The organism is Cyanobium sp. PCC 7001 (assembly GCF_000155635.1).
In the GTDB taxonomy this organism is placed as follows: domain Bacteria; phylum Cyanobacteriota; class Cyanobacteriia; order PCC-6307; family Cyanobiaceae; genus NIES-981.
In genome coordinates this window covers 1,140,953-1,346,482 of sequence record NZ_DS990556.1, presented here as the reverse complement: position 1 = coordinate 1,346,482, position 205,530 = coordinate 1,140,953, and the positions used below count along the sequence as shown (strand labels likewise).

Sequence of the window (205,530 nt, the reverse complement as noted above, 5' to 3'; positions counted from 1 at the left end):
GGAACCCAGGGAACCCAGAGAACCCTGATTTTGTGGCCCCCGCGCGCGTGCGCGCGCGCGAGAGGGCCTGGATTGCCTTATCGGTGAGGCCGTATCTGGAGACGGCGCCACCCATCCCTGGCCGGGGTTGTTTCAGCTCAACCACCAGCCCCCGGTTCTTGAGGGCCTGTCCGATGGATCGGGCCTGCTGCCGGGCGCCGTTGCCAACCAGGCCCAGGTGCTCGACCACCTCGGCGCTGGTGACGAAGTCGAGCCCTTTCTCCCTGCGTTCCATCGCCAGCTCAAGGAAGTCGGACTGATTGGCGGTGAGCTTCTCGAGCAGGGTGTCGTCTGCCTGCTGCTGGCTCAGTTCAGCCGCGCTGCCGTGGAGCACCCAGCCGCAGTCGGTGCGCTCCACGACCAGGCCCAGGGGCTCGCCTTCGCGGCCGGATGTGGTGAGCATCCGGCGCCGGTCCCCAGGGTTGTTCGGGTTGACGGGCTCGAGCTTGAGCACCTGGGACGCGAACCCAGGGATTGCGGTCGTTCCCCTGCTGGCGGTTGTGCCGCTGCCCTGGGCGTTCCCCTTGCCTGCGTGGTGGATCAGGACGAGGGTGGCGCCGTGCGGTTCCAGCTGCTCCATCAGTTCCTGTACCGGCATGGCAGCCTCTGGGCTTTCTTCCTTGAGGCCCAGGGGCATTGTTGCGGCCGTGGTGAGTGAGTCCACGATCACCAGCAGCCCCGGGTGGCGCTGCGCGTAGCTGGCGATCGTGTCAATCCCCTCGGGGGTCAGGTGCAGCGGCTGGCCGGAGTGCGCGAGGCCGACCAGGGGCGCCTTGATCCTTCCGTCGTCGGCCATCAGCCCGACGTGAATCAGCATCCGGCGCCAGTCGCGGCCTGGCTGGTCTGGGCCGATCAGCAGGACAGGCGGGCAGGGTCCCCAGAGCGGGCGGTCCAGGAAGGCGGGCTCGTTGCGATGCCACGCGGCGATCATCGCCAGCAGGAGAGAGGTTTTCCCGACCTTTGGCAGCGCGACCAATAGGTTCATGCAGCCGCGCAGGATCAGGCCATCCCACGCCCATGGCGCGTCGGATCCGTCGAGGGCCTGCCCGGGCTCCAGCAGCGCGGCATCACCGTGCAGGCGGCGGCGTCGCGCGCTGGTGAGCATTCCCATCAGCTCGGCGTCGCGCATGGTGATGCCCATGTCATCGGCGGCGATCCGCATAAGTGGCAGCCGTGCGCTGAACTGCACGCGATCGGCCAGGAGCTGCGCTGCGCGCTCTGCCAGCCGCTCCAGGGCCTCCTCGGGTGTGCCGATGCCCTGCTGCTGCTGGGGCCCCTGGGCGGCTCCCTGGCGGTCCTGGACGCTGCTGGCGGCCTGCTGCTGCCCACCAGCCCCGGCAGCGTCTCCGATCGCCTCGAACCTCTCGGCGCCGTCGCTGCTGGGGCGGGTGCTTTTGAGGTCGCGGCGGCTGATGTCGATGCCGTAGGCGTCGCGGAGGAAGGGCCAGAGGGAGCCGGGGCTGATCGCCGTCGGTTTGGTGCGGAAATAGCTGGGCAGGTCGCGGACGGCTGGCGAATGGCGCTGCATCACGGCCAGGGCTTCATCGGCGCCCAGCTCCACGTGCATGCGGAAGCAGAGCGCCACGAGCTCCTGGCGCCGCCCTTGCTTGTGCTCGAAGGGCGGCACCTGTTGCAGCGCGTGCTCGAGGGCCTCGGGCGGCCTGGGCGGCAGGTCGCTGGCAATCTGCAGCGGTGGCAGCCCGGCACCGTTGGCTGGTGCTGCTGGCGCGGGTGCTGGGCGCTCCGGCAGTGGTGGCAGCAGGGCCTCGAAGGTGTCCGCGTCGTGGGGTGTGCCGGTGCCTTCCAGCAGCAGCACCGGCTCCCGGTCGCCATCGCCACGCGGGCAGCCCGGCAGGCGCATCACCCGCGAGGGGTCGTGGATGGATGGGTCGGAGCGCCCCCGGGCGGCGAGCCGTTTCTGTAGGTCGCTGAACTGCTCCTTTGTGATCGGCTCCAGCAGTCGCCAGTAGGTGTGGATCGACTGCCGGCCGGTGTCGATCTGGGCTGTCGGTTCAGGCATGTCCAGCGCGCGCCATGCGGTGAGCTGCCAGGGGCGCGGCTGGTCGTCCCATTCGTTGAACAGTGCACGGCAGCCACTGATCGATGTCTTGGTGTCGCCGCCGTCATTGATCACCACATAGACGCCGCGGCCTTCGGTGATCCACTGCTCCACCAGCTCGTGGCTGTAGGTGCCTTTGCGGCCACGGTCGCTGTCCTTCCTTGGATCTCCTTTCTCGAAGAATCCCCGGATTCGCGTTGTTGCCGGGTCCTTCCCAAGCAGCTGCAGGAAGCGGGCGGCCATCGCTGCATCGAAGGCGGCGGCCTGCTCTTGGGCTTTGCTGCGGGATTCCATTAGGATGGTGGTACAGGTTGTCAGTTACTGCGCCCCGGGGGTCACCGCTCCCGGGGTTCTCTTTTGGCCTGGTGCTGTCAGCCGGTGGGCAGCTCTTCGCGCTGCTGCTCGGCTTCGATCGCATCGCCCTGGGCGTCCCAGGCCGCGGCCATGGCCTCGAAACGGGCGGCGCGAGTTGCAGCCCATGGCCGGGCCAGCCAGTAGGCGGCCCGGCAGCGATCCCAGCGGGCTGAGCTGCGGCACAGATGCAGCTGATCGATGTGGTCGGCTATCTCAGGCGGCCCGCCTGCGCTGCTTGCCGCGTTTGATGAGGGTGGCCTGAACGGCGTCAAGATCCCAGCGGAAGGTGGGGCGCTGAGCACCTACTCCCACGTTGACGTAGTGCACGCCATGGCGAAGTACGTCGGCCTGACGTAATCGCGTGATCGTGTTTTTGCCCACGCGCAACGAATCCACCACCTCATTGGTGGTCAACGAAAAGCTCATGACTGGAAAGCGCGGAGGAGGCCAGTTGTGCCCCCTTGTTTTCACAATACGCCGCGCAAGTTCGGACTGCAATCCTGCAAGAAACCGAATATCAATCCTCTCCTTTATTCGGTTTTTTAAGCGGTGCACTCCGTCGCTGGAATTGCCTGCCCCGTCTGCTTTCTCAGCTCCTGGCGGCTACCAGTTCTGCGACTTTCGAGCGCAGCGCGGGGCCGTCCAATCGGCGGCCATAGGTGGCCAGGTGAACCGCAGGGCTGTGGCCGCACAATTCGGCGGCTTCCCTTACATGCAGCCCCAGCTCCACGCCCAACCGAAGGGCGAACGCATGACGGAGCCCGTAGGCAGTCAGCCCCTGCGGCATCCGCAACCGTCGCAGCTGTTGGGACAGGTGCTCCCCGGGGCTGGCCAGCCGCTGGCTCCACTCGGGCAGCCCGTGAGCCTTCCAGCGAGCCAGCAGGCGGTGACAGTCAGCAGGCCAGCCAGCCGGGGGCACGGCCGGCACCTGCCGCGGTCGCGTGCTTCCTTTGCTTGATCGTTTCGAGCGGGTCACCACTGCGACCGGGCCACCGCGTGGGCCGCGCTTGATCTCCAGGTCGATCAGCTCTTGGGGCCTCAGCCCAAACACCGTCAGGCAGTCCCAGGCCAGCAGGTCTGATGGGGTGAGCCGGGCGCTCGCCTCGATGCGGGACCGCAGCTCGCTGATCTCCTCGTCGGTGAACGCGCGAACACCGTCAGGATCAGCCGCAGCCTTGCCATTGCCCCGCAGCTGGGCCAGCTCCTTGGGCCATGGCCAGCCGGCGTGCTTCCAAAGGGCGCGGGCGCGGTCGTAGGCCATCTGCCGGGCCCTGCTGTTCGCCTGCCAGCGGCGCAGGTAGCGGGCCAGGAAGGCCGCATCGTCACCAGCCCCACCCTGCTCCGCCGTCGCTGCCAGCTGGCGCAGGTAGGGAAGCCAGGTGCGGGCCCATGTCCGCTCGCCCATCCGCTCGCCCACCAGCTCGGCGCGGAGCTGCTCGACAAGGCGGTTCAAGGCCGTGGCGGATAGGTGCCCGGGGTCATCGGCTGGCGGTGGCGCATCTGGATTTGGCCAACGCCAGTAGCCAGCCATGACGGCATCGAACAGGGCGCACGCCTCCGCCAGCCCCGCCGCAGCAGTGGCCGGGCCCGGTGGCGCTTGCAGCGTGACGGCCCGACGCTTCGGCGGGCTGCCTGGGGGTTCGTCAGGCCTCGGGGGCAGCTCGGCCGAAACCACGCGCAGCCGGTCGCGCATCACCTCCACGTACCAGCCGGTGCGCCCCAGGCGGTGCTGCTTGAAAGAGCGGCTGAGGTTCCTCAGCCAGGGAGGCGAGGCCACTTCTTTTCACGCAAACTGCGTGAAATCCTGGCATTTCCTGGGGTTTTTGGGGCCATTAGGGGCCCCGTGGCTGCGTCTCGGCAACCCCTGAAACCCCTTCTCCCGCCTGGCTTAAACCCTGTCAGGGACTGCGATTTCTGCTGACGCCCCCTGATGGATTCGAACCATCGACCGGCTGCTTAGAAGGCAGCTGCTCTATCCAGCTGAGCTAAGGGAGCAGGACGGCCCGGCGGGCCGGTTCCGGGCATTGTGGCAGTCCTTCGAGGGGTGGCCCTTACAGTGGCCTGCTGCTCTGGATGCGACGGGCGATGGTGGCGAGCCGGCTTTCCGACGGCCAGAAGGGTGAGGTGGTGGCGCGCTACCGGGCTGGAGACTCCAGCACGGAGCTGGCGAAGGTGTTCGGCTGCAGTGCCAACACGATCACCCGGGTGGTGAAGGCGGCCCTCGACCCCCAGGAGTACGAGGGCCTGAAGCAGCGGCGCGGCGCCAGACCAGCGCGGTCCAGCTCTCCGCTGGGCAGCTCGGACGCTGAGGCGGCGGCCGCGTCCGACGTCGGCGCTGACGAACCCGGCTCCGCTGGTGCTGGTTCAGCAGCTGGTGCAAGTGCAGCAGCCAAAGGCCCCGAAGCCTCCACCCGCTCGCAGTCCGCCGCCGCCGAGGCCTCCTTCGAGGACGATTCCGCCAGCCTTCAAGAGGAGGCCGAAGCGCCCCACCACCGCCGCGAGCTGGCCATCGACGATGCCGATGACTTCGGCGACGACGAGGAGAGTGACGACCCCGACGGAGACGACACCGACGGCGACGACGCTGACGACAGTGAGGACGACGAGGCCGGCAGCTTCATGGCGGTGCCGGTGCTGGCCCTGGAGCAGCAGGCGGAGCCGGTGACCTGCCGGCCCCTGGCCGAGGCGACCCTGCCGGAGAGCGCCTACCTGCTGGTGGACAAGCAGGTGGAGCTGGAGGCCCGCCCCCTGCGGGAGTTCACCGAGCTGGGCCCCCTGCCCGATGAGGAGGCGGAACGCCAGGCCTTCATGGTGTTCGTGAATCCGCGCCAGGCCAAGCGCCACTGCGGCCGCAACCAGCGGGTGATCAAGCTGCCCGACACCTCCCTGCTGCAGCGCACCGCTCCTTTCCTGCTGGCCCAGGGCATCAGCCGGGTGGTGATCGAGGGGAGCCTGTTCGCGCTGCCGGGCTCCTAGTCAGGGCTCCAGCCTGCGGGCCGGCAGCAGCAGGGCCGCCGCGCAGCCGCCGCTGATCACCCCGGCCACCAGGGCCACTCCCACCAGGAAACCCGCCGGCAGCGGCGCCGTGCTGCCGCGACCCAGCCACAGCCGCGGCCGCTGGTCCAGGTTCTGGGCCCCCAGGCAGAGCAGCAGCAGCAGCAGGGTGGCCCCCGCCAGGCTGCTGAGCACCAGGCGCAGACGCAGCAGCATCGAGGTGAAGGCCGGCAGGCGCCCAGTCTGCCTGGTCATTCCTGCTCTGCCGTTCAGGTCTGGTGCAGCAGGGCGTAGAGCTCCCGCCGGCTGTGGCCGCTGCGTTCCGCCAGGGTGCGGGCCGCATCACGGCCACTGAGGCCTTGCTCCATCAGGGCCGCCAGCTGCTGCCGCAGCGACTCCTCATCCCATGCGGCCGCTTCGGCCGGTGGGGCGCCCCCCAGCACCAGGGTGCATTCGCCCTGGGGCGCGGTGCGGCGGAAGTGCTCCAGGGCCGCCTTCACGCTGGGTCCCACCTGCTCCTCGTGGCGCTTGGTGAGTTCCCGCGCCACCCGCAGGGGCCGGTCGCCCAGCACCGCGAGCAGGTCTTCCAGCAGCTCCAGCAGCCGATGCGGCGCCTCGAACAGCACCAGGGTGCGCTCCTCGCCGGCGAGCTCCTGCAGCCGGCGGCGGCGTTGCTGGGGCTTGGGCGGCAGGAACCCTTCGAAGCAGAAGCGGCCGCAGGGCAGGCCGCTGCTCACCAGGGCCGTGGTCACGGCGCAGGGCCCGGGCACGCAGATCACCGGCAGATCCGCTGCCCGGGCGGCGGCCACCAGAGCTTCGCCGGGGTCGGAGATGCCGGGCAGGCCGGCGTCGCTGATCACCGCCACCGCCTCCCCGTCCCGCAACGCCTGCAGCAGCTCGGGGATGCGGGAGGTCTGGTTGTGCTGGTGGAACGACAGCAGCCGTGGCCCCTGCTCGCGGCTGCGCAGGCCGAGCTGGTGCAGCAGCAGGCCGCTGCGGCGGGTGTCCTCGCAGGCCACGCGGCTCACGCCGGCCAGCACCTGGCGGGCTCGGGGGGAGAGGTCGCCCAGGTGGCCGATCGGGGTGCCCACCAGGTAGAGCACCCCCGGTGCCGGCTCGGGCTGTGGATTCACGGACTGCTGCACAATGCTGCCTGCAGCTTCAGCATGATGCCGGCCAGCCTCACCCTGCCCTCGGGGATCGCGCTCGACACGCTTCTGGCCGAGCTGCGCCGCCTGAGCTGGGGGGCCGCCGACATCCTGCGGGCCTATGCCCGCGGCCAGCAGCCCCCCTACGGCTTTCCGGCGGCCCTGAGCGTGGACGCCGGCGGCGAGGGGCCGGTGAGTGCGGCCGATCTGGCGGTGAACCGATGGCTGCTCGATGGCCTGGGGGAGGCCTTTCCCGCCGCCGACTGGACCCTGCTGAGCGAGGAGACGGCCAAGGAGCAGCTGGTGGAGGGGCAGCCGTTGGCGGCCGAATGGCTGTGGATCCTGGATCCCCTCGATGGCACCAAGGACTTCCTGCAGGGCACCGGCGAGTACGCCGTGCATCTGGCCCTGGTGCGCGCCGGCACGCCGGTGCTGGGGGTGGTGCTGCTGCCGGAGATGGAGGAGCTCTGGATGGGAGTGGTGGGTGACGGTGGAGGCATGGGTGGAGGAGAAGCCTGGTGCGAGAACCGCGCCGGCGAGCGCAGCCCTGTGCGCTTCTCGAGCCGTCGCCATCTGGGTGAGCTGGTGCTGGTGGCCAGCCGCAACCACCGCGACCAGCGGCTGGAGCAGCTGCTGGAGGCCCTGCAGCTGGGCGACACCAAGGCGATCGGCAGCGTGGGCGGCAAGGTGGCCACGATCCTGCGGGGCGAAACCGACCTCTATGTGTCGCTGTCGGGCCGCAGCGCCCCCAAGGACTGGGACATGGCCGCCCCGGAGGCGGTGCTGCGGGCCGCCGGCGGTGCCTTTTCCCATGCCGATGGTGCGCCGCTCACCTACAACACCGGTGATGTGCGCCAGGCGGGCTGCCTGATCGCCAGCCACGGCCCCGCCCACGGCGAACTGTGCGAACGGGCGGCTGCCGCCATGGCCCGGATCGATCCCGGCTTTGCGGTGTAGGGGGCCAGGCTTGCAGTGAGGGCAAGAGCGGCGGCTCTGGCCTTTCCCGTGACCACCGCTACCGTCCGCCCAGATGGGACGTCCGGGTGATTCCTGCTGCAGACCGGCGCAATCCCCTGCGTTGGTACCTGACGGCTCTGCTGCTGGGCATCCTGATCAGCCTGGTGGATGGCTACCCGCTGCTGAAATTCCAGACCCAGCGGCTGGCCGAACTTCTGCCGGCTGTGGGCCTGTTGTTGTGGTGCTTCCGCCCGCAGCCGCGGAGCTTCTTCGATGTGCCGGCGATCGGCGGCTGGTATGGCCTGGGTCTTCTGGGCCTGGCGGCCGTGGCCCTGCTCGGCGGGGCGGTGGGGCCGGTGCCCTGGATCTCGCTCGGCTTCCTGGGGCTGGCCCTGCTTCAGTTTGGTCTGCTGCCGTTGCTGCAGCCGGCCTGGCGCCAGCACCGGGCCGATACGGCCCGGCTGCTGGCCCTCTTTGCCGTGGCGGTGGTGGGCATCGACGTGGGCATCGCCCTGGCGGTGAAGCTCAACGGCCTGCAGCCCTACGCCTGGGTGCGGGTGCCGCTGCCCAGCGGTGTGTTCAGCGTGCCCTACCTCTCGCTCAACCCCCGCTGGGCCAACCAGCTGACGGTGCTGCTGCTGTGGACCTTCCTGCCCCTGCTGCAGCAACTGCAGAGCGGCACGATCCGCCGCTGGCGCGGCTTCTGGTGGCCGATCTGCGCAGCTGTGCCGCTGCTCTGCCTGCTGCAGATCGGCCTGAGCCAGGGGGATGGCGCGTTCCTCGCCACGGCCCTCGGCACCGCCATGGTGGGCTGGCAGGCCTGGCGCGGCGGCGGTGAGCGGCGGCGGCTGTTCGGCACCGCGCTGCTGCTGCTGCTGGCCGCGGCGCTGCTGGCAGCGCTTGGCACCGTGCTGGTGGGGGGAGCCAGCTTCTTCACCGACGCCGTGCAGCGCAACAGCAACGAACTGGTGCAGGGAACCCAGGATTCGATGCGGCGGTTGCTGAACTGGCAGGTCTACGCCCAGGCCTTCCTGGCCTCGCCGCTGTGGGGCGTGGGCATCCAGGCGGTGCCGGCCGGCTCGGGCCTGTGCGGGCCCCACAACCTGCCGCTGGCCCTGGTCTATTGGATCGGGATCCTGGGCTCGGGTTTCGCCCTGCTGCTGGCCACGGGTTTCGTGCCCAGGCGCTGGAGCGGCTTTCGCCACAACGCCATGGCGGCGCCCTTGCTGGCCACGCTGTTCGCCTACCAGCTGGTGGATGACATCTGGCTGCGGCCGCTCTCCCTGGCGTTGCTGCTGGTGATGCTGCCCTCGCTGCTGCCCGATGGGGCGTTGGACGGTTGGCCCGTGCCAGCCAGGCTGGCGCCTGTGCTGGCACGGTTCGCGCTGCCGCCGGTTCGTTACCGGCTGATCGCCCTCACCGGGGTGCTGATGATCCTGATCTCGGCCGTGGTGCCGGGTGGTGTGGGATTCAAGCCGTCGCCGGCCGTGTCCACCCCCGGCACTTCCTGCCTGTTGTTCTTCTGATGAGCCGCTTGGGGCTCACACAGGCACCGGTGAATCCGCCTGGGGAACGCCGCGCAGGGTGAGGTTGATGCGGCCGCGGTTGTCGATCTCCCGCACGCGCACCGTCACCTGATCACCCACGTTCACCACGTCCTCCACCTTCTCCACCCGGGCTTCCGAGAGCTGGGAGATGTGGATCATCCCCTCCTTGCCGGGCAGGATCTCCACGAAGGCGCCGATCGGGATCACGCGGGTGACGCCGCCGGTGAACACCTCACCCTCAGACACGCGGCGGGTGAGGCCCTCGATGATGCGCTGGGCCTCCTCGGCCGCGGCACCGTCGTGGCTGGCGATCGTCACGATGCCGCCGTCCTCGATGTCGATCTTGGTGTTCGTGCGCTCGGTGATGCCCTTGATCGTGCGGCCACCGGGGCCGATCACTGTGCCGATCAGCTCGGGATCGATGCGGAAGCTGAGCAGACGGGGCGCGTGGGGGCTGAGGGTGTCACGCGGCTTGTCGATCGCCTCCAGCATCTTCTCGAGAATGTGCAGCCGGGCCGGACGGGCCTGGTTCACCGCCTCGGCCACGGTGCCCACCGCCAGGCCGGTGATCTTCATGTCCATCTGCAGGGCGGTGATGCCCTTCTCGGTGCCGGCCACCTTGAAGTCCATGTCGCCGAGGAAATCCTCGATGCCCTGGATGTCGGTGAGGATGCGCACCTCCTCGCCCTCCTTGATCAGACCCATGGCGGCGCCACTCACGGGCGCCTTCAGGGGCACGCCGGCATCCATCAGGGCCAGGGTGCTGCCGCACACCGAGCCCATCGAGGTGGATCCGTTGGAGCTGAGGCACTCCGACACCACGCGCAGCACGTAGGGGAAGGATTCCTTGGCGGGCAGCACCGGCACCAGGGCCCGCTCGGCCAGGGCGCCATGGCCGATCTCGCGGCGGCCGGGGGAGCGCATCGGCTTGGTCTCGCCGGTGGAGTAGGGGGGGAAGTTGTAGTGGTGCAGGTAGGTCTTCTCGGTGGACGGGTTGAGGTCGTCCATCTCCTGGGCATCGCTCGGGGTGCCGAGGGTGGCGCAGGAGAGCACCTGGGTGAGGCCGCGCTGGAACAGGGCCGAACCGTGCACCCGCTTGGGCAGCACGCCGGCGGCGGCCTGGATCGGGCGCACCTCATCGAGGTTGCGGCCATCCACCCGCTTACCCTCGCCCACGATCTGGGCCCGCATCAGCTTCTTGGTGAGGCCCTTGTAGCTGTTGCCGAAGGCCTTGCCGCTGGCGGCGGTGCGGATCGGGTCGTCCTCGGCCAGGGCGGCGATCTTCTCGCCCACCTCGGCCTTGATGGCATCGAGCTTGGCGTCGCGCTCGGCCTTGGTGAGGCTGAACTGCTTGAGCACCTCACCGATGGCGTCGCTGCATTCCTTCTCCAGGAAGGCGGGCAGGGTGGGATCGTCGCTGCGGGCTTCGGGGAACACCTGCTCGATGCCCAGATCCTTGAGCAGGGCCTGCTGGGCCTTGATCAGTTCGCTCACGGCTTCGTAGCCGAAGTCGATGCCCTCGATCACGTCCTGCTCGGGCAGCTGGTTGGCGCCCGCTTCCACCATGATCACGCCCTGGGGGGTGCCGGCCACGACGAGGTCGAGGTCGGAGCGCTCGATCTCGCGGTAGCTGGGGTTGAGCACGAAGTCGTCGCCCAGCAGACCCACCCGCACGGCCGCCATGGGGCCGTGGAAGGGGATCTTCGCCAGCAGGGTGGCCATGGAGGCGCCGGTCACGGCGAGCACATCGGGCGGCACCCGCTCATCGAGCGAGAGGCAGGTGGCCACGATCTGGAGGTCGTCGCGCATCCAGCCCGGGAACAGGGGCCGCATCGGCCGGTCGATCAGACGGGCGATCAGGGTGGCGCGCTCGGGCGGGCGGCTCTCGCGGCGCATGAAGCTGCCGGGGATGCGGCCGGCGGCGTAGAGCCGCTCTTCGTAGTCGCAGATGAGGGGGAGGAAGTCGATGCCTTCGCGGCCGCCGGAGCGGGTGGCGGTGACCAGCACCGCGGTGTCACCGCACTCGACCATCACCGAGCCCCCCGCCTGGGGAGCGAACCGACCGGTGGTCAGCCGGATCTCCCGACCATCGAAGGAGATCGACTGAGTTTGTCCTTGCACTGGGCCTTATCTCTCTTTGTCAAGGGGCATTCTCGCATTCGGCCCCCTGGCGGCCGGCGGAACCCCCGCATTGTTCTAAGGCTCCAGGCTGGAGCTGGTCACAACAAAGGGCGCCCGCAGGCGCCCTTGGACTCGTTGGGTTGGGGCTTCAGCCGGTTGGGCCCGGACTTACCAGGATGACTTGACCACGCCGGGCAGTTCGCCCTTGTGGGCCCGCTCGCGCAGCTGGTTGCGGCAGAGGCCGAAGTCGCGGTAAACACCCCGGGGCTTGCCGGTGGCCCAGCAGCGGTTGCGCACCCGGGTGGGAGCGCTGTTGCGGGGCAGCGACTGGATCTTGCGGTGGATCTCCAGCCGCTCCATCGGATCGGCGGCGGCCTCGAAGGCGGCCTTGAGGGCAGCGCGCTTGGCGGCGAAGCGGTCCACCATCTTCTTGCGCTTCACATCGCGCGCAATCATCGACTTCTTCGCCATGCGGGCTGGACTGCGATCGGTAACGGATTTCTGAGCCTACCCTGCGGCCTGCCGCGCCAGGGGTGGGGCGCTCGGGCAGAGGTCGGCGAGGCTGCAGGCGGCGCAGAGGGGCTTGCGGGCGGCGCACACGGCGCGGCCGTGGAAGATCAGCCGGATCGAGAGGGTCTGCCACTGCTCCCGGGGAACGAGCTTCATCAGGTCGGGCTCGATCCGGCGCGGCTCGCTGTGGCGGCTGAGCCGCAGACGCTGAGCCAGACGGCTCACGTGGGTGTCCACCGTGACGCCGGCATTGATGCCGTAGCACCAGGCCAGCACCACCGAGGCGGTCTTGCGGGCCACGCCGGGCAGCTGCAGCAACTCCTCCATGCTCCGCGGCACCTCACCGCCGTGGCGCTCCAGCAGCAGCCGGGAGGCGCCCACGATGGCCTTGGCCTTGTTGCGGAAGAACCCGGCCGACTTCACGTAGGGCTCCACTTCCTCCGGTTCCACGGCCGCCGCCGCGGCGGCATCGGGGAAGCGCTCGAACAGGGCCGGCGTGATCCGGTTCACCCGCTCGTCGGTGCACTGGGCCGAGAGCATGGTGGCGATCAGCAGCTCGTAGGGCGTGCGCCAGTGGAGCGAGCAGGTGGCCTCGGGGTAGAGGGCCCCGAGGCGCTCGAGGATCTGGGGTGCCCGCTGGCGGGCCGTGGGCAGGCGGGGCATGGGGGAGAGGGATCAGCTGGAACCCGAATTCAGTGCCCCAGCAGCTGCTGCACGGCCGGCAGCTGGGAGGTGTCCTTCACGATCAGCACCAGGCTGAGGCCCACCAGGAACACGAAGCCCGACTGCATGAAGGCCATCTGGAACCGCTGGGGCAGCGGCCGGCCCCGCAGGCCCTCGAGCAGCAGCAGCACGAACTGGCCGCCATCCAGCAGCGGCAGGGGCAGGGCGTTGAGCACGGCCAGGTTGATCGAGATCAGGGCCGTGAACAGGAACAGGCTGCCGCCGCCCTGCTGGGCCAGGGAGGCGCCCATCTCCACGATCTTCACCGGACCGCTCACCTGGGACGCGGTTTCACCGAAGTGGGTGATGAGGGTGAGGAAGCCGCCGGCGGTGCGGCGCACCAGCAGGGAGGTGTCGCGGTTGGCCTGGCGGATCGCTTCCAAGGGGCTGCGGGCCGGGCGGAACTGCTCGGTGCCGTTGGGCTGCAGCTGGGCTCCGATCCGCCCAATCCCGGCGAGGTCGTCGGGGGTGAGCCGCAGCTGCAGCCGTTGCTGGCCGCGCTCGGCCACCAGGGGCAGGGTGCGCTCGGGAGAGCCCTTGATCTGCTCAACCAAGGCCGCCACCGCCTGCTGGCCGCCGCCGATCTCCTCGCCGGCCAGGGTCACGATGCGATCGCCCGGCTGCAGGCCGGCGGCGGCGGCGGGCAGGCCCGGCTGCACGCCGGACACCAGCACCCCCGGAGTGGCGCTGAAGCCGGCGGGAATCCCCACCACCAGGCCCTGCCCCACCAGCACCAGCCAGGCCAGCAGCAGGTTGGCCAGCACGCCGGCAGCGATCACCAGGGCTCGCTGGTGCAGGGGGCGGTTGGAGAGGAGGTCGGGGTCGTCCTTGGGGATCGCACTGTCCTCGTCGTCGTCGGGGAAGGCCACGAAGCCACCCAGGGGGATGGCCCGCAGGGCGAACTGCACGCCGCGGCGCTGGCGCTCGAAGAGCACGGGCCCGAAGCCGATCGAGAAGCTGCTCACCCGGATGCCCTGCCAGGTGGCGGCGAGGAAGTGGCCGGCCTCGTGCACCACGATCAGCCCCGCCAGGATCGCCAGTGCCGCCAGAACACCCATGCAAGCTTCCTCTTGAGAAGGTTCATTGTGGCGGGTGCGGGGCTGTCGGCGTCAGGCGGCCCAGATGGCGTCAAGCTCCAGCCGCAGCCCCGGCAGCACACTGCCGCCCTCCAGCACGGCGGGCTGAGTCAGGTGGCGGCTCTCGCCGTCGGCGGTCCATATCTCCACGGCCTTGTCGTCAGGCAGCAGCAGCCAGCCCAGCTGGGCGCCGTTGGCCTGGTAGGCGGTCATCTTGCGGCGCAGGGCGGTGAGGCCGCGGGGCCCCTCATCGCTGGGGCTGGCCAGCTCGACGACCAGATCGGGGCACAACGGGGGGAATCCGCGGCGTTGCTCGCGGCTGAGGGCCTGCCAGCGTTCGATTCGCACCAGCGAGGCATCCGGGCTCAGAACCGAGCCATCGGGGAGGTGGAATCCTCCTGAGCTGTCGAACACCTTCCAGCCTCCTGCCAGGCGGGCATAGGTCTTCAACTGAAAAAGCAGTTCGCCGTTGCTCTGGCTGGTCTCACCTCCGGTGGGCGTCATGGTGATCACGCACCCATCAGCACTGAGTTCAAGAACCGCCTCCGGATTGGCCGCGCACACCTGTTCGAACTGCTCGGGCGTGAGCCGCAGGTCTTTCGGCAGGCGCAGGGGCGCCAAGGCGTCGATCGTGAGAGGCATCGGGCCTGCACCGCAGGTGAGTTCACGCTAGCGGTGGCGGCTGGCCACGCTCCCTCAGCCGATCCTCTCCGCCCCGAAATAGGGCACGAGGGCCTTGGGCAGCCGCACCGTGCCGTCGGCCTGCTGGCCGTTCTCGAGCAGGGCCGCCATGGTGCGGCCCACCGCCAGGCCGCTGCCGTTGAGGGTGTGCACCAGCTGGGTGCTCTTGGTGTCGGGGTCCTTGAAGCGGATCGAGGCACGGCGGGCCTGGAAGTCGCCGCACACCGAGCAGCTGGAGATCTCGCGGTAGGCGCCGGCGCCGGGGAGCCACACCTCAAGATCAAACGTGCGGGCGGCGGAGAATCCCAGATCACCCGTGCAGAGCTCGATGCGGCGGTAGGGCAGCTCCAGGGCCTCGAGGATGGCCTCGGCGTCGGATGTGATCTGCTCGTGGGCCTCGGCGGAGTGATCCGGGCGGGTGAACCAGTAGAGCTCCACCTTGTTGAACTGGTGCAGGCGGATCAGGCCGCGGGTGTCGCGGCCGTAGGAGCCGGCCTCGCGGCGGAAGCAGGGGGTGTAGGCGCAGTATTTGAGCGGCAGCTGCTCGGCGGGAATCACCTCGTCGCGGTGCAGGGAGGTGAGCGGCACCTCGGCGGTGGGGGTGAGCCAGAGGTCGTCGCCTGAGCAGCGGAAGCTCTCTTCGGCGAACTTGGGCAGCTGGCCGGAGGCGGTGAGGCTGGCGCTGTTCACCAGGATCGGCGGCATCACCTCGGTGTAGCCGCGGCTCCCGTGGCGATCGAGCATGAAGCTGATCAGGGCCCGCTCGAGGCGCGCGCCCTGTCCCAGGAGAGTCACGAAACGGCTCTGGGCGATGCGCACCGACCGCTCGGTGTCGAACAGGCCGAGTTGCTCGGCGATCTGCCAGTGCTCCAGCAGGCCGCTCTCCTGGCGCGGGTTGCCCCAGCGCTTCACCTCCACGTTGTCGGCCTCGCTGGTGCCGTCCGGCACGGCAGCGGCGGGCAGGTTCGGCAGGGCGAGCAGGGCCTCCTGCAGCTGCTGCTGCAGGTCTTTCTCCCGCTCTTCCAGCGCCGCCACGTCCTGCTTGATGGCGTTGCCGCGCTCGCGCAGGGCCTTCACCTCCGGACCGCCCGCGGCCGCGCCGGCCTTGATCTGCTGGCCCACCTCCTTGCCGATGCGGTTGCCCTCGGCCTGCAGCCCGCTGCGCTGTTCCTGCAGATCCCGCTGCTGCAGGGCGATCTGCTGCAGGCTGGCCAGGTCGGGGCTGAGGCCGCGGCGGGCCAGCGGGGCGGCGATCAGGGCGGGGTCGTCGCGCAGCAGGCGCTGGTCGAGCACGGGGTGGCGGCGGGTTGGGGGAGCCTAGAAGTTGGCTGAGATCCGCCCCGGCCGCCCCGGCAGGACGGACAACCACCCTGGGACGACAGGGATTGGGGTGGCTAGCATCACATCACAACGTGAGCCCACGGAGCAGACCGTGGCCACACCCATTTCTCCCATGCGTCCGCGTAGGCCTCCAGCTCCTCGTCGGCAACGATCCAGCCGCTCCTTGTTGCTCCTGTTGCGAGCCGGGAGCAGCCTTCAGCGCTCCGTCGGCCACCATCCTGGCCGGGAGGGTGGCTACATCCTCCAGCTGGCTCTGATCACCTTTCTGGCGCTGGTGATCGGTACCGCCGCCTTTTCCTCCCGCACCACCGCAGGTTTCTTCGGTGCCATCACCCAGGGGGTGAACCGGGAAGCACGGGACACCGCCGAGAGCGCGATCGCGGAATTCGCCAACACGATGAACCGGGAGCGCAACCGCTGGATCCTCACCGCTGGCAATGCCGACGCCGCCACCTGGAATGCGGCAACCAACCCCTGCACCCAGTACAACGCGGCCGGCACCCAGACATCCACCACATCCCAGTCCATCATCGCGGCGGATCGCGACCGGTTTCTTCCCAGCACAACCGAGCAGAACCTGGTGGCGGGGAATGCCAATCGGCGCTTTGTGGTGGAATCGATTCAGTATCTCGATGAAAACCGCAACACCTTTGCCACGGCCATTACCGCCAACCCTGATTTTCTCAACGACATCCGTGATGGAGGAGGTCGGACGCTACTGAGGATCACTGTGCGAGGTCTGGTGACTCGCAACGGGCGAACCAGCTCCGCTCGCGTGGCTCGGGAATTCGAGGTGGTGCCCAAGTGCTGCAAGCGCTCGTTCGGCAGCCAGGGGGCTCGCAACTGGGGGAGGGACGCGGGAGCCTGTGACATTACCCAGACCCCTGGGGGTGGGCGCGGGATTCTTGGGGCGCTGGATGGAGGTGTGGTGGAAGGCAGCAACAACCAGAAAGACATCCGCGATGAGAATGGGGATCTCATCACTCAAGCGATTTGCTGGGAAGGAAACGGCGGTGCTACTCCCACGATCCTTAACGGCACTCCAAATCCGGCCTGCGCTGCGGGCAACTTGGCGATCGGTAATCCAAACAACAACAGTAATACTGGTATTTCGTTTGCTCCGGACGAGTTTGGGCTCACCCTCCCTGTGTACAACAACCCTGCTGGGACGGTGGGTTACGCTGACTTGAGTTTTGGCAACGGCCAGAGTCGTTATGTTTACTACGATACTGTAGATCAACGGGTAAAGCTCTGCCAGCTGAGTGGTTCTTCTGTGTCCAACTGTCGGCGGCTTGATAACCAGCAGTTCACCGCCACAACCCCGGATCCCTGCTATCGCGTGGCTGCGGCGGACATCAGTGCTTCCCCTCCTCGCCCGTACACAGAAATGAACTGCCGCCTTGGCAGTATCGATATTGGGAATAACAATACCTTTTTCATCGACACAACCTCTGCGAAGATCAATCTGTTTTTTGATAACTCCTCCTACACTGGTACAATTATGGATCAGGGTAATCAAGGTTACCAGCGTGTGGATTGCAGGGCTGCCGGCAGCCTTGGGGCGCCGCCCACTACCAACTACTCCAGCGGAGCCTCTCGGTGCACTCGTCCAATCCCTTGGGTGCTGACTCCTCCCGATACCGGTCGCACCTTCCAGAGTCTCTGTACTGTCGGCGCCACTAGTTGTGAGGACTTTAATGCATCTGAACTGCTCAATGTGTTCGCCACTGGATCGGGTCGATTTGATCTGAATGGCACCACTGCCACAGTAGGTATGAACATTTATGCCCCAAGAGCTGACATTCGTCTCAATGGTGGTGGCAACGCCGATCCTAACTTCATGGGAAGAATTTGGGCGGATGGCATTGATATGCGGGGCAACATCAAAATCCGTACATTTTCCTCCCTGCCATCTTTCTGTGGATCAGCCAGCTGCCCCACCGGGGGAGGGGTGCCGTTCTTTGATTTCATGGCCCGCAGCTTTACCCACTCTTCGGGATTCTGAGGGATGTCCCAAGATCTTCCCAGCCTTCCTGCGCAAGACCGTGCAGGGGCGCGTTTTTCACCTCTCACAACAGGGTTCACGCTGGTCGAAGCCCTAGTGGGCACCGTGATCATTGCCGTGGCCGTAGCTGCCACCTTCACGGTATTCTCCACGGCTATCCGCGGTATCCGTCTCACCGGGGATCAGGCCTCCCAGAGCTCCGCCATCGAGGCTGATGTGAGCCGGATCGGCAACATCTCGGTGAGCTACAACGCCTGCACCAACTCCGCAGGCTCGTTTGCGGCCTGCCCTGGACAGGCCCAGGGGAATTCCTTCTACTATTTCCCTGGCACCGTTGCTAACGTTCAGGCCTTCTACGATGCCTGCAACGCTACGGCGGCCGGCTCGCACATCACGGCCAATTTCATCACCGCCGTCAACAATCTGGCCCAGCCTGGCGCCGGAGTCACCCGCCTCACTGCGGTACGCGAAAATAGTGTCGACCCGCAGAACCATGTGGTGGTGGTGAGCTGGCAAACCCCTACAGCGAATCCGGCGCGTGTGATCAAGGTCACCCCGGTGGTGTCGTCATGGTGCCCCTGATGGCCAGGTGTATGCTTTCTGCCTCTGTGCGACACCGCTTTGCCCGCAGGCTGCTGCCTACCCGACCGGCAGGCCATGGGCTCACGCTCACCGAACTGCTCACGGTAGTGGTGGTGCTGGGAGTGGTGGCTGCGATCAGCACCTCCGGTCTGCTGTTCGTATTGCGCAGGGAGCGGATCAATGCGGCCGCACTGGAGGTGGCGGGATGGCTTGAGGAAGTGCGCAACCTCTCCGCTCGGCGAGTGGATGCCAATGCCAATGCCGGTGGCTGTGCTATCACGCTGAGTCTTTCCGCAGGGATGGCGGCCAATGCGGTGCTTGCCACTGCCGAGAATGCCTGTGGCGCCCGTGACCCCCAGCTACGCCTGCCCCGTGATCTCCAGGGCACCGTGACGGGGTCAAGCACCAATGGTAATTCTATCATTTTCACCCCCCGAGGTCTCTGGATAGCTAACCCGGCCGTGCAGGGGCCATTGGAAATCAAATTGCTCCTGGATGGTGGAGGACCATTGCGCTGTGTCCGGCTCTCCGAAACCCTCGGCTCGATCGACATCGGCCGGGCCAATACCAACAATGTGGGGGCCAACTGCACCGATTACGTCGCGCTCTGAATCAAGCCGCTCCGCCCATGCCGTCTCGCTCCCCATCACCAGCTCCAGGACAGGCTCTTAGGTACGCTGCTTCTCCTCCTGGCCATCCGGCTGTGTCGGCGGGGATCGGTCTGCCAGAGTTGCTGGTGAGCCTCGTGATCGCCGGGGTGCTGTTCACCGTGGTGGGCAACCTCATGCTCAATCACATGCTGAGCGTGCGCCAGGTGGAACGGGGCCAGCGCACACGCGAGGATGCCAACCGCTTCAACTACCTGGTGGCTGTGGAGGCGGGTGAGGCCTCCGACATCACGTACAACACCGCCCTCGCCGGCTGTGCCGATTCCGGCACGTCGCTCGTGAGTTTCGTGATCCCCAGACCCGCTGGAACTTATGCCGACGCCACCAATGTTTCCAGGGTCTTTTATTACAACCAGAATGGGGACATCCGCCGATGCGGACCACCCTCCAACCGCAATGGTGTGCTAAACCACGGAGGAGCTAATGTCACCGGTGTGGTGGCCCGCCGTACTACCATGGCCATCGTTAATGCCGGAGGTGGCTGTACAGAAGCTAGCACCAACCGAGCTGTCGTTTATAATCTGACCTTTGCCAACTCTGGTGGAGGTGACTACTCCAATTGTCAGGTGGCTAGGGCGAAGACTGTGTTTATCTGCAATCCACCGATTGGATCCGGTGGTCAGATTGGGGATTGCTGATGATTTGTTTCAGTGACCCGACTCAGATGATCAGAGCACCTGCACCACTTCGCTTACCTCGGGAATCGCCTCTCTGAGCTTCCTTTCAATCCCCATCTTGAGAGTCATCGTGCTGCTGGGGCAAGAACCGCACGCCCCCTGCAGCCGCACCTTCACGATCGGGCCATCAATCTCCACCACTTCCACATTGCCGCCATCGGCCATCAGGTAGGGGCGCAGCTCATCGAGGGTGCGCTCTACGTTCTCGATGGTGAGTGCCCGTGGGTCTTGGCTCGTGCTGGCAGCTTCGGTGGTCATGGTGTTGATCCGCTCCTGGTACCCCGCATCATAGAAACGGGCCTGCCGCTTCTGGTCAGTTGTTCAGCTTGTACAGCCGGAAGAAGCTGGGATCCGGGTCCTGCTTGCCCAGGCTGCGCCAGCGGGTCACCAGATCGGAGAGGTCCTTGCGGTAGGTGCTGTAGCGACCGCCCAGCCAGATGAAGTAGATCACGCCCGGCACCACGCCCAGCAGCAGCAGGGCGGCGCCGATCAGCACATGGCGCCACCAGGCGCCCACATAGGGGAAACGCCGCCCGTAACTGATGGCCCACACCACCGCACGCTCCTCGTCGCTACGCAACCGCAAGCGCATGCGCATGTCCATCATGGTGAGCTGGGCTTCAGGGCCGCCCTGAGCTCGGGCCACGGACTGGCTGGCAAGCCGCTGGCGGAAGCGCAGCATCCGGCGCACCTCCGGCAGCCGGATGCGGGCAATCAGCTTTCCTTCCTTGGTCTTGAGGGCAAAGCTCGTCTGGCTGAGTGAAGACTGATCGAGCGAAGCGCCCACCCCCTCACCGAGCTGGCCGCGTTGGCGGGCGAGGTCCTGGGCGGCGGCAAACAAGAGAAGTCGACCCTGATCACGGCTGATGCGCCTCCGCTCCTGCTGACCCCCGCCCTGGGAGGTTCGGTTGGAGGGGGTTGCCATCACCAGCCTCGGCTCCCGTGATCAGGCTGCAGTCGGCCTGACCATACAGGCACTTTGCTGCTTCTGCCTAGGATTGACGTTCTCCAGCTCCGTTCCGCCGCCCACCAGCCCCATCCGGAGCGGCCGCACCCCACGCATGACCGACGTTCCCGTTTCCCGGATCCGCAATTTCTGCATCATCGCCCACATCGACCACGGCAAATCCACCCTGGCGGATCGCCTTTTGCAGACCACCGGCACCGTGGCGGATCGCGACATGCAGGAGCAGTTCCTCGACAACATGGAGCTGGAGCGCGAGCGCGGCATCACGATCAAGCTGCAGGCCGCCCGCATGGAATACCAGGCCGCGGATGGACACACCTACATCCTCAACCTGATCGACACCCCCGGCCATGTGGACTTCTCCTACGAGGTGAGCCGTTCGCTGCAGGCCTGCGAGGGGGCGCTGCTGGTGGTGGATGCCAGCCAGGGCGTGGAGGCCCAGACCCTGGCCAATGTGTATCTGGCCCTGGAGAACGATCTGGAGATCATTCCGGTGCTCAACAAGATCGATCTGCCCGGTGCCGACCCCGATCGCATCGCCGCCGAGATCGAAGCGATCATCGGCCTCGACTGCACCAACGCCATCCACTGCTCCGCCAAGACCGGGCTCGGTGTGCCCGACATCCTCCAGGCGGTGGTGGACCGGGTGCCGCCACCGGCCGACACCGTGGCCGAACCGCTGCGGGCCCTGATCTTCGACTCCTATTACGACCCCTACCGGGGGGTGATCGTGTATTTCCGGGTGATCGCTGGCACGATCCGCCGGAAAGACAAGGTACTGCTGATGGCCTCGGGCAAAACCTACGAACTCGATGAGGTGGGGGTGATGGCGCCGGACCAGCGCCAGGTGGAGGCCCTCCATGCCGGGGAGGTGGGCTACCTGGCCGCCTCGATCAAGGCCGTGGCCGATGCCCGCGTGGGCGACACCATCACTCTGGTGGCCAACCCCGCCGCCGAGCCCCTGCCCGGCTACACCGAGGCCAAGCCGATGGTGTTCTGCGGCCTCTTCCCCACCGACGCCGACCAGTACCCCGACCTGCGCGAGGCCCTCGACAAGCTGCAACTCTCCGATGCCGCTCTCCGCTACGAGCCGGAAACCAGCAGTGCCATGGGCTTCGGCTTCCGCTGCGGATTCCTCGGCCTGCTGCACATGGAGATCGTGCAGGAGCGGCTGGAGCGGGAGTACAACCTCGATCTGATTGTCACTGCCCCCTCGGTGATCTATCAGGTGAACATGCTCGATGGCACCACCGTGATGGTGGACAATCCCGCCACCCTGCCGGATCCCCAGAAGCGCGAATCGATCGAGGAGCCCTATGTGAGCCTGGAGATCTACACCCCCAACAGCTTCAATGGCACCTTGATGGAGCTGTGCCAGGAGCGGCGGGGAGAGTTCATCGACATGAAGTACATCACTACAGACCGGGTGACGCTCCACTACGAGATGCCCCTGGCCGAAGTGGTGACCGACTTCTTCGATCAGATGAAGAGCCGTACCAAGGGCTATGCCTCGATGGAATACCACCTGATCGGCTACCGCCGCAACGAGCTGGTGCGCCTCGATGTGCTGATCAACGGCGAGAAGGCCGACCCCCTCACGACCATCGTGCACCGCGACAAGGCCTATGGCGTGGGCAAGAGCCTGGTGGAGAAGCTCAAGGAGCTGATCCCCCGCCAGCAGTTCAAGATTCCGATCCAGGCCTCGATCGGCAGCCGCGTGATCGCCTCCGAAAGCATCAGCGCCATGCGGAAGGATGTGCTCGCCAAGTGCTACGGCGGCGACATCTCCCGCAAGAAGAAACTGCTGCAGAAGCAGGCCAAGGGCAAGAAGCGCATGAAGGCCATGGGCAAGGTGGACGTGCCCCAGGAGGCGTTCATGGCGGTGCTCAAGCTCAACCGCTAGTCCTAAGGCCTGGCTCCGCTTAGTGCCGCCGGATCTCCTGCTGTTGGGGCCTGGAGTCAGTTCCCGATCCGGTTCCAGCCGATCTTGCCCAGCACGGGGGAACCGTTACAACAGCGGCTTCTCCGCACGCCCTGCGTGTCCGCCCAACTCTCGTCCTTTGTTTCCAAGCCCAGCTGGATCAATGCCCAGCGGGCCAGAGGCCGTAAGTCCTCCGTGATCCAGCTCACCGGCAACTCCACCTGGCTGCGGCAGCCGGTGGCCTGGCAGGCCACGATGCGCACCTCCTCCCTCAAGCAGCGCCAGGCTGCCCAGCAGGGCCTCATCGATCCGGCCGACATCGTCACCGGTTTCCGCGTCAACAACGCCATGGCGCGCAACTGGGTGTTCAGGGGATCGAAGGCCTCCGATCTGATTGATTTCCAGGCCAATGCCGGCGCCATCACCAAGCGCAGCCAGAGCGTGATCAACTTCGGCAAGGATGCCGTGCGCGATCAGTTCTTCTTCACCAACAACACCAGGACCCACGGCCCTTTCAACCACATGCAGCGGTTCGTGATCCGCAACTTCGGCAAGGAGGATGTGGTGACCCTGCGCAACATCGGCCGCACCTTCCGCTTCAGCGATCTGGTGTCCTACGGCAACGGTGTGATGGGCTTCCGTGGCGTGGATCCCACCAAGCTGCGGGTGGTGCCGATCAGCGGGCTCTGAGCCCTGCTCGCACCAGCGCACGGCGCTCACCGGAGCCTGGAACCCGTAGCCGTTGAAGCGGTGATGCCGAGGTTGTTCAGGGCGTGGAAGGTGGTTTCATCCTCCACGCCCTGGGCCACCACATGCAGCGCCAGTTTGCTGGCCATGCCCCCGATCAGCTCCCCGATGCTTCGGGCGCAGGGAACGTTGTGCACAGCGAGAATGAAGGTCCTGATGATCGGCTCCCGAGTTCATCCATCCACCGGTAGCGCCCATCCGCCGTTAGCGCTCCGCCACGGTGATGAAACGGTCGGGCGGCGCAGTTCCCAGATCGGCTGAGTCCCAGGGGGGCAGTTGGGCCCCTGTAGAGGGCCTGCGGACGCTGCCGGCACTCCTCCGATCACCAGGAGCGCAGGCCATGACTCAGTTGTCGCTTGGCTCAGCCCAGGCGGCCAACCGGAGCGATGGGGTGTAAGGGCGCCTGTGGCAACGCTGAACGGCGTTGATCGCAGTCTTCCCTGTGGCGAGACCTTTAGCGAGAGTCCGTCGGACCCGTCCACCAGCCTCCCGCGGCGAGCAAGGCTTCGTGCTGCCGTTGGCGAGCACCGGGGCGATGCTGCTGCTGCTCAGTAGCCTGTCGCTGCAGGCGATGGCCCTGCAGGAGCGGGCCTTCCTGGCGGGTCGCCAGCGCCAGCGGGGCTGGGACGATCAGTTGATGTCTGCGGCCCAGGGGTTCACGGGCCAACTGCAGCGGCACCATCGCTGCCTGCTCGGGGTGCCGGCCGAGCAGTGGGCAGCGGCGCAGTCGGAGCCCTCGGCCTGCGGGTCCGATGGGGCAGCGACGCTGCCGATCCCCGCGGCGGGAGTGCGGTTGGTGGCCTATTGCCCGGAGCTCAGTGAGCCGCCGCGGGCCGCCCTCGTGCTGGAGCTCACCGAGGTGGCGCAGTCCCAGCGGGCGGCCTATCAGCTCGCTCTGGCGGCGGGAGAAACAGCACTGGCGCCACTGCGCGTGGCAGGGCTCCAGGAGCGGGGACGGCTTCGGGGCGTGACCCTGCCGGCCCCCTGCCCCCAGGAGGCGCCATGAGCCTGATTGAGGTGCTGGTGGGATCAGGCGTGTTTGTGCTGGCGGCCACCTGCTCGTTTCAGGTGTGGAGCGGTACCGCGCGTTGGAGCCAGAGGGCCGAGCGGGTTCGACAGGAGCACCATCAGCTCGAGGCCGGAGTGGTGGCGGTGCAGGCGGCGCTGCAGCAGCAGGCCGGACGTGTGCTCGCAGCTGATTGCACCGAGGCGCTGCAGATGCTTCAGGGCCAGCTGGATGGCATCGCTGGTGAGATGACCGTCAGCAACGGCGGCCTTCTCGTGCGCGTGGAGGGCGGCCAGGGGGGCACCCGGCAGCGATGGTTCGATCCAGCCGCCTATGGATTCTGTGGTGTTGACCTGGTAGCCGCAGAGGCTGAGGAGGAGCCAATTCCCTCCGACGGTGCGATTCCCTCGGATGGGGCCTTGGAGGTCACGCCATGAGCGGCGCCAGAGCTTTCGGGAATCGGGGGCTGCGGCCAGCGCATTCCGAAGGATTGTCGTTGGTGGAGGTGTTGGTGGGGGTGACCCTGCTGGCTCTGCTGGCATCGCTGGTGATCGACAGTGGCCGGCGCCAGCTGGCGGCAGTGAAGGTGGAGGCGGCGGCCCGGCGCCTCGGCACCCTGCTGGAGCGAACTCGTGACCGGGCCGAGCAGGCCGGCAGCCCGCTGGTGTTGCCACTCCAGGGTGAGGGTGGCCTGGAGGAGGAGGTGTTGGAGGGCGATGTTTCCTTGGCGTTGGATCACAACATGCCCAGCGAGCTGCGCTTCACGGCCAATGGGCTGGTGATCGATGGGGGCACGGCTGTCGTGAGTGCAACGGGTACGGATCTGCGCCGCTGCCTGGTGATGAGTCTGCCGCTGGGGATTGTGCGGGCGGGGCGCTACGAGGGCGACCCGGCGGCGGGGCCCAGCAGCAGCCTTTGCAGGCCTGATCGCCAGCTTTGACTGCACTCAGACCATTTCATCAAGCAATCATGGTTGATTCAATGAACAACTGGAATGGCACCCGACCGCAGCTCCAACTACGCTCCGGATTCACCTTGGTGGAGCTGTTGCTTGGCTTGCTGCTTGGGTGCCTGCTCAGTGGCATCATGCTTCAGTGCGTGTTCAGCGAAAGCCGCAACGGTCAGAAACTTGCCAGGCTTTTGAGAGAACGCCAGGCCGGTGAGCGACTGTTGGAGCTGATCCGCAGTGAAGTGCAGCAGGCCTCTTTGGTGAGTGTGGGGACGGGTAATCCCCTAAGTTTAGTGCCGGCCTGCAACTTGGGGGGGCGTGAGCTGGTGCTGCAGCTGCAGACAGTTCATGGTGTAATCAGTTACTCGCAGGGGGTGGCTCCAGATGCGATTTGGCTGGGCAATGTGCTGATGCGGTGTGGGCCGTCGTATGGGTTGGATGGTGGTATTAAGCCTAGTAGCGCTCAGAACCGGGTGGTGTTGGATGGCCTTGAGGAAAGCAGGTCTAACAATAGGGTAATTTGGTTGCTTGGTACAATCGAGGCGATAGGTCATTTGAATAGGGATGCCTAGGCGCCTAGAAGATTATCGTGCCTAGTTATGTCTTTGCTCTGATCTGTTTGGAAGGGTTGCCAAGGAGTTCTGATCTGAGAGACTTGTATAATCAGGGTCTAAGTATATCTCTAGCCCTCTAGGCAAGAGCGTTGGGAGAGCTGCTGTCAACGCCCGCTTCAAGTGCTGAGAAATAATATGGCATCGGATGGGGAGACGACCCTGTTGTCAGGGTTTCTGCGGTGATGATTACTTGCTTAGATGAGTGCAGGGGGTCTCTATGTTAACTTGCTGATCTATGCTTAGATCGAAGCTGGTTTATGACTGTACGGGATCTAGGTCGCCGGAGGTCGCCGACGCTACGAGCTTGTCCTCAAGGTTAGCGCTTCGAGCAACAAGGTGATGCTTATTTACAAAGAAAGGGAGGTTTTCACCTCCCTGTTGAAAAACAGATTTGAGGGAAGAAGGCTTTAATTTGGTTGCGATAGGGTGGTAAGGTTAACAGTGCCGCCTGAAGTAATGCTGGCTACAGCTTGTGTAAATCCGGTGCCTGCTGGGAAGGTGAATGTGGTTGGAGTGCCGGCCGCGGTGCATGTGCCGTTGACTCCTGGGGCTGGCTCTGCGTTGTACTGGGCTTCTTGCGCAGTGATCTGGAGAGCCGCGCATGTTCGAGCGGCGTCCATCGCCCTCGTGTTGGCCGCAGCAGCCCTGGCCCGATTCTGCTGGTTCAGGAACGCCGGAATGGCAATTGCGGACAGCACGCCGATGATGATCACAACGATCAGCAGTTCGATCAGCGTAAAGCCGGCCGCGAGGCCTTTGCGCTTGCTGGGCTTCTTGCTGATGGCCTGAATCAGAGACCGTTGGGCCAGCAGCCTGGCCTGGAGTCGGGAGGTCATGGGATGGGTCAGCCAGGGGGCTGTGACTTCGATGTCAATTCTACGGACGAATAGTTGAGTTGCCAAGCCCACTGCAAGGGTCGATTGCATGAGAATTGCCTGAAAGGCTGAGTCCCGTGAGAATCGCGCCCCTGCGGATCTGGCTCCAGAGCGCCTCCCTGATGGCGGTGCTGGCTGGCTACTGCCTGCTGCTGGCAATGCATCAGGCCCTCTCGGCCGTCCAGCGTCGCGAAGTCCATCTCCATCTCGCTGCCCAGCAGGCTGGCCTGCTGGGCAGCGACCTGCGGGCCCGGGACCTGTCCCTGCCGGAGCTGCGAGCCCTGTTGCGGGAGCGTCCTTCCCTGCCAGGTCTGGAGTTGAGCCTCGTCAGCGTGCCTCGCCAGGATGATCCCGCGCTGGAGCTGCCCGAGCCCGAGCTGCTGCGTCGTGGCGCGGAGTCCTGGCTCGTGAGCACCGTGACCATCGTGCAGGACGGCGGTAAACCATTCGGCCTGCAGGTGAGCCAGGACGTGACCGCCTCGGTGCAGCAGGAGCAGCTGCGCTTCTGGCTCCTTGTGGTGGCCGCCGGCGTTTCGAGCCTGTTCACCAGTGTCCTGCTGCGCCTGGTGCTGCGGCGCGGGCTCACCCGGCCGCTCGAAGCCTTCTCCGAGCAGCTGGGGCGCATGCAGGCACCACCCCAGCCGGGCGACCTGATTCCCCTGGACTCCCAGCCCGAGGAGTTGCGCCCCATCGCCCTGGCCTTCAACGACCTGCAGCAGCGGCTCTCGGGCTCCTGGGAGCGGCAGCGCAACTTCGTGGATGGCGTGGCCCATGAGCTGCGCACCCCCATCACCCTGGTGTCGGGCCATGCCCAGCGTTAGCTGCGCCACTGCCAGGATCCGGTAGAGCGGCAGTCGTTGCGGCTGATCCAGCAGGAGTCGGCCCGGATGGGCACCCTGGTGGCCGATCTGCTCGATCTGGCGCGTCAGGATTCCGGCCGCCTCAGCCTGCGGCGCCAGCCCCTGCAGGCCGATGACGTGCTTCTGGCCTTGTACGAGCGCATGGCCGCGACTGCCCAGGGCCGGCTGCGGCTGGCCCCCAGCGACGACCACCCGGCCCACGAGGCGCCCCTGCTCGCCTGGGGGGATCCCGACCGTCTGCAGCAATGCCTCACCGCCCTGGTGGACAACGCTCTGCGCTACAGCCCGGCCACCGCTCCGGTGACTGTGGGGGCCAGATCCGCTGCCGACGGCGGCCTGCAGTTCTGGGTGCGGGACCAAGGCCCCGGCGTGATCCCCGATGAGCGCCAGCTCATCTTCGAGCGGTTCGTGCGTGGCTCGGCCGGCCTGCGGGCCGAGCAGCGCGGCAGCGGCATCGGCCTCGCCGTGGCGAAGCTGCTGATGGAGGCGATGGGCGGCCGTGTGGGGGTGGTGGACGCGCCGGACGGTGGAGCAGAGTTCCAGCTGTGGCTGCCGGCGGCCCCGCGGGAGCTCAGGAGCGTGGCTCGCCCTCCCGCAGCATGAAGCCCACGCCACGCACCGTCTGGATCAAGGTGGTGGACCCCGGCGGCTCCAGCTTGCGCCGCAGCGAGCGGATGTAGACATCCAGCACGTTGTCGTCGCCCACCCAGGTTTCGCCCCACACCGCCTTGAGAATGTCGGCGCGGCGTTGCACCTGCTTCGGGTGCTCCAGCAGCAGCTTCAGCAGTTCGTATTCCGTGTTGGTGAGCGTCACCACGGCCCCCGCCCGGCTCACCTCGTGGCGTGCCGGTACCATCTCCAGATCCGCCAGGCTCAGCACCTGCAGGGCCGGCTCCTGGGTCTGTTCGGCGCCACGGCGCCGCAGCCGTGCCCGTACCCGCGCCAGCAGCTCCTCGATGGAGAAGGGCTTGGTGAGGTAATCGTCGGCGCCGGCATCGAGGGCCGCCACCCGCTCCTGCACATCGTCGCGGGCCGTCACCATCAGCACCTGGGTGGTGTCGCCGGTGGACCGCAGGCGGCGGCAGATCTCCACGCCGCTGAAATCGGGCAGGCTCCAGTCGAGCAGCAGCAGCTCCCAGCCACCGGCCCGCACCCGCTGCAGGGCCTGCTGTCCGGTGCTCGCCTCCTCGCAGCTGTAGCCCTCCAGCTCCAGTTCGGTGCGCAGGAAGCGGCGCAGCTCCGGGTCGTCATCCACGATCAGCAGGCGGGGGCCGGACAAGGCGGGGATGGAGCGCTTGGGGCCTCGGCAGTCTGGGCCAGGTTTTCACGGGCTGGCGACCCTGGCCTCTGGTGCTCCCCAGCGTTGCCCTTGGCCTGCGGCGGTTGAATGGGGCCTGCTGCCCCGCCCCGGTGCTTCTCCGCTGGCGACCCACCACCCTCTCCGCGCGCATGGCCCGCTGGGGGCTGCTGATCGTGCTCGCCTACGGGCTGGTGGCCGTGCTCACGCCACTGCTGGTTCAGGCCGGCTGGCTGCCCGATCCCAATGCAGGCCTGCAGAACCCCATCTACGCCCCACCCTCGCCCCAGCACTGGTGCGGCACCGACCGCCTCGGCCGCGACGTGTGCGTGCGCACCCTGGCCGCCAGTGGCGTGGCCCTGCAGGTGGTGCTGCTCGCCCTGGTGGTGGCTCTGGTGGTGGGTGTGCCCCTCGGCATGGTGAGCGGCTACCTGGGCGGCTGGGTGGACCGGCTGCTGGTGCTGCTGATGGACACCCTCTACACCCTGCCGGTGCTGCTGCTCTCGGTGGTGCTGGCCTTCCTGCTGGGCCGTGGTCTGCCCAATGCCGCCGCCGCCCTCTGCGTGGTGTACATCCCCCAGTACTTCCGGGTGGTGCGCAACCAGACGGCCCAGGTGAAGGCCGAGCTCTACGTGGAGGCGGCCCGCTCCCTTGGCGCCAGTGCCTTCTGGATCCTGCGTTTCTATCTCTTCCGCAACGTGATCACCTCGGTGCCGGTGCTGCTCACCCTCAATGCCGCCGATGCTGTGCTGGTGCTCGGGGGGCTGGGCTTCCTCGGCCTGGGCCTGCCGGAAACCATCCCCGAGTGGGGCGGCGATCTGCAGCAGGCCCTCACCGCCCTGCCCACCGGCATCTGGTGGACGGCCCTCTACCCGGGCCTGGCCATGTTCGTGCTGGTGCTGGGCCTCTCCTTCCTCGGGGAGGGTCTGGAGAGCTGGCTGAGCGGCGAGGGGCAGGCCGGGCGCGCCGCCCGTTGAAGCGCCGGGGCTGTTCAAGCGCGGCGCTCGCTGACGCGCCACACTGATCTGGAGTGCGCAGGCCCGATCGCGGCCCTGGCCATGCCCTGGTGGTTGGATCTGGTGTTGCTGGTGTTGGCGGTGGTGCTCTGGTTCACCGGCAGCGCCGATCGCGACGACGTGTGGAGCCTGTTCCAGCGCATGCTCGCCGTGGTGGCCGTGGCGGTGGTGCTGCTGGGCGGCCGCCAGATCCCCCTGGAGCTCGTGGCCCTGGCTGTGGCGCTGTGGCTGCCGAGCGCCAGCAGCCGCAGACTGGCCAGCCACGAGCTGGACGGCCTCAGCGACGGTACTCCCCCGTTTCCGCCGGGCCGCGGCCGCCCCTAGCAGCGCATCCGGATCGAGCGGGGCAGGGCTTCGGTGATCGCCCCCTCCCCATCCAGCTCCGGGTAGGGCCTGCCCTCCCGCTGGCACCAGGCCGCCACCTCCGGATAGGCCCACTCGAACAGCAGCGCCCGGTAGCGCTCCGGCGCCAGCCCCTCGCCGGCGCTGGGCACCGTGCCGGCGGCCTGGCGCTGCCGCAGGGCCTCGAACAGCAGGGTGGCGGTGGCCACGCTCACGTTGAGCGACTGCACCATGCCGCTCATGGGAATCACGATGGCCTGGTCCACCAGGCCGGCGCATTCCGGGCTGAGGCCCCACTTCTCGGCTCCCAGCACGAAGGCGGTGGGGCCGGTGAAATCGCAGCTGCGGTAGTCCACCGCCTCGGCGCTGAGGTGCGTGCCGTAGAGGCGGAACCCCTGCTCCCTGAGGCTCTGCAGCGCGGCCGCCGCGCTGGGGTGGCGATGCAGCGGCACCCACTTCTGGCTGCCCTGGGCCGTGCTGTTGAACGTGGGCAGCCGCCCCTTCAGGCACACCGCATGGGCCTCCAGCACCCCCACCGCATCGCAGCTGCGCAGGATCGCCGAGAGGTTGTGGGGCTTCTCCACGTGCTCCAGCAGCACCGTGAGGTCGGCCATGCGGCGGTTGAGCACCGCCTGCAGGCGCTCGAAGCGGCGGGGCAGCAGCGGCATCGGGGCAACGGCGTTCAGACCAGTGTGCGGAACGCTGTTCCGTGCCTGGGATCAGAGCGCCACGCTGCCACGGCCCAGCTTGTTCACGTTGGCCAGGGCGATTTCCAGATCCGGGATGCGGTCCTTGTTCAGGTCGGCCTGGAGCAATCCGTTGCGGAAGCGCAGCAACCCCGGCTTGCCCTTGAACTTGCGCTTGCCGATCCAGCGGAACTTCTGATTGCCCGCCTTGAAGGGGTTGGCGTCGATGGCACGCAGATCCACCTTGTCGCCTTGCTTGGCGGAGAAGTCGAGGATCACGTCGCGGTTGCCCTGCCCGGGCAGGGAGTCCGTCACATTCTTGTAGATGAAGCGATCTTTACGTTTGCCGCCGATCAGCCGGTCTGCTCCCTGAAGGCCGATGAGCTTGTCGTTCTTATCCAGGCCGATGATCAGATCCACCCTGGGGCCACCCGTCATCCGGTCCTTGGTGTCGTACCCGATCAACGTCTGATTGACACCGTTCAGCAGCGCCTCCTCGCTGGGGATGCCCAGCTTCTTCACGTTGAGGCGGAAGTCGGCGAGGCGGAACACCGAAGCGGTTGGCTCACCCGGAGACTGCTTGGCCACCAGCTGCACGGTGAACTCGAGCGTGGCGTTGCCGGGGATGAAGGGCGCGCGGCCATTGGGGCCATAGGCCAGCTCCGGGGGGATGCGGAGCTTGAGCACGCTGCCGAGCCGCTTGTTGGCCAGGGCCTGATCCCAGCCGGGGATCACCTGGCCGCTGCCGAGAACGAACTGGAAGAAATTGCGGGTGGCCCGATAGTTCTTGAAGTCGTAGTTGCCGTCAAAGCGCAGACCGTTGGTCAGAAAGCCTTCATAAAACACGGCAACACGGTCGCCGGGCCTCACCAGCGCGCCCTTGTCGGCCTTGCGCAACACCTGCACAGTCACTGCCATGCCGATTCCCTCTTCCGTAGCTTCGCTCTCATCCAACCTAGGGGTCGCCTCAGGCCCCTGCATGGAGGATGACCGAATCGTTTGATGCCCGGGTGTACGCCAAGGTGGCCGGGATTCCGTACGGCCGCCTCGCCACCTACGGCCACATCGCCGAGGCGATCGGCGCCTACGGCTGCGCCCGCCAGGTGGGCTGGGCCCTGCGCCGCCTTCCCCTGCCCTCGGCGGTGCCCTGGCACCGGGTGGTGAACGCCCGCGGCCAGATCAGCTTCACCCCCAGCCGGGAGGGCAGCGACTGGATGCAGCGGCAGCTGCTGCTGGCCGAGGGCATCCCGGTGGATGCCGAGGGCAAGCTGCCACTGGGGCGCTATCTGTGGGTGCCGCCCCTGGACCCGCCGCCGCTTGGTTGATTCCGCCTCCGCCGATGCGTCCTCGGTTCCGGTGTCGTCCGCTCCGGCGCCGGCCACTGGTCTGGCGCCACGGCTGCTCGCCTGGGAGGTGCTGCTGGCGGTGGGCGGCGGCGCCTACGCCGATGTGGCACTGGAGCGGGCCCTGCAGCGCAGCGCCCTCGAGGGGCCCGACCGGGCCCTGGCCACCGAGCTGGCCTACGGCGCCATCCGCCAGCGGCGGCTGCTCGACGCCTGGCTCGACGCCCTCGGCCGGGTGAGCAGCCAGCGCCAGCCGCCGCGGCTGCGCTGGCTGCTCCATCTCGGGCTCTACCAGATCCTCTTCAGCACGCGGGTGCCGGCCGCCGCCGCCGTGAGCACCACGGTGGAACTGGCCAAGCGCGGCGGCCTGGCCCGCCTGGCTCCAGTGGCCAACGGCCTGCTGCGGCAGGCCCTGCGCCGGCACGCTTCGCCCGCCGCTCCCCCCTGGGAGGGCCTCACCCTGCCGAGCGATGCGGCCGGCAGCCTGGGCCTGCGCCAGTCCCTGCCGGACTGGCTGGCCGCGCTGCTGCTCCAGTGGCTGCCGCCGGAGCGGGCCGAGGCCTTCGCCAGTGCCGCCAACCAGCCTCCCGCCCTCGACCTGCGGGTGAACCCGCTGCGCTGCAGCCGCGACAGCCTGCTGGCCGCCTTCGCCGCGGCCGGCATCGATGCCGCGGCCCTGCCCCACAGCCCCCATGCCCTCACGCTCGAAGGGCGGGTGGGGGATCTGCGCCGCCTGCCGGGCTTCCGGGAGGGGCACTGGAGCGTGCAGGACCGCAACGCCCAGCGGGTGGTGCCCCTGCTCCATCCCCGGCCAGGCGAGCGCCTGCTGGATGCCTGCGCCGCCCCCGGCGGCAAGTGCACCCAGATGGCCGAGTGCCTCGGCGGTGATGGGGAGGTGTGGGCGGTGGATCGCTCCGCAGCCAGGCTGCAGCGGCTGGAGCGCAATGCGGCCCGGCTGGGGCTGAATGGCGTGAACACCCTGGCCGCCGATGCCGCTGCCCTGGCGGAGCTGCGGCCCGAATGGCTCGGCCAGTTCGATGGAATCCTGGTGGATGCCCCCTGCTCAGGGCTCGGCACCCTGGCCCGCCATGCCGATGCCCGCTGGCGGTTGCAGCCCGGCGCGATCGCGGAGCTGGCGGCCCTGCAGCGCCGGCTGCTGGAGGGTCTGCTGCCGCTGCTGCGGCCGGGAGGTCGGCTCGTGTACGCCACCTGCACGGTGCACCCGCAGGAAAACGGCGCGGTGGTGGAGGCGCTGCTCGCTGCCCATCCCGGCTGGCGGGGGCTGGAGCAGTGGCAGGCCTGGCCCGAGCCGGCCGGTGGGGATGGTTTTTTTGCCGCCCTGCTGCAGGCGCCCTGATCAGGGTGGCGCCGGTGCCGCGGGCGCAGGAGGCGGCGGCGGTGGTGGAGCCGGCGGCGGCGGTGGGGGCGCCGGAGGAGGAGCGGGCGCTGGGGCCGGCGTGCTGCCGGGGCCCCGTGGGCGGGCAGCCGGATCCACGCCCACGCGCGGGGTCGATGGGGCGTCGGGGGGCTCGGGTTGCTCGGCGGGCGGGGCCACGGGCTCGGCCGGACCCGGCGGCGCCGTGCTGTCCTCCACCGGCGGCCTGTCTTCGGTGGTGGGCTCCGGGTTCGACGGCTGGCTGCGGCTGGGGGCGGGTTTGGCCGGCCTGGTGGGCTTGGCCGGCTTCCAGCTGCCGCTGAGGCTGGGCTTGGGGGGGAACTGCAGCACCGGCAGGTCCTTGGTGATGGCGGCCATGAAGCGCCGCCAGGCATAGGTGGCCACCACGCTGGTGCTCTTGGTCTCGCGGCTGTTGTCGTAGCCGAGCCACACCCCGGTGGTGAGCTGGGGAATCGAGCCGATGAACCAGAGGTCGCGGCCTCCTTCCGACGTGCCTGTCTTGCCGGCCACGGGCCGGTTGCCGAGGGCCGCGCCACCGCCCGTTCCGCCCCGCACCACCTGCTCCAGCATCCAGGTCATGCCATCGGCGATGTCGCTGTCCACGGCCCGGCGGCCCTGGTCGCCGTCGCTGCGGCGGCTCCAGAGCAGTTCGCCGTCGGGGCCCAGGATCTCCTCGAAGGGGGTGGGCTTCACGTACACACCTCTGTTGGTGATGGCCGCATAGGCCGCGGTCATGTCGAGCACGGTCTGCTCCTCGGCGCCCAGGGCCAGGGGGTAGAACTTGCCGAGCGGGCCGGTGATGCCCAGGCTGCGCGCCGTGGCGATCACCTTGTCGAATCCCAGCTCCTGCAGCAGAGACACCGCCACCACGTTGAGCGAGTTCTGCAGGGCCCGCACCATGGTGACGGTGCCGTAGTAGCGGTTGCCGAAGTTCTTGGGGCAGTAGCCGGCGAAGCAGCGGGCCTTGTCCACCACCCGCCGCTCCGGCAGCATCCCCTCCTTCAGGGCCGTGAGGTAGACGAACAGTTTGAAGGTGGAGCCCGGTGATCGCAGGGCCTGGGTGGCACGGTTGAACTGGCTCGCCTCGTAGTCCTTGCCCCCCACCAGCGCCCGCACCAGCCCGGTGCCAGGCTCCATCGCCACCAGGGCGCCTTCCATGCTGCCCGGGGCGGAGGCGTTGATCGTCTTCTGGGCCTCGGCCTGCCAGGCCAGATTGACGCTGCTGCGCACCGTGACGCCGCCCACCTCCAGCTGCTCGGGGGTGAGGACGTCAGCCAGCTCCTGCTGCACCCAGCTGCTGAAATAGGGCGCCCGGCTCACCCAGTACTTGGGCTCGGCCGGTCTGAGCCCCAGGGGCGCACCATCGGCTTCCAGCCGCTCGGCCTCGCTGATGTAGCCGGACTCCTGCATGCGGCGCAGCACGATCGCGCGGCGTTCCAGGGCCAGCTCGGGGTTCACCAGCGGCGAATAGATCGAGGGGGCCGGCGGCAGGCCGGCGATCAGGGCCGCCTCCGGCAGGGTCAGCTGGTTGGGGTTCTTGGAGTAGTAGATCCAGGCCGCATCCGCCACTCCGTAGGCGCTGGAGCCCAGATACACCAGGTTCAGATACTCGGTGAGGATCTGGCGCTTGGTGAGCTGGCGCTCGAGCTTGCCCGCCAGGGCCGCCTCCTTCACCTTGCGCACCAGGGTGCGGTCCTGGCTGAGGAACACGGTGCGGGCCAGCTGCTGGGTGATCGTGCTGGCGCCCTCCTCCACCGAGCCCTGGGAGATGTTGCGGATCAGGGCCCGGGCGATGCCCAGCGGGTCGATGCCGTCGTGCTGGTAGAAGCGCCGGTCTTCGGCGGCGATGAAGGCCTGCTCCACCAGGGGCGGGATCGAGCTGGCCGAGAGCTTCTCGCGGGACACGGGGCCCACTTTGTGCACCACCTGGCCGTCGGCCGAGAGGATGGTGAGGGTGCCGGGCCGGTTGTAGTGGTTGATGCCCCGGGCATCGGGCAGCATGCTGTCGAAGCTGCCCACCACCACCGACTGCCCCACCGCCACGCCGCTGCCGAGCAGGGCAGCCGCCACCCCGGTGAACACCAGCCGGCGTTTGCCGCCACCGGGGCTGCCGCTTGAGCGGCGGCCACTGGGGCGACCGCTGGACGCGGCTCTGGTGGGGGCAGTGCTGCTCACATCACGCCACCAGGGCGCTGTGGCCGATCGCCAGGGCCGTCACCAGCATGCCGAGCACGAGGAAGGGCTGGGCGCTGGCCTGGTACTTCACATCGAACGCCACCGGATCGCGCAGCAGCCAGATGTCCTGGAAGGTGATCTGGGGCACGATCAGCAGCACCAGCAGCACGGCAGCGAAATGCTGCCCGATGGCGATCAGCACCGCAACCATCGCCAGCTGGAACAGGTCGATCATGCCGGCGCTGATCCAGCTGGCCTTCTCGATGCCGAACACCACCGGCAGGCTCTGCAACCCCAGGGCCCGATCGCCCTCCACGCTCTTGAAGTCGTTCACCACCGCAATCCCCAGACCCGCCAGGGAGTAGGCCAGCGTGAGCAGGGCGGTGGCCCAGGTGAGCTGGCCGAACAGGGCCTGACCCGCCCACCAGGGCAGGGCGATGTAGCTGGCCCCGAGGGCGTAGTTGCCCAGCCAGCCGTTCTGCTTGAGCTTCAGAGGTGGGGCGGAGTAGATGAAGCTCACGAAGGAGCCGCCCAGGGCCAGCACCAGCAGCACCGGCTGTTCATGGCCGGCCCAGCGGTCGAGGCCGTAGGCCACGGCCAGACCCGCCAGCAACAGCACCCAGATCTGGGCCTTCACCTGACCCAGCGGAATCGCTCCGGAGGGGATCGGGCGGTAGGGCTCGTTGATCGCGTCGATCTCGCGGTCGTAGTAGTCGTTGATCGTCTGGGTGTAGCCCGCCAGCAGCGGCCCGCTCATCAGCATGCAGGCGACCGAGGCCCCCACGTTGGGAAGGGTCCAGCTGAACTGGCCCGAGGCGGCGGCGCCGCACAGCACCCCCCAGATCAGGGGAATCCAGGTGACCGGCTTCATCAGCTGCAGCCGAATCTTCCAGATGCTGGACGTGCCCGCGGCTCCCTTCATGCCCAGCAGCTGGCGAGCTGCCGAGCCGCTGCTCACCGCGGGGTCGGGGCTGTCGGTCAAGGGGCTCAGGCGAGGGTGATTTCGTCGTCGAAGAACCAGGCGCTCTGGCCGGCGCCCAGCTCCACCACCACACCGATGCCCTGGCCGTCCACGGTGCGGAAGCCGGTGACGGTGCCGGTGGGATCGCTCTGGAGGGCCTCCACCAGATCGGCCGGAATGCGATCACGCACGCGCAGCACGCGCACCTTGGAACCCACGTTGATCGTGGCAGCCTGGGCCATGGCCGTCGCGACGGAAAAGTGGCGCAACCTTAACAGTGCTCCTTAACCGTGTTGCCCAACAGCGCCGGCGCCGCCTCCTACCCTGATCCCATGGTGGCCAAGCGCATCATCCCCTGCCTCGATGTGGCCGACGGCCGGGTGGTGAAGGGGGTCAACTTCGTGGGCCTGCGGGATGCCGGGGACCCCGTGGAGCTGGGCTGCCGCTACAGCGCCGCCGGCGCCGATGAGCTGGTGTTTCTCGACATCGCCGCCAGCCACCAGGGCCGGGCCACCCTGGTGGATCTGGTGCGGCGCACCGCCGAGGCCGTGACCATCCCCTTCACCGTGGGGGGGGGCATCGTGAGCGTGGAGGGGATCACCGAGCTGCTGCGCGCCGGCGCCGACAAGGTGAGCCTCAACTCCTCGGCGGTGCGGGATCCGGAGCTGGTGAGCCGGGGCGCCGACCGCTTCGGATCCCAGTGCATCGTGGTGGCGATCGATGCACGCCGTCGTACCCAGCCTGCCGGCGCCGTGGATCAGCCCGCCGGCCCTGTCTGGGATGTGTATGTGAAGGGTGGGCGTGAGAACACCGGACTCGATGCGGTGGCCTGGGCCCGCCGGGTGGTGGAGCTGGGCGCCGGGGAGATCCTGCTCACCTCGATGGATGGCGATGGCACCCAGGCGGGCTACGACCTCGCCCTCACCCGCGCGGTGGCCGATGCCGTGCCCGTGCCGGTGATCGCCTCCGGCGGCGCGGGCTGCATCGACCACATCGCTGCCGCCCTCAGCCAGGAGCCCGGTGGCGGCGCCGCCTCGGCCGCCCTGCTGGCCTCCCTGCTCCACGACGGCGTGCTGAGCGTGGAGGCGATCAAGATCGACCTGCTGGCGCGGGGCCTGCCGATCCGGCCGCTGGAGAGAGTGGGTCTCGACTGACCTGCCGTGCCGGGGCATTCGGACCGGAGTCCTTCACGTTCCGTCATAACGAGTCGTTACCGTAGAGGTGGGTCCTCCGGTTGCAGGACTGTCCCCGGATCGGTCACCGCGTTGAACGTCTTCCATTCCCTGCCTCCCACCCTGGCCCGGGGCCTGGCCCTGCTGATGGTGTTTGCCGTGGTGGCGCTGGTGGCCTGGGCCCTGCAGCTCATGCAGGCCGCCAACGACCGGCAGGAGTTCTCCCTGATGCTGGCCGGCTGCATGGTGTGCTCGGCGGCCGTGGGCCTCGCCACCGTGATGGTGATCACCTTCACGGCGCCGGTGCGCTTGCAGGTGATGGCTCCGGAGGCCATGCCCAGGGGGGGCGTGAGTCTCGATGCGGTGTCGCTGCCTGAGATGCTGCCCGATTCGCTCGTGCTCCCCTGGGATGGGCAGCTTTAGGCCGGGCGATCCGCGCCAGGTTCAGGACCTCTTCGAGCAGATCGCCCCGCGCTACGACCTTCTCAACGACCTGCTCAGCCTGGGGCAGCACCGCCTCTGGAAGCGCCAGGCCATCGCCTGGCTGCGGCCGCGGCCGGGACAGATCCTGCTGGACCTCTGCTGCGGCACCGGCGATCTGGCCCTGGTGATGGCGGCCGCGGTCAGGCCGGGTGGCCGCGTGATCGGCCTCGACGCCGCCGCTGCGCCCCTGCGCCTGGCGGCCGCGAGGGCGGCTCTCCAGCCCTGGCTGCCGCTCCAGTGGCTGCAGGCCGATGCCCTCGCCACCGGCCTCGATGCCGGGATGGCCCACGGGGTGACGATGGCCTACGGCCTGCGCAACCTCGCCGATCCGGGGGCCGGCCTGGCCGAGGTGCTGCGCCTGCTGCGGCCCGGGGGGCGCGCCGCCGTGCTCGATTTCAACCGCGCTGATGCCACCAAGCTGCAGGGCCGGATCACCGCCCGGGTGCAGCGCCTCTGCCTGCGGGGCGTGGTGGTGCCGGCCGCCACCCTGGCGGGGCTGCGGGAGCACTACGCCTACCTGGAGGCCAGCCTGGAGCGCTTCCCCACGGGTGCGGCCCTGGTGGAGCAGGCGCTGGAGCTGGGGTTCCGCCAGGCGCGCCACCGCCCCCTGGCCGGCGGGCTGATGGGCCTGCTGGAGCTGCAGGCCTGACGCCCCTCAGGCAAAGACCAGGTTGAACAGCAGGTCGCCGAACTGGCTGCGGAAGTGGTCCCGGGCGCGCGGACCGAACGACTCCAGCAGGGTGGTGCGATCCTGCCGGGCCGCCGTCACATGGCTGGGCAGGGTGTTCATGCTCCAGAGGCAGTGGGGCCGGCAGGAGGCCAGCCAGGTGTCCAGGTCAAACCAGCGCTCCAGGCCGCAGAAGTCAAAACAGGCCCGCAGATCGGCCATGGTCTCGTCGCGGGAGATGCGGTCGAGATCCACATGCAGAAACCGTGGATCTTCATACACCGCGAGCATGTTGCGGATGGTGCGGCCTGCCACGTGATCGATCTCGAAGATGATCCGGTCGTCCAGCTCCGGCAGGGCTTGCAGGGTTTCGGCATAGGTGCGCCCGCCGAACTCCTCCTGCTTCCTGTGGGCCCACTTCTCATCGGTGCGCAGGTGATACCGCACCGCCGAGAGGATCAGGGCCGCGGGGTTGCGCGTGCTGTGGATGCCCCGGAAGCTGGTGCTCTCCAGGTCGATGCGCCAGTTGCAGTGGTTCTGGAAATAGCAGTCCCAGCGCTGCGGAGGCTGCAGTTTCTTCTTCTGCCTGGTGTCGAACCAGATCCTCAGCCCGCTGTTCTGCCTGAGGGTCTTGAGGGATTGGCTGAAAAACTTGGAGCCGGTCTTGTGATGGGTTCCGACAACAAATTTCAAGTCTTTGGAGCCCTCACAGCACCACTCTCCCGTTCCGGCGTCGGCGTTGTCAACGGGATCCCGGTGCATGGGAACCTTGGAGCGGCACCTCCGCCCCACACCCCTCCCCGGGCATCCCGCGATGCATTTCCAGGACATCATCGGCACCCTCAACCGCTTCTGGGCTGAGCAGGGCTGCCTGATCCTGCAGCCCTACGACACGGAGAAGGGGGCCGGCACCATGAGCCCCCACACGGTGCTGCGGGCGATCGGGCCCGAACCCTGGGCCGTGGCCTACCCCGAGCCCTGCCGCCGCCCCACCGACGGCCGCTATGGCGACAATCCCAACCGGGCCCAGCACTATTTCCAGTACCAGGTGCTGATCAAGCCCTCGCCCGACGCGATCCAGGAGACCTACCTGGCTTCGCTGGAAGCCCTCGGCATCCGCGCCGCCGACCACGACATCCGCTTCGTGGAGGACAACTGGGAATCCCCCACCCTCGGCGCCTGGGGGGTGGGCTGGGAGGTGTGGCTCGACGGCATGGAGGTGACCCAGTTCACCTACTTCCAGCAGTGCGGCGGTCTCGACTGCCGGCCCGTGTCGATCGAGATCACCTACGGCCTCGAGCGTCTGGCGATGTACCTGCAGGACGTGGAGAGCATCTGGGACCTGGCCTGGAACGGCAGCCGCAGCTACGGCGACATCTGGCTGCCCTTCGAGAAGGGGCAGTGCACCTACAACTTCGAGGCCTCCAGCCCCGAGCGGCTGCAGCAGCTGTTCGGCCTCTACGAGGCGGAGGCGGCCGACCTGGTGGCCAGGGGTCTGCCCGCCCCGGCCCTCGATTTCGTGCTCAAGTGCAGCCACACCTTCAACCTGCTGGAGGCCCGCGGCGTGATCTCGGTGACGGAGCGCACCGCCACCATCGCCCGCATCCGCGCCCTGGCCCGCCAGGTGGCGGAGGCCTGGCTGGCGGAGCGGGAGGCCCTCGGCTTTCCGCTGTTGCCGGACGCTGCGCCAGCTGCCAGCCCTGCTCTGGCGGCATGAAGCCGCTGCGGCTGCGCCTGCTGTTGCTGGTGCTGCTGCTGGGCAGTTTTCAGCTGGGACGGCTGAGCGAACGGCGGATCTGGCCCTGCCGGCTGCGCCCCCTGGCGGCCCTGGTGGAGCCCTGGCTGCAGCAGGACCTGCCCAGCGCCCAGCTCTGCGAGCTGCTGCTCCAGTTGCCGGGCTAGAGCCTCGCTGCGCCGCGTGGCAACGCTGCAGGCACCTGTGCTCCTGCCCCGCGCGATGGCGGTCACTCCTGCGCCTCCGGGTACCACCCCGCTGCAGCGGAGCGCCTGGATCCGGCGGCTGGTGTGGGGTGCCCTGGTGCTCCTGGTGCTGCTGCGGGCCGTGGGGCTGGTGGCGTTGCCGTCGCCGCCCGCGGCCGGTGATCCCGTCTGGGGCCTGGCGCCTGCGGGCGGCGGCAGCGGGGAGGTGGTTCTGCTACGGGGCCGCCTGCTCAGTGATGCCCAGCCGGCGGGCGGCGGTCAGTGTCGAGCCCTGCTGCAGCTGCCGGTGGGGCGCACCGAGTTGCGGCTCCCCGCCTGCGAACCGCTGCAGGACGGCTGGCGGCTGGCGGTGCAGGGCCGCCTGCGCCAACCCCAGCCGGCTCCCCATCCCCTGCTGGCCGGACCGGCGGAACGGCTGCGGCGTGTCGGTGCCGCCACCCAGCTCCAGGTGGAGCAGCTCACGGTGCTCAGCCGACCTCCCACCCCGGTGGCGGATCTGCGCCGGGCCCTGGCCCAGCGGCTGGTGGAGGCGGCCGGGCCGGAACGCGGCGGCGTGCTGGCCGCCCTGGTGCTCGGCAGTGCCCGGGTGCCGCTGCCCGACACGGTGCGGCAGGCGTTCCGGGCGGCAGGGCTCTCCCATGCCCTGGCCGCTTCGGGCTTTCACCTCAGTGTAGTATTGACGTTAAGCAAGGCCGATGTCAAGGATGCCCGCTCGGCTCGTCAGCTCCTCCCCCGAGGCCTGGGCTTATGCCCGCGTCTCAACCGAAGAGCAGACCAGCGGCGTCTCCATCGACAGCCAGGTGGCTCGGCTGATTTCGGCAGGCATCCCACGCGAAAGGGTGGTGGTCGAGGTCGCCTCCGCCTCCAAGGGCCGCCAGACAAAGCTCCGCCAGCTCTTCGACCGTGCCCGTCGTGGTGAGGTCAGCGAGATATGGGCGATTCGTCAGGACCGGCTCCAGCGCACCCGAAGCGAGGCCGCCGCCTTGTGGGAGCTGATCGATCAGTACGGCGTCGCCTTCCGGTTCTTGGATGAGGCGGCCATCGACCCGGCCGATCCATCGAGTTGCCTACAGGCGCAGATCCTCGGGGCCTTCGCCCAACACGAAACCCAGATGCTTTCCCGGCGGGTGCGGAACGCTCTGGCGCACCAACGCGAGCAGGGCAAGCATCACGGTCGGCCGCCATGGGGCTACCTCGCCAAGGAGGGCCGCCTCGTGCCCGATCCCGAATCTTGGGACAAAGCCCGCGCTGTGATTGAGACCTATCTCGCCACGGGCAGCTCAACGGCAGCACGACGGAAGCGGTACGAGCTAGACGGCAAGCCGTGGGGTATTTCGGCCTTTGCCAGATGGATCACGAGCCCGAACCTCCGTGGGGCGGTGGTCTATGGATTGAGGACCCCGAACCCGGAGATCATCTGGGGGCAGCACCCACCACTAGTGGAGTCGCATGAGTGGGAGGCGATTGCCGCGCTGCGCCAGTCGAACCGCACCAATGGCGGCGCTCAACGCAAGGCCTCTCGGGAGCGGCTCGGCACTGGCCTTTTCGTCTGTGAGGCTTGCGGGCGGCGGATGCACCTCAAGCGGCGCCCTAATGGTGTCGTGCTCGTCATCTGTCGGCAGATACGCGGTGCCGGGTGCCCCGTAGGCCACCGCAACCACCTCGACCACGCCAAGGTCCCAAACCTGATCCGACGCGCCATTGGGCTGGCAGCCGTGCAGATCGCTGATCAGGCCGTGCCCCACGAGCTGCCCGAACCCGTGGAGCTGGTGAAGTTACGGGAGGAGGCCGTCGCGTTTGAGCGGCTGGGTACGCCCCGCGCCAGACGCCAGGCCGAAGAGGTGCGGGAGGAGGTCGCCAGGCTGGAGGAGACGCTCCATCGGTCCTCAGAGCAACGGCAGGAGGCCATCACCAGCGAGGTCCTAAGGCTGGCGTCCCAGTGGGCGGCGCCGGGGTGGGCGGATTGGCGGATCAGTGACCAGGAGCTGCGAGCGGTGGCGTTGAAATACGGGCTCCAGTTCTTTGTCTCCGGCTGCCATGCAGAGCGGTTTGAGTTTCAGCGCCTCGGCGTCGATGGCTACCTCGGGTCGATGGAGACGCCGGTGGAGGCAAGGGCGCGGAAGGACAGCGAGGCTGGCTACTTCACCAGTGGGCTACTAGTGGAGTCCATTGGCGGTGCGCCACCAAATAACACCAGTAGCCAAGAAAACCAAGCCATCAATATTGCTAAATTCCTTGTTTCCCGGCCGATTAAAAGTATGCCGCCTGACTAGCTCAAAAGTCGCTTACTTCCGCCCAGTTTCCCTATAGGCTGGACCCACATACTCCCTCAACGCAAAAGGCCTCGGGCTGGGAACCCGAGGCCTGCGCAAACTGCCCGAAAGCAAGTCCTGAACTGGTATGACAGGACTCTAGCGGACGGACGGGATCTGAGGAAGGTTCAGCCCACGTCCTCAAATGACCGCCACAGCTACCGCCAATAACTCCCCCACCATCGAGCGCCCCGGTGGCCTGGCGCGTATCGAGCGTTTTCGCCGTGACCTCCTACGCCTTCCTACCGGCCTTCGCCTATGCCGCGTTGATGCCAACAAAACCCCAATCGGCGGTATCGACGCCTCCGAATTCTCCCCCCAAGAGGCCGCCGAACTTGACCTCATGCCGCCCGCTTGGGGTCTCAAGTCAGGCCCCGCCTCCGGTGTCGTCGTCCTCGACCTTGACGCCGAGGGGTGGCGTGAGTCATTCCAAGCCGTCACCGGTCACACCGTCGAAGACCTCCCTGCCACGCTCTCCTGGACCAGCGGCAAGCCAGGCCGCTCCGGTCGTGCCTTCACAGTGCCCCCCGAGTGGTGGCCAGCACTCCGCAATCGTCGGCCCTGGAGCAACGATGACGGCGAAACCCTCTGGGAGCTGCGATGGGATCGCCACCAGGCCGTCATCATCGGCACCCATCCCGAAACCGGCCGCTACCGGTGGCGGCCAGGTGGTGACCCAAAAGACGTAGGCCTCGCCGTCGCTCCGGACTGGCTACTTGAGCCATTGGCAGTCCAGGAGCTGCCCGACACCGAGCCAATAACGCCCACCGCTGAGGACACCGAGCGGGCGGTGCAGATGCTCGCTCACATCGACCCCGCCGCCCACACCTCCTACGGCGACTGGCTACGCGCCGGCATGGCGCTCCACGACACCGATCCCGATCTCCTCTCCGTCTGGGTGGAGTGGTCCCGCCAAATGCCGAACTTCGACGAGGCCGAGTGTCTGGAGAAGTGGAGCAGCCTTGGCAAGGGGCACCGAGGAAGGTCCGCAACGATCCGCACCCTGCACTACCTCGCCAAGGCCGGGGGCTATCGGGAGCCGCGACGGTGTAAGGCTTCGAGCCCTCGGGCCGGTGCCGCGAAGACCTGCGCGCCAACTCTCCAATACGGGGGGGCCAGCGGAACCCCGACCGTTCAGGGGGTGAACCGTTCCAATCCATCCGCCCGCCGAGCACTTCAAGCCCTTATCCGTGCCCACTACACCGTCCGCTGGAACGAGCTCAGGCGCGAGGTCGAGATCGACGGAAACGCCATGCTCAGCATTGAACTAGCCGACCAGTTCCTCGCCGATCAGCACGGCATCGAGGCCCCACGTGATCGGGTCAGAGGCGCTTTCCAGTACGTCGCCCGAAGCAACCCCTACAACCCCGTCGCTGCGTACTTCGATGGCCTGGCAGCGCGGACCGACCTTGAGCCGCTCACCCCGACGGAGGTTGCCTCGCGGTTCGGCGTCGCCGATGACGACCACCTCTCCCACGAACTCCTGGCCCGCCACCTCGTTGGGGCCTACCGGCGCGGCATCAAACCAGGACACCAGCACGATCAGGTGCTGATCCTCCAGGGTTCTCAAGGCCTAGGGAAGAGCACGGCGATTCACGCCCTGGCGCCAAATGGGATGGCCGCCGCCAGAACCGAAATCAAGGCACTGGAGGATCGTGAGTTCCTCACCACCGTCAACTCCGTCTGGCTACTGGAAATCGAGGAGATCGACCGCGTACTCAGGTCACGGTCAGCAGCCGAGTTCAAGGGCTTTGTGGCCAGGCGGTTCGACAACTACGTGGAGAAGTGGGAAACGCAGTCAACTGATCATCCGCGCCGCTCGGTCCTGTTCGGCACCACCAACGAAATCGAAGTCCTCCACGACCACACCGGCAACCGTCGCGCTTGGCTCGTGCCAGTGGTCCATCAAGCCGACCCGCTATGGATTGCCGCCAACCGTGATCGGATCTGGAAGTCGGTCGCCTCGTGGTCTAAGGATGGTCTCGACAATTGGCTGCCGATTGCCGACCCCGCCAGCAGGAAAGCAGAGGAGCGGGCGGCCGGAGCCATGATCTCCGACCCATGGGAGACGGCAATTCGCGCCGAGCTGGAACGCGTGCCTGACCCCGAGCTGAACGGCATCGCGCAAGCCGTCCTGATCCAACAGGTCTTTAGTGACCTGGGGCTTGAACGGATCACCCGAGACGTTCAGATGCGAACCACCCGTATCGTCACCGGCTCCACGTTCCGCACCCATGAGGGCCGGTACGCCTGGGTCCAGCAGAGGCGGCGTTACCGCAATCCCTCGGGGCTCGTCGCTCCACCTGGCAGCGGGTACATGCCCGTGAGGGTCGATGGTGGAGACGATGGCGCCGTGCCGACCTCGCCGCCCGTGCCGACCCGTGCCGACCGATCCGACGGAGGTTGGCACGCCCAAGAAGCCAGTGGCGTCACGGGGTCTGATGCACCGTTCCAACCGTTCCAACCTTCTTTAGAAGGGGAGGAAATAGAAAATAAGGGCGTGGAGGACACGGCGGCACACCACCACGCACAGCCCAGTACTCCCGCACAACTAGGGCGATTAGGTCGGCACAGGTTGGAACGCCCCGAAATCCCTTGCGCCGCAGTTGATATGCCCGTTCCAACGGTCGGCACGGGGTCGGCACGCCAGCTTTCCGAGGTCGGCACGCCCGAGTCCTCGCCCACTGGCCGCGCTGCTGCCAAGGAAGATGGTGCGCCTAGCCCATGGCGAGTGGTCGGTCGCACGAACCCAAACCACCCGCTCAGGACGTGGACGATCACCGACGGCGCTCAGACCATCGAGAACGTGCCCCACTACCGCCTCCCCGAGTACGGCATTGCCCGAACCTGAGGCAATCCGCGCCGCCCTTTGCTCGGCCCTGACCTGCCGCCCATGGCCTCGCACTCGCCAGACCAGCTACGCCAAGCCCGCCTCGCCTTAGAGGCCGCCTTCGCTGCCCCCGCCTACCGCAACCTCGACAAGGACTCCCCTCGCCTCGCTGATGCCTTTTCCGGCGTCGTCCTCGACCTCAGCTCGGAAGAGGTCGCATCCCTGCTGTCTGAGATCGCCCCACAGCCAGCTCCAGCGCCTTCGCAGGCATCCCAGGGGGTCAAGCCACGCCAGCAACACTCACAGCCGCTCTCAGGGCCGCCTCACCCACCGATCAATTCCTAAGCCTCAGGCCCCCTGAGCGGTGGCGGGCAGCGGAGGCGAATTAGCCAATACCTAAAGCCTCACTGAAATGTCGCAGTCAATACCTTGTTGCTTGTCATATTTCTTGGTAAAGGATGTTGCCAAAAAGTATCGGCATAACTACTGTTGAACTGAAAATGGCCCCCAAAGGAAATGGGCTTTAGATTTCGCAAGCGAGTAAGACTGGGGAAAGGGGTATATCTAAATCTAAGTAAATCAGGCGTAAGTGCCTCCATAGGCGGGAAAGGCCTTACGTACAACACTCGTGGTCGTGTTACGGCAGGCATCCCAGGAACCGGGATCTCCTATACGTCCACTATCCCGAGTGGCGGCGGTAGGAGTGCACCAACCCAAGCGAGTGACGCAACGCAGGCTTCGGGTTGTAGCCCAGGCGTTGTCTTATTTCTGGTAGCATTAATAGCTGGGCTAATCTTTCCGCCACTATTTGTAGGATATCTGATATTCTTTGCAATGTGGGTCGGCGGAAAGATGCTCGACAGCCACAAATGGAATATGTATCAGAAGGAGAAGGCGCTGGAGAAGGCAAAGGAAGATAGGAAAAAGCGGATGGAAGCCTTCCTTGAAGAGTATTCAGACATTGAGGCGGTGGAGGTTGTAGACGTGACATTACCTCCTCCTCCACGTCTGGAGCCGCCACCCCCACCCCCACCCCCGCCGCCAGAAGGATTCACCTAGGAGGCTGCTGACAAGCCCTCCTCTAGGTCCTGGAGGAATTGCAGGCACTGGGGCTGGTGAACCACTGTAAAATTGGGAGAACCGCTGAGCAGTAATGGCCATACTGCCCTTTTTGTTGGTTCCTGTTGATTGTTTGGAGGAGCCAGGTGGGTCCTACGAAGGGTTGTTTAATCGGGAGTTAGTTGATGTAGCTGGAACGGAAGGATATCGGGGCATGGGCAAAATACATAAGTTTTGCTTATTAAATTCACGACGCTCATGCCAATAGGGCTCATTATCAGTATTAGCGATGGCCAGATCTAGCCTAAATAAAGATTCTCAAAGTGGCACCATTATCAGAGGTCGGGACGTCCGAAATATCAGAGTTCATGATCTCGAAAAGGACTTAATGCAGCCAACGCCTAGGGAAAGGCGGGCAAGAGCATGGGAGCTTTATACCCAAGGGCAGTCTAAGCGAGAAATAGCCATCCATTTGGGCATCACTTACAACACCGTGCTGGCTGACTTAAAGAAGGTAGCCAGGGAGAAGATGGAGGAAGTCTATGATTCAGGCTACATAACTGAGAAGAAAGTCGAGTATGTAGGGACATTAGATTCACTTATTAGTGGACTTACGCGTACCATGCACCAAATGGTTAGTAGTGGTCAGGGTGGCAGAGCCGCCCCAATCGCCAATCAGATTATCCGTGCCGTCCGAACTTCTGCCGAAATCGTAGGGGTGTTGGATCAAAACCTCCAGGTCGAGGTCAACGATTGCCGCTCTAATGACCTTGCGGATCTGTTGGGTGGTGGGATTCCTGCTGCTATGGGATCGGCTCAGGTGCAACAATCCTCGGTGGTTGATGTTACCCCCGTAGAATCTGCCCAGTTGCCCTCCTCTGATGCTGGCGATTCCAGGGATGGGCAATAAAAAAGCCTCGCAATGGGTGCCCTGATTATTGGTCTAGATTGATTTGCTCGGCGCTGCTTACATCGCCCCAATAGCTGCCCATGCCGCCTCTATATCGCTCGGGCTCACATCTACGTAACGCTGTAACTGGTCTAGCCGTGCATGACCGGTGAACTCCTGCACTGTTCTCAGGCTCGCTCCGCGCTGAACCATGGTCGTTGCCAGGGACCTTCGGAAGCTGTGCAGGCTGATCCCACGCGGAAGCCCCAGCCGCTCGGTCGTTTGCCTCAGGGCTAGGTCTGCTGCCTGACGTGTCATCGGTTCTCCCAGCCCGTATCTGCCGGGAAATACCAGATCCCTGGGACGCGAGGCGCGGCCATGACGCTGCTCCCAATGCTTGCGGTATCGCTCCACCTCGCCCTGGAGGCGTGGTGCGATGCGCGGCTCCCTTGTGGTCCGGGTTTTGGTCGTGCTGGCCACGAACGCAATTCGGTCATTGTGGATAGCGCCCCATGTGAGCCGGAGCGTCTCTGTGACGCGGGAGCCGGTGTAACGCATGACGGCCCAGAGGAAGCGCTGCTCAGGGGATGGAGCGGCTTCCAGAAGGGCCTCTAGCTGTTCGTTGGTGAGGGTGGCGGCCTGCCCGCTCCCGTTGGTCTTAGGCATCTGTGGGTCTGGTGACTTGTCTTTCCATATCTTACGACAAGTGGCCTGTAAATACTGGGATATGGGTTGCCTTTGGACCCACTCCATAACGACAAGTGCTCCTGGGCGGTCGAGACCTCTATGCCCCGGCAAGTCGCCTCCTCACAGTCGTCCGACTGATCCCCATGTGGTCTGCGATCCTCTGCTGGCTCCAGCCGTAACGCCTCAGCCGTCGGCATAGCTGTCCCTCAGCCTCCGTGGCCCACGCGACCACCACCAAAGGCAGCACGAGCACCACAAGCGCCCATGCCGCTAATCATGAAAACGTCATGACAAAACCTGTTGTGGTGATGATGCAGAACACCGGCATCACTGCCGCTCGGTGTCCCGCTCCTTAATTCCTTGTGGTTGTTAGGTGGGGGCGCCCCAGTGTCTCCGTCATTGCCTACAGCTCCCCACAACTGCTGTCGTCAGCCCGCCGAATGTGCACCCATCGGGGACTGTCGATCTGTGGTTATGCCACCTACCCGCCTTATTCGGCCATGCTTAATGCAGAGCATTTTCCCCGGTCGGGATGATGATGCCGTACTGGACCCCGAAGGTTGTTCCGACACCACGGGCAATGGAGTCAGCAGAACCTCTCATGCTGACCCTATCAATATAGCGGAACAGAGGCGAAGCCGGGGGTGACACATACATCGTACCGGGAAAGAGCCTCCCATTCCCCCCGCATTTTGTGGACAGGCGGTTTTATGGTATAGCTAAACCCCGCGAGAGCCAGGCAAACGCATACATTTATGGAGGTGGGTTAGGATCCGGCCAGCAGACGCGAAGTGCAGTCGGTTGGTCACTGCCACGCAGCCCAAGACCGCAGCCACGGCAACGCGTCCGCCTCAGCTCCTCTCGTGGCAGGTCAAGGTCACCACAGCTCTACAGGCTGCCCCCGATTGCTGGGTTGCCTTGCCAGGTGGTCGCTACTCAGGCAAAAGCCTCCTCGCTGCCATCCTCGTCCTACGTGCCATGGACAGCCATGGTCCGGCCTTTCGTGGTGTGATCGCCCGAGAGTCACTCAAAGGCGGGGAGAAGCTGCTGGCGCTGGTCCACGGCTTGCTCCGCTGGTACTCAAAAGGCAAGGCCAAGTTTCAGAAGGTCGAGCGGCGTTGGACCTTACCGAATGGCGCCACGCTCACTTTTGAGCAGTTAGGCGATAGTCGCTCTCAGGACAAGCTCCAGGGTGGTGATTACTCGTTTTTGCTTGTCGATGACTGCGGCCTTGTGGACCAGAAGCTCGTCCGGCGGGTTACCACAAACCTGAGGACCACGGCGCCAGGCGTTCATCCTCAACTGGTGGTCACGCTGAACCCCGGCGACCGCTACTCAGCCGCATGGGCTCCACTAGTGAGGGTGAGGGTAAGGGGTGACCTCACGCCCGTCACCTCACCCGATTGGAGCGGTCAGCGCTGGATCATTGCCCACTCCAGCATCTTCGACAACACCTCGCTTACCAGGGACCAGCGCGAGGCCTACATCCGCCTCCTCAAGGCCGACGCCTACGGCCGACCACACCTTGAGGCTCAACAGATCGAGGGCTCCTGGGACGCCAGTGGCGGCGGGTTGTTCTCCGGGATCGACCTAGCTCCTGCCCGCCTACCGGACCCAACGCCAGGCGGCTCCGGTGCTCACCTATGGAATGGGCAGCTTCCGCGTCCCCTTCCAGGCGCTGAGGTCTTCCTTGCGATGGATTGGGGCGGCACCGTACCGACATGGTGCGGGCTGTTCTGGCTTGTTCCTCAGACGCTGGTGATCGACGGCGTTCGCATTGCACCGGACTCGCTGGTGCTGCTTGATGAGGTGCATACGGCCATGACACTGCCGAGTGGTGAGCTGGACCCGGAACGTTCCACCGGTCTGGCGACAACGCGGGAGGTGGCGGTGATGGTCGGGGCGATGGTGCGGCGCTGGGGCGTTCTGATGGCCTTGATTCCGCTGCGTAACAGGGTGCTCGATGCGGCGGCCTTTGCCCAGACCGGTTCCTCTCAGGGGTCGATTGGCGAGGAGCTGGGGCGGGCGGGACTGGTGATGACGCCAAGCCCCAAGGGTGATCGGGTGAGCGGTTTTAACCTCATTGCCGAGCGGTTCCATCGTTGCAACAGCGGTGCTCCAGGTCTGTATGCCGCGACGGGATGCCGGTACTACTGGACAAGCCTGCTGGCTGTTTCGCCGCATCCCACACGCCAGGGCGACTGCACCGGGCCGGATCACGCTTTAGACGCCACGGCTTACCTCTGCCGAGCGCTGGCGGGTGGTGTCGGGATGACCAGCGGCCCGAGGTGGCGGTGATGCCAGATACCCAGCCCCTTGACGCGCTGTTGACCGGTCGGGCGGTGTTGCCCACGGTCAAGTTGGCCGATCACGAGCACCGCCAGCGAAGGGCACTGCTCAATGCCGGACGACAAGGCTATGTGTGCTCGCTGGAGTTCGGCGTGCACCGGGTTCCGAAGGCCTACCGGAACCGGCGGCATATTGAGCACATCGTTAATCTATGGCGGCGTCAGATCCGCCCACGGCGTTGCGATCGAAAGGATAAAGACTTTATTCGGAATATGACAGGGTATGACCTAGTCCGAACAATCCGTTATGTCGAGCTGCTAGATGATGAAGATTACGACCGCGTACGGACAATCCCTGAGGTTGTGGCTTGTGTTGATGCAATGGAAGGGGAGTTAATGCGGCGCCTCAGGCCGGACTGGGTGCATGAAATGGGGCGCCTCAGCATGAAGGAACGGGATCATAATAAGATGACGCACTGGCGTCGTCGTAGCCGAATTCAGCATCAGAAAGAAAAAGAGCAGAGGCTAGCTGAGCTGGCAGCTCTGACCCCCATGCAGCGTGCCGAGCGAGAACGTGAGAGGCGGCTCAAGCACGCCGAGGCAATCAAGAAAGGCAAGATCATGGCGGTCCATCGTCGCGCCGCACAACAGGAGCAAAGGGCCGAGGTGGCCGCCAAGCTCAATGAACTCACGGACCTACTGGAGGTCGCCATGCAATTGGAGGATCAGCCATGAGGACGACGGATCAGCACGAACTGGCACGGCTCAAGGCCTTACGGGCGGATCTGGACCGAAGGATCGAACGGATGGAGCGAGGCGACCGTGAGACGGGACCTTCCCGGATGGTGCGCCCCACGACCTACACCAACGGGGCTAGGGACGTTGGTGGCAATCCGTTTTCGATGGGTACCCGTAACGCGACGAATGCAGCGCAGTTAATCCGCGAGGATCCCAAGAAGGCCAAGCGGCTTTACCGGGAAGCTCATAAGGATGGGACAATAGACCGATTGATGGAGAAATCTTTCGCGGCCTGGGTGTGATGAATGGCTATGACCACGAGGAACTGGGGCTCCTTAGGCTTAAGCGCCGCAGCCATCACCCGCCATGTGTCCTTGACTTGGACGAAAGGCCCGCTCGGTTGGTGGCAGTGGATGACGACCACGTGGAAGTGAGGGTGTATCGGGATGGGCGGTGGGCGTGGGAGACGACGTTGGTAAGACCGGATGAATGGGTCCGGGAGCGGCCGATGCGGCGGAGGAAGGCCTAATGGCTGCCCCTAGGACGTTGGGTGAGGCCGTCGCGGCGGATCGTCTCCATCGGTGGCGGATGGCGAATGACGACGCCTACCGAGAACGCCATCGGGAGATGGAACGCACCACGCGGGAGATGGCGGAACGACGGCGGCAGGAGGCGGAGATCGACCTCAACGTGGAGCCAGCCCTAGGTGCGGCTGTGGTGATCCCGAGGATGGGTGCGATCCCGGAGGAGCATTGGGGGCGGATCGGGACTTACCGAGGCCGTGTGCGCCGCCAGCCCAGTGGTGCATGGGTTGGGGTGGTGGAGTGCGAGGAGGCACGCCAGGCGCGGCGGCTGACGGTGGAGGAGTTGAAGCAACAGGGGAGGGACCGAACGCTGCACCCTGACGAGGAGCCCCGACCCGTAGCGAGGTACAAGCCGCTACCAGTCCGCCTCAAGGTGGAAGTACCAGTGCGGTTGCTGTCGTTGGCACCGAAATCTAGATTGCACGAACCAAGCCACAGGGCAGAGGGTTGCCACGGCCGCCTGTCTGAGGAGACCGAGGCGGTGCTTGAAGAGGCGTTCTTTGACGCATTTGGGAATACATGAGACGAGGGGGGAAGGCTCTGTGTGCTTCAGCTTTAACCTGTCAAACCGCTGAAAGGTATGGGAAGAAAAGATATCTAAACTCAATTAAACAAACTTAAGGCATTATTCTTCGGTTGACGTCGAGGCGCCTAGTTGACTGCTCAGTGCCGATATTGCTTTCGTAGCGGCGGCCTGTTTATTCTCTTTTTCAAGCTTTGCCAGCTCCTCATCCAGTATTAACTCGATAGCAACTAGGACCACTTCAAAATTTCTGAGGCATTCTTCATCGCTTAGGGCATGAACACCCTTGCTCATGATTTTCCAAACGTGGCTGTTGTCGACAAGGAAATCCGGAAGATGGTTTTTCAGAAGCCTAACTTTATCGTCCATGCGTCCATTGGAAAACATTTGTTCGTCCCAGTCGGAAGCGGTCTTGGCTTTGTTGTGGGCTTGCTCAATAAGGTGTTCAAAAATGCGTCGAAGATATACAAATGCTCCAACTCCAATGCCATGAGCTGAAAGGCCGATTGCACATACCAGCTCTCTATGGCGTTCTTTGCCAAGTACGGATCTATACTTGCCGATATCAGGTCGTTCAAGATCGGCACGGGAAGGGTATTGGCCAATTTTCTGAAGAACGCCATTATGTGCTCGGAATATGAAATAAACTTGATGGGAGGAGTCTCTTGAACAGGCTAATCCCAGATAAAAGATATAGTTTTCGTGGCGGAAACCACCAAAGCTAGAGGCTAAGCCGCTGCTTTGATTGTAGCGCGCTTCCTGATCGTTTGTGCCAACCTTAAATACGCTTTGCTGGCCGCACTCGTTGCAGTATAGGTCAAGTGTGCCGCTAAAGCACCCAAGTGATTCAAAAGATGCAGCCCCTCGGTCTTCAAAGGAAAACTTGGTGTAGAGGGGTGTCCTCAGGCAAAAATCTTCTGGAGAGGGATAGGTCGTAAGATTCGTGCTCTGTTCGGCTTCCGCAGGTTGTTGCATGGTTGCTGTTTGACTAATTGCTAGAGGGCTGAGCTGTCTGTATGCAAGATGACTTTATCAGGAGTTAAGGGTTGATGCTACGTCCTCCTAAATCTTGCCTACTGCATTAAGTCAACCGCACGGTCAGTTCACGTTCAGTCCGTACCGGTGGACGTACTCCCCTACTTCGATCACCAGCTCAGTGGTTCCCGCCCGATGCGCTGCAATGCGGACTCCTGGGGCGGGTAGCTGCACCCATGCCACGTCCGCCACTTCCCGGTCGATCACCTCGCACCTCACACCGGTCCAGTCACACCAGCGGTTTGAGTATTCCGGCGATACGGCCGAGTGGTACGTCTTGGCAGCTTCCACTAGTGATGGCACGTAAGTCAGCCGCCCCAGTGCTGCCGTGAACGCATGACCAGGCGGGAATGGTGCCGGTGTCGAGGGGATCAGGCGCAGCATCGGCGTCTGGGCGTGGCCCTTCCAATCCAGCTCGTCATCGAGGCCTGAGGTCCACGGCAATGGTGCAACCGGCTTAGGGATCAGGTTTCCGTCGGTGTCGAACTGATCGACGTTGAACTGGGGCCGAGCCGGTGCCGCGTAACGCCAGCTCGTCGTCATGGTGCAACCTCCAGCCTCAGCTCAGCCTCAGAGGTTGTCTCCTCTCCACTAGTGAGCTGCCCACCGGCAAGGCAGCGAATCCGCCACAGGCCGGGATAGAGCTGCACTTGCCAGCCCGGTACGAAGGGCTCCCATCGCCGGGTGGCATAGGGCCTGGAGATCCGCCACTCCTGCCAGATCATCCCGGTGGTGTTCGTCCCGGTGAGCGTGTCGGCTGAGAACGTCACCACGTCACCAGCGACCGGGTGCTGAATGGAGCATCGGATCGTTGGTCGTTCGATGCCATCGACCCGGATGGCCTGGCTGCACACCTGGCCCGACCGGTCGGCCTTCTCCACAATCACCGCGCCATTGCCCCCGTGGAGCGCCCTGAGCAGGATTGCTCGGTCATGCCGAAGGCTTGGACCCATCAGGGTGAGTCCGGTGCGGTGGGACGCCTCAGACCCCGGCGATGGCTGGCTGGCCTCGATGGAGCCAGCACCGAAGGCCAGCAGGGTCGGCATGGTTTCGATGCCGCCTCCCGCTACATAGCCCCGCTTTTGGTAGCCGCACGCCATGGAGGTAATGAGGTTGCCTTCGCTATCGGTGATGCGTGGCGGGCCGTCCTCCAAGATCGACGGAACGATCGGGGGCTGGCTCATCACCGTCACGGCCGAGACGTTCGCCGTCGTGGTGACACGGGAGACCGTGCCTCGACCCATGAAGTTGGATTGGCTGCCCTGATGGTGCTCCAGCTCCAGGACGCCACCGGGGCGGTGTGCGGTGACCTGCCAACCATGGCCGTCGTAACTGACTGTCGAGCCAAGCCGAGGCGGTGAGAGGCGTCCCATCAGAGCTGCCCCGCTGCGCGTGCGGCCTTGAGGATCTTCCGTTCTGCTGCCTGGCGTTCCAGTTGCCTGGCGGCGGGGGCGGGAGCACCGACGGCGGCGATACGTGCCTTATCCCGCACCTCGTTTTCGGCATTGGTGAGCCTCAGCGCCTCCAACTTCTCCCGCATCCGCTTCTCGGCGTCGGTCTGCCAAAGGTCGATCGACTTACGAATCAGCGCAGCCTTAGACGGCACCATCGCCACCATGGTCTCAATATCGAGGTTGGTATCAAGGAGCTGGCGGCCAAGCGCGGGGCTGGCCTCGACCTTCCCGTGGGCGACGCGGAATAGTTCCACCGGTAAGGCCGTCTCTAGGCCGAGTTTCTCTGCAAGTAGGGGATAGTGAGCCTGTAACCAACCTGCCGCAGTGGTGTTTTCGGCAAGCCAGGACAGGAAGGCGTTCTCGCGGGTCGGAACGCCTGGCAGTTTCGCCTCATCAATGAGCTTGAGGGCAGCCTCAGCCCATGGCGGGGTGCCGTCTTCGCCTTCTGGCTGGGTCTCCTCTTCGGCTGTGACCAGCTCCTCAATCTCGGCGTCGGGAACGTCGTCGGCTGGTTGAGGTAGGTCGTCGGCAGCTTTTACCGGTGTTTCTATGTAGCCACGCTTGCCAATAGGCCCGCTCTCTGCTGAAACATAACCTCCGGCCGTTTCAGACTTGCTATTATCAGGATGTAATCCTTTGCTTAGGATGCTCGGTTTTTCTCCGGCCATTGATACAGCACTATGGGAGTCAATTTTACACGCAATAGCCCATTCAGTGGTTAGGGCAGGTGACGTAGCGGGATAATTGGGGAGAGCGTCTTCCGCATCCTTGCCTGGGCTGCGCTCGGGTGGGATGCTTTTTGCTGCTGGTCATACTAGCTGTGAGTTTCACTATGTAGGTTGGCTGACAAGTGGGCATGAGCCCAATGCCCATTGAGGTGTCACCGTCTAGTGACCAAGCTCACTTGGATCAAATTGCGTAGCAGTTGGTGCCGAGTGCAGTGCCTGGCTGGGTGCACTTTACTGGCCCCCTTCACTTCTTACGACTGCTGAAAGTATAATAAAAACAATATAAAAAGAAAAGCTTAGCACTACGATGTAGTGACTATAGGAGATCAAGTCCAATGCTGTTGCCTTGAGCCAGATGAAGATATAGCGCACATGGCCAACTGTGGTTCTCGGGCGTTCAATTTGCAAAAGTGTATACAAATAATCTGAAGAAGTATGGTTCTCGTATTTCTCAAGAATGCTATAGTATTCCTCTACCAACCCGCTATACAAGTTATCGTCAACATTAGATGATTCCAGTCCGGCAAGCTTTCTGGCGAAGCGTCCCAGCTCTACAGCATTTCTATGCATTGCCTCTGCTCTAGAAATGAATCGCTCCTGGCCGAGTAACAGCGAGTATGCGAGCAGCAACACTGCCAAAATTGCCTGTAATGCGCTCAAGTATTGAGTGGATATTCTAAATTGTACTTCAAACGCTTTGGCCAACGGGACTAGTACGAGGGCGGCGGACAGTAACGCGACAGTCCACTGCGAAAATTTGTGGTGCCTTTCAAGGCGAGCGCTGGCGCGGAACCGTGACTTGCTGGTTTTCTTTGTGCGCCTAAGGAGTTCTTTGACGCTATCATCGAGATCCTCTGTTGTCACAAGCATCTAACTCTGTATTTGATGGTTCTGTGATTCACCCCCCATCGGCCATTGCCTTTCCGATAGCCAATTCGGGCGGTGATCGTCTGATTCTCGAACCCCCCCCCTCCTGAGATCTCAGGATCGAGATCCAAAAGTTAGCTGTGGTTCATGGGGCAGAAACCCAACTGCTCTCCCTGTTACACAAAGTCAATTTACGCTCGGGTGCAAGCCGAGCTAGCGCCGAGAGAAGTTGGCCTCGTACTTGGCGGTGTCGGGGTCAATGTGGCCGAAGGCCCAGCCGTAGTCGGCGAGCCAGTCGTTGATGGCCAGGTAGAGGCCGTGGGTTTCGGTGTTGGCCCATGGGCAGCCTTCTTCGCGGAGTAGGTCTCGCTGGCTGAGCACGCGTGCGGCTTGATCTGGGGCGGTTGTGGTCATGGCGCTGGCGCTGGTGGCAGTTGACACAGGGGTCTTGCTTGACGCCCTAGGGGTGCTGCTGGGTGCCGTGCTGCCGCTGGGTCGCCGCCTGCCCCGGCTGCCGCGGCTGGCTTTGGCCCTGGGGGCCATGGTCCTGTTCGTGGTGCTGGCTGGTCCGCAGCCGTCGGTGCTGCGGGCCGTCCTGATGGGCGGAATGGCGCTGGCCGTGATCGAGTGCGGCCAGCAGGGACGTCCCTTCGGGATCCTGATGGCCAGCGCCCTGCTGCTGCTGCTGCTGAAGCCGGCCTGGCTGGCCGATGTGGGCTTCCAGCTCAGCGTGGTGGCCACCGCGGCCCTCGTTGTGGCGGCCCCTCCCCTCGAACAGGCCCTGCGCCAACGCCTGCCGCAGCGATGCCCGGCCTGGTTGGCCGCCTCGATGGCCGTGCCGCTGGCGGCCTCCCTCTGGACCCTGCCGCTGCAGCTGTTCCACTTCGGCGTGGTGCCGCTCTACGCCGTGCCCGCCAATCTGCTGGTGGCGCCCCTGCTCACCCCGCTCACCCTCGGGGCCATGGGCATGGCGCTGCTGGCGGCCCTGCTGCCCGGGCTGATCCCTGTGCTGCTGCCTCCGGTGGCCTGGCTGGGGGGCGTGGTGCTGGGGATCGTCAAGGCCGTGGCCGCACTGCCGCTGGCCCAGTGGCAGCTGGGCCGCCCGACTCCCTTGCTGGTGCTGCTGCTGGCCCTCGCCCTGGGCTCCATCGGCCTGTCTGGGCTGCCGCGTTGGTGGCGCCGCCTGGCGCCGGGGCTGCTGATGCTGGCGACCCTGGGGCATCTGGCGCTGCTGCGGGGGGATCAGCTGGTGCTGGTGCACCAGGGCCAGCGGGACCTGTTGCTGGCTCGCCACCAGGGCCGGGCCGCGCTGGTGAGCACCCAGGCCGATGGGCTGAGCTGCTCCCGGGCACGCCAGCTGGCCACCGGGTTCGGCGTCGCCCGGTTCGACTGGGTGCTGGTGCTGGATCCCCTGGCCGCGGCGGAACCGGCCTGCTGGCAGGCTCAGGCCGGACTGGTGCTGGCCAGCGAGGACGGCAGTCCGCCGCTCCAGCAGGGACAGTGGCTGGGCAGCCCCGGCCTGGTGGCGGAGGCCCTCAGTGCGGACAGCCGGGCGGTGCGACTGACCCTGGGATCCCGCCGCTGGCTGCTGCTGCCCGATCGTCAGGCGCTGTGGGCCTGGCGGCAGCAGGCCGAGCCCCCAACGCTGCCCGTGGGTGAAGGCCTCTGGCTCGGCTTTCGGCCACGGCCCGCCGAGCGGCGGTCACTGCCCGCCAGTCGCGACCAACCCGTGTGGCTGAGCGGTGGCTGGCTCAGCGGCGGTGACGGCGCAGAAGCCACAGGGGGCGCCCCACTGCCTCCGGGCTGGGCGGCCACGGGACCCAGTGGCTCGTTGCAGCAGGGGTGGGGCTGACCGGTCTTTAGAGTGCCCGCGGCCCGCTGGGCTCCCACCTGGAGAGGTGGCTGAGTGGTCGAAAGCGAACGACTCGAAATCGTTTGAAGGGCAACCTTCCGTGGGTTCGAATCCCACCCTCTCCGTTTCGATCCGCTGTTCAAGGCCCGGCCTGACGGTCACGATCCCCAGGGTCGGAGCAGGCCTGGGTTCGGACCAGAGCCCTGGGCGCAGCCCATGAAAAAGGCGGTAACCGGATGGTGCCCGCCCGAGGAACGTCTTCGTCACAATCGTATTACAGACCGTGAACGGCGCTTCTCAGGATGGGGCCCGTCGCTGCTCGTGCCTGTCGGGTTGCCGTTGGCATGGCTGTTGCCTTGGGCGGTGCCGCGGCAGGCGCCAATCGAGCCCATGGCGACTGGGTTACGCGCGGATGTGCCCGTGGCACCCTCCTGGTGCCGTGTCTAGGTTGGATTCAGCTCCAGCAGCCTGGTGACGGTGATGCGGATCACCCAGTGCGACGGCCAGTTCCTGGTCTCGTTGAACGCCCAGGAGGCCTCCCGGCTGATGGATGCCTGCGCCATGGTGGTGCTGGCCGCCGATTCGGTGCCGGTGGCCACGTTGCCCCCCGAGATGGCCACCCTGCTGGGGGATCTGTTCGAAGGGCTGCGGGCGCCGGCCGGCTGTGCGGCCTCGAGCGACCAGGCTCCTGAGGCCTGAGTGGCGTCGGCGTCGGCGGGCCTGGTGAGCACCGATTTGGTGAGCAGCGTGTGGGTCGGGCCATGGCCTGGTTCGTGAAGCTGGAGGAGGGGATCGTGACCAAATCCCGCTTCGATGCGGTGGTGCCGGAGCATCTCGCCTGGCTGGCCCAGCTGGAGCAGCAGGGGCACCGGCCCGTGAGCGGCTACTGGGCCGATCGCCGCGGCTGCAATGGGGATGGGGCCGGCGGCATGCTGCTGTTCTGGGCCGACACCTGGGAGCAGGCCGATGCTCTGGTGCGCCAGGACCCGCTGATCCGGCGGGGCTGCGTGCGCTGGACGCTGCACGCCTGGGCCACGGTGTACGGCAGCCCCGGCGCCAGTGAAGACGGGTTCAGAGCTGGACGATCAGAAAGCGCTGGACGATCAGGAGTGGAAGAGCAGCACCAGTCCTGAGCTGATCTGGTGAAACTCCCGTTCCTCCCGGCTGAGGTCCAGGCCCACCTGCAGTCCCTCCTTCAGCGCATCCTCGTAAGGGGGAGCGGTGGGCGCCTTGCCCGCATGCCAGAGGGCCGCGATGCCCACGGGCGTGGCATGCCACCGGAAACAGGCAGTGGTCCCGATGTCCGGCTCCTGGAGGGCTTCTTCGAGGAGTTCGCGAATCGGCATGGGCCCAGCAACGTGACAGCAGCTTCGGCAGATCCTTGATGCACGGCAATCAGCTGAGAGCTTTCGTGATGAACAGGGTCAGGATCCCAGTGAGCAGCCCCGCTCCCAGCCACAGACCCTCCAGCCGCCGGGAGAGTCGCAGCATGGCCTCAACGCTGGCCTGATCCGGCGGCGGTGATCCGGCGGCCAGCAGCGGCTTGGGCTTCTCAAGGCCGCCGTAGCGGTTGATGCCCCCCAGCTGCACCCCCACCACGTGGGCATAGGCCGCCTGGGACACCCCGGCGTTCGGGGAGGGATCCGGCGCTCCGTCCCGCAGGGCCCGGCGCAGCACACCCCAGGCCCGCACCGGGCCTGGGCCGCCCGCCAAGGGCAGGGTGAGGGCCACCAGCCGGCAGGGCAGCCACACCAGCAGATCATCCAGCTGGGCGCCGGCCGTGCCCAGCCAGGTGAGCCGGCCGCGGCGGTAGCCCAGCATCGAATCCAGTGTGCTGGCGGCCTTGAAGGTCCAGGCCAGGCACAGAGGACCCGGCGCCCCGGGCACCAGTCCGCCGAGCGCGGCGCCGACCAGCATCCAGAACAGAGGCGCGAACAGCCCGTCCACGGCGTTCTCACTGGCGGTTTCGGCCAGGGCCCGCAGGATCCCGCGGCGGTCGAGTTCCGCCGTGTCGCGCCCCACGATCCAGCTCAGGCGCCGGCGGGCCGGCTCCAGATTCCGCTGTTCCACCTCACTCAGGGCGAGCACGGCCTGCACCTCCTGCTCCAGACTCCTGCCGGCCAGGGCGCTGGCCAGGGCGATCACCAGCACCGCCTGCCCCAGGACACTGCCGCTGGCCCAGGTCTCCAGCAGCCAGCCGCTCGCCCCACTCAGGCCCACCACCGCCAGGGTGATGGCGATGCCGGCCCAGCGCAGCCGCCCCGGCCGGTCGCCGGCCCAGAGCTCCGCCCCCTGCCGCAGCCGGCCGATCAGCCAGCCCATCACCTGCACCGGATGCAGCCAGCGGCGGGGATCGCCGAGCAGGCGGTCGAGTGCGGCGGCGGCGATCACCGCCCCCAGCGGCAGCAGCGGTTCGAGCGGTTCGGGGCCCATCGCTCAGCGGCGGGCCGGCCGCAGCGCCTGCCGCCCCAGGGGCCAGGCCACCGCCAGGAAGGCCAGCAGCTGCAGCGGCAGGGCCAGCCCCAGCCCCAGGGCCTGGCTGAGCAGCCCCATGCCCAGGCTGCCCGCCAGGCCGCCGATGGCCCCCGAGTGCTGCAGCACCTGCCAGCGCAACGGGGCGTCTCCCAGCTGAGCCATTGCCTCCACCAGGGCAGCATCGCTGGCGGCGGCCAGGGCGCCGAGGGGAAGAAACAGCAGCACGGTGGCCCAGCCGGGCGTGAGCTGGCCCAGCGCCAGCAGGGCAGCCATCAGCCCGTAGCGCAGGGGGCCGGCCAGGCTCGGCAGCAGCCCCGTGACGCCGCGGCCGAGCCCGTAGGCCGCCAGCACCATGCCGAAGTCGAAGCAGTTGCCGGCTCCCACCTGCCGCACCCAGAGGGGGAGCAGGGCGAAGAGGCTGCCGAACAGCAGCCCTTGCAGGGCGGCGTGGCGGCTGAAGGGAATGGCGTGGGCGGCAGCGCCGGCGGGGGGCTGTTCCTCCGGAGCCTCGGCCCCGCGCACCACGGGCACGCCCAGGGGCAGCAGGAGCAGCAGGGCCGGCGCGAACTGCAGCGCCGCCGGGAACAGCAGGGCGGTGAGCAGGTGGCCCAGCAGCGCCCCCAGGTCGGTGCCCCGGCGCAGACCCTGGATCGTGCTGCCCCGCCAGCGCAGCAGCTGGCGCTGCAGGGGCAGCTGGCTCATCTCCAGCCCGAGGCCGAACAGCAGCACCGCCAGCAGGCACAGCGGCAGCAGCACGGCGCGGGGCACGCCACCGCTGAGCTGGCCGATGCCTGCCCCCAGCAGGGCCAGCACCGCAGCCAGCTGCAGTGCGTAGCCCGCGGGACGGCGCTGCAAGGGCAGCAGCACGGGCAGGGTGGCCAAGGCCGGCAGCAGGCTGTTGATCAGGGGCGAAGGGCTGAGCCCGCTCACCAGCCAGGCCGTGGCGGCCAGGGTGAGGCTGCTGCCGGCCTGGCTGGAGCCCCAGAGCAGCGCGGGGGGAAGGGACGGGAGGCGCATGGCCCCCGACTCCGGCTCAGGCGGCCTTCAGCCAGCTGAACATCGAACGCAGCCCCTTGCCCACCTGTTCGATCGGATGCTGGGAATCGCGCTCGCGGATCCGGGTCATCTCGGGCTTGCCGGCCTCGCATTCGGCCACGAAGTTGCGGGCGAAGGTGCCGTCCTGGATGTCGGCCAGGATGCGCTTCATCTCGGCCTTGGTGTCGGCGGTGATCAGCCGCGGGCCGCTCACGTAGTCGCCGTACTCGGCGGTGTTGGAGATCGAATCGCGCATGGCGGTGAGGCCGCCCTTCACCATCAGGTCCACGATCAGCTTCACCTCGTGCAGGCACTCGAAGTAGGCCAGCTCGGGCTGATAGCCCGCCTCCACCAGGGTCTCGAAGCCGGCCTTCACCAGTTCGCTGAGGCCACCGCAGAGCACGGCCTGCTCGCCGAACAGGTCGGTCTCGGTCTCCTCCTTGAAGTTGGTCTCGAGGATGCCGGCGCGGGTGCCGCCGATGCCCTTGGCATAGGCCATCGCCAGATCGCGGGCCTTGCCGCTGGCGTCCTGCTGAACGGCAAAGAGGGCCGGCACGCCCATGCCGTTCTGGTACTCCCAGCGCACCGTGTGGCCCGGACCCTTCGGCGCGATCATCACCACGTCCACATCGGCCGGGGGCTGGATCAGGCCGAAGCGGATGTTGAAGCCGTGGGCGAAGCTCAGCACCTTGCCGGCGCTCAGGTGCGGTGCGATCTCCTTTTCGTAGATGGTCTTCTGGATCTCATCGGGCAGCAGCACCATGATCCAGTCGGCCTTGGCGCAGGCGTCGGCGACGCTGAGCACTTCAAGGCCGTCGGCCCGGGCCTTCTCGGCGGAACGGCTGCCCTCGTAGAGGCCCACCACCACGTTCACGCCGCTGTCCTTGAGGTTCAGGGCATGGGCATGGCCCTGGGAGCCGTAGCCGATGATGGCCACCGTCTTGCCATCCAGCAGGCTGAGATCGGCGTCGGAGTCGTAGAAGAGCTGGGCCATCCGGGCAGGTGCGCAGGCAGGGAGCAAGGGTCGAGCTTACGCAAGTGCCCGGCCCGCTCCTGTTGCTCATCCGTTGGCTCATCCGTTGGCCCAACCGTGCGAGTTCAGGCCTCGCTGGGATGGGCGATCACCCTGTCGATCAGGCCGTAGTCCTTGGCCTCGGCGGCGCTGAGGAAGTAGTCGCGGTCAGTGTCCTTCTCGATCTTCTCGAAGGGCTGGCCGGTCATGTCGGCCATGCTGTGGTTGAGCATGTCCTTGATGCGCAGGATCTCCTTGGCCTCGATGGCGATGTCGCTGGCCTGCCGCTGGCTGGTGCCGCCCAGGGGCTGGTGAATCATGATGCGGCTGTGGGGCAGGGCGAGCCGCTTGCCCTTGGTGCCGGCGCCCAGCAGGAAGGCACCCATCGACGCGGCCAGGCCCACGCAGATGGTCACCACGTCGCTCTTGACGTACTGCATCGTGTCGTAGATGGCCAGACCGGCCGTCACCGAACCCCCAGGGGAGTTGATGTACAGGTAGATCGGCTTGGAGCTGTCCTCCGAATCGAGATACAGCATCTGGGCCACGAGGGCATTGGCCACGGCGTCGTTCACCTCCGACCCCATGAACAGGATCCGCTCCACCCCCAGGCGGGTGTAGATGTCGACCCAGCGCTCGTACTGGCTGCCGGGCAGGCGGTAGGGAACGCTGGGGGTGCCAATGGGCATGGCTCGGTGGCGGCGGGGGAGTGGGAGTTGGAGTTGGAGAGGAACGGGTTGAATCGCTGCCGGTTCAGCCGATGCCGCTCGGGCTGCGGCCGGCGGCCAGGGGCACCCCGGCCGGCACATCCTTCTGGCTGGTGAGCACCCGGTCGATCAGGCCGTAGTCCTTCGCCTGCTCGGCCGTGAGGTAGGTCATGCGGTCGGAATCCTTGGAGAGCTGCTCCACGCTCTTGCCGGTGTTGTCCGCCAGCATCTGCAGCATGGTGCGCTTGTTGTGCAGCACCTCCTGGGCGCGGATCTGGATGTCGCTGGCCTGGCCCTGGGCGCCGCTACGGGGCTGGTGCAGCACGATCGTGGCGTGGGGCAGGGCCGCCCGCTGGCCCTTGGTGCCGGCGCTGAGGATCATGGCGGCGGTGCCCATGGCCTGGCCGATGCAGATGGTGTGCACCGGCGGCTTCACGTAGCGGATCGTGTCGGCGATGGCGAAGGCCTCGGTTTCGAAGCCGATGGCATCTCCGGTGAACCAGGAGGTGCCGGTGGAGTTGATGTAGAAGAAGATCGGCTTCTCGGGGTTGTCGAACTCCAGGTAGAGGAGCTGGGCGATGATCAGCTCGGTCACATCGATGCCCATCTGCCGCTTGGCCTCGTCATCGCTGAACAGGGGCAGACCGAGGTACACGATCCGCTCCTTGAGCAGCAGCGAGGGCAGGTCGGGCGGCGGGGTGCGCAGCACGGCGGAATCGCCGTAGTAAGGAGCTGACACCGACATCCGTTGACCCTGGCAGGCACTGGATCGGAGCCTAGCGGGGAGGCCTCGGCTTGCGCTTGCCGTTGCCAGGGGCGGCCCCGTCGCCGGCGCTCTGCCCCACCGCTTCCCTGCGGGCGAACACGATCCGGCCGGTGGGGTTCTGCAGGGCGCCGGTGACGATCACCGGCAGCCGCTCGCCGATGTGCTCCCGGGCTCCCTCCACCACCACCATGGTGCCGTCATCGAGGTAGCCCACGCCCTGGTCGGCCTCCTTGCCCTCGCGGGCGATCTTGAGCTGGAACTCGTCGCCCGGCTGCACCTCGGGCCGCAGGGCGATCACCAGCTCGCTGAGGTTCACCACCCGCAGGCTTTTCACCTCGGCCACCTTGGCCAGGTTGTAGTCGGTGGTGAGCAGGGTGCCGCCGGTGTCCGCGGTGAGCTCCTGCAGCTTGTCATCCACCCCCTTGCCCTCGTAGCGGGTGCTGTTCACCACCAGCCGCCGTCCGTACTGCTCCCGCAGCTCGCTGAGCAGCTTGAGGCCGCGGCGGCCGCGGCCCCGCTTCTCGGCGTTGCCCGAGTCGGCCAGGGCCTGCAGCTCATCGATCACGCTCTGGGCCACGATCACCTGGCCCTCCAGCAGGCCCGAGTCGAGCAGGCCGCGGATGCGGCCGTCGATGATCACGCTGGTGTCGAGGATCTTGGCGCTCGCCGGCCGCAGCACCCCCTCCGCCACCAGCAGGGCCTCGGTGGTGCCGGGGCTGAACAGCCGCAGCAGGGTGCGGCCGTGCACTTCGGCCAGGTTGTAGCCCGACACCCCGAAGAACACGTTGCTGAGCACCGCGGCCAGCGGTTTGACGAACACCACCTCCCAGGGCAGGGGCAGCAGCAGGATCGGGGCCAGCAGCAGGTTGGCCACCAGCAGCCCGAGGATCAGCCCCACGGCGCGGCTGATCAGCAGGTCGGTGGGCATGCTGCGCACCTGCTGCGTCAGCCGGCGCCGCAGCTGGCCGAAGAACACGCCGGCGATCAGCCCGAAGAAGGCCCCGAATCCCCCCAGCACGGTGCGCAGCCCCTCGGGGTTGTCCACCTGCACCAGCAGGTTCTCCGGCAGCAGATCCACCCCCAGCCAGCCGGCGGCGGCGCCGGAGACCATGAACAGGATCAGGATGAGGGAGTCCACCATTCCCGCCGTGCGTGGCTGCCCGAGCGATCCACACCGCAGCTTGCCTGAAACCGGCCGGTTTGGCCGGCAGAGGTAACCGCACTTGATCGCTTCCGCACCTTCGGCCGTGCCCTTTCCCCCCCGCAGCGCCTACCTCCACATCCCCTTCTGCCACCGGCGCTGCTTCTATTGCGATTTCCCGATCGTTCCCCTCGGTGACCGCGCCGGCCCCGCGCCCGGTCAGCCCGGCGCCGCCTCGATCGACGCCTATCTGGCACTGCTGCGGCGTGAGATAGGCCAGGCGCCAGGGGCAACGCCCCTCAGCACCGTGTATTTCGGCGGCGGCACCCCCTCCCTGCTGGAGCCGACCCAGATCGGGGAGCTTGTGAGGGATCTGCGGCGGCAGTTCGGACTGGCCCCCGGCGCGGAGATCACCCTGGAACTGGATCCGGCCAGCTTCGATCGCCAGCGGCTGCGGGGCTATCTGGCCGCGGGGGTGAACCGGGTGAGCCTGGGGGGCCAGAGCTTCGACGACGGAGTGCTGCAGCAGCTGGGCCGACGCCACAGCGGCGGCGATCTGCGCGAGGCGGCCGGCTGGTTGCGGCAGGCCCACCGGAGCGGTGCGCTGGGCAGCTGGAGCCTGGATCTGATCCAGGCCGTGCCGGGCCAGACCCTGCCCGCCTGGCGCCAGCAGCTGGAGGAGGCGATCGGCAGCGGCGCACCCCATCTCTCGGTGTACGACCTCACGATCGAGCCGGGCACCGTGTTTGCCCGGCGCCTGGAGCAGGGCCGGCTGGAGCTGCCGCAGGACGATCTGGCCGCCGACCTGATGGAGCTCACCAGCTCGGAGCTGGCGGCGGCAGGGTACGGCCGCTACGAGGTGTCCAACCACGCCCTGCCGGGCCATGCCTCGCGCCACAACCGCGTGTACTGGAGCGGTGCCGGCTGGTGGGGCTTCGGCATGGGGGCCACCAGCGCTCCCTGGGGCCAACGGCAGGCCAGGCCCCGCACCCGCGATGCCTACCGGGCCTGGCTGACTTCGGGCGCAGCGGAAGCAGGGGCAGGGGAGGCGGGGATGGCGGAGATCGGGGTGGACCCGGGGATGCCCTTGGATGAGCGGCTGATGGTGGGTCTGCGCCGCCGCGAGGGGGTGCGGCTGCCCGAGCTGCTGCGTCAGGTGGGCTGGGATGACATGGCGATCGCCGCGGGGCTGGGGCGGCTGCGGCGGCAGCTGGAGCCGTGGATGACCCGTGGGCTGCTGCTGGAGGAGGGGGAGCGCTGGCGGTTGAGCGATCCGGAGGGCCTGGCCCTCAGCAATGCGGTGCTGCGGGAGCTGTGGGTCTGGTGGGATGGCTCTGGGAGCTCAGCCAACGCCGCAGGGCTTCCACGGCCAGGGCCCGCCCCTGCAGCAGCGGTGGGCTGAACGGGGGCTGGCGGCTGGTGAGGCCCAGCAGATCGGCGGTGACGCGCACCTGGCCGTCGCAGGCCTCTCCGGCACCGATACCGATGAGGGGGATGGCCAGGCCGGCCCGCAGCTCGGCCGCCACGTCCGGCGGCACGTGCTCCACCACCACGGCAAAGCAGCCCGCCCGCTCCAGGGCCTCGGCCTCCCGCTTCAGCCGCTGCTGGCCGGGGGCATCGGCGGCCTGGCGGCGGTAGCCGCTGCGATGCACGGCCTGGGGCGTGAGGCCCACGTGGCCCATCACCGGAATGCCGCTGCGCACCAGCCGATCGATCACGGCCAGGGTTTCGGGTTCGGCCCCCTCCAGCTTCACGGCGGCCGCGGGACTCTCCTTCAGCACCCGACCGGCCGCCGCCACCGCGTCGTCGGGCGCGCACTGGTAGCTGAGAAAGGGCAGATCACAGATCAGCAGCGGCTCCTGCCCCGGCGAGCAGACACTGGCCATGCCGCGGGCCGTGGCCCGGCAGTGGTGCAGCATCTCGTCGAGCGTGACGGGCAGGGTGGTGGCATGGCCCAGCACCGTCATGGCCAGGGAATCACCCACCAGCACGGCATCCGCTCCGGCTTCGGCCACCACCGCTCCGGAGAGGGCGTCCCAGGCCGTGAGGATGCTGATCGGCAGGCCGGCCTGCTTGCGACGGGCCAGGTCGGCGGGGCGCAGCGGCACGGGGCTGAGGGGCGAAGGGGAGCATTGCTAGCATCCAGCCGACTCGGACCCACGCGGCTCTGACGCCCAAACCTGGTCAGGACCGGAAGGGAGCAGCCACACGGGATGCTCAGGGCAGGCGTGGACTCCGGGTCACCCTCTTCGGGCAGCAGTCGCCCTGAACGGCGCGACTGATCTTTCTTGCTCTTGCTCAGCTGGGCTGCTCAGCTGTCCTGCTCAGCTGTCCTGCTCAGAGCTGCGGCCCTGGCGGTTGAGCAGGAACGGCGGAATCTTGGCGCCCTTCTCTTCGGTGCTGGGGGTGAACGGGGTGGTGCCGGTGAAGCTCATGGCCGGCCGATCGGTGCGGTACGTGGTGCCGCCGTCGAAGCCGGTGGCGATCACGGTCACGTGGATCTCCCCTTCGAGGCGATCGTCCACCACGGCGCCCACGATGATGTTCGCCTCGGGGTCCACCACCTCGTAGATCACCTCGGACGCGGTGGTCATGTCCTCGAGGGTCATGTCCTTGCCGCCGCTGATGTTGATCACGCAGCCCTTGGCGCCGTCGATCCGGGCCGACTCCAGCAGCGGGCTGCTCATGGCCGCCTGGGCCGCCTCGCTGGCCCGGCTGCGCCCCGAGCCCACTCCGATGCCCAGCAGGGCCGTGCCGGCGTCGGACATCACCGAGCGGATGTCGGCGAAGTCCACGTTCACCAGGCCAGGCCTGGTGATGATGTCGCTAATGCCCTTCACCCCCATGCGCAGCACGTCGTCGGCGGCGCGGAAGGCCTCGTTCAGCGGGGCTCCGGCGATCTCATCGCGCAGCCGATCGTTCGGGATCACGATCAGGGTGTCTACGTGCTCCGCCAGGCGGGCGATGCCCTCCTCCGCCTGACGCATGCGCTTGCGTCCCTCGAAGCTGAACGGCTTGGTGACGATGCCCACGGTGAGGGCGCCCACCTCCTTGGCCACCTCCGCCAGGATCGGCGCCGCGCCGGTGCCGGTGCCGCCGCCCATGCCGGCGGCGATGAAGATCAGGTCGGCCCCCTGCAGCGACTCCTGCAGTTCCGCCCGCGATTCCTCGGCCGCCTTCTGGCCGATCACCGGGTTGCCGCCGGCCCCCAGGCCCCGGGTGAGCTTCTGGCCCAGCTGGAGGCGCTTCTGGGCCGCCGACTGCAGCAGCGCCTGGGCGTCGGTGTTGAGCACCCGGTAGCCCAGACCCTGCAGGTCGGAGGCGATCATCCGGTTGACGGCATTGCTGCCGCCACCCCCCACCCCGATCACCTCAATGCGGGCCGACTGGCTGGGAACAATGCCGGCGGCGGCGGTCGGGGTATGGGTCATGGCGGCACGGGTGAGGGAGGCACCATTGGCGGTGGGGCCTTCAGGAACCAGGGTGTGTTCACCGGTGTGGATCGGCGGCACGAACTTGGGGCCGTCGTCTTGCGCCATGGGGCAGGAGTGCCGGTGAGCTGGGCTGCATTATGTCGGTAGCTGGCGGTCCTGACCTTGTCGCTTGGCGACGGTTTGCCGGTTTCCTCGCAGCATTGGCCGCTTTTTGGCCGCAGAACCCCGTCGCGGGGGCCGTTTCAGGGCTGTTGCGCCGGCTTCTCGGTCGGGGGTGTGCCCACCAGGGCGAGTTCGGGCTGCTCGGGATCGCTCAGATCCAGGGTGCGCAGGCGCTTGCCCTTCAGCTGGGCCGGCAGGGTCTCCACCAGGTGGTCCAGCACCTGCAGACGCCGGGTGAGCTGGGCGTCGGCGGGCCCGAGCCGCACCTCCCCGAGGGTGGCGCTGCGCAGCCAGAGGCTGCCCTCCGGGGCGAATCGGATCTCCTTGAGATCCGGGCCGAGCACGGTCCGTTGCGCCAGCACCTTGCTGAGGCTGGCCCGGTGCCGGGGCTGCCAGCCCTTCACCAGCAGGCCCGCCGTGGCCTCATCGGCCATCAGCTCGCCCTGGTGGCTGTTCATCCAGTGGCCCAGCCGGTCCACATAGCCCCGCTCCACCCCCTGGGGGGTGCGCCGTTCGGCCCGGGCCACGGCCTGGCGGTCCACCAGGCTCACCCGCAGCCGCGGCGGTGCCATCAGCCGGGTCACCTGCACCTCCTCCACCGGCAGGGTCTCGGAGAGGTCGGTGGCGAGCTTGCGGGGCTGGAGGGTCAGCAGGGGCTGGGGGAAGGTGAGTCCCGCCGCCTCGATCACCCGCTCAGGGGTCACCATCCTGCTGCCCACCACCTCCACCTGGCCGGGGCCGGTGAGGCTCCAGCCCTGGCGCAGCAGGCCATAGCCGAGGCCGCCGGCGATCCCCAGCAGCACCAGCAGGCGCCAGGCGTTGCGCAGCCGCTCCCGGCGCCGCTGCAGCCGCAGCTGGCGCCGCCGTTCGGCTCCGGGGGGAAGGGTTCGCGTCTGGGTCACAGCTCGCAGCGGGAGCGGGCCATCAGTTCGGCCATCCAGCGGCGGGCGCGTTCGGCATCGGAGAAGGGCAGATCCTTCTGCTCACCACCGCCCACCAGCCGGAGCCTGCAGGCACCCTGGGCCTCCTCGGTGAGGGGAGCCTCCCCGGAGCCGAGGGCCAGCAGTTCCACCAGTTCCAGCTGCTTGATCACGAACCGGTCCTTCTCCGCCAGCTGACCCGCCGAGAAGGTGCTCCAGCTCAGTACCCCATCCACGAGGCGCGCGGCGCCGCAGCCATCCAGCTTGGCCAGCTCGGCCCCTTCGGCCCAGGCGCGGAACAGGTGCTGCCGCCGCCGCTCCAGCCACCCCAGGGTGGTGAGCAGCACGAAGATGAGCAGCAGCGGCAGCCAGAGCAAGCCGTGAATCATGCCGGGAGTCCTCCCATCTGCAACGCCGGACGGGGCCAGTCTCGTGCCGCCGTGATCAGCCCATCCACCAGGGTGTCCAGAGGCACACCCGAGGCCTCCCACAGCATGGGGTACATGCTCTGGCTGGTGAATCCCGGCAGGGTGTTGATCTCATTGAGCCAGAGCCGGCCTTCACCCCCATCTCCAGGCGCTGGCGCCGTGTAGAAGAAATCCACCCTGGCCAGCCCCGAGGCGTTCAGCGCCCGGCAGGCCTCGAGGGCCATGCCGCGCGCCTGGGCGGCGATGCCCTCGGGCACATCGGCGGGGATCACGGTGTGGCTCCGTCCCTCGCTGTACTTGGTGGCGTAGTCGTACCAGTCCGCGTCGTAGCGGATCTCGCCCAGTACGGAGGCTTCCAGCGGCCGGGGGCCGCCGCCGCGCACGGCGCACTCCAGCTCCCGTGCCGTGACGCCCTGCTCCACCACCAGACGCGGGTCGAGGGCGGCGGCGCTGCGCAGCCCGGCAAGCAGACCGTCGCGGTCGGTGGCCTTGCTGATGCCCACCGACGACCCCAGGTTGGCCGGCTTCACGAAGCAGGGGTAGCCCAGCTGCCGCTCCAGCCGCTCCAGCACCGCCGCCGGGTCGGCCTCCAGCTCGCCCGCCTCCACGCAGGCGTAGGGCACCTGGGGCAGCTCTGCGGCCGCCAGGGCGGCCTTCATCGCCTGTTTGTCCATCCCCACGGCAGAGCCGAGCACGCCCGAGCCCACGAAGGGCACCTGCATCAGGGTGAACAGGCCCTGGATCGTGCCGTCCTCCCCGTTGGGCCCATGCAGCACCGGGAACCACACCTCCATGGCCAGGGCGCCTGTGGGGAATCCCTGAAAACCCGGACGGGCCGGGGCGGAGGCCAGCTGTTCCGGGCTGGCTGGCGTGCCCTGGTCCAGCACCTGCTCGGCCAGCTCCGGCCCCCACCAGCGCCCCTGGGGGTCGATGTAGAAGCAGCTCACCGCATAGCGCCGCCCGTTCTCGCCGCGGCGCAGGGCCGCGGCGACGGTGGCCGCCGACCGGATGGAGATGGCGTGCTCGCCGGAGGCTCCACCGAACACCAGGCCCACGCGGACCGGGCCGGGGTTCGCGACGGGGCTGGGCTCAGGGGGCATCGCGGGCGAACCAGCCCCAGCGGGCTGAAACTCAGGCCAGTGTGCCGCTCAGCGAGAAGGCCCGCACCTCCTCGATGCGCACGTTCACCAGATCGCCCGGCTCCACCGCACGGCCATCGGGGCGCAGCGCCGGGAAGAAGGTGAGCCGGTTGGTGCGGGTGCGGCCCATGCGCTGGGAAGGATCCCGCGGGTTGGTGCCCTCCACCAGCACCTGCTCGGTGCGGCCGGCGTAGCGGGCGCTGCGGCGACGGGCCTGCTGCTCCACCAGGGCATTGAGCTCCCGCAGCCGCTCCACCTTCACCGCCTCGCTCAGCTGATCGGGCCAGTCGGCGGCGGGGGTGTTGGGCCGTGGCGAGTAGGCGGCGGTGTTCACCTGGTCGAAGCCGATCTCCTCCACCAGGCGCAGGGTGTTGCGGAACTGGGCGTCGGTCTCGCCGGGGAAGGCCACGATCACATCCGCGCTGATGGCGGCATCGGGCATGCGTTCGCGGATGCGGTGGACGATGCGCCGGTAGCGCTCCACCGTGTAGCCGCGGGCCATCGCCTTGAGCACGGCGTCATCACCGCTCTGGAAGGGGATGTGGAAGTGCTCGCAGACCTTGGGCAGGGCGGCGCAGGCGTCGATCAGCCGCTCGGTGAAGTAGCGCGGATGGCTGGTGGCGAAACGGATCCGCTCGATGCCCTCAACATCGTGCACGAACTGGAGCAGATCGGTGAGGGTGTGGCGGCGGCGGCCCTCCGGGGTGATGCCGGGCAGGTCGCGGCCGTAGGCATCGATGTTCTGACCCAGCAGGGTGGTCTCCTTGAAGCCCCGGGCGGCCAGCCCCTCCATCTCCAGGCGGATCGCCTCGGGCAACCGGCTCTGCTCCTGGCCGCGCACCGAGGGCACCACGCAGTAGGTGCAGCGCTCGTTGCAGCCGTAGATCACGTTCACCCAGGCGCAGACGCTGCTGTCGCGGCGGGCGGTGGTGATGTCCTCGAGGATGTGGTGCTCCTCGGTGGCCACCACCTGCTGGCCCTGCTCCACCTGGCTCAGCAGGGTCTCCAGCCGGTTGGCGTGCTGGGGGCCCATCACCAGATCCAGCTCCGGCACCCGCCGCAGCAGCGCTTCGCCCTCCTGCTGGGCCACGCAGCCCGCCACCACCAGGGTGAGATTGGGGTTGGCCCGTTTGCGCTGGGCCTGGCGGCCCAGGTAGCTGTAGACCTTCTGTTCGGCGTTGTCGCGGATCGTGCAGGTGTTGTAGAGCACCAGATCCGCCTCCAGTTCGGCGCCGGCTTCGCGGTAGCCCATGGCCTCCAGGATTCCGGCCATGCGCTCGGAATCGGCCTTGTTCATCTGGCAGCCGAAGGTGGTGATCCAGTAGCTGCCCCGTTGCACGGGCCGATCCGGGGCCGCAGCCGTGGCTGGAGCTGCGGCCGGAGCCTGGATCGCGGCGGTGGGTTGGAGTCGGGTGGCCGTCATCGCTCCAGTTTCCGACATGGGGTGCGTGACCTGCGCTCTTGGGGTGGGTGAGGGCCGTCGATCCATGCCAGCGTGAGGCCAACGCCCGACCTGCCGGCACACCGAGCCGATGCGCTGCCGCCTGCGCCGCTTCACCCTCACCAAGGCCGTGCCGCTGGCCATCAGCCGTGGGGTCACCGCGGCGGTGGAGCACCTGCTGGTGGAGGTGGAGCACGACGGCCTGCGGGGCTGGGGGGAGACCGGCGGGCTGGACACGGGCCACCGGCACTACGCCACCGAAGCTGTCGCCGCTGAACTGGAGCCGCTGCTGCCGCAGCTCGGCGAGGCCTCGCCTCTGGAGGAGCAGGCGCTGGAGCCGCTGCTGGCCGGATTGTCGCCGCCGGCCCGCTGCGGCCTGGATCTGGCGCTGCACGATTGGCGCGGCAAATGGCTCGGCCAGCCCCTCTGGCGGCTCTGGGGCCTGGATCCGGGTGCCTGCGCCGCCACCAGCGTGACCCTCGGGCTGGGCTCCACCGAGGCTGTGCTGGCGCGGCTCGCGCGCTGGTGGCAGCAGCTCCCCGCCACCCGCATCAAGCTCAAGCTGGGCAGTCCGGACGGTGTGGACCACGACCGCGCCCTGCTGACGGCGGTGGCGGCGGCGCTGCGGCAACGACGGCAGGACACGGGCGTGGCCTGTGAGCTGCAGGTGGATGCCAACGGCGGCTGGACCCTGGAGCAGGCCCTGGCGATGCTGCCGCTGCTGGAGGCCCACGGGGTGGTGCTGCTGGAGCAGCCGCTGGCACCCCACCCCGATCCGGCCTGCGACACCGCGGGCTTCGCTGCCCTCCATCCCCACTGCCCCCTGCCCCTGGTGGCGGATGAGAGCTGCTGGGGCCTGGACGACCTGCTGCGCCTGGCCCCCCACGTGGACGGGATCAACATCAAGCTGCTCAAGAGCGGCGGGCTGAGCGAGGCGCTGCTGATGGCCCGCACCGCCCGGCGGCTCGGGCTCGGGCTGATGCTGGGCTGCTACTCCGACGGCTCCCTGCTGAACGGGGCCGCCGCCCAGCTGCTGCCCCTCGTGCGCTGGCCGGATCTCGACAGCCACCTCAACCTGGTGGACGACCCCTTCACCGGGCTGCACTGCGCCGCTGACCAGCTGCAGCTGCCGCGGCAGCCTGGCCTCGGCATCGCCGTGCCCGCCGCCTGGCAGGGCAGCGCCGCCGGGCCGCTGCGGCCGGAGGCGCCGGTGGTGGTGCTGCTCCATGGGGGGCTCGACAACCTCTCCGGCAAGACGGGGCTGGCCCTGCTGCGTTACCGCCCGGGGCCGATCGTGGCGGTGGTGGATCCCCGCCATGCCGGCGCCAGCCTGGAGGCCGTGACCGGCATCGAGCGGGCGGTGCCCGTGGTGGGGAGCGTGGCGGAGGCCCTGCCGCTGGGCCCGGAAGTGGCGGTGATCGGGCTGGCCCCCTCGGGGGGCCAGCTGCCTGGGGAGGCGCGGGCCGATGTGGCGGCGGCGCTGCGGGCCGGCCTCTCGGTGGCCAGCGGCCTGCACAGCCGCATCGCGGCGGATCCCGAACTGGCCGCCCTCCGCCATCCGCAGGCCTGGATCTGGGACCTGCGCCAGGAGCCTGCCGCTCTGGCGGTGGCCGCGGCCCGGGCGGCCGCCCTGCCCTGCCGCCGCCTGCTGGCCGTGGGCAGCGACATGGCCGTGGGCAAGATGAGCGCCTGCCTGGAGCTGCTGGCCGAGGCCCGGCGCCGGGGGCTGGAGGCCCGCTTCGTGGGCACGGGCCAGGCGGGAATCCTGATCTCCGGCGCGGGGGTACCGCTCGATGCGGTGCGGGTGGACTACGCCGCCGGTGCCGTGGAGGCCGCGGTGCTGGAGGCGGGCCGGGACCTGGGCCCGGCCGCTCTGCTGCTGGTGGAGGGGCAGGGGTCGCTGGCCCACCCCGGCTCCACCGCCACCCTGCCCCTGCTGCGCGGCAGCCAGCCCACCGATCTGCTGCTGGTGCACCGGGCCGGCCAGCGCCACATCAAGGGTCTTCCCGCCCTGGCAATCCCGCCCCTGGGGGAGCTGATCACGGCGGTGGAGGCCCTGGCCGCCCTGGCGCGGCCGGATGGGAGGCGGCCGCGGGTGCGGGCGGTGGCGCTGAACACGGCCGGCCTCGAGCCGGGGGCGGCCCAACGGGCGTGCGCTGAGGTGGAGCTGTCCACAGGGCTGCCCTGCGCCGATCCGGTGCGGTGCGGCGGCGGCCGTCTGTTGGACGCCCTTACCTGACCAGCGCGCCTGGCTGATCTGTCAGCAGTGAGGAAGTCTCAGCAGTGAAATCAGCAGTGAAAAAAGAGGGCGAGCGAGGGGATTCGAACCCCCGAATGGCGGCGCCACAAGCCGCTGCCTTAACCACTTGGCGACGCCCGCCGTGATCCGCGCCAATGTACCAACCCATCGCCTGGGGTCCGGACGCTTTCCCTGTCCAGCGCCCGCCCGGCGGTGCCAATCTGTCAGCACTGCCGCCTCCGGTGTTCCTGCCCTCTCCCGCCCGCCCCTCCTGGCTCTCCCCCTGGCTGGGCGTGCCGGCCCTGCTCGCCCTGGTGGGAGGCAGCCTGGCCTGGACCAATCCCGGTCCCGCCGAGTTCGCCGACTACGCCGGTGAGCGGCTCGTGAAGGAGATCACCGCTGAGGTGTGCCACGGCGATCGGCTGCCGGGTCTGCTGCGCCTCGCCCTCGGCAACTGCCCCGAGCTGGTGGCGGCCCAGCGCCAGGCCCTCGGGGCGCTGGTGCTGCAGCAGACCCGGCGCACCAACCTGGGGCTGCTCAGCGTGTATCACAGCGATCTGGGCGGCCAGCGGGTGCTGCGCTGGCGCGTTCCCCGGCTGGAGACCACCGTGGTGGGCGTGGCCGGGCAGTTCGTGCTGGTGCAGGGCCGGGAGTTCGTCGGCGACCCGGCGCCCGAGCCGGCTCCCGAGCCGGGCGTCACCGCCGGGACTGCGCCATGACTTCCCTGTGAGGGTGGATCCCCGCGCCGGATCCGGTGGCCTGCGGCTGAGGATTCCCCGAGCCCTGGTCGACGCGCGGCTGGGGCCGCTCGGCCCGGTGGATGCCGATGGCCTGGTGGCCCTGGAGCTGCGGTGGGCCGAAGGCCGGATCACCGATCTACGACCGCTCGAGGCCGCGGCCGCGGCGGGTGAGGCCCTCCCCCTGGCGCTCACGCCACCGGTGGAGCCCCATGCCCATCTGGACAAGGCGTTCACCGCCCTCGCCCACCCCAACTGGGAGGGCACCATGGCCCGGGCCCTGCAGCGCAACCAGCAGGAGCACGGCGAGCGCAGCGCCGCGCAGGTGCTGGAGCGGGGCGAGCGCGCCCTGGATCTGGCCTGGCGCCAGGGGCTGCGGGCCATCCGCAGCCACGTGGACAGCGTCGGCCCGGCCGCCACCCCCAGCTGGGAGGCCCTGCTGGAGCTGCGCCAGCGCTGGGCTGGCCGGGTGGAGCTGCAGCTCGTGGCCCTGGTCCCCCTGTCCCACTGGCTCACGCCCCAGGGGGAGGAGCTGGCCCGCTGGGTGAGCGATCGTGGCGGTGTGCTGGGGGGCGTGCTGGGGCCGCCCTACGCCTCGGGCCTGGCCGACCGGGAAGCCCTGGCGGCCCTGCTGGCCCTGGCGGAGCGCTTCGGCGTGGGCGTGGACCTGCACGTCGACGAGGCCGATTGCATGCCGGCCCAGGGCGTGGCGCTGGTGGTGCGGCAGGTGCTGGAGCAGCGCAGCGTCGTGCCGCTCGTCTGCAGCCATGCCGCCAGCCTGGCCCTGCTGCCTGAACGGCGCCTGGCGCCGCTCACCGAGCAGCTGGCCCAGGCCGGCATCGGGGTGGTGGCCCTGCCGCTCACCAACCTCTGGCTGCTGGGGCGGCGGCCGGGCCGAACCCCGCTGCTGCGGGTGCAGGCCCCGATCCGCAGCCTGCAGCGCGCCGGGGTTGAGGTGGCCATCGGTGCCGACAACGTGCAGGATCCCTGGTTCCCGGGCAGCGATTTCGACCCCCTGGAGCTGATGCGGCAGGCGGCGATCACCAGCCACGTGGTGCCCACCCGGCGGCAGGGCCTGACCCCCTTCACCACGGCCGCCTCACGGCTGCTGGGCCTGGACTGGGACGGGGTGCTGCGGCAGGGTGCGCCCGCCGATCTGGTGGTGCTGGATGCCACCGACTGGACCGGCTTCCTGGCCCGCACGCCTCACCGCCGGGTGCTGCGGGCGGGCCGATGGCTGGAGCCCCCGCCCCGGGAGCAGCCGTCCCCGCTGCTGGCCGGGATGGGTACCGCCCCCGCCCCCTCCTGCTGAGATGCCGATGCCCACCCGTGCCGATGACAGCGCGGCGGACCTGCCCCCCGCCGGACTGATCCAGGAGCTGGCGGCCGAGCTGGCGCGCACCGATCCGGAGCTGGAGCTGATCGGTGCGGCGCAACCGGCCGAGCTGGAGCGTCTTTCCCGCGACTACCACGACTATTCCCCCGTGCTGGTGCCCCTGTTCCGGGGCTGCCGGGCCCAGCTGGCGGCGCGGGCCACCACGGTGGATCAGGTGCGGCGCGTGGCGGCGGTCTGCGCCCTTCAGGGCGTGCCCCTCACCGTGCGGGGCACGGGTACCGGCAACTACGGCCAGTGCGTGCCCCTGGCCGGTGGGGTGGTGCTGGATCTCTCGGGTCTGAACCGGCTGCGCCAGCTGGACCCCCGCACCGGAGTGGTGGAGGTGGAGGCGGGCCTGGTGATGGCGGCCCTTGACCAGCAGCTGGCTCCCCACGGCCGGGCCCTGCGCCTCCAGCCCAGCACCTTCCGCAGCGCCAGCATCGGCGGCTTCATCGCCGGGGGCTCCGGTGGCATCGGCTCGCTGCGCTGGGGCTTCCTGCGCGACCCCGGCAACCTGCTCGGCCTGGAGGTGGTGACCGTGGAACCCGAGCCCCGGCTGCTGCGGCTCGACGCGGCCGCCAGCGCTCCGCTCAACCATGCCTACGGCACCAACGGCATCCTCACGGCCCTGCGGCTGCCCACCACCGAAGCGGTGGCCTGGCAGCAGCTGGTGGTGGGATTCGAGGCCTGGGACCTGGCCCTCGCCGCCGCCACCGCCCTGCCCGCCACGGCCCTGCTGCTCAACGCCCTCAGCCTGCTGGAGGCTCCGATCGCCGTCCGCTCCCCCTGGCCGGCGGGCTGTCCGGTAGCGGCACCAGGCGAACACCGTCTGCTGCTGCTGGCTGCCCCCGACAGCCTGGAGGTGCTGCCGGACTGGCTGGAGGCCCGTGGCGGCACGCTGCGCTGGCAGGCACCCCAGGGGGAGAGCCGCGGACTGCCGCTGCGGGAGCTCACCTGGAACCACACCACCCTGCACTGGCGCGCCCAGCGGCAGGGCTGGACCTACCTGCAGATGCTCCTGCCCCAGCCGGAAGGTCCCTGTCTGGCCGCGTTGAGGCAGCGCTGGGGGGACGACCTCCTCTGGCACCTGGAGGGGGTGCGGCAGCAGGGAGCCCCGCGGCTGGCGGCGCTGCCGCTGCTGCGCTGGCGGGGCGAGGAGGCCCTGGCTGAGCTGATGCGCCACTGCCGGCAGCTGGGCGCGCTGATCTTCAATCCCCACACGATCACGGTGGAGGACGGGGGCCTCGGCGTGATCGATGCCGATCAGGTGGCCGCCAAGGCGGCCTACGACCCCGCCGGCCTGCTCAACCCGGGCAAGCTGCGCGGCTGGCTGGAGCGGCGCTCCAGCTGATTGCTCAGCAGCCGAGGCTGAGGCGCGTGTCGGCACCGGTGAGCGGGTGGGTGCCCTCGGCATCACGGCAGAGCAGGCGCTGGTCGACCCGATCGATCAGGGCGCCGGTGAAGTCGGCGTTGGTCACGGTGGCACCGCTGAAGTTGCTGCCGGAGGCGATCACGTCGCTCAGGTCGGCGCCGGTGAAATCGGCCCCGGAGAAGTCCACCTTGTCCATCAGCACGCCGCTGAGATCGGCTCCGGCGAAGCTCGCCTCCGGGAACGCCGCCTGGGTGAGGATCGCCCCGTGCAGGTTCGCCCCCGAGAAGTCGGCGTGGCGCCCGGCCGCGCCGGCGAAGGAGGTGTTGGCCAGGTCCTGGCCGCTGAAATCCTGTTCGTTCTGGTTGGTGAGGGTGTAGTCCACGCCCGAGAACTCCGCTGCTGCGGGCGCCGGCGCGCCCCCCAGGCACCAGGCCAGCACAAGCAGCAGAGCCAGGCGGGCCAGGGCGTCAACCATCCACCGAAGGCGACGCAGAACCGAGGGCAGGCGGGCAGGGATGGTGGTCACGGGGCGTCCCTCCGGGCAGTGCCTTCACTCTGACGCGATCGCCGCCAGAAGGTGACCGATCAGATAGAGCGAGCCCGCCACGGGGATCGGGCCCGGCGCCGCTGCCTGCAGGGCCTCCTCAAGGCACGCCGCCGGCTGGAGCCGGCTGGCCAGGTCAACGTCGAGGGCGTCCTGCAGGGCCGCGATCGACCACGAGGCATGGCCCGGTACCGGCACGATCCAGGCCCGATCGCCCGGCGCCAGCAGGTTGGCCACGATCTGCGGGGCCTCCTTGTTGGCCAGCAGACCCAGCACCCAGCGGCGCGGTCCGGCCGGCAGCCCATGGCGGGGGCCGTGGCGGTCGAGTTCGGCCCGGAGCACGGCTGCCGCCGGAGGGTTGTGGGCACCGTCGAGCAGCAGCGGCAGGCCGCGCCAGTGCACCCGCTGCAGCCGCCCGGGCCAGCGGGCGGTGGCGAAACCGCGGCGGATCGCCGCCTCCGGAATGTCCCACCCCTGACGGGCGAGGGCTTGCAGCAGGCCCAGGGCCACGGCGCCGTTGCGGCTCTGCACCTCGCCGGGCAGCCCGAGGGCCCACTGCTCCCTATCCAGGGGGTCCACCCAGATCAGGCTGGCCCCCTGCCGCCGGGCTTCCGAGTCCAGCACCGCCTGCACTGCCGGGGCCTGGGACGCGCTGATCGCCACGGCGCCCGGCGCCAGCACCCCCGCCTTTTCGCGGGCGATGCTGGCCACATCCGGGCCCAGGACTTCGGCGTGGTCCAGGCCGATGCTGGCGAACCCCACCACGCGGCGATCGGGATGGCAGGTGGTGGCGTCCAGCCGCCCCCCCAGCCCCACCTCCAGCACCACCAGCTCCAGCTTGGCGGCAGCGAAGGCCAGGAAAGCCGCGGCGGTCACCAGCTCGAAGGGGGTGAGGTTGTGGCGGCGGGCTGCCGGGGTTGCTGCCTCCAGGTGGGTGCGCAGGGCGGCGTCCGAGATGGCATCCGGGCCGAGGCGGATGCGCTCCGTCCAGCTCACCAGATGGGGCGAGGTGTAGAGCCCGGTGCGGATGCCGGCGGCAAGCAGGGCCTGATGCACCAGGGTGCAGATCGATCCCTTGCCGTTGGTGCCGGCCACCTGCACGGCGGCGAAGCGCCGCTCCGGATGGCCGAGATCCGCCAGCGCTGCCTGAAGACGATCGAGGCCGAGGTCCACCCCCCGGCGGCTGAAGGGCTGGATCAGGTCGGAGAAGTCATCCACGCCCTCCCCGGAGCCCTCAGCCGAGGTGCACCAGGGCCCGTTCCAGCAGCAGCACGGCCTGGCGCAGCTGGCGGGCCTGGATCGTGAGCGGTGGCACGAAGCGCACCACCCCGGGGCCGGCGGGCACCACCAGCAGGCCCTGAGCCAGGGCACCCTTCACCAGTTCAGGCGCGGTGGGGCCCCCGTCCTTGAGCACCAGTCCCTGCAGCAATCCCCAGCCCCGCACGCCCGCCAGCTGGGCGGGGTGGCGGGCCACCAGGGCACCGAGCTCCTGCCGCAGCAGCTCCCCCATCCGCTGCACGTGATCGAGCAGTCGGCGCCGCCGGATCTCGGCCAGCACCGTGAGGCCGGCGCGGCACGCGAAGGGGTTGCCGCCGAAGGTGCTGGCGTGGTCGCCGGGCCGGAAGTGGTCCACCGCCTGCTTCACGGCCAGGGCACCGATCGGGATGCCGCCCCCGAGACCCTTGGCCAGGGTGATGGCATCGGGCTCCACCCCCAGCTGCTCGTAGCCCCACAGCCGGCCGCTGCGCCCCACGCCGATCTGCACCTCATCGAAGATCAGCAGGATCTGCTTGGCGTCACAGAGCTGGCGCACCCGCTGGAAGAAGGTGCGATCGCCCGGATGCACCCCCCCCTCGCCCTGCAGGGGCTCGAGCAGCACGGCCGCCACCTGGGGGCCATCGGCTTCGGCCGCAGCCAGCAGGGCTTCGAAGGCGGCGATGTCGTTGTAGGGGAAGTAGCGGAAGCCCTGCACCATCGGGGCGAAGCCCTGGTGGTACTTGGGCTGGCCCGTGGCCGTCACCGCCGCCAGGGTGCGGCCGTGGAAGCTGGCCTCGGCGGTGAGGATCAGGGGAGGCCGCTCCGTGGTGCCGCGGATGCCCCGCACCACCTGGCCATGCTTGCGCGCCAGCTTGATGGCGGCCTCGTTGGCCTCGGCACCGGAGTTGCAGAAGAACACCCGGTCAAAGCAGCTCTGCTCGACGATGGCGCTGGCGAGCTGCTCCTGTTCCGGAATCCGGTAGAGGTTGGACACGTGCTGCAGGCGGCCCAGCTGGCGGCCGAGGGCGCGCCGCAGGCTCGGATCGCTGTGGCCCAGGGTGCAGACGGCGATGCCGGCCACGCAGTCCAGGTAGCGTTTGCCGTCTTCGTCCCACACCCACACGCCCCGCCCGCGGCTGAGGCTGATCGGGAACCGGGCATAGGTGTCCATCACCGCGCTGCCAGCCGCTGCGATGGTGCTCTGGCCGGCGCTTTCCTCAGCCTTGCTGCCGGAATGGGCGATGCCCGGGTCCATAGGAGCGGTGGGACTTGAACCCACATGCCCGAAGGCGCTCGATTTTGAGTCGAGTCCGTCTACCAATTCCGGCACGCTCCCCTGTGCCAGAGCTTAGGCGGCGACGGGGGTGTCGGGCTTGACGGTGGCAGAGGTGCTGGCCGTGGCGCTGCCGACCCGCTGGATCGAGGCGCCCACGGCGGCGAGCTTGGTTTCCAGACCGGCGTAGCCCCGGTCGAGGTAGTCGAGGCCCCGCACGGTGGTGATGCCTTCGGCGGCCAGACCGGCGAGCACCATGGCGGCCGAGGCGCGCAGATCCGTGCCTTGCACGGGAGCGCCACTGAGCCGGGGCACCCCCTCCACGAAGGCCGTGTTGCTCTGCATCCGGATCGCGGCACCCATGCGCTGCAGCTCGGCCACGTGCTGCAGACGGTTCTCGAAGATGTTCTCGGTGATCACGCTGGTGCCGCGGGCCGTGGCCAGCAGGCTCATGAACGGAGCCTGGAGATCGGTGGGGAAACCGGGGAAGGGCTGGGTGCGCAGGTCCACCGCGTGGATCTCGCTTGCCGTGAGGGTGAGGCCGAGGCCGTCGTGCTCGATGCGGCAACCGGCTTCCTCGAGCTTGGTGAGCACGGCGCCGAGGTGCTCGGGGATCACGGGCGTCACCCGCAGGCACGAGCGGGTGATGGCTGCGGCCAGCAGCAGCGTGCCGGCCTCGATGCGATCGGGGATCACGGCGTAGTCGGCGCCGTGGAGGCGCTCCACCCCCACGATCGTGATGGTGGGGGTGCCGGCTCCCCGGATTCGGGCCCCCATCGCCAGCAGGAGGCCGGCCAGGTCCACCACCTCAGGCTCCTGGGCGGCGTTGTCGATCACGGTCTCGCCGTCGGCCAGAGCCGCCGCCATCATCAGCGTTTCGGTGGCGCCGACGCTGGGGCAGTCCAGGTGGATGCGGCTGCCCCGCAGGCGATGCCCCTGACCCGGCACCACGGCTGTCACCACGCCGTGCTCGATCGTCACCTGGGCACCGAGAGCCTTGAGCCCCTTCACGTGCTCGATCACCGGCCGGGTGCCGATCTGGCAGCCACCGGGGAGGGGAACCTTGGCCATGCCCATGCGGGCGAGGAGGGGGCCGATGCAGAAGAAACTGGCCCGCAGGCTGTTCACCAGCTCATAGGGAGCGGTGGCGCTGTGGATGTCGGAGCCATCCAGCTCCAGGGTGTCGTTGTGGCGATGCACCCGGCCACCCAGGCTCTCGAGCATCTCGCCCATGCCGGTGATGTCGGTGAGCGGCGGCACATTCCGCAGGCGCATCGGCTCGCGGGTGAGCAGGCAGGCCGCCATCAGCACCAGGGCGGAATTCTTGGCGCCACTCACCTTCACTTCTCCCTCCAGGCGCCGGCCGCCGGCGATCAGCAACTGGGGGTCGGGGGCATCGGTGGCAGCATCGGCGGCCGGAACAGCAAGAAGACTCATGATTCCCAGCCTGTTCCGGCGCCCTTGTGGCGGCATCTTGACAACAAATCGTGAGACCGTCCAGACGGCCGCCGCCGGAACTGGCTAGGGGCGGGGGGTGATGCCGTATCGTTTCCGGGTCGCAGCGCGACGGCCACGCGGATGTGGCGGAATTGGTAGACGCGCTAGTTTCAGGTACTAGTGGCAGCAATGTCGTGGGAGTTCAAGTCTCCCCATCCGCACTTTCACAACCCATGATTCTCCTCAATATTTCCAATTCCTCCGAGGTGGTCGCCTCGAAGGTGGGCAAGTTTCTGGAGAGTCTCACCCCTGACAGCCTCGACCAGACCACGGTCGAAGACATTGTTGTCAGCAAGCTGATCGAGAACCTGCGGGCCGAGGGCATCAAGGGCGAGGTGGCGGCCGTGAAGGGGCTGGAGCTCCAGGCCGATGACATCGTCATGCACGAGGCGATGCGGGTGCGCCGCCGCGAACGCTTCTGACCGCGCCGGAACCCTGCCGTGAGCGCTGCGGCTGAGCCACTGATCAGCAGCCGGCGGAATCCGCTGGTGAAGCGGCTTCGGCAGCTCCACACCGCCAAGGGGCGCCGCGAACAGGGGTTGGTGCTGCTCGAAGGCACCCACCTGCTCCAGGAGGCCCTGCGGCTGGGCCTGGAGCCTGCCCATCTGCTGGCCACAGGGATGTGGCAGCGGAACCATGCCCCCACCCTCGGCGCCATCCGCGCTGGTGTCGCCATCACCACCGTCACCGAGGAGGTGCTCGCCGCCGTCGCCACCACCGACCACCCCGATGGGGTGGTGGCCGCCCTGCCGACCCCGCCCGCCGGCTGGGGGCCGGCGACGGCACGGCTGGTTCTCGCCCTCGATGGGGTGCAGGATCCGGGCAATCTGGGCACGTTGATGCGCACGGCTCTGGCCGCCGGCGTGGAGGCGCTGTGGTTGGCCGAGGGGGCCGATCCCCTCCAGCCCAAGGCGCTGCGGGCCTCGGCCGGGGCGGCCCTGGCCCTGCCCTTGCAGCGGGGCAGTCGCGAGACGCTGCTGCACCAGCTCGGGGAGCTCGCCGCCCGCACCGCCGAGACAGGCTCCGAAGCCCTGCAGGTGGTGGCCACCGTTCCACCCCAGGCAGGCGCCATCCCCTACTGGCAGCTGGACTGGCAACGGCCCACGGTGCTGCTGCTGGGCCAGGAGGGCGCCGGCCTCTCCGGGCAGCTGCTGCAGCGGGCCACCCACCGCGTCACGATCCCCCACAGCGCGGCGGTGGAGTCGCTCAATGTGGCGGTGGCCGCCGCCCCGCTGCTGCTGGAGCGCCTGCGTCAGCAGCAGCAGGATCCCCAGCAGCTCCCGCAGCCGCTGGACTGACGCCGGACCGGTCACGGGGGAGAATGCCCCCACCTGAGCACGGCCCCCGGTGAGCGACGCCCCCTCCACAGCCGCCTTCGACTTCGACGTGATCGTGATCGGCGCCGGCTACGGCGGTTTCGATGCGGCCAAGCACGCGGCGGAGCACGGGCTGACGGTGGCGATCGTCGAAGGGCGTGACATGGGCGGCACCTGCGTGAACCGCGGCTGTGTGCCCTCCAAGGCCCTGCTGGCCGCCAGCGGCCGGGTGCGGGAGCTGGCCGATGCCGAGCACCTGGCCGGCTTCGGCATCCACGCCGCCCCGGTGCGCTTCGAGCGCCAGAAGATCGCCGATCACGCCAACCAGCTGGTGGCCACGATCCGCACCAACCTCACCAAGACCCTGGAGCGGGCCGGCGCCACCATCCTGCGGGGCAAAGGGCGCCTGGCGGGCCATCAGCAGGTGACCGTGCGGGAGAGCGGCAGCGGCGTGGAGCGCACCTACAGCGCCCGTGACGTGATCCTGGCCACCGGGTCCGAGCCGTTCGTGCCCCGCGGCATCGAGACCGACGGCCGCACCGTGTTCACCAGCGACGAGGCCGTGAGCCTGGAGTGGCTGCCCCGCTGGCTGGCCATCATCGGCAGCGGCTACATCGGCCTGGAGTTCGCCGATGTGTACACCGCCCTGGGCTGTGAGGTCACCATGATTGAGGCCCTCGATCGGGTGATGCCCACCTTCGATCCCGACATCGCCAAGATCGCTGCCCGCCACCTGATCGACGGCCGCGACATCGACGCCAGGGCAGGCGTGCTGGCCCGCAAGGTCACCCCCGGTTGTCCGGTGACCATCGAGCTGGCCGACATGCAGACCAAGGAGTTGGTGGAAACCCTGGAGGTGGACGCGGTGCTGGTGGCCACCGGCCGCGTGCCCAGCAGCGGCGAACTCAACCTGGCGGCCGTGGGGGTGGAAACCGAGCGCGGCTTCATTCCCGTGGACGACCACATGCGCGTACTGGTGGGGGGTGAGCCCGTGCCCCATCTCTGGGCCGTGGGCGATGTGACCGGAAAGATGATGCTGGCCCACACCGCTGCTGCCCAGGGCACCGTGGCCATCGACAACATCCTCGGCCACGGCAGGCGGATCGACTATCGCTCCATCCCGGCCGCCACCTTCACCCACCCCGAGATCAGCTCGGTGGGCCTGAGCGAGGCGGAGGCCAAGGCGCTAGCGGCGAAGGATGGCTTCGAGCTGGGCAGCGTGCGCAGCTATTTCAAGGCCAACTCCAAGGCCCTGGCGGAGCTCGAGAGCGATGGTCTGATGAAGCTGCTGTTCAACAAGGCCACCGGTGAAGTGCTGGGCGCCCACATCTACGGCCTGCATGCCGCCGACCTGATTCAGGAGATCGCCAACGCCGTGGCGCGCCGCCAGAGTGTGGTGCAGCTGGCCAGCGAGGTGCACACCCATCCCACCCTCAGTGAGGTGGTGGAGGTGGCCTACAAGCAGGCCGCCATGGCCGTGGCCTGATATCGGGCCTGCCTCCCCCAAGAACACCACCCTGCTCCCAGCCCCTTCCCGCCTCTGATGGAGATCCGCCGCCGCCCCCCGAACCCCAAAGTGAAGGTGGCCCACCTGGAATACGCCATTCCCCACGACGAGGCCGAGCCGAGGCACATCCTCGAGCGGATCGTGTGGGACAAGGACCGGGAGGTGACCAGCGCCAGGGCACGGCTGCCCCTGGAGAAGCTGCGGGCCCAGGTGGCCGATCTGCCGCCCACCCGTGATTTCGAGGCGGCGCTGCGGGCGAGCTGCCGCAAGCCCGCCGTGATCGCCGAGATCAAGAAGGCCAGCCCCAGCAAGGGGGTGATCCGGGAGGACTTCGACCCGGAAGCCATTGCCCGCGGCTATGCCGCAGGCGGTGCCAGTTGTCTGTCGGTGCTCACCGACAAAACCTTCTTCCAGGGGGGCTTCGAGGTGCTCGTCCAGGTGCGGCAGGTGGTGGATCAGCCGCTGCTCTGCAAGGACTTCATCCTCACGCCTTACCAGCTGCATCAGGCCCGGGCCGCCGGTGCCGATGCCGCGCTCCTGATCGCCGCCATCCTCAGCGACCAGGACATGGCCTACCTGCTCAAGGTGGCCCGCAGCCTGGGCCTGGCCGTGCTGGTGGAAGTGCATGACGCCGCAGAGCTCGAGCGGGTGCTGGCCCTCGAGGGGGTGCGCCTGATCGGCATCAACAACCGCGACCTCACCAGCTTCCACACCGATCTGGCCACCACCGAGCAGCTCATGGAGGGCTATGGCGCGGCGATCCGGGAGCGCGGCGCCCTGCTGGTGAGCGAGTCGGGCCTGTTCAGCCGCGACGACCTCGACCGGGTGCAGCAGGCCGGTGCCGATGCGGTGCTGGTGGGGGAGGCTTTGATGCGCCAGCCGGATGTGACGGCGGCGCTGGAGGCCCTGATTCAGGGGGGCTGAAGCCCAACAGAAAGCCCCCGCCCTGGGGCGGAGGCTGGAAAAGAGGCTGGGTGACGGGCTGCCGACGGGGGCACGGAACGCGGCCCGAGAGGCAGCACCGACACTCAGACCTTGCGGGAGTAGAACTCCACCACCAGCAGTTCGTTGATCTCGAGGGCGACCCACTCGCGCTCGCACTTGCTGATCACCTTGGCGGAGAGCTTGGCCTTGTCGAGTTCCAGATGGGGCGGGATGTTCGCCAGGCCAGGGAATTCGAGGTTGCCTTCTGCCAGTTTCTTGCTCTGCTTGCGCTCGCGGATGGCCACCACGTCGCCGGGCTTGCACTGGTAGCTGGCGATGTCCACGACGCGGCCGTTCACGGTCACGTGGCCATGGTTCACCAGCTGGCGGGCACCGGGCACGGTGGGGCCGAAGCCGAGGCGGAAACAGATGTTGTCGAGGCGGTTCTCGAGCAGCTTGAGCAGGTTGGTTCCGCTGGAACCACCCTGGGCGCGGGCCTTCTTGACGTAGCGAACGAGCTGCCGCTCGGAGATGCCGTAGTTGAAGCGGAGCTTCTGCTTCTCTTCCAGACGGATGGCGTATTCGGAGCGCTTGCGACGGGCTTGGCCGTGCTGACCGGGGGGATAAGACCGCTTGGCGGACTTACGGGTGAGACCGGGAAGGTCTCCCAAGCGCCGCGTGATCCTCAGGCGAGGGCCGCGGTAACGGGACATGAAAACAGGGTCGTGGGACGGGATGGCCCCATTCGGGGGCCCATGGCGGCCTCGGCTCGGGCATGCTGGAGAACGTCCGCAGCCCGCGCTTGACGCGCCAGCGATCGATCCTATCGGTTGGCCCTGAGGCGCTCGGGCTCATCCCGCACCTGGACGGCCCCAGCGCCGTCAAGCTGCCCCGTGGGCCGTCTCGGCAGGACGCCGCGGCCCTTTCCGCCGGCCCCTCCCGCTGGATCGCCCTGGTGCTGCTGGGGTTGATCGGCTGCTACCGCCGTTGTCTGTCCCCCCTGCTGGGACCCCGCTGTCGTTTCATCCCCAGCTGCAGCGCCTACGGCCTGGAGGCGATCCGCCGCCATGGCCCCTGGCGTGGAAGCTGGCTCACTCTGCGGCGTCTGCTGCGTTGCCATCCGTTCACGCCCTGCGGCTGTGATCCGGTGCCCGACTGACCCGCTGCTCCCCCCATGACCGCGCTGCTGCTCTATTCCCGTCCGGGTTGCTGCCTCTGTGAGGGCCTCGAAGAGAAGCTGCGCGCGCTCTCTCCCGCCCCTGAGCTGGAGGTGGTGAACGTGGATGGGGATCCGGCCCTCTCGGCGCGCTTCGGGCTGGAGGTGCCGGTGCTGGCCTGGCGCCGCGATGGGGTGGAGCAGTTGCTGCCTCGCGTGCCGCCTCGTCTGGTGGACACGGCCCTGCTGGTTTGGTTGCACAGGAACGGTTTTCCTGGGGGAAGCGCCTAGAACGGCGCCATTTCCCAGCGGCCACCGCCCATGACCCACCTGCTCCACCCCCTCCTGCGCGACGTGGGATTGCAGGTTCCCGAGGCCCTTGGCGAGGCCACGGTTCACACCATCAGCTGCGACTCCCGCCGCGTGGGCCCGGGCACGTTGTTTGTGGGTCTGCCGGGCACCCAGGTGGATGGCGGCGCCTACTGGCGTTCGGCCCTGAAGTCCGGCGCCTGCGCCGCCGTGGTGGGCACCGCCGCCGCGGCCGCCGATCCGCCGTCCACCACCGATCCGGTGGTGGTGGTGGAGGGGCCGGTGGCCCGCTGGGCCGGGCTGCTGGCCGCCGCCTTCTGGGGTGAGCCCAGCCAGCGCCTCGCCCTGATCGGGGTGACCGGCACCAACGGCAAGACCACCACCACCCACCTGATCGAGCATCTGGCCGCCACCGCCGGCACCCCCGCGGCCCTGTTCGGCACCCTCGAGAACCGCTGGCCCGGCTATGCCGTGACCGCCCAGCACACCACGGCCTTCGCCGATCTGCTGCAGGCCCAGCTGGCCCAGGCGGCCGATGCCGGAGCCCGCATCGGGGCCATGGAGGTGAGCTCCCACGCCCTGGATCAGCAGCGGGTGGCGGGCTGCCGCTTCGCCGGCGCCGTGTTCACCAACCTCACCCAGGACCACCTGGACTACCACCCGTCCATGGAAGCCTACTTCGCTGCCAAGGCGAGTCTGTTCGCGGCGCCACTGCTGCTGGAGAGCGCCACGCCGAACGCCGTGGTCAATGGGGATGACCCCTGGGGCGCCCAGCTGGCCCGGCAGCTGGGCGAGCGTTGCTGGACCAGTTCGCTCGAGGATCCGTCGGCCCATCTCCGCATCGACAGCCTGGAGATGGACAGCAGCGGGGTCCGGGGGCGGCTGGTGACGCCGCTCGGCGCGGGCCACTTCCGCTCCCCCCTGCTGGGCCGCTTCAACCTGATGAACCTGCTCCAGGCCGTGGGGGCCCTGGCGCAGCAAGGCCTGCCGCTGCCGATGCTGCTGGAGGGGCTGGCCAGCTTCCGGGGGGTGCCGGGACGCATGGAGCGGGTGCTGGCGGGGGGCCGCGAGGACCAACCGGCCGTGCTGGTGGACTACGCCCACACCCCCGATGGTCTGGAGAATGCGCTGCGGGCCAGCCGGCCCTTCACCCGGGGCCGTCTGATCTGCGTGTTCGGCTGCGGCGGCGACCGGGATCGCGGCAAGCGGCCCCAGATGGGCGCGATCGCGGCCCGCCTTGCCGATCGGGTGGTGGTGACCTCCGACAACCCGCGTACGGAGGATCCCCAGCGCATCCTCGACGACGTGGTGGCCGGCATCCCGGCTGGCACGGAGCTGGAGGTGGAGGTGGATCGGGCCCGGGCGATCGCCGCGGCCATCGCCGGTGCCGGACCCACCGATCTGGTGCTGATCGCGGGCAAGGGCCACGAGGATTACCAGATCTTGGGCACCACCAAGATCCACTTCGACGACCGGGAGGAGGCGGAGAAGGCCCTCCGCGGCATCACGGCCTGACGCTCCCCGGTCCGTCGTCGGCCCTGGAGCGATGTGACTGTTTCCCCACGGCCGGTGGCTCATCCGTTTCCCCCCGGGGGCAGTGCCTCTACGATCCGGCCGCTGTATCGGTTGATGCGATGGCTCAGGTTGTTCCCATCGGCAGGAAGTTCCTTGCCGAAGCCTGCGGCACCTTCTGGCTGGTGCTTGGCGGCTGCGGCAGTGCCGTGCTCGCGGCCAACTTCCCCTACGACAATGCCGCGGTCAATCCCCTCGGCCTGGGCTTTCTCGGGGTGGCCCTGGCGTTCGGCCTCACGCTGCTCACCATGGTCTACGCCATCGGTCACATCAGCGGCTGCCACATCAACCCGGCGGTGAGCTTCGGCCTCTGGGCCGGCGGCCGCTTCCGGAGTGCCGAGCTCCTGCCCTACATCGTGGCCCAGGTGATTGGCGCGGTGATCGCCGGTGGTGTCATCAAGCTCGTGGCCAGCGGCCGTCCTGGATTTGTGATCGAGGGGGCCAATGCCCTCGCCACCAATGGCTTCGGCAGCAACTCACCGGGGGGCTACGGCTTCTTCTCCGCCCTGGTGATCGAGCTGGTGCTCACCTTCTTCTTCCTGCTGGTGATCCTGGGAGCCACCCACAAGGATGCGATCCAAGATCTCGCCGGTGTGCCGATCGGCCTGGCCCTCACCCTGATTCACCTGATCAGCATCCCCGTCACCAACACCTCTGTGAATCCCGCCCGCAGCACCGGTGTGGCCGTGTGGGTGGGTGGCGAGGCCATGGGCCAGCTGTGGCTGTTCTGGCTGGCCCCGATCGTGGGGGCCCTGATCGCCGGTTGGGTCCACCGCAGCCTGTTCGAGTCCGCGGCTGAGTGAGTTGGCCGGGCCCGCCCGGCCTGCCCCGCCACTGCCGTTGATCAGTTGCTGCTGATCGTGGCCAGGGCCTCCATCAGGCCCTGGCTCTCACCTTCGGTGGTGCAGATGTGGGTGCAGGCCCGCAGGCAGGGCGGATCGTCCAGGCTGCGAATCCAGAGGCCCTGCTCCCCCAGCCACTTCACCACCGCTGGGGGGTCGAGTCCAGGCAGCGCGAAGCTCACCAGTCCGGCCGGGGGTGGAACCTGCAGCAGGGTCTCGAGCCCGGCGATCGGCCCCAGCCCCTGCCAGAGCACGCCGGCGCTTTGCCGGATCCGAGCCGCCCTTTCCTGGTCAGTGCCCTCGGCCTCCAGCAGCCGGAGCGATTGATCCAGGCCTGCAAACAGGGGGATGCAGGAGGTGGCCACCTCGAAACGGCGGCCGTCCGTATGGAAGCCGCTGTCCGCGGTGGCTTCATGGCTGAGGCTGCGCCAGCCGATCAGGGTGGGACGGGACTCGGCCAGCAGCCGCTCCGACAGCGCCACTACCCCCAGCCCCTCCGGTCCACAGCACCATTTGTGGCCTGTGCACGCATAGATGTCCGCGGCCTGGGCTGCCGCCTGGGCGGGAATGCAGCCGAGGGCCTGGGCCGCATCCACCAGCAGCCAGGGCTGGGCCGGATGACCCTTCAGCGTCTCGGCTGCTCCGGCGATGGGCATGATCTGGCCCGTGTTCCACAGCAGGTGGGAGAGCACCACCAGCCGGGTGCGGGGGGTGAGCGCCGCCTCCAGACGGTTCAGCACGGCCGCATCGGTGCTGGCGGCGTCGCCGCGCAGATCGCCCACGGCCCAGGTGCGCACCACCAGGCCCTGGCGGTGCCCCAGCTCCCGGCAGGCGGCCACCACGCCGGGGTGCTCACAGTCGCCGATCAGCAGTTCATCGCCTGGCGTCCACGGCAGACCCCACAGCGGCAGCACGCAGCCGCTGGTGACGTTCTCGGTGAAGGCCAGCCGGTGGGGCTCCACCCCAAGCCAGCCGCCGAGCCTGCGGCGCAGACCCGACACGGTGGACTCCACGAACGGCCAAACTGCATCGGTGAAGGGCCCCAGCTCCTGGATCCGCTGCCAGGCGGCCACCATGGCCTCCAGGCTGGGATTGGGGAGGGGGCCCTGGCCGCCGTAGTTGAAGTAGGTCTTGTTGGCAAGCGCGGGACAAAGATCCCTTATCATGGGTGTATCGAGGTGGCTGGTGGGTCAGGGCGACCCGAACGTTCTGGCCAGAGTCTTCCGGCCAGAACCATTCTGTGAGCCTCTAGTTGCTGCGGCCTGTGATCTTCGTACGGCCATGGCATCTTGGTCGCTATCTCTGGGCGTGATACATGGGCGGTAGATATCGCCAAAGAACCTTCGGGCCTGCTCCAGAGATCCATGACCTCCTGGTCAACGTGAACCGAATGCAGATAAGCACGATCAGAGGAGGCCTCAGATCACAGCTTTGCCATTGCGTTTCACCACGATGTCGTCCATGTAATACATGACGTCGTCAATGGGGTCATTTAAGTAAACTTTGTTGTCGCTGCTGTGGGTGTACGTGTATCGAGGGGCGTCAGCCCTGATGTAGGCAAGGCCCTGCAATCCCCACGTTGACCCCCAGCTGTTCTGCACGATCCAGAAGGGTGGCATGTTGAGTTTGATGGATTCGAGAGGCTTGCGGTATTTCTCCTCTAGGAATGGGGAAAGATATTCATTCATGTTGATTTCTCCACCCGCGAAGTAGCCAATCACCATCATGGCATGTCCACCTCCATTCATGCTGAAGTTGCTCCGCATCTTTTGAGGTAAACTCTGGATTTCCGGATTGTTTTGGTTGATCGGCATGGCCGCAATGATTTCCATTGGCTTGACAATCTTGTCGAGGAAGTCGGAATGATCGTAGATGCCTTTGCTATACCGATTGAAGGTCGGCAGTGTTGTCATGTTTCCTACCAGGCCACCTTTCTTCCAAAGAAAATTCCGCATGGCGTCCTTGTCTGTGATGGTGCCAGTTTTGGATGCCTGTACAGTCAAGCCTTTCAGGATGGCTCTCCTGGTTGAGCCGATGCTGTCCTTGATCCCTGGGACCAGCGTCGAGACGAGTTGTGGTTTTGTCAGCAGTGTAGTTGCTTTATCGATCTGCCATCCCCCAAGCCCTGTGATGCCTGTGTTGTCACAAAGGCGGCCGCCAAAGGTATACAGAAAAAAAGGATCAGGAAGCCACAGCACATGTAGATAGGACATGTGCTTTCCTGATTTTGCAATCACCGTATTCGCTGCTGCCGCAGTTGCCCAGCCCACGCAGCTTGGGCATGATCCCTGATCCAAGATCAATGGGCGCTGGCTCTGAGGAATCACATAGAAGCGTGGGTAACTCTTCCCTGTCCCAGCTGGTGCATCCGGTGTGGCTGCGCCTGGAGGCATGGCAGACGTTCCTGCGCCTGGCCCTCCAGAGAGCACCGTGGCGGCTCCAAGTCGCTTGGTAAACTCCTGGTCACTGAAGTGCGGGTTGGAAGTGGGAGTTGATTCCGTGTAGGTGCGATAATCGACGGCCCGGGCGGCAGTAATCGGGCTAGCTGAGATGGACAGCATCGATAGTGCAGTCGCCAGCCTTGTTGAGAAAGGCTTCTCTCGGGAAAGCTGCTTGAATCGGGAAAGCTTCATGATGAACAGTATCAGGACGAATTGATATCTCTCAGGTGCCTCCACCTTGATGTTGCGCTGAAGATGTGGCGATATTGTCTTAACAGATATTGATAAGCTGACTTGGCTGTGTCTGATGATACAAAAATAGTAGAAACTTGCTGTTCAGCGGGTTTGTTTCCAAGCGGTTGTGTTGATCACTTCGTCGCGCTTCAGTGTTGGCATCCCTCGAGACGGCGTGCTTGTTGTTTGCCTCCGCTGCTCTTGATCCCTGCCTTCAACTCATGGCTGGGGCAGTCCACAGATGTCCGGCCTGATCCTGTGTCTTGTTGGACCTGGACTTGAGATCTCTGCCAGCTCACGTGGGAGTGAAGACAGCAGGATCTCCGTGTTCCGGGTGGCTCTCTGGAGAGGCTCAGCAGGCGATAGCCACGATGGTCTCAGGTCTGGGTGCCATAGGTCACCTGGCAGGCGGCATTGATCAGCTGCGCCTCGGCGGGGGTGGTGGGCACCTCGCCGTTGAGCAGGCCCTCGTTGCAGTCGGCCTCCATCTGATAGGTGCCCGAGCCGTTGTACACCGCGAAGGTCACCCCCGACTCCTGCACCGGCTGGACGCTGCCGTAGTACAGCTGCCAGTTGGAGTCGGGCACCAGCACCGTGGGCTGGCGCCGTTCGATGGCGCGCTCGATGGCGTTGTTGATGATCGCCGCAGTGGCGATGGTGGTGATGCCCCACACCAGCGACTGGCCGAACCACCAGCCCCACGGTGGTGAGCTCGATCCCCAGCCGCCGTACCAGCCGCCACCCCAGGGCCGGTCGCGGTACCAGGTGCGGCTTCGTGCCCAGCCCGGATTGCCGTAGTAGTTGTTCACCACTGCCGGCCGGCGCCAGATGTCGCGGCGGCGGCTGTTGTAGGAGCGCCAGCGGTTGCTGTCCCAGTCCCGCCAGCGGTCGGAGGCCTTGCGGTAGCCGCGGTCGTAACCCCGGTCATAGCCCCGGTTGTAACCGCGGTCGCGTCCCTTGTCGAGGCCTTCGCGGTAACCGGATTTCACGCCCTTGTCGTAGCCGCGCTCCTTGCCCTCCCGCACACCCTTGCGATAGATCCGGTCGCGCTCCTCCTTGGTGAGGGTGCGTTGCGAGGGCTTCCTGTCGTTGTGTTTGTTGTTGTTGGCCTTCTTGTTGTTGCCCTTGCGATCGTTTTGTTTCTGCTCCTTTCGCTTCTGATCGTTGCGCTTGGCTTCCTGCTTTCGGTTGTCGTTCTTCCTTGGTTTGGAGTTGCGTTGCTCCGCCTGCTTCTTCTTGTTCTTACGCCGCTCTTCCTTCTCTTTTTTGTCCTTGTCCCGTTCCTTGGCAATCAGAAGTTCGGAACCCGGGGCTGGGGAAGACTGCAGCAGGGAGGCCGCGGCCGGCAACGTGCTGCTGCATGTCATCACAACAGCCATGGCCATGGCTGGCAACGCCATGGCGGAAAGGCGTTTCGATGGGTGGCTCATCGAACGGCACGGAAGACGATATCTTCACTTCTAGACGTGCCGTTGTGGAAGGGGCAACAGGGCCCACCCCCTTTGCAAAGTGGCTGGAAGCCCGGAGGTTCAGAGCACCTGGCCCAGCATCACCGCGGCCACGGCGGAAAACAGGGTGATGCCCAGCGCGGTGATCGGGTTCTGGCCCTGGGCCACGGCCACGGTGGTGACCACGCCGGCCCCGATGCAGGCCACGGCCAGCTGGGTGAAGAGTTCACCGCGGTCGCGGGGGGTGGGGCTGGGGGTCATGGCAGAGCCTGGTTCTGACGCTGACCGTAGGGAGCGCTTTCGGGCCGGCCAGGGCGGGATCGTTGGCTTGTTACCTGGCGTCGGAGTTCGTTACGCCCCGCAACCTTGAGGCCGGTCGGGCGCGGCCCGTGCTGGCCCACTGGTGCAGCGCTTCGAGCTGTTCGCGAGCCGTGCGGCTCAGGGGCACCACCTGGCTGGCGGCCATGATCAGATCGGCTTCGCCGAACTCCCGCTGTTCCGCAAAGGCCAGGTGCATCGCTTCGATCACCGTCTGTTCCAGCTCGGCACCGCTGAAGCCGGCGGTGCGGTCCACCAGCACCTCGAGGGGCAGCTGGTGGTGGGGCCGCCGACGCCGCAGCTGCAGGTCCAGGATCGCCCGCCGCTCTTCCGCGCCGGGCAGATCGAGCAGGAAGATCTCATCGAAGCGTCCCTTGCGCAGCAGCTCGGGCGGCAGCCGTTCCACCGCGTTGGCCGTGGCCACCACGAACACCGGGCTGGTCTTCTCCGCCATCCAGGTGAGCACCGTGCCGAGCACCCTCTGGCTGGTGCCGCCGTCGCTGCGGCCGTCCCCGCCCCCCATCAGGCCGAAGCCCTTGTCGATCTCATCAATCCAGAGCACGCAGGGGGCCATTGCCTCGGCCCGCTGGATCATGTCCCGGGTGCGGGCCTCCGAGGCCCCCACCAGCCCGGCGAAGAGCCGGCCCACGTCGAGCCGCAGCAGCGGCATCCCCCAGCTGTGGGCGATAGCCTTGGCCGTGAGCGACTTGCCGGTGCCCTGGGGGCCCACCAGCAGCACGCCGCGTGGCAGGGGCAGGCCATAGGCCCGCGCCTCCTCGCTGAAGGCCATGCGCCGCTGTTCCAGCCACTGCTTGAGACTCTCCAGCCCGCCGATGTCCGCCGGTGTGGAGCTGCTGGGGCAGTACTCCAGCAGCTCACTGCGGGCGATGGCCAGGCGCTTTTCCTCCAGCACCTCCGCCAGATCGTCCTCCCCCAGCTGGCCGCGGCGGGCCAGGGCCCGTGCGGCCAGCTGGCGCACCCGCTGTTCGCTGAGGCCGTGGCAGGCCGCCGTGAGCTGGCGCAGCACCGGCGCCTCCAGGGGCTGGCCGCTCGCCGCCGCGATCGAGCTCAGCAGGGCGCCGATCTCGTTGGCATCCGGCAGCGGCAGATCCAGCAGGGTGATGCAGTCGTCGAGATCCGGCGGCACCTGCCAGTCCGCCGCGGTGATGATCAGGGTGCGCGGGCTCTGGCGCAGGTCCCGGGTCAGATTGCGAAGCCGCCGGCAGATTCCGGCGTCGTCGCAGTAGCGGTGGAAGTCGCGCAGCAGCAGCAGCGCCTCCTGATCCGGCGGCAGGCCGTTGAGGCAGCTCAGGGCCGCCATCGGGTTGCGGGCCGCTTCCCCCTCCCGGTTGGGTGCCCCCTGAAGCCCCTCCACGAAATCCCAGCTCAGCAGGGTGCGGTTGCCCAGCCGGACGGCAGCCTGACGCAGCAGGGTCTCCAGCCGCTGCTCCTCCTGGCTGCGAATCCAGATGATCGGGGTGCGGGCCCGGATCATCAGATCGAGTTGGTCTGCCCAGCCCGCCGCGCTGCTCATCCAGCGTCCGATTCGCTGCGCAGCCTGGCCAGGGCCGCCCAGCGCGGATCGGTGGCGCCTGCGGCACTGCCCCAGGAGGCCGGGCCCGGGCAGGCCTGGCCGCAGCGGTTCACCAGCGGCAGGCGCAGGCTGAGCTGCTCGAAGATCCAGTGGCCCGGGTCGAAGTCCCCCCTTGGATCGAGGCTCTCGGTGAGGCTGTCGGCGTCCAGATCGAGGGCGTCGGCGCCACCGTCGGCCAGCAGCGCCTCGAGATCCGCGTGCCGCGCCGCGTCCCCCAGCCAGATCAGTTCGCGGGCCTCCACTTCCAGAGGGTGGTTGTAGTGCTGGAGGCAGCGGTCGCAGCAGAGGGTCACGATCGTGCCGGCCTGGCCTTCCACCTCGAGCACGTTGCCGCGGTGCACGGCCCGCACTGTCCCCCGCACGGGGGTGAGGCTGGCGAGGGCGGGGAGGTGTTCCTCCAGGCTCCATTCGCGGCCCAGCTCCAGGCCCTGCAGCTCCCGGATGGGCACGGGCCTCAGGCCGGTCGGGGTGGCGGGCTGTCGGGAACTCAAGGCAGCTGGGGGCTCACTTCTTGCGCTTGGGCTCGAACGGCAGCCGTCCACCCGAACCGCCAGGCCCGGCAGCCACGGTGACGGTCTGCTGGGCGCGCTGCTGGTCCAGGATCGCCTGGAGGTTCTCCGGCAGGGCCTCGCGGCTGAGCAGGAAGGTCTGCAGGGCCTGGAAGATGTTGGCCACCACCATGTAGAGCAGCACCCCGGCCGGCAGCGGGAAGAACAGGAACATGGCCGTGATCATCACCGGCGTGATCTTGTTGGCCGTGGACTGCTGCGGGTTGGGGGGCATGCCCATCCCGGAGAGGATCTGGGAGAGGAAGAGGGTGGCGCCGAAGGCCCCAACCAGACCGGCGATGTCCCAGTTGACGCTGCCGTCGGTCATGAAGCCCACCTGGCCCAGGGCCCGGATGAACAGGAAGCCGCTGCGGGCCGCCAGGCCGGGGATCTTCGCCTCCACCGTGGCATCCCCCGGGCTGAGGGCGGTGATGGTGCCGTTCTGGTCCACGCTCACCACGCCCTCACCCTTGGTGACGCTCCAGCTGGGGGAGAAGGCGTCGCCGTTCTCCACCCCGTCCAGCACCGAGGCGAAGCTGGCGCCGTCTTTGGTGTGCAGGCTCACCGTCTCGCGGCTGCCCACCCCGAGCTTGTTGCCGGCCTCGAGGCTGGCGATCACCGGCACGTGGTTGGTGCTGGTGACGAAGATGGAGTGGCTGGCGCTGTTGAAGGGCTTGGTCTCGATCGCCGCCGCCTGCTCCGCCGGCACCACCTTCAGGTTGAGGGTGTAGGGCACGTCGGCGAAGGGTGAGCCCCGCAGGGTGGCGAACAGAGCGAACAGGATCGGCATCTGCACCAGCAGGGGCAGGCACCCCGCCAAGGGGCTGCCGAACTCCTTCATCAGCTTGCCGAGCTCCTCCTGCTGCTTCTGGGGGTTGTTGGCGTAGCGGCTCTTGATCTCGGCCTGGCGCTTCTGCATCACCGGCTGGGCGATGCGCATGCGGCGGGCATTGCGGATCGAGCCGGCGCTCAGCGGGAACAGGGCGAGCCGGATCACCACCGTGAGGGCAATGATCGCCAGCCCGTAGCTCGGCACCAATCCGTAGAAGAAGTCGAGGATCGGGAGGAGCAGGTTGTCGGAGATGTAGCCGATCACGGCGGAGGGGGCCTGGGTGTAGGTGGACAGCGTGGCTCAGTGTGCCTGAGCCCTCACGGACTCAGAGGGCGGCTCAGGCCGCGATGCCCTTGGGGGCGGCGGGGCGCTTGGCCTCGCGCCGCTCCTCGATGTAGGCCTCCACCTCGCGGAAACGGGGAACCGAGCGCATCTCCAGCTTGGCGCCGTCGCTGAGCACCAGCACCATGTCGCCCCAGGCGCCGAAGCCGCGCGGCACGCTGCGCACCTCCCGGATCTGGCTGTACACCACCTGGGTGCGGTCCCGGCCCATCCAGCCGCCGTTCACCTCGATGCGGCGGCTGGTGATGCGGAAGCGCAGCCAGAGGGCCCGCACCACGGCACCCACCGCGAAGGGGAGGCCGATCACGGTGAGCCCGAACAGCAGGTTCACGATCAGGTCGCCCCGGGCCGGACCACCCTCGTAGAACACGGTTTCCTGAATCTCGCCCGGGCCCTGCTTGCTCATCGGATCAGACCTGCTCGTTGCAGAAGCTCCTGACATTCTTCCAGCAGGGCGTCGGAACTGCGCTCGGCGCAGCCGGGCCTGAGGCTCAGCAGCAGCCATACCGGACCCTCCTCGCGGCCGATCGGCTGCTGGCGCAGATGCTGATGCAGCAGGCGCCGCAGCCGGTTGCGCTGTACCGACCGCTTGTGCACCTTGGTGCTGATCACCACCCCGCAACGCCAGGGGCTGCTGCCATGCCGGCGTTGCTCGGGGGGAAGGAGCTCGGCCCTGGCGGGCTGCCAGCGCAGCATCAAAAAAGGGCCGTTCATTGGACGGCCCTTGCGGTAGAGGCTGTCGAACACCCGTTGCCCCTTCAGTCGGTGACGCTGGGGCAGGGCCACCGGCTCAGACGGCCAGGCGGGAGCGTCCGCGGCGACGACGGCTGCGGATCACCCGGCGGCCGGTGTGGGTGCGCATGCGCACGCGGAAGCCGGACACCCGCTTGCGTTTGCGGCTGGTTCCCTCGAGAGTGCGCTTGGTCATGTCGGTCTGGTCGCTCCTGGCGTCGCGGCGTTATCGGCGTTGGCTCAAGTTATCAGGCGGCCCCTCGGGGCCTGCCCTGCCTCAGTCGCTGGGCCTCAGTTGCTGGGGGGATCGATCTGGATGAGCCAGCTGCCGAGGTATCCGGAGATCGGCACATCCCCGGGGGCCTGAGCCAGGGCATTGAACTGATACATCCCCACGCTGTAGGGATTGAAGATGCTCATGTACACCCCGATCGTGTCGGTGTCGCCCACCGGGGTGTCGGGAAAGATCTCGATCGCTCCGCCGTTCTCGGCCAGCTCGATGGTGGCCGGAATCGTCTCGGTGCAGCGCGTGCGCGAGAGCATCCCGCCCTTGCTCATCTTGCAGAGCTTGACGCGGGAGGGATCGATCTTGGCGTCGAAGTGGTCGGGGATGGTGACGCTGAGCTTGAGGATCGCTGTCTTGCGGTCCTTGGGGCGCAGCATCAGGTAGTAATCCGAGCGCTTGAGCCGCTGGGTGTTGCTCATCCAGAAGTAGAGCTTGCGGTAGTCGCGGTTGTTCTCCCAGCGGAACTCCAGCAGCCCCGGGGTGCCCTGGGCCTGGGCGGGTGGCTGGAGCATCAGGGGAGCGAGGCCGCCCAGAGCGGCGGCCAGGCCAGCACCGAGAGCGGCGGCGCTCCCGAGAGCCGCCCGTGCCGCCAGGGACCGGCGTCGCGATGAGAACCCCATTGGGCCTCCATGTGTCATTGCCTTCATCCCAGCAGAGCCCATGGGGGCGTGTGGGAGGGGGTGGCCGGCCGCTTAGCTGGCGCGATCGGGTCTCAGCCGGCTCGCCGCGCGCAGGTAGGGGTGGCACGGCAGCCGCTCGGGCTCCATCCAGGCGTGGGCCAGCAGCCGGATGCAGCGCTCCAGATCCCCGGCCACCGCCATCTGCTGGCAATCCAGCAGGGCCACGTGCTCCCAGCCTGGCCGCCTGCGGGCGATGGCAGCGGGAAAGCAGGCATCCAGGTCGGCGGTGACGGAGAAGGTCACCGACAGCACCTGCTCGCCCTCCAGGCCGTTGCGCGCCACCAGGGTGTCCACCAGTTCCGCCACGGCCTCGTCGATGGCGGCCACGGTGTTGGCTGTGCAGGTGGTGGCGCCCCGCAGGGCGCGGAGTCGCAGGGGCAGGCTCATGGGCGGTAGAGCCACAGGGGCTGGCCGCCCCAGCCGAGTTCGAGGCTGAACAGCTGCAGCACCGCCCGCAGCTGGCTGCGGCCCGGGATGAGGCCGGCGAAGCGGCGCGGCGGCGCCCCGAAGGTGATCGGCCGCGTCTTCTCCACATCCAGGCCGGCCAGCTCGGCCGCCAGCCGGCGCGCGGCCTCCTCATCCCCGAGGCTGTCCACCAGTCCGAGCTCCAGGGCCTGGGCGCCGCTGAACACCCGGCCGTCGGCGAAGCTCCGCACCGCCTCCTCTTCCAGGCCGCGGCCCTCGGCCACGGCAGCCACGAACTGGCCGTAGCTGGAGTCGATCAGGCTCTGCAGCAGACCGCGCTCGGCCTCGGTGAGGGCGCGATCGGGCGAGAGGATGTCCTTGTAGAGGCCGCTCTTGACGGTCTCGAAGCTCACCCCGATCCGCTCCAGCAGCTTGGAGAGGTTGTTGCCGCGCAGGATCACGCCGATCGAGCCGGTGATGCTGCCGGGGTTGGCCACGATCTTCTCCGCGGCCACGCCGATGTAGACCCCGCCCGAGGCGGAGATGTTGCCGAAGCTGGCCACCACGCGGCAGCCCTTCTGCCGCAGGCGCATCAGGGCGGCGTGGATCTCCTGGCTGTCGCCCACGGTGCCGCCGGGGCTGTCGATGCGCAGGAGCAGGGCCGGGCATTCCCGCTGCTCCACCTGTCGCAGGGCCTTGAGAACGCGGGTTCGGGTGCCACCGCCGATCGGCCCCTCGATGGCGATCCGCGCCATGGTGCGGCGTGTCTTGCGGCGCCAGGGCCAGACCATGGGGATGTCGGAAAGTGGCTGGATCTTAAAAAGAAGGCCCGAGCCGGACCCGGCGGCGCCAACCCACCCCATGCCCCTGGCTCTGCGCTGGCCCCTGATGCTGCTGCCCTTTGCCCTGTGGGGAACGGCGATGGCGGCGATGAAGCCGCTGCTGCCGGCGGCGGGACCCCTGCCCGTGGCCACCCTGCGGCTGCTGCCCGCCGGGGCCGTGCTGCTGCTGGCGGCCTGGCTGATGGGGCGTCCGCTGCGGGTGCACCGGGCCGACTGGCCCTGGCTGCTCACCTTCGCCCTGGTGGACGGCAGCCTGTTCCAGGGCCTGCTGGCCCGGGGCCTGGTGGAAACCGGCGCCGGCCTCGGCTCGGTGCTGATCGATTCCCAGCCGCTGCTGGTGGCCCTGCTGGCCCGCAGCCTGTTCGGCGAGGCGATCAATCCGGTGGGATGGCTCGGCCTGCTGCTGGGGCTGCTGGGCATCCTCTGCCTGGGCCTGCCGCCGGCGGTGCTGCGGCACTGGTGGCTTGACGGGCCGGCCGTGCTCGACCAGCGGGCCTGGAGCCACGGGGAGCTCTGGATGCTCGCGGCCGCGGTGGCGATGGCGGTGGGCACCGTGCTCTGCCGCTATGCCGCCCGCCACAGCGACCCGGTGGCGGTCACGGGCTGGCACATGCTCCTGGGCGGCGTGCCTCTGCTGCTGCTGGCGGAAGCGCCGGCCCTGGCCGCCGGCGGCCGGTGGCTGCCCGCCTGGTCGGCAGGGCAGTGGGGCCTGATGGCCTACGCCAGCCTGCTGGGCAGTGCCCTGGCCTACGGACTGTTCTTCTGGTTCGCCAGCCGCGGCGATCTCACGGGTTTCACCTCCCTCACCTTCCTCACCCCGGTGTTCGCCGTGCTCTGCGGCGTGGTGTGGCTGCAGGAGAGCCTGGCGCCGCTGCAGTGGCTCGGAGCTGCCCTGGCGCTGGGTTCGGTGCTGCTGATCAACCGCCGCGCCCAGCTCTGGCAGGCCAGGTCCTGATGCGGATCCTCGTGGTGAGCACGCCGGTGGGGAGCCTGGGCAGCGGCCAGGGGGGCGGCGTGGAGCTCACCGCCTTCGCCCTGGTGGCGGGGCTGTTGCAAAGGGGCCACCAGCTGAGCGTGCTGGCCGCCGAAGGTTCGGTGCTGCCGCCCCGCTGCCGGCAGGCCGAACTCTGGCTGGAGGCCGGCGTGGATCAACCCAGCTGGCAGCACCGCAGCAGGTGCAGTGCCGTGGAGATCCCCGCCTCAGGGCTGCTGCCGCGCTTCTGGCGCCGTGCCCTCCATCGGCAGGCCGATTTCGCCGTGATCCTCAACCTGGCCTACGACTGGCTGCCGATCTGGCTCACTCCCCATGTGGCCACGCCGATCGCCCACCTGATCAGCATGGGGTCGGTGGGCGAGGCCATGGATGGAGTGATCGCCGAGGTGGCGGCTCTCCACCCGGATCGCTTCGCCTTCCACACCGCCGCCCAGGCGGCCGACTTCCAGCTGCCGGGGCCGCCGCGGCTGGTGGGCAACGGCTTCGATCTCGGCACGTACCGCTTCGAGCCGCAGCCGGAACCGCTGCTGGGCTGGGCCGGGCGCATCGCCCCCGAAAAGGGGCTGGAGGATGCGGCGGCGGTGGCGGCCGGCCTCGGCCTGCCCCTGGCGGTGTGGGGCGTGCGGCAGGACGAGGCCTATGCCGAGAGGGTGGAGGCCTCGGTGCCAGCCGGAACCCTGCAGTGGCGGGGGTTCCTGCCCACCGAGCGGCTGCAGGCCGAGCTGGGCCGCTGCGCCGTTCTGCTCAACACCCCCAAGTGGAACGAGGCCTTCGGCAACGTGGTGGTGGAGGCGATGGCCTGCGGTGTGCCCGTGGCGGCCTATGCCCGGGGCGGCCCCGCCGAACTGGTGCAGCCCGGGGTGAACGGGGCCCTGGCCCGCCCCGACGACCTCGAGGCCCTGGCGGAGGCCGTGCGTGTGGCCCTCGGGGTCGACCGTGCCGCCTGCCGACGCTGGGTGGAACGGCACTGGTCCCAGGAGGCGTTCGCCGAGCGGATCGAAGTCTGGCTGGAGGCCGTGGCCAGCGGGATAACGTCGCCCCAGCCGCCTGGGCCCGCGTGATCCCCGCTTCGGATCTCCCCGCCATGCCCGAGCGATGACCCAGCCAGCTTTCAGGCCCGTGTCCCGCTCGGGGCGCCGACGCGTGCTGCTGCTCACCCTGGTGCTGGGCGCCCTGCTGTTCCTGTGGCAGCTGGGCGGCACGGGCCTGGTGGATGAAACGCCGCCTCTGTTCGCGGCCTCGGCCCGGGCCATGGCCGAGACGGGCGACTGGCTGGTGCCCCGGGTCAACGGCCTGCCCCGCTACGACAAGCCGCCGCTGGTGTACTGGGCGATGGGCCTGCTCTATGCCCTGCCGGGGCAGGGCCTGTGGAATCCGCTCGGCACCTGGGCGGCCCGGCTGCCCTCCGCCCTGGCCACCGTGGCGGTGATGCTGGCGCTCGCCTCCACCCTGCTGCGCCGGCCCCAGCAGGCCCTGCGCCCTGCGCTCACCGCCCTCACCGCGGCCCTGGCCTTCGCCCTGTCCCCCCTGGTGCTGCTCTGGGGCCGGATCGCCGTGAGCGATGCCCTGTTCAGCGCTTGCCTCAGCCTGGCTCTGCTCAGCAGCTGGTGCAGCTACGCGGCCGCCGGACGGCGCTGGTGGGCCGCCTGGATCTGGCTGGGGCTGGCGGTGCTCACCAAGGGCCCCGTGGCGGTGGTGCTGCTGGGCCTCACCCTGCTGCTTTTCGCCTGGCTGCAGGGTGATCTGCCGCGGCTCTGGCAACGGCTGAGGCCTCTGTGGGGGCTGGCGATCACCGCCGCGCTGTCCGTGCCCTGGTATGCCCTGACCCTCTGGGTGGAGGGGGAGCCGTTCTGGCGCAGCTTCTTCGGCTACCACAACCTGCAGCGGTTCACGGCGGTGGTGAACCAGCACCTGCAGCCCTGGTGGTTCTTCGCACCGGTGCTGCTGCTGGCCAGCCTTCCCTGGAGTCCGCTGCTGCTGCTGGGTCTGGTCCAGGGGATCACGGGGCCCGGGCCCTGGCGCTGGCGGCGCAGTCCGGTGGAGGCCCTGCCGCCGCCGCTCTCGCTGCAGCGCTTCGCGACCTGCTGGCTGCTGGCGGTGCTGCTCTTCTTCACCGCAGCCGCCACCAAGCTGCCCAGCTACTGGCTGCCGGCCACCCCCGCCGCCGGTCTGCTGATCGCCCTGGCGGCCCAGCGGCACCGGGGACGGGTCTGGCCGCTTGCGGCGGCGGCCTCGGTGCTGCTCAGTGCCGTGCTGGCCCTGGCCTTCGCGACGGCCCCTCTGTGGGTGCCGAGCATCGTGACCCCTGAGATGCCCAGCCTGCCCCGGGAGCTGCTGGCGGCCGGCCGGCTGTGGTGGGCCGCGGCCTGCTTCGGCCTGGCGGCCGTGGTCGCCGCCAGCCTGTGGTGGCCCTTCTCGCCGAGCCCGCGGGGCGGCGGCCCGGGCCTGGCCTCCCTGCAGGCGGGGATGGCGGCGTTCGTGCTGCTGGTGCTGCTGCCCTGCTGGCAGCTGGGCGACCGGCTGCGGGGCCTGCCCGTGCGTCAGGTGGCCGCCACCGTGGTGCGGGATCAGCGCCCTGCCGAACCCCTGGCGATGGTAGGCATGCTCAAACCGTCCCTCCTGTACTACAGCCGCCAGGTGGTGATCTACGAGGGCGCGCCGGCCACGGGCCTGGTCAACCTGGCCGACCGGTTGAACCACGAGCGGCGCCTTGGCCAGACGCCCGGCACGGTGGAGCGGAACCCCACCCTGCTGCTGGTGATCGATGCTGAAACGGCGGCTCGCCCCTACTGGAGCGGGCTGGATCCGGAGCTGCTGGGCCGTGCGGGGATCTACCGGCTCTGGCGCCTGGATCGGCGGCGGCTGGAGCGGCGTGCAGCCGAGCTGCGGCAGGCCGGGGTGCGGGCCGACTGGGAGGATCCGCGGCCCGAGCGCTACTAGTCCCGAGCGCTACTAGAGGGCCAGGGCCTGGCGTCGGCAGAAACTGCAGTGCCCCCAGAGGGCCATCTCGCCGCGGGGCGCGGGACTGCCGCACTGCGGACACACCCCCATGCCGTGCACGTCCACCCGGCTGGGATGGTGCGCCCAGCTGCCGGCCTCCACCCTGGCGCCCAGCTCGGGCAGCGGGGCGGCGTGGTGCTGGGCGACGCGCACCTCCCGGATCGGGAAGCCGGCTGCCTTCAGGCTGGCCAGCAGCTGGTGGCGGTTGTACTGCAGGGCCTGCAGCCAGGGGCCTGGCCCCGCCCCCACGGTGAGCACCGACCCCTGCAGCCGCAAGGGCCGGCAGTGGGGGGCCAGCTGGGGGCCCGCCAGACTGGCCCAGCGCTGCCAGAGGGCCCCGAGGCTGCCCTGCCGCTGCCACGTCTGCTGGAGCGCATCCAGGCAGCCGGCCAGCGGTGTGGCCGGCTGCCGGGGCGGCGCCGTGAGCACGGTGACCGTGCCGATCCGCCGGGAGCCTTCGCTGGGACTGCCACGCGCCATGCAGCGACGCTAGGACCATTCGTGGTTAGCCTCTGGCATCGCCCCACCTGCGCCATGGGCTTCTTCGACCGCCTCAGCCGTCTGCTCCGCGCCAACGCCAACGCGGCGATCGGCAGCATGGAGGATCCCGCCAAGATCCTCGACCAGTCCGTGGCCGACATGCAGTCGGACCTGGTCAAGCTGCGCCAGGCCGTGGCCACGGCCATCGCCAGCCAGAAACGGATCCAGAACCAGGCCGAGCAGGCCGAGAGCCAGTCCAAGACCTGGTACCAGCGCGCCGAACTGGCCCTGCAGAAGGGCGAGGAAGACCTCGCCCGCGAGGCCCTCACCCGCCGCAAGACCTATGACGACACCGCCACCGCCCTCAACACCCAGCTGAAGAGCCAGTCCGGCCAGGTGGAGGCTCTCAAGAAGAGCCTGGTGGCCCTGGAGGCCAAGATCGCCGAGGCCAAGACCAAGAAGGACATGCTCAAGGCCCGGGCCCAGGCGGCCCAGGCCCAGGAGCAGCTGCAGAGCGCCGTGGGCAACCTCGGCACCAATTCCGCCATGGCCGCCTTCGAGCGGATGGAGGAGAAGGTGCAGACGCTGGAGGCCCGTAGCCAGGCCGCTGCCGAGCTGGCCGGGGCCGACCTCGAGAGCCAGTTCGCCGCCCTCGAAGGCAGCGATGTGGACGACGAGCTCGCCGCCCTCAAGAACCGCCTCTCCGGGGCGGAGGGCCCGGCTCCCGTCGCCCTGCCCAAGGACAGCGACCCCGTGCCCCAGCTGGAGCCGGTGAAGGTGGCCGAGGTGGATGCCGAGCTCGAGGAGCTCAAGCGCTCGATCGACAAGCTCTGACGGCTCCAGGCCCTCCTCCACGGCGCCCATCCACGGCGCCCATCGCCTCCCGCCACCTCCCTCCTCCCCGTTCACCCTTCCCCGCCGCTGCCGTGTCCGTCGCCGAGCTCACCGATGCCAACTTCCAGACCGAGGTGCTGGAGTCCTCCGGCGCCGTGCTGGTGGACGTGTGGGCCCAGTGGTGCGGCCCCTGCCGGCTGATGGCCCCCCTGATGGACTGGGCCGCCACCACCTATGCGGGACGCCTGGCGGTGGGCAAGCTCGAGGCGGACCCGAACCCCTCCAGCCGCGACCGGCTCCAGGTGCAGGGTCTGCCCACCCTGGTGCTGTTCAAGGACGGCTCGGAGGTGGCGCGGCACGAGGGCGCCATGGCCCAGGCCCAGCTCAAGGCCTTCCTGGATGCCCATCTCTGAGCGGCTGAGCCGGCTCGGCAGCGGGGTCTTCGCCCGCAACGACGCCCGCAAGGCCACCTACGCCGCCGCTGCCCTCGCCCAGGGGCTGCCGCCCCTGCTCGATCTCTCCCTCGGCTCCACCGACCTCCAGCCGCCAGCGGCGGCTGTGCAGGCGATGCAGCGGGCGATGGAGCAGCCGGCCAGTGCGGCGTATTGCCTCCATGCCGCCACGGGCCCCTTCCGGGAGGCGGTGGCGGCATGGGCCCAGCGCCGCTTCGGCACGGCCGTGGATCCCGAGCGGGAGGTGCTGCTGCTGGTGGGCTCCCAGGAGGGCACCGCCCATCTCCCGCTGGCGGTGCTCAACCCCGGCGATCGGGCCCTCCTGCTCGATCCCTACTACCCCTCCCACATGGGCGGCCTGCATCTGGCTTCCGCCCACCCCCAGCTGCTGCCCCTCGATCCAGAACAGGGCTGGCGTCCCGATTTCGAGCGCCTCACCCCCGCGGAGTGGGACGCGCTCAAGCTGATGGTGCTGGGCTTTCCCCACAACCCCACCGCCACCACCGGGGAGCAGGGGTGGCTAGACGCAGCCATGGACAAGGCCCTGCGGCACGACGTCGTGCTCGCCCACGACAACCCCTACGTGGACCTGGCCCTGGAGGGCGAGGCCCCGGCCCTGCTGCGCCATCCCCGCTGGCGCCAAGGCGGGATCGAATTCTTCTCCTTCTCCAAGAGCTGGTGCCTGGGGGGCTACCGCCTCGCCTTCGCCATCGGGGCGGAATGGCTGATCACGGCGCTGCGGCAGCTCAAGGGCGTGGTGGACTTCAACCAGTCCCTGGCCCTGCAGGCCGGTGCGATTGCGGCGCTCGAGCAGGCTCCCGACTGGCCGGAGCGCCTGCGGGCCATCTATCGCGAACGGCGTGACCGGATGGCCCTGGCCCTCGAGGCGGTTGGCTGGCCCGTGCGGCGCCCCACCATGGCCCTCTACCTCTGGCTCCAGGTGCCGCCGGCATGGCGGCAGCAGGGCTCCGAGGCCTTCTGCGCCGCCCTGCTGGCGGGCACGGGGGTGGCCCTCACCCCCGGCAACGGTTTCGGGCCGGGCGGGGAAGGCTGGGCGCGGCTGGCGCTGGTGCACCCCGCCGGGGAGCTGGAACAGGGAGCCGCCCGCATCGGCGCATGGCTGGCGACCACAACGGTGCCTTGAGCGGCTGGCGGATCCGCCGCCTGCCGGTCTGCGGCAGCACCGAATGGGAGCTCGAGCGCTGGCTGGATGGGGGCCTGTCGGCCTCGGATCCGCTGGAGCAGCGGATGGCGGTGGTGGCTCGCCGCCAGTGCCACGGCCACGGTCAGCGTGGCAGGGCCTGGGTGTCCCCACCCGGTGGGGTGTGGCTCAGCGCGGCCTTTCCCTGGCCATCCCTGGAGGCGGCCAACCTGGGACTGGCGGTGGCGGTGGGTGTGACGCGGCAGCTGGAGGACCTGGGTCTGCCGGTGCAGCTCAAGTGGCCCAATGATCTGGTGCTGCACGGCCGCAAGCTGGCCGGCCTGCTGCCGCGAGTACGGCTGCGGGGGTGCAGGGTGCGCTGGGCCCAGGTGGGCATCGGGCTGAACGGGCTCAACCGTGTGCCGCCCGGGGCGGTTTCGGTGGCTCAGGCGCTCGCACGGCCGGGGCACGGGCGGAGCCCTCGCCATCCGGAGGCCACGCCCCGGCGGCTCGAGCGGCGGGTTTGGGCGGCGCTGGGCTGGGCGCAGGAGCATGCCGCCGAGCCCGGGCTGGTGCTGCAGCAGGCCGAAGATCGGCTCTGGCGGCCGCCGCAGGGGCTGTGGATCAAGGATCAGCCCTGGCAGGTGGCAGGCCTGGAGCCGGATGGGCGGCTGCGGCTCGAGAGCGGGGCGAAGCGCACCTGGCTGTCCCGGTCGTTCTGATCACGATGCCGCGCCATTCCTAAGATTCAGCCCATGGCCCCCCTGCCCATGCTTCGCGCCCTGCCCCTGGCCCTGGCCGCCGCAGCACCCCTGCTGGGGCTTGCAGGCCTGGGCGTCGCTCAGGAGCGTGCCGACAGCCTCGACGCTCCGCCTGCGGCGACGGCGGCACCAGCCGCCGCCCCAGAAGCCGGGCCGGTCGCTTCGCCCCGGCCGGTCGCCCCCGCCGCCAGACCGAAGGCTCCGGCTCCTCCGGCCCAGGTGCAGGCGCCGCCGGTGCGTCCCAGCGCCGCTCCGGAGGCGGAGCCCCGCAGCCCGCGCGCCGCGGCCCAGCCCCTCCCGCCGCCCCCCGAGCCCACCCGCTTCGACCGTTCCCTGGATGCCCTCGTCCGCGACGGCATCGTCACCCCGGCCGAGCGTGACCGGGTGCGTGCGGGTGACCGCTCCACCCCCTTCAACGTGCCGGCCCACACCAAGGCCTGCAGCAGCGGCGCCCTTTCCGCCCAGGAATGCCGCACCGGCCTGGTGGTGCGCTGGCGTGGCCGGCCAGGCACGAACCCCGGCGGCGTCGACGGGCGAGGGATGCAGGGCCTGATCGCCGGCTCCGCGCTGGCCACTCCCCTCACGGTGCCGGTGTCGGCGTTGCTGGCGGGCACCGGTGGCGGCTTCCGCCTGGCCGATGTGTTCTCGGTCACGCCACGGCCGGCCCCGATCCGCGGCAACGGCAACCGCCGCCTTCTGTTTCCGCTGATCGGCTCGGCGATCACCAGCAGCGGTTTCGGCTACCGGTTGCACCCGCTGCTCGGCAGCTGGCTGATGCACGCCGGCCGTGATCTGGCGGCTCCGGAGGGAACGCCGGTGGTGGCCGCCCTCAGCGGAACGGTGCTCAGCAGTGGCGTGGCCGGCGGTTACGGGCTGGCCATCGAGGTCGAGCACGACCGCCCGCGGCGGCGCACCCTCTACGGCCACCTCAGTGAGCTGTACGTGAAACCCGGGGATCGGGTGCGGCAGGGCGAGGTGATCGGACGGGTGGGCAGCACGGGCCTGAGCACCGGTCCCCATCTCCACTTCGAGTTGCGGGTGCCGGGCGATGGCGGCTGGCTGGCGGTGGATCCGGGCGATCTCGATCCCGGCCAGGGTGCCGTGGGCAGTGATGCCATCGCCCTGCTGATGGGGCAGCTGCTCCAGAGCCTGGAACGCCCGGTGTCACCGCTCGCTGCGCCGGCCAAGCCGAGGGCGGCGCAGGCCGGCTGAGGGCCGTCTTCAGTCGGTGGTGCGGCCGTCGCGGAAGTGCACCACCTGATCGGCCCGGGAGGCCACTTCATCCTCGTGGGTCACCATCACCACGGTCATGCCGCCGCGGTGCAGCTCATCGAAGATGGCCAGCACCTCCTCGGTGGTGCGTGAGTCGAGGGCGCCGGTGGGCTCATCGGCCAGCAGCAGGGCCGGACGGTTGATGATCGCCCGGGCGATGGCCACCCGCTGCTGCTGCCCGCCCGAGAGCTGGTTTGGCTTGTTGTTCAGCCGCTGGGCCAGGCCCACCCGGCTGAGGGCCTCTTCCGCCCTGCTGCGGCGCTCGGATGCGGGAACGCCGGCGTACACCATCGGCAGCATCACGTTCTCGAGGGCGGTGAGCTGGGGCAGCAGATGGAACTGCTGGAACACGAAGCCCAGTTCCCGGTTGCGCAGGTCCGCCAGCTGGTCGTCGTCGAGTTCGTTCACCAGGGTGCCGTTGAGGCGATAGCTGCCGCCGCTGGGCCGATCCAGGCAGCCGAGGATGTTCATGGCCGTGCTCTTGCCGGAGCCGGAGGCGCCCATCACAGCCAGGTAATCGCCGCGGTTCACGGTGAGGCTGAGGCCATCGAGTGCCCGCACCTCGGTTTCCCCCGAGCCGTAGATCTTGTCCACGGCCTGGAGCTCGGCGACGGGGTCCGCCAGCGGCATGGCCCTCAACCCACCGGGGGGATCGCCACGGCGGCGATGGCCTGCTGCAGGATGGGTGTGCCGGCCACCGCCTCACTGGCCCAGGTGAACAGGGGGCTGGAGAGGATGCCGCCCACGGCGGTCACCACCACACAGCCCACCAGGGCGGTGCGCAGGGCCGGCAGACCGGTCACCGACCAGGTGATGGCGGGGTAGGCCTTCACCACGTCGGAGGCCTCCTGGGGCTCCTTCACCACCATCATCTTGATCACCGAGATGTAGTAGTAGATCGATACCACCGAGGTGACCAGACCCACCACCACCAGCAGGTACTGGTGGTCGGCCCACCCGGCGAAGAAGAGATAGATCTTGCCGAAGAAGCCGAGCATCGGCGGAATGCCGCCCAGGGACAGCAGGCAGAGGCTGAGGCCCAGGGTGATCAGGGGATCCTTCTGGTAGAGGCCGGCGTAATCGGCGATGCGGTCGCTGCCGGTGCGCAGGGAGAAGAGAATGATGCAGGCGAACGCCCCGAGGTTCATGAACAGGTACGCCGCCATGTAGAGCACCATGGCGGCGAAGCCGTCCTCGGTACCGCACACCAGGCCGATCATCACGAAGCCGGCCTGGCCGATCGAGCTGTAGGCCAGCATCCGTTTCATGGAGGTCTGGGCCAGGGCCACCACGTTGCCCAGCACCATGCTCAGCACCGCCAGCACGGTGAACAGCAGCTTCCACTGGGCATCGAAGCTCTCGAAGCAGCCCACGAGGATCCGCACCGCCAGGGCGAACCCGGCCGCCTTCGATCCCACCGAAAGGAAGGCCACCACAGGGGTGGGAGACCCCTCGTAGACGTCAGGAGTCCACTGGTGGAAGGGAACGGCGGCGATCTTGAAGGCCACCGTGGCCAGCACGAACACCAGGGCCAGGGCAGTCACCGGCGAGGCACTGGTCTTGAGGGCGGTGGCCACGGCATCCAGGCCGGTGGCACCGCCGGTGAGGCCATAGAGCAGGGAGGCGCCGTAAAGAAACACGGCCGCCGCCGCCGAGCCCACCAGCAGGTATTTCAGCGCGGCTTCCGAGCTGCGGGCATCGCGCTTCATGTAGCCCGAGAGCAGGTAGCTCGACACCGAGAGCGTCTCCAGCGAGATGAAGATGCTCACCAGATCGGTGGCGCCGCAGAGGAACATGGCGCCGAGGGTGGCGGCCAGCAGGATGGCGGCGTATTCCCCCACCGGCGTGCCGCTGCGCTCCACGTAGCGCCAGCTGAGCAGCAGGGAGATCAGGGTGGAGGCGGCCACCACGCCACGGAAGGCAATGGCCATGTTGTCGGCGAGGAAGGAGCCCAGGAAGGAGGGCTCCAGCAGGGGGGTGTTCCACTGCAGGGCCAGCAGCACGAGCGCCCCCCCCAGCCCCGCGTAGCAGAGCGGCGGCACCCAGCGGCTCGCTGCCCGCTCCCCCGCCAGGTCCACCAGCAGGCAGGCCACCAGCGCCAGCAGCACCGACACCTCGGGGGCGATGGCGCCCGCGTTGAGCTGCAGACCCAGTCCCGCCGGAGCGACGGCTGTCCCGAGGGCATGGGCCGCAATCGGAAGCGCAGTGGGCAGAACCATCACAGCGGCGGTGGAGCCAGATTTTCTGGCGCGACTGTAGCGGCGATGAACCCGCGTTCTTCGCCACAGAATGTGCGCTGGTGACCGTCGATGCGATAAAGAGGGAACCGGTCGTTCGCCTGTCTGTGGGTCACACCCTGGTCATCGTCGAGAGCCCCACCAAGGCCCGCACCATCCGTGGATTCCTTCCCAGGGACTTCCGGGTGGAGGCCTCCATGGGCCATGTGCGCGACCTGCCCAACAACGCCAGCGAGATCCCTGCGGCCCACAAGGGCGAGAAGTGGGCGAACCTCGGCGTGAACACCGCCAGTGCCTTTGAGCCCCTCTACGTGGTGCCGAAGGACAAGAAAAAGGTGGTGAAGGAACTCAAGGACGCCCTCAAGGGCGCCGATCAGCTGCTGCTGGCCACGGACGAGGACCGGGAAGGGGAGAGCATCAGCTGGCACCTGCTGCAGTTGCTGCAGCCGAAGGTGCCCGTGAAGCGGATGGTGTTCCACGAGATCACCAAGGAGGCCATCGGCCGGGCCCTGGATCAGACCCGGGATCTCGACATGGAGCTGGTCCATGCCCAGGAGACCCGGCGCATCCTCGACCGCCTGGTGGGCTACACCCTCTCGCCCCTGCTCTGGAAGAAGGTGGCCTGGGGCCTCTCGGCCGGGCGGGTCCAGTCGGTGGCGGTGCGGCTGCTGGTGCAGCGCGAACGGGCCCGCCGGGCCTTCCGCAGCGGCAGCTACTGGGATCTCAAGGCCCAGCTGGAGCAGGCCGGCAGCGGCTTCGAGGCGAAGCTCACCCACCTGAAGGGGGAGCGCATCGCCGGAGGCTCCGACTTCGACGAGACCACCGGTGATCTCAAGGCCGGCAGCCGGGTGAAGCTGCTCGCGGAGGAGGAGGCCCGCCGCCTCCAGTCCGCCGTGCAGGGCGCGCACTGGGCCGTGGCGGAGGTGGAAGCCAAGCCCACCACCCGCCGGCCGGTGGCTCCCTTCACCACGAGCACCCTGCAGCAGGAGGCCAACCGCAAGCTGCGCCTCTCCGCCCGCGAAACGATGCGGGCGGCCCAGGGCCTCTACGAGCGCGGCTTCATCACCTACATGCGCACCGACTCGGTGCACCTCAGCGACCAGGCCATCCAGGCGGCCCGCAGCTGCGTGGCCCAGAAATACGGCCAGGACTATCTCAGCCCCTCGCCGCGGCAGTTCTCCACCAAGGCCCGCAACGCCCAGGAGGCCCACGAGGCGATCCGTCCGGCGGGGGAGAGCTTCCGCGCCCCCGCCGACACCGGCCTGGAGGGCCGGGATCTGGCCCTCTACGAGCTGATCTGGAAGCGCACGGTGGCCAGCCAGATGGCCGAGGCCCGGCTCACGATGCTGGCGGTGGATCTGGACGTGGACGGCGGCGCCCTGGGCACCGCCCGTTTCCGGGCCACCGGCAAGCGGATCGACTTCCCCGGCTTCTTCCGCGCCTACGTGGAGGGCAGCGACGACCCGGAGGCCGCCCTCGAGGGCCAGGAGGTGCTGCTGCCTTCCCTGGCGGTGGGGGATGCCCCGGCCTGCCGCGGCGTGGAGGCCCTCGGTCACCAGACCCAGCCCCCGGCCCGCTACAGCGAGGCGGCCCTGGTCAAGATGCTGGAGAAGGAGGGCATCGGCCGCCCCTCCACCTATGCCTCGATCATCGGCACGATCGTGGACCGGGGCTACGCCACGCTCCAGAACAACTCCCTCACCCCCAGCTTCACGGCCTTCGCCGTGACGGCGCTGCTGGAGGAGCACTTCCCCGACCTGGTGGACACCGGCTTCACCGCGCGGATGGAGCAGACCCTCGACGAGATCTCCCACGGCCAGGTGGAGTGGCTCCCCTACCTCGAGACCTTCTACAAGGGGGAAGAGGGCCTGGAAACCCAGGTGCTGCGGCGGGAGGGGGACATCGATCCGGGCGTGTCCCGCACCGTGGAACTGGAGGGTCTGCCCTGCGTGGTGCGGATCGGTCGCTTCGGGGCCTATCTGGAGACCAAGCGGGTGGCCGATGACGGCAGCGAGGAGCTGCTCAAGGCCACCCTGCCCCAGGAGATCACCCCCGCCGACCTCGATGCTGACAAGGCCGAGCTGCTGCTGCGCCAGAAGGCGGAGGGGCCCGAGTCGATCGGGGAGGACCCGGAGACCGGCGAGCAGGTGTACCTCCTGTTCGGCCAGTACGGCCCCTACGTGCAGCGCGGCCAGGTGAGCGACGACAACCCCAAGCCCAAGCGGGCCTCGCTGCCCAAGGGCCAGAAGCCCGAGGAGCTCACCCTCGAGGATGCCCTGGGGCTGCTCCGCCTGCCCCGGGCCCTGGGGGACCACCCCGATGGAGGCCGGGTGGAGGCCGGCCTGGGCCGCTTCGGCCCCTACGTGGTGCATCACAAGGGCAAGGGGGAGAAGGACTACCGCTCCCTCAAGGCCGAGGACGACGTGCTCACCGTGCCGCTGTCCCGCGCGCTGGAACTGCTGGCCATGCCCAAGCGGGGCCGCGGCGGCCGCACGGCCCTCAAGCATCTGGGGGTGCCGGACGGGGCCGACGAGCCCGTGCAGCTCTTCGACGGTCCGTACGGGCTCTACGTGAAGCAGGGCAAGGTGAATGCCTCCCTGCCGGAGGGCACCACGGCCGACACCATCACCCTGGAGCAGGCGATCGAGCTGCTGGCGGCCAAGGCGGCCACGGGCAAGGGCAAGGCGGGCTCCCGCTCCTCTGCCGCCAGGCAGTCCACCGCCAAGAAGCCCGCAGCCAAGAAGCCCGCCGCGAAAAAGCCGGCGGCCAAGAAACCCCCCGCCACCACCAAGACCGGCCGGCTGCGGGCCAGCGCGGTGCGGGTGATCAAGGCGGCCGACAGTTGAGCCCCGCTGTCCGCGGCCCTGGCTGGTTCCGCGGCCGCCGCCGCCGCCCGGGGCTTCTGGTGCTGCTGCTGGCGGCAGGCCAGCTCGCGGGCTGCAGCGGCACCCCCTTCGGCGAGCAGCTCTCCCGCAGTTTCTCAAGCCCAGACCCGGCCGCCACGGATCCCGCTCCTGCGGGTCAGACCCCCACCGGGGCTTCAGCTGCGGCAGGAACGGCTCCCTCCCCGGCCGGCACCACTCCGCAGGCCCCTGCCCCCGCTGCGCAACGCCCGCCGCGGGCGCCCGTGCTCTCGCCGGCGCCCTATCGGATCACGATCAAGCTCGTGGGTGCCGATCCCGCCGCTCCTGCTGAGGCCGTCACCGAGGCGCTGCGGGCAGCCGGTGTGCCGTTCGAGGTGGAAATGATCGAGCGGGTGCACGGGCCGGCCGGCACGACGCCTGCCACCCCCGCGCCCGCCCCGCCGGCTCCCCAGGCGCCGGCGTCGCCTCCCGCCGCCACCCCCGCCCCGGAGCCCCGCTGATGGGGGCACCCACGAACCGGAGCCTGAGCCGCCGTCAGGCCCGTCAGCTGATGGATACCGCCTACCTGGCCGCCGCCACGGGCCTGCTCTGGCTGGCGCTGTACTACCTGCCCGTGGGCAGCCCCCTGTTCCGCCTGGCCCTGCCGCTCCCCCTGGCCCTGCTGCAGCTCCGGCACGGCGGGCGCTGCGCGGTGGAGGGTCTGGTGGTGGCCGCCCTGCTCGCCGTGGCCCTGATGGGACCGATCCGCGGCCCCCTGCTGCTCTTCCCCTACGGACTGCTGGCCCTCTGGCTGGGCTGGTGCTGGCGGCGGCGGCTGAACTGGTGGCTGAGCTGGTCGCTGGGGAGCGTCATCGGCGCGGCCGGATTCCTGGTGCGGGTCGCGGTGCTGTCCGTGCTGGTGGGGGAGAACCTCTGGGTGGTGATCACCACGGCCGCGGCTGGGCTGCTGGAGCGCTTGGCCTCGCTGGTGGGCCTGGGGGCCGGCATCGAGCTCGCCCAGGTGCAGGTGGCCGCCGTGCTGCTGGTGTGGGTGCAGAACGTGATCGTGGTGCTGGCCCTCCATGCCGTGGCCTACTGGATCTTTCCGAAGCTGCAGGCGCCGATCAGCGAACCGCCCGATGCCCTGAGGGCCCTGGTCGCCCTCGATCCCCTCTGAGGTGGCGGGGCTGCGCGGCGGGGAGCCGCATTGGCCGTCGACCCGTCCTCTGCTGCTGCTGGCCGCCACGGCCACGGCCGCGGTGGAGGGCATCTCCGCCGCAGGGGCCACGGCGGCGGCCCGTCGCGCCACGGCGGCGGCCGACGCCGAACTGCTGGTGCATGGCCCGCTGGGGCCGCGCCCCCACGCCCTGCCGCCGCTGCCGGCGGGGGTGAGCCCGGCCCTGATCAGCCGGGTGGTGCTCGAGGGCCTCGCCCTGACAGACCGCCTGCTGGTGGTGGACCTGGGTTGCCCGATCGCCCCACGGGTGCCCCATCTGCGCCTGCCAGCGGAAGAGGGGGGCGGCGCGGCCCGCTGCCTCAGCAGCGGCTGCGCCCTGCCGCCGCGCCGGGTTCGTGCCCTGCTGGCCCGGGGCGAGCGCTGGGGATCACGGCTGCCGCCCTCCCAGCCCCTGCTGCTGGCCGAATGCGTCCCCGGCGGCACCACCACGGCCCTCGGGGTGCTGCGGGGGCTCGGGGTGGCGGCCGATGGTCTGGTGAGCGGCAGCCTGCGCACCGGTGCCCACCAGCTCAAGGCCGGGTTGGTGAACCGGGGGCTGGCGGCCGCGGGTCTGGCTTCGGGCGGCCCTGGACCCTGGACCGATGGCCGTGTGGATCCGGTCGCGGTGCTGGCTGCCGTGGGCGATCCGATGCAGCCGCTGGCCGCCGGCCTGGCCCTGACGCTGGCCCGCCGGGGCGGCACGGTGCTGCTGGCGGGCGGCAGCCAGATGGCCGCCGTGCTGGCCGTGGTGCTGGCGCTGGCGCCCGCAGGGGAACGACGCAGCCTGGTGGAGCGGATCACGGTGGCCACCACGGCCTGGGTGGCCGATGAAGCCGGCAGTGACCTGACCCTGCTGTTGCGCCGCATCGGTTCCCACTGGGGTGTTGCGCCACGGCTGGAGGTGGCGGCGCTGCGGTTCTCGGCCTGCGGCAGCGCCGCCCTGCGCGACTACGAGCGGGGCTACGTGAAGGAGGGCGTGGGTGCCGGGGGCTTCGCCCTGCTCTGGCAACGCCTCGGCCGCAGCCCGGAGGCCCTGGCCCAGGCCTGTGACAGGGCCTGCCGCCAGCTGCTCGGTGCCTAGGGTCGCCCCATGGTCTTCACCCCCGTGACCCTCTCCCGCCGCCGGCTGCTGCGGCTGGGCCTCGCCGCGGGCATGGCGGTGGGTGTGCCGCCCCTGCTCGGGGGCTGCAGAGCCTCCGCCCGGGCAACCCTGGCCTTCGCCAGCGGCACCCTCCCCACCCCCTGGTTCAAGGCCCTGCCGGCCGGTTGGCGGGCGCGGCCGCTGGATCAGCCCGCGGCCGTGCTGGCGGCCGCGGCGGATCCGGGCCCGCCGGCGTTGGTGGGGCTCAGCGATGGCTGGGCCGGTGCTGCCGCCGCCGGGCTCTGGCAGCCCCTCGGGGCCCCCCGGCTGCTGGAGCGGCTGGCGGAGGCGGCGAAGCCGGCCAGCCGGCTGTTCGGCCCCGAAGCCACCCCGCCGGTGGCCTTCCCCTGGGCCTTCTCTCCCTGGGTGATCCTGCTGCGCTCCCGTCCGGATCTGGTCCGGCGGGGCTCCGAGGGTTGGGGGCTGCTGCTCGATCCCAGCCTGCGCCAGCGGCTGGTGCTGCCATCCAGTCCGCGGGTCTGCATGGCCCTGGTGGGGGAGGACCCCGCCAGGCTCAGGGCCCTGCGGTTGCAGGCCCTGGCCCATGACGATCGCGATGGGCTCAACCTGGTGCTCAGCGGCAACGCCGAGGCGGCGGTGCTGCCCCTGCGCCGCCTCGTTCCCCTGCTGCGCCGTGACCAGCGCCTGGCGGTGGTGCTCCCCGCCAGCGGAGCTCCCCTCACCTGGCAGATGCTGCTGCGGCCCGCCGGAGCCACGGAGCCCCTGCCCCTCGCCTGGCTGGCCGAGGTGCTGGAGGGGCCGTTGCTCGACACCCTGCTGAGGGCCGGCTGGGTGCCGCCCCTGCCGCGCCGCGTGCTGCAGCCGCTCGTGGCGCGCTTCCCGGCCCCCGTGGCCCGCCTGCTGCTGCCGGAGCCCGGGGTGCTGGAGCGCTGCTGGAGCCTGCCGCCGCTCGATGCCGCCGCCGCCCTGGCGCTGCAGAGCCGCTGGGATGCGGCGGCTCCTTCGCCCGCTGGCTGAGGTTCAGCCCCAGAGGCGCCGGCGCGGTGCTGCGGCCAGGCGGCGGTGGGTGTCGGCAAGCAGGGCGGGAATGGCCAGCTCGTGGGGACAGCGCGGCAGGCAGGCGCCGCAGGTGTTGCACGCCGCGGCATTGCGCGTTTCCCACCAGTGGCCGGCCCGGCCGATCAGGTTGTAGCGCTCCTCGGCGTAGCCCACCATGCCGTGGCCCACGGCCAGGTTGCGCAGCCGCAGCAGCGCCGGGATGGGCACGCCGCTGGGGCAGGGCAGGCAGGCGTGGCACTGTCCGCAGCGCTCGCCGCCCAGCCGTTCCGCTGCCGCCTGGCGCAGCCGCTCCAGCGCCTCCTCCAGCGCTGCCCGGTTGCTGCCGTCGGAGGCGAGCGCGCCCCCATCCCACCGCTCCGCCCAGACCAGATCCGCCGGCATGGCGGCGCCCAGGCTCAGGGTGGAGATGCCCTGCTCCAGCAGGAAGCGGTAGGCCAGCTCCAGCGGATGGAACGGGGCACAGTCAGCCAGCAGCTCGGGGGGCGGGTCGTAGAGCCGGCCGCCCTTGTCGGCCGGGGAGATGGCCAGCACCCCGATGCCGCGCTCCAGGGCGGAGCGGGCCACGGGCAGGCAGGTCTGGTCGAACAGATGCACGTGCAGGGCGCAGAAGCGGAAACGCCCCGTGGCCAGGGCCTCGGCGATCAGGCCGGGACTGCCGTGGCTGGTGAAGCCCACCTGGCTCACCAGGGTGTTGTCCAGGGCCCAGCGCAGCAGCTCGCCCCCGGGGCCGTGCTGCACCCAGGCCAGGTGCTCCGGGGTGTTGAGCCCATGCACCGCCAGCCCGTGCAGCCGGGGCACTCCCAGCCGCCGCAGGCTGGCCCGCAGCTGCTCCTGGCCGCTGGGCAGATCACAGCCGGGCAGGATCTTGCTGGTGATCAGCCAGCCACCCTCCGGCTCCAGGCCCTCGCGCTGCAGGTGGCGCAAGGCCTGCCCCAGGAACGGTTCGGCCGGGCCATAGGCCGGTGCGGTTTCCAGATGGTTGATGCCGGCGCCCAGGGCCGCCCGCAGCACCGCCTCCATCTGGGCCGGGCTCTCCAGCGCCCGCATCGTGCCGAGGGTGAAGGCCGAAACCGGCGGTCCGTCCCCGAAAGGACGCCTAGCCGGGCTCACGGGGCGTGTCGGCATCCGGGTCGGCCCTGTTGTCCTGCTGGTCCTCGTCTTCGTTGTCCTCGTTGTTGTTCTTCCCCTCCTCGGCGGCGGCGTCCGGATCCTCGGGCCGAGCCTGGGAGAGGTGGCGCACCAGGTCGGCCGGGCTCACCTTGTCGAGGAAGCGGCGGAAGTGCTCCTGGTCGGCGGCGTCCGCTTCGGCGTCCACCGGAATCGAGGCGTCGGCCACCACCTCCTCCAGCATCCAGATCGGACTGTCGGTGCGCACCGCCAGGGCGATGGCATCGCTGGGGCGCGCATCGAGCTCCAGGCTGCGCTCCTTGCCGTTCTCGCCGCTGCGCAGCTTCAGGGCGGCACGGAAGGTGTTGTCCTCGATGGCATGGATGACCACCCGCTCGAGCCGCAGGCCACCGGCCTCCAGCAGCGCCACCATCAGGTCGTGGCTCAGGGGGCGCGGCGGCGTGTCCTGTCCGAGGCCGGCCAGGATGTTCTGGGCCTGTGCCTGATCGATCCAGATCGGCACCTGGCGGCGGCCGGAGGGATCGCGCAGCAGCACGATCGGGCTGCGGCTGGCTGCATCGAGGGCGATGCCGGCGACGCGCATTTCCACCATGGTCAGCTCCGCCGTTCGGCAGGTGTGCGCCTGTGCCCGATTATGGCCAGCAGGCCATGACGCGCGGATGTTCACCGGACTGGTGCAGGCCATGGGCACGATCGAGCGCTCCCCTGGGGGCGTGCGGCTGCGCTGGCGGGCCGGAGCCGGCGGCTGGGGGCCTGAGGGCCTGCAGCTGGGGGAGAGCGTGGCGGTGGACGGCGTGTGCCTCACGGTGGCGGAACGGCTGCACGATGGCTTCCGCGCCGCCGTGAGCGAGGAGACCCTGCGGCGCAGCACCCTGGCCGCCCGGGCGGACCGCCGGGCCCCCGTGAATCTGGAGCCCGCCCTGCGGCTGGCCGACCGCCTGGGGGGGCACCTGGTGAGCGGCCATGTCGATGGCCTCGGCACCGTGCAGGCGATCACGCGGGAGAGCGCGTCGTGGCGGCTGGAGCTGGCCTGGCAGGATCCCGCCTATGGCCGCTATGTGTGCGACAAGGCCAGCGTGGCGGTGAACGGCATCAGCCTCACCGTGGCAGGCTGCAGCGCCGAAGGTGTGAGCTTCTGGGTGGCCGTGATCCCCCACACCTGGGAGGAGACCACCCTCCAGCACCTGCGGGCCGGTGATGGCGTCAATCTGGAGGCGGATCTGCTCGCCAAGTACACCGAGCGGCTGCTGGGGGGGGGTGCCCGGGGCGGCCAGAGCCTCGATGCGGCCTGGCTGGCCGAACACGGTTGGCAGGCCTAGGGTCAAGATTGCACTGCAGCAGCGCCATGGGCCCGCTTGGCATGGCCACCGACACGGCATCCCTGCGGACTTTCACCCTTTTTGAAGGTCTGCTCATGCTGGTGCTGGGCATCCTGGCCCTGCTCTTTCCCCTGGCGGCCTCGGTGTGGGTCACTGCCATGGTGGCGGTGGTGTTTCTGGTGGGTGGTCTGTTCGGCTGGATCAACAACCTGATGCGCGCCCGCCTGCTGGGTCGCTGGCTCGCCTTCTGGCGCCTGGTGGTGTCCACCCTGTTTCTGGTGGCCGGCCTGTCGATGCTGCTGCAGCTGGGGGCCGGCCCTGGCCAGGCGGCAGCTCCGATCGCGGCCCTGGCCCTGGCCATCGGCCTGGTGTTTCTGGTGGAGGGGGTGGTGGCGCTGCTGGTGTCCCTGGCTCACCGGCGGATCCGGGGCTGGGGCTGGGGGCTGGTGAATGGCGCGGTGACGCTGGTGCTGGGTGGACTCATCCTCACCCTCCCGGGCGAGGTGCTGGTGCGCGTGCTCGGCCTGCTGGTGGGTATCAGCTTCCTGTTCAGCGGGCTGGATCTGCTCAGTTTCAGCGCCAGTTTCCACCTGCCGGCCACCCCGGCCGAGCCAGAGGGCTAGACCAGGCGCCAGGAGCTGGCTGAGCGCGGGGGACGGCTAGCCGGCGGAGTGCCCGTCTGCGGGGCGCTCCACGGTGGTTGAGTCGTTCTCGTTCTCGGCGTCAGGGACACCGGAATCCTGGTCGCCGGACTCCTCCAGGGGGAGGAGCCAGATCGAGCCGGTCTCACGCCGCAGCTCGATCCGGAATTCCTGGCCCGGTTCCAGGCCTAGGCGGCGGGTGTAGGCGTGGCCGATCAACAGGTTGCCGTTGCCATGCACCCGCGTGCGGAACTCGGCCTGGCGACCCTTCCCCGGACCACCGCCCCGATCGCTGCGCCCGGCGGCGGCCTCCGGCATCGGGTAGCCCTTGGCGGCCACCAGGGCCCGGTAGAAGCTCTTGCGCAGCACCCTGCCGCTGGGGCCCACATACCCACAGGCCCGTGCGATCTGGTCCTCCGGCTGGTTGCTGAGGGCCCGGGCCTTGTCGAGCAGGGCCTGGCCTTCCAGCATCCCGCCGGGACCGCCTCCACTACTGGGAGCCATGGCAGGAGATCCGCGGAACACATCGATACTGCGATTGTGCACAGGGCGCCGGGCTGTCGGCAAGCAACTGGGCAGGCCATTCGAAGCCCCTGGTCTGGTACCTCGCTCGGGCCACTCGGTTGGGCACCTCAGGTTCAGAGGACGTAGAGCAGGCCGTACAGCACCACCCAGATGCCATCCACGAAGTGCCAGTAGAGCTCGGCAGCCTCCAGACCGAAGTGGTTCGCCGCGGTGATCCTGCCGCCGCTCCTGCACTGCAGGGCCACGATCGCGATGCAGATCACACCGAGGGTCACGTGCAGGCCATGGAAGCCGGTGAGGGCATAGAAGGTGCTGGCGAACAGGTGTTCCGTGAGGCCGAACGGCAGGCTGAAGTACTCCACCATCTGGCCGGCCAGGAAGGTGGCCCCCAGGGCCGCCGTGAGCAGAAGCCAGTTGCGGCAGGCCTTCGGCCGGTCGGCCCGGATCTCGCGACCGGCGCGGTGGAAGGTGAAACTGCTCACCAGCAGCAGCACTGTGTTGATCGTTGGGAGCAGCAGCTCCAGCTCGTAGTTGTTGCCTTCCGGCAGGGGATTGACCGCGCGGAAGGTGAGGTAAGCGGCGAAGAAGCCTGCGAAGGTCATGCCATCGGCCACCAGGAAGGTGGTGAGGCCGAACATGCGCAGGTCGGCGTGATGATCGCTGGCATGCTCGGCAGCCGCTGGTTGCAGCGTGGCCTCGAGGGCGGTTTCGGAGGAGTTGGTGAGCGTCATGGCTGGGTCTTCGCTGCGGTGCCGTAGCCGTAGGGCTCGGTGACGAGGGGGGCTTCACCCACCCAGTTCTCCACCGGCGGCGGGGAGCTGGTGAGCCATTCGGGGGTGAGGGCGTTCCAGGGATTGTCGCCGGCCAGAGGTCCCCGGATGGCGGTGAGCACCACATTGATCAACAGGGGAACGGTGCTGATCGCCATGATCAGCGCCCCCACGCTGCTCACCTGGTTGAGGGTGGTGAAGGCCGGGTCGTATTCCGCCACCCGACGGGGCATGCCGTTGAGCCCCAGCCAGTGCTGGGGAAGGAAGCACAGCTGAAAGCCGATCAGGGTGAGCACGAAGTGGAGCCGGCCCAGATCTTCGTTCAGCATCCTCCCGGTGAATTTGGGATACCAGTGATACAGGGAGGCAAAGATCACGAACACCGTGCCTCCGTAGACGATGTAGTGGAAATGCCCCACCACGTAGTAGGTGTCATGCACGTGGATGTCGAATGGCACCTGGGCCAGGGTGATGCCGGTGATGCCTCCGAACACGAAGTTGAGGATGAAGCCGCACGAGAACAGCATCGCCGAGTTCAGAGCGATCTTGCCTCCCCACAGCGTGGCGATCCAGTTGAAGAACTTGATGCCCGTGGGTACGGCGATGAAGGAGGTGGCAATCGTGAAGAACAGGCGCATCCAGGGGGGTGTGCCGCTGGTGAACATGTGGTGGGCCCACACGATCAGGCCTAGGAACACGATGGCCATGATCGAATACACCATCGTGGTGTAGCCGAAGAGAGGCTTGCGGGCATGCACCGGCAGGATCTCGCTCACCAGTCCGAAGGCCGGCAGCACCATGATGTAGACGGCCGGATGGGAATAGAACCAGAACAGGTGCTGGTACACCACCACGTTGCCCCCCATGGAGGGATTGAAGAAGCCCGTGTGGGCGATGATGTCGAAGCTCAGCAGGATCAGCACCCCCGCCAGCACCGGGGTGGAGAGCACCACCAGCAGGCTGGTGCCGAGCATGGCCCAGCAGTACATCGGCAACTGCATCAGCTTGAGGCCAGGCCTTCTGAGCTTCAGCACCGTGGCGATGAAGTTCACGGCCCCGAAGATGGAGCTGCCTCCCAGCAGCAGCACGCTGAGGATCCACACCACCTGGCCGGCGGCCGGGGTGGTGAGGCTCAGGGGCGGATAGGCCGTCCAGCCGGACTGGGCCGCGGCACCGGCGAGGAAATAGCTGCTGATCAGCAGGATGCCCGCGGGAGGGATCATCCAGAAGGCCACCGCGTTGAGGCGCGGAAAGGCCATGTCACGGGCCCCCACGTAGAAGGGGATCAGATAATTGCCGAAGCCTCCGTTGACCACGGGCACGATCCACAGGAAGATCATCACCGTGCCGTGCAGGGTGAGCACTTCGTTGTAGGTGTCGCGGCTGACGAAATCGGCCATCGGACTGACCAGCTCGGTGCGGATCACACCGGCCAGCAGGCCTCCGACCAGATAGAAGAGAAAACCGCAGACCAGATACTGAAGCCCGATCACCTTGTGATCGAGGCTGAAGCTGAAGTAGCGCAGCCAGCCTGTGGGCTGCAGGCCCTCGGGGAAAGGACTCGGACTGGCAAGGGTCATGGATCGGGGGTGGCGGTGGCGGCGAGCGGGGACAGCAGTCAGGTGGTGGTGGCTGGAGCGTTCTGCAGCCGCCAGGCCTCGAAGGCCTCCGGTTCATGCACCACCACGTTGGAGCGCATGCCTCCGTGATACGCGCCGCAGAGTTCGGCGCAGACGATCGGGTAGGTGCCGGCGCGGGTGGCCGTGAAGGAGAGGCGGGTGGTCTGCCCGGGGATCACGTCCTGCTTCAGCCGGAACTGGGGAACCCAGAAGGCATGGATCACGTCGCGGGCCTGCATCCGCAGCTCCACGGGCTGCCCCAGGGGCACATGCAGCTCACCGCTGGTGATGTCACCCTCTGGATAGTGGAAGATGAAGGCGAACTGCATCGCGGTCACGTCCACCGGCAGGGAGGCGGCTGCGGCTCCGCCGTTCCGATCCGCGGCGGCGGCTGGGCCGATGCCACCCCAGATCCGCTCGCCGGCCTGGCTGTCCGGTGCGGCCGAGGCGGGCATGGCGGAGTGATGCATGGCAGCCTCATGCATTGCGGCCTCATGCATGGTGGTGTGATCCATCAGCGGTGCCATGCCGCCCATGCGCTCGTAGATGTCGTAGCTGTAGATACCAACAAACAAGATCACGACCGCCGGTATCGCTGTCCAGACGATTTCGAGGGGGAGGTTGCCTTCAATCGCCGGGCCATCACCACTGTCACCCACGGGGCGGCGGAAGCGCACCAGGCTGTAGACCACCACGATCAGGATGCCCAGAAAGAGCATCGTGCCAATGCTGAATAAAACCTTAAAAAGTGAGTCATAGGTGGAGGCGTTGCTGCTGGCTTCCACCGGCAGCAGGTTCACCCGCGTTCCCACAAGAAGCCCTGTTCCCACAAGCCCTGTGGTGGCCAGTGCCGTGGTGAGGGCAGCGCGGATCTGCACAGATCTGGAACTACTTCCGATCAGCCTATGGGCAGGGCCAGGCAATTGCGAGGAATCGTCGCAGCTTGGTGGCTGATGAGCCGGATCAACCAATCGTTGCGCCTGCGGTTGATACAGACGGCGTGAATGTTGCGAATTCCGGATGTGAGCGAATCCTCATCCATGGCCCCAGCCGCCATCGCTACCGTGCAGCCACCCTGGGACTTCCGGCCCGATGCGAGCAGGCCTCTGGCCATCCCCACGCCCTCGTGCGCCCCTGGCCGCCAGCACCCGTCCTGCGTCCCCACCGCCCGGTTCGGGTCCTGATTCAGGCTCCGAGGACGGCGCCCTGCTGGGCCGGATCTCCCGTCTCAGCGGTCACCTGGTGGTGGCCCTGGTGATCCTGGTGGTGATCGGCGGTGCCACCCGGGTCATGCAGGCCGGCCTGGCCTGTCCCGATTGGCCCCTGTGTTACGGCGCCCTGCTGCCGGGCCGACAGATGAACCTGCAGGTGTTTCTGGAGTGGTTTCACCGCCTCGATGCCTTCGTGGTGGGCATGGCCCTGCTGGTGATGGCCGCGGCCAGCGTGCTGGGGCGCCGTCGCCTGCCGCACTGGCTGCCCTGGATCGCCTGCGGGGCCCTGGCCCTGGTGGCGGTGCAGGGCGGCCTCGGGGCCCTCACGGTGACCCGGCTGCTGGCCTCCAGTCTGGTGACGGCCCATCTCGCCGCGGCCCTCACCCTGCTGGCTCTGATCAGTGCTGTCCATCAGATCCTGCGCCGTCAGGCGGGCCGTCACCCCAGCCCTCACACCATCCGACAGGGAGACCTTCCCGGCAGCCCTGCCGGCAAGCTTGAGCTTGTCCCGATCGGGCAAAGGTTTTGGCGGCGGTTGTGGCGGCTGGCCCTGCTGCTGGCGCTGGCCCTTGTGATGGCCCAGTGCCTGCTCGGCGGCTGGATGGCCAGCCACTGGGCGGCCGAGCAGTGTCTGGCTTCGGGGCAGGGCTGCAACCTGCTGGCCCTGCACCGGCGCCTCGCCAGCGGCGCCGGTGCCTCCCTGCTGCTCCTGGCCCCCTTGGGGATCGTGCTGCCGGGCCAGAGCCGGTCTGGGCGGGCCCTGGCCGTGGCCGCCGGCGCCCTGGTGGTGCTCCAGATCGCCCTGGGCGTTGTCACCCTGCGGCTGGGTCTCACCGTGCCCGCGGTCACCATCGCCCACCAGTTGGGCGCCGCCCTGCTGGTGGCCCTGCTGGCCGGCCAGTTCGGTCTCTCCCTGGCGCCGTCGGCGCCCTCCCTGCCGGCCCCCGGGCCTGCCGCTGTCCTTCCCATTCGGAGCTGAACCATGGTGAGTCTCACCGCCCTGCCGGTGGCCCGACCGACGGTCCCCCGCTCCGTGGCGCTGCCGGCCTGGCTCGAGGTGGCCAAGCCCCGCCTGATCCCCCTGCTGCTGGCCACCACCCTGGCCGGGATGGCCATCACCGGCGGGGGCATCACCGCTCCGGTGATCGCCTGCACCCTGGTGGGTGGCGCGCTGGCCTCGGCGGCAGCCGGGGTGCTGAACTGCCTCTGGGAGCAGGATCTGGACGGACGCATGCAGCGCACCAGCCGCCGCGCGCTCCCCTCCGGCCGCCTGGCCCAGCAGCAGGCCTTCGCCATGGCCGTGGCCCTCACGCTCGCGGCCGTGGGCGTGCTGGTGGTGGGGGTCAACGCCCTGGCGGCCAGCCTGGCGCTGCTGGGTCTCTGCAGTTACGTGCTGCTCTACACCGCCCTGCTCAAGCCCCGCACACCCCAGAACATCGTGATCGGGGGTGTGGCCGGAGCGATTCCTCCCCTGGTGGGGGCCGCGGCGGCCAGTGGGGGGCTGTCCCTGTCGAGCTGGTGGCTGTTCGCCCTCGTGATGGTGTGGACCCCCGCCCACTTCTGGGCCCTGGCCCTGCTGCTCAGGGACGACTACCGCTCGGTGGGCATCCCCATGCTCCCCGTGGTGAAGGGGGTGTCCGTGACCGCCCGTGCCATCCGCACCTATGCCTGGATCACCGTGGTGCTGAGTTTGGGCGGCGTTTGGATGCTTCCCAGTGGCGGTCTGCTCTACGGGCTGCTGGTGCTTCCCTTCAACGGCCGACTGCTGCAGCTCGTGCAGGCCCTGGTGGCCCGGCCGGAGGATCCCGGCTGCGCCCGGTCCCTGTTCCGTTGGTCGATCCTTTACCTCTTCGGGATCAGCCTGCTGCTGCTGCTGGCCCGTCTGCCCCAGGCCGACGCCCTCTCCATGCCGTTGGGGATGCTGCCTACATTGGGCGGCTGATCAGCGGAACAGGGCTGCCATGGCCATGGGAGTGGGGAGGTGGTGATCGCGATCCGGGAGCTGCACAAGACCTACAGCAGCGGCGGCAAGCACGTGCAGGCCCTCAACGGCCTCAGCCTCTCGGTTCCAGAGGGCACCCTCTACGGCCTGCTCGGGCCCAACGGCGCCGGCAAGACCACGGCCCTGCGCATCCTCTGCACCCTGCTCGCACCGGATCGGGGCAGCGTCGAGGTGTCCGGCGTCGATGCCCTCCGCTCCCCGCGGCAGGTACGGCGCCTGCTGGGCTATGTGGCCCAGGAGGTGGCGATCGACAAGATCCTCACGGGCCGGGAGCTGCTCCGGCTGCAGGGTGACCTCTATCACCTGCAGCGTGCCGGCAGGGATGAGCGCATCGAGGAGCTGATCGGCCTGCTGGGCATGGCCGACTGGATCGACAGACGCTGCGGCTCCTACTCGGGCGGGATGCGTCGCCGGCTCGACCTGGCCTCCGGGCTGCTTCATTCCCCCCGGGTGCTGGTGCTGGACGAGCCCACGGTGGGGCTGGACATCGAGAGCCGGGCGGCCATCTGGGCGGTGCTGCGGCGGCTGCGGGACGGTGGCACCACGGTGGTGCTGAGCAGCCACTACCTCGAGGAGGTGGATGCTCTGGCGGATCGCCTGGCGATTCTCGAGCGTGGTCGGGTGATCGCGGAGGGAACCCCCTCCGAACTCAAGGATGCGCTCGGCGGCGACCGCGTCACCCTGCGGGTGCGGGAGTTCAGCGATGCCGAGGAAGCGAGCCAGGTGCAGACCCTGCTGAGCGCCTGCCAGGGGGTGCGCCAGGTGGTGGTGAACCGCGCCCAGGGCTATTCCCTCAACCTGGTGGTGGATGATCTATCGGTGGTGGAGCGGTTGCGGCAGCAGCTGGCGGAGGCCGATCTTCCGGTCTTCGCCCTCGCCCAGAGCCGCCCCAGCCTCGATGATGTCTACCTCCAGGCCACAGGCCGCACCTTGATGGACGCGGAGCTGGCCGTGGCCGGCAGCCGCGATGCCAAGGCCGAACGCAAACAGAGCATGCGCTGATCCCCGATGACCTCCGCCTCCCCCGCCGTGTCCTCCTCCGCCCGTACCGGCGCGGACGCGACACCTCCCGAAGCTTCGGCCCTGGCTGAGATCAGCCAGGAGACGCTGGCCCTCACCCGCCGGCTGTTCGTGCAGCTGCAGCGCCGCCCCTCCACCCTCATCGCCGGAGTGCTGCAGCCCCTGATCTGGCTGATCCTGTTCGGTGCCCTGTTCGCCAAGGCGCCTGCCGGGCTGCTGCCGGACGGCATGAGCTACGGCCGCTTCCTGGGCGCGGGCGTGATCGTGTTCACCGCCTTCAGTGGTGCCCTCAATGCCGGCCTGCCGGTGATGTTCGACCGGGAATTCGGCTTTCTGAACCGGCTGCTGGTGGCTCCCCTGCGTTCCCGCAGTTCGATCGTGCTGGCCTCCGTGCTCTACATCACGGCCCTGAGCCTGGTGCAGAGCGTGGCGATCATGGTCACGGCCGCCCTGCTGGGCTACGGCTGGCCCGGGGGTTCGGGCCTGGCCCTGGTGCTGCTCACCCTGCTGCTGCTGGTGTTCGCCGTCACGGCGCTGAGTCTGGGCCTGGCCTTTGCCCTGCCGGGGCACATCGAGCTGATCGCGGTGATCTTCGTGGCCAATCTGCCGCTCCTGTTCGCCAGCACGGCCCTGGCTCCGCTGGCGTTCATGCCGGCCTGGCTGGGCTGGCTCGCGGCCCTGAATCCCCTTACCTTCGCCATAGAACCGATCCGCGCCGCCTACGCCGGCCACCTCACGCTCTCGGCCACCGTGCTCGAGGCTCCCTACGGAGATCTCACCGCGGGTCACTGCCTGGGTGTGCTGGCCGTTCTGGCGATCGGCCTGTTCGCCCTGATCCGGCCGCTGCTGGATCGCAAGCTCACCTGATCCCTCCGGTCACCGTGCCCCGTCCGCCCCGCTTCCCCGCCCCCGACCGCCCAGATCCGGAGGCGCGCCTGCTGGCGGCGGTGGCGGAGCGGGACGGCGGTCAGGCACTCCGACTGGCCGAGCGGTACATCCATCGCCGCGGCATCGCCACCTTCCACACTCTGCTGGCTTCACGGCTGGCGCAGAGCCAGGGCCTGGAGGCCGCTCTCTGGCTTGCTTCCCTGGTGCGGGTGGAGCTGGACCGTCCGGAGGCCCTGGACGACGGGCTGGCCAGAGGTGTCCTCGAGGCCGCCCCGGCGACGGAAGCGACGACCCCCGCCGCGGATCCCTGGGCATGGCCCGGCATCCAGCTGGAACCCGTCGTCATGGAGCAGCCCGAGCCGGCCGCCGCCGCTTCGCTGGATCCCACCTGGCTCGACGACGTGGCCCGCGAACAGCAGGCTCTCGCCGCCGTCATCAGCCAGGTGCAGGCGTCCCCCTCGGAGCCCGACACCGCCGCTGCCGCAGACGCCGCCGCAGACGCCGACTACGAAGCAGATGCCGACGCCGTTGCCGATGCCGATGCCGATTCCCGCCCCGAGCCTGCTCCTGTCCCGCCGGACTTCCCCCAACCCGAGGCCCTGATTCCCCGCCTGAAAGCCAGCTGGCCGCCCGAGGGCGCCCCCAGGTCGAGGCCGGCCCCGGCCCCGGCCTCCCTGGCGCGCCTGCGCTCCTGGCTGCATGACGACGCCCTGCCGGAGGCGAGCTGAGCGTGATCCAGGCCCCATGGCCCCGTGGCCTGATCGTCTCCGTGCAGGCGCCCGAGGGTTCCCCGCTGCGGCAGCCTGACGTGATTGCGGCCATGGCCGAGGCCAGCCTGCTCCAGGGGGCCCGCGGGGTGAGGCTGGAGAGTCCCGAGCACATCGGAGCGGTGCGGCGCCGTTGCCCCGAGGCCCTGATCGTGGGCTTGTGGAAGCGCAGCCACGCCGGCTGCTCGGTGTACATCACCCCCACCTGGGAGGACATCCAGGCGGTCTGGGCCGCAGGGGCCGACGTGGTCGCCCTCGACGCCACCACCCGCCCGCGGCCGGGGGGAGTACCGCTGGCCGAGCTGATCGAGCGAGCCACCCAGGATCTCGGGGCTCCGCTGATGGCCGACGTGGCCTCGGTGGACGAGGGGCTGCAGGCGGCCCGCCTGGGTTGCGCCTGGGTGGGAACGACGCTCTATGGCTACACCGAGGCGACCGCCGGCTGCCAGCCTCCCGCCTGGGATCTGCTGGGTCCGCTGCGGCGGGATCTGCCGGGCGAGGTGCCCCTGATCTGCGAGGGGGGAATCAGCTCGCCGCAGCAGGCCCGCGAGGCGAGCCAGCGTGGTGCCGATGCGGTGGTGGTGGGCACCGCGATCACGGGAATCGACCTGCAGGTGGCGGCCTACGGCCGCGCCCTGCAGGACTGAACCGCGCCGGCCCGGAGCGGCGTCGGCGGCCGGCCGCTCACATCATTCCCGGCATCCCCATGCCGCCCATGCCGCCCATGCCACCCATGCCGTCCATGCCGCCGCCGGCGGGGGGAGCCGGAGGTTCGGGCTTGTCGGCGATCACCGCCTCGGTGGTGATCAGCAGAGCGGCGATCGACACGGCATCCTGCAGGGCGAGGCGGGTGACCTTGGCGGCATCGAGGATGCCCGCGGCCATCAGGTCTTCGTAGGCACCCGTCTGGGCGTTGAAGCCCTGGCCGCTCCGCAGGATCTGGGCACTCACCACGTCGCCGTCGATGCCGGCATTGCCGGCGATCTGCTTCACCGGTTCGGCGAGGGCGCGCTGCACGATCTCGACGCCGGTGCGCTCGTCGCCCTGGCAGCGGGCCGCCAGATCGGTGAGTCCCTGGGCCAGTTCCAGCAGGGTGGTGCCGCCTCCAGCCACGATGCCCTCCTCCACGGCGGCCCGGGTGGCGTTGAGGGCATCCTCGATGCGCAGCTTGCGGTTGCGCAGCTCGGTTTCGGTGGGCGCTCCCACCTTGATCACCGCCACACCGCCGGCCAGTTTGGCGATCCGCTCCATGAGCTTCTCGCGGTCGTAGTCGGAATCGGTGTTGTCGAGCTCGCGGCGGATGGCGGCGATCCGGTCGGCCACGGCCGCCTGGTGATCACCGCTGGCCACGATCGTGGTGCTGTCCTTGGTGATCGTGATGCGGCGGGCCTGGCCCAGATCCTGCAGACCGGCCTTCTCCAGGGTCATGGCCTGGTCTTCGCTGATCACGGTGGCGCCGGTGAGGATGGCGATGTCCTGCAGGTAGGCCTTGCGGCGATCCCCGAAGGACGGCGCCCGCACGGCGGCAACCTGCAGCACGCCGCGGTTCTTGTTCACCACCAGGGTGGCCAGGGCCTCACCCTCCACCTCCTCGGCGAGGATCAGCAGTGGCCGCCCATGGCGCGACACCGCCTCCAGCACGGGCACCAGGTCGGTGATGGCGCTGATCTTGCGGTCGGTGATCAGCACCAGCGGGTTCTCGAACACGCACTCGCGGCGGTCCTGGTCGGTGACGAAATAGGGGGAGCTGTAGCCCCGGTCGAAGGCCATGCCCTCCGTGATCTCCAGCTCGGTGGCCAGGGAATTCGACTCCTCCACCGTGATCACCCCGTCGGCGGTGACCTTGGCCATGGCCTCGGCGATCATGCGGCCGATCTCCTCATCGTTGCCGGCACTCACCGTCGCCACCTGGCGGATGGCGTCACCTTCCACGGCCTGGGATCGGGAGGCGATCCCCTCCACCACCTGGGCGGCGGCCCGCTCCATGCCGCGGCGGAGCGTCACCGGGCTGGCGCCGGCGGCCACATTGCGCAGGCCCTCCCGCACCAGGGCCTGGGCCAGCACGGTGGCGGTGGTGGTGCCGTCGCCGGCCTTGTCCTTGGTCTTGGTGGCCACCTGCTGCATCAGCTTGGCGCCGAGGTTCTCGAACGGATCCTCCAGTTCGATCTCCTTGGCGATGGTCACGCCGTCGTTGACGATGTCGGGGGCCCCGAACTTCTTCTCCAGCACCACATTGCGACCCTTGGGGCCGATGGTCACCTTCACGGCATCGGCGAGGGCGTTCACCCCCTTCTCGAGGGAGGCGCGGGACGCGTCGGAAAAGCTGACCAGCTTGGCCATCGGAGAATGCACGGGCTTGGAAACTCAGATTCCCATGGGGCCGGGGGGCCGGTCTGGTGGGGAAAGCCGAATCCACCTGGGCGCAGGAGCTCAGCGCCGGTAGGGTCTGGTCAGGGAGCCGGAGCCGCGCACGCGCTTTGGAAGAGCTGCTTCACACCGCCCTCGACACCGCGGCCGGCGAAGCCCTGGCCATGGACTCCGGCTCCACCCCCAGCGCCATGGTGTTCGTGCTGGTCACGGCCCTGGGGCTGCTGATGGCCCTGATCTACGTGCCGCTGCGGCTCTACTTCACCCTCACGGAGCGGAGCCGGCGCCTGCGGCTGCTGCAGCGGATCCGGCGCCTGCGGGAGGAGCTGGGCCAACCGATCAGCAGCTAGCCGGGCCTCCGTGCGCAGGCCTGGTGCCTGGTGCTTAGTGCCTGCTGCCTCGCGGCTCAGCGCATCACCATGCCGCCATCCACCTGCAGCACCTGGCCCGTCATGTAGGCCGCGGCGGGATCGGCGGCGAGGAAGCGCACGGCTCCGGCCACCTCCTCCGGACGTCCCATGCGGCCGAGGGGGATGGACTTGAGGATCGGCTCCTTGTCGAGCTCGGCGGTCATGTCGCTCTCGATGAAGCCGGGTGCCACCGCGTTCACCGTGACGCCCCGACCGGCGAATTCGGCGGCGTTGCTGCGGGTGAGGCCGATCACCCCGGCCTTGGCGGCGCTGTAGTTGGCCTGGCCGGCGTTGCCGAACAGAGCCACAACCGAGGTGATGTTGATGATGCGGCCCTGGCGGGCCTTGAGCATGGCGCGACTGGCCGCGCGGGTGCAGAGGAACACGCCCGTGAGGTTGAGGTCGATCACGCTCTGCCAGTCGGCCGTCTTCATGCGCATCACCAGGCCGTCGCGGGTGATGCCGGCGTTGTTCACGAGCACATCGAGCTGGCCTTCCCGCTCCAGCACGGCCTTCACCATCGCGTCCACCTCGGCCTCATCGGCCACATTCGCCTGGTGGGACCAGGCCTTGCCGCCGGCGGCTTCGATGGCCGCCACCACGGCGGCCGCCGCCTCCGGGGAGCTGGCGTAATTCACCACCACGGTGGCCCCGGCTTCGCCCAGCTCCCGGGCGATGGCGGCACCGATGCCCCGGCTGGCGCCGGTGACCAGCGCGACCTGACCTTCAAGGGGAGCGGCGACGGCCATGGCGGTGGGGCGACTGGCGCCGATCGTATGGCGACGGGGGGACGCCCCCGATTCAGCCGAGACCCAGGGCCGTGAGCACGTCGGCGCTTCCCAGATCGCCGAGCTGGCCGGCCTGGCCCAGGGCCTTCACCCCCTCGCGGCTGGGCAGTTGCCAGGCCGGACGGCCCAGCGCCACCAGGGGCACCCCCAGCAGCACGGCCAGGTCGATGCTGGCGGGATCGCTGGCCAGCACCACATCGGCGCTGGCGAGGCCGGCGGCCTTCTGCAGCCAGGAGCCCTCGGCCAGGCGGGCGCTGCGCACGGTGGTGAGGCGCCGGCGGATCAGCTCCGGCAGCTCCTGCCAGCGTTCCGCCGGCCAGTCGGCGGCGCCACCGGCCGGCGCCTGGAGCAGCAGGGGGCCATCGCCTGCCGGCAGCGCCGCCACCGCCTCCTGCAGGGCCGCCGGCGCCACCGGCAGACGGAAGCTCTGGGCCTCGAGGGCCACGCCGATGGGCTTCAGCCAGGCCTCCCAGGCCTGGCAGGGCCAGACGCCCTCCGGTTCCTCCACCCGCTCGGTGGCGGAGAATCCTCCTGTGGCCACACGGGTGGGGATGTGGCTCATCGCCAGCATCAGGTCCACCTGGCGGCCGCTGGCCCGGTTGAAGCAGAGCTGGAAGTCGGGCTCACGCACCGTTCCCAGCAGATTGGCCCAGTCGGCGAGGGTGGCGCTGGCCCAGTTGAACGGGATGGCCCGGCTCACCTCCGGGTGGAGGCGCCAGAGCCCCACGCTGTCGGCGGGGCACACCACCTGGATCTCGGCCTGCAGCCGCCCGGCCAGGGCGGCGACGGCCGGGAAGGCCTGGAGCTGCCGGCTGCTGTCGCCCGGGATCAGGAACAGGGCGCGCATCGGAGGGGGCAGGCACGGCGGCCTGATTGTATGGAGCCAGCCTGGAGAGCCCCCGGCAGGGGAGACGCCTTTGCATCTGTTGATCGCCGCCGCCGGCAGTGGCCGCCGCATGGGTGCCGCCGGCAACAAGCTGCTGCTCCCAGTGGCGGGCCGACCCGTGCTCGCCTGGACCCTGGAGGCGGCCCTGGCCTGTCCGGCCATCACCTGGATCGGCATCGTGGGCCAGGCCGTCGATGAGGCGGCCATCGCCGCGATCGTGGCCTCCGCCCGCCCCGACCGGCCGGTGGTCTGGATCCTCGGCGGCGAGACCCGTCAGGAGTCGGTGAGCCGCGGGCTCGCGGCCCTGCCCCCCCAGGCCACGGGGGTGCTGATCCATGACGGGGCCCGCTGCCTGGTGGAGCCGGATCTGCTGGCCCGCTGTGCCGATGCCGTGGCGTTCGGGGCGGCCGTGATCGCCGCCACCCCCGTGACCGACACGATCAAGCAGGTGGATGGAGAGGGTGAGATCCAGGCGACCCCGGATCGCCGGGCGCTCTGGGCAGCCCAGACGCCCCAGGGGTTTCCGGTGGCCGATCTGCGGGCAGCCCACGCCGTGGCCGAACGGGAGGGCTGGAGCGTCACCGATGACGCCGCCCTGTTCGAGCGGCTGGGCCGGAGTGTGCGGGTGCTGGAGGCGCCGCCCTCCAACATCAAGCTCACCACCCCCTTCGATCTGATCGTGGCGGAGGCGGTGCTGGCCGCCCGGTGCCAGCCGGCCGAAGCCCTCAGTCCAGAAGGGTGAGCCGGCCCTCCGAGGCGTCCAGCCGTGCCCGCCGGCCCAGGGGAAGAGCCCCATTGCCCACGGCATGGCCCACCGGCAGCTCGGCCAGCACCGGCACCCCCAGATCGGCCGTGCGCTCCCGCAGCACCTCCTCCACGCTGAAGCGGGTGGCCCTGTCGCCGTCCCGGGCAGCGTCGCCGCTCTGATCCTCGGGGTCGCCGCAGCCTGTGAACCGGCCCAGGCCGATGCCGGCCAGCCCGCGCAGGGCGCCGCTCAGGCGCCACTGGGTGAGCATGCGGTCGATCCGGTACGGAGCTTCGCCCACGTCCTCCAGCACCAGGATGGCCCCGCGCAGTTCCGGAACATGGGGGGTGCCCAGCAGATGGGTGGCCACCGTGAGATTGGCCGCCAGCAAGTGACCTTCCGCCACGCCGTCCCGCCAGCCCACCCCCTGCAGGTCGGACACCGGCGCTCCGAACAGCAGCGCCCGCAGCCGCTCCTGGCTCCAGGCCGGCTCGGCCGCCAGCGTGCTCAGCAGCGGGCCATGGATGCCGCCACCCTTCCCCTGAGCCAGCTGGGACCAGAGCAGGGCGGTGACGTCACTGAACCCCAGCAGCCAGCGGGCCTGCAGGGCAAGGGGCTGCTCCAGCAGCCGGGCCGCGCCCCAGCCGCCCCGCAGGCAGGCCAGCAATCCGGCGCCCACCTGGTCCGCCCGCAGCAGATCCTGGGCGCGCTCCTGATCACGGCCCGCCAGGTAGCCCCAGCTCCGCTGTTCGAGCGCCCGCCGCTCCACCTCCAGCCCCCAGGCCTCGAGCACGGCGATTCCCGCCTCCAGCCGCTCCACCACCCCCGGACCCACCAGGGCCGAACTGGCGGCCACCAGGGCCACCCTGTCGCCGTGGTGCAGCGGCGGCGGCCAGGACAGTGCCGGACTCATGGCAGCCGTCCCAGCACCAGCGCCAGCAGCAGCAGCGCCCCCAGCCACACCTGCCGGCTGAAGTGGCGCCCGAAGAACCCGCGGGACAGGAACCCGTCGGCCCCGGCGGGCACGCGGTCCAGGGCGAGGCCTTCGCGCACCATGCCGAGGGCGCCCACCGCCCCCAGGGCCCAGCCCAGGGGGTGGAGCGCGCCTGCCCCCGAGGGAAGAGTCAGGGCCGCCAGCGCCAGGCACAGGCCCGTGCCGCCATAGCAGGCGGTGACCACGGCCGGTGCCCGGCCCTCCAGGCTGAGGGCACTGCTGCGCACGCCGATGCGGCGGTCGTCGTCCCGGTCGGCCATGGCGTACACCGTGTCGAAACCGAAGGTCCACAGCAGGGTGGCCAGCCAGGCCAGGGCCAGGGGCCAGCCCTGCAGGGAACCGCTGGCCGCTGCCCAGGGGATCAGCACGGCGAAGCCCCAGCACACGGCCAGCACCAGCTGGGGGTAGGGGAACCAGCGCTTGGCCGAGGGGTAGAGCAGCACGGGCGGCAGGGCCGCCACCGCCAGCAGCAGACAGAGTCCCCGGTTGGCTGCCGGCAGCCCCCACAGCACCACCGCCAGGGCCAGCAGCAGGGCCAACAGCAGCAGCAGCACGGCCTCAGCCACCCCCACCCGGCCGGAGGCGAGCGGCCGCTGGCGGGTGCGCTCCACCTGGGGATCGATGCGCCGGTCCCACAGGTCATTGGCGATGCATCCCGCCGCGCTCACGGCCAGACCACCGATCACCACCGCCAGCACCAGCGGCGTGTCAGGGGGGCCCTGGGGCAGCAGCCAGAGGCTCCAGCCGGCCGGGATGAGCAGGATCAGGCGGCCACTGGGCTTGTGCCAGCGCACCAGCTCCAGCCAGGCCCGCAGCCTGCGGGCGGTGCGGCTGGCCGCTCCCCTGTCGCGTGCGGCGTCGTCCATGCCTCCCCATCGCCGCGCCGAACGCTAGGGCGGCAGGACACGGTGCCAAACTGAGCCCGCCATGGCTGTCACCAGTTCGATGGCTGAGTCGTCCACCGCCCCGCGTACCGATCGCCGCCGGGTGGCTGCCATCGACATCGGCACCAATTCCATCCACCTGCTGATCGCCGAGGTGGATGAGGCCCTGCGCAGCTTCTCGGTGCTGCTCGCCGAGAAGGCCACCACCCGCCTGGGTGAGCGGGACCCGGAGACGGGGGACCTGAGCCCTGCCTCGATCGAGCGGGCCTTCCGCACCCTCCGTCATGACAAGGCCCTGGCCGAAAGCCATGGCGTCGAGCAGATCGTCACGGCGGCCACCAGCGCCGTGCGGGAGGCCCCCAACGGCCGTGATTTCCTCCAGGCCCTCGACGACCAGCTCGGCCTCACGGTGGATCTGGTGAGTGGCCCGGAAGAGGCCCGCCTGATCTATCTGGGCGTGCTCTCCGGCATGAGCTTCGGCGAGCAGCCCCACCTGATCCTCGACATCGGCGGCGGCTCCACCGAACTGGTGCTCGGCGACGGGCGGGACGCCCGCGCGCTCACCAGCACCCGCATCGGGGCTGTGCGGTTGCAGCGGGAGTTCTGCCAGCAGGAACCGCTCCCCACGGAGCGCCGCCGCTTCCTGCAGGCCTACATCCAGGGCGCCCTGGATCCGGCCGTGGCCGAGGTGAAGCGGGCCCTGCAGCCCGGGGAACAGCCGCGCCTGGTGGGCACCAGCGGCACGGCCATGGCGATGGCCTCCCTGGCCGCTGCCGAGGATGCCAAGCCACCGCTGAAACTCCAGGGCTACTGCCTGCCCCGGGCCCGGCTCGATCAGCTCGTGGAGCGGCTGCTGGCGATGACGCCGGAGCAGCGCCGGGGCCTGTCCGCCATCAACGAGCGCCGTGCCGAGATCATCGTGCCCGGGGCCCTGATTCTGCAGACCGCCATGGATCTGCTGGATTGCCCGGAACTGGTCGTGTGCGACCGGGCGCTGCGGGAAGGGCTGATCGTGGACTGGATGCTCCGCAACCAGCTGCTGGGCGATCGCTTCTCGTTCCAGAGAAGCATCCGCGAGCGCACGGTGCTGCACCTGGCCCAGAGCTACAGCATCGACCGGGAGCGGGCCGACCGCGTCGCCGCCTACGCCCTCAGCCTCTACGACCAGACCCGGGGGATGCTGCACCACGACGGCGGCGAGGGCCGGGCGCTGCTCTGGGCGGCGGCCCAGCTCCACACCTGCGGGAAGAGCATCAACATCTCGGCCTACCACAAGCACACCTGGTACCTGATTCGGCATGGCGAGCTGCTCGGTTACTCCCAGGCGGAGCACCTGATGGTGGCGGCCATCGCCCGGTATCACCGCCGCAGCCTGCCCAAGAAACGCCATGAGTCCTGGCAGCTGATCGAGGAGCGGGAGCAACGGCGCACGGTGTTTTCCATGGCCCTGCTGCTGCGGCTGGCGGCGGCACTGGACCGTCGCCCCGCCCGCCTGATCGGAGCCCTGCGGGTGCATCAGCCCGACGACGGCGTGCTGGAACTGGAGCTGGTGCCCCACGCCGTCGAGCCCGGTGAGCCTGTGCCTGATCTCGGGCTGGAGCGCTGGAGTCTCCGCTCCTGCGCGGAGGTGGTGGCCGAGGCCAGCGGCCTGGAACTCAGGGTGCGGGAGCCTTGAACCGCTGCCACTCCACATCGTTGATGTCGCCGAGCGGGCGCGAGCTACGCCCCGGGGCGGTCACCTCCACCAGATCGGGCCGTCCGGCGAGCACCAGCAGATCGCCCTGGTAAGGGAACACCCGCTCCCCCACAAACGTGCCGCGGAAGAGGCTGATGCCGCTGGATGTGCGCACCTCCAGCCAGCTCGGCTGGCCGGCCTTCACCACCAGGGCGGCCTGCTGCGGAGGCTCGCTGGGTGTGGCAGGAGGGGGGGGAGCCGAGCCGGAGGACGGTGCGGGCGATCCTGACGCCGCGGGATCGCTCGCAGGTTCGGCCATGGACGCTGCCGTGGTGACCGCCTGCTGAAGCCGTTGCTGGGCCACCGGACCGACGCGCCACACCGCCAGGGCGCCGGCCCCCAGCAGGGCGAGCACCCCCACCAGCTTCAGGCCAGGAGCGAGGGCCCCTGGGCGGGCATGGCTTGAGTGGGGCAGGACAGGCTGGCGCCGGGGCGCGGGTGCGCTGCTGGCGGCCGGGGTGTCGCCCGTCTCCAGGGGCTTCACCACCGGCTTCACCACCGCCGCGGCCCGGTTCTGGCGCAGGGCCTGGATCTCGGTGTCGATGTTCACCCCGAGGGCGCAGGCCACCCGCCGGGCCTGGGCGATCACGAACACCGGTTCGGGCAGCCCGTCGGTGTCGGCCTGCTCGAGGGACTGCAACTGTTCCCGGCCCATGTGGAGCCGCTGGGCCAGATCCTCCAGGCTGATGCCTTCCCGCAGCCTCGCCTCGTGCAGGCAGGCACCCAGCCGCTGCAGATCGGGGTTGGGGTCTGCGCTCATGGGATCCAGCTGATCCGGGGTTGGCGTTGGACGCAGGCACCGGCTGACGGGGTGGCCAACCGGACGCTGCCATCAGGCAGGCCAGCACCGCCAAGGGTTGCAGCTCCGGCCTGGAGATGCAAGGGAGCCCCAGGACGCGGCGTTCGGGCTGCGGATTCGGCGCCAGACCGCTCAGAGAGGGCTGGCGCCGTGATGGGCAACCGATGAAGCCAATGGGATGGGCGATACTGGATTCGAACCAGTGACCCCTTCCGTGTGAAGGAAGTGCGCTACCGCTGTGCTAATCGCCCGATCGGCCGGCGAGCACGCATCGCGGGCGCCGGCAGGAGCAGAGCTTAAAACACCGCCGGCCGCGACACCTCAGGCTGCGAACCCTCTGGCCGCAACCCCGGTCATTCGATCGGCGAACATGGCAGCAGTCTGCGCTGCAGTGCTCGCTGCACCCCGATCGACCCTGTGACCACGGCCTCCGACTCCTCGCCTGCCGGCAGCTCCGCCGCGGCCGACCCCCTGGACGTGCTGGTCGTGGGTGGCGGAGTCTGCGGCACCGCGCTGCTGTTCGAGCTGGCCCGCTACACCGACCTCGGACGGGTGGCGCTGGTGGAGCGCTACGACAGCCTGGCCAGGGTGAATTCCAGGGCCACCAACAACAGCCAGACCATTCACTGCGGCGACATCGAGACCAACTACACCCTGGAGAAGGCGCTCCGGGTGAAGCGCACCGCCGAGATGATCGTGCGCTATGCCGAGCTGCTCGATCCGGCCACCCGCGAGCGCTGCGTGTTCCGCACCCCGAAGATGGTGCTGGGCGTGGGGCCCGCTGAATGCGCCGTTCTGCGGGAGCGCTTCGCCCGCTTCTCCCCCCACTTCCCGGCAATGGAGCTGCTCGACAAGCAGGCCATCGCCGCGTGGGAACCCCAGGTGGCCCTGCTGGATGGGACGCCCCGGGAGGAGGAGCTGGTGGCGATCGGCATCCGTCGCACTTACACCGCCGTGGACTACGAGGCCCTCGCCGCGTCGTTCGTCGACCAGGCCCATGCCGCGGTGGCCTCCACCGACCGGCAGCTGTTGATCGAGCTGGGCACCACCGTGACCCGCATCACACGCGAGGGGGAGGGCTACAGGGTGAGCCTCAGTCCCACGCCCGGCTGCACCGGCGCCACGGCCCAGGGGCGCCGGGAGGTGTGGGCCCGACACGTGGTGGTGAATGCCGGAGCCCACAGCCTGCTGATGGCCCAGGCGATGGGCTACGGCCTGGAGTATTCCTGTCTGCCGGTGGCCGGCAGCTTCTACTTCACCCCCGACCTGCTGCGGGGCAAGGTGTACACCGTGCAGAACGACAGGCTGCCGTTCGCCGCCATCCATGGGGATCCCGATGTGCGGGCTCCCGGCAAGACCCGCTTCGGACCCACGGCCCTGCTGCTGCCCCTGCTGGAGCGCTACAGGCCCGCCTCGTTCTGGGAGTTCCTGAAGGTGCTGCGGCTCGACTGGGCCGTGCTGGCGGTGTTCTGGCAGCTGCTGCGCATCGCCGACATCCGCAACTACATCATCAAGAACCTGCTGTTCGAGGTGCCGTGGCTGCGCCGGCGCCTCTTCCTCGCCGATGCCCGCAAGATCGTGCCGGGCATGCAGCTCGAGGACCTGAGCTTCGCCGAGGGCTACGGAGGCGTACGCCCCCAGTTGATCGACAAGCGGCAGCGCCGACTCCTGCTCGGCGAGGCCAGCATCGAGGCCGAGCCGGGCCTGGTGTTCAACGTGACCCCTTCGCCGGGGGGAACCTGCTGCCTGGGCAATGCCGCCCGTGATCTCGAGCAGATCGTGGCGCGGCTGGGTTGCCGCTTCCACCGCGAACGCCTGGAGCGGGAGCTCTACGGCGAGGCCGGCGCCGGGCCTGAGTCTGTCGGGGGGTCAGGCCCCGCCGCGGAACAGGTGGGAGTGGCTGGCTGAGTAGAGCTTCGAGCGGGCTTCGGTGCCTCCCGCCTCAGCGCCCCGACCGCGTGGCGACACCGCAAGGGCCGGACTCACCACATAGAGGGTGGTGCGGATCAGGCCCCGTTCCCGGCTGGTGCGGGCCATCGCGGTGAGGGGCACCACCGCGAGCCACTGGTCGGGCCAGCTCACCCGGTAGCCGATCGCCACGGGAGTGTCGGCAGGGTAGTGCAGCAGCAGCTCCTGCTGCACCTCCTCCACGTGGCGGGCACTGAGGTAGAGGCAGAGGGAGGCCTGCAGGGCCGCCAGCCGGCCCAGGGACTCCCGCTCGGGAACACCGGTGCGCCCCCCCGCCCGTCCGAGCACGATGGTCTGCACCAGCCCTGGGATCGTGAGTTCCTGCTGCAGGGCGGCCGCCGCGGCCTGGTAGGCGCTGAGCCCGGGCACCACCTCCACCGCCACACCGGCGTCGGCCAGGCGGCAGATCTGTTCGTTGAGGGCTCCGTAGAGACAGGGATCGCCATCGTGGAGGCGCACCACCCGTTTGCCCGCTTTGGCCCGCTCGAGCACCACCGCCATCACCTCCTCCAGGGTGAGGCTGCTGGTGCGGATGCGTTCACAGGGCTCCGGGGCGAGGGCCGCGACCTGGGGACTCACCAGCGAGTCGGTCCACACCAGCACCTCGGCCTGCTCCAGGGCCCGCAGCGCCCGCAGGGTGAGCAGATCGGCAGCGCCGGGGCCGGCACCCACGATCCTCACCATGGGATCCTGCTGGATCAAGGGGTGACCCCACTGGGGTCAGGCAGTGGGCGGTGGCGTCCGTAGAGCCACCAGAGACCCAGACCACCCAGGGCAATCAGCAGCAGGCTGATCACCTGGGCCATGCGCAGACCGCCCTCACAGAACGGAGGCTCGGAGAACAGGCACAGGGGATCGATGCGCAGCCCCTCGATCCAGATCCGCCCCGCGCTGTAGGTCATCAGATACACGCAGCTCAGGCTGCCTGGCGGCAGCGAAAGCCGTCCGCGCTGACCCTGGCGAAACAGCACCAGCAACAGCACGCACACCCCCACATTCCAGAGCGATTCGTAGAGAAAGGTGGGGTGGAAATCCATCTGATCGAGGAACTCGGCCGGACGGTTGGCCAGGGGGATCCGCAGCTTCCAGGGGAGCTGGGTGGGCAGGCCGAAGGCTTCCGAATTGAAGAAGTTGCCCCAGCGGCCGATCGCCTGGCCCAGGGCCACGGCGGGCATGAGCACATCCAGCAGGGGCCAGAAGCGCTGGCGCCGCCAGCGGCAATAGAGGACGGTGGTGATGGCCCCACCGATCAGGGCGCCGTGGATGGCGATGCCCCCTCGCCAGATGGCCAGGGCATCGGTCCAGTTGTCGGCGTACTGGCGCCATTCCAGCAGCACGTAGTAGAGGCGGGCGCCGATCACGGCGCCCAGCACCAGCAGGGGCAGCAGATCGGCGATCAGGGCAGGATCGATCCCCCGGGCCTTGCCGAGACGGGTGGCCAGCATCAGGCCGGCCAGCACCGCCAGGGCGATCAGCAGCCCATACCAGCGCAGACTGAGCGGGCCCAGCTGGAACACCAGGGGCCCGGGGGAGGTGAAGGTGAGGAGAAGGCTCAATGGACAGGCACGCTCAGACGATGCCTTCGGCGGCCTGGACCTTCTCGACCTGACGCTTCTTGAGCACGAGGAAGATCTGGGCCACGGCAATCGCCGCGAAGAAGGCGAGCAGGCCGTAGATCCTCACAGGGTTCTGGAGCACCACTTCGGCATCGAGCTGACCGAAGCCACCCACGTTCGGGTCGTTGGTGAGGGGGGCCCCGGCGGCCACCTCATCACCCACGGCGGCGGTGATGGTGGGGCCTACGGGAATGGTTTCGCTGACGCTGGACCCATCGGCCGTGCTGATCTCCACCACGGTGCCACCGCCCTCAGCGGGGGTGATGGCGGACACGGTGCCGGCAGCGGGGGCGGTGAAGACGGCGTTGTTGGACTTCTCACCGGTGGGGTACACCTGGCCGCGGCCGCGGTTGCCACCCACGTGGAGCTGGTACTTGCCGAAGTGGATGCTGCTGTCGGTGGCCGGGTCCGGAGCCAGCACCGGGAACACGATCTCCTGGTGCTGGTCGCCGGGCAGGGGGCCCACCAGCAGGATGTTGGGCTGGTCGTCGGAATACTGCGAATAGAAGATGCCGGCCGTCTCCTCCTTGAGCTCCTCGCTCATCCGGTCCTGCGGCGCCAGGGTGAAGCCATCGGGCAGCATCACCACCGCGCCCACGTTGAGGCCGGTGCCGCTGCCGTCACCGGACACCTGCTGCACGGAGGTGTCGTAGGGAATCTCCACCACCGCCTTGAACACCGTGTCGGGGAACACGGCCTGGGGCACTTCCACCCGGGTGGCCTTCTTGGCCAGGTGGCAGTTGGCGCAGACGATCTTGCCGGTGGCTTCGCGGGGGCTGGCGTAGTTCTGCTGGGCCCAGAAGGGGTAGGCCCAGCTCGGGGCTGCGGCCCCGAACAGCACGATGAAACCGATCAGGGAGCCGAGCAGCAGGGAGAAGGGGCGGCGCATCACAGGAGGGGCGACAGGGGCGGAGAGGGAAAACGGATCAGACCCACCAGGGCTTGTCGCCGTTGCGGAAGTCGGTTTCGGTCCACTGGCTCAGGAACACGTTGTCGTTCTCGACCGACACGTGGGCCAGGGCCAGGGAGAGGGGCGCCGGGCCGCGCACCACCTTGCCAGTGGCGTCGTACTGGGAACCGTGGCAGGGGCAGATGAACTTGTTCTGGCCGCTGTTCCAGGGCACCACGCAGCCCAGGTGGGTGCAGATGGCATTGATGCCGTAGCTGCCGATGGCGTCGTCGCCCTCGACGATCAGGTAGGTGGGGTCGCCCTTGAGGCCCTGCACGAGGCTGCGGTCGCCCTCCTTGTGGCTGCCCAGCCAGCCGTTGGCCGTCACCGGATTGCCCAGTTCGTCCTTGGCGGCGGTGCCGCCGCCACTGCCAGCGGCCTTGGGCGGGATGAAGTAGTTCACCACCGGGTAGAGCGCCCCCAGCGCCACCCCGGTGACCGACCCGAAGGTCAGCAGGTTCATGAACTGCCGACGACCCATTCCGGGCACATCACCGCTCGAAGCGCTCGCTGGCATCTGGGTCATACGGGGCGGCCTGAAAGCCACAGCAACGTGGCGGCCACATTAAGGCCTGCTCCTCCCCCGCCGGGCCGGCGGACGGGGCGCCGCCAGGGTCTGCAACAACCCGTTGCGGAGATGGGTTGCGGCAGGGTTTCCCTGGTACGGGGAGGGGGCTCCCTGCCCGACGGCCTCGCCGTGGATTCCTCCCCCCCGCTCACCGCCGAGGAGCTGCTCGCCCTGCTGCGCCGCCGCTGGCAGGCCAGCTACGACATCCAGCTGGTGCAGCGTCGCGGTCGCCTGTATCTGCAGGTGATGTGGGCCTACCTCGAGCAGCAGTCCTTCCCGCTCTCCCCCGACGAGTACACCGCCAAGCTGGACCAGATGGTCGGGCTGCTGAATGGCCTCGGGGTGGCGGCCCAGGTGCGCCGCTGGCTGGAGACCACCAACGACAAACCGCGGCTGGGTCGGGCTCTGGGCCTGCCGCTGGAGCTGCCGCCCGAGAGGCTGAGCGAGTTCCTGCTCTAGCCGCGCAGCCGCTCGGCCAGGGCCACCATCCCCACACCCGCTAGATAGAGCCCCGTGATGGCGCCGGTGAGCAGCAGCATGGTCACCGGGTCGGTGGAGGGGGTGAGCACCGCTCCTCCCAGGGCCGCCAGCAGCACCACCCAGCGCCAGGCCGCGAGCATGGTCCGGGCCCGCACCAGGCCGAGGGCTCCCAGCAGCAATTGCAGCACCGGCAGCTGGAAGGCCAGGGCGGTGGCCACCATCAGCAGCAGCACGAAATCGAGGTAGCGCTCGATCGACCAGCTCGGCTCCACCACGTCGGCGCCGTAGCTCACCAGGAAGCGCAGGGCCGCCGGAACCAGGGCCCACCAGGCGAAGGCCAGGCCCGCGGCGAACAGCACGGCCGACCCTGCCACGGCTGGCGCCACCAGGCGCCGCTCCCGCCGGGTCAGGCCCGGCAGCACGAAGGCCAGCCCCTCGTAGAGCATGTAGGGGAGGGCGAGGGTGAGACCGGCATAGCCGGCCACCTTGAGGGAGACGAACAGGAACTCGCCGGGGGCGAGCTGCAGGAAGCGGATGCCATCGGCCGGCACCTCCAGCAGGCGCACCAGCGGCTTCACGAAGGCCAGGCACAGGGCCGCCCCCACCAGCAGGGCCAGCAGGCTGCGCAGGATGCGGCGGCGCAGCTCCTCGAGATGGTCCACCAGGCTCATCTCCACCTCGCCCGGGAACTCGTCGCCGGGGCTGGGCGGACGCTCCTCCATGGCGGAGATCCGCCCGATCCGGATCGGCGGCGGCGGCTCCAGGCCTGAAGGGTCCTCGCGGGCGCTGTCGGTCATGGCTCCTGTGCGGCCAGCAGGCTAAGAGCCTGATCAGGGCGGCCCCACACCACCTCGCCGCCCCGGTGGCGCACCGTGCCGGGAGCCGCCCCTGGAATCCGTTGCAGCTGGTCGGTGGGCACCATCACCACCGGCACCCTGCGGTTGCCGCGCCCACGGCTGAAATGGGCGGCCAGATCCGCCGCCGCCTGCAGATCGGCCTCCTCGGCCATCCGCTCCGAACTGCGCAGCACCACGTGGCTGCCGGGCTGCTCCTGGGCGTGGAACCACAGATCACCCCGCCGTGCCTGCCGGAACACGATCCACTCGTTCTGGCGGTGGTTGCGCCCCACCCGCAGTCCGAGGCCGCTGGGGCTGCGCAGTTCCAGGGGCTGCGGCTCCCCGCTCCGGCCCGCTGGCTGGCCGCGCCGGGCTGCCGCCCGGCTCCCCTCGATGCAGGGGAGGTGGTCCTCCAGGTCCTGACCCAGGGCCTGCAGCTCCTCGAGGCTCTCGGCCTGCTCCAGGTAGGTGAGGCTGGCATCCAGCCAGGCCAGACGCTCTCGATGGAGGTCCAGCCGGGCGTTGATGGAGGTGACGGAACGCCGCCGCTTGCGGGCCTGCTGGTAGAGCTTCTGGGCCGCGGCGATGCAGGTGCGGCTGGGCTGGCGCTGGCTCAGCAGGGCATCGGCCTCCCGCTGCAGCGCATCGCTCTCCGGCACGGCATCCAGCAGGGCCTGCTGGCCCGCGGCCTGGGCCGATTCCCGTTCCAGCAGCCGCTGAAGGTGCTGCTCCAGCTGCAGTCGCCGTCGCTGGAATGCCTGAGCGGCCAGCCAGCCGCCGTAATAGTGGGCCAGGCCCGTATTCACGGCCATGGTGCCTGGCCCCCCCAGCTCCCCGGGCAGGCACCAGCAGCGGTAGCCCTCCCCTTCGCGGATCCAGCCGAAGCGCTCGTTCTGCACGGCCTCCTGCCAGGCCTGCCACCGCTCCCACAGGTGCTGCCACTGGTGGGGCCGCAGCGCCCCCACCGGCTGCTGCAGCCAGTCGGCTGGCACCAGCTGGCGGGCCAGGGCCGGGCTGATGCCCTGGTAAGCCCCGCGCAGGGCCTGCTCCAGGGGCAGGGGCAGCAGGGTCAGCTGCTGCTGCCAGCGGGCCTGGGAGGTGGCCCGGTCGGGAGGGTCACCTCCCAGCGGCGGCGGCGCTTGGTAGGGATCGCCCGTGGCGATCGGCCGCAGCCGCGACTGCCGCGGCCGCACCTGCCGGCCCAGGGCCACCACCTGGCGGCCGCCGCGGCCATCGGGCTCGAGCAGGAACAGGTTGCTGTGGCGACCCATGAGCTCCGCCACCAGCCAGCGCCGGGGCGGCTCGCCCGGGCGTGGGGCGAAGCCGAGCTCCACCACCCGCTCCCAGCCGCTCTGCCGAATCTCCACCAGGGCGAGGCCACCGAGGCCGTGCTGCAGCTGCTGGGCCAGGGTGCTGCCGGCGCCCTGCCGGGGCGGCGGCGCGATCGCGTGCACCCGGGCGGCCTCGGCCTGCCAGCTGAGGGCCAGCCACTGCATGCCCTCCAGGTGTCGCAGGGCCAGATGGACCGTGCCGGGATCCGCCTGCTGCGCCTTCTCCAGCCGGCTCGGCAGCAGCACCCGCCGCCACTCGGCCAGCACGGCCTTGAGGCTGGTGACATCCAGGGTCTGCAGGCTCGCCATGGCCGCGCTGGAGCCCAGCCGCACGCGCTTCTACTCTGCAGCCCTGCGTTCAGGTGCTGGATGGCCCGCCTCACCGTGATCACCGGACCGAGCGGGGTGGGTAAGGGCACCCTCGTGGCCGGACTGGTGCGGCGCCATCCCGAGATCTGGGTGTCCGTGTCGGCGACCACGCGGGCGCCCCGACCCGGGGAGATCGAGGGCGAAACGTATTTCTTTCTCAGCCGGGAGCTGTTCGAGCAGCGGGTGGAGGTCGGAGGCTTCCTGGAATGGGCCGAGTTCGCCGGCAATCTCTACGGCACGCCCAGGCAGCCGGTGGAGGAGCATCTGGCGGCGGGCTCTCCGGTGCTGCTGGAGATCGAGCTCGAGGGGGCCCGGCAGGTCCGCCACACCTTCCCGGCCGCCTTCCAGGTGTTCATCAAACCCCCGTCCTTCCAGGAGCTGGAACGTCGCATCCGGGGGCGTGGCACCGACAGCGAGGAGGCGATCCAGCGGCGGTTGCAGCGGGCCCGGGTGGAGCTGGAGGCCGAGGCCGAGTTCGACGCCAGCCTGATCAACGACGACCTGGAGGCATCGCTGCAGCTGCTGGAGCAGCGGCTCGGGCTGGGCTGATCCGGCTAGGACCGACTCCGACTGGCCATGAAAAAAGCGGCCCGCGGGCCGCCTGGGATTGAGGGGGATCAGGCCGGAGGATGGAGAATCAGATCGGGGAAGAATCGGAAGATCTCGATCGTGATTCCGGCTGTGAGGGTGAACCAGACGGCAGCTACGACGGGAGCGGTGGTGAGGAATTTCTTCATGGTTCCAGGTTTCAGCGAGGGGAGACGGTCACTTTGGAGTCGGCTTCAATCATCGATCCGTCGGTGAACTCTCTCAGTGCGGCCAGGGGCCAGACCGCGGCCGAGAGGGTGGATTTGAAGGCCAGGGGCATGTCGATCTGGATTTCGCGCATGGTGGCGTCCTTGCTGCCGCGGATCGCGATCAGATAGGAGCGACCAGCCCAGCCGATCGTGCCGGCGATGTAGAGGAAGAGGAGGCCCGGGATCAGGAAATCACCGGCATGGCTCCAGCGACCGTCCACGATCAGGTGGGGCAGACCGTCAGTGCCGCAGAGGGCCTCGCCGTAGACCGTGAACCGCGCCTTGGCCTGGTCGGTCTCTGCACCGGCGGCCCGCTGCTGGAAGCGGGGGTTTTCGGCGCAGGGGGTGAGACCGGCCACGGAGGCGTCCGCCCTGGCCACGGGCGCGAAGCCGAACAGCAGGAAGGCTGAGAGCAGAACCGCGCACAGGCGGGGGAGAAGACGTCGCATGGGATGTCTGGGTAGGAAGCCGGGAGGAGTGCCTTGCGGAACCCTGCGGCCGCGCTGGGCCACGGGGCAGGATGTCACTCGCGGACAGTAGGGGAGCTCTCCGGGCGCCATGCCGACGGTTCTGGCCCTCGAAACAAGTTGTGACGAGTCAGCGGCTGCGATTGTGCGGGATCGCACCGTGCTCGCCAGCGCCGTGGCCTCCCAGGTGGAGGAGCACGCCCGCTGGGGCGGCGTGGTGCCCGAGATCGCCTCCCGGCGCCACGTGGAGGCCCTGCCCGGCCTGATCGCCCGCGTCAGCGCCGAATCCGGCCTGGGGCCCGGCGATGTGGACGCCATCGCCGCCACGGCGGCGCCCGGCCTGCTGGGGGCGCTGCTGGTGGCGTCGGTCACCGGTCGCACCCTGGCGCGGCTGCACGGCAAGCCGTTTCTCGGCATCCACCACCTGGAGGGACACCTCTGCTCGGTGCAGCTCGGTGAACCCCTGCCACCCGGTCCCTATTTGGTGCTGCTGGTGAGTGGCGGTCACACCGAGCTGATCCGGGTGGATGGCCCCGGGGCCTACACCCGTCTTGGCCGCAGCCACGACGATGCGGCCGGCGAGGCCTTCGACAAGGTGGCCCGGCTCCTGAATCTGGGCTACCCCGGCGGCCCGGCGATCCAGGCCGTGTCGGCCCCCGGGGATCCCAGGCGCTTCCCTCTGCCCAAGGGACGGGTGTCCAGACCCGAGGGGGGCTTCCATCCCTACGACTTCAGCTTCAGCGGCCTGAAGACGGCGATGCTGCGGCTGGTGCGCCAGCTGGAGCAGGACGGCGGCCCCCTGCCCGTGGCCGATCTGGCGGCCAGCTTCGAGCAGGTCGTGGCGGAGGTGCTGGTGGAGCGGAGCTGCCGCTGCGCCGTGGATCAGCGGCTGAACACCCTGGTGCTGGTGGGCGGCGTGGCGGCGAACCGGCGGCTGCGGGGCCTGCTGGAGGACCGCGCCGCCCGGGACGGCCTGCACTGGCGGGTCGCGCCTCTGCCGTACTGCACCGACAATGCGGCCATGATCGCCGTGGCAGCGTGCGAGCGCCTGGCGGCCGGCCAGAGCAGCCCCGCAGGGCTGGGCGTGGCAGCCCGCTGGCCCCTGGAGCGGGCCGGAGAGCTCTATGGGGCGACACCCTGTTTCTAGCACCTGTCCTTGGCGCTGCCGGCCTGGGCCTGGGCTCTTGCCCAGGGGCTGGGGCCCGCAGGGTTGCCGTTCGGTGCCCTTAGGCTGACCCAACGCTGCCGGCTTCCCATTCATGGCCCCTGCAGATCCGGATGCCGCCAGCCAGCCAGCTCCAGCGCAGGAGGGTGAACCGCTGGCGGAGGATGCCAGCCACGAGCCGGTCAGCCCCACCGAACTCAATGCCTGGCGGCGTGGCTTCACCCCCCAGGCCGAGATCTGGAACGGACGCCTGGCCATGCTGGGCCTCTCGGTGGGCCTCACCGTGCTGATTCTGGCCCGGCTGGCCTTCCACTGATCCCGGCCCTCGGCATGGATCAGTGGAAGGGCTTCAGGTGCGTCCGCGCAGGGCCTGGGCCAGTTCGTTCGGCTTGAGGCTCTGGGCGATCGCATCGTCCGGGGTCACCCGGCCGGCCTCCACCAGGTCCTGCAGGGACTGGTTGCTGGTGACCATGCCATCGAAGCGACTGCGCCGCATGATCTCCTCGATCTCGTCGAGCTCGGCGCGCTGGATGTAATCGCGGCAGGCATCGGTGTTGATCAGGATGTCGTGGTAGGCCGCCCGCTCGCCATCGGTGGTCTTGATCAGTCCCTGGGCGATCACCCCGAGCAGGGTCTCCGACACCGAGCGGCGGATGCTGTCCTGCTCGCTGGGGGGATACATGCCCAGCACCCGTTCCACGGTCTTGATGGCGGAGTTGGTGTGCAGGGTGCCGAACACCAGGTGGCCGGTCTGGGAGGCTTCGATCGCGGTGGCGAGGGTTTCGCGGTCGCGGATTTCACCGATCAGGATCACGTCGGGGTCCTCCCGCAGGGAGGCCCGCAACGCGTTGTGGAACACCTTGGTGTGATGGCCCACCTCGCGGTGGCGGATCAGCGACTGGCGGCTCTCATGCACGAATTCCACGGGATCCTCGATGGTGAGGATGTGGCGGCTCATGTTGTTGTTGATCCAGTCCACCATCGCCGCCAGCGTGGTGCTCTTGCCGGAACCGGTGGGCCCCGTGACCAGGATCATGCCCTTCGGCCGGGTGCAGAGTTCCTTCAGCACATCCGGCAAGTTCAGATCCTCCAGGGTGGCGATCTTCTGCGGAATCAGACGCAGCACCATCGCCGGCCCCCGCAGGGAGTCCATCAGGTTGATCCGCACCCGCACGAAGGGGAAGGCGTGGGAGCCGTCGTATTCCTTGTCCCGCAGGAAGGCGTCGATCTCCGCGGGGCTGAGCATCTCCCGCATCCAGTCGTTGAAGGTGGCCTGATCGGTCACGGGCCAGCCGGTGCGGATCATGTCGCCACGGGAGCGGTAGCGCGGCTCCTCGCCCACGCCCACATGCACGTCGGAGTAGTTGCGGGCATTGGCCAGCCTCACGATGCCTTCGAGGCTCGTCGGCATCGGCCCCATGCCCTCGCCCTGCCAGACCCCGTCAGCGCCGCCGGTCTGTGGCACGGCGGCCGGCACGCCCGGATTGGAGGGGAAGGGCGAGGTGGGGAAGGGTGACGGCGGGAAAGGCGGAGTGGTCGTCATCGGAAACCCGGGATTGCTGCCAAGCTTCGCGACTCCCGGGGGTTCTGTCAGCTCCCGGTGCAGTTCCTAGGATCCGCCGGTTCGCAGGCCTGTGTTGACCGAGCCCCTTGGGCGCAAGCCCCTCGTGAGCATCGTGCTGGGCACCCGGCCCGAGGCGATCAAGCTGGCACCGGTGATCCTGGCCTTCCAGCAGGCGGAGGACTTCCGCACCCGGGTGGTGCTCACGGGCCAGCACCGCGAGATGGTGAGCCAGGTGATGGAGCTGTTCGGCCTCCAGGCCGATCACGATCTGGCCCTGATGGCCCCGCAGCAGACGCTCACCCACATCACCTGTGCGGCCCTGGAGGGGCTGCGGCACGAGTTCGCCCAGCACCGGCCCGATCTGGTGCTCGTGCAGGGGGACACCACCACCGCCTTCGCCTCGGCCCTGGCCGCCTTCTACGAACAGATCCCCGTGGGGCATGTGGAGGCCGGCCTCCGCACCGACAACATCTTCGATCCGTTTCCGGAGGAGGCCAACCGGCGCCTGATCTCCCAGCTGGCCCTGCTCCACTTCGCGCCCACGGCGCAGTCGGCCGCCAACTGCCGGGCCTCGGGTGTGATGGGCCGCATCCTCACCACGGGCAACACCGTGATCGATGCCCTGCTGCGCATGGCGGAGCGGGCCCCCTCCCTGGAGCTGGAGGGTCTGGACTGGCAGCGGCAGCGGGTGATCCTGGCCACGGTGCACCGGCGCGAGAACTGGGGGGAGCGCCTTCAGGAGATCGGGCGGGGCTTCCTGGCCGTGCTGGACCGCTTCCCCGACACGGCCCTGCTGCTGCCGCTGCACCGCAATCCCACGGTGCGGGAGCCGTTGCAGGCGCTGCTGGGCGATCACCCGCGCGCCTTCCTCACCGAACCCCTCGACTACGACCAGCTGGTGGCGGCGATGCGGGGCTGCACGCTGGTGCTCAGCGATTCCGGTGGCCTGCAGGAGGAGGCTCCGGCCCTCGGCAAGCCGGTGCTGGTGCTGCGCCGCACCACCGAACGGCCGGAGGCGATCGAGGCCGGCACCGCACGGCTGATCGGCACCGCCAGCGCCGACATCCTGGCGGAGGCCTCGGCCCTGCTCACCGATGCCGGGGCCTACGAGGCCATGGCCCGCGCCCACAATCCGTTCGGGGACGGGCAGGCCAGTGGCCGCATCGTGGAAGCCGCCCGGGAGTTCCTGTCCGCCCCGTAACGCCTCAGCGCTTCTTCTTCGACCAGGGGGGCAGGTCGATGAAGACCCGGGTGCCGGGCTCCAGACCCGAGAGGATCTGGGTGTCCTTGCCGCCGCTGATGCCCAGTTCCACCGGCTGGAAGGTGGGCTGGCGGTCCTTGCCCACCAGCAGCACCCCCGGCCTTCCCTCCTCCGTCACGATCGCCACGGTGGGCACCAGGGTCTCCGCCCGCACCTGGCCCGTCTTGAAGTTCACGTCGGCCGTCATGCCGATGCGCAGATCCGGCTGCTCGCGGCTGAAGCGGAGGATCACATCGAAGGAGGTCACGTTGTTCACCTTCACGGCCCTGGGGGTGATGCGCCTGACCACAGCCGCGTAGCGGCGATCGGGGAAGGCGTCCACCCGCACGTCGGCCTCCTGGCCGAGGCGGATGCGGCCGATGTCGCTCTCCGGCACCTTGGCCACCACCTCCAGGCCCTGGGCCAGCTCCACGATCGAGGAGCTGGTGGCGCCCGCCGTCGCGGAGGCGGTGGTGGTGGGGGTCACGAAGGCACCCGGATCGGCGTAGCGCTGGGTGATCACTCCGGAGAACGGTGCCCGCACCACCAGGTCGGCCTGCTCCACCCGGCGGGCGGCGAGGCGCTGGCGGGCGGCCTCAACGGACGCCTGGTCCACCAGGTAGGTGCTGCGCACGGTGTTGTAGTCGCTGAGACTGATCGCCTGCTGGCGGAAAAGCCTTTCGTTGCGCTCCAGCTCACTGCGGCTTCGCATCAGTTCGGCCTGGGCCGACCGCAGCTGGGCCTGGAGCTCCCTGATGCGGTCGGCGAGGTCGCCGCTGTCCATCCGCGCCAGGGGCTGGCCGGCCCGCACCACGTCGCCCTCCTCCACCAGCAGCGCTTCGAGCACGCCCTGCCGCTTCGGGCTCACATTGACCCGCTTCTCCGCGTCCAGTTCGCCGGAGGCACTCACCAGGCCAGGAAGATCCCCCGATTTGGCCAGTACGGTGTAGGGCTCCAGATTCGCCGAACCGGCGCTGCGCTGGCGCTGCCATAGCGTCACCCCGCCGAGCAGCAGCACGGCGGCCGCGGCGCCCGCCCACAGCCGACGGCGCTGCCACCAGCGCGGCGGTCGGGTTGGCCGCGGCACCACGCGGGCGCCGGCGCTGCCGGGGTCGCTGATCCCTTGGTCGGGGTTGGCCGGAGGCTGGGGACGGCGAGGGGTGAGCGTGGGAATGGGCCTGAGCGGAGCTGGCCCCAGTTTCGCGGCTGGAGGGCCCGGGTGGCGGCCCGTAGATTCGCCCCATGCTCAAAGCCGGAATCGTCGGACTGCCCAACGTGGGCAAGTCGACCCTCTTCAACGCCCTGGTGGCCAACGCCCAGGCCGAGGCCGCCAATTACCCCTTCTGCACGATCGAACCCAATTCCGGGGTGGTGGCCGTGCCGGATCCGCGCCTCCAGCAGCTGGCCACGATCAGCCGCAGCAAGGAGATCATCCCCACCCGCGTGGAGTTCGTGGACATCGCCGGCCTGGTGAAGGGCGCCAGCCAGGGGGAGGGCCTGGGCAACAAGTTCCTCGCCAACATTCGTGAAGTGGACGCGATCGTGCATGTCGTGCGCTGCTTCGACGACGACGACGTGATCCATGTGGCCGGTTCGGTGGATCCGGTGCGGGATGCCGAGGTGATCAACCTGGAGCTGGGGCTGGCGGATCTGGGCCAGGTGGAGAAGCGGCGCGAGCGGCTCAAAAAGCAGGTGCGCACCAGCAAGGAGGCCCAGCAGGAGGACGGCGTGCTGGAACGCATCCAGACGGTGCTGGAGGCGGGCGGGGCGGCCCGCACCGTGCCGCTCACCGCCGAGGAACGGTCCCTGGTGCGTCCGCTGGGGCTGCTCACCGCCAAGCCGATCATCTACGCCAGCAACGTGAGTGAGGACGACCTGGCCGGAGGCAATGCCCACGTGGAAGCCGTCCAGGCCCTGGCGGCGCAGGAGGGCGCCGAGACCGTGCGCATCTCCGCCCAGGTGGAGGCGGAGCTGATCGAACTGCCGGAGGAGGATCGCGCCGAGTTCCTCGAGGGGCTGGGCGTGAGCGAAGGAGGGCTGCAGAGCCTGATCAGGGCCACCTACGCCCTGCTGGGGCTGCGCACCTACTTCACCACCGGCGAGAAGGAAACCCGCGCCTGGACCATCACCGCCGGCATGACCGCACCCCAGGCGGCCGGCGTGATCCACACCGATTTCGAGCGGGGCTTCATCCGGGCCCAGACCATCGGCCATCAGCAGCTGGTGGAGGCCGGCTCGCTGGCGGAGGCCCGCAACCGGGGCTGGTTGCGCAGCGAAGGCAAGGACTATGTGGTGGCCGAAGGAGATGTGATGGAGTTCCTGTTCAACGTGTGAGCCGGGCTCAGCTCCAGGGGGCCGCGGTGTTGCTCGGACGGGCGCCTTCGGGGTTGAAGAACCGCTGGAAGGCCCGTTGTCCGGCCGCGATCAGGTCGCCGGAGGAGCGGGCATGGGAGAAGTAGAAACCCTGCTGATGGGTGATCCCGAGCTTGGTCAGCACTTCCGAGATCTCCTGGGTCTCCACGCCCTCAGCCACCACCCGCAGGTTCATGCGCCGGGCCAGGGTGGCCACCAGGCTCACCACCCGCAGGGCGTTGGGGTCGGTCTGCAGGGGCGTGACGAAGGCCTTGTCGATCTTCAGCTCGCTGGGCTGCAGGGTGATCAAGCGCATCAGGGAGGAGTGGCCGGTGCCGAAGTCATCCAGCGAGAGCTGCATGCCAGAAGCACGCAGATACTGGAGGTTCTCTTCGGTGGTGCGCCCCATCTCCATCACCGACTGCTCGGTGATCTCCAGCGTCACCTTCTGGGGATGAACCAGCTGTGAATCGAGCAGGTTGAGGATGGTCTGGCCCATCTGGGGGTGGCTGAGCAGATGGCCGCTGATGTTGAGGGCCAGGCGTGGATCGCCGCCCAGGCTGGCCCGCAGGGAGGCGTAACCCCGTGCGGCCAGGGTGATCAGCTCCAGGCCCAGGGGCAGGGTCAGACGGTAGTGATCGGCGATGTTGAGCAGCACATCGGGAGGGATGTCGCCCAGCTCCGGATGGCGCCAGCGCACCAGGGCCTCGACGGCGTGCAGGCCATGGTGCACATCAATGATGGGTTGATAGAGAATCCTCAGGTCGTGCTTGTGAAGCGCGGTCTGGAGATCGGCGAACAGCCTGTAGCTGTCGAGTTCGTGCTTGTTGCTGGAAACGTCAAAGATGGAGATCCGTGTGTCGATCTGGTTTTTGGCCTGGTACATCGCCGCATCGGAGCGCTGAATGGCCTGCTGGGGATCGGCCTCCTGGCTGTCCACCAGGGTGATGCCCACGCTCAGGCTCACCGGCAGATTCATGCCCGCGATGGGGATGGGCTCCTGGAAGCGTTCCGTGAGGCGAACGGCGAACTGATAGGCCTGGGCCTTGAGATTGTCCTCGCTGCGATCCTCCATGGCGGAGAGATCCATGATCAAGGCGAATTCGTCACCGCCATAACGGGAGATGAAGTCTTCCCGCCGGGACACCGCCCGCATGTGGTCGGCCACGGCGATCAGGGCGGCGTCGCCGACATGGTGACCGTAGGTGTCATTGATCATCTTGAACTTATCCACATCGATGAACATGATCACGAAGGGTGTATCGCTGCGCCGTGCCCTCTGGGATTCAATCGCGAGGCGCTCGAAGAAATAGCGGCGATTGGGCAGATCGGTGAGCGAATCGAACAGCGCCAGCGCCTTGGCCGTGCTCAACAGCCGCTCGAAGCTGCTGGCCACCTGGCTCAGCTTGTGCTCCACCTGGGCCGTGAGGTGCCTGGGGCCCTCCCCGGCTGACTCCAGCTCGCTGTTGGGTGCACCGAACAGCTTGGCCATCACTTCGTCTTCGACCGGCTGGGTGCGGCTCGAGGAGCTGGAAGGGCCCAGCCGCTCCAGGAGCCGGTCCAGCTTTCTGCTCGTGCGCTGGATGCGACGGGTGGCCAGCCGTTCGGCCTGGAGGTGGATCAACCGCCGCTGACGCCGTTCCAGCAGGGGGATCGCCCGGGTGGCGAGCACGGCTGCCAGCACCACCGAGACCAGCAGCAGATCGGGCAGCAGGGAACGGCCCTGCACCAGCGGCAGGATCGGATTCAGCAGCGCCAGCACGGCCCCCTTGGGCCCGGACACCACCGGTTTCACCGGGGTGGCGGCGGGCTGCAGCGGCAGGGGCTGCGTGCCGAGTTCGGTGGGCGTTCGCCAGGCGAGATGGCGGGCCAGGAGCAGGCCCATGCGGCTGTCGCTGCCGGAATCTGCCGCTTCCGGATGGATGGGGCGCAGAAGCGCCACCGTGCCCTGGCCGGAGCGCTGGGCGCGCCAGGTCTGCAGGGGCGCGATCACGCCCAGCTGGATCTGCTTCTTGCCCACCGCACAGGCGATGGGCTGGATCTCCTTCACCGCCGCCGCATCGAGCTGCTCCTGCACACAGCGCACACTCTCGGCCTCAGGCGCGAGGGGTTGCCCGTTTCCGCTGTGGGCCAGTTGCAGCTGCTTGGAGGCGTTGAACAGCAGCAGCTGATCGGCCCGGTACAGCGCCTCGGATCGGCTGATCTGCTGGCGCACGGCCTGGGGGTCGGCGCCGTTGAGGGCAGAAGTCAGCGGCGCCCAACGGCTCCAGTGCCGGGCGGAGGCCTGCAGGTCGTGCAGGGAGGTCTCCACCAGGGTCAGGATCGTGGCCTGGTCGTCCTCGTGGCGATGGCGTTCCTGCAGGCCGCGCACAGCGGCGGTGGTCGCCACCACGACAGCGACCAGCAGGATGGTGAGGGGAAGGGTGTGGTCCCAGCGGAGCGGACCTTCACGCCGCTCCTCCTTGATCCAGGAACGCAGCAGCTTGCCGGGACTCATCCTGACGGTCTCCCCGTGGCCGCACGCCCACCCCCTGCGGCAACGACGGCCCGTGTGCGCTCGATGGCGTGCCGTTGAGGGAGGACCACACGGCGGACCATCTCCGCACCGACGCACGACATGCAAGTCAAGCGAGGGTGCCTGGCAGGGTCAATGTTCAGAATCTGCCCGAGCTGGGAGCCGGATCCATGGACAACCGTGTGGCTCGAACCCTTCGGCGGAGCCATGGGCGAAGTCATTGGTTCTGAGCTCCCGATCTGATCTTCAGATCTGATCTTCAGATCAGAGCTTCAGATCGATGCAGAGCACGTAGCTGTCGCCGTCGGGATGATCGAGCCACATCGCCACGGTGCGGCAGAGATGGCCGGTGGCCAGGCTGATGTAGTTCTCGGTGGTGAAACGGGTGAGCCCCGTGCCGATCAGGCTGTAAAAGTATTCCTTGGTGGAGTGATCGGATCCCCGGTACCCCGGCGAAAACAGCAGGGTGTTGGTGTGAACGGTGCCGGGCCGGAGGTGGGTATCGCCCACCTGGATGCCGCGGCTGTCCAGCAGGTAGGCGGCCTCCACGCCCCCTTCGCCGGCCACCAGGGCGGCCAGCACCGCGTCGAAGTCGGACCGTTCGGCGCCCTGAAGCCGGCGGCAGCCCTGCTCCACCAGCCAGGCCATCCGTTGTCCGGTGGCGTGGCGCTGCCGGATCCCGGCGACCGCCCGGACCCGCAGGCGCTCCGAGGCCTCCCGCAGCGACAGCGGCAGGTCGTTGTCCTCCCGGGGAGCGGCCGGGGCTGGCCTGCCGAAGAAATAGCCCTGGAACAGATCGGCTCCCAGACCGGCGCAGCAATCGAGTTCCTCCACCGTTTCGATTCCTTCGGCCAGCACCAGGCAGCCGATGCTGCGGGAGAGATGGGTCAGGGACTTGACGGTCTCCTGCTGAAAGAAGTCCTTCTCGATGCCATCGATCAGGCTGCGGTCGAGTTTGATCACATCGGGCCGCAGCTGGGAGATGCGGGGCAGGTTGCTCTGCCCGGTGCCGAGATCATCCAGCGCGATCAGGAAGCCCAGATCGCGGTGCACGTTCACGAAGGTGATCAACGCCTCGGTGTTGCCCACCACGCTCTCGTTGATCTCGATCACCACCTGGCTGGGGGGCACGCCGGCCTGGCGGACGGCCTGAATCAGGGCGCCCGATCCCAGCACCCCGGTGTCGAGCACGGAGGCCTCGAAGTTGAGGAACAGCAGCGGCGGCGGCTCGGATTCAGCAAGCACCATCCCGGCGTAGGTGCTGAGGGCCAGCTGGCGGCAGTGACGGTCCAGGTGCAGAAGGCTGCCGGTGCGCCGGGCCTCGGCGAACAGCTCGTTCACCGGCAGGGCCTGGGGGCGGGCCAGGGCTTCCAGCCCGATCACCCGCTGCTGCTTCAGGCACACCACGGGCTGGAAATGCACATCCAGTCCTCCACCGCGCAGGAGACCGTCCAGCGCATTCCCTGACACCACCGGACGGGAAACGACCACCTGCAGGTCCGCGGGTTGCGGTGCAGGCCCCAGGGTTGTCAAGGAAGGCGCCTAAATATTCATCCCAAGTATCGCGACAGCCGAGAGAGGTGCGCGTAGTCCTTGCTACCGATCACCAGGTGAGCGGCGGATCGGCGAGAATTGAGCCAGTCGCGGTGGACACCATGACCCAGAACCCCGGTGCCTCTCCCACCCCGGATCCCGCTGCCGCTGCCACACCAGGGCCCGCAGCTGGGGACGAGCAGCATCCCCACAATTTCGACGTCCAGAAGGAGCTGCACCAGCGGATCCGCAACGACCCCGACTACGACGACTGGGAATACGGCACCGAGCCCCTGCCCCACGAGGCCTGGGCGCTCAGGCAGCCACCGCGGGCCTCGGCCTGATCCGCTGCACCAGCGCCAGCCCGCCCCCGCAGAGCACGGCCGCCGTCCACCACACGCCGAGGCCATGGCCCTGATGGTCCAGGGCCATCCCGGCCAGCAGCGGAGCCCCCAGGGCGCTGAGGGCGAAGCACTGGGAGAACAGCGCCATCGCCACGCCGCGATGGTCCGCTGGGGTGATCTCCACCACGGCTTCGCTGGCCACGGGCAGAAAGGCGGCCTCCCCCAGAGCCAGCGGGATCTGGGCCAGCACCACCAGGGCCACCCCGTGGCTGCTCAGGGCTGAGCCGCCCAGCAGGGCGGTGCCGATGGCGAAGCTTCCCAGGCTCAGCCCCAGGCCGATCCGCACCGGATGCCGGGCCAGGGCCCTGCCCACCGGCCACTGGATCAGCACCAGCAGGCCCAGCTTGAGGGCGATCAGGGCGGCCCCCAGGCTCTCGGGCAAGGCCTGCCGCTCCAGTCCTCCCCGCACCAGATCGAGCGGCAGTGCGCTCTGCATCAGAGCCGGCAGCGCCGTGGCCAGCAGAGCCACCGCCAGCACCGGCAGCAGCGGCCCCAGCCAGGCCGCGTTGGCGGCGCCGTCGCCACGGCCGCCGGGATGGCGCCGGTCCGGATCGGGCAGGGGCCGCATGAGCAGCAGCAGCACCATGCCGATCAGGCACACCATGTCCACCATGTAGATGCCCCGCAGCAGCCCGAGACTGGCCAGCAGGGTGCCGAGCAGCGCTCCGCCGGCAATCCCGGCCGCATCGGCGCTGCGCACCAGGGCGTAGCCCCGGGCGGAGGACACAGGGGCGGAGCCCTGCCGGCAGCTCAGCGGCACCGCCAGCTCGATGGCGGGCCAGTAGAGCCCCATGGCCATGCCGAACAGCAGCTGCCCCTGCAGGTATCCCCAGAAGTCCCGGGCCTGAAGCAGCAGCGCGTCCCCCCCCAGAGAGGCCAGGGCCGCCAGAAGCACGGGCAGGGTGCAGTTCACACCCCGATCCAGCATCCAGCCGCTCAGAAACCGGCTCACGGTGCCCGCGAGGGCCGCCAGGGCCACTCCCTGGGTCACGCTGGCGGCGCTGAAGGCCTCCTGGTGGAACACCATCGGGGTGAGATAAAGCACGCCGCCGGCACCGAGCGATCCCACCAGCCGCAACGTGGCCACTTCGCGCAGTGGCGCGGGAAACTGGAGCCACCAGCCTCGGCGCCGCGGCGTCCTCCCCGTTGCCAGCTCGGCTCCTTCCACCACCTGCTTCTCGCCTGTTCGGGGTTCTGGCCAGTCTGCTGGTGTCCCTTGCTCCCCTGGCGGCGCTGCCCTCCCGGGCGGCCTCGGAGCTGGTGGTGGAGCTCGATGGCCTGCAGCTGCCCATCGACCTGGACGATCTGGAGGCCTGGACCCTTACGCCCGCAGGGGCTTCCACCAGCCAGGCGCTGTGGCTCAACCTCCTGAATGCCGAGTCGCGGCGGGGTCTGATCCGCCTGCTGCGGGCGCCCCTGCTGCGGGACCGGGGCTTCGGGATCCAGTTGCTCAGCAGCTGGACCGGGGAGCCCCTGCTGCGGGAGGTGGGCGGCCTGCTCACCAGCCCTGACGGTGACAACACCGGGGTGCTGCTGCTGGCCACCCTGAACCAGTTGCTGGAGCGCCAGAGCACGATCACCACGCTGGATCTGCTGCGGGCCCTGCCTCCGGAGCGTCTCCACCTGCGGGTGGACGGTCTGCTGGAGCTGGCGAGCGACTGGCGCAGCCAGCTGCGCTCCCAGGAGCGGGCCATGGCGGAGCTGCGCGCCCTGCCCCTGCCCCAGCGCAGTTCGCGAACCCTGGTGCTCGGCCGGCAGGACCACGCCAGCCCCCAGCTGCTGCAGCTGCCCGTCGGCCATCGCCCCTCTCCCCTGCCGGTGGAGATCTGGCCGGCGCGCCGGGCCAAGGGTGGCCCCTGGCTGCTGCTGATGCCGGGGCTGGGCGGCAACACCGACCAGCTCAGCTGGCTGGCCGGCGCCCTCTCGGAGCGGGGCTGGCCGGTGCTGCTCATCGAGCATCCCGGCAGCGACGAGCGGGCCGTGAAGGCCTCGCTGGAGGGGCAGGGCCCACCCCCAGGAGCGGAGTCGCTGCCGGACCGGCTGGCTGATCTGCAGGCGGTGCTGGCGGCCCAGCGGGACGGCACCCTCCCCTCCCTCGGCCCCGCCCCCGCCGGCGATGACGGCATGGTGCTGATCGGTCACTCGCTCGGCGGCCTGGCGGCGCTGATGGCCGCCGGGCTGGTGCCGGAAAAGGGGCTGGCGCAGCGCTGCGAACAGGCCCTGAGCTCCCTGCCGGTCACCAACCTCTCGCGGCTGCTGCAGTGCCAGCTGCCCCAGGTGATGGGCGATGGCGCCGGGCAGACCTTCCCCGTGAGCGGCTCGGCGCTGCAGGACGCGATTCCCCTGCGCGGGGTGATCACCTTCAACGGCTTCGGCAGCCTGCTGTGGCCGGCCCGGGGTCTCGCCGACCTCAACCTGCCCGTGCTGGTGGTGGGGGGAAGCCTGGACCTGGTCACCCCGCCGGTGACCGAACAGCTGGACCTGTTTCTCGGCAACCAGAACCCCCGCAGCCGGCTGGTGCTGGTGGACGGCGGCAGCCACTTCTCGCCGGTGCGCCTGGCGGAGGAGGGGGAGCCCCTGTTCCGGCTCGGCGATCAGCTGGTGGGCGAGGACCCCCGCAGGGTGCAGGAGCTGCTGCTGGCCGTCACGATCGAGTTCCTGGAGGGGTGGCAGCACCCCAGCCTGCTTTCGCCCCAGCGCCGCGACCACAACGGCATCGATGCCTATGTGCTCGATCAGCAGCAGGCGCGCCGCTGGCGCAGCCGTCTCGGGCGCCCCTGAAAGGCGGCGAGCACACACTCCCCTCCCCTCCCACAGCCCTCAGAAACGGATGCGGGGATCGAGCAGGGCCACCAGCACATCCACCGTGACGGTGACGAGCACCACCAGTGCCGCCACCACCACCACGATGCCCTGCACCAGGGGGTAGTCGCGCTGGCTGATCGCCTCCTGCAGCCGGTAGGCGATCCCCGGCCAGGAGTAGGTGACCTCGATCAGCAGGGCGCCCCCGATCAACGAGGCCACGGTGATGCCGGTGATGGTGAGCACGGGCAGCAGGGCGTTGGGCAGGGCATGGCGCAGCACCACCCGCGCCTCCCCCAGCCCCCGGCTGCGGGCCGCCTCCACGTAGTCGCTGGCGAGGCTGCGGCGCAGGTTCAGCCGCAGGGCATTGGCGAAGATGCCGCTCAGCAGCAGCGCCAGGGTGCCGGCCGGCAGGGTGAGGTGGCGCACGGTGCCGGCCAGCACCCGCCAGTCGCCGCTGCCCAGGCCGATGCGCAGGCTGTCGATCAGGTAGAAGCCGCTGCCCTCGGGCGGCAGCAGGGTGGGCGGGAACCGCCCGCCCACCGGCAGCCAGCCCAGCCACACCGCGAAGATCAGCTGCACCACCATCGCCGCCCAGAACGGGGGCAGGGCGTAGGTGCCGATGCCATAGAGGCGGCCGGCCAGATCCAGCTTTCCTTCGGGTCTGGCGATGCCGGAGAAGCCCACGGCCAGGCCCACCATCGCCGCCAGGATCAGGGCCACGCTGCCCAGCTCCAGGCTGGCGGGCAAGGTCTGGCCGATCACCGTGCTCACCGGGTCCTGGTTGGTGAGGGACGTGCCCAGATCACCCTGGAGCAGATCGCCCAGGAAGTTGCCGTACTGCCGCCACAGGGGCAGATCCAGGCCCAGGCGGCTGCGCAGGGCCGCCCGGGCGGCCTCCGGGGCACGGTTGCCGAGCAGGGCGTCGATCGGATCGCCCGGCGCCAGCCGCAGCAGCAGGAACACCAGGGTGGCGATCAGCCACAGCATCAGGGGGGCCAGCGCCAGCCGCGCCGCCAGGTACTGGGCCAGCGCCCGGCGCCGACTCATGGCCGCACCGCCCCTGTTCCGGCCTCCGTGCCCGCGCCGGTGCGGGTGAGGGCCTGCAGCTGCAGCCGTCCCGAACCGTCGAAGCTGGGTGGGCTCACTCCCGGCTGGGCCCAGGCCCGCGGCGCCACCAGCCAGAGCGGGATGTAGGGGCCGGCCCCGGCGGTGATCCGCTGGATCCGCTGCAGCAGGCTGCTGCGCTCGGGCCCGCTGCTGCTCTCGCTGCGCTGCAGGAGAGCCTGCAGGCCCGGCTGGGCCCAGAAGCTGCCGCTGGCGGCGCTGGCGCCCTCCAGGCAGCGGTTCTGCTCCTCCTTCTCACAGGCGAGCAGGGGGATCAGGTAGTTGTCGGCGTCGGGGAAATCCCCCATCCAGTCCAGCAGAATCAGGGTGAAGGCCCCTTCGCCCAGCTGACGGTAGGCCGTGGTGGATTCCATCCCGGTCACGTCCAGCTGCACGCAGTCGCCCAGGTCCTGGCGCAGCTGAGCCTGCCAGGTCAGGGCGAAGAGGCGGTCGCTGGGGATGTTGGAGCGGAAGGTGAGGGGCACCTGCAGCGTGCGGCCCTGGCAGTAGCCCGCCTGGCGGTAGAGGCTGCGGGCCCGGTCGGGGTCGTAGCGCACCCAGGCGGTGGGATCCGAGCCCGGCAGGCTGGGGGGCACCAGTTCCCGCAGGGGCGGGCGCAGGCCCAGGGTCACCCGTTCGCTGATCGTGTCGCGATCAAGGCTGTAGGCCAGGGCCTGGCGCAGCACAGGATCGTCAAAGGGGGGCTGGTCGCTGAGCAGAGTGAGGTAGCTGATTTCCAGCGCCGGTCCGCTCCCTTCCAGCAGTTGTCCCTCCCGGCTGCGCTGCCGCAGCGCGGCCTGCTGGTCGATCTCCAGGCTGGTGGAGAGGAGCACATCCACCTCGCCGCTGGTGAGGGCGCCGAACAGGGCCGTGGAGTTGCTGAGCGACACCAGGTCGATGCCGTCGTTGGCCGGTGAGCGGCCCCAGTAGTCGGCGAAAGGTTCGAGCCGCTGCTGCTGCTTGCTGAAGAAGGTGAGCCGGTAGGGGCCCGTGCCCACGAAGCGCTCGTTGAGCAGCCGCCTGCCGTGCTGGCGGTAGGCGGTGGGGGAGAGGGGCGTGAGGGCCACGGCGCTGAGCAGCTCGGCCAGCGGCGCGAAGGGCTGGCGCAGCCTGAGCTCCAGCGTGTGGGAGTCCACTGCCCGCACCGCCTCGACCCGATCGCCGAGCAGGTAGCTCAGCTTGCCGATCGCCAGGAAGCGCTCGAGGCTGAACACCATCGCGGCCGCATCGAAGGGCGTGCCGTCGTGGAAGCGCACGTCCCGCCGCAGGGGGATGGTGGCGGTGCGTCCATCGGCGCTCAACTGTGGTGGTGCCAGGGCGAGACGCGGTTCCAGCTGGCCTGACGCCGTGACGACGTAGAGCGGATCGCCCACCGCGCTCAGCAGTTGCATGGCGCCGAAGGTGTAGGCCCCGGCCGGATCCACGCTGTCAACCCGATTGCGGCTGGCCACCACCAGCCGGTTGGTGCCCTGCGCCTCGGACTTCGAACTGGAGGTGCTGGGCAGGCACCCGGCCAGGGTGGTGGCGAGTGCCAGCAGCAGTGGGGCCCAGAGTCTGGGGGTCAGCCGCGCGGGCAGGTGCAAGCGATGGCCCTCACAAGCTGGGGGCCATTCAAGAGCGGTGGGGTCTGGCCGGCCGCACCTGCTGCAGGGAAATTTCAAACACCTCGGAACCGTTGCGGGCGAGGGGCCAGCGGCGCAGCCAGCAGCGGTCGTGGCGATCGTCCACGCCGATCACCTGGTACAGCTGCTCCCCGGAATCGAGAAGCACGCACTCACCCTGGTTGGGTGTGGTGGAGGCTGTGGAGCAGGAGAGGGCCGTCATGGGGCTGTCAGAACAGGGGGACGAACGGTGGAGGGTGGAAGGGGGTCGGGAGTGATGGCGCCATGGTGCGGAGCTCCCGGGGGTGGAAATGTTCATGCGGATACCATCTGGGCGGGTCGTGCGCGGATGGAGATCAACGGCTGGGTTCGTAACGGCTGAGTTCTTCACGATGTCTTCAGCTCTCTCCACTGTGGCCCCTGGAGGTGCCGAGGCGCCAGGGGTGAACGATCGGAGCCGCTGATCACGCCGATCAGTCCACTGCCCCGGCTCGGGTTCAGAGGGTGCGCAGGCAGGCCGCCACCGACTCCACTTCGGGCAGGGCTTCGATCCTGGCCAGGGCCCGGCGGAAGTCGGCCTCCAGCACCTCATGGGTGACCACCACGATCTCGGCATCCGCATTGCCGCCGTCCTTGTCCTGGGCCGCGAAGTCGTGGGCCGCGAACTGCACGATCGATCGGATCGACACGCCGGCGTCGCCGAAGCAGGTGCCGATCTTGCCGATCACCCCCGCCTCGTCCCGCGTCCTGAGCCGCACGTAGTTGCGGTGGGTGGTGAGGGATCCCTCCACCAGCGCGCAGGTGCGCCAGCTGCCGGCCGCCAGCAGGGGATCGAGGCCTCCGCCGGATCCCCCCGTGGCCTGCCGGATACCGGCGATGTTGAGGATGTCCGCCACCACGGCCGAGGCGGTGGGGCCGGCCCCGGCCCCCGGGCCGTAGAACATCACCTGGCCCACGGGGTCGCCTTCCACCAGGATCGCGTTGTTCACCCCGTTCACCCCGGCCAGGGGGTGGGTGCTGGGCACCAGGGTGGGATGCACCCGCACGTCCAGGAGGGGATGGTCGCTGCTGGCGTCTGAGCCGTCGGCCTCCATCAGCTGGGCCACGGCCAGCAGCTTCACCACGAAGCCCAGACGGTCGGCATAGGCCACATCGCGGGCCTCGAGCTGGTCGATGCCTTCGGTGGGAATGGCACTGCGGGGCACGGTGCCGCCGTAGGCCAGGCGGGTGAGGATGGCGATCTTGTCGGCGGCGTCACCGCCCTGCACGTCGGCGGCGGGATCGGCCTCGGCGTAGCCCAGCCGCTGGGCATCGGCCAGCACATCGGCGTAGGCGGCGCCCTCGGCGGCCATGCGGCTGAGGATGTAGTTGGTGGTGCCGTTGATGATCCCGCTCACCCGCTGGATCCGGTTGCTGCCCAGGGACTGCTTCAGCGGCTCGATGATCGGGATGCCGCCGCCCACGGCGGCCTCGATCAGCACGTAGACCCCCTGTGCGGCGGCTGCGGCGGCGATCTCCTCGCCATGGCGGGCGATCACGGCCTTGTTGGCCGTGACCACGGGCTTGCCCGCGGCGATCGCCCGCAGGATCAGGGTGCGGGCTGGCTCGAGGCCGCCCATCACCTCCACCACAATGTCCACGGCCGGGTCATCGACCACCGCCTCGGGATCGGTGGTGAGCAGCTCGGCCGGCGGCGCCAGCGGCCGGGAGCGGGTCAGATCCCGCACCGCCACCCGCTGGAGCCGCAGGGCGGCCACCAGGGGATGGCGGCCTTCAGGGCTGGCCAGAATGCTCGCCACACCGGCGCCCACTGTGCCCAGTCCGAGCAGGCCGATGCCGATGGTCATGCTGTGGTGCCCCGCAATGGCAGGATCCTAGAAATCAGGCCGCCAGGGCTCTGGCCTGGGCCTGCATCATCGCCATGATGTTGAGGAAGCCGTTGGCCCGCGACGGCGTGAGGCTGCCCTGCAGCCCGGTGGCGGCGATGAAGGCGGGATCGATGGCCGCGGCCTGTTCGGGGGTGAGGCCCTCCAGACCCTCGATCAGCAGGGCCAGCAGGCCCTTGGTGATGGCGGCGTCCGAGTCGCCCCGCCAGTGCAGGTGGCCATCCTGCAGCTCGCCCACCACGTACACCTGGGACACGCACCCCTTCACCTTGAAGGTGTCGGTGCGGAATTCCTCCGGCAGGGGTTCGAGCTTCTTGGCCAGCCACAGCACGTATTCGTACCGGCGCCTGGGATCGGAGGTGCCGGCCAGGCGCGCCACGATGCTGTCCAGGGCGGGGCTGCCCGTGGCCCCCGGTTTGGGCTCGGCCATTCAGAAACGGCGACGCAGCGCCAGCATGCCTGCTGCGCCCCCGCCGATGAGGGTGAGGCCCGCCAGGAGGACCCAGGGATCGTTCACCAGCCCAGGGTTGCTGATCGCTGTCCGCACCGGCGCTGCCGGGCGCAGGCCCAGGCTGGGGGCGGCGCTGCCGGTTTCGTTCAGCTCCAGATAGTCGCGGTGGCCGGGCCCGCGGTCCACCTGCACCTCCCAGTCCTTGGCGGCCGGGCTGGGCAGGCTGAAACGGATGCGGCCGCTGGCATCGGTGCGGCCCACCTCGATCGGCTCTCCGCCTGGGGGAAGCAGCCGCACCACGGCGTCATCGGCGGGTTCGCCGTTGCTGAAGCGGCTCTCCAGCATCAGCTCGTCGTTGAGGGCCGTGATCCTCTCGAGACTGCTCTCGATGGCGTGGCCCCACACCGGCGACGGCCCAGCCACGGTGAAACCAAGGGCAGCGGCCGCGACCAGAGGGCTCAGGCCCCGGGCGGAGAGAAGCGAGGGCAGGACCATGGTTCGCCGGGGATTCAGGACAGGGCTCAGGAGTCTTTCCAGCGACTCTCGCGCGTTTTGCCGGCCTGCACCATCCGCAGCATGGAGGTGACCATCATCGACAGGGCGTCGTGGCTGTCGCTGCGACCCGCCAGCTCCGAGGCCAGAACCCGCTCGGCGGCGCTGGGCGCCCCGGCTGGCGAGGAGCTCGCCATGGACAGGGATCCGGCGGTCATCGTCACGGGGCGAAATGAGCAATGGGGCGATCTTCGCAGAGGTTCATGGCCAGTCCCAGTCCTGTTGCGGCTTTGTCAAGGTTCGCGACACAGCCGGGTGAGGCCTGCCTCGCTGATCCACCCATCCATCGGGATGTCCCAGGGCTCCTGCGGCAGCCGATCGACCACGCAGCCCTGGGGCAGCACCGCCAGGGCCTCCACCCGTCGCCAGTCGGGGTCGCTGCGCAGCCGGTCGTACCAGCCACCGCCATAGCCGAGGCGGATGCCGCGCCGGTCGACGGCCAGCGCCGGCACCAGGATCAGCCGCAGGTCGGAGGCGGCCAGATCGCCGGCGGCGGCCGGGGGAGCTGGAATGCCACAGGCATCGGCCTGCAGCTCGGTGCCCGGTTGCCAGGGGCGATAGTGCAGGCGGCCGGCTGCGATCGCCGGCAGGGCCAGACGGCCGCGGCAGGCTGCTGACCCCTGCAGCACCGGCCGCAGATCGGGCTCGCCCGGCAGGGGCCAGTACAGGCCCAGCCAGCCGCTCTCTGCTGGCTGGGTGGGATCGCGTGGCGCTGCCGCCGCCAGCAGAGCGGGCACCTGGGCGGCCAGCACCTCCGCGAGTGCCCCGGCGCAGGCCGGCAGCAGGCTGCGGCGCCGTTCACGGAACTGCCGCCGCAGCTGACGCTTCCGGGCCGCAGAGGCAGACGGGGACTCGGGATGGGGCATCACCGCTGGAACCAGCCCGTGAGGGCGGCTGCGAGGGCATCGGCGGCATCGTCCGGTCGTGGAGGGGCTTCGAGCGCCAGCTCCCGCATCACGGCCTCGAGCACTTCGGCCTTCTCGGCATGGCCGTTGCCGGTGAGGGCCTGCTTGATCTGCATCGGCGGCAGCTCCATCACCGGCACCTGGAAGCGGGCCAGGGTCATGATCACCACGCCCCGTGCCTGCACCACGGCGATGGTGGTGCTGGAGCGGTAGAAGAAGAACTTCTCCACCACCGCCAGCTGGGGCTGCCAGCGCCGCAGCAGCACCCGCAGGTCGGCGGCGATCTCCACCATCCGCTCTCCCTCGCTGCGGCCGGCATCGGTGCGGAGGATGCCGCAGTCGAGCAGTTGCTGGGGCTGGGCCGTGGCTCCCGGCTGCTCCTGCACCTCGATCACGCCGTAACCCACCCGGGCCAGGCCCGGATCGATGCCGAGGATGCGCACCGGGCCGGGCCCGTCCCTAGGCCACCAGGGCCAGTTCGAACTGGCTCCGGTCGCTGGCGTCGGGGCGGTCGAACACCTTGCAGAACACCTTCACCACCCGCTCGCCGGAGTCGATCTGTTCCAGGGGATCCTTGCGCAGGCGGTGGCGCAGGCAGCAGGCGGCCACCCGGGCCACGTCGTCTTCGGTCACCTCGGTGCGGCCCTCGAAGGCGGCCAGGGCGCGGGCGGCCCGGTTGGTCACGATGTCGCCGCGCAGGCCGTCCACGTCGAGCTCACCGCACACGGCGGAGATGCGGATGCGCAGGTCGTCGTCGATCTGCACCTGGGGCAGGCGGTTCTGGGCCTCCACCACCCGGGCCTGCAGGGTGTCCTGTGTGGTCTGCACCGCGGCGTTGAAGCCGTCGGGATCGTTGTCGAAGGCGGTGCGCTGGTCCACCACCTGCACCCGCAGTTCGGGATCGCGCACGGTGCGCACCTCCACGCTCATGCCGAAGCGATCCAGCAGCTGGGGCCGCAGCTCCCCCTCTTCGGGGTTGCCCGAGCCGATCAGCACGAAACGGGCCGGGTGCCGCACGCTCACGCCCTCCCGCTCCACCGTGTTCCAGCCCGAGGCGGCCGAATCCAGCAGCACGTCCACCAGGTGGTCGTCCAGCAGGTTCACCTCATCCACGTAGAGCAGGCCGCGGTTGGCCTTGGCCAGCAGACCGGGCTCGAAGGCGCGCACCCCCTCGCTGAGGGCCTTCTCGATGTCGATGGTGCCGCAGAGGCGGTCTTCGGTGGCGCCCAGGGGCAGGTCCACCATCGGCACCTGGCGCTGCTCCACCGGCAGCTGTTCCCCCTGCTCGGCCCGCTGGCGCACCTCGGCGCTCTGCAGATCCGGATCGTCGGGGGAGCTGTTGTAGGGATCGCCCGCGACCACGGGGATCTCGGGAAGAAGATCGGCCAGGGCGCGGATCGTGGTGCTCTTGCCCGTGCCCCGGTCGCCCATGATCATCACCCCGCCGATGCGGGGATCGATGACATTCAGCAGCAGGGCCAGCTTCATCTCCTCCTGCCCCACGATCGCGGTGAAGGGGAAGACCCGGCGCTTGCGGGCTTGCGTCACGGTTGGCGGCTGGCTGGGGTCGGAGGGGATTGTTTCACAGGCAACAGGCTGAGCACCTGGGGCGGGGTGGCGTCGGCCGGGTAGATGAGCCGCACCCGCAGGCTGCGGTGGGCGCCCGGCGCCAGGCTCACGGTGCCCAGGGCCGGCCCTGGATCGCCGGCCCGCTGCACCAGATGGAAGCGGCGGCGGCCGCTGGTCCGTCCGCCGGGGCCATCCAGGCCGCTCACCTCCACCGGCCCCCGGAACATCACGGCCTTGGCGGGGGTGGTGTTGAAGCGCAGTCCGCCCTGGGGCTGATCGCCCTTGATGGGCGACTCCAGGGCAAGCTGCAGCTGCACGGGAGTGGTGCCGGTGTTGCGCAGCGGGATGGTGAGGTCATACTCGACCCCGTAGTTGCCGTGGGCGGCCCAGGCGGTGCCGGGATAGAAGGCCTTCAGTTCGGCGGTCTGCACCTGGCCGGTGCCCAGGGTGCCGCGCTCGAGCGAGGCGATCGGCCAGGAGATCGGCGCGGCGCTGGCCGGCAGCCAGGCCTTGTCCGGGGCGGTGATCGTGCCCCTCCAGACGCTGCCCACCTGCACGCCGCTGACCCTGGAGTAGATGATCCGGCCGCTGGCCCCCCGCGGCGTGGGCGTGTGCTCCTTCGGACTGAGCCCTCCGTCCAGCAGGCGGGCCCAGGTGTCGGCCGGGGGCGGGGCATCGTTGGGTCCGAAGGCGGCCAGGGTGGCCAGGCTCACCGGACCGCTGCTGAGCAGGCGCATCTGCAGGTTGCGGCCGTTCAGCAGGGGATCGAGCCCCCGCACCGGCAAGGGCAGCACCACCAGGGTGCTCGGCTGGTCCGGGGCGAGGGTCCATTCGCGCGCCAGTTCAGGGCTGCGCCGGCGGGCCAGCAGTTCGCCCGCCACCCGGCTGCCCGGTCCGGCGTAGGCCGGGGTGGTGGTTTCCTCCAGCAGGGGCGGCAGGGGCAGGAACGGGGCGCCCGCCATGGCCGGATCGAGCGACTGCGACAGGGCGGTGGAGCCTCCGAGCAGGCGCAGGGTCACCGGCTTCGGCCCCCGCGGCTGGGCCACCACCGCCAGCCACAGGGTGGAGTCGAGGGTGTCCGGCTTGCCGGCATACACGTGGTGGCTGAACAGATCGAAGCTGCCGCTGAGGGGCACATCCAGATGGGCCTCGGGCACGCCGCGGCCCCGGCCGGGGAAGGTGGAGAGCAGGATCCCCGGCCCCGTGATCAGCTCCGGATTGTTGTCGTTCACCACCAGCACGGTGTCCAGGCCGCCGGGGAGGGGGGCCACCGTCTGGGAGCGGAGCATGGGGGGCGCCGGAGCCGGAGCCGCCGGGGCCGCCGCTGGTGCCGCCCCCGTGGGCAGCACCAGGCCCGTGGCGGCGACCACGCCGGTGGCCGTGGAGAGCAGGAGACGGAGCGGGGAGATCATCGGCGGCCCACGAGGGTTTTGGCGGTTTCGGCGGCCATCGAGCGGATCAGCTCGGCGGAGCGCGGGTCGTTGAACGGCCCCTTCACCATGAAGGCGGCCACGGCCCGCTGGCCGGTGGGGAGATGGATCAGGGCGGCGTCGGAGTAGGCGATGCCGATGTCGCCGGTCTTGTTGTACACGGTGACGCCGAAGCTCAGCAGTTCGCTGTCCGGGTCTGCGGCGTCCTTGCCCAGGCCCTGAAGCAGTCCGAGCGGGATCAGGGTGTTGGTGCGGGAGGTGCCCATGATCTCGCGAAACAGATCCCGAGCCCGCGGACTCAGTGTCTCGCCGGTGTCCACCAGGGCGATCGACTTGGCCAGGTCGCGGGCGCTGGTGGTGTTGGTGCCCTCGAGATCCGGCAGCCAGTTGTTGATCACCGTGGCCGGCAGTCCCAGGGCCTGGAAGCGGGCGTTGAGCTTCTCCTTGCCCCCCAGACGCTTGATCAGGAGGTTGGTGGCGCTGTTGTCGCTCACCCGGATCATCTCGGTGGCCGATTCGAAGAAGGGGAAGCGGGTGCCCACCGGCCTGCTGGCCATCCAGCCGGCGCCACCCCCCACCACCTCCTTGGTGAGGGGCAGGGGCTCGTTCCAGCGGATCTTGCCCGCGTCCACATCCTCCAGGCCCGCCAGCAGGATGGGGGTCTTGATCGAGCTGGCGGCGGGCAGGGCCTGATCGGCCTGCAGTTCGGCATAGCGACCGTCATCCAGCACCAGCAGGAAGCCGCTGGCCTGAAGCCCCTGCTGGGCAGCCGCCAGGCGGGCCCAGGACTCGCTCAGGGCGGTGAGCTTCTTCTTCGGCTCGAAACGCCCCGGATCCAGGGTGCTGGCCGAAGCCTGGTTGCCGGGGTCGAGCTTCGGAGCATCCACCGCGCCGGTGGCCAGGTGGGGAGCCAGCAGCTTGAGCCCCGTGCCCGCCAGCACCCCCAGCCCGATGCCCATCACGGTGAGACGCAGCAGCAACCGCAGCGGGTGGCCCCAGCCGGTGCGCGGGGGCTCGGGTGGGCGGCCAGCAGTCAATGGAGGCAGGCGGCGAAGGTCACGACGCTAGGAGGGAGCTGCCGGGCTGCAGCCGGGGGGGTTGGCGCCCTGACGGCTGGCCCAGCGCAACTGGCGCACCATGCCGCGCAGCAGGGCGACCTCGCCGCTGCTGATCCCGCCCCGCTGCAGCAGCGCCCGCACCTTGGCCATGCGGGCATCGGCCGTGTGGGGATAGAGGAATCCCACCTCCAGCAGGAGAGCTTCGGCGTCAGCCACCAGCGCCTCCAGCTCGCCGCGGCGGCAGGGTTCGAGAACCTCTTCAGGTGGTTCGGCGGCATGTGCTGTCCTCTGCACCTGCCCATGCCAGGCGTGCAGGGCCAGCGCCACGGCATGGGAGAGGTTCAGGGAGGTGTAGGCCGCGGCCGTGGGCAGGGTGAGCAGGTGGCCGGCCTGGAGCAGTTCCCCATTGCTCAGCCCCCGGTCCTCGCGGCCGAACACCAGCGCCACCGTCTGATCGCAGGGGCCGCCGGACAGCCAGGCCAGGCTGGTCTCGGGGCCCTGCAGTGGCAGGGGTTCGCCGTCGCGGCGGCCGCTGGTGGCCACCACGCGGTGGCAATCGGCCACGGCGGAGGCCAGATCCGGATGGAGCGCGGCCTGATCGAGCACGGACGCCCCATGCACGGCCATGCGGCGGGCCTCCTCCCCGAACGGATCGCAGCGGGGGGACACCAGACGGAGCTGCTGCACCGCGAAGTTGGCACAGAGCCGGGCCACGCTGCCCACGTTGAGGGCTCCCGCCGGTTCCACCAGCACCACCACCAGGGGCGGCTTCACACCAGTCCGTTCAGGTAGGCCAGCAGGTCGGCCATGGCCTGGGGCTCGGGCTGGAAGCGAGGCATCGGCGGGGTCCGGCCGCTCACCACCTGCTGGATGAGCTGGCGCTGGCTCTTGCGCTGGGACACCCCATGCAGATCGGGACCCACCAGCCCCTGGGCGGCGATGCCGTGGCAGCCGGCGCAGTTGAGCCGGAACAGCCGGGCCCCATGTTCCACCGACCCCCGCAGCTCCAGGGTCTGGCGGGTGTAGGGATCGGTGCGGGCTGCCGGCAGCACCAGCAGAGCCAGCACCACGCAGGCGGTGGCGGCCGCCAGCACCAGGGCGGCCACCAGGCCGCGGGGCATGGCGGGTTGGACGATCTGGCTGTTCATCGCGACGCCTGGGGTTGGTGGGTCAGAACGGGGTTCTGATCGCCTGATCCCGAGCCTGCTCCAGCGACCGCTCCAGGGAGCGTCCTGGAGCGGGGAGGCTGGATCGGCGGTCGCGATCCGCTGGGACCCGGTACGGGAGAACGGTGGGCAGGCATGGGAAGATTGTGGCGCGAAAGCCCTCCCCTGCGCTCCCATGATCGAACCCCTGCTCTGCGGCATCGTGCTCGGTCTGATCCCGGTGACGCTGCTCGGCCTGTTCGTGGCGGCCTGGAACCAGTACCGCCGCGGCAGCGTGCTGGACGTCTGAAGCCCGGATTTCAGCTCTGCAGGGCGCTGCCCCCGGTATCCGGCTCCAGAAGAATCACCGTGGTGGTGCCGTAACGGCGGCGGTCCCTGTCCCGCCACCCCTCGGGCGTGGCGGGACAATCAGCTGTGGCGCACTCGAGCACCAGGCAGCCGCCCTCAGCCAGCCAGCCCCCCGCCGCCACCGCCCGGGCCAGGTCGCCATAGAGCCCGGCGGCATAGGGCGGATCGGCATAGATGATCGTGAAGGGCTCACCGGGGCAACCCCGCTGCAGCCAGCGGATGGCTTCGCCGCCGTGGAGCTCCACCTGGGGCGCCGGCCTTCCATCGTTCCGGTTCGCCTCGCCGGTCTGAACCAGATGAAGGTTGTGGCGGGCCACCGCCGCGATGCGCGGATCCTGTTCTACCGCCACCACCCGGCGGGCTCCCCGTTGCAGGGCCTCACAGGCCATCACGCCGCTGCCGCTGAACAGATCCAGCCAGGCTGCGCCACGCAGCTCACGGGCCAGCAGGTTCATCACCGCCAGGCGCACCCGGGATGCCGTGGGCCTGGCCCTGTCGCCGGGGGGACTCTGGAGCTTGCGGCCGCCGCTCAGCCGCAGGGTCATGGCTCCGCTGCCGCGTCTCCCCTGCCCGCCTGCTCCGTGAGCCAGTGGAGCCAGCGCTGCAGCATCGCCTGGCCGGCCAGGGCCGACTTTTCGGGGTGGAACTGGCAGGCTCCGATGCGGCCCTGCCACACCGCGGCGGTGATCCGCTCACCCGCGAAGTCCACCCGGGCCGTGGTGCAGGCCGGATCGGCAGGCACGGCTGCAAAGGAGTGCACGAAATAGACCCAGGCCTCGGGGGCGTCCGCCGGCAGCAGCGGACTCGGGCTCCCCGGCACCAGGGGCTCCCAGCCCATGTGGGGAATCGGGTGGCCGGGTTTGCGGGGCAGGGCCTTCACCCGGCCGGGAATGACCCCCAGGCCGGCGGCGCTGCCCTCGTCGCTGCCCTCGAACAGCAGCTGCAGGCCCAGGCAGATCCCCAGCAGGGGACGCCCCGCCGCGCACCAGCGCCGGATGGCGGTGGCCAGGCCGCTGTGCTCCAGGCGCTCCATGGCGGGGTCGAAGGCACCCACGCCCGGCAGCACCAGGGCGTCGCAGGTCTCCATGGCGTCGGCCCCGTGCACCGGCACCAGGCTGGCGCCGAGGCGCTCGAAGGCCCGTTGCACCGAATGCAGGTTGCCCATGCCGTAATCGATCAGACCGATGCGGGTCATCGCAGCGCGGGGATGGCGTCCGGCAGGTCCAGCCCGTTGAGGCTGTCGATGAGCTGGTAGAGCCGGCCCATGCGGCGCTTGTCGAAGTGGAAGCGGAGGCAGGGCCGCAGGAAGCCGCGCTCGTCGATGGTTTCGGCGGCCTGGATCACGCCCTGATCCACCAGATCGTCATAGTCGCGGTTGAGCTGATCCAGCGCCGGCGGGGGCACCGCATGGTTGAGCAGCAGCTCCACCCGGTCCTGCCGAAGGGCGGCAGCGTGGTACACGCGGTAGAAGCGGCCGATCTGCTCCATGGCCTCGCGGGCACTCTGGGTGAGGAACAGCAGGGAGGAATCCTCCGGTGAAATCAGCCCGCGCTGGCGCATCGTGGCCAGGCTGTGCTCGTGCCAGCTGAGCCAGAAGGGATCGTCCGGTGGCGCCAGCAGCACCAGGGGCATCGGCGGTGTTCGTCCCGTCTGGATCAGGGTGAGGGACTCGAACAGTTCATCGAGGGTGCCGAAGCCTCCGGGCAGCACCACCAGAGCATCGCTCTCCCGCAGGAAGAACAGCTTGCGGGTGAAAAAGTAGCGGAAGTGGAGCAAGCGGCCATTGCAGCTGCTCACCACGGGGTTGGGATGCTGCTCGAAGGGCAGATCCACGTTCAGGCCGATGCTGTGCTCGCAGCCGGCCCCGAGGTTGGCGGCCTCCATGATGCCGCCGCCGGCGCCGGTGATCACCTCGAAGCCGGCCGCCACCGCCTCCTCAGCCAGCTCCCGCGCCAGGGCATGGCTGGGGTCGTCGGCGGTGGTGCGGGCGGAGCCGAACACCGACACCTTGCGCACGTCCCGCTGAGGGCGGAACACATCGAGGGCCTCGCTGATGTCGGCAAGGGTGCCCTCCACCATGTGCCAGGCCTCGGGTTCGGACTCGTGGCGGCACAGGGAGAGCAGGGACACCAGGGCCCTGTCGATCAGCCGACGCTGGGGATGGCCTTCGATCGCTTCGGCGAGGGCATCAATGGGGCTGGTGCCTCCACCACGTTCAGCGGCGCTGCAGGGAGAGGGAAGGCCGCTCACGGCCGCGGGCTCGGCACGGGGTTCAGAGGTATTTGGTGATGGTTCCGGAGAGGGTGGTCTTGGGCACGGCACCGACCACGGTGTCCACTTTCTGGCCGCCCTTGAACACCATCAGGGTGGGAATGCTGCGGATTCCGTACTGACTGGCGACGTTGGGGTTTTCGTCAGTGTTCAGCTTGAAGACCTTGATCTGACCCTCGAATTCCTTGGCGATTTCATCCACGATCGGCGCCACCATGCGGCAGGGGCCACACCAGGGGGCCCAGAAGTCAACCAGCACAGGGACATCGCTCTTCAGCACGTCTTGCTCAAAGGAAGCGTCGGTGACGGCGGCTGCGCTGGACATCCTTGTGGGGGTCAGGGTTCCCGCAATCTAGCAAGGGTGCTCCGGATCTCCTCAGACCGGAGCAGCCAAGCGTTGCAGGGCTTTAAGGACAAAAGGCCCGGACGTGCCGGGCCGGAGGGTGTGAGGAGTGTGTGAGCTGTGAAGCCCCCACGGTTTCAACATACGACTTACTTGCCCATCCCCAGCTGCTGGGCTTTCTGGTACACCTTGCCTTCGGTGAGCAGCGAGGGAGCCACCACCACCTCCACCTGCTGCATTTCCTTGAGGGTGCGGGCCCCGAGGGTGCCCATGGAGGTGCGGATGCAGCCCAGGAGGTTCTGGGTGCCATCGTCGAGGCCGGCGGGGCCCCGCAGAATCTTCTCCAGACTGCCGGTGGTGCCCACGTTGATGCGGGTGCCGCGGGGCAGCACCGGGCTCGGGGTGGCCATGCCCCAGTGGAAGCCCCGGCCCGGAGCTTCGGCGGCGCGGGCGATCGGTGAACCGATCATCACAGCGTCGGCGCCGCAGGCCAGGCACTTGCAGATGTCGCCGCCGGTCACGATGCCGCCATCGGCGATCACCGGCACGTAGCGGCCGGTGGCAGCGGCGTGGTCGTCACGGGCAGCGGCGCAGTCGGCCACGGCGGTGGCCTGGGGGATGCCGATGCCCAGCACGCCGCGGCTGGTGCAGGCCGCACCGGGGCCGATGCCCACCATCACGCCGGCGGCTCCGGCCCGCATCAGCTTCAGGGCCACCTCGTAGGTGACGCAGTTGCCGATCACCACCGGCACGCCGAAATCGCGGCAGAGGGCCTCCAGGTCGAGGCTTGCCTGGCCCTCCGGACCGATGTGCTCGGTGCTCACCACCGTGGCCTGCACGAAGAAGAGATCGGCGCCCGCCTCGGCGATCGCCTTGCCGAAGCGGATGGCCGCCACCGGCGTGGCGCTCACGGCGGCGATGCCGCCCTTCTCCTTGATCTGGCCGATCCGCTTGGCGATGAGGTCTTCCCGCACGGGCTGGCTGTAGAGCTCCTGCATCAGCGGAACGAACGCCTCCTTGCCCACGGCCGCGATGCGATCGAGCACGGGGTTGGGGTCGTCGTAGCGGCACTGCACCCCCTCCAGGTTCAGCACCCCCAGGGCGCCCTGGCGGGTGAGCTCCACGGCCATGCCCACATCCACCACGCCGTCCATGGCACTGGCGATGATCGGGATCTCGCGGCTGATGCCCCCGAGGGTCCAGCTGCTGTCGGTCACCGCCGGATCCACCGTGCGGCCGCCGGGCACCAGGGCGATCTCGTCGATGCCGTAGGCACGACGGACGGTGCGGGAGCGGCCGAGCTGGATGTCCACCGGAAACTGACGTGTTCGGGTCAAGCTATCAACCGGCCCTCGGCGTCAGCTCCTGCCGAGGAAGGCATTCCAGCGGCGCTGGAGCTGCTGCATCAGCTGCTCGCGCTCGCTGCTGTGCAGCAGCTTCGGCAGCCCGTGGCGCAGGATCCAGATCACCCCCACGAGTTCCAGCAGACCGGGCACCAGCGGCAGGCCATCGAGGGCGGCCAGCAGGGCGGCATAGACCCGAAGCACCAGCACGGCGGCCACCACCGCCAGCAGGGCCATCAGGGGTGTGCGCGCGCTCTGCCAGAACTCCTGCAGCTGGCCGCGGCTCAGCCAGGCCTGCACCTTGCCGGTCAGCAGGTGCCATTCGCCGCCGGCCTCGCCGCTGTCCGGGCTGCCCTCCAGGGGCGGCACGCTCACGGTGGCGGCGACGCCGGGTTCCGGGGCGGGGCTGGCCGCAGGTGGAGTTGGGGTCGGCTCCCCCGCGGCGACGGGTTCCGGGGAGGGAGCTTCGGAGGACGGCTCCCCCGCAGAAGGCTGCTCAGGGGAGTTCTGCTCAGGGGGGCTCGCCATGGCCTCGACGGGCTCGGTGGCGCGCTCGGTGGCCAGCTCGCTGGCGGGCCGCTCCTGGGGCTGCTCCCCTGCCGGGGTGGCAGGGCTCTGGTTCTCGTCTGCCATGGCGATCAAGGGCGCGCTCCGGCGGAAATTCCTGGGCCGGAGCTTAAGCGGGGTTTCCGGATCGCCCTCCCACCCTCGCGGCCTGGCTTCAAGGATCGAGGGGCACCAGGCCTGGCCGCGAGCCCAGGGGCAGGGCCGGCAGCCGAAGGGGGAAGTCACCGCTCTGCAGCAGGCCGATCAGCCGATCGGTGATCGAGGCGGCCAGCCGCGGGCTGTGGGCGGGGGCACAGCGCAACCGCCGCCCCTGGAGCTCGAAGCTGCCCTGCTGCAGCTCCGCGTAGCTCACGCTGCCCAGGGCCGGTTTCACCCGGCGGGGAAGGGCCAGATCCAGCACCGGGGCCTGCAGGGCCTCGGGGCCGGCCGCGGCCCGGCGGGCGCTGGCCAGGTTGAGCAGGGGCACGGGCGCGGCGATCGCCACCAGCAGGCCACGGCCATGCCCTTCGAAGTGGCAGGAGCGCAGCCAGAGGGGGTCGAGGCCGTGAAGGTCCACCGCCACGGCCGCCACGGCGCCGGGGGTGCGGGCATGGCCGCTGCCCTGGCGGCGGGGTTGCGGCTGGTGGCCGCTGCCGCTGCCCAGCACCCAGCCGATCGCGCCGGCCACCAGCACGGGCGAACCGGGACCCAGCGCCTGCAGCCCTGGTGAGGTGAGGCCGATGCTGCCGGCGCCGCCGCAGCTGTAGAGCGCCGTGGTGAGGGGGCCCAGCAGGGGGCCGAGCGGGCTGTGGCACAGCCCGGTCTGGCTGCTCACGGCCACGATGCCGTTTTCGGCGATGGCCCGGTGCAGCAGCAGCCGCCCGGTGGCGATCCGCTCCAGGGTGAGTTCGGTGTGCAGCTCCCGCCGCGGATGCTGAAGCGTCGCCTCGCCAGCGGCGGCGAGGGGCACGGCCTCACCTTTCAGCAGCCGGTCCAGCACCGTGGCACCGCTGCTGCGGTCCGGGTCGGCCAGGCCGCCACCGATCGGCAGCACGAGCTCGCCGCTGCCGCCGCTGGCCAGGCCCTGCACGCCCCCCACCTGGACCCGCTGCAGCCGGATCGGCGGATCGCTGGGGCCCAGGGAGAGGTGGAGGCTGGCCTGGTCGGTGAACACGGCGTCGGCGGCCACCACCACATCGGTGCGGGCGAAGGCGGTGGCCAGGTCGTGGTCCTGCACCAGCTGCCGGAACGCTTCGGCCGAGCGCACCCGCAGCTCCCCCTGCTCCTGGCGCTGGCGCAGGCTCGCTTCGCTGCGCTCCTCAGCTCCCCGGGCTCGGCCGCTCATCCTGCGCTCATGGCGAGCTCATCCTCGGGCCCGGAAGCGGTGAACCCTGGCGGGAGTTCGGCGGGCAGAGCTGTCGATAGGATGGCTGTGTTGAAGGCAGTTCTGCATGGCGGATCCCACCGACCCCAACGGCGATTCGCGAATCATCCAGACCGATCTTCGCAACGAGATGTCGCGCTCCTATCTGGAGTATGCGATGAGCGTGATCGTGGGCCGGGCCCTGCCCGATGCCCGCGATGGCCTCAAGCCGGTGCACCGGCGCATCCTCTATGCCATGTATGAGCTGGGTCTCACCAGCGACAGGCCTTACCGCAAGTGTGCCCGTGTGGTGGGCGAGGTGCTGGGCAAATACCACCCCCACGGCGACACAGCGGTGTACGACGCCCTGGTTCGCATGGCACAGGACTTCAACATGCGCCTGCCGCTGGTGGACGGCCACGGCAATTTCGGCTCGGTGGATGGTGATCCGCCGGCCGCCATGCGGTACACCGAATCGCGGCTGCAGGCGCTCACCACCGATGCCCTGCTGGAGGACATCGAGGCCGAAACGGTGGACTTCGCCGACAACTTCGATGGGTCCCAGCAGGAACCCACCGTGATGCCGGCTCGGATTCCCCAGCTGCTGCTGAACGGCTCCACGGGAATTGCCGTGGGGATGGCCACCAACATCCCGCCCCACAACCTCACGGAACTGATCGATGGCCTGCTGGCGCTGATCGCCGACCCCGATGTGGAGGATCGGCAGCTGATGGCTATCATCCCGGGCCCCGATTTCCCCACCGGAGGCCAGATCCTCGGGCGCCGCGGCATCCGCGAGACCTACACCACCGGCCGTGGTTCGGTGACGATGCGGGGGGTGGCCTCGGTGGAGACGATCGAGGCGAAAGGGCGGCCGGATCGTGACGCCATCATCATCACCGAACTGCCGTTCCAGACCAACAAGGCCTCGCTGATCGAGCGGATCGCCGAGCTGGTGAACGACAAGAAACTCGACGGCATTTCCGACATCCGCGATGAGTCGGACCGCGATGGCATGCGCATTGTGATCGAGCTGCGCCGCGATGCCTATCCGCAGGTGGTGCTGAACAACCTGTTCAAACTCACCCCGCTGCAGAACAACTTCAGCGCCTACATGCTCGCCCTGGTGAAGGGGGAGCCGGTGCTGCTCACCCTCCGCAAGATGCTGGAGGTGTTCCTGGAATTCCGGGTCGAGACGATCGAACGTCGCACCCGGTTCCTGTTGCGCAAGGCGGAGGAACGCGACCACATCCTGCTGGGCCTGCTGATCGCGCTGGACAGCCTCGATGCGATCATCGCCCTGATCCGTGCCGCCGCCGACACGGCTTCCGCCCGCAGTGAACTGGTGGCTCAGTTCGGCCTCACCGAGATCCAGGCGGACGCGATCCTGCAGATGCAGCTTCGCCGGCTCACGGCCCTGGAGGCCGACAAGATCCGGCTCGAGCATGAGGATCTGCTCGCCAAGATCACCGACTACAAGGACATCCTGGCCCGGCGGGAACGGGTGTTCGGCATCATCACCGATGAGCTCGGCGCCATCCGCAACCGCTACCTCTCGCCGCGCCGCACCGAGATCCTCGACCTCGAGGGAGGCCTGGAGGACATCGACCTGATCGCCAATGAGCGGTCGGTGGTGCTGCTCACCGAAACCGGCTATCTCAAGCGGATGCCGGTGAGCGAGTTCGAGGCCACCAGCCGCGGCACCCGCGGCAAGGCCGGCACCCGCAGCCAGGGTGAGGAGGCCGTGAAGCTGTTCATCAGCTGCAACGACCACGACAACCTCCTGCTGTTCAGTGATCGGGGCGTCGTGTATGCCGTGCCGGCCTACCGGGTGCCGATCTGCAGCCGCGCGGCCAAGGGCACGCCGATCGTGCAGCTGCTGCCCATCCCCCGTGAGGAGCAGATCACGTCGCTGCTGGCCGTGAGCGCCTTCAGCGAGGAGGCGATGCTGGTGATGCTCACCAGTGGCGGCTACATCAAGCGCACCCGGCTTTCCGCCTTCAGCAACATCCGCTCCAACGGGCTGATCGCCATCTCCCTGGAAGACGGCGACGATCTGCGCTGGGTGCGTCTGGCCCTTCCCGGCGACAGCGTGCTGATCGGCTCGCTCAAGGGCATGACCATTCATTTCCGCCTCACCGACGAGGAACTGCGTCCCCTCGGCCGCACGGCCCGGGGCGTGCGCGCCATGAACCTGCGCGCGGGCGACCAGCTGGTGAGCATGGATGTGCTGTCCGCCGAACTGGCGGACCGGGTGGCCAGCTCCTCCGATTCGGCCGGGCTCGAGGAGTCGGAGCCGGAGGAGCTGGTGGCCGATGAGGTGGCGGCCGAGGAGGTGGCGGTCAGCGAGGGGCCCTGGGTGCTGGTGGCCAGCGCGGCCGGCCTGGGCAAGCGGGTGCCGGTGGATCAGTTCCGCCTGCAGAAGCGGGCCGGTATGGGGCTGCGGGCCATCAAGTTCCGCCGCGACGGCGACACCCTCGTGGGCCTCAAGGTGCTCGGCGCCGGGGAGGAGGTGCTGCTGGTGAGCGAGCGCGGGGTGATCGTGCGCACGGAGGCCGACGCCATTCCGCAGCAGTCGCGGGCGGCCACTGGCGTGCGCCTGCAGCGGCTCGATGCGGGCGATCGGCTGGTGGAGGTGGTGCTGGTGCCGCCGGCGGCCAGCGAGGACGAGTTGGACGCTGCGGTGGATGCCGAGCTGGACGCTGCGGTGGATGCCGAGGCCCAGGACCCAGCGGATTGACGCCACCGGAGAGCCGCAGCGACGTCGCCATCCCGGCCTCCCCCTGCAGCGATGTGCTGGTGATCGGGGCCGGGCCCGCCGGACTCTGCATCGCCGCGGCCCTGGCCGCCGAGGGACTGCAGGTGGCGGTGCTCAGCGACGCCGATCCTCAGGCTCCCTGGCCCAACACCTACGGCATCTGGGGCGAGGAGGTGGACAGCCTCGGCCTGGCCCATCTGCTGGGCCATCGCTGGAGCCACACCGTGAGTTATTTCGGCCCGGGCGAGGCCGACCCGGGCGGGCCCGGCAATCAGCCGGTTCTGCATGGCCGCGACTACGGACTGTTCGACAAGGTCCGGCTGCAGGCCCACTGGCTCGAGCAGGCCAGGCGGCTGGGAGTGCGCTGGCATCGGGGCGAGGCGGTGGGCCTGGCGTTCGAGGGCGAGCGCGGAGCCCAGGAACCCGCCGGAGTGAGTGTGGTGACCACGGCGGCCGGGGAGCGGCTGCGGGCCCGGCTGGTGCTCGATGCCAGCGGCCACCGGTCGGCCCTGGTGCAACGTCCCGATGAGGGGCCGGTGGCGGGGCAGGCGGCCTACGGCGTGGTGGGTCGCTTCACGGCCGCGCCGGTGGAGCCCGACCAGTTCGTGCTGATGGACTTCCGCTGCGATCACCTCAGCCCGGAACAGCGCTCCGAGCCGCCCTCCTTCCTCTATGCCATGGACCTGGGCGAGGGGCGCTACTTCGTGGAGGAGACCTCCCTGGCCCTGGCGCCGCCGTTGCCCTTCGACACCCTGCGCCAGCGGCTGGAGCTTCGCCTCGCCCATCGCGGTGTGGCGATCAGCGCCGTGGAGCACGAGGAGTTCTGCCTGTTTCCGATGAACCTGCCCCTGCCGGATCGTCAGCAGCCGCTGCTGGCCTTCGGGGGAGCGGCGGCGATGGTGCATCCCGCCAGCGGCTATCTGGTGGGGGCCCTGCTGCGCCGCGCCCCCGGCCTGGCCCGGGCCGTGGCGGCCGCCTGCGCCGATGGCCAGGCTTCGCCGGCCACGCTGGCGGCCGCGGGCTGGGCCGGCCTCTGGCCCCAGGAGCTGCGGCGCAAGCATGCCCTCTACCAGTTCGGCCTGGACAAGCTGATGCGCTTTCCGGAGGCCCGGCTGCGGGCCTTCTTCGCCACCTTCTTCGCGCTGCCGGAGCCGCAGTGGTCTGGCTTTCTCACCAACACCCTGAGCGTGCCCCAGCTGCTGGCGGCAATGCTGCGGCTGTTCGCCCTGGCCCCGTGGGAGGTGCGGCTGGGCCTGCTGGGCCTGCAGGGCCGGGAGGCGGCGCGGCTCGGGCGGCTGCTGCGCCCCTGAAGCTCAGCTGTGCGGTTCAGCTGAGCGGGGTCACCCAGTCGGCGGCGTTGAGCTCGGGCAGCAGGGCATCCTCCCGCTGCACGGCCCGGAGCCAGCCCGGGGGCAGCTCCGCGCCGGTTTCGATCGCATCCAGCAGGCGCCAGAACCGCTCCAGATGGCGCTCGATCCGCTCCCGGGCCAGCTCGGTGGTGGTGCCGGCCCGGAGGATGAAGCTCCAGTCGGAACTCTGGGCCAGCAGCAGCTCCCGGCCTGCCTGGGTGAGCATCTGCTGCTGCTCGGCGCTGCCCACCCCCCGGTTCACCCGGCGCACCATCGCCCGTGAGGCCCGCTGCCATTCGGCCACCACCCAGGCATTGCTGTCGTTGAGCCAGTAGTCGTGGTAGCCCCCCTGGCCCCAGCTGCTGGGGGACGGATGGCAGAGCTGGAGGGCCTGATCCCGGGCCAGCACCTCCCGCAGCGTCACCAGCTCCACGCCGGCGGCGGCGGCCCGGCGGAACAGGGCGGCGAGGAAGCGGGGCCCCTCGAACCACCAGTGGCCGAACAGCTCCGCATCGAACGGAGCCACCAGCAGGGGTGCCTGGGCCATGGAGCCGGCCAGGCCAGACAGTTCGAGCCGCCGACCGTCGAGATAGTCGGTGGCATGGTCGTCGATCCGCTGCTGGGCCAGGGCCGGGTCGTAGGGCTGCTTGCGATCGAGGGGGCAGCCACGCCCGCTCACCCGGTGCAGCTTCAGCCCCAGGGGGCGGCGGTCGCGGATGCCGGCCTCCCGCAGCTGCTCCTCCGGCAGATCCCAGCCCAGATCGCGGTGGAATTCCCGGTAGGCCCCATCGCCCGGGTAGCCCTCGCGGGCGCTCCACACGGGCAGGGTGGCGTTGCCGTCGCGGCCGAAGAAGGCCACGCCCGCGGGCGAGCAGATCGGGGCGAACACGCCGTAGCGGGGCCGGGGCTGGCCGTGCAGCAGGCCGTGACCATCCAGCACCGAATAGCGCAGCCCGGCGGCCACCAGCTGCTGATCGAGCCCCTCGTAGTAGGCGCACTCCGGCAGCCAGATGCCCAGCGGGGGCTCCCCCAGCAGGCGGCGGTGCTCGCGCACGGCGTTGAGCAGCTGGGCCCGCACGGCCTCGGGCACCTGGCGCAGCAGGGGGAGGTAGCCGTGGGTGGCCCCGCAGGTGATCAGATCCAGCACGCCCCCCTGCTGCAGGCGGCGGAAGCGGGGCACCAGCTGCCCGTCACACGCCTGCCACTGCTGTCGCACCTGCTCGAGCTGCTGGCGCAGGTCGGTGGCGGCCGCCTCGAAGCCCGGCGGAGCAAAGGCCAGCAACTCCAGCCGCGTGTCGAGCCAGGGCAGGAAGCGGGCGTTGAGCCCCGGGTCGGCCAGCAGGCTCAGCAGCGTGGGCGAGAGCCCCAGGGTGAGCCGGGGGTGCTGCTCGGGATCCGCCGCAGCCGTTTCGAGGGTGTCCAGCAACGGCAGGTAGCACTCCTGCAGGGCCTGGAAGTACCAGTCCTCCTCCAGCGAACCCGGCTCGCTGGAACGCACGTAGGGCAGATGGGCGTGCAGGACGAGGGCCAGTTGCCCGTTGGCCATGGCCTTGCCGCGGTGGGCGAACTGTAGATCCAGGTGCCGGAGCGAGACCCGGCCCTAGGGTTGGCCCATGGACCAAGGCGCCCAGCCCAGCCTCCCAGCCCGCTTCCAGCCCCGCCCGCGGCAGCTGGTGGTGGCCGTGGACGGCCACAGCATGTTCTATGCCCAGCAGAAGCTGGGCTGGTTCTTCGATCCCCGCCGCCTGCTGCGGCATGCCTCCTCCCAGCCGGGGCTGGAGCTGGCCGGAGCCTTCTGGTACGCGGGCCTGAAGGATCCCTCCGACCAGCGCCCGTTCCGGGACGCGCTCACCAGCCTGGGGTTCACGGTGCGGACGCGGCCCCTGCGGGAACTGGCGCCGCCGGCCTCGAACGGATCGACCCAGGCGGCGGACGGCGAGCACCGCCACCCCGAACCACCGCGTCCCACCGACCAGCGTCCCGCTGATCAGCGCCACTTCGTGCGGGCCAACCTGGATGTGGAGGTGGCGGTGGATCTGATGATGGTGGCCCCGCGCACCGACGAGGTGTGGCTGCTGAGCGGCAGCCGCGATCTTGACCGGCTGGTGGAGGTGCTGCGGGCCCAGGGGGTGCGGATCACGCTGATGACCACCGAGGGGATGGTGGCGCGGGAGCTGCGCAACGCCGCCGATGGCTTCGTGGATCTGGCCAGCCTGCGGCCTGTGCTGGAGAAGGCGGAATCACTGCAACAGCCGGTGTTTCTTCGGAATTGAGGCCGGGCCAGCTCCTACAATCTGTTAACTCATAGTCACTACGGATAGAGGCGGCGTTATGGCCCGCGACCCAGGCCGTGTCCTGATCTTCGACACCACGCTCCGCGATGGCGAGCAGTCGCCGGGGGCCAGCCTCAACCTGGAGGAGAAGCTGGCGATCGCCCAGCAGCTGGCCCGCCTGGGCGTGGACATCATCGAGGCCGGCTTCCCCTTCGCCAGCCCCGGCGACTTCAACGCCGTGCAGCGCATCGCCGAGAGCGTGGGCACCCCGGAGGGTCCTGTGATCTGCGGCCTGGCCCGCGCCGCCGCCGGCGACATCAAGGCCTGCGCCGACGCCGTGGCACCCGCGGCCCACAGGCGCATCCACACCTTCATCGCCACCAGCGACATCCACCTGGAGCACAAGCTGCGCAAGACCCGCGACGAAGTGCTGGCGATCACCGCCGAGATGGTGGACTACGCCCGCTCCCTGGTGGACGACGTGGAGTTCTCCTGCGAGGACGCCGGCCGCAGCGATCCGGAGTTCATGTACCAGGTGATCGAGGCCGCGATCAAGGCCGGTGCCACCACGATCAACATCCCCGACACGGTGGGTTACACCACCCCGGCCGAGTTCGGCGAGCTGATCGCCGGCATCAATGCCCACGTGCCCAACATCGACCAGGCGGTGATCTCGGTGCACGGCCACAACGATCTGGGCCTGGCCGTGGCCAATTTCCTGGAGGCGGTGAAGAACGGCGCCCGCCAGCTGGAGTGCACGATCAACGGCATCGGCGAGCGGGCCGGCAACGCCTCGCTGGAGGAGCTGGTGATGGCGCTGCACGTGCGCCGCAGCTACTTCAACCCCTTCCTGGGCCGGCCGGCCGACAGCACCGAGCCGCTCACCGGCGTGCGCACCGAGGAGATCACCAAGACCTCGCGGCTGGTGAGCAACCTCACCGGCATGGCGGTGCAGCCCAACAAGGCGATCGTGGGGGCCAACGCCTTCGCCCACGAGAGCGGGATCCACCAGGACGGCGTGCTCAAGCACCGCCTCACCTACGAAATCATCGACGCCCGCACCGTGGGTCTGGCGGACAACCGCATCTCCCTGGGCAAGCTGAGCGGCCGCAGCGCCTTCCGGGCCCGCCTGGAGGAGCTCGGCTACGAGCTCAGCCGGGAGGATCTCGATGACGCCTTCGCCCGCTTCAAGGAGCTGGCCGATCGCAAGCGGGAGATCACCGACCGGGATCTCGAGGCGATCGTGAGCGAGCAGGTGCAGCAGACCGACGAGGGCCGCTTCACGCTCAAGAGCGTGCAGGTGAGCTGCGGCACGGGCCTGCAGCCCACCGCCACCGTGACCCTGCTCACGGCGGACGGGGCGGAGATCAGCGAGGCGGCCATCGGCACCGGGCCGGTGGATGCGGTGTGCCAGGCCCTCAACCGCCTGGCCCAGGTGCCCAACGAGCTGGTGGAGTTCTCGGTGAAGAGCGTCACCGAGGGGATCGACGCCATGGGCGAGGTGACGATCCGGCTGCGCCATCAGGGCGTGCTCTACTCCGGCCACGCCGCTGACACCGACATCGTGGTGGCGGCAGCCCAGGCCTTCGTGAATGCCCTCAACCGGCTGGTGAGCGGCAGCCAGAGCCTGCCGCTGCACCCCCAGAAGGCGCCGCTGCCCCAGCTGGGTGATCTGCCCCTGGCGGATCGCCCCCGGGTGTGAGGCTGTGAGTCAACCCGTTTCAGGCCCCCGGCGTTCCCTGGCCGCCTCGGCGCTGCAGCTGGTGCTCCTGCTGCTGGTGGCCCTGGCCATGCTGGTGCCGCTGCTCTGGCTGGTGAGCACCTCGTTGAAGGGTCCGGCCGAGAACATCTTCACCAGCCCGCCGGCCCTGCTGCCGGCGGAGCCGAGCCTGGAGGCCTACCAGCGCCTGTTCGCCGACAATCCGATGCTCACCTACCTGCTCAACAGCACGGTGGTGAGCGCCCTGGCGGTGCTGGCCAACCTGCTGTTCTGCTCGCTGGCGGCCTACCCCCTGGCCCGGCTGCGCTTCGCCGGCCGGGGGCTGGTGCTGGCGCTGGTGGTGGCCACGATCCTGATCCCCTTCCAGGTGGTGATGATCCCTCTCTATCTGCTGATGGTGCAGATCGGCCTGCGCAACACGCTCTGGGCCCTGATCATCCCCCAGGCGGCCACGGCCTTCGGCATCTTCCTGCTGCGCCAGAGCTTCGTGGGGGTACCGGTGGAGCTGGAGGAGGCGGCCCGCAGCGATGGCTGCTCCCGCCTGGGGGAATGGTGGAACGTGATGATTCCGGCGGCGCGGGCCGATCTGATCACCCTGGCGATGTTCGTGTTCATCGGCACCTGGAGCGATTTCCTCTGGCCGCTGGTGATCCTCGATGAACCCGAGCTCTACACCCTGCCCCTGGGGCTGCAGCAGCTGGCCAGCAGCTTCTCGCTCGACTGGCGCCTGGTGGCGGCGGGGTCGGTGGTGTCGATCCTGCCGGTGCTGGCCCTGTTCATCGCTCTGCAGCGCTACATCCTGCCCAGCGCCAGCGGCGATGCCGTGAAAGGCTGAGCGCTCACGCTCAGGGAGCCGGAGGAGCCGGAGGGGGCGTCGGGCCCTGGGAGGGCGAGGGGGTGGTGGGGGTGTCCCCCGCCGGAGGGGTGATGGGTGGTGGCGGGCTGGCGGCACCGCTGCGCTTGAGCTGGCGCACCTCGGCCCGCAGCGCCTCCGCCTGGGCGCTGAGCAGATCGATCCGGGAGGTGTTGCGCTCCACCACCTGCAGACGTTCCACGGTGGAGCGCAGCTGCTCCTCCAGGCCGGTGGTGCGCTCCAGGGCCCGGCTGTTCTCCAGCCCCTGCAGGCGCTCCTGCAGTTCGCGGATCTGGGACCCCTGCTGCCGCGCCTTGCCCACCATCACCAGAAACAGCACCGCCAGAAGGGCGGTGAGACCCGCCTGCAGCCAGTTCACCCAGTCGGGGAGCTGGGGCAGGGGCCCGGTTTTGGGCGCCGAAGCGCTGGGGAACTGGGCCATCGAGAAAGGCTCCTGCTGGGATCGGCCACAACCCCAATCCTGCCGGATGGCCCGGGCCCCTGCACCGTTTGGGCGGACGCTGTAGCGGTTGGGCTCAGGGCGGGGGCGGCAGGCCCGGCCGGTGGCGATCGCCAGCCGCGCCGCCGGGGGAGGAGGCCCCGGCCCTGCTGAGGCGGCCCACCACGTAGCCGGCCAGGCCACCCAGCAGGAAGCCCTGCAGCTGCCAGATCTGACGCCGGTAGCGCCAGGGGATCGAGCCCAGCTGGATCCCCACCAGCACGGCCACCACCACGGCCCCGGCACCGAAGCTGCGGCTGAAGAAGCGGCTCAGGCCCTGCCGGCGGCGTGCGGGGCCCTCGGTGTCCGACAGGAGCGAGCCCGTCTGGGAGTGGTCCTGCGGGCTGCGGGAGGTCATGGGCGGGGCTCAGGAAGGCTCAGGGGGGTCTGGGGAAGGGTCGTCGCTCCACTGGGCCAGCCAGAGACGGCGCCAGCTGCCGCGGGGGTCGCGGCGGAGACGCCGTTCGCTCAGATACCAGAGGCGGTTGAGCTCGTAGCTGATGCCGTTGTGGTGCCGCAGTTTCGGATCACTGGCAAGGGTGGCGCTGTGGCTGGGGTTGAGGGCGGCCATGGCGGCATGGGCGAAGGCCCCATCGAGCTGCTCCACCCCAGCGCTGGCCTGGAGGCGATCGCGGTAGTCGAGGTCTTCGCAGTAGGCCGGGTGGAAGTTGGCATCGAAGAGGCCCAGCCGATCCCAGCACAGGGGCGTGAGCAGAAAGGCGGTGAAGGCGTGGGGCGCGGGCAGCAGGGGCAGGAACTGGGCCCTGCCTGGATCGATCCGCTCCAGGGCGGCGCCCAGCACGCCCGGCGCGAATTGCACGTCGTTGTTGGCCAGCAGCGCCGTGGCGGCCTCCGGGAAGCTGGTGAGGATCAGATTCCAGCTCGCCGCCACGCCCAGATTGGCGAACGGCCGGGCGATGCGGATCTGCTTCACCAGGGGATGGCCCCGTTCACGGATGGCCTCGAGCCGGGCGGACACGGCACCGGGGCCAGCCGCGGTGGCGCTGTTGTCCACGATTGCCAGGGTGCTCACCGGATGATCGAGGCTGGCCAGCAGCCGCTCCAGCAGATCCGGGCGGTTGAGGATCGGCACCCCCAGCAACGGCAGGTTGGCGAGGCCGTCGGCCGGTGGCGGCGGTGGGAGCCGATCCAGCAGGCGCCAGAGGCGCTCGATCAGCGCGCCACGCGAGCGGATCGCGAACTGATCGACCGTGCCGCCGCTGCGCTCGGCACCGATCGCAGCTCCTTCCTCCTCGCCCAGGGCCGCCTGGCGGCCCAACAGGTTCTGGCCGATCGGGACCATTTCGTTCTCGATCCCGCCGGCCTGGAGGAATGGGAGCGGATCAACAGCCGTCCAGCCCGCCGTTTGCCTGGCCTGGTGCGACTGCTGCAGCGGCCATCCCCGTTCGTGACGCCCTCCAGCGATGCAGCCACCGCCAACCCTCAGCGGTGAGGCCTTACAGCCCGCCGCAGCCGCTGGCGGGCAATCACCAACTGGGTGGTTTCCGCTGCCGCTCCGAGGCGCAGTCCCGTTGGCTGGCGAACGTGGCCCGGATGGCCCACGGCACCGGTACCACGCGGGTGTTTGTCGTCACCCCGGCAGACCAGCCCCATGTGGTGGCCTTCTACGCCTGGTGCATGGCCAGTGTTGCGCTCGCTGATCTGCCGCAGCCCCTGGCATTGCTGGCCCGCCTTGGGGTGCACCAGGAGCATGAAGGCCGGGGGCTCGGCGCTGCCCTGCTGCTGGACACGATCACCCGTGTGGCCAGCCTCAGCGACACCATCGGTTGCCGTGGCTTGCTCGTGCACGTGGAGAGTGCGGAAGCCCGTGGCTTCTATGAGCACCAGATCCCGGAGTTCCAGCGCTCGCCCACCGATCCCCTGCATCTGTTGCTGCTGCTCAAGGACATCCGCCACACGTTGTGATGGGCATCCGCTCGAAGCCCTCATCGTCCTGCGGCATCTGCAGGAGCAGCTCGGCCGACAGCACCACGCTCACCCATTGGTCGCGACGTGGAGGTCCCGGTGGGCTTCCCCCGGACTCGGGTGCGGGCGCGCTTGAGGTTGGCTGCGTCGTGCAGGCCCAGGAGGGGCTGCTCCATGAGGCCCTGGCCGCGCTGGCTCATGGGTCGGGGTCGAGGCCCAGATAGAGGCAGAGGCCATTGTCGATCGCCTCCAGCTCCGCTGCGGACACCTGGCCATAACGCCGGCGGATGCGCTGCTTATCGATGGAGCGCACCTGATCCACCAACGCTGTGGAGGGCTTGCTGAGGCCACTGGCGCCGGGTGCGAGCGCTGGGTACAGCGCCCCCGGTGCTGGGGTGCCGGTGACCGGCACGACGGCAATCAGAGGAAAACGCTGGTTGCTGTTCACAGCCGCATCGCTCACCACAACACAGGGTCTGGTGCCTTGCTGTTCATGGCCTCGGGTGGGCTCCAGATCCACCAGCACCACCGTGCCCCTGGCCAGGCTCATGCCTCCGGCTCCTGCCATCCCTGTTCCTCACTCCAGCGCAGCGGCACCCCGCCCCTGGGGTCGAGGAGGTCGTCATCACCGGCCGGGAGCCCCTGGCTCCAGCTCTCCAGCCCCAGGGAGGCCGTGGTGATGCTGTCGGGATGGGGCTCCTCCAGCGAGCGCAGCAACTCCTCTCTTCGCCGGCGCTTGAGTTCATGGCGCACGGCATCGGCAATGAACCGGCTCCGATTGCGTTCAAACCGATCAATGCCGGCGATCAGATCGGCCGGCATGGTCACCGTGACGCGCTCGGTGGGGGCTGCAGGAGGCATCACATCAGTATGACTCTGGATATGATCATACTTGGGGTGAGCCGTGCTGTCGGCAGTCGAACCCGTGCGCTGGAGGCAGCGCCAACGGTGCCCTTCATCTGGGGCGGGCCTTCCTGCTGGCGGGTCAGCGGTTGAGCCGCGCCTCCAGGCCTTGGGTGAGCCCTTCCAGTGCGGTGAGAATCTGCCGCCGCTCCCCGGGGAGGGGTGTCTCTTCGGCGCTGTAGCGAGCTTTCACCGCAAAGGGCTGCAGGCCCAGCAGCAGTGGTGTGAGCGATACCCCTGCCAGGTCAGCCAGGGTGGTGAGCTCATGGGTGAGTGGTGGCTCCCGGTCGTCCAGCACGATGCTGGCCTTCAGCACCTTCTCCAGCGCCTGCTGCGCCAGAAAGCCCCAATCTTCCTGTGCGAATCCAGGATCAAGGCTCATCGCCATGGAGCGCAGATGGCGCCGCACGGTGATCAGCAGCAGCGCGGCATCCTCACTCGGCGACATACAGCATCCTTCCGCTGCGAGCCGCATGACCGAGCACATGCCATCGGGATCCTGCCAGCTTGGCAGCGTCCTGCCGGCCGTACACCAGCAGGTCAACCGGAACCCCCACATCCCCGAGGGCTGTGCGCAGCTCCTGCCAGAGCGGCAACTCCCTCTCTGGCGGCAGGTCGGCCTGCCGTGCGATCACCAGCAGATCGAGATCCGAGTGGTGTTGGGCCCTGCCGCTGGCTCGTGATCCGAACACCACCAGGGCCTGAACGTCGTCGCGGCCGGCCAGCCGCCTCAACCCCGCCTCTAGAGAGGCGGGGTTGAGGCCCGGCCCAAGCGCTGGGGAGGCGTCCAGAGGCCTGGGCGTGGTCCAACGCTCAGGAACGGTTCTGATCGCGTCGGCGCCCATCTCGTTGCGCTCACTGGTTGGAGGCTAAAGCCATGGACAGCGATGGCCAGCGCTCTGGCGTTCGGGGTGAGGATCGAACCAAGCCTCTTCTATGGCGGCCGGGCACCAAACGGGTGGCAGCCCAGCTCAGCGATGCCCTGCAGCTGCCCATGGCGGTCAGCCTCATCCTGGCCACGGCCCGCCACACCCTCAGCGGGCTGCCCGGCTGATGAAGGCGATCAGCAGTTGCCCTCCCCTCGCCAAGGGTTGAGCGTCTGCACGCCCGTGGGCGTGAAGTGCCGCAGGTTGCGGGTCACCACCGTGAGGCCACGCTCCAGCGCCGTGGCGGCGATCAGCAGATCGGCACCGTCGTGGCCGATCTCGGCCGAGAGCTGTCCCCACCGGCGCGCCACACCCACATCCACCGGCAGCAGCCGATCGCCATACAGCCGCAGCAGCTGATCCAGCCATCCGGCCAGCTGCGCGGCAACTCTCTCATCGGTCGTGCGCCTGCGGGCAATGCCGCGTTCGATCTCGCCGATGCTCACCACACTCAGAAAGCAATCCTCCGGCCGCTGTCTGCCGATCCAGGCCACCACCCCCGGATCCCGCCTGCGCAGCCGGAGTTCGGAGAGCACCATGGTGTCGATCAGAAACATCAATCAAAACCATCCATCAGGAAGCCGGGAACTCCCTCGGCGTGATGGGCACCCGCTCGAAGCCTTCGTCGTCCTGCGGCATCTGCAGGAGCAGCTCGGCCAGTGATGGCGCGTTGGCTGCATCCAGCCGCTGCAGGCGTTGGTATTCCTCCGCCGACAGCACCACGCTCACCCATTGGCCGCGGCGTGTCACCTTCTGCGGTTCGCCGCGGGCGGCCGCATCCACCACCGCACTGAAGCGGTTCTTGGCATCCTGCAGCGTCCACACGGCGTCCATGGCGAAGCTGGCTAGCTCAACTGTCTAGCTTAAGCCGACGCCCGCCCTGAGATCGAACGGCAGCAACGCCTTCCAGTGCGGGGAGGCTCAGGCCATCCAGGCAGCACCAGGCCCGGCTGCACACCATGGACAGTGATGTCCGCGGCATCGCCGACGTGGAGTCGGTCGAACCGAGCCCCTGATCAGTACGGTCCTGTCAACGCACTGCGGATATCCGTGTGCACGAAGTCGCGCCCTTTGAACAGCAGGGGGGCCTCACGCACGCGGGCCAGGGCGTAGGCACAACAGTCGCCCAGATTCAAGCCAGCAGGATGGCGCCCCTTGCCGAAGCGCTGGAAGGCCGCGCGAGCGATGAGGGCCTGGTCATGATCGAAAGCCACCGTCTCGACCCCGGCCGTGGCCAGAAACAGGTCAAGGTCGTCCAGGCCATCAGGCCCCAGCTTCACCTCGATCACGATCGAGAGTTCCACCAGGGAGGCCGCAGAGAGCCAGCACACCTCGGCGGCCGCGATGGCCTCGATGAAGGCCCGGCGCTCGGGCTCATTCAGAAGAATGGCCACAAGGGCGGATGGGTCGATGACCATCAGCTGGGCAGCCCCGAGCTGTCGTAACCGAGGATCTCCTCGGCACACCGTGGATCCCTCTGCGGCCGGGCCGCTGCCCGCAGGGCGATCGCCTCGAGCCGTTCGAGGCGTCGCCGCCGCGCCTGGCCGCCATCCTCCTGCTGTCGCTTCAGCGTCTCCAGCCGTTCCTTCAACGCCTGGATCACGGCGTCGGTCTTCGTCTGGCCGGAGAGAGCGGCCAGTTCGGCAGCCAGGCGATTGGCCTCGGGATGGCGAATGTTCAGGGCCAAGGGCCTGCTTGTGTAGACGGTCTGCCTTCAGTGTAGACACGGGCGCCATCACCCAAGCACTGGCTGGCCTGAATGATTGATTGAGCTATCGGGTCATTCACCGCTGATGCCATGAGGAGCACGATCACCGCCCGTGGCCAGACCGTGATCCCGGCGCCGATCCGGGAACGCTTCGCCCTGAGCCCATCCCAGCGGCTGGAGTGGCTGGTGGAGGCCGATGGCACGATCCGTGTTGTTCCTGTGGATGCCTCTCCTGTGAAGGCCTTTCGTGGGCGTGGAAAAGCGGGTGCCAGCCAGAGGCTCCTGGATGACCGTCGTGCCGAGGCCTCCCTGGAGGCCGGGTGACCCTGTTCTGTCTGGAGACCTCGGCGTTGCTCACCTTGCGTGACGACGAGCCCGTTGCCGATCGACTGGCAGGAATCCAGCGAGCGCCTCCTGCAGCACAAGGATCCGGAGTTTCGCGCTGTGGCCGGGCTCATGCAGGAGTGGTTGGCCTGACCCGGATCAGGACAGCGCCAGCCAGTGCAGACCCTCGAAGCGCTTGAAATCCCGGTCGAAGCTCACCAGCCGCCAGCCATGCGTCATCGCCAGCGCCGCCAGGTGGGCATCGGTGCAGAGTCGTGGGGGCAGCTCCCCTTTCCGCATCAGGCGATGGAAAACGTCCCAGCCGTCGTGCTCCGCTGGTGCTAACGCCACGCCGGGTTGGCGGCAGAACGCGGCCAGAAGCTCCGAGGCCTCCGCAGCGTTCTTCACGGCGTCACCCATCAGCCGGGGCTGGCTCACCAGCCGCACCAACCCCAGGGCCGTCACCGTGCAGAACAGCACCTGCTCCGCGGCGAGCTGTTCCCAGTAGTGCAAAGCCTGCCGGTGGTGGATGTGCTGGCTGGACGCCAGAGCCAGCCACACATTGAGATCCGGCAGGTCGGCTCCGGGGCTCACGACTGCGCGGGGGCTCAAGGGTCGAGCAGGTCGAACAGCCCGGCATTGCTGCACTGCTCGCTGCCGATCGCCAGGGGACCATCCAGCCGGGGCAGAGCGGCGGCAGAACGAGCCCGGGGGGCTCCATCGGGAGCGGCGCTGAGCCCCTGCTCCACGTAGCTCCGCAACAGGGCCTTGAGGGTCACGCCCTGGCTCACGGCCCGTGCCTTCAGCCTGGCAAAGAGTGGGTCGGGAAGCTCCAGGGTGGTGCGCATGGCTGGTCCTGGGCGGTGTGCGCATCTTAGTGCGCATTTATGGCCCACCAGTGGGCTGGCCTGGCCCTGTGCCTGACCGTGCCCTCGGCCCTACGCCGCCCGCACGGCGCCGCGGCTCAGCTCGCTGCGGAAGGCCGCCACCGCCTGCTGCAGGCCCTCGGCCAGGGGGATGCGGGCCCGCCAGCCCAGCGAGGCCAGCCGGCTCACGTCCAGCTGCTTCTTCGGGGTGCCGTCGGGCTTGGTCGTGTCCCAGAGGATCTCACCGCCAAATCCGGTGGCCTTCGCCACCGCTTCGGCCAGCTCGCGGATGCTCAGATCCACCCCCGTGCCCACGTTCAGGAAGGCCAGTGGATCGCCCGCCCCATCCCGCGGCGCATCGGCGGCGGCCGGATCCCAGTGCTCCAGGGCGAACACGCAGGCCTCGCCCAGATCGTCCGCATGCAGGAATTCCCGCAGCGGCGTGCCGGTGCCCCAGCAGGTCACGCTGGCATCACCCCGCTCGGCCGCCTCGTGGAAGCGGCGGATCAACGCCGGCAGCACGTGGCTGTTGGTGGGGTGATAGTTGTCGCCGGGCCCGTACAGATTGGTGGGCATCAGGCTGATCGCATCGAAGCCGTGCTGCAGCCGCAGCGCCTCGCCCAGCTTGATGCCGGTGATCTTGGCGATCGCATACCAGGCGTTGGTGGGCTCCAGGGCGCCGGTGAGCAGGGCCTCCTCCCGGATCGGCTGCTCGGCGAATTTGGGGTAGATGCAGCTGCTGCCCAGAAACAGCAGCCGCCGCACGCCGCTGCGCCAGGCCGTTTCGATCACGTGGGTCTGGATCTTGAGGTTGTCGAGCAGGAAGTCGGCCGGGTAGCTGGCATTGGCCTGGATGCCGCCCACCTTCGCCGCCGCCAGCACCACCACATCCGGCCGCTGCGCGGCGAACCAGCGCTCCACCGCCGCCCCATCGAGCAGATCCAGCTCCTGGCGGCCGGCGGTGAGCAGGGCTCCCCCCTGGGCCCCATCGCCGTAGCCGGCGCGCTGCAGCGCCCGGCCGATGGCGCCGCCGGCCATGCCGCGGTGGCCGGCCACGAAGATCCGGTCACTCGGACGCAGGAGGGTCGGTTGCAGCAGGGAGGGGGATGTCATGGCGTCGGAGTGGGCCATCACCCCTGAGCGGCCCGGGCCCGCTCCACCGCCAGCGGGTTGGTGGGCGGGTTCTCCATCGAGCCCACCACCTTGAAGCCCTTCAACCGCAGGATCGCCTCCTTGCGCGCCTCCTCCTTGTCGGCCGCCACCATCTCCGCCACCAGCTCCTCCAGGGTGGTGGTGGGCGTCCAGCCCAGCTTCTCCCGCGCCTTGGTGGGATCCCCCAGCAGCGTTTCCACCTCTGCCGGGCGGAAGTAGCGCGGATCGATCCGCACCACCACCTCGCCGGTGTCGCGCCGGCCCACCTCGTTCACCCCCTTTCCTTCCCACTGGATCGGCCCCCAGCCCAGCTCCGCCGCCGTGAGCTCGATGAAGCGACGCACGCTCTCCTGCCGTCCGGTGGCGATCACGTAATCCTCCGGGCTCTCCTGCTGCAGCATCCGCCACTGCATCTCCACGTAATCGCGGGCGTGGCCCCAGTCGCGCAGCGAATCGAGGTTGCCCATGAACAGGCACTCATCGAGCCCCTCGTTGATGCGCGCCAGGCCACGGGTGATCTTGCGCGTCACGAAGGTTTCGCCCCGCCGCGGCGATTCGTGGTTGAACAGAACCCCGTTGCAGGCATACATGCCGTAAGCCTCGCGGTAGTTCACCGTGATCCAGTAGGCGTAGAGCTTGGCCACCCCGTAGGGGCTGCGCGGGTAGAAGGGCGTGCTCTCCTTCTGCGGGATCTCCTGCACCAGGCCGTAGAGCTCGCTGGTGCTGGCCTGGTAGATGCGGGTCTTCTCCGTGAGCCCCAGGATGCGCACCGCCTCCAGAATCCGCAGGGTGCCGAGGGCATCGCTGTTGGCGGTGTATTCCGGGCTCTCGAAGCTCACCGCCACATGGCTCTGAGCGCCGAGGTTGTAGATCTCATCGGGCTGCACCTGCTGCACGATCCGGATCAGGTTGGTGCTGTCAGTCAGATCGCCGTAGTGCAGCACCAGGCGCTGATCGCTCTCGTGCGGGTCCTGGTAGAGGTGATCGATCCGCTGGGTGTTGAAGCTGCTGGCCCGCCGCTTGATGCCGTGCACCACATAGCCCTTCTCCAGCAGCAGCTCGGCCAGGTAGCTGCCGTCCTGCCCTGAGATGCCGGTGATCAGCGCTGTCTTGGGCATGGGGGTGTCCGCTCAGGCCAGGCAGGAAGTTACTCCCGCTCGTCACAGGCCCCTGGTCACAATGGCGGCATGAACCGCTCCGCCGACTGGCTGCATCAGGCCCACGCCGATCTGGACCAGGCCGAGCTGAGCGCCAGGGCCGGGCACCATGAGTGGGCCTGTTTCGCCTGCCACCAGGCGGTGGAGAAAGCCCTCAAGGCCCTTCACCTCAGTCTTGGCCAGCAGGTCTGGGGGCATGGGCTTGGGCGCTCCTTCCGCGATCTGCCCGCCGCCGCCGCCGCCGGCCTCGCAGAAGCGGTGACGGACCTGGAGGATCGTCTGCGCATCCTCGATGCGCTCTACATCCCCACCCGCTACCCCGATAGCCTGCCGGATGGGGCCCCCACCGATCACTTCGGCCGTCTCCAGAGTGACGACGCTCTCCGCCATGCCCGTGCGCTCGTTGACGCAATCCGTGCTGCGCTGGCCTGAGCCCCACCAGGTTCTGCGCCAGGTGGAAACCTGGGCGGCCGAGCAGGCGGCCCGTGTTCCTTCGCTGGAGCGGGTGGCGGTGTTCGGCAGCTACGGCCGTGGCCAGGCCGGCGTGGGCAGTGACCTGGATCTGCTGCTGATCGACGCCCACGCCAGCGGTTCCCAGCAGGAGCGGTTGCTGCTCTGGCCGCTGGAGCGGTTGCCTCTCAGCTGCGATGCCCTGGTGCTCACCCCCGCCGAACACAGCGCCCTGCTGGCCGAAGGATCCCGTTTCGCTGGCGAGCTCCGCCGCGATGTGCGCTGGGTCTGGCCGCGCCGCTCCTAGCCCCCGCCGCTCCTAGCCTGCGTGCCAGCTGCCGGCCGCCGCCAGGATGCTCACGATTCCGGTGTCCGTGGGCGAGCTGGTGGACAAGCTCACCATCCTGGCCCTCAAGCAGCAGCACTTCGAGGGCGAGGCGCTGCAGCAGGTGAACCGGGAGCAGGCCCTGCTGCAGCAGGCTTTCGCGGCGGCCGCACCCCGCTTCGATCCGGCATTGCAGGAGCAGCTGCAGGCTGTGAATGCCGAGCTGTGGCACTGCGAGGAGGCGATCCGCGCCTGTGACCGCCAGAGCGACTTCGGCCCCGCCTTCGTGCGGCTGGCCCGCAGCATCCACCGCCTCAACGACCGCCGTGCCGCCCTCAAGCGCGCCATCAACCTCCAGAGCGGCAGCGCCCTGATCGAGCAGAAGAGCTACGACACCGGCCATGCAGCGACAGGCCGCTCCGGCAGAGTCGACCCCAGCGTTCCCGCCGCCTGAGCCGCCGCCATGACGATCCTGGTGACCGGCGGCGCCGGTTATATCGGCAGCCACACCGTGCGCGCCCTGCAGCGCGCCGGCCAGCCGGTGCTGGTGCTCGACAACCTCGTGTACGGCCACCGCGACATCGCCGAGCAGGTGCTGCAGGTGCCCCTGGTGACCGGGCAGCTGGGCGATCGCCCCCTGCTCGATGCCCTGCTGCAGGGCCACCATCCCCAGCTGCCGGCCGGCCCCGTGCGGGCCGTGCTCCACTTCGCCGCCTACGCCTACGTGGGCGAGAGCGTGAGCGATCCGGCCCGCTACTACCGCAACAACCTGGGCGACACCCTGGTGCTGCTGGAGGCCCTGCAGGCCGAGGCCCAGCGCCGCGGCCTGCCCATCCCGCTGGTGTTCAGCTCCACCTGCGCCACCTACGGCATCCCCGCCCCCGACCAGATCCCCATCAACGAGCGCTGTCCCCAGGCGCCGATCAACCCCTACGGCCGCAGCAAGTGGATGGTGGAACAGCTGCTGGCCGATTTCGGCGCCGCCTACGGCCAGCCCAGCGTGATCTTCCGCTACTTCAATGCCGCCGGCGCCGATCCCGCCGCCGATCTCGGTGAAGACCACGACCCCGAAACCCACCTCATCCCCCTGGTGCTGGAGGCCCTGGCCGGCCGCCGCGAGTCCATCGCGGTGTTCGGGCGCGACTACCCCACCCCCGATGGCACCGGCATCCGCGACTACATCCATGTGGCGGACCTGGCCGCCGCCCATGTGCTCGGCCTGGATCGGCTGCTGCAGCAGGGTGGCCAGCACATCTACAACCTCGGCACCGGCCGCGGCTATTCGGTGCAGGAGGTGATCAACGCCGCCTGCCGCATCACCGGCCGCAGCCTGCGGGAGCTCGATGCTCCCCGCCGCCCCGGTGATCCCGCCGAGCTGGTGGCCGATGCCTCGCGGGCGATGGCGGAGCTGGGCTGGACGCCGCAGCGCTCCGATCTGGACACGATCCTCTCCGATGCCTGGGCCTGGCACCAGCGCCGCTGGGGCTGAGAACTGAGATCTGAGAGGTCGTTGGTCAGGAGCGTTTGAGGCTGGCCAGGGTCTCGCGCTGGCAGCTGCGGTAGGCCGCCAGGGCCGCGCTGTCCAGTTCCGCCCCGGGCTCGGGGGCCAGCACGGCCGGATTGGCCTCGCTCAGGGCCTGGCGCTGCTGCCGCAGCCGCGCCTGCAGCCGCTGGCGCTCCTGGCGCTGCTCCGCCTGCCAGCGGGCCCGACGGGTCTGTTCCGCCTTCTGCCAGGCCTCCAGGGCCTGCTGGTGGCGTTCTAGCTCCAGCTCCTGGTCGCTGATGGTGAAGCGCTGCAGCGTGGCCGGATCGGGCGCCTGGGGGCGGGCCGTGGCCCGGTAGCGCAGCCGCTCCAGGTTCGCCAGCGCCGTCTCGGTGGCCGCCAGCGCGTCGGCCGCCTGCACCAGCGCCTCCTGGCCGGCCTCGCAGCGCTGCACCAGCGCATCGAGCTGGGTCTTCTCGGCGGTCGCCGCAGCCTGCAGGGCCTGCTCCTGGCGCAGGCGCTCGGCCTCCTTCTCCCGGTTCTGGCAGCCCGCCAGCCCAGCCGCCGCCAGCAGCAGGGCCAGGCCGAGGCTGGCCGCCGGCAGCCGGCGGTGGCGCCAGGGGGCGAAGGGGGCGGACAGGGGGCGCAAGGGCGGCAAGGCGTGAATGGAGAGCGTGAACGGAAACGCTAGGGGCCGCCCCGTTCTCCGGCGCCCCGCTCAGAGGCCGCCCGCACCAGCTGCGCCTCGGTGGCCTCGTACACCGCCTCCGCCTCCGCCGCGCTGCGGCCGATGCAGGTCATGCCCAGCTTGCCGAATTCCGACAGGCAGCCCAGCAGGTGGAACACGCTGCCGCGCAGCTGGGCCGGGTCGTAGTGCAGCCCCGCCTCGGCCACGATGTCGATCAGGTCGATCGGCAGCAGGCCCCGCAGCTGGGGTGAGCAGAGGTTGTCGGTGGCCCGGTAGAAGAGCGGCGTGCCGGTGGGCGAGCGGTAGAGCCCGTCGCCGGGCTCCAGGCGGCCGCTGGTGATCGCGTTCAGGGCCATGTAGGGATGGGTGGTGCCGCCCTGGCGCAGGTTGATCTCGATCGCCTGCAGGTCCCAGTGCTGCCCGAAGCGCCGGGCGATGAAGTCCACCGCGTAGCGCTCCAGCGCCCCTTCCTGGGCCAGGGCTTCCCCCACCCGGGCCCCATGGCGCATCAGCGCCTCCCGGTAGGGATCGGCCGCGGGGAAGCGACAGCCCAGGTAGGTCTGCCCGCCAGGGCCCCCCAGCACCTGCTCGTGGCTGGAGAGCACCTCCACCGCTCCCGGCCGGCCCCCTTCGCCGGGATGGATCGTGCCCTGCACGCTGGGGGAGCGCAGCTCCTCGCCCCCCTCCAGCCAGGCCTCCACCAGCGCCCCCTGCTCGGCCATCAGCTCCCGCCAGCGCGGGGAGGGCATCGGCAGGCTGTCGAGCGCGCTGCGCAGCCGCTGGCGCCGCTCCCGTGCCGACAGCTCCGCCAGCTGCAGCGGCTCCAGGGCCAACCGCGCGTTGCCTTCGCCGCTGAAGCCCTCGTTCAGCTTCACCACGCAGCTGCGCAGCTCCGGATGGGCTTCCCACAGCCCGGCGGTGGCCTCCGCCAGCTGCTCCAGATCGTGCACCGGCGCCGTGCCCGGCGGGTGGGGCACACCGCAGCGGGCGAACAGGGCCCGGCTGCCGGCCTTGCTGCCCCAGTGCAGCAGGTCGGGCGGGGTGCCCAGCAGCGGCACCTGCAGCCGTTCCGAGAGCTGGCGCTCCAGATCGCTCACCACGAAGCAGCTGATGAAGCTGCGGCCGGGGCGCAGCAGCTCGCCCATGCGCGCCAGCAGGGCCGGTCGCTCCAGCAGCTTGGCCGTGAGCGGCCGGCTGGAGGCGTCGTCGGTGTCGAACAGGTGCAGCCGCCGGCGGGCGTGGGAGGTGGGCACGCCGGGCAGCAGCTCCAGCACCGCATCCACCACCAGCTCCCCCAGGGGTTTGCTGCTGGCGTACAGCATCCGCACGCCCGGATGGCGCAGGCCGATCAGGGCGAACAGCTGCCGCTCCTCGTAGTGGTGGGAGCCGGTCACCAGATCCATCTGGGTCTGGTCCATCGAGAGGGACGGCACCATCAGCACGTCCACCTCCGGGCCCCGACCCTCGATCGTGTGGCCCCAGTCGGGCTGGAGCTGCCGCTGCAGCTCCCGGAAGCTGAGTGCCGCCATTGCGCTCCGTTCCGCGGCCCTGTCCTCCATGACCATGCTGCTCAGGCCGGGGCCCCCTGCCAAGCCGTCACCGCCTGCCAGGCCGTCACCGCGGCGGTGTGCGCCCTTGCCGGCGCCGCTACTTTGACTTCAGAGCCGTCGCGCCCCGCCGCCGTGCCCCGTCACCGCCCCCTGCACACGCTGTTCAAGGGCGGCGTCAGCTGCGCCGTCGGCGGGCTGGTGGCGGTGATGATCGACCAGGGGGTGCGGGTCCACCTGCGCCACGGCAACCACCAGATCGCCGCCGACAGCCTGCACATGCTCTGGGCGCCGGCCGTGTTCCTGCTGGTGGGCGCCCTGTTGCTCGGCCAGGGGCTGATCGACGTCCTCGCCCTGCTGGTGGCCGCCCTGCCCTGGCCACGCCGCTCCGCTCACCCGGGGCCCCCGGTGCGGCGGGCGCAGCGCTACGCGCCCGCCGCCGCCGCCCGGCCGCCGCTGCGGGCCGTGCCGGCCGCCCCCGATCCCTATCTGCAGGCCTGCCGTCACCTGGGGGTGGAGCCGGGCAGCAGCTGGCCCCAGATCCGCGCCGCCTGGCGCCGCAACGTGACCCGCTGGCACCCCGACGCCGGCGGCGATCCGGAGCTGTGGCACCAGCGCCTGGCCGCCTACCGGCTGCTGGAGGCCAGCCAGGGGCTCCGCCTCGACCTGGCCGCCTGAGCCGCTCCCGCCCTGGGTCGGGTCCTCAGGATCGGGTGCAGGAGGTCAGCCGCCAGGGGATCAGGCGCTGAACGCCTTGCGGCGCGGGATCGGGTAGGGGATGCGCCGGTGCCGCATCCGCTTCCACACCCGC

The 205,530-nt window shown here is 69.1% G+C and carries 223 protein-coding genes, 6 tRNA genes, 1 other RNA gene and 2 pseudogenes (1 of these 232 running past the window's edge); 99 read left to right on the top strand and 133 right to left on the bottom strand.

What is annotated here, in order from left to right:
• The 4 genes from CPCC7001_RS06615 to CPCC7001_RS06600 all read right to left on the bottom strand — a co-directional run.
• The coding region (locus CPCC7001_RS06615; RefSeq protein WP_225867197.1) for an AAA family ATPase at positions 1–2,341 on the bottom strand (2,341 nt) is incomplete at its 3' end.
• Positions 2,342–2,665: 324 nt separating this feature from the next.
• Complete coding sequence (locus CPCC7001_RS15100) at positions 2,666–2,878, bottom strand: hypothetical protein (protein WP_156796711.1); 213 nt, start codon at positions 2,876–2,878, stop codon at positions 2,666–2,668.
• A gap of 163 nt (positions 2,879–3,041) precedes the next feature.
• Positions 3,042–3,905 carry a hypothetical protein gene (locus CPCC7001_RS06605; RefSeq protein ID WP_156796710.1) on the bottom strand — a complete coding sequence of 288 codons (864 nt, stop codon included), beginning with the start codon at positions 3,903–3,905 and terminating at the stop codon, positions 3,042–3,044.
• Between the two features lie 468 nt (positions 3,906–4,373).
• Positions 4,374–4,447: transfer RNA gene (locus CPCC7001_RS06600), tRNA-Arg, on the bottom strand.
• A gap of 78 nt (positions 4,448–4,525) precedes the next feature.
• On the opposite strand from CPCC7001_RS06600, the gene CPCC7001_RS15095 reads away from it, so the two are divergent.
• On the top strand, positions 4,526–5,428 hold the full coding sequence (locus tag CPCC7001_RS15095) for a hypothetical protein (RefSeq protein WP_225867196.1): 903 nt from the start codon (positions 4,526–4,528) through the stop codon (positions 5,426–5,428).
• On the opposite strand, the gene CPCC7001_RS06590 is transcribed toward CPCC7001_RS15095, so the two are convergent.
• Positions 5,429–5,662, bottom strand: coding sequence for a hypothetical protein (locus CPCC7001_RS06590; RefSeq protein ID WP_043369682.1), 234 nt, complete (start codon positions 5,660–5,662; stop codon positions 5,429–5,431).
• Positions 5,663–5,715: 53 nt separating this feature from the next.
• Positions 5,716–6,579: a 16S rRNA (cytidine(1402)-2'-O)-methyltransferase gene (rsmI, locus tag CPCC7001_RS06585; protein WP_043369681.1), complete on the bottom strand. Its 864-nt coding sequence runs from the start codon at positions 6,577–6,579 to the stop codon at positions 5,716–5,718.
• Between the two features lie 33 nt (positions 6,580–6,612).
• Between rsmI and CPCC7001_RS06580 the strand changes: the two genes are divergently transcribed.
• Entirely contained in the window at positions 6,613–7,551 is a 939-nt protein-coding gene (locus tag CPCC7001_RS06580) for a 3'(2'),5'-bisphosphate nucleotidase CysQ (RefSeq protein ID WP_006909122.1), read from the top strand.
• 86 nt (positions 7,552–7,637) lie between these two features.
• Complete coding sequence (locus tag CPCC7001_RS06575) at positions 7,638–9,077, top strand: O-antigen ligase (protein ID WP_006911491.1); 1,440 nt, start codon at positions 7,638–7,640, stop codon at positions 9,075–9,077.
• Between the two features lie 15 nt (positions 9,078–9,092).
• Here the strand turns inward: CPCC7001_RS06575 and CPCC7001_RS06570 are convergent, their stop codons facing one another.
• The 6 genes from CPCC7001_RS06570 to serS all read right to left on the bottom strand — a co-directional run bounded on the left by CPCC7001_RS06570 (position 9,093) and on the right by serS (position 15,502).
• Positions 9,093–11,219: a polyribonucleotide nucleotidyltransferase gene (locus CPCC7001_RS06570; RefSeq protein WP_006910408.1), complete on the bottom strand. Its 2,127-nt coding sequence runs from the start codon at positions 11,217–11,219 to the stop codon at positions 9,093–9,095.
• Positions 11,220–11,387: 168 nt separating this feature from the next.
• Entirely contained in the window at positions 11,388–11,690 is a 303-nt protein-coding gene (gene rpsN / locus CPCC7001_RS06565; RefSeq protein WP_006910404.1) for a 30S ribosomal protein S14, read from the bottom strand.
• Between the two features lie 36 nt (positions 11,691–11,726).
• The gene (nth, locus tag CPCC7001_RS06560) at positions 11,727–12,392 is read right to left on the bottom strand and encodes an endonuclease III (RefSeq protein WP_006911614.1); all 666 of its coding nucleotides are present in this window, start codon (positions 12,390–12,392) and stop codon (positions 11,727–11,729) included.
• Positions 12,393–12,421: 29 nt separating this feature from the next.
• Entirely contained in the window at positions 12,422–13,510 is a 1,089-nt protein-coding gene (gene rseP / locus CPCC7001_RS06555; protein ID WP_006911775.1) for an RIP metalloprotease RseP, read from the bottom strand.
• Between the two features lie 51 nt (positions 13,511–13,561).
• A complete protein-coding gene (locus tag CPCC7001_RS06550) occupies positions 13,562–14,170 on the bottom strand; it encodes a Uma2 family endonuclease (protein ID WP_006911190.1) in 609 nt (202 codons plus the stop codon).
• Positions 14,171–14,224: 54 nt separating this feature from the next.
• Positions 14,225–15,502: a serine--tRNA ligase gene (gene serS / locus CPCC7001_RS06545; RefSeq protein WP_006909422.1), complete on the bottom strand. Its 1,278-nt coding sequence runs from the start codon at positions 15,500–15,502 to the stop codon at positions 14,225–14,227.
• Positions 15,503–15,716: 214 nt separating this feature from the next.
• Here serS and CPCC7001_RS15090 point away from each other — a divergent pair, with 214 nt between their 5' ends.
• The 4 genes from CPCC7001_RS15090 to CPCC7001_RS15085 all read left to right on the top strand — a co-directional run bounded on the left by CPCC7001_RS15090 (position 15,717) and on the right by CPCC7001_RS15085 (position 19,443).
• The gene (locus CPCC7001_RS15090; protein ID WP_225867195.1) at positions 15,717–17,555 is read left to right on the top strand and encodes a hypothetical protein; all 1,839 of its coding nucleotides are present in this window, start codon (positions 15,717–15,719) and stop codon (positions 17,553–17,555) included.
• A 3-nt stretch (positions 17,556–17,558) separates the two neighbouring features.
• The gene (locus CPCC7001_RS06535; protein WP_198006461.1) at positions 17,559–18,137 is read left to right on the top strand and encodes a hypothetical protein; all 579 of its coding nucleotides are present in this window, start codon (positions 17,559–17,561) and stop codon (positions 18,135–18,137) included.
• Positions 18,138–18,148: 11 nt separating this feature from the next.
• Positions 18,149–18,748: a prepilin-type N-terminal cleavage/methylation domain-containing protein gene (locus CPCC7001_RS14795; protein ID WP_225867194.1), complete on the top strand. Its 600-nt coding sequence runs from the start codon at positions 18,149–18,151 to the stop codon at positions 18,746–18,748.
• A 119-nt stretch (positions 18,749–18,867) separates the two neighbouring features.
• Complete coding sequence (locus CPCC7001_RS15085) at positions 18,868–19,443, top strand: hypothetical protein (protein WP_225867193.1); 576 nt, start codon at positions 18,868–18,870, stop codon at positions 19,441–19,443.
• 30 nt (positions 19,444–19,473) lie between these two features.
• Here CPCC7001_RS15085 and CPCC7001_RS06530 read toward each other — a convergent pair whose 3' ends face one another.
• Entirely contained in the window at positions 19,474–19,740 is a 267-nt protein-coding gene (locus CPCC7001_RS06530; RefSeq protein ID WP_006909540.1) for a NifU family protein, read from the bottom strand.
• Between the two features lie 55 nt (positions 19,741–19,795).
• The gene (locus CPCC7001_RS06525; protein WP_156796706.1) at positions 19,796–20,407 is read right to left on the bottom strand and encodes a hypothetical protein; all 612 of its coding nucleotides are present in this window, start codon (positions 20,405–20,407) and stop codon (positions 19,796–19,798) included.
• 136 nt (positions 20,408–20,543) lie between these two features.
• Between CPCC7001_RS06525 and lepA the strand changes: the two genes are divergently transcribed.
• Both lepA and CPCC7001_RS06515 read left to right on the top strand, forming a co-directional pair.
• A complete protein-coding gene (gene lepA, locus CPCC7001_RS06520) occupies positions 20,544–22,352 on the top strand; it encodes a translation elongation factor 4 (RefSeq protein ID WP_043368715.1) in 1,809 nt (602 codons plus the stop codon).
• A 135-nt stretch (positions 22,353–22,487) separates the two neighbouring features.
• Positions 22,488–23,060: a hypothetical protein gene (locus CPCC7001_RS06515; protein ID WP_198006460.1), complete on the top strand. Its 573-nt coding sequence runs from the start codon at positions 22,488–22,490 to the stop codon at positions 23,058–23,060.
• A gap of 26 nt (positions 23,061–23,086) precedes the next feature.
• Here CPCC7001_RS06515 and CPCC7001_RS15080 read toward each other — a convergent pair whose 3' ends face one another.
• The gene (locus CPCC7001_RS15080; RefSeq protein ID WP_006911701.1) at positions 23,087–23,254 is read right to left on the bottom strand and encodes a hypothetical protein; all 168 of its coding nucleotides are present in this window, start codon (positions 23,252–23,254) and stop codon (positions 23,087–23,089) included.
• A gap of 380 nt (positions 23,255–23,634) precedes the next feature.
• Between CPCC7001_RS15080 and CPCC7001_RS14020 the strand changes: the two genes are divergently transcribed.
• The 4 genes from CPCC7001_RS14020 to CPCC7001_RS15065 all read left to right on the top strand — a co-directional run bounded on the left by CPCC7001_RS14020 (position 23,635) and on the right by CPCC7001_RS15065 (position 25,644).
• Positions 23,635–24,123, top strand: a complete 489-nt coding sequence (locus CPCC7001_RS14020; protein ID WP_156796704.1) for a hypothetical protein — start codon at positions 23,635–23,637, stop codon at positions 24,121–24,123.
• Positions 24,120–24,560 carry a hypothetical protein gene (locus CPCC7001_RS15075; RefSeq protein ID WP_006911734.1) on the top strand — a complete coding sequence of 147 codons (441 nt, stop codon included), beginning with the start codon at positions 24,120–24,122 and terminating at the stop codon, positions 24,558–24,560. Before CPCC7001_RS14020 ends, CPCC7001_RS15075 begins: the two co-directional genes overlap by 4 nt.
• Positions 24,561–24,622: 62 nt before the next feature.
• On the top strand, positions 24,623–25,063 hold the full coding sequence (locus tag CPCC7001_RS15070) for a Tfp pilus assembly protein FimT/FimU (protein ID WP_006910219.1): 441 nt from the start codon (positions 24,623–24,625) through the stop codon (positions 25,061–25,063).
• Positions 25,064–25,092: 29 nt separating this feature from the next.
• Positions 25,093–25,644, top strand: coding sequence for a prepilin-type N-terminal cleavage/methylation domain-containing protein (locus CPCC7001_RS15065; RefSeq protein WP_156796703.1), 552 nt, complete (start codon positions 25,093–25,095; stop codon positions 25,642–25,644).
• Between the two features lie 449 nt (positions 25,645–26,093).
• Here CPCC7001_RS15065 and CPCC7001_RS15940 read toward each other — a convergent pair whose 3' ends face one another.
• The gene (locus CPCC7001_RS15940) at positions 26,094–26,522 is read right to left on the bottom strand and encodes a prepilin-type N-terminal cleavage/methylation domain-containing protein (RefSeq protein ID WP_006911416.1); all 429 of its coding nucleotides are present in this window, start codon (positions 26,520–26,522) and stop codon (positions 26,094–26,096) included.
• A gap of 116 nt (positions 26,523–26,638) precedes the next feature.
• Between CPCC7001_RS15940 and CPCC7001_RS06490 the strand changes: the two genes are divergently transcribed.
• Entirely contained in the window at positions 26,639–27,382 is a 744-nt protein-coding gene (locus CPCC7001_RS06490; RefSeq protein WP_006910734.1) for a HAMP domain-containing protein, read from the top strand.
• Positions 27,383–27,418: 36 nt separating this feature from the next.
• On the top strand, positions 27,419–28,024 hold the full coding sequence (locus tag CPCC7001_RS06485; protein ID WP_006909168.1) for a sensor histidine kinase KdpD: 606 nt from the start codon (positions 27,419–27,421) through the stop codon (positions 28,022–28,024).
• On the opposite strand, the gene CPCC7001_RS06480 is transcribed toward CPCC7001_RS06485, so the two are convergent.
• The gene (locus tag CPCC7001_RS06480) at positions 27,993–28,700 is read right to left on the bottom strand and encodes a response regulator transcription factor (protein ID WP_006911121.1); all 708 of its coding nucleotides are present in this window, start codon (positions 28,698–28,700) and stop codon (positions 27,993–27,995) included. The genes CPCC7001_RS06485 and CPCC7001_RS06480 overlap by 32 nt on opposite strands.
• Positions 28,701–28,870: 170 nt before the next feature.
• Here CPCC7001_RS06480 and CPCC7001_RS06475 point away from each other — a divergent pair, with 170 nt between their 5' ends.
• Both CPCC7001_RS06475 and CPCC7001_RS06470 read left to right on the top strand, forming a co-directional pair.
• The gene (locus CPCC7001_RS06475) at positions 28,871–29,695 is read left to right on the top strand and encodes an ABC transporter permease (RefSeq protein ID WP_006911606.1); all 825 of its coding nucleotides are present in this window, start codon (positions 28,871–28,873) and stop codon (positions 29,693–29,695) included.
• Between the two features lie 81 nt (positions 29,696–29,776).
• Positions 29,777–30,058, top strand: a complete 282-nt coding sequence (locus tag CPCC7001_RS06470) for a hypothetical protein (RefSeq protein ID WP_050757083.1) — start codon at positions 29,777–29,779, stop codon at positions 30,056–30,058.
• Here CPCC7001_RS06470 and trmH read toward each other — a convergent pair.
• Positions 30,055–30,744, bottom strand: a complete 690-nt coding sequence (trmH, locus tag CPCC7001_RS06465; protein WP_006911182.1) for a tRNA (guanosine(18)-2'-O)-methyltransferase TrmH — start codon at positions 30,742–30,744, stop codon at positions 30,055–30,057. The genes CPCC7001_RS06470 and trmH overlap by 4 nt on opposite strands.
• A gap of 51 nt (positions 30,745–30,795) precedes the next feature.
• On the bottom strand, positions 30,796–31,680 hold the full coding sequence (locus CPCC7001_RS14015) for an FKBP-type peptidyl-prolyl cis-trans isomerase (protein WP_050757082.1): 885 nt from the start codon (positions 31,678–31,680) through the stop codon (positions 30,796–30,798).
• Positions 31,681–31,748: 68 nt separating this feature from the next.
• Here CPCC7001_RS14015 and CPCC7001_RS06455 point away from each other — a divergent pair, with 68 nt between their 5' ends.
• Together CPCC7001_RS06455 and CPCC7001_RS06450 are read left to right on the top strand one after the other, a co-directional pair.
• Positions 31,749–32,087 (top strand): MGMT family protein, encoded by a 339-nt coding sequence (locus CPCC7001_RS06455; RefSeq protein WP_006910169.1) that lies wholly within the window; start codon positions 31,749–31,751, stop codon positions 32,085–32,087.
• On the top strand, positions 32,080–33,462 hold the full coding sequence (locus tag CPCC7001_RS06450; protein ID WP_225867192.1) for a 16S rRNA (cytosine(967)-C(5))-methyltransferase: 1,383 nt from the start codon (positions 32,080–32,082) through the stop codon (positions 33,460–33,462). The genes CPCC7001_RS06455 and CPCC7001_RS06450 overlap by 8 nt, the downstream gene beginning before the upstream one ends.
• Here CPCC7001_RS06450 and CPCC7001_RS06445 read toward each other — a convergent pair whose 3' ends face one another.
• The 3 genes from CPCC7001_RS06445 to CPCC7001_RS06435 form a co-directional block, all read right to left on the bottom strand.
• Positions 33,463–35,583, bottom strand: a complete 2,121-nt coding sequence (locus CPCC7001_RS06445) for a transglycosylase domain-containing protein (RefSeq protein WP_006909967.1) — start codon at positions 35,581–35,583, stop codon at positions 33,463–33,465.
• Positions 35,584–35,677: 94 nt separating this feature from the next.
• On the bottom strand, positions 35,678–36,658 hold the full coding sequence (gene chlG / locus CPCC7001_RS06440; protein WP_006911141.1) for a chlorophyll synthase ChlG: 981 nt from the start codon (positions 36,656–36,658) through the stop codon (positions 35,678–35,680).
• A gap of 5 nt (positions 36,659–36,663) precedes the next feature.
• The gene (locus CPCC7001_RS06435; RefSeq protein WP_006909687.1) at positions 36,664–36,879 is read right to left on the bottom strand and encodes a DUF2862 domain-containing protein; all 216 of its coding nucleotides are present in this window, start codon (positions 36,877–36,879) and stop codon (positions 36,664–36,666) included.
• A gap of 90 nt (positions 36,880–36,969) precedes the next feature.
• Here CPCC7001_RS06435 and hisF point away from each other — a divergent pair, with 90 nt between their 5' ends.
• The 3 genes from hisF (at position 36,970) to ubiE (ending at position 38,941) form a co-directional block, all read left to right on the top strand.
• Positions 36,970–37,791, top strand: coding sequence for an imidazole glycerol phosphate synthase subunit HisF (hisF, locus tag CPCC7001_RS06430; protein ID WP_006909061.1), 822 nt, complete (start codon positions 36,970–36,972; stop codon positions 37,789–37,791).
• Positions 37,792–37,902: 111 nt separating this feature from the next.
• Positions 37,903–38,232, top strand: a complete 330-nt coding sequence (locus CPCC7001_RS06425) for a hypothetical protein (RefSeq protein ID WP_043368711.1) — start codon at positions 37,903–37,905, stop codon at positions 38,230–38,232.
• Positions 38,219–38,941 carry a bifunctional demethylmenaquinone methyltransferase/2-methoxy-6-polyprenyl-1,4-benzoquinol methylase UbiE gene (gene ubiE / locus CPCC7001_RS06420; protein WP_006910087.1) on the top strand — a complete coding sequence of 241 codons (723 nt, stop codon included), beginning with the start codon at positions 38,219–38,221 and terminating at the stop codon, positions 38,939–38,941. The genes CPCC7001_RS06425 and ubiE overlap by 14 nt, the downstream gene beginning before the upstream one ends.
• A 6-nt stretch (positions 38,942–38,947) precedes the next feature.
• Here the strand turns inward: ubiE and CPCC7001_RS06415 are convergent, their stop codons facing one another.
• On the bottom strand, positions 38,948–39,652 hold the full coding sequence (locus tag CPCC7001_RS06415) for a hypothetical protein (protein WP_156796702.1): 705 nt from the start codon (positions 39,650–39,652) through the stop codon (positions 38,948–38,950).
• Between the two features lie 121 nt (positions 39,653–39,773).
• Here CPCC7001_RS06415 and glyQ point away from each other — a divergent pair, with 121 nt between their 5' ends.
• From glyQ to CPCC7001_RS15050, 8 genes and pseudogenes are all read left to right on the top strand, one after another.
• A complete protein-coding gene (gene glyQ, locus CPCC7001_RS06410) occupies positions 39,774–40,676 on the top strand; it encodes a glycine--tRNA ligase subunit alpha (RefSeq protein WP_006910942.1) in 903 nt (300 codons plus the stop codon).
• Positions 40,673–40,861, top strand: coding sequence for a hypothetical protein (locus CPCC7001_RS06405; RefSeq protein WP_006909992.1), 189 nt, complete (start codon positions 40,673–40,675; stop codon positions 40,859–40,861). Before glyQ ends, CPCC7001_RS06405 begins: the two co-directional genes overlap by 4 nt.
• A 55-nt stretch (positions 40,862–40,916) precedes the next feature.
• A complete protein-coding gene (locus CPCC7001_RS15060; RefSeq protein ID WP_225867191.1) occupies positions 40,917–41,819 on the top strand; it encodes a ComEC/Rec2 family competence protein in 903 nt (300 codons plus the stop codon).
• Positions 41,701–43,173 carry a recombinase family protein gene (locus CPCC7001_RS06395; protein ID WP_225867190.1) on the top strand — a complete coding sequence of 491 codons (1,473 nt, stop codon included), beginning with the start codon at positions 41,701–41,703 and terminating at the stop codon, positions 43,171–43,173. The genes CPCC7001_RS15060 and CPCC7001_RS06395 overlap by 119 nt, the downstream gene beginning before the upstream one ends.
• Positions 43,174–43,357: 184 nt before the next feature.
• Positions 43,358–46,063, top strand: a complete 2,706-nt coding sequence (locus CPCC7001_RS06390; RefSeq protein WP_006910192.1) for a VapE domain-containing protein — start codon at positions 43,358–43,360, stop codon at positions 46,061–46,063.
• A 495-nt stretch (positions 46,064–46,558) separates the two neighbouring features.
• Positions 46,559–46,705 (top strand): annotated as a pseudogene (locus tag CPCC7001_RS16005) (DUF4236 domain-containing protein); the annotation flags it as partial.
• A gap of 189 nt (positions 46,706–46,894) precedes the next feature.
• Complete coding sequence (locus CPCC7001_RS15760) at positions 46,895–47,101, top strand: hypothetical protein (protein ID WP_006909622.1); 207 nt, start codon at positions 46,895–46,897, stop codon at positions 47,099–47,101.
• A gap of 472 nt (positions 47,102–47,573) precedes the next feature.
• Positions 47,574–48,011 (top strand): hypothetical protein, encoded by a 438-nt coding sequence (locus CPCC7001_RS15050; protein WP_198006459.1) that lies wholly within the window; start codon positions 47,574–47,576, stop codon positions 48,009–48,011.
• Positions 48,012–48,068: 57 nt separating this feature from the next.
• On the opposite strand, the gene CPCC7001_RS16000 is transcribed toward CPCC7001_RS15050, so the two are convergent.
• Positions 48,069–48,656, bottom strand: coding sequence for a tyrosine-type recombinase/integrase (locus CPCC7001_RS16000; protein WP_071778280.1), 588 nt, complete (start codon positions 48,654–48,656; stop codon positions 48,069–48,071).
• 118 nt (positions 48,657–48,774) lie between these two features.
• Positions 48,775–48,909 carry a helix-turn-helix domain-containing protein gene (locus CPCC7001_RS15995; RefSeq protein WP_225867281.1) on the bottom strand — a complete coding sequence of 45 codons (135 nt, stop codon included), beginning with the start codon at positions 48,907–48,909 and terminating at the stop codon, positions 48,775–48,777.
• Positions 48,910–49,478: 569 nt separating this feature from the next.
• Here CPCC7001_RS15995 and CPCC7001_RS06380 point away from each other — a divergent pair.
• On the top strand, positions 49,479–50,975 hold the full coding sequence (locus tag CPCC7001_RS06380) for a terminase large subunit domain-containing protein (RefSeq protein ID WP_071778279.1): 1,497 nt from the start codon (positions 49,479–49,481) through the stop codon (positions 50,973–50,975).
• Positions 50,975–51,700, top strand: a complete 726-nt coding sequence (locus CPCC7001_RS15045; protein ID WP_156796699.1) for a hypothetical protein — start codon at positions 50,975–50,977, stop codon at positions 51,698–51,700. The genes CPCC7001_RS06380 and CPCC7001_RS15045 overlap by 1 nt, the downstream gene beginning before the upstream one ends.
• 1,212 nt (positions 51,701–52,912) lie before the next feature.
• Here CPCC7001_RS15045 and CPCC7001_RS15040 read toward each other — a convergent pair.
• The 6 genes from CPCC7001_RS15040 to CPCC7001_RS15020 form a co-directional block, all read right to left on the bottom strand.
• Positions 52,913–53,785, bottom strand: coding sequence for a hypothetical protein (locus CPCC7001_RS15040; RefSeq protein ID WP_006909055.1), 873 nt, complete (start codon positions 53,783–53,785; stop codon positions 52,913–52,915).
• Between the two features lie 123 nt (positions 53,786–53,908).
• A complete protein-coding gene (locus CPCC7001_RS15035; protein WP_156796698.1) occupies positions 53,909–54,388 on the bottom strand; it encodes a hypothetical protein in 480 nt (159 codons plus the stop codon).
• Positions 54,385–55,218: a hypothetical protein gene (locus CPCC7001_RS06360; protein ID WP_006910467.1), complete on the bottom strand. Its 834-nt coding sequence runs from the start codon at positions 55,216–55,218 to the stop codon at positions 54,385–54,387. Before CPCC7001_RS06360 ends, CPCC7001_RS15035 begins: the two co-directional genes overlap by 4 nt.
• Positions 55,218–55,967, bottom strand: coding sequence for a hypothetical protein (locus CPCC7001_RS15030; RefSeq protein WP_156796697.1), 750 nt, complete (start codon positions 55,965–55,967; stop codon positions 55,218–55,220). Before CPCC7001_RS15030 ends, CPCC7001_RS06360 begins: the two co-directional genes overlap by 1 nt.
• A gap of 291 nt (positions 55,968–56,258) precedes the next feature.
• On the bottom strand, positions 56,259–56,891 hold the full coding sequence (locus tag CPCC7001_RS15025) for an SLATT domain-containing protein (protein WP_225867189.1): 633 nt from the start codon (positions 56,889–56,891) through the stop codon (positions 56,259–56,261).
• A 216-nt stretch (positions 56,892–57,107) separates the two neighbouring features.
• On the bottom strand, positions 57,108–57,275 hold the full coding sequence (locus CPCC7001_RS15020; RefSeq protein ID WP_156796695.1) for a hypothetical protein: 168 nt from the start codon (positions 57,273–57,275) through the stop codon (positions 57,108–57,110).
• Between the two features lie 67 nt (positions 57,276–57,342).
• Here CPCC7001_RS15020 and CPCC7001_RS06350 point away from each other — a divergent pair, with 67 nt between their 5' ends.
• The 4 genes from CPCC7001_RS06350 to CPCC7001_RS06335 all read left to right on the top strand — a co-directional run bounded on the left by CPCC7001_RS06350 (position 57,343) and on the right by CPCC7001_RS06335 (position 59,879).
• Positions 57,343–58,746 carry a ComEC/Rec2 family competence protein gene (locus tag CPCC7001_RS06350; RefSeq protein WP_225867188.1) on the top strand — a complete coding sequence of 468 codons (1,404 nt, stop codon included), beginning with the start codon at positions 57,343–57,345 and terminating at the stop codon, positions 58,744–58,746.
• A 40-nt stretch (positions 58,747–58,786) separates the two neighbouring features.
• Positions 58,787–58,871: transfer RNA gene (locus CPCC7001_RS06345), tRNA-Ser, on the top strand.
• 346 nt (positions 58,872–59,217) lie between these two features.
• Complete coding sequence (locus CPCC7001_RS06340; RefSeq protein ID WP_006910832.1) at positions 59,218–59,445, top strand: hypothetical protein; 228 nt, start codon at positions 59,218–59,220, stop codon at positions 59,443–59,445.
• 62 nt (positions 59,446–59,507) lie between these two features.
• A complete protein-coding gene (locus tag CPCC7001_RS06335) occupies positions 59,508–59,879 on the top strand; it encodes a YciI family protein (protein WP_071778277.1) in 372 nt (123 codons plus the stop codon).
• Here CPCC7001_RS06335 and CPCC7001_RS06330 read toward each other — a convergent pair.
• The 7 genes from CPCC7001_RS06330 to CPCC7001_RS06300 all read right to left on the bottom strand — a co-directional run bounded on the left by CPCC7001_RS06330 (position 59,850) and on the right by CPCC7001_RS06300 (position 65,882).
• Positions 59,850–60,092: a hypothetical protein gene (locus CPCC7001_RS06330; protein WP_043368694.1), complete on the bottom strand. Its 243-nt coding sequence runs from the start codon at positions 60,090–60,092 to the stop codon at positions 59,850–59,852. The two genes, CPCC7001_RS06335 and CPCC7001_RS06330, sit on opposite strands and share 30 nt — an antisense overlap.
• A gap of 49 nt (positions 60,093–60,141) precedes the next feature.
• Positions 60,142–61,179: an adenosylcobinamide-phosphate synthase CbiB gene (cbiB, locus tag CPCC7001_RS06325; RefSeq protein WP_006910226.1), complete on the bottom strand. Its 1,038-nt coding sequence runs from the start codon at positions 61,177–61,179 to the stop codon at positions 60,142–60,144.
• Positions 61,180–61,182: 3 nt separating this feature from the next.
• Positions 61,183–62,238: a hypothetical protein gene (locus CPCC7001_RS06320; RefSeq protein ID WP_006911513.1), complete on the bottom strand. Its 1,056-nt coding sequence runs from the start codon at positions 62,236–62,238 to the stop codon at positions 61,183–61,185.
• A gap of 16 nt (positions 62,239–62,254) precedes the next feature.
• Positions 62,255–63,250 (bottom strand): ketol-acid reductoisomerase, encoded by a 996-nt coding sequence (gene ilvC, locus CPCC7001_RS06315; protein ID WP_006910910.1) that lies wholly within the window; start codon positions 63,248–63,250, stop codon positions 62,255–62,257.
• A 104-nt stretch (positions 63,251–63,354) separates the two neighbouring features.
• On the bottom strand, positions 63,355–63,957 hold the full coding sequence (locus tag CPCC7001_RS06310; RefSeq protein WP_006910680.1) for an ATP-dependent Clp protease proteolytic subunit: 603 nt from the start codon (positions 63,955–63,957) through the stop codon (positions 63,355–63,357).
• Positions 63,958–64,021: 64 nt separating this feature from the next.
• On the bottom strand, positions 64,022–64,720 hold the full coding sequence (locus tag CPCC7001_RS06305; protein ID WP_006910754.1) for an ATP-dependent Clp protease proteolytic subunit: 699 nt from the start codon (positions 64,718–64,720) through the stop codon (positions 64,022–64,024).
• Between the two features lie 31 nt (positions 64,721–64,751).
• Positions 64,752–65,882 (bottom strand): PIN/TRAM domain-containing protein, encoded by a 1,131-nt coding sequence (locus tag CPCC7001_RS06300; RefSeq protein ID WP_006911541.1) that lies wholly within the window; start codon positions 65,880–65,882, stop codon positions 64,752–64,754.
• A gap of 106 nt (positions 65,883–65,988) precedes the next feature.
• Between CPCC7001_RS06300 and CPCC7001_RS06295 the strand changes: the two genes are divergently transcribed.
• Positions 65,989–67,284, top strand: coding sequence for a coproporphyrinogen-III oxidase family protein (locus CPCC7001_RS06295; RefSeq protein WP_006910724.1), 1,296 nt, complete (start codon positions 65,989–65,991; stop codon positions 67,282–67,284).
• Here the strand turns inward: CPCC7001_RS06295 and panB are convergent.
• On the bottom strand, positions 67,172–67,984 hold the full coding sequence (gene panB, locus CPCC7001_RS06290) for a 3-methyl-2-oxobutanoate hydroxymethyltransferase (protein ID WP_071778352.1): 813 nt from the start codon (positions 67,982–67,984) through the stop codon (positions 67,172–67,174). The genes CPCC7001_RS06295 and panB overlap by 113 nt on opposite strands.
• 46 nt (positions 67,985–68,030) lie before the next feature.
• Between panB and ffs the strand changes: the two genes are divergently transcribed.
• An RNA gene (gene ffs / locus CPCC7001_RS14365) (signal recognition particle sRNA small type) lies at positions 68,031–68,127 on the top strand.
• A 79-nt stretch (positions 68,128–68,206) separates the two neighbouring features.
• Here ffs and ftsZ read toward each other — a convergent pair.
• The 5 genes from ftsZ to miaB form a co-directional block, all read right to left on the bottom strand.
• Positions 68,207–69,313, bottom strand: coding sequence for a cell division protein FtsZ (ftsZ, locus tag CPCC7001_RS06285; RefSeq protein ID WP_043369667.1), 1,107 nt, complete (start codon positions 69,311–69,313; stop codon positions 68,207–68,209).
• Positions 69,314–69,558: 245 nt separating this feature from the next.
• A complete protein-coding gene (locus CPCC7001_RS06280; RefSeq protein ID WP_006909746.1) occupies positions 69,559–70,380 on the bottom strand; it encodes a cell division protein FtsQ/DivIB in 822 nt (273 codons plus the stop codon).
• The gene (locus CPCC7001_RS06275) at positions 70,377–70,787 is read right to left on the bottom strand and encodes a hypothetical protein (RefSeq protein ID WP_043368691.1); all 411 of its coding nucleotides are present in this window, start codon (positions 70,785–70,787) and stop codon (positions 70,377–70,379) included. Before CPCC7001_RS06275 ends, CPCC7001_RS06280 begins: the two co-directional genes overlap by 4 nt.
• Entirely contained in the window at positions 70,784–71,926 is a 1,143-nt protein-coding gene (locus tag CPCC7001_RS06270) for a D-alanine--D-alanine ligase family protein (protein ID WP_050757081.1), read from the bottom strand. Before CPCC7001_RS06270 ends, CPCC7001_RS06275 begins: the two co-directional genes overlap by 4 nt.
• A gap of 31 nt (positions 71,927–71,957) precedes the next feature.
• Entirely contained in the window at positions 71,958–73,388 is a 1,431-nt protein-coding gene (gene miaB / locus CPCC7001_RS06265; protein ID WP_006910097.1) for a tRNA (N6-isopentenyl adenosine(37)-C2)-methylthiotransferase MiaB, read from the bottom strand.
• A gap of 109 nt (positions 73,389–73,497) precedes the next feature.
• Here miaB and CPCC7001_RS06260 point away from each other — a divergent pair.
• Both CPCC7001_RS06260 and CPCC7001_RS06255 read left to right on the top strand, forming a co-directional pair.
• Positions 73,498–74,559: pseudogene (locus CPCC7001_RS06260) on the top strand (dipeptide epimerase); the annotation flags it as partial.
• Positions 74,560–74,619: 60 nt separating this feature from the next.
• Positions 74,620–75,645: a DUF1611 domain-containing protein gene (locus CPCC7001_RS06255; RefSeq protein WP_083782668.1), complete on the top strand. Its 1,026-nt coding sequence runs from the start codon at positions 74,620–74,622 to the stop codon at positions 75,643–75,645.
• Positions 75,646–75,713: 68 nt separating this feature from the next.
• Here CPCC7001_RS06255 and CPCC7001_RS06250 read toward each other — a convergent pair.
• A tRNA-His gene (locus CPCC7001_RS06250) sits at positions 75,714–75,786 on the bottom strand.
• A gap of 101 nt (positions 75,787–75,887) precedes the next feature.
• Between CPCC7001_RS06250 and CPCC7001_RS14010 the strand changes: the two genes are divergently transcribed.
• From CPCC7001_RS14010 to CPCC7001_RS06235, 3 genes are read left to right on the top strand one after another with little or no spacing between them, the layout of a single operon-like run.
• Positions 75,888–76,364, top strand: a complete 477-nt coding sequence (locus tag CPCC7001_RS14010) for a DUF4359 domain-containing protein (protein WP_006910466.1) — start codon at positions 75,888–75,890, stop codon at positions 76,362–76,364.
• A 13-nt stretch (positions 76,365–76,377) separates the two neighbouring features.
• Positions 76,378–77,694: an amidohydrolase family protein gene (locus CPCC7001_RS06240; RefSeq protein ID WP_006911649.1), complete on the top strand. Its 1,317-nt coding sequence runs from the start codon at positions 76,378–76,380 to the stop codon at positions 77,692–77,694.
• A gap of 1 nt (position 77,695) precedes the next feature.
• A complete protein-coding gene (locus CPCC7001_RS06235; RefSeq protein WP_006909518.1) occupies positions 77,696–79,108 on the top strand; it encodes an FAD-binding oxidoreductase in 1,413 nt (470 codons plus the stop codon).
• A 4-nt stretch (positions 79,109–79,112) separates the two neighbouring features.
• Here CPCC7001_RS06235 and CPCC7001_RS06230 read toward each other — a convergent pair whose 3' ends face one another.
• The 5 genes from CPCC7001_RS06230 to murA all read right to left on the bottom strand — a co-directional run bounded on the left by CPCC7001_RS06230 (position 79,113) and on the right by murA (position 83,640).
• On the bottom strand, positions 79,113–79,604 hold the full coding sequence (locus CPCC7001_RS06230; protein ID WP_050757200.1) for a pentapeptide repeat-containing protein: 492 nt from the start codon (positions 79,602–79,604) through the stop codon (positions 79,113–79,115).
• Between the two features lie 75 nt (positions 79,605–79,679).
• Entirely contained in the window at positions 79,680–80,891 is a 1,212-nt protein-coding gene (locus CPCC7001_RS06225; protein ID WP_006911797.1) for a folylpolyglutamate synthase/dihydrofolate synthase family protein, read from the bottom strand.
• A gap of 16 nt (positions 80,892–80,907) precedes the next feature.
• Entirely contained in the window at positions 80,908–82,101 is a 1,194-nt protein-coding gene (locus CPCC7001_RS06220) for an aspartate aminotransferase family protein (RefSeq protein ID WP_071778350.1), read from the bottom strand.
• A gap of 83 nt (positions 82,102–82,184) precedes the next feature.
• Positions 82,185–82,266: transfer RNA gene (locus CPCC7001_RS06215), tRNA-Leu, on the bottom strand.
• Positions 82,267–82,278: 12 nt separating this feature from the next.
• The gene (gene murA, locus CPCC7001_RS06210) at positions 82,279–83,640 is read right to left on the bottom strand and encodes a UDP-N-acetylglucosamine 1-carboxyvinyltransferase (RefSeq protein ID WP_006911109.1); all 1,362 of its coding nucleotides are present in this window, start codon (positions 83,638–83,640) and stop codon (positions 82,279–82,281) included.
• 137 nt (positions 83,641–83,777) lie between these two features.
• Here murA and CPCC7001_RS06205 point away from each other — a divergent pair.
• The 5 genes from CPCC7001_RS06205 (at position 83,778) to trpC (ending at position 87,447) form a co-directional block, all read left to right on the top strand.
• Positions 83,778–83,861, top strand: a tRNA-Leu gene (locus tag CPCC7001_RS06205).
• A gap of 12 nt (positions 83,862–83,873) precedes the next feature.
• On the top strand, positions 83,874–84,122 hold the full coding sequence (locus CPCC7001_RS06200; protein ID WP_006910236.1) for a hypothetical protein: 249 nt from the start codon (positions 83,874–83,876) through the stop codon (positions 84,120–84,122).
• An 18-nt stretch (positions 84,123–84,140) separates the two neighbouring features.
• Entirely contained in the window at positions 84,141–84,998 is an 858-nt protein-coding gene (locus CPCC7001_RS06195; RefSeq protein ID WP_006910744.1) for an RNA methyltransferase, read from the top strand.
• A 49-nt stretch (positions 84,999–85,047) separates the two neighbouring features.
• Positions 85,048–86,502, top strand: a complete 1,455-nt coding sequence (locus CPCC7001_RS06190) for a dihydrolipoyl dehydrogenase (protein ID WP_006909298.1) — start codon at positions 85,048–85,050, stop codon at positions 86,500–86,502.
• Positions 86,503–86,559: 57 nt separating this feature from the next.
• Positions 86,560–87,447, top strand: coding sequence for an indole-3-glycerol phosphate synthase TrpC (gene trpC, locus CPCC7001_RS06185; protein ID WP_006910452.1), 888 nt, complete (start codon positions 86,560–86,562; stop codon positions 87,445–87,447).
• Positions 87,448–87,551: 104 nt separating this feature from the next.
• Here trpC and rpsD read toward each other — a convergent pair whose 3' ends face one another.
• Complete coding sequence (gene rpsD, locus CPCC7001_RS06180) at positions 87,552–88,160, bottom strand: 30S ribosomal protein S4 (RefSeq protein WP_043368690.1); 609 nt, start codon at positions 88,158–88,160, stop codon at positions 87,552–87,554.
• A 173-nt stretch (positions 88,161–88,333) separates the two neighbouring features.
• Here rpsD and yidD point away from each other — a divergent pair, with 173 nt between their 5' ends.
• The 4 genes from yidD (at position 88,334) to aqpZ (ending at position 91,287) form a co-directional block, all read left to right on the top strand.
• Entirely contained in the window at positions 88,334–88,606 is a 273-nt protein-coding gene (gene yidD, locus CPCC7001_RS06175; protein ID WP_043369644.1) for a membrane protein insertion efficiency factor YidD, read from the top strand.
• A 15-nt stretch (positions 88,607–88,621) separates the two neighbouring features.
• Positions 88,622–88,894, top strand: coding sequence for a glutaredoxin family protein (locus CPCC7001_RS06170; protein WP_006909727.1), 273 nt, complete (start codon positions 88,622–88,624; stop codon positions 88,892–88,894).
• Between the two features lie 30 nt (positions 88,895–88,924).
• Entirely contained in the window at positions 88,925–90,427 is a 1,503-nt protein-coding gene (locus tag CPCC7001_RS06165; RefSeq protein WP_006909280.1) for a UDP-N-acetylmuramoyl-L-alanyl-D-glutamate--2,6-diaminopimelate ligase, read from the top strand.
• A gap of 119 nt (positions 90,428–90,546) precedes the next feature.
• Positions 90,547–91,287, top strand: a complete 741-nt coding sequence (gene aqpZ / locus CPCC7001_RS06160; RefSeq protein WP_006910986.1) for an aquaporin Z — start codon at positions 90,547–90,549, stop codon at positions 91,285–91,287.
• Between the two features lie 41 nt (positions 91,288–91,328).
• Here the strand turns inward: aqpZ and CPCC7001_RS06155 are convergent, their stop codons facing one another.
• The 13 genes from CPCC7001_RS06155 to sppA all read right to left on the bottom strand — a co-directional run bounded on the left by CPCC7001_RS06155 (position 91,329) and on the right by sppA (position 101,977).
• On the bottom strand, positions 91,329–92,492 hold the full coding sequence (locus tag CPCC7001_RS06155; protein ID WP_006909647.1) for an aminotransferase class V-fold PLP-dependent enzyme: 1,164 nt from the start codon (positions 92,490–92,492) through the stop codon (positions 91,329–91,331).
• A gap of 252 nt (positions 92,493–92,744) precedes the next feature.
• On the bottom strand, positions 92,745–93,959 hold the full coding sequence (locus tag CPCC7001_RS14770; RefSeq protein ID WP_156796693.1) for a C1 family peptidase: 1,215 nt from the start codon (positions 93,957–93,959) through the stop codon (positions 92,745–92,747).
• A gap of 419 nt (positions 93,960–94,378) precedes the next feature.
• Positions 94,379–95,401, bottom strand: coding sequence for a hypothetical protein (locus CPCC7001_RS14005; protein ID WP_225867187.1), 1,023 nt, complete (start codon positions 95,399–95,401; stop codon positions 94,379–94,381).
• Between the two features lie 129 nt (positions 95,402–95,530).
• A complete protein-coding gene (locus CPCC7001_RS06140) occupies positions 95,531–95,710 on the bottom strand; it encodes a hypothetical protein (protein WP_006911115.1) in 180 nt (59 codons plus the stop codon).
• 70 nt (positions 95,711–95,780) lie between these two features.
• On the bottom strand, positions 95,781–97,301 hold the full coding sequence (locus tag CPCC7001_RS06135; RefSeq protein ID WP_006910026.1) for an AAA family ATPase: 1,521 nt from the start codon (positions 97,299–97,301) through the stop codon (positions 95,781–95,783).
• Complete coding sequence (locus CPCC7001_RS06130) at positions 97,298–97,852, bottom strand: DUF177 domain-containing protein (protein ID WP_156796692.1); 555 nt, start codon at positions 97,850–97,852, stop codon at positions 97,298–97,300. Before CPCC7001_RS06130 ends, CPCC7001_RS06135 begins: the two co-directional genes overlap by 4 nt.
• Positions 97,853–97,865: 13 nt before the next feature.
• Positions 97,866–99,005, bottom strand: coding sequence for a membrane protein insertase YidC (yidC, locus tag CPCC7001_RS06125; RefSeq protein WP_006910687.1), 1,140 nt, complete (start codon positions 99,003–99,005; stop codon positions 97,866–97,868).
• A gap of 73 nt (positions 99,006–99,078) precedes the next feature.
• Entirely contained in the window at positions 99,079–99,489 is a 411-nt protein-coding gene (locus CPCC7001_RS06120) for a PH domain-containing protein (protein WP_006910301.1), read from the bottom strand.
• Entirely contained in the window at positions 99,486–99,869 is a 384-nt protein-coding gene (rnpA, locus tag CPCC7001_RS06115) for a ribonuclease P protein component (RefSeq protein ID WP_006910459.1), read from the bottom strand. Before rnpA ends, CPCC7001_RS06120 begins: the two co-directional genes overlap by 4 nt.
• A gap of 4 nt (positions 99,870–99,873) precedes the next feature.
• Positions 99,874–100,011, bottom strand: coding sequence for a 50S ribosomal protein L34 (rpmH, locus tag CPCC7001_RS06110; protein ID WP_006911460.1), 138 nt, complete (start codon positions 100,009–100,011; stop codon positions 99,874–99,876).
• 95 nt (positions 100,012–100,106) lie between these two features.
• A complete protein-coding gene (locus tag CPCC7001_RS06105; protein ID WP_006910484.1) occupies positions 100,107–100,613 on the bottom strand; it encodes a DUF2808 domain-containing protein in 507 nt (168 codons plus the stop codon).
• 180 nt (positions 100,614–100,793) lie between these two features.
• Positions 100,794–101,168, bottom strand: a complete 375-nt coding sequence (gene aroH, locus CPCC7001_RS06100; RefSeq protein WP_006909876.1) for a chorismate mutase — start codon at positions 101,166–101,168, stop codon at positions 100,794–100,796.
• Positions 101,165–101,977, bottom strand: a complete 813-nt coding sequence (gene sppA / locus CPCC7001_RS06095) for a signal peptide peptidase SppA (protein WP_006911413.1) — start codon at positions 101,975–101,977, stop codon at positions 101,165–101,167. The genes aroH and sppA overlap by 4 nt, the downstream gene beginning before the upstream one ends.
• 70 nt (positions 101,978–102,047) lie before the next feature.
• On the opposite strand from sppA, the gene CPCC7001_RS06090 reads away from it, so the two are divergent.
• From CPCC7001_RS06090 to CPCC7001_RS06080, 3 genes are read left to right on the top strand one after another with little or no spacing between them, the layout of a single operon-like run.
• A complete protein-coding gene (locus tag CPCC7001_RS06090; RefSeq protein WP_006910534.1) occupies positions 102,048–102,983 on the top strand; it encodes a DMT family transporter in 936 nt (311 codons plus the stop codon).
• Positions 102,983–104,083, top strand: a complete 1,101-nt coding sequence (locus CPCC7001_RS06085; protein WP_006909608.1) for a glycosyltransferase — start codon at positions 102,983–102,985, stop codon at positions 104,081–104,083. Before CPCC7001_RS06090 ends, CPCC7001_RS06085 begins: the two co-directional genes overlap by 1 nt.
• A 34-nt stretch (positions 104,084–104,117) precedes the next feature.
• Positions 104,118–105,962 (top strand): glycosyltransferase family 39 protein, encoded by a 1,845-nt coding sequence (locus CPCC7001_RS06080; RefSeq protein WP_050757078.1) that lies wholly within the window; start codon positions 104,118–104,120, stop codon positions 105,960–105,962.
• Between the two features lie 12 nt (positions 105,963–105,974).
• On the opposite strand, the gene CPCC7001_RS06075 is transcribed toward CPCC7001_RS06080, so the two are convergent.
• Entirely contained in the window at positions 105,975–106,502 is a 528-nt protein-coding gene (locus tag CPCC7001_RS06075) for a DUF721 domain-containing protein (RefSeq protein ID WP_006910647.1), read from the bottom strand.
• Positions 106,503–106,556: 54 nt separating this feature from the next.
• On the opposite strand from CPCC7001_RS06075, the gene CPCC7001_RS06070 reads away from it, so the two are divergent.
• From CPCC7001_RS06070 to CPCC7001_RS06050, 5 genes are all read left to right on the top strand, one after another.
• Positions 106,557–107,336, top strand: coding sequence for a PspA/IM30 family protein (locus tag CPCC7001_RS06070; protein ID WP_006909666.1), 780 nt, complete (start codon positions 106,557–106,559; stop codon positions 107,334–107,336).
• A 92-nt stretch (positions 107,337–107,428) separates the two neighbouring features.
• Positions 107,429–107,749 (top strand): thioredoxin, encoded by a 321-nt coding sequence (gene trxA, locus CPCC7001_RS06065; protein ID WP_006910551.1) that lies wholly within the window; start codon positions 107,429–107,431, stop codon positions 107,747–107,749.
• Positions 107,736–108,932 carry an aminotransferase class I/II-fold pyridoxal phosphate-dependent enzyme gene (locus tag CPCC7001_RS06060; RefSeq protein WP_006910382.1) on the top strand — a complete coding sequence of 399 codons (1,197 nt, stop codon included), beginning with the start codon at positions 107,736–107,738 and terminating at the stop codon, positions 108,930–108,932. The genes trxA (CPCC7001_RS06065) and CPCC7001_RS06060 overlap by 14 nt, the downstream gene beginning before the upstream one ends.
• Positions 108,905–109,651 (top strand): biotin--[acetyl-CoA-carboxylase] ligase, encoded by a 747-nt coding sequence (locus CPCC7001_RS06055; RefSeq protein ID WP_006911749.1) that lies wholly within the window; start codon positions 108,905–108,907, stop codon positions 109,649–109,651. Before CPCC7001_RS06060 ends, CPCC7001_RS06055 begins: the two co-directional genes overlap by 28 nt.
• A 33-nt stretch (positions 109,652–109,684) precedes the next feature.
• A complete protein-coding gene (locus CPCC7001_RS06050; protein ID WP_006911429.1) occupies positions 109,685–110,902 on the top strand; it encodes a M23 family metallopeptidase in 1,218 nt (405 codons plus the stop codon).
• 9 nt (positions 110,903–110,911) lie between these two features.
• Here the strand turns inward: CPCC7001_RS06050 and CPCC7001_RS06045 are convergent, their stop codons facing one another.
• Together CPCC7001_RS06045 and CPCC7001_RS06040 are read right to left on the bottom strand one after the other, a co-directional pair.
• Complete coding sequence (locus tag CPCC7001_RS06045) at positions 110,912–111,592, bottom strand: ABC transporter ATP-binding protein (RefSeq protein ID WP_006911585.1); 681 nt, start codon at positions 111,590–111,592, stop codon at positions 110,912–110,914.
• 5 nt (positions 111,593–111,597) lie between these two features.
• Positions 111,598–113,181 (bottom strand): NAD(P)H-quinone oxidoreductase subunit N, encoded by a 1,584-nt coding sequence (locus tag CPCC7001_RS06040; protein WP_006910742.1) that lies wholly within the window; start codon positions 113,179–113,181, stop codon positions 111,598–111,600.
• A gap of 125 nt (positions 113,182–113,306) precedes the next feature.
• Between CPCC7001_RS06040 and topA the strand changes: the two genes are divergently transcribed.
• Genes topA through CPCC7001_RS06015 form a run of 5 tightly spaced genes read left to right on the top strand, consistent with a single transcriptional unit; the run spans position 113,307 to position 119,377 of the window.
• Positions 113,307–116,045 (top strand): type I DNA topoisomerase, encoded by a 2,739-nt coding sequence (gene topA, locus CPCC7001_RS06035; RefSeq protein ID WP_006910134.1) that lies wholly within the window; start codon positions 113,307–113,309, stop codon positions 116,043–116,045.
• Positions 116,042–116,563, top strand: a complete 522-nt coding sequence (locus CPCC7001_RS06030) for a hypothetical protein (RefSeq protein ID WP_225867186.1) — start codon at positions 116,042–116,044, stop codon at positions 116,561–116,563. Before topA ends, CPCC7001_RS06030 begins: the two co-directional genes overlap by 4 nt.
• Complete coding sequence (locus CPCC7001_RS06025) at positions 116,563–117,219, top strand: DUF2232 domain-containing protein (RefSeq protein ID WP_043368681.1); 657 nt, start codon at positions 116,563–116,565, stop codon at positions 117,217–117,219. The genes CPCC7001_RS06030 and CPCC7001_RS06025 overlap by 1 nt, the downstream gene beginning before the upstream one ends.
• A 1-nt stretch (position 117,220) precedes the next feature.
• The gene (locus CPCC7001_RS06020; protein WP_006909144.1) at positions 117,221–118,339 is read left to right on the top strand and encodes a TIGR00303 family protein; all 1,119 of its coding nucleotides are present in this window, start codon (positions 117,221–117,223) and stop codon (positions 118,337–118,339) included.
• A gap of 9 nt (positions 118,340–118,348) precedes the next feature.
• The gene (locus tag CPCC7001_RS06015; protein WP_006910073.1) at positions 118,349–119,377 is read left to right on the top strand and encodes a hypothetical protein; all 1,029 of its coding nucleotides are present in this window, start codon (positions 118,349–118,351) and stop codon (positions 119,375–119,377) included.
• Positions 119,378–119,380: 3 nt separating this feature from the next.
• On the opposite strand, the gene CPCC7001_RS06010 is transcribed toward CPCC7001_RS06015, so the two are convergent.
• On the bottom strand, positions 119,381–120,529 hold the full coding sequence (locus CPCC7001_RS06010; protein WP_043368680.1) for an aldo/keto reductase: 1,149 nt from the start codon (positions 120,527–120,529) through the stop codon (positions 119,381–119,383).
• Positions 120,516–121,139, bottom strand: coding sequence for a bifunctional nuclease family protein (locus CPCC7001_RS06005; RefSeq protein ID WP_006911092.1), 624 nt, complete (start codon positions 121,137–121,139; stop codon positions 120,516–120,518). Before CPCC7001_RS06005 ends, CPCC7001_RS06010 begins: the two co-directional genes overlap by 14 nt.
• A 67-nt stretch (positions 121,140–121,206) precedes the next feature.
• On the opposite strand from CPCC7001_RS06005, the gene CPCC7001_RS06000 reads away from it, so the two are divergent.
• A complete protein-coding gene (locus tag CPCC7001_RS06000) occupies positions 121,207–121,866 on the top strand; it encodes a riboflavin synthase (protein WP_006909668.1) in 660 nt (219 codons plus the stop codon).
• A gap of 26 nt (positions 121,867–121,892) precedes the next feature.
• The gene (locus CPCC7001_RS05995; protein WP_225867185.1) at positions 121,893–122,489 is read left to right on the top strand and encodes an HdeD family acid-resistance protein; all 597 of its coding nucleotides are present in this window, start codon (positions 121,893–121,895) and stop codon (positions 122,487–122,489) included.
• A gap of 36 nt (positions 122,490–122,525) precedes the next feature.
• On the opposite strand, the gene CPCC7001_RS05990 is transcribed toward CPCC7001_RS05995, so the two are convergent.
• From CPCC7001_RS05990 to CPCC7001_RS05975, 4 genes are all read right to left on the bottom strand, one after another.
• Positions 122,526–122,978 (bottom strand): AbrB family transcriptional regulator, encoded by a 453-nt coding sequence (locus tag CPCC7001_RS05990; RefSeq protein WP_006910871.1) that lies wholly within the window; start codon positions 122,976–122,978, stop codon positions 122,526–122,528.
• Positions 122,979–123,145: 167 nt separating this feature from the next.
• Entirely contained in the window at positions 123,146–123,763 is a 618-nt protein-coding gene (locus CPCC7001_RS05985) for a cytochrome c oxidase subunit 3 (protein ID WP_006909918.1), read from the bottom strand.
• Positions 123,760–125,382, bottom strand: a complete 1,623-nt coding sequence (gene ctaD, locus CPCC7001_RS05980; protein ID WP_006911298.1) for a cytochrome c oxidase subunit I — start codon at positions 125,380–125,382, stop codon at positions 123,760–123,762. Before ctaD ends, CPCC7001_RS05985 begins: the two co-directional genes overlap by 4 nt.
• Positions 125,383–125,420: 38 nt before the next feature.
• Positions 125,421–126,251, bottom strand: a complete 831-nt coding sequence (locus tag CPCC7001_RS05975; RefSeq protein ID WP_369699343.1) for a cytochrome c oxidase subunit II — start codon at positions 126,249–126,251, stop codon at positions 125,421–125,423.
• Positions 126,252–126,513: 262 nt separating this feature from the next.
• On the opposite strand from CPCC7001_RS05975, the gene CPCC7001_RS05970 reads away from it, so the two are divergent.
• The 6 genes from CPCC7001_RS05970 to CPCC7001_RS05945 are packed head-to-tail and all read left to right on the top strand — an operon-like array spanning position 126,514 to position 131,956.
• Positions 126,514–127,611 (top strand): heme A synthase, encoded by a 1,098-nt coding sequence (locus tag CPCC7001_RS05970; RefSeq protein WP_006909649.1) that lies wholly within the window; start codon positions 126,514–126,516, stop codon positions 127,609–127,611.
• Between the two features lie 3 nt (positions 127,612–127,614).
• Entirely contained in the window at positions 127,615–128,574 is a 960-nt protein-coding gene (locus tag CPCC7001_RS05965; protein ID WP_006910328.1) for a heme o synthase, read from the top strand.
• 39 nt (positions 128,575–128,613) lie between these two features.
• Complete coding sequence (locus CPCC7001_RS05960) at positions 128,614–129,636, top strand: ABC transporter ATP-binding protein (RefSeq protein WP_006909042.1); 1,023 nt, start codon at positions 128,614–128,616, stop codon at positions 129,634–129,636.
• Positions 129,637–129,642: 6 nt separating this feature from the next.
• Positions 129,643–130,521: an ABC transporter permease gene (locus tag CPCC7001_RS05955; protein WP_006910158.1), complete on the top strand. Its 879-nt coding sequence runs from the start codon at positions 129,643–129,645 to the stop codon at positions 130,519–130,521.
• 14 nt (positions 130,522–130,535) lie between these two features.
• Entirely contained in the window at positions 130,536–131,270 is a 735-nt protein-coding gene (locus CPCC7001_RS05950; protein ID WP_006909749.1) for a hypothetical protein, read from the top strand.
• 2 nt (positions 131,271–131,272) lie between these two features.
• Entirely contained in the window at positions 131,273–131,956 is a 684-nt protein-coding gene (locus tag CPCC7001_RS05945) for an N-acetylmannosamine-6-phosphate 2-epimerase (protein WP_006910101.1), read from the top strand.
• Between the two features lie 37 nt (positions 131,957–131,993).
• On the opposite strand, the gene groL is transcribed toward CPCC7001_RS05945, so the two are convergent.
• Complete coding sequence (gene groL, locus CPCC7001_RS05940) at positions 131,994–133,649, bottom strand: chaperonin GroEL (protein ID WP_006911651.1); 1,656 nt, start codon at positions 133,647–133,649, stop codon at positions 131,994–131,996.
• Positions 133,650–133,786: 137 nt separating this feature from the next.
• On the opposite strand from groL, the gene CPCC7001_RS05935 reads away from it, so the two are divergent.
• Entirely contained in the window at positions 133,787–134,026 is a 240-nt protein-coding gene (locus CPCC7001_RS05935; protein WP_006909554.1) for a hypothetical protein, read from the top strand.
• 56 nt (positions 134,027–134,082) lie between these two features.
• On the opposite strand, the gene fabG is transcribed toward CPCC7001_RS05935, so the two are convergent.
• Together fabG and CPCC7001_RS05925 are read right to left on the bottom strand one after the other, a co-directional pair.
• A complete protein-coding gene (gene fabG, locus CPCC7001_RS05930) occupies positions 134,083–134,835 on the bottom strand; it encodes a 3-oxoacyl-[acyl-carrier-protein] reductase (RefSeq protein ID WP_006910893.1) in 753 nt (250 codons plus the stop codon).
• Between the two features lie 52 nt (positions 134,836–134,887).
• Positions 134,888–135,721, bottom strand: coding sequence for a glycosyltransferase family 9 protein (locus CPCC7001_RS05925; protein ID WP_006911417.1), 834 nt, complete (start codon positions 135,719–135,721; stop codon positions 134,888–134,890).
• Between the two features lie 70 nt (positions 135,722–135,791).
• Between CPCC7001_RS05925 and ispD the strand changes: the two genes are divergently transcribed.
• Positions 135,792–136,502, top strand: coding sequence for a 2-C-methyl-D-erythritol 4-phosphate cytidylyltransferase (gene ispD, locus CPCC7001_RS05920; protein ID WP_006910257.1), 711 nt, complete (start codon positions 135,792–135,794; stop codon positions 136,500–136,502).
• Here ispD and CPCC7001_RS05915 read toward each other — a convergent pair.
• Both CPCC7001_RS05915 and CPCC7001_RS05910 read right to left on the bottom strand, forming a co-directional pair.
• A complete protein-coding gene (locus CPCC7001_RS05915; protein WP_006909595.1) occupies positions 136,486–137,418 on the bottom strand; it encodes an LD-carboxypeptidase in 933 nt (310 codons plus the stop codon). The two genes, ispD and CPCC7001_RS05915, sit on opposite strands and share 17 nt — an antisense overlap.
• The gene (locus tag CPCC7001_RS05910; RefSeq protein WP_006910613.1) at positions 137,415–138,365 is read right to left on the bottom strand and encodes a 4-hydroxybenzoate polyprenyltransferase; all 951 of its coding nucleotides are present in this window, start codon (positions 138,363–138,365) and stop codon (positions 137,415–137,417) included. Before CPCC7001_RS05910 ends, CPCC7001_RS05915 begins: the two co-directional genes overlap by 4 nt.
• 61 nt (positions 138,366–138,426) lie before the next feature.
• Here CPCC7001_RS05910 and CPCC7001_RS05905 point away from each other — a divergent pair, with 61 nt between their 5' ends.
• Positions 138,427–140,058 carry a Ppx/GppA phosphatase family protein gene (locus CPCC7001_RS05905; protein ID WP_006910334.1) on the top strand — a complete coding sequence of 544 codons (1,632 nt, stop codon included), beginning with the start codon at positions 138,427–138,429 and terminating at the stop codon, positions 140,056–140,058.
• Here the strand turns inward: CPCC7001_RS05905 and CPCC7001_RS05900 are convergent.
• Positions 140,039–140,878, bottom strand: a complete 840-nt coding sequence (locus CPCC7001_RS05900; protein ID WP_006911003.1) for a helix-turn-helix domain-containing protein — start codon at positions 140,876–140,878, stop codon at positions 140,039–140,041. The genes CPCC7001_RS05905 and CPCC7001_RS05900 overlap by 20 nt on opposite strands.
• Positions 140,879–141,096: 218 nt before the next feature.
• Positions 141,097–141,168: transfer RNA gene (locus CPCC7001_RS05895), tRNA-Val, on the bottom strand.
• Between the two features lie 166 nt (positions 141,169–141,334).
• Between CPCC7001_RS05895 and CPCC7001_RS05890 the strand changes: the two genes are divergently transcribed.
• Positions 141,335–142,825, top strand: a complete 1,491-nt coding sequence (locus tag CPCC7001_RS05890) for an FAD-dependent oxidoreductase (RefSeq protein WP_006910427.1) — start codon at positions 141,335–141,337, stop codon at positions 142,823–142,825.
• Here CPCC7001_RS05890 and cobM read toward each other — a convergent pair.
• From cobM to petC, 4 genes are read right to left on the bottom strand one after another with little or no spacing between them, the layout of a single operon-like run.
• The gene (gene cobM, locus CPCC7001_RS05885) at positions 142,787–143,569 is read right to left on the bottom strand and encodes a precorrin-4 C(11)-methyltransferase (protein ID WP_043368679.1); all 783 of its coding nucleotides are present in this window, start codon (positions 143,567–143,569) and stop codon (positions 142,787–142,789) included. The two genes, CPCC7001_RS05890 and cobM, sit on opposite strands and share 39 nt — an antisense overlap.
• Positions 143,570–143,583: 14 nt before the next feature.
• Positions 143,584–144,441 (bottom strand): prolipoprotein diacylglyceryl transferase, encoded by an 858-nt coding sequence (gene lgt / locus CPCC7001_RS05880; RefSeq protein WP_006910020.1) that lies wholly within the window; start codon positions 144,439–144,441, stop codon positions 143,584–143,586.
• Between the two features lie 13 nt (positions 144,442–144,454).
• On the bottom strand, positions 144,455–145,390 hold the full coding sequence (gene petA, locus CPCC7001_RS05875) for a cytochrome f (RefSeq protein WP_043368677.1): 936 nt from the start codon (positions 145,388–145,390) through the stop codon (positions 144,455–144,457).
• Between the two features lie 37 nt (positions 145,391–145,427).
• Positions 145,428–145,976 carry a cytochrome b6-f complex iron-sulfur subunit gene (gene petC / locus CPCC7001_RS05870; RefSeq protein WP_043368676.1) on the bottom strand — a complete coding sequence of 183 codons (549 nt, stop codon included), beginning with the start codon at positions 145,974–145,976 and terminating at the stop codon, positions 145,428–145,430.
• Between the two features lie 171 nt (positions 145,977–146,147).
• Here petC and CPCC7001_RS05865 point away from each other — a divergent pair, with 171 nt between their 5' ends.
• The gene (locus CPCC7001_RS05865) at positions 146,148–146,477 is read left to right on the top strand and encodes a DUF3067 family protein (protein WP_225867184.1); all 330 of its coding nucleotides are present in this window, start codon (positions 146,148–146,150) and stop codon (positions 146,475–146,477) included.
• On the opposite strand, the gene tatC is transcribed toward CPCC7001_RS05865, so the two are convergent.
• Both tatC and CPCC7001_RS05855 read right to left on the bottom strand, forming a co-directional pair.
• A complete protein-coding gene (gene tatC, locus CPCC7001_RS05860; RefSeq protein ID WP_006910792.1) occupies positions 146,474–147,295 on the bottom strand; it encodes a twin-arginine translocase subunit TatC in 822 nt (273 codons plus the stop codon). The two genes, CPCC7001_RS05865 and tatC, sit on opposite strands and share 4 nt — an antisense overlap.
• The gene (locus CPCC7001_RS05855; protein ID WP_043369627.1) at positions 147,292–148,974 is read right to left on the bottom strand and encodes an NFACT family protein; all 1,683 of its coding nucleotides are present in this window, start codon (positions 148,972–148,974) and stop codon (positions 147,292–147,294) included. Before CPCC7001_RS05855 ends, tatC begins: the two co-directional genes overlap by 4 nt.
• A 60-nt stretch (positions 148,975–149,034) precedes the next feature.
• Here CPCC7001_RS05855 and gmk point away from each other — a divergent pair, with 60 nt between their 5' ends.
• Positions 149,035–149,583 carry a guanylate kinase gene (gene gmk / locus CPCC7001_RS05850; RefSeq protein WP_006910402.1) on the top strand — a complete coding sequence of 183 codons (549 nt, stop codon included), beginning with the start codon at positions 149,035–149,037 and terminating at the stop codon, positions 149,581–149,583.
• Between the two features lie 68 nt (positions 149,584–149,651).
• On the opposite strand, the gene CPCC7001_RS05845 is transcribed toward gmk, so the two are convergent.
• Both CPCC7001_RS05845 and CPCC7001_RS05840 read right to left on the bottom strand, forming a co-directional pair.
• Complete coding sequence (locus tag CPCC7001_RS05845) at positions 149,652–149,771, bottom strand: photosystem I reaction center subunit IX (protein ID WP_006910042.1); 120 nt, start codon at positions 149,769–149,771, stop codon at positions 149,652–149,654.
• A gap of 11 nt (positions 149,772–149,782) precedes the next feature.
• Positions 149,783–150,280: a photosystem I reaction center subunit III gene (locus CPCC7001_RS05840; protein ID WP_006909662.1), complete on the bottom strand. Its 498-nt coding sequence runs from the start codon at positions 150,278–150,280 to the stop codon at positions 149,783–149,785.
• Positions 150,281–150,389: 109 nt separating this feature from the next.
• On the opposite strand from CPCC7001_RS05840, the gene tsaD reads away from it, so the two are divergent.
• The gene (tsaD, locus tag CPCC7001_RS05835) at positions 150,390–151,445 is read left to right on the top strand and encodes a tRNA (adenosine(37)-N6)-threonylcarbamoyltransferase complex transferase subunit TsaD (protein WP_043368673.1); all 1,056 of its coding nucleotides are present in this window, start codon (positions 150,390–150,392) and stop codon (positions 151,443–151,445) included.
• A gap of 112 nt (positions 151,446–151,557) precedes the next feature.
• Positions 151,558–151,779, top strand: a complete 222-nt coding sequence (locus tag CPCC7001_RS05830; protein WP_006911278.1) for a hypothetical protein — start codon at positions 151,558–151,560, stop codon at positions 151,777–151,779.
• Positions 151,780–151,812: 33 nt separating this feature from the next.
• On the opposite strand, the gene CPCC7001_RS05825 is transcribed toward CPCC7001_RS05830, so the two are convergent.
• The gene (locus tag CPCC7001_RS05825) at positions 151,813–153,006 is read right to left on the bottom strand and encodes a type IV pilus twitching motility protein PilT (RefSeq protein ID WP_006909809.1); all 1,194 of its coding nucleotides are present in this window, start codon (positions 153,004–153,006) and stop codon (positions 151,813–151,815) included.
• Positions 153,007–153,100: 94 nt separating this feature from the next.
• Here CPCC7001_RS05825 and wecB point away from each other — a divergent pair, with 94 nt between their 5' ends.
• A complete protein-coding gene (gene wecB, locus CPCC7001_RS05820; RefSeq protein ID WP_043368672.1) occupies positions 153,101–154,228 on the top strand; it encodes a non-hydrolyzing UDP-N-acetylglucosamine 2-epimerase in 1,128 nt (375 codons plus the stop codon).
• Positions 154,229–154,232: 4 nt separating this feature from the next.
• Here the strand turns inward: wecB and CPCC7001_RS05815 are convergent, their stop codons facing one another.
• Entirely contained in the window at positions 154,233–155,354 is a 1,122-nt protein-coding gene (locus tag CPCC7001_RS05815) for an efflux RND transporter periplasmic adaptor subunit (protein WP_225867183.1), read from the bottom strand.
• A 155-nt stretch (positions 155,355–155,509) separates the two neighbouring features.
• Between CPCC7001_RS05815 and ychF the strand changes: the two genes are divergently transcribed.
• The gene (ychF, locus tag CPCC7001_RS05810; RefSeq protein ID WP_006909031.1) at positions 155,510–156,601 is read left to right on the top strand and encodes a redox-regulated ATPase YchF; all 1,092 of its coding nucleotides are present in this window, start codon (positions 155,510–155,512) and stop codon (positions 156,599–156,601) included.
• 7 nt (positions 156,602–156,608) lie between these two features.
• On the opposite strand, the gene CPCC7001_RS05805 is transcribed toward ychF, so the two are convergent.
• Together CPCC7001_RS05805 and CPCC7001_RS05800 are read right to left on the bottom strand one after the other, a co-directional pair.
• Entirely contained in the window at positions 156,609–159,116 is a 2,508-nt protein-coding gene (locus CPCC7001_RS05805) for a bifunctional diguanylate cyclase/phosphodiesterase (protein WP_006910388.1), read from the bottom strand.
• 282 nt (positions 159,117–159,398) lie between these two features.
• Entirely contained in the window at positions 159,399–160,625 is a 1,227-nt protein-coding gene (locus CPCC7001_RS05800) for an EAL domain-containing protein (RefSeq protein WP_198006457.1), read from the bottom strand.
• Between the two features lie 164 nt (positions 160,626–160,789).
• Here CPCC7001_RS05800 and CPCC7001_RS05795 point away from each other — a divergent pair, with 164 nt between their 5' ends.
• On the top strand, positions 160,790–161,011 hold the full coding sequence (locus CPCC7001_RS05795; protein ID WP_043368671.1) for a hypothetical protein: 222 nt from the start codon (positions 160,790–160,792) through the stop codon (positions 161,009–161,011).
• On the opposite strand, the gene CPCC7001_RS05790 is transcribed toward CPCC7001_RS05795, so the two are convergent.
• Positions 160,983–162,239, bottom strand: a complete 1,257-nt coding sequence (locus tag CPCC7001_RS05790; protein ID WP_225867182.1) for an MFS transporter — start codon at positions 162,237–162,239, stop codon at positions 160,983–160,985. The two genes, CPCC7001_RS05795 and CPCC7001_RS05790, sit on opposite strands and share 29 nt — an antisense overlap.
• Before the next feature lie 41 nt (positions 162,240–162,280).
• On the opposite strand from CPCC7001_RS05790, the gene CPCC7001_RS05785 reads away from it, so the two are divergent.
• Complete coding sequence (locus CPCC7001_RS05785) at positions 162,281–163,852, top strand: alpha/beta fold hydrolase (protein WP_225867181.1); 1,572 nt, start codon at positions 162,281–162,283, stop codon at positions 163,850–163,852.
• 39 nt (positions 163,853–163,891) lie between these two features.
• Here the strand turns inward: CPCC7001_RS05785 and CPCC7001_RS05780 are convergent, their stop codons facing one another.
• From CPCC7001_RS05780 to CPCC7001_RS05715, 14 genes are all read right to left on the bottom strand, one after another.
• On the bottom strand, positions 163,892–164,923 hold the full coding sequence (locus CPCC7001_RS05780) for an ABC transporter permease (protein WP_006910007.1): 1,032 nt from the start codon (positions 164,921–164,923) through the stop codon (positions 163,892–163,894).
• Complete coding sequence (locus CPCC7001_RS05775; protein ID WP_006909690.1) at positions 164,920–166,563, bottom strand: ABC transporter substrate-binding protein; 1,644 nt, start codon at positions 166,561–166,563, stop codon at positions 164,920–164,922. Before CPCC7001_RS05775 ends, CPCC7001_RS05780 begins: the two co-directional genes overlap by 4 nt.
• Positions 166,564–166,591: 28 nt before the next feature.
• Positions 166,592–166,804, bottom strand: coding sequence for a hypothetical protein (locus CPCC7001_RS05770; RefSeq protein WP_006909524.1), 213 nt, complete (start codon positions 166,802–166,804; stop codon positions 166,592–166,594).
• Positions 166,805–167,078: 274 nt separating this feature from the next.
• The gene (locus CPCC7001_RS05765; RefSeq protein WP_006909320.1) at positions 167,079–168,428 is read right to left on the bottom strand and encodes a homoserine dehydrogenase; all 1,350 of its coding nucleotides are present in this window, start codon (positions 168,426–168,428) and stop codon (positions 167,079–167,081) included.
• A gap of 34 nt (positions 168,429–168,462) precedes the next feature.
• A complete protein-coding gene (locus CPCC7001_RS05760; RefSeq protein WP_043368670.1) occupies positions 168,463–168,897 on the bottom strand; it encodes a SufE family protein in 435 nt (144 codons plus the stop codon).
• Entirely contained in the window at positions 168,898–169,413 is a 516-nt protein-coding gene (locus CPCC7001_RS05755) for a hypothetical protein (protein ID WP_006909696.1), read from the bottom strand. It abuts the gene before it with no gap.
• A 26-nt stretch (positions 169,414–169,439) separates the two neighbouring features.
• Positions 169,440–169,607, bottom strand: coding sequence for a hypothetical protein (locus CPCC7001_RS05750; protein WP_156796687.1), 168 nt, complete (start codon positions 169,605–169,607; stop codon positions 169,440–169,442).
• Positions 169,608–169,703: 96 nt separating this feature from the next.
• The gene (locus tag CPCC7001_RS05745; protein ID WP_006909650.1) at positions 169,704–170,336 is read right to left on the bottom strand and encodes a 5-formyltetrahydrofolate cyclo-ligase; all 633 of its coding nucleotides are present in this window, start codon (positions 170,334–170,336) and stop codon (positions 169,704–169,706) included.
• Entirely contained in the window at positions 170,336–170,818 is a 483-nt protein-coding gene (gene ruvC / locus CPCC7001_RS05740) for a crossover junction endodeoxyribonuclease RuvC (protein WP_006909800.1), read from the bottom strand. Before ruvC ends, CPCC7001_RS05745 begins: the two co-directional genes overlap by 1 nt.
• A 16-nt stretch (positions 170,819–170,834) precedes the next feature.
• Entirely contained in the window at positions 170,835–171,923 is a 1,089-nt protein-coding gene (gene bchI, locus CPCC7001_RS05735; RefSeq protein WP_006911628.1) for a magnesium chelatase ATPase subunit I, read from the bottom strand.
• Positions 171,920–173,356: a DUF3370 domain-containing protein gene (locus tag CPCC7001_RS05730; RefSeq protein WP_006910281.1), complete on the bottom strand. Its 1,437-nt coding sequence runs from the start codon at positions 173,354–173,356 to the stop codon at positions 171,920–171,922. Before CPCC7001_RS05730 ends, bchI begins: the two co-directional genes overlap by 4 nt.
• The gene (locus CPCC7001_RS05725; RefSeq protein ID WP_006910721.1) at positions 173,353–174,354 is read right to left on the bottom strand and encodes a serine hydrolase; all 1,002 of its coding nucleotides are present in this window, start codon (positions 174,352–174,354) and stop codon (positions 173,353–173,355) included. The genes CPCC7001_RS05730 and CPCC7001_RS05725 overlap by 4 nt, the downstream gene beginning before the upstream one ends.
• Positions 174,355–174,438: 84 nt before the next feature.
• On the bottom strand, positions 174,439–175,206 hold the full coding sequence (locus CPCC7001_RS05720; RefSeq protein ID WP_006911162.1) for an RNA methyltransferase: 768 nt from the start codon (positions 175,204–175,206) through the stop codon (positions 174,439–174,441).
• Entirely contained in the window at positions 175,203–175,580 is a 378-nt protein-coding gene (locus tag CPCC7001_RS05715) for a cytochrome c (protein WP_006909126.1), read from the bottom strand. The genes CPCC7001_RS05720 and CPCC7001_RS05715 overlap by 4 nt, the downstream gene beginning before the upstream one ends.
• Before the next feature lie 193 nt (positions 175,581–175,773).
• On the opposite strand from CPCC7001_RS05715, the gene petG reads away from it, so the two are divergent.
• The gene (gene petG, locus CPCC7001_RS05710) at positions 175,774–175,887 is read left to right on the top strand and encodes a cytochrome b6-f complex subunit V (protein ID WP_006910945.1); all 114 of its coding nucleotides are present in this window, start codon (positions 175,774–175,776) and stop codon (positions 175,885–175,887) included.
• A 10-nt stretch (positions 175,888–175,897) separates the two neighbouring features.
• Here the strand turns inward: petG and rsmD are convergent, their stop codons facing one another.
• The 7 genes from rsmD to CPCC7001_RS05675 all read right to left on the bottom strand — a co-directional run bounded on the left by rsmD (position 175,898) and on the right by CPCC7001_RS05675 (position 181,794).
• On the bottom strand, positions 175,898–176,491 hold the full coding sequence (rsmD, locus tag CPCC7001_RS05705) for a 16S rRNA (guanine(966)-N(2))-methyltransferase RsmD (protein WP_006910514.1): 594 nt from the start codon (positions 176,489–176,491) through the stop codon (positions 175,898–175,900).
• On the bottom strand, positions 176,488–177,141 hold the full coding sequence (gene hisH / locus CPCC7001_RS05700; protein WP_006910209.1) for an imidazole glycerol phosphate synthase subunit HisH: 654 nt from the start codon (positions 177,139–177,141) through the stop codon (positions 176,488–176,490). Before hisH ends, rsmD begins: the two co-directional genes overlap by 4 nt.
• Positions 177,138–178,196, bottom strand: coding sequence for an LOG family protein (locus tag CPCC7001_RS05695; RefSeq protein WP_006910081.1), 1,059 nt, complete (start codon positions 178,194–178,196; stop codon positions 177,138–177,140). The genes hisH and CPCC7001_RS05695 overlap by 4 nt, the downstream gene beginning before the upstream one ends.
• A 22-nt stretch (positions 178,197–178,218) precedes the next feature.
• Positions 178,219–178,542, bottom strand: coding sequence for a thioredoxin (trxA, locus tag CPCC7001_RS05690; protein WP_006909712.1), 324 nt, complete (start codon positions 178,540–178,542; stop codon positions 178,219–178,221).
• A gap of 167 nt (positions 178,543–178,709) precedes the next feature.
• Positions 178,710–179,873 carry a GuaB3 family IMP dehydrogenase-related protein gene (locus CPCC7001_RS05685; protein WP_006910482.1) on the bottom strand — a complete coding sequence of 388 codons (1,164 nt, stop codon included), beginning with the start codon at positions 179,871–179,873 and terminating at the stop codon, positions 178,710–178,712.
• Positions 179,874–179,918: 45 nt separating this feature from the next.
• Complete coding sequence (locus CPCC7001_RS05680) at positions 179,919–180,536, bottom strand: CAAD domain-containing protein (protein ID WP_043368663.1); 618 nt, start codon at positions 180,534–180,536, stop codon at positions 179,919–179,921.
• An 88-nt stretch (positions 180,537–180,624) separates the two neighbouring features.
• Positions 180,625–181,794: a homocysteine biosynthesis protein gene (locus CPCC7001_RS05675; protein ID WP_006910008.1), complete on the bottom strand. Its 1,170-nt coding sequence runs from the start codon at positions 181,792–181,794 to the stop codon at positions 180,625–180,627.
• Positions 181,795–181,900: 106 nt separating this feature from the next.
• Here CPCC7001_RS05675 and gyrA point away from each other — a divergent pair, with 106 nt between their 5' ends.
• Positions 181,901–184,552 (top strand): DNA gyrase subunit A, encoded by a 2,652-nt coding sequence (gene gyrA / locus CPCC7001_RS05670; RefSeq protein WP_006910307.1) that lies wholly within the window; start codon positions 181,901–181,903, stop codon positions 184,550–184,552.
• A complete protein-coding gene (gene crtL, locus CPCC7001_RS05665; protein WP_006909831.1) occupies positions 184,549–185,880 on the top strand; it encodes a lycopene beta cyclase in 1,332 nt (443 codons plus the stop codon). Before gyrA ends, crtL begins: the two co-directional genes overlap by 4 nt.
• Positions 185,881–185,896: 16 nt before the next feature.
• On the opposite strand, the gene CPCC7001_RS05660 is transcribed toward crtL, so the two are convergent.
• A complete protein-coding gene (locus tag CPCC7001_RS05660) occupies positions 185,897–187,465 on the bottom strand; it encodes a glycoside hydrolase family 57 protein (RefSeq protein ID WP_006909145.1) in 1,569 nt (522 codons plus the stop codon).
• A 67-nt stretch (positions 187,466–187,532) separates the two neighbouring features.
• Here CPCC7001_RS05660 and CPCC7001_RS05655 point away from each other — a divergent pair, with 67 nt between their 5' ends.
• Genes CPCC7001_RS05655 through CPCC7001_RS05645 form a run of 3 tightly spaced genes read left to right on the top strand, consistent with a single transcriptional unit; the run spans position 187,533 to position 190,747 of the window.
• The gene (locus CPCC7001_RS05655) at positions 187,533–188,192 is read left to right on the top strand and encodes an NYN domain-containing protein (protein ID WP_006910962.1); all 660 of its coding nucleotides are present in this window, start codon (positions 187,533–187,535) and stop codon (positions 188,190–188,192) included.
• Between the two features lie 58 nt (positions 188,193–188,250).
• Positions 188,251–189,894, top strand: coding sequence for a 2-isopropylmalate synthase (locus tag CPCC7001_RS05650; protein WP_006910464.1), 1,644 nt, complete (start codon positions 188,251–188,253; stop codon positions 189,892–189,894).
• Between the two features lie 4 nt (positions 189,895–189,898).
• Positions 189,899–190,747, top strand: coding sequence for a carbohydrate ABC transporter permease (locus CPCC7001_RS05645; protein WP_006910341.1), 849 nt, complete (start codon positions 189,899–189,901; stop codon positions 190,745–190,747).
• A 10-nt stretch (positions 190,748–190,757) separates the two neighbouring features.
• Here CPCC7001_RS05645 and CPCC7001_RS05640 read toward each other — a convergent pair whose 3' ends face one another.
• The 3 genes from CPCC7001_RS05640 to CPCC7001_RS05630 all read right to left on the bottom strand — a co-directional run bounded on the left by CPCC7001_RS05640 (position 190,758) and on the right by CPCC7001_RS05630 (position 192,567).
• Positions 190,758–191,207: a hypothetical protein gene (locus CPCC7001_RS05640; protein ID WP_006911565.1), complete on the bottom strand. Its 450-nt coding sequence runs from the start codon at positions 191,205–191,207 to the stop codon at positions 190,758–190,760.
• A 94-nt stretch (positions 191,208–191,301) separates the two neighbouring features.
• Complete coding sequence (locus CPCC7001_RS05635) at positions 191,302–191,622, bottom strand: hypothetical protein (protein WP_006910080.1); 321 nt, start codon at positions 191,620–191,622, stop codon at positions 191,302–191,304.
• Between the two features lie 9 nt (positions 191,623–191,631).
• A complete protein-coding gene (locus CPCC7001_RS05630) occupies positions 191,632–192,567 on the bottom strand; it encodes a glycosyltransferase family 2 protein (protein WP_006910889.1) in 936 nt (311 codons plus the stop codon).
• Between CPCC7001_RS05630 and CPCC7001_RS14360 the strand changes: the two genes are divergently transcribed.
• Together CPCC7001_RS14360 and CPCC7001_RS05625 are read left to right on the top strand one after the other, a co-directional pair.
• Complete coding sequence (locus tag CPCC7001_RS14360) at positions 192,466–192,717, top strand: DUF1778 domain-containing protein (RefSeq protein ID WP_255347440.1); 252 nt, start codon at positions 192,466–192,468, stop codon at positions 192,715–192,717. The two genes, CPCC7001_RS05630 and CPCC7001_RS14360, sit on opposite strands and share 102 nt — an antisense overlap.
• Positions 192,714–193,190, top strand: a complete 477-nt coding sequence (locus CPCC7001_RS05625) for a GNAT family N-acetyltransferase (protein ID WP_006910549.1) — start codon at positions 192,714–192,716, stop codon at positions 193,188–193,190. Before CPCC7001_RS14360 ends, CPCC7001_RS05625 begins: the two co-directional genes overlap by 4 nt.
• A 196-nt stretch (positions 193,191–193,386) precedes the next feature.
• On the opposite strand, the gene CPCC7001_RS05620 is transcribed toward CPCC7001_RS05625, so the two are convergent.
• The 8 genes from CPCC7001_RS05620 to CPCC7001_RS05585 form a co-directional block, all read right to left on the bottom strand.
• Complete coding sequence (locus tag CPCC7001_RS05620; protein WP_006910170.1) at positions 193,387–193,740, bottom strand: type II toxin-antitoxin system PemK/MazF family toxin; 354 nt, start codon at positions 193,738–193,740, stop codon at positions 193,387–193,389.
• Positions 193,737–194,051: a ribbon-helix-helix domain-containing protein gene (locus CPCC7001_RS05615; protein ID WP_043368661.1), complete on the bottom strand. Its 315-nt coding sequence runs from the start codon at positions 194,049–194,051 to the stop codon at positions 193,737–193,739. Before CPCC7001_RS05615 ends, CPCC7001_RS05620 begins: the two co-directional genes overlap by 4 nt.
• 124 nt (positions 194,052–194,175) lie before the next feature.
• Complete coding sequence (locus tag CPCC7001_RS05610) at positions 194,176–194,541, bottom strand: HEPN domain-containing protein (protein WP_006910055.1); 366 nt, start codon at positions 194,539–194,541, stop codon at positions 194,176–194,178.
• Positions 194,528–194,827, bottom strand: a complete 300-nt coding sequence (locus CPCC7001_RS05605; RefSeq protein WP_225867180.1) for a nucleotidyltransferase domain-containing protein — start codon at positions 194,825–194,827, stop codon at positions 194,528–194,530. Before CPCC7001_RS05605 ends, CPCC7001_RS05610 begins: the two co-directional genes overlap by 14 nt.
• A gap of 329 nt (positions 194,828–195,156) precedes the next feature.
• Positions 195,157–195,576 (bottom strand): type II toxin-antitoxin system VapC family toxin, encoded by a 420-nt coding sequence (locus CPCC7001_RS05600; protein ID WP_006910918.1) that lies wholly within the window; start codon positions 195,574–195,576, stop codon positions 195,157–195,159.
• 16 nt (positions 195,577–195,592) lie between these two features.
• The gene (locus CPCC7001_RS05595) at positions 195,593–195,853 is read right to left on the bottom strand and encodes a type II toxin-antitoxin system Phd/YefM family antitoxin (protein ID WP_006911199.1); all 261 of its coding nucleotides are present in this window, start codon (positions 195,851–195,853) and stop codon (positions 195,593–195,595) included.
• 182 nt (positions 195,854–196,035) lie between these two features.
• On the bottom strand, positions 196,036–196,437 hold the full coding sequence (locus tag CPCC7001_RS05590) for a type II toxin-antitoxin system VapC family toxin (RefSeq protein ID WP_006910344.1): 402 nt from the start codon (positions 196,435–196,437) through the stop codon (positions 196,036–196,038).
• A complete protein-coding gene (locus CPCC7001_RS05585; RefSeq protein ID WP_006909771.1) occupies positions 196,437–196,706 on the bottom strand; it encodes a type II toxin-antitoxin system VapB family antitoxin in 270 nt (89 codons plus the stop codon). Before CPCC7001_RS05585 ends, CPCC7001_RS05590 begins: the two co-directional genes overlap by 1 nt.
• A 111-nt stretch (positions 196,707–196,817) precedes the next feature.
• Here CPCC7001_RS05585 and CPCC7001_RS05580 point away from each other — a divergent pair, with 111 nt between their 5' ends.
• A complete protein-coding gene (locus CPCC7001_RS05580) occupies positions 196,818–197,051 on the top strand; it encodes an AbrB/MazE/SpoVT family DNA-binding domain-containing protein (protein WP_006911708.1) in 234 nt (77 codons plus the stop codon).
• A 159-nt stretch (positions 197,052–197,210) separates the two neighbouring features.
• Here the strand turns inward: CPCC7001_RS05580 and CPCC7001_RS05575 are convergent, their stop codons facing one another.
• The 4 genes from CPCC7001_RS05575 to gmd form a co-directional block, all read right to left on the bottom strand.
• Positions 197,211–197,645 carry a TA system VapC family ribonuclease toxin gene (locus CPCC7001_RS05575; RefSeq protein WP_006909222.1) on the bottom strand — a complete coding sequence of 145 codons (435 nt, stop codon included), beginning with the start codon at positions 197,643–197,645 and terminating at the stop codon, positions 197,211–197,213.
• Positions 197,646–197,659: 14 nt separating this feature from the next.
• On the bottom strand, positions 197,660–197,899 hold the full coding sequence (locus tag CPCC7001_RS05570) for a hypothetical protein (protein WP_006909538.1): 240 nt from the start codon (positions 197,897–197,899) through the stop codon (positions 197,660–197,662).
• Between the two features lie 90 nt (positions 197,900–197,989).
• A complete protein-coding gene (locus CPCC7001_RS05565; RefSeq protein WP_043369610.1) occupies positions 197,990–199,030 on the bottom strand; it encodes a GDP-L-fucose synthase in 1,041 nt (346 codons plus the stop codon).
• A gap of 17 nt (positions 199,031–199,047) precedes the next feature.
• Positions 199,048–200,187: a GDP-mannose 4,6-dehydratase gene (gene gmd, locus CPCC7001_RS05560; RefSeq protein ID WP_006911355.1), complete on the bottom strand. Its 1,140-nt coding sequence runs from the start codon at positions 200,185–200,187 to the stop codon at positions 199,048–199,050.
• Positions 200,188–200,256: 69 nt separating this feature from the next.
• Here gmd and CPCC7001_RS05555 point away from each other — a divergent pair, with 69 nt between their 5' ends.
• The 4 genes from CPCC7001_RS05555 to galE are packed head-to-tail and all read left to right on the top strand — an operon-like array spanning position 200,257 to position 202,490.
• Positions 200,257–200,658, top strand: coding sequence for a HEPN domain-containing protein (locus CPCC7001_RS05555; RefSeq protein WP_006909924.1), 402 nt, complete (start codon positions 200,257–200,259; stop codon positions 200,656–200,658).
• Positions 200,621–200,983 carry a nucleotidyltransferase domain-containing protein gene (locus tag CPCC7001_RS05550; protein WP_225867276.1) on the top strand — a complete coding sequence of 121 codons (363 nt, stop codon included), beginning with the start codon at positions 200,621–200,623 and terminating at the stop codon, positions 200,981–200,983. The genes CPCC7001_RS05555 and CPCC7001_RS05550 overlap by 38 nt, the downstream gene beginning before the upstream one ends.
• 46 nt (positions 200,984–201,029) lie before the next feature.
• Positions 201,030–201,455, top strand: a complete 426-nt coding sequence (locus CPCC7001_RS05545; RefSeq protein WP_006909105.1) for a DUF6165 family protein — start codon at positions 201,030–201,032, stop codon at positions 201,453–201,455.
• Positions 201,456–201,464: 9 nt separating this feature from the next.
• Positions 201,465–202,490 carry a UDP-glucose 4-epimerase GalE gene (gene galE, locus CPCC7001_RS05540; protein WP_006910684.1) on the top strand — a complete coding sequence of 342 codons (1,026 nt, stop codon included), beginning with the start codon at positions 201,465–201,467 and terminating at the stop codon, positions 202,488–202,490.
• A gap of 25 nt (positions 202,491–202,515) precedes the next feature.
• Here galE and CPCC7001_RS05535 read toward each other — a convergent pair whose 3' ends face one another.
• Together CPCC7001_RS05535 and CPCC7001_RS05530 are read right to left on the bottom strand one after the other, a co-directional pair.
• A complete protein-coding gene (locus CPCC7001_RS05535) occupies positions 202,516–203,133 on the bottom strand; it encodes a hypothetical protein (RefSeq protein ID WP_006910559.1) in 618 nt (205 codons plus the stop codon).
• A gap of 38 nt (positions 203,134–203,171) precedes the next feature.
• Entirely contained in the window at positions 203,172–204,701 is a 1,530-nt protein-coding gene (locus CPCC7001_RS05530; protein ID WP_006910597.1) for a peptide ligase PGM1-related protein, read from the bottom strand.
• Positions 204,702–204,854: 153 nt separating this feature from the next.
• Between CPCC7001_RS05530 and CPCC7001_RS05525 the strand changes: the two genes are divergently transcribed.
• On the top strand, positions 204,855–205,397 hold the full coding sequence (locus CPCC7001_RS05525; protein WP_006909192.1) for a J domain-containing protein: 543 nt from the start codon (positions 204,855–204,857) through the stop codon (positions 205,395–205,397).
• Positions 205,398–205,457: 60 nt separating this feature from the next.
• Here the strand turns inward: CPCC7001_RS05525 and CPCC7001_RS05520 are convergent, their stop codons facing one another.
• Positions 205,458–205,530, bottom strand: partial view of an HDIG domain-containing metalloprotein gene (locus CPCC7001_RS05520; RefSeq protein WP_006911617.1) — the 3' portion only. It continues 2,009 nt past the right edge of the window; the window shows 73 of its 2,082 coding nt (coding positions 2,010–2,082); its start codon lies beyond the right edge, outside the window; the stop codon is at positions 205,458–205,460.

Excerpts from the sequence above, each read along its gene's own strand:
- CPCC7001_RS06025 (WP_043368681.1), top strand. The coding sequence starts at position 116,563 with ATGGGGGCACCCACGAACCGGAGCCTGAGCCGCCGTCAGGCCCGTCAG.
- CPCC7001_RS15040 (WP_006909055.1), bottom strand. The coding sequence starts at position 53,785 with ATGCAACAACCTGCGGAAGCCGAACAGAGCACGAATCTTACGACCTAT.
- CPCC7001_RS05680 (WP_043368663.1), bottom strand. The coding sequence starts at position 180,536 with ATGGCAGACGAGAACCAGAGCCCTGCCACCCCGGCAGGGGAGCAGCCC.
- CPCC7001_RS05745 (WP_006909650.1), bottom strand. The coding sequence starts at position 170,336 with ATGCCCCATCCCGAGTCCCCGTCTGCCTCTGCGGCCCGGAAGCGTCAG.
- hisF (WP_006909061.1), top strand. The coding sequence starts at position 36,970 with ATGGTGGCCAAGCGCATCATCCCCTGCCTCGATGTGGCCGACGGCCGG.
- CPCC7001_RS05970 (WP_006909649.1), top strand. The coding sequence starts at position 126,514 with ATGCGAGCAGGCCTCTGGCCATCCCCACGCCCTCGTGCGCCCCTGGCC.
- CPCC7001_RS14795 (WP_225867194.1), top strand. The coding sequence starts at position 18,149 with ATGCTTTCTGCCTCTGTGCGACACCGCTTTGCCCGCAGGCTGCTGCCT.
- CPCC7001_RS06235 (WP_006909518.1), top strand. The coding sequence starts at position 77,696 with ATGCCGATGCCCACCCGTGCCGATGACAGCGCGGCGGACCTGCCCCCC.
- CPCC7001_RS05955 (WP_006910158.1), top strand. The coding sequence starts at position 129,643 with ATGACCTCCGCCTCCCCCGCCGTGTCCTCCTCCGCCCGTACCGGCGCG.
- CPCC7001_RS06055 (WP_006911749.1), top strand. The coding sequence starts at position 108,905 with ATGGCTGGCGACCACAACGGTGCCTTGAGCGGCTGGCGGATCCGCCGC.
- CPCC7001_RS05545 (WP_006909105.1), top strand. The coding sequence starts at position 201,030 with ATGCTCACGATTCCGGTGTCCGTGGGCGAGCTGGTGGACAAGCTCACC.
- CPCC7001_RS06535 (WP_198006461.1), top strand. The coding sequence starts at position 17,559 with ATGTCCCAAGATCTTCCCAGCCTTCCTGCGCAAGACCGTGCAGGGGCG.
- CPCC7001_RS05590 (WP_006910344.1), bottom strand. The coding sequence starts at position 196,437 with ATGGTCATCGACCCATCCGCCCTTGTGGCCATTCTTCTGAATGAGCCC.
- CPCC7001_RS06120 (WP_006910301.1), bottom strand. The coding sequence starts at position 99,489 with ATGAGCAAGCAGGGCCCGGGCGAGATTCAGGAAACCGTGTTCTACGAG.
- petC (WP_043368676.1), bottom strand. The coding sequence starts at position 145,976 with ATGACCCAGATGCCAGCGAGCGCTTCGAGCGGTGATGTGCCCGGAATG.
- CPCC7001_RS05915 (WP_006909595.1), bottom strand. The coding sequence starts at position 137,418 with ATGAGTCCGGCACTGTCCTGGCCGCCGCCGCTGCACCACGGCGACAGG.
- CPCC7001_RS05615 (WP_043368661.1), bottom strand. The coding sequence starts at position 194,051 with ATGCCTCCTGCAGCCCCCACCGAGCGCGTCACGGTGACCATGCCGGCC.
- CPCC7001_RS05650 (WP_006910464.1), top strand. The coding sequence starts at position 188,251 with ATGGCCCGCGACCCAGGCCGTGTCCTGATCTTCGACACCACGCTCCGC.
- CPCC7001_RS14015 (WP_050757082.1), bottom strand. The coding sequence starts at position 31,680 with ATGGCAGTGACTGTGCAGGTGTTGCGCAAGGCCGACAAGGGCGCGCTG.
- CPCC7001_RS06335 (WP_071778277.1), top strand. The coding sequence starts at position 59,508 with ATGGCCTGGTTCGTGAAGCTGGAGGAGGGGATCGTGACCAAATCCCGC.
- CPCC7001_RS14005 (WP_225867187.1), bottom strand. The coding sequence starts at position 95,401 with ATGGCGTTGCCAGCCATGGCCATGGCTGTTGTGATGACATGCAGCAGC.
- murA (WP_006911109.1), bottom strand. The coding sequence starts at position 83,640 with ATGAGTCTTCTTGCTGTTCCGGCCGCCGATGCTGCCACCGATGCCCCC.
- CPCC7001_RS05840 (WP_006909662.1), bottom strand. The coding sequence starts at position 150,280 with ATGCGACGTCTTCTCCCCCGCCTGTGCGCGGTTCTGCTCTCAGCCTTC.
- CPCC7001_RS05715 (WP_006909126.1), bottom strand. The coding sequence starts at position 175,580 with ATGAACAGCCAGATCGTCCAACCCGCCATGCCCCGCGGCCTGGTGGCC.
- CPCC7001_RS15030 (WP_156796697.1), bottom strand. The coding sequence starts at position 55,967 with ATGGCCGGAGAAAAACCGAGCATCCTAAGCAAAGGATTACATCCTGAT.
- CPCC7001_RS05620 (WP_006910170.1), bottom strand. The coding sequence starts at position 193,740 with ATGAGCCTGGCCAGGGGCACGGTGGTGCTGGTGGATCTGGAGCCCACC.
- CPCC7001_RS06045 (WP_006911585.1), bottom strand. The coding sequence starts at position 111,592 with ATGCCGCTGGCGGACCCCGTCGCCGAGCTCCAGGCCGTGGACAAGATC.
- CPCC7001_RS06525 (WP_156796706.1), bottom strand. The coding sequence starts at position 20,407 with ATGGCAACCCCCTCCAACCGAACCTCCCAGGGCGGGGGTCAGCAGGAG.
- gmd (WP_006911355.1), bottom strand. The coding sequence starts at position 200,187 with ATGCCCAAGACAGCGCTGATCACCGGCATCTCAGGGCAGGACGGCAGC.
- cobM (WP_043368679.1), bottom strand. The coding sequence starts at position 143,569 with ATGGTGAGGATCGTGGGTGCCGGCCCCGGCGCTGCCGATCTGCTCACC.
- CPCC7001_RS15940 (WP_006911416.1), bottom strand. The coding sequence starts at position 26,522 with ATGACCTCCCGACTCCAGGCCAGGCTGCTGGCCCAACGGTCTCTGATT.
- gyrA (WP_006910307.1), top strand. The coding sequence starts at position 181,901 with ATGGCGGATCCCACCGACCCCAACGGCGATTCGCGAATCATCCAGACC.
- CPCC7001_RS06360 (WP_006910467.1), bottom strand. The coding sequence starts at position 55,218 with ATGGGACGCCTCTCACCGCCTCGGCTTGGCTCGACAGTCAGTTACGAC.
- trpC (WP_006910452.1), top strand. The coding sequence starts at position 86,560 with ATGGAGATCCGCCGCCGCCCCCCGAACCCCAAAGTGAAGGTGGCCCAC.
- CPCC7001_RS06220 (WP_071778350.1), bottom strand. The coding sequence starts at position 82,101 with ATGGACACCTATGCCCGGTTCCCGATCAGCCTCAGCCGCGGGCGGGGC.
- CPCC7001_RS05925 (WP_006911417.1), bottom strand. The coding sequence starts at position 135,721 with ATGCGCGCCCTGTTCCTGATCCCGGGCGACAGCAGCCGGCAGCTCCAG.
- CPCC7001_RS05855 (WP_043369627.1), bottom strand. The coding sequence starts at position 148,974 with ATGGCGAGCCTGCAGACCCTGGATGTCACCAGCCTCAAGGCCGTGCTG.
- CPCC7001_RS06005 (WP_006911092.1), bottom strand. The coding sequence starts at position 121,139 with ATGGTGGAAATGCGCGTCGCCGGCATCGCCCTCGATGCAGCCAGCCGC.
- CPCC7001_RS06475 (WP_006911606.1), top strand. The coding sequence starts at position 28,871 with ATGGCCCGCTGGGGGCTGCTGATCGTGCTCGCCTACGGGCTGGTGGCC.
- CPCC7001_RS05770 (WP_006909524.1), bottom strand. The coding sequence starts at position 166,804 with ATGACGGCCCTCTCCTGCTCCACAGCCTCCACCACACCCAACCAGGGT.
- glyQ (WP_006910942.1), top strand. The coding sequence starts at position 39,774 with ATGCATTTCCAGGACATCATCGGCACCCTCAACCGCTTCTGGGCTGAG.
- CPCC7001_RS05530 (WP_006910597.1), bottom strand. The coding sequence starts at position 204,701 with ATGGCGGCACTCAGCTTCCGGGAGCTGCAGCGGCAGCTCCAGCCCGAC.
- cbiB (WP_006910226.1), bottom strand. The coding sequence starts at position 61,179 with ATGGGCCCCGAACCGCTCGAACCGCTGCTGCCGCTGGGGGCGGTGATC.
- CPCC7001_RS06075 (WP_006910647.1), bottom strand. The coding sequence starts at position 106,502 with ATGGCGCGTGGCAGTCCCAGCGAAGGCTCCCGGCGGATCGGCACGGTC.
- CPCC7001_RS06330 (WP_043368694.1), bottom strand. The coding sequence starts at position 60,092 with ATGCCGATTCGCGAACTCCTCGAAGAAGCCCTCCAGGAGCCGGACATC.
- CPCC7001_RS14770 (WP_156796693.1), bottom strand. The coding sequence starts at position 93,959 with ATGAAGCTTTCCCGATTCAAGCAGCTTTCCCGAGAGAAGCCTTTCTCA.
- CPCC7001_RS06155 (WP_006909647.1), bottom strand. The coding sequence starts at position 92,492 with ATGATAAGGGATCTTTGTCCCGCGCTTGCCAACAAGACCTACTTCAAC.
- CPCC7001_RS06435 (WP_006909687.1), bottom strand. The coding sequence starts at position 36,879 with ATGGCCCAGGCTGCCACGATCAACGTGGGTTCCAAGGTGCGCGTGCTG.
- CPCC7001_RS05830 (WP_006911278.1), top strand. The coding sequence starts at position 151,558 with ATGGCCCCTGCAGATCCGGATGCCGCCAGCCAGCCAGCTCCAGCGCAG.
- CPCC7001_RS05555 (WP_006909924.1), top strand. The coding sequence starts at position 200,257 with ATGAACCGCTCCGCCGACTGGCTGCATCAGGCCCACGCCGATCTGGAC.
- CPCC7001_RS15100 (WP_156796711.1), bottom strand. The coding sequence starts at position 2,878 with ATGAGCTTTTCGTTGACCACCAATGAGGTGGTGGATTCGTTGCGCGTG.
- CPCC7001_RS06135 (WP_006910026.1), bottom strand. The coding sequence starts at position 97,301 with ATGAGCAGCGCGGCGGGCTGGGCAGACCAACTCGATCTGATGATCCGG.
- CPCC7001_RS06105 (WP_006910484.1), bottom strand. The coding sequence starts at position 100,613 with ATGCTCCAGCCACCCGCCCAGGCCCAGGGCACCCCGGGGCTGCTGGAG.
- CPCC7001_RS06550 (WP_006911190.1), bottom strand. The coding sequence starts at position 14,170 with ATGCCTCTCACGATCGACGCCTTGGCGCCCCTGCGCCTGCCGAAAGAC.
- hisH (WP_006910209.1), bottom strand. The coding sequence starts at position 177,141 with ATGACCCGCATCGGTCTGATCGATTACGGCATGGGCAACCTGCATTCG.
- CPCC7001_RS06270 (WP_050757081.1), bottom strand. The coding sequence starts at position 71,926 with ATGCCCCCTGAGCCCAGCCCCGTCGCGAACCCCGGCCCGGTCCGCGTG.
- CPCC7001_RS05990 (WP_006910871.1), bottom strand. The coding sequence starts at position 122,978 with ATGCTGGAAGGCCAGGCCCTGCTCGACAAGGCCCGGGCCCTCAGCAAC.
- CPCC7001_RS05805 (WP_006910388.1), bottom strand. The coding sequence starts at position 159,116 with ATGAGTCCCGGCAAGCTGCTGCGTTCCTGGATCAAGGAGGAGCGGCGT.
- rpsD (WP_043368690.1), bottom strand. The coding sequence starts at position 88,160 with ATGTCCCGTTACCGCGGCCCTCGCCTGAGGATCACGCGGCGCTTGGGA.
- CPCC7001_RS15045 (WP_156796699.1), top strand. The coding sequence starts at position 50,975 with ATGCCAGATACCCAGCCCCTTGACGCGCTGTTGACCGGTCGGGCGGTG.
- ychF (WP_006909031.1), top strand. The coding sequence starts at position 155,510 with ATGCTCAAAGCCGGAATCGTCGGACTGCCCAACGTGGGCAAGTCGACC.
- tatC (WP_006910792.1), bottom strand. The coding sequence starts at position 147,295 with ATGACCGACAGCGCCCGCGAGGACCCTTCAGGCCTGGAGCCGCCGCCG.
- aroH (WP_006909876.1), bottom strand. The coding sequence starts at position 101,168 with ATGAGCCTGCCCCTGCGACTCCGCGCCCTGCGGGGCGCCACCACCTGC.
- rsmD (WP_006910514.1), bottom strand. The coding sequence starts at position 176,491 with ATGACCCTGCGGCTGAGCGGCGGCCGCAAGCTCCAGAGTCCCCCCGGC.
- miaB (WP_006910097.1), bottom strand. The coding sequence starts at position 73,388 with ATGACGGCCACCCGACTCCAACCCACCGCCGCGATCCAGGCTCCGGCC.
- nth (WP_006911614.1), bottom strand. The coding sequence starts at position 12,392 with ATGCCCCGCCTGCCCACGGCCCGCCAGCGGGCACCCCAGATCCTCGAG.
- CPCC7001_RS05985 (WP_006909918.1), bottom strand. The coding sequence starts at position 123,763 with ATGACGCTCACCAACTCCTCCGAAACCGCCCTCGAGGCCACGCTGCAA.
- CPCC7001_RS06390 (WP_006910192.1), top strand. The coding sequence starts at position 43,358 with ATGACCGCCACAGCTACCGCCAATAACTCCCCCACCATCGAGCGCCCC.
- CPCC7001_RS06170 (WP_006909727.1), top strand. The coding sequence starts at position 88,622 with ATGACCGCGCTGCTGCTCTATTCCCGTCCGGGTTGCTGCCTCTGTGAG.
- ubiE (WP_006910087.1), top strand. The coding sequence starts at position 38,219 with ATGGGCAGCTTTAGGCCGGGCGATCCGCGCCAGGTTCAGGACCTCTTC.
- CPCC7001_RS15095 (WP_225867196.1), top strand. The coding sequence starts at position 4,526 with ATGCGACGGGCGATGGTGGCGAGCCGGCTTTCCGACGGCCAGAAGGGT.
- trmH (WP_006911182.1), bottom strand. The coding sequence starts at position 30,744 with ATGCCGCTGCTGCCCCGCCGCTTCGAGCGCCTGCAGGCGGTGCTCAAC.
- CPCC7001_RS06405 (WP_006909992.1), top strand. The coding sequence starts at position 40,673 with ATGAAGCCGCTGCGGCTGCGCCTGCTGTTGCTGGTGCTGCTGCTGGGC.
- CPCC7001_RS06015 (WP_006910073.1), top strand. The coding sequence starts at position 118,349 with ATGGTCTTCACCCCCGTGACCCTCTCCCGCCGCCGGCTGCTGCGGCTG.
- CPCC7001_RS15065 (WP_156796703.1), top strand. The coding sequence starts at position 25,093 with ATGGTTGATTCAATGAACAACTGGAATGGCACCCGACCGCAGCTCCAA.
- CPCC7001_RS06070 (WP_006909666.1), top strand. The coding sequence starts at position 106,557 with ATGGGCTTCTTCGACCGCCTCAGCCGTCTGCTCCGCGCCAACGCCAAC.
- sppA (WP_006911413.1), bottom strand. The coding sequence starts at position 101,977 with ATGGTCTGGCCCTGGCGCCGCAAGACACGCCGCACCATGGCGCGGATC.
- CPCC7001_RS06455 (WP_006910169.1), top strand. The coding sequence starts at position 31,749 with ATGACCGAATCGTTTGATGCCCGGGTGTACGCCAAGGTGGCCGGGATT.
- rseP (WP_006911775.1), bottom strand. The coding sequence starts at position 13,510 with ATGGGTGTTCTGGCGGCACTGGCGATCCTGGCGGGGCTGATCGTGGTG.
- CPCC7001_RS05675 (WP_006910008.1), bottom strand. The coding sequence starts at position 181,794 with ATGAGCGGCCGAGCCCGGGGAGCTGAGGAGCGCAGCGAAGCGAGCCTG.
- rpsN (WP_006910404.1), bottom strand. The coding sequence starts at position 11,690 with ATGGCGAAGAAGTCGATGATTGCGCGCGATGTGAAGCGCAAGAAGATG.
- CPCC7001_RS06000 (WP_006909668.1), top strand. The coding sequence starts at position 121,207 with ATGTTCACCGGACTGGTGCAGGCCATGGGCACGATCGAGCGCTCCCCT.
- CPCC7001_RS05795 (WP_043368671.1), top strand. The coding sequence starts at position 160,790 with ATGACCCAGAACCCCGGTGCCTCTCCCACCCCGGATCCCGCTGCCGCT.
- CPCC7001_RS06530 (WP_006909540.1), bottom strand. The coding sequence starts at position 19,740 with ATGACCACCGAAGCTGCCAGCACGAGCCAAGACCCACGGGCACTCACC.
- CPCC7001_RS05565 (WP_043369610.1), bottom strand. The coding sequence starts at position 199,030 with ATGACATCCCCCTCCCTGCTGCAACCGACCCTCCTGCGTCCGAGTGAC.
- CPCC7001_RS06310 (WP_006910680.1), bottom strand. The coding sequence starts at position 63,957 with ATGCCCATTGGCACCCCCAGCGTTCCCTACCGCCTGCCCGGCAGCCAG.
- CPCC7001_RS06140 (WP_006911115.1), bottom strand. The coding sequence starts at position 95,710 with ATGACCCCCAGCCCCACCCCCCGCGACCGCGGTGAACTCTTCACCCAG.
- CPCC7001_RS06305 (WP_006910754.1), bottom strand. The coding sequence starts at position 64,720 with ATGTCGGTGTCAGCTCCTTACTACGGCGATTCCGCCGTGCTGCGCACC.
- CPCC7001_RS05635 (WP_006910080.1), bottom strand. The coding sequence starts at position 191,622 with ATGACCTCCCGCAGCCCGCAGGACCACTCCCAGACGGGCTCGCTCCTG.
- CPCC7001_RS05595 (WP_006911199.1), bottom strand. The coding sequence starts at position 195,853 with ATGGACGCCGTGTGGACGCTGCAGGATGCCAAGAACCGCTTCAGTGCG.
- CPCC7001_RS05655 (WP_006910962.1), top strand. The coding sequence starts at position 187,533 with ATGGACCAAGGCGCCCAGCCCAGCCTCCCAGCCCGCTTCCAGCCCCGC.
- CPCC7001_RS15760 (WP_006909622.1), top strand. The coding sequence starts at position 46,895 with ATGCTCGACAGCCACAAATGGAATATGTATCAGAAGGAGAAGGCGCTG.
- CPCC7001_RS06080 (WP_050757078.1), top strand. The coding sequence starts at position 104,118 with ATGACCCAGCCAGCTTTCAGGCCCGTGTCCCGCTCGGGGCGCCGACGC.
- gmk (WP_006910402.1), top strand. The coding sequence starts at position 149,035 with ATGGCCCGCCTCACCGTGATCACCGGACCGAGCGGGGTGGGTAAGGGC.
- CPCC7001_RS05760 (WP_043368670.1), bottom strand. The coding sequence starts at position 168,897 with ATGGCCGAGCCCAAACCGGGGGCCACGGGCAGCCCCGCCCTGGACAGC.
- aqpZ (WP_006910986.1), top strand. The coding sequence starts at position 90,547 with ATGGCTCAGGTTGTTCCCATCGGCAGGAAGTTCCTTGCCGAAGCCTGC.
- CPCC7001_RS06590 (WP_043369682.1), bottom strand. The coding sequence starts at position 5,662 with ATGCTGCTGCGTCTGCGCCTGGTGCTCAGCAGCCTGGCGGGGGCCACC.
- CPCC7001_RS06470 (WP_050757083.1), top strand. The coding sequence starts at position 29,777 with ATGCCCTGGTGGTTGGATCTGGTGTTGCTGGTGTTGGCGGTGGTGCTC.
- ctaD (WP_006911298.1), bottom strand. The coding sequence starts at position 125,382 with ATGACCCTTGCCAGTCCGAGTCCTTTCCCCGAGGGCCTGCAGCCCACA.
- CPCC7001_RS06200 (WP_006910236.1), top strand. The coding sequence starts at position 83,874 with ATGATTCTCCTCAATATTTCCAATTCCTCCGAGGTGGTCGCCTCGAAG.
- trxA (WP_006909712.1), bottom strand. The coding sequence starts at position 178,542 with ATGTCCAGCGCAGCCGCCGTCACCGACGCTTCCTTTGAGCAAGACGTG.
- CPCC7001_RS06300 (WP_006911541.1), bottom strand. The coding sequence starts at position 65,882 with ATGGTGGACTCCCTCATCCTGATCCTGTTCATGGTCTCCGGCGCCGCC.
- CPCC7001_RS05610 (WP_006910055.1), bottom strand. The coding sequence starts at position 194,541 with ATGTCGCCGAGTGAGGATGCCGCGCTGCTGCTGATCACCGTGCGGCGC.
- tsaD (WP_043368673.1), top strand. The coding sequence starts at position 150,390 with ATGCCGACGGTTCTGGCCCTCGAAACAAGTTGTGACGAGTCAGCGGCT.
- CPCC7001_RS06040 (WP_006910742.1), bottom strand. The coding sequence starts at position 113,181 with ATGGTTCTGCCCACTGCGCTTCCGATTGCGGCCCATGCCCTCGGGACA.
- rpmH (WP_006911460.1), bottom strand. The coding sequence starts at position 100,011 with ATGACCAAGCGCACTCTCGAGGGAACCAGCCGCAAACGCAAGCGGGTG.
- groL (WP_006911651.1), bottom strand. The coding sequence starts at position 133,649 with ATGGCCAAGCTGGTCAGCTTTTCCGACGCGTCCCGCGCCTCCCTCGAG.
- CPCC7001_RS06085 (WP_006909608.1), top strand. The coding sequence starts at position 102,983 with ATGCGGATCCTCGTGGTGAGCACGCCGGTGGGGAGCCTGGGCAGCGGC.
- CPCC7001_RS16000 (WP_071778280.1), bottom strand. The coding sequence starts at position 48,656 with ATGCCTAAGACCAACGGGAGCGGGCAGGCCGCCACCCTCACCAACGAA.
- CPCC7001_RS05825 (WP_006909809.1), bottom strand. The coding sequence starts at position 153,006 with ATGACGACCACTCCGCCTTTCCCGCCGTCACCCTTCCCCACCTCGCCC.
- CPCC7001_RS05845 (WP_006910042.1), bottom strand. The coding sequence starts at position 149,771 with ATGAAGAAATTCCTCACCACCGCTCCCGTCGTAGCTGCCGTCTGGTTC.
- CPCC7001_RS05640 (WP_006911565.1), bottom strand. The coding sequence starts at position 191,207 with ATGGCCCAGTTCCCCAGCGCTTCGGCGCCCAAAACCGGGCCCCTGCCC.
- ilvC (WP_006910910.1), bottom strand. The coding sequence starts at position 63,250 with ATGGCCCAGCTCTTCTACGACTCCGACGCCGATCTCAGCCTGCTGGAT.
- CPCC7001_RS06230 (WP_050757200.1), bottom strand. The coding sequence starts at position 79,604 with ATGGTTGACGCCCTGGCCCGCCTGGCTCTGCTGCTTGTGCTGGCCTGG.
- petG (WP_006910945.1), top strand. The coding sequence starts at position 175,774 with ATGATCGAACCCCTGCTCTGCGGCATCGTGCTCGGTCTGATCCCGGTG.
- CPCC7001_RS05780 (WP_006910007.1), bottom strand. The coding sequence starts at position 164,923 with ATGAGTCGGCGCCGGGCGCTGGCCCAGTACCTGGCGGCGCGGCTGGCG.
- lepA (WP_043368715.1), top strand. The coding sequence starts at position 20,544 with ATGACCGACGTTCCCGTTTCCCGGATCCGCAATTTCTGCATCATCGCC.
- CPCC7001_RS05965 (WP_006910328.1), top strand. The coding sequence starts at position 127,615 with ATGGTGAGTCTCACCGCCCTGCCGGTGGCCCGACCGACGGTCCCCCGC.
- CPCC7001_RS05750 (WP_156796687.1), bottom strand. The coding sequence starts at position 169,607 with ATGGCGAGCTCCTCGCCAGCCGGGGCGCCCAGCGCCGCCGAGCGGGTT.
- CPCC7001_RS05765 (WP_006909320.1), bottom strand. The coding sequence starts at position 168,428 with ATGACCATCGGCATCGGCCTGCTCGGACTGGGCACAGTGGGCGCCGGT.
- CPCC7001_RS15035 (WP_156796698.1), bottom strand. The coding sequence starts at position 54,388 with ATGACGACGAGCTGGCGTTACGCGGCACCGGCTCGGCCCCAGTTCAAC.
- CPCC7001_RS05630 (WP_006910889.1), bottom strand. The coding sequence starts at position 192,567 with ATGGTCCCGATCGGCCAGAACCTGTTGGGCCGCCAGGCGGCCCTGGGC.
- CPCC7001_RS15075 (WP_006911734.1), top strand. The coding sequence starts at position 24,120 with ATGAGCCTGATTGAGGTGCTGGTGGGATCAGGCGTGTTTGTGCTGGCG.
- CPCC7001_RS05660 (WP_006909145.1), bottom strand. The coding sequence starts at position 187,465 with ATGGCCAACGGGCAACTGGCCCTCGTCCTGCACGCCCATCTGCCCTAC.
- CPCC7001_RS05580 (WP_006911708.1), top strand. The coding sequence starts at position 196,818 with ATGAGGAGCACGATCACCGCCCGTGGCCAGACCGTGATCCCGGCGCCG.
- CPCC7001_RS15060 (WP_225867191.1), top strand. The coding sequence starts at position 40,917 with ATGGCGGTCACTCCTGCGCCTCCGGGTACCACCCCGCTGCAGCGGAGC.
- CPCC7001_RS05600 (WP_006910918.1), bottom strand. The coding sequence starts at position 195,576 with ATGTTTCTGATCGACACCATGGTGCTCTCCGAACTCCGGCTGCGCAGG.
- fabG (WP_006910893.1), bottom strand. The coding sequence starts at position 134,835 with ATGGCCGTCGCCGCTCCCCTTGAAGGTCAGGTCGCGCTGGTCACCGGC.
- CPCC7001_RS05905 (WP_006910334.1), top strand. The coding sequence starts at position 138,427 with ATGGCTGTCACCAGTTCGATGGCTGAGTCGTCCACCGCCCCGCGTACC.
- CPCC7001_RS06580 (WP_006909122.1), top strand. The coding sequence starts at position 6,613 with ATGATGCCGGCCAGCCTCACCCTGCCCTCGGGGATCGCGCTCGACACG.
- galE (WP_006910684.1), top strand. The coding sequence starts at position 201,465 with ATGACGATCCTGGTGACCGGCGGCGCCGGTTATATCGGCAGCCACACC.
- CPCC7001_RS05755 (WP_006909696.1), bottom strand. The coding sequence starts at position 169,413 with ATGGTCCTGCCCTCGCTTCTCTCCGCCCGGGGCCTGAGCCCTCTGGTC.
- CPCC7001_RS05570 (WP_006909538.1), bottom strand. The coding sequence starts at position 197,899 with ATGCGCACCACCCTGGAGCTTCCCGACCCACTCTTTGCCAGGCTGAAG.
- CPCC7001_RS06060 (WP_006910382.1), top strand. The coding sequence starts at position 107,736 with ATGCCCATCTCTGAGCGGCTGAGCCGGCTCGGCAGCGGGGTCTTCGCC.
- CPCC7001_RS06275 (WP_043368691.1), bottom strand. The coding sequence starts at position 70,787 with ATGATTCACGGCTTGCTCTGGCTGCCGCTGCTGCTCATCTTCGTGCTG.
- CPCC7001_RS06165 (WP_006909280.1), top strand. The coding sequence starts at position 88,925 with ATGACCCACCTGCTCCACCCCCTCCTGCGCGACGTGGGATTGCAGGTT.
- ftsZ (WP_043369667.1), bottom strand. The coding sequence starts at position 69,313 with ATGACCCATACCCCGACCGCCGCCGCCGGCATTGTTCCCAGCCAGTCG.
- petA (WP_043368677.1), bottom strand. The coding sequence starts at position 145,390 with ATGCGCCGCCCCTTCTCCCTGCTGCTCGGCTCCCTGATCGGTTTCATC.
- CPCC7001_RS05995 (WP_225867185.1), top strand. The coding sequence starts at position 121,893 with ATGGGCCCGCTTGGCATGGCCACCGACACGGCATCCCTGCGGACTTTC.
- CPCC7001_RS05730 (WP_006910281.1), bottom strand. The coding sequence starts at position 173,356 with ATGATCTCCCCGCTCCGTCTCCTGCTCTCCACGGCCACCGGCGTGGTC.
- CPCC7001_RS05900 (WP_006911003.1), bottom strand. The coding sequence starts at position 140,878 with ATGAGCGCAGACCCCAACCCCGATCTGCAGCGGCTGGGTGCCTGCCTG.
- CPCC7001_RS06320 (WP_006911513.1), bottom strand. The coding sequence starts at position 62,238 with ATGCGCCTCCCGTCCCTTCCCCCCGCGCTGCTCTGGGGCTCCAGCCAG.
- CPCC7001_RS06050 (WP_006911429.1), top strand. The coding sequence starts at position 109,685 with ATGGCCCCCCTGCCCATGCTTCGCGCCCTGCCCCTGGCCCTGGCCGCC.
- CPCC7001_RS05910 (WP_006910613.1), bottom strand. The coding sequence starts at position 138,365 with ATGGACGACGCCGCACGCGACAGGGGAGCGGCCAGCCGCACCGCCCGC.
- CPCC7001_RS06090 (WP_006910534.1), top strand. The coding sequence starts at position 102,048 with ATGCCCCTGGCTCTGCGCTGGCCCCTGATGCTGCTGCCCTTTGCCCTG.